Annotated in this window: 214 protein-coding genes, 1 other RNA gene, 3 riboswitches and 3 other annotated features (2 of these 221 only partly in view); of the genes, 181 read left to right on the forward strand and 34 right to left on the reverse strand. The window is 32.7% G+C overall.

The features are described 5' to 3' along the window. A protein-coding gene (locus BTM19_RS00365) for an alpha/beta hydrolase family protein (RefSeq protein ID WP_029376980.1) crosses the window boundary here: on the forward strand, positions 1–223 show its final stretch. Its footprint begins 551 nt before the window's first position; the window shows 223 of its 774 coding nt (coding positions 552–774); its start codon lies beyond the left edge, outside the window; its stop codon occupies positions 221–223. Positions 224–287: 64 nt separating this feature from the next. Here the strand turns inward: BTM19_RS00365 and pckA are convergent, their stop codons facing one another. Then, positions 288–1,877 carry a phosphoenolpyruvate carboxykinase (ATP) gene (pckA, locus tag BTM19_RS00370; protein ID WP_029376981.1) on the reverse strand — a complete coding sequence of 530 codons (1,590 nt, stop codon included), beginning with the start codon at positions 1,875–1,877 and terminating at the stop codon, positions 288–290. Between the two features lie 166 nt (positions 1,878–2,043). Further along, positions 2,044–2,156: riboswitch (SAM riboswitch) on the forward strand. Positions 2,157–2,265: 109 nt separating this feature from the next. Here pckA and metK point away from each other — a divergent pair. From metK to BTM19_RS00385, 3 genes are all read left to right on the forward strand, one after another. After that, a complete protein-coding gene (gene metK / locus BTM19_RS00375; RefSeq protein ID WP_029376983.1) occupies positions 2,266–3,462 on the forward strand; it encodes a methionine adenosyltransferase in 1,197 nt (398 codons plus the stop codon). 93 nt (positions 3,463–3,555) lie between these two features. Continuing rightward, positions 3,556–4,464, forward strand: coding sequence for a nuclease-related domain-containing protein (locus BTM19_RS00380; protein ID WP_029376984.1), 909 nt, complete (start codon positions 3,556–3,558; stop codon positions 4,462–4,464). 214 nt (positions 4,465–4,678) lie between these two features. After that, positions 4,679–5,515: an aldo/keto reductase gene (locus BTM19_RS00385; RefSeq protein WP_099265700.1), complete on the forward strand. Its 837-nt coding sequence runs from the start codon at positions 4,679–4,681 to the stop codon at positions 5,513–5,515. Between the two features lie 140 nt (positions 5,516–5,655). On the opposite strand, the gene BTM19_RS00390 is transcribed toward BTM19_RS00385, so the two are convergent. The 3 genes from BTM19_RS00390 to BTM19_RS00400 form a co-directional block, all read right to left on the reverse strand. Continuing rightward, complete coding sequence (locus BTM19_RS00390; protein ID WP_029376986.1) at positions 5,656–6,009, reverse strand: fluoride efflux transporter FluC; 354 nt, start codon at positions 6,007–6,009, stop codon at positions 5,656–5,658. After that, positions 6,006–6,371 carry a fluoride efflux transporter CrcB gene (gene crcB / locus BTM19_RS00395; RefSeq protein ID WP_029376987.1) on the reverse strand — a complete coding sequence of 122 codons (366 nt, stop codon included), beginning with the start codon at positions 6,369–6,371 and terminating at the stop codon, positions 6,006–6,008. The genes BTM19_RS00390 and crcB overlap by 4 nt, the downstream gene beginning before the upstream one ends. Positions 6,372–6,600: 229 nt before the next feature. Further along, a complete protein-coding gene (locus BTM19_RS00400; RefSeq protein ID WP_029376988.1) occupies positions 6,601–6,906 on the reverse strand; it encodes a hypothetical protein in 306 nt (101 codons plus the stop codon). A gap of 289 nt (positions 6,907–7,195) precedes the next feature. On the opposite strand from BTM19_RS00400, the gene BTM19_RS00405 reads away from it, so the two are divergent. The 3 genes from BTM19_RS00405 (at position 7,196) to BTM19_RS00415 (ending at position 9,340) form a co-directional block, all read left to right on the forward strand. Then, positions 7,196–7,909, forward strand: a complete 714-nt coding sequence (locus tag BTM19_RS00405) for a transaldolase (RefSeq protein WP_029376989.1) — start codon at positions 7,196–7,198, stop codon at positions 7,907–7,909. Between the two features lie 209 nt (positions 7,910–8,118). Further along, positions 8,119–8,754 carry a pentapeptide repeat-containing protein gene (locus BTM19_RS00410; RefSeq protein ID WP_029376990.1) on the forward strand — a complete coding sequence of 212 codons (636 nt, stop codon included), beginning with the start codon at positions 8,119–8,121 and terminating at the stop codon, positions 8,752–8,754. Positions 8,755–8,890: 136 nt separating this feature from the next. Next, the gene (locus BTM19_RS00415) at positions 8,891–9,340 is read left to right on the forward strand and encodes a hypothetical protein (protein WP_029376991.1); all 450 of its coding nucleotides are present in this window, start codon (positions 8,891–8,893) and stop codon (positions 9,338–9,340) included. A gap of 8 nt (positions 9,341–9,348) precedes the next feature. Here the strand turns inward: BTM19_RS00415 and BTM19_RS00420 are convergent, their stop codons facing one another. Next, positions 9,349–9,771 carry a competence protein ComK gene (locus BTM19_RS00420; RefSeq protein ID WP_099265701.1) on the reverse strand — a complete coding sequence of 141 codons (423 nt, stop codon included), beginning with the start codon at positions 9,769–9,771 and terminating at the stop codon, positions 9,349–9,351. Between the two features lie 12 nt (positions 9,772–9,783). After that, the gene (locus tag BTM19_RS00425; protein ID WP_307726008.1) at positions 9,784–10,281 is read right to left on the reverse strand and encodes a sigma-70 family RNA polymerase sigma factor; all 498 of its coding nucleotides are present in this window, start codon (positions 10,279–10,281) and stop codon (positions 9,784–9,786) included. Between the two features lie 187 nt (positions 10,282–10,468). Here BTM19_RS00425 and BTM19_RS00430 point away from each other — a divergent pair, with 187 nt between their 5' ends. Then, positions 10,469–10,693 (forward strand): hypothetical protein, encoded by a 225-nt coding sequence (locus tag BTM19_RS00430; protein WP_017722196.1) that lies wholly within the window; start codon positions 10,469–10,471, stop codon positions 10,691–10,693. A 164-nt stretch (positions 10,694–10,857) separates the two neighbouring features. Further along, positions 10,858–11,712 (forward strand): peptidoglycan release complex glucosaminidase SagB, encoded by an 855-nt coding sequence (sagB, locus tag BTM19_RS00435; protein ID WP_029376994.1) that lies wholly within the window; start codon positions 10,858–10,860, stop codon positions 11,710–11,712. 421 nt (positions 11,713–12,133) lie between these two features. Here sagB and BTM19_RS00440 read toward each other — a convergent pair whose 3' ends face one another. Further along, positions 12,134–13,060, reverse strand: a complete 927-nt coding sequence (locus BTM19_RS00440) for an osmoprotectant ABC transporter substrate-binding protein (RefSeq protein ID WP_029376995.1) — start codon at positions 13,058–13,060, stop codon at positions 12,134–12,136. Positions 13,061–13,230: 170 nt separating this feature from the next. On the opposite strand from BTM19_RS00440, the gene BTM19_RS00445 reads away from it, so the two are divergent. The 5 genes from BTM19_RS00445 to ribH all read left to right on the forward strand — a co-directional run bounded on the left by BTM19_RS00445 (position 13,231) and on the right by ribH (position 18,604). Then, positions 13,231–14,694, forward strand: coding sequence for an FAD/NAD(P)-binding protein (locus BTM19_RS00445; protein ID WP_029376996.1), 1,464 nt, complete (start codon positions 13,231–13,233; stop codon positions 14,692–14,694). Between the two features lie 265 nt (positions 14,695–14,959). Next, positions 14,960–15,093: riboswitch (FMN riboswitch) on the forward strand. 164 nt (positions 15,094–15,257) lie between these two features. Further along, on the forward strand, positions 15,258–16,301 hold the full coding sequence (gene ribD, locus BTM19_RS00450; protein ID WP_029376997.1) for a bifunctional diaminohydroxyphosphoribosylaminopyrimidine deaminase/5-amino-6-(5-phosphoribosylamino)uracil reductase RibD: 1,044 nt from the start codon (positions 15,258–15,260) through the stop codon (positions 16,299–16,301). A gap of 6 nt (positions 16,302–16,307) precedes the next feature. Continuing rightward, positions 16,308–16,940, forward strand: coding sequence for a riboflavin synthase (gene ribE / locus BTM19_RS00455; RefSeq protein WP_029376998.1), 633 nt, complete (start codon positions 16,308–16,310; stop codon positions 16,938–16,940). A 10-nt stretch (positions 16,941–16,950) separates the two neighbouring features. Then, on the forward strand, positions 16,951–18,132 hold the full coding sequence (locus BTM19_RS00460; protein WP_029376999.1) for a bifunctional 3,4-dihydroxy-2-butanone-4-phosphate synthase/GTP cyclohydrolase II: 1,182 nt from the start codon (positions 16,951–16,953) through the stop codon (positions 18,130–18,132). Positions 18,133–18,145: 13 nt separating this feature from the next. Continuing rightward, a complete protein-coding gene (gene ribH, locus BTM19_RS00465; protein WP_029377000.1) occupies positions 18,146–18,604 on the forward strand; it encodes a 6,7-dimethyl-8-ribityllumazine synthase in 459 nt (152 codons plus the stop codon). A gap of 197 nt (positions 18,605–18,801) precedes the next feature. On the opposite strand, the gene BTM19_RS00470 is transcribed toward ribH, so the two are convergent. Next, positions 18,802–19,803 carry a proline dehydrogenase family protein gene (locus BTM19_RS00470; RefSeq protein WP_029377001.1) on the reverse strand — a complete coding sequence of 334 codons (1,002 nt, stop codon included), beginning with the start codon at positions 19,801–19,803 and terminating at the stop codon, positions 18,802–18,804. A 266-nt stretch (positions 19,804–20,069) separates the two neighbouring features. On the opposite strand from BTM19_RS00470, the gene BTM19_RS00475 reads away from it, so the two are divergent. From BTM19_RS00475 to BTM19_RS00485, 3 genes are all read left to right on the forward strand, one after another. After that, complete coding sequence (locus tag BTM19_RS00475; protein ID WP_029377002.1) at positions 20,070–20,894, forward strand: alpha/beta fold hydrolase; 825 nt, start codon at positions 20,070–20,072, stop codon at positions 20,892–20,894. 218 nt (positions 20,895–21,112) lie between these two features. Continuing rightward, positions 21,113–22,069 carry an L-lactate dehydrogenase gene (locus BTM19_RS00480; RefSeq protein ID WP_029377003.1) on the forward strand — a complete coding sequence of 319 codons (957 nt, stop codon included), beginning with the start codon at positions 21,113–21,115 and terminating at the stop codon, positions 22,067–22,069. A gap of 150 nt (positions 22,070–22,219) precedes the next feature. After that, positions 22,220–22,621 (forward strand): transcriptional regulator, SarA/Rot family, encoded by a 402-nt coding sequence (locus BTM19_RS00485; RefSeq protein ID WP_029377004.1) that lies wholly within the window; start codon positions 22,220–22,222, stop codon positions 22,619–22,621. A 95-nt stretch (positions 22,622–22,716) separates the two neighbouring features. On the opposite strand, the gene mnmM is transcribed toward BTM19_RS00485, so the two are convergent. After that, positions 22,717–23,277: a tRNA 5-(aminomethyl)-2-thiouridylate-methyltransferase MnmM gene (gene mnmM / locus BTM19_RS00490; RefSeq protein WP_029377005.1), complete on the reverse strand. Its 561-nt coding sequence runs from the start codon at positions 23,275–23,277 to the stop codon at positions 22,717–22,719. Then, positions 23,274–24,227 (reverse strand): tRNA modification radical SAM protein MnmL/YtqA, encoded by a 954-nt coding sequence (mnmL, locus tag BTM19_RS00495; protein ID WP_017722183.1) that lies wholly within the window; start codon positions 24,225–24,227, stop codon positions 23,274–23,276. Before mnmL ends, mnmM begins: the two co-directional genes overlap by 4 nt. Positions 24,228–24,336: 109 nt before the next feature. On the opposite strand from mnmL, the gene BTM19_RS00500 reads away from it, so the two are divergent. The 3 genes from BTM19_RS00500 (at position 24,337) to BTM19_RS00510 (ending at position 28,769) form a co-directional block, all read left to right on the forward strand. Then, on the forward strand, positions 24,337–25,506 hold the full coding sequence (locus tag BTM19_RS00500; protein WP_038678744.1) for an MDR family MFS transporter: 1,170 nt from the start codon (positions 24,337–24,339) through the stop codon (positions 25,504–25,506). Between the two features lie 517 nt (positions 25,507–26,023). Further along, positions 26,024–28,438: a leucine--tRNA ligase gene (leuS, locus tag BTM19_RS00505; protein WP_029377007.1), complete on the forward strand. Its 2,415-nt coding sequence runs from the start codon at positions 26,024–26,026 to the stop codon at positions 28,436–28,438. A 19-nt stretch (positions 28,439–28,457) separates the two neighbouring features. Continuing rightward, entirely contained in the window at positions 28,458–28,769 is a 312-nt protein-coding gene (locus BTM19_RS00510; RefSeq protein ID WP_038678742.1) for a rhodanese-like domain-containing protein, read from the forward strand. Between the two features lie 347 nt (positions 28,770–29,116). Here the strand turns inward: BTM19_RS00510 and BTM19_RS00515 are convergent, their stop codons facing one another. Continuing rightward, entirely contained in the window at positions 29,117–30,391 is a 1,275-nt protein-coding gene (locus BTM19_RS00515) for a BaiN/RdsA family NAD(P)/FAD-dependent oxidoreductase (protein WP_029377009.1), read from the reverse strand. A gap of 129 nt (positions 30,392–30,520) precedes the next feature. On the opposite strand from BTM19_RS00515, the gene BTM19_RS00520 reads away from it, so the two are divergent. The 8 genes from BTM19_RS00520 (at position 30,521) to BTM19_RS00555 (ending at position 38,818) form a co-directional block, all read left to right on the forward strand. Then, positions 30,521–32,158, forward strand: a complete 1,638-nt coding sequence (locus BTM19_RS00520; RefSeq protein ID WP_029377010.1) for a putative polysaccharide biosynthesis protein — start codon at positions 30,521–30,523, stop codon at positions 32,156–32,158. After that, complete coding sequence (locus BTM19_RS00525; RefSeq protein ID WP_029377011.1) at positions 32,155–32,853, forward strand: pseudouridine synthase; 699 nt, start codon at positions 32,155–32,157, stop codon at positions 32,851–32,853. Before BTM19_RS00520 ends, BTM19_RS00525 begins: the two co-directional genes overlap by 4 nt. An 18-nt stretch (positions 32,854–32,871) precedes the next feature. Next, a complete protein-coding gene (locus BTM19_RS00530; RefSeq protein WP_029377012.1) occupies positions 32,872–33,285 on the forward strand; it encodes a YtxH domain-containing protein in 414 nt (137 codons plus the stop codon). A gap of 348 nt (positions 33,286–33,633) precedes the next feature. Next, positions 33,634–35,043: a dipeptidase PepV gene (pepV, locus tag BTM19_RS00535; RefSeq protein WP_029377013.1), complete on the forward strand. Its 1,410-nt coding sequence runs from the start codon at positions 33,634–33,636 to the stop codon at positions 35,041–35,043. Between the two features lie 2 nt (positions 35,044–35,045). Continuing rightward, a complete protein-coding gene (dat, locus tag BTM19_RS00540; protein ID WP_029377014.1) occupies positions 35,046–35,891 on the forward strand; it encodes a D-amino-acid transaminase in 846 nt (281 codons plus the stop codon). A gap of 460 nt (positions 35,892–36,351) precedes the next feature. Then, positions 36,352–37,143: a phosphotransferase family protein gene (locus tag BTM19_RS00545; RefSeq protein WP_029377015.1), complete on the forward strand. Its 792-nt coding sequence runs from the start codon at positions 36,352–36,354 to the stop codon at positions 37,141–37,143. 12 nt (positions 37,144–37,155) lie between these two features. Beyond that, on the forward strand, positions 37,156–37,791 hold the full coding sequence (gene trmB / locus BTM19_RS00550) for a tRNA (guanosine(46)-N7)-methyltransferase TrmB (RefSeq protein ID WP_029377016.1): 636 nt from the start codon (positions 37,156–37,158) through the stop codon (positions 37,789–37,791). Positions 37,792–37,990: 199 nt separating this feature from the next. Beyond that, entirely contained in the window at positions 37,991–38,818 is an 828-nt protein-coding gene (locus BTM19_RS00555; protein ID WP_029377017.1) for a YtnP family quorum-quenching lactonase, read from the forward strand. 210 nt (positions 38,819–39,028) lie between these two features. On the opposite strand, the gene BTM19_RS00560 is transcribed toward BTM19_RS00555, so the two are convergent. Beyond that, entirely contained in the window at positions 39,029–39,346 is a 318-nt protein-coding gene (locus tag BTM19_RS00560; RefSeq protein ID WP_029377018.1) for a PepSY domain-containing protein, read from the reverse strand. A gap of 82 nt (positions 39,347–39,428) precedes the next feature. Here BTM19_RS00560 and BTM19_RS00565 point away from each other — a divergent pair, with 82 nt between their 5' ends. The 10 genes from BTM19_RS00565 (at position 39,429) to ccpA (ending at position 52,672) form a co-directional block, all read left to right on the forward strand. Continuing rightward, a complete protein-coding gene (locus tag BTM19_RS00565) occupies positions 39,429–40,505 on the forward strand; it encodes a M42 family metallopeptidase (protein ID WP_029377019.1) in 1,077 nt (358 codons plus the stop codon). A 15-nt stretch (positions 40,506–40,520) separates the two neighbouring features. Beyond that, the gene (locus BTM19_RS00570; protein WP_029377020.1) at positions 40,521–40,829 is read left to right on the forward strand and encodes a thioredoxin family protein; all 309 of its coding nucleotides are present in this window, start codon (positions 40,521–40,523) and stop codon (positions 40,827–40,829) included. Positions 40,830–40,959: 130 nt separating this feature from the next. Next, positions 40,960–41,823, forward strand: coding sequence for a DUF1444 domain-containing protein (locus BTM19_RS00575; RefSeq protein ID WP_029377021.1), 864 nt, complete (start codon positions 40,960–40,962; stop codon positions 41,821–41,823). 13 nt (positions 41,824–41,836) lie between these two features. After that, complete coding sequence (ytpR, locus tag BTM19_RS00580) at positions 41,837–42,436, forward strand: YtpR family tRNA-binding protein (RefSeq protein WP_038678738.1); 600 nt, start codon at positions 41,837–41,839, stop codon at positions 42,434–42,436. Between the two features lie 17 nt (positions 42,437–42,453). Then, positions 42,454–46,305 (forward strand): DNA translocase FtsK, encoded by a 3,852-nt coding sequence (locus tag BTM19_RS00585; RefSeq protein WP_069796406.1) that lies wholly within the window; start codon positions 42,454–42,456, stop codon positions 46,303–46,305. A 23-nt stretch (positions 46,306–46,328) separates the two neighbouring features. Then, on the forward strand, positions 46,329–47,642 hold the full coding sequence (murC, locus tag BTM19_RS00590; RefSeq protein ID WP_029377024.1) for a UDP-N-acetylmuramate--L-alanine ligase: 1,314 nt from the start codon (positions 46,329–46,331) through the stop codon (positions 47,640–47,642). A gap of 70 nt (positions 47,643–47,712) precedes the next feature. Further along, positions 47,713–48,207, forward strand: a complete 495-nt coding sequence (locus BTM19_RS00595) for a DUF948 domain-containing protein (RefSeq protein WP_017722163.1) — start codon at positions 47,713–47,715, stop codon at positions 48,205–48,207. Between the two features lie 79 nt (positions 48,208–48,286). Further along, a complete protein-coding gene (locus tag BTM19_RS00600) occupies positions 48,287–49,681 on the forward strand; it encodes a hypothetical protein (RefSeq protein WP_038678734.1) in 1,395 nt (464 codons plus the stop codon). Positions 49,682–50,092: 411 nt separating this feature from the next. After that, positions 50,093–51,184, forward strand: a complete 1,092-nt coding sequence (locus tag BTM19_RS00605; protein ID WP_029377026.1) for a bifunctional 3-deoxy-7-phosphoheptulonate synthase/chorismate mutase — start codon at positions 50,093–50,095, stop codon at positions 51,182–51,184. A gap of 498 nt (positions 51,185–51,682) precedes the next feature. Further along, positions 51,683–52,672: a catabolite control protein A gene (gene ccpA, locus BTM19_RS00610; protein ID WP_029377027.1), complete on the forward strand. Its 990-nt coding sequence runs from the start codon at positions 51,683–51,685 to the stop codon at positions 52,670–52,672. A gap of 317 nt (positions 52,673–52,989) precedes the next feature. Here ccpA and BTM19_RS00620 read toward each other — a convergent pair whose 3' ends face one another. Together BTM19_RS00620 and BTM19_RS00625 are read right to left on the reverse strand one after the other, a co-directional pair. Continuing rightward, positions 52,990–54,147, reverse strand: a complete 1,158-nt coding sequence (locus BTM19_RS00620) for an acetoin utilization protein AcuC (protein ID WP_029377029.1) — start codon at positions 54,145–54,147, stop codon at positions 52,990–52,992. 13 nt (positions 54,148–54,160) lie between these two features. Further along, positions 54,161–54,793, reverse strand: a complete 633-nt coding sequence (locus BTM19_RS00625; protein ID WP_029377030.1) for a GNAT family N-acetyltransferase — start codon at positions 54,791–54,793, stop codon at positions 54,161–54,163. Positions 54,794–54,972: 179 nt separating this feature from the next. Between BTM19_RS00625 and acsA the strand changes: the two genes are divergently transcribed. Together acsA and BTM19_RS00635 are read left to right on the forward strand one after the other, a co-directional pair. Next, on the forward strand, positions 54,973–56,682 hold the full coding sequence (gene acsA / locus BTM19_RS00630) for an acetate--CoA ligase (RefSeq protein WP_058625544.1): 1,710 nt from the start codon (positions 54,973–54,975) through the stop codon (positions 56,680–56,682). Between the two features lie 318 nt (positions 56,683–57,000). Next, positions 57,001–58,668: a formate--tetrahydrofolate ligase gene (locus BTM19_RS00635; RefSeq protein WP_058625565.1), complete on the forward strand. Its 1,668-nt coding sequence runs from the start codon at positions 57,001–57,003 to the stop codon at positions 58,666–58,668. Positions 58,669–58,876: 208 nt separating this feature from the next. Here BTM19_RS00635 and BTM19_RS00640 read toward each other — a convergent pair whose 3' ends face one another. Next, positions 58,877–59,776: a biosynthetic peptidoglycan transglycosylase gene (locus tag BTM19_RS00640; RefSeq protein ID WP_029377033.1), complete on the reverse strand. Its 900-nt coding sequence runs from the start codon at positions 59,774–59,776 to the stop codon at positions 58,877–58,879. A gap of 384 nt (positions 59,777–60,160) precedes the next feature. On the opposite strand from BTM19_RS00640, the gene tyrS reads away from it, so the two are divergent. Beyond that, the gene (gene tyrS / locus BTM19_RS00645) at positions 60,161–61,423 is read left to right on the forward strand and encodes a tyrosine--tRNA ligase (protein WP_029377034.1); all 1,263 of its coding nucleotides are present in this window, start codon (positions 60,161–60,163) and stop codon (positions 61,421–61,423) included. A 305-nt stretch (positions 61,424–61,728) separates the two neighbouring features. Here tyrS and BTM19_RS00650 read toward each other — a convergent pair whose 3' ends face one another. Next, a complete protein-coding gene (locus BTM19_RS00650; RefSeq protein WP_038678729.1) occupies positions 61,729–63,024 on the reverse strand; it encodes a S1C family serine protease in 1,296 nt (431 codons plus the stop codon). 166 nt (positions 63,025–63,190) lie between these two features. On the opposite strand from BTM19_RS00650, the gene BTM19_RS00655 reads away from it, so the two are divergent. The 3 genes from BTM19_RS00655 (at position 63,191) to BTM19_RS00665 (ending at position 66,809) form a co-directional block, all read left to right on the forward strand. Continuing rightward, positions 63,191–63,811: a lysophospholipid acyltransferase family protein gene (locus BTM19_RS00655; RefSeq protein WP_029377036.1), complete on the forward strand. Its 621-nt coding sequence runs from the start codon at positions 63,191–63,193 to the stop codon at positions 63,809–63,811. 178 nt (positions 63,812–63,989) lie between these two features. Then, a complete protein-coding gene (nagE, locus tag BTM19_RS00660) occupies positions 63,990–65,486 on the forward strand; it encodes an N-acetylglucosamine-specific PTS transporter subunit IIBC (protein ID WP_029377037.1) in 1,497 nt (498 codons plus the stop codon). 201 nt (positions 65,487–65,687) lie between these two features. Then, complete coding sequence (locus BTM19_RS00665) at positions 65,688–66,809, forward strand: HAD family hydrolase (RefSeq protein ID WP_029377038.1); 1,122 nt, start codon at positions 65,688–65,690, stop codon at positions 66,807–66,809. 199 nt (positions 66,810–67,008) lie between these two features. On the opposite strand, the gene serA is transcribed toward BTM19_RS00665, so the two are convergent. From serA to BTM19_RS00680, 3 genes are all read right to left on the reverse strand, one after another. Next, a complete protein-coding gene (serA, locus tag BTM19_RS00670) occupies positions 67,009–68,625 on the reverse strand; it encodes a phosphoglycerate dehydrogenase (protein ID WP_029377039.1) in 1,617 nt (538 codons plus the stop codon). Continuing rightward, positions 68,618–69,778, reverse strand: a complete 1,161-nt coding sequence (locus BTM19_RS00675) for a pyridoxal-phosphate-dependent aminotransferase family protein (protein ID WP_029377040.1) — start codon at positions 69,776–69,778, stop codon at positions 68,618–68,620. Before BTM19_RS00675 ends, serA begins: the two co-directional genes overlap by 8 nt. 166 nt (positions 69,779–69,944) lie before the next feature. Next, positions 69,945–70,385, reverse strand: coding sequence for an SACOL1771 family peroxiredoxin (locus BTM19_RS00680; RefSeq protein WP_029377041.1), 441 nt, complete (start codon positions 70,383–70,385; stop codon positions 69,945–69,947). Between the two features lie 80 nt (positions 70,386–70,465). Between BTM19_RS00680 and BTM19_RS00685 the strand changes: the two genes are divergently transcribed. After that, positions 70,466–71,206 (forward strand): glycerophosphodiester phosphodiesterase, encoded by a 741-nt coding sequence (locus tag BTM19_RS00685; protein WP_029377042.1) that lies wholly within the window; start codon positions 70,466–70,468, stop codon positions 71,204–71,206. 85 nt (positions 71,207–71,291) lie between these two features. Here the strand turns inward: BTM19_RS00685 and BTM19_RS00690 are convergent, their stop codons facing one another. From BTM19_RS00690 to BTM19_RS00705, 3 genes are all read right to left on the reverse strand, one after another. Further along, positions 71,292–71,804, reverse strand: coding sequence for a GNAT family N-acetyltransferase (locus BTM19_RS00690; protein WP_029377043.1), 513 nt, complete (start codon positions 71,802–71,804; stop codon positions 71,292–71,294). 234 nt (positions 71,805–72,038) lie between these two features. Continuing rightward, positions 72,039–72,641: a 30S ribosomal protein S4 gene (gene rpsD / locus BTM19_RS00695; protein WP_017722144.1), complete on the reverse strand. Its 603-nt coding sequence runs from the start codon at positions 72,639–72,641 to the stop codon at positions 72,039–72,041. Between the two features lie 255 nt (positions 72,642–72,896). Further along, on the reverse strand, positions 72,897–73,361 hold the full coding sequence (locus BTM19_RS00705; protein ID WP_029377044.1) for a GAF domain-containing protein: 465 nt from the start codon (positions 73,359–73,361) through the stop codon (positions 72,897–72,899). Between the two features lie 224 nt (positions 73,362–73,585). Between BTM19_RS00705 and ezrA the strand changes: the two genes are divergently transcribed. The 9 genes from ezrA (at position 73,586) to BTM19_RS00750 (ending at position 83,441) form a co-directional block, all read left to right on the forward strand. Then, the gene (gene ezrA / locus BTM19_RS00710) at positions 73,586–75,277 is read left to right on the forward strand and encodes a septation ring formation regulator EzrA (RefSeq protein WP_029377045.1); all 1,692 of its coding nucleotides are present in this window, start codon (positions 73,586–73,588) and stop codon (positions 75,275–75,277) included. A gap of 179 nt (positions 75,278–75,456) precedes the next feature. Continuing rightward, positions 75,457–76,593 carry a cysteine desulfurase family protein gene (locus BTM19_RS00715; RefSeq protein ID WP_029377046.1) on the forward strand — a complete coding sequence of 379 codons (1,137 nt, stop codon included), beginning with the start codon at positions 75,457–75,459 and terminating at the stop codon, positions 76,591–76,593. Next, positions 76,590–77,813, forward strand: coding sequence for a tRNA uracil 4-sulfurtransferase ThiI (gene thiI / locus BTM19_RS00720; protein WP_029377047.1), 1,224 nt, complete (start codon positions 76,590–76,592; stop codon positions 77,811–77,813). The genes BTM19_RS00715 and thiI overlap by 4 nt, the downstream gene beginning before the upstream one ends. A gap of 42 nt (positions 77,814–77,855) precedes the next feature. Continuing rightward, on the forward strand, positions 77,856–78,629 hold the full coding sequence (locus tag BTM19_RS00725) for a sulfite exporter TauE/SafE family protein (RefSeq protein WP_029377048.1): 774 nt from the start codon (positions 77,856–77,858) through the stop codon (positions 78,627–78,629). Positions 78,630–78,909: 280 nt separating this feature from the next. Beyond that, the gene (gene sppA, locus BTM19_RS00730) at positions 78,910–79,902 is read left to right on the forward strand and encodes a signal peptide peptidase SppA (protein ID WP_029377049.1); all 993 of its coding nucleotides are present in this window, start codon (positions 78,910–78,912) and stop codon (positions 79,900–79,902) included. Positions 79,903–79,920: 18 nt separating this feature from the next. Further along, on the forward strand, positions 79,921–80,454 hold the full coding sequence (locus tag BTM19_RS00735; protein ID WP_370444976.1) for an RDD family protein: 534 nt from the start codon (positions 79,921–79,923) through the stop codon (positions 80,452–80,454). Positions 80,455–80,545: 91 nt separating this feature from the next. Then, positions 80,546–81,040 (forward strand): thiol peroxidase, encoded by a 495-nt coding sequence (gene tpx, locus BTM19_RS00740; protein ID WP_029377051.1) that lies wholly within the window; start codon positions 80,546–80,548, stop codon positions 81,038–81,040. Positions 81,041–81,208: 168 nt separating this feature from the next. Next, positions 81,209–82,156 (forward strand): class I SAM-dependent methyltransferase, encoded by a 948-nt coding sequence (locus tag BTM19_RS00745; protein ID WP_029377052.1) that lies wholly within the window; start codon positions 81,209–81,211, stop codon positions 82,154–82,156. Positions 82,157–82,241: 85 nt separating this feature from the next. Then, complete coding sequence (locus BTM19_RS00750) at positions 82,242–83,441, forward strand: acetate kinase (RefSeq protein ID WP_029377053.1); 1,200 nt, start codon at positions 82,242–82,244, stop codon at positions 83,439–83,441. A 112-nt stretch (positions 83,442–83,553) separates the two neighbouring features. Here the strand turns inward: BTM19_RS00750 and BTM19_RS00755 are convergent, their stop codons facing one another. Further along, positions 83,554–84,732, reverse strand: a complete 1,179-nt coding sequence (locus tag BTM19_RS00755; protein WP_029377054.1) for an esterase-like activity of phytase family protein — start codon at positions 84,730–84,732, stop codon at positions 83,554–83,556. Between the two features lie 240 nt (positions 84,733–84,972). Beyond that, a complete protein-coding gene (locus tag BTM19_RS00760; protein WP_029377055.1) occupies positions 84,973–85,476 on the reverse strand; it encodes a universal stress protein in 504 nt (167 codons plus the stop codon). A 142-nt stretch (positions 85,477–85,618) separates the two neighbouring features. Here BTM19_RS00760 and ald point away from each other — a divergent pair, with 142 nt between their 5' ends. After that, a complete protein-coding gene (ald, locus tag BTM19_RS00765) occupies positions 85,619–86,734 on the forward strand; it encodes an alanine dehydrogenase (RefSeq protein WP_069796407.1) in 1,116 nt (371 codons plus the stop codon). A 106-nt stretch (positions 86,735–86,840) separates the two neighbouring features. On the opposite strand, the gene BTM19_RS00770 is transcribed toward ald, so the two are convergent. Next, on the reverse strand, positions 86,841–87,470 hold the full coding sequence (locus BTM19_RS00770; RefSeq protein ID WP_038678718.1) for a copper homeostasis protein CutC: 630 nt from the start codon (positions 87,468–87,470) through the stop codon (positions 86,841–86,843). Next, entirely contained in the window at positions 87,467–88,519 is a 1,053-nt protein-coding gene (locus BTM19_RS00775) for a M24 family metallopeptidase (protein WP_029377058.1), read from the reverse strand. The genes BTM19_RS00770 and BTM19_RS00775 overlap by 4 nt, the downstream gene beginning before the upstream one ends. 209 nt (positions 88,520–88,728) lie before the next feature. Between BTM19_RS00775 and BTM19_RS00780 the strand changes: the two genes are divergently transcribed. Continuing rightward, positions 88,729–89,418 (forward strand): metal-dependent hydrolase, encoded by a 690-nt coding sequence (locus tag BTM19_RS00780; protein WP_029377059.1) that lies wholly within the window; start codon positions 88,729–88,731, stop codon positions 89,416–89,418. 77 nt (positions 89,419–89,495) lie between these two features. On the opposite strand, the gene BTM19_RS00785 is transcribed toward BTM19_RS00780, so the two are convergent. Continuing rightward, a complete protein-coding gene (locus BTM19_RS00785; protein WP_029377060.1) occupies positions 89,496–89,909 on the reverse strand; it encodes a universal stress protein in 414 nt (137 codons plus the stop codon). Between the two features lie 225 nt (positions 89,910–90,134). Here BTM19_RS00785 and BTM19_RS00790 point away from each other — a divergent pair, with 225 nt between their 5' ends. The 8 genes from BTM19_RS00790 to pyk all read left to right on the forward strand — a co-directional run bounded on the left by BTM19_RS00790 (position 90,135) and on the right by pyk (position 102,006). Continuing rightward, positions 90,135–91,427, forward strand: coding sequence for a DRTGG domain-containing protein (locus BTM19_RS00790; RefSeq protein ID WP_038678715.1), 1,293 nt, complete (start codon positions 90,135–90,137; stop codon positions 91,425–91,427). 27 nt (positions 91,428–91,454) lie between these two features. Beyond that, complete coding sequence (locus tag BTM19_RS00795; RefSeq protein ID WP_029377062.1) at positions 91,455–92,390, forward strand: DHH family phosphoesterase; 936 nt, start codon at positions 91,455–91,457, stop codon at positions 92,388–92,390. A gap of 21 nt (positions 92,391–92,411) precedes the next feature. Then, a complete protein-coding gene (locus BTM19_RS00800) occupies positions 92,412–95,615 on the forward strand; it encodes a DNA polymerase III subunit alpha (RefSeq protein ID WP_038678713.1) in 3,204 nt (1,067 codons plus the stop codon). A 256-nt stretch (positions 95,616–95,871) separates the two neighbouring features. Next, the gene (gene ystJ, locus BTM19_RS00805; protein ID WP_029377064.1) at positions 95,872–97,104 is read left to right on the forward strand and encodes an NADP-dependent malic enzyme; all 1,233 of its coding nucleotides are present in this window, start codon (positions 95,872–95,874) and stop codon (positions 97,102–97,104) included. Between the two features lie 78 nt (positions 97,105–97,182). Next, positions 97,183–98,049 (forward strand): acetyl-CoA carboxylase, carboxyltransferase subunit beta, encoded by an 867-nt coding sequence (gene accD / locus BTM19_RS00810; protein WP_029377065.1) that lies wholly within the window; start codon positions 97,183–97,185, stop codon positions 98,047–98,049. Beyond that, positions 98,042–98,986 (forward strand): acetyl-CoA carboxylase carboxyltransferase subunit alpha, encoded by a 945-nt coding sequence (locus BTM19_RS00815; RefSeq protein ID WP_029377066.1) that lies wholly within the window; start codon positions 98,042–98,044, stop codon positions 98,984–98,986. Before accD ends, BTM19_RS00815 begins: the two co-directional genes overlap by 8 nt. A gap of 270 nt (positions 98,987–99,256) precedes the next feature. Further along, positions 99,257–100,225, forward strand: coding sequence for a 6-phosphofructokinase (pfkA, locus tag BTM19_RS00820; protein ID WP_029377067.1), 969 nt, complete (start codon positions 99,257–99,259; stop codon positions 100,223–100,225). A 20-nt stretch (positions 100,226–100,245) separates the two neighbouring features. Beyond that, positions 100,246–102,006: a pyruvate kinase gene (gene pyk / locus BTM19_RS00825; protein WP_058625547.1), complete on the forward strand. Its 1,761-nt coding sequence runs from the start codon at positions 100,246–100,248 to the stop codon at positions 102,004–102,006. Positions 102,007–102,205: 199 nt separating this feature from the next. Here the strand turns inward: pyk and BTM19_RS00830 are convergent, their stop codons facing one another. Continuing rightward, positions 102,206–103,567 carry an amino acid permease gene (locus tag BTM19_RS00830; RefSeq protein WP_029377071.1) on the reverse strand — a complete coding sequence of 454 codons (1,362 nt, stop codon included), beginning with the start codon at positions 103,565–103,567 and terminating at the stop codon, positions 102,206–102,208. Between the two features lie 353 nt (positions 103,568–103,920). Here BTM19_RS00830 and BTM19_RS00835 point away from each other — a divergent pair, with 353 nt between their 5' ends. The 28 genes from BTM19_RS00835 (at position 103,921) to BTM19_RS00970 (ending at position 136,949) form a co-directional block, all read left to right on the forward strand. Then, positions 103,921–105,039 (forward strand): citrate synthase, encoded by a 1,119-nt coding sequence (locus BTM19_RS00835; RefSeq protein WP_029377072.1) that lies wholly within the window; start codon positions 103,921–103,923, stop codon positions 105,037–105,039. Positions 105,040–105,152: 113 nt separating this feature from the next. After that, the gene (gene icd, locus BTM19_RS00840; protein ID WP_029377073.1) at positions 105,153–106,418 is read left to right on the forward strand and encodes an NADP-dependent isocitrate dehydrogenase; all 1,266 of its coding nucleotides are present in this window, start codon (positions 105,153–105,155) and stop codon (positions 106,416–106,418) included. A 489-nt stretch (positions 106,419–106,907) separates the two neighbouring features. Continuing rightward, positions 106,908–107,618 (forward strand): response regulator transcription factor, encoded by a 711-nt coding sequence (locus BTM19_RS00845; protein ID WP_029377074.1) that lies wholly within the window; start codon positions 106,908–106,910, stop codon positions 107,616–107,618. Beyond that, positions 107,618–109,306, forward strand: coding sequence for a two-component system histidine kinase PnpS (gene pnpS, locus BTM19_RS00850; RefSeq protein WP_058625548.1), 1,689 nt, complete (start codon positions 107,618–107,620; stop codon positions 109,304–109,306). Before BTM19_RS00845 ends, pnpS begins: the two co-directional genes overlap by 1 nt. A 420-nt stretch (positions 109,307–109,726) precedes the next feature. After that, positions 109,727–112,357, forward strand: coding sequence for a DNA polymerase I (gene polA / locus BTM19_RS00855; protein WP_029377076.1), 2,631 nt, complete (start codon positions 109,727–109,729; stop codon positions 112,355–112,357). A gap of 15 nt (positions 112,358–112,372) precedes the next feature. Next, positions 112,373–113,245: a bifunctional DNA-formamidopyrimidine glycosylase/DNA-(apurinic or apyrimidinic site) lyase gene (mutM, locus tag BTM19_RS00860; protein WP_029377077.1), complete on the forward strand. Its 873-nt coding sequence runs from the start codon at positions 112,373–112,375 to the stop codon at positions 113,243–113,245. Positions 113,246–113,260: 15 nt separating this feature from the next. After that, positions 113,261–113,881 (forward strand): dephospho-CoA kinase, encoded by a 621-nt coding sequence (gene coaE / locus BTM19_RS00865; RefSeq protein WP_029377078.1) that lies wholly within the window; start codon positions 113,261–113,263, stop codon positions 113,879–113,881. A gap of 281 nt (positions 113,882–114,162) precedes the next feature. Next, positions 114,163–115,188, forward strand: a complete 1,026-nt coding sequence (gene gap / locus BTM19_RS00870) for a type I glyceraldehyde-3-phosphate dehydrogenase (RefSeq protein WP_029377079.1) — start codon at positions 114,163–114,165, stop codon at positions 115,186–115,188. Positions 115,189–115,513: 325 nt separating this feature from the next. Beyond that, entirely contained in the window at positions 115,514–115,984 is a 471-nt protein-coding gene (nrdR, locus tag BTM19_RS00875; protein WP_029377080.1) for a transcriptional regulator NrdR, read from the forward strand. Continuing rightward, on the forward strand, positions 115,985–117,364 hold the full coding sequence (locus BTM19_RS00880; RefSeq protein WP_099265704.1) for a replication initiation and membrane attachment family protein: 1,380 nt from the start codon (positions 115,985–115,987) through the stop codon (positions 117,362–117,364). Next, a complete protein-coding gene (gene dnaI, locus BTM19_RS00885) occupies positions 117,365–118,288 on the forward strand; it encodes a primosomal protein DnaI (protein ID WP_029377082.1) in 924 nt (307 codons plus the stop codon). It abuts the gene before it with no gap. Positions 118,289–118,638: 350 nt separating this feature from the next. Beyond that, positions 118,639–120,576, forward strand: coding sequence for a threonine--tRNA ligase (thrS, locus tag BTM19_RS00890; RefSeq protein WP_038678701.1), 1,938 nt, complete (start codon positions 118,639–118,641; stop codon positions 120,574–120,576). A 60-nt stretch (positions 120,577–120,636) separates the two neighbouring features. Then, positions 120,637–120,811, forward strand: a riboswitch (Lysine riboswitch). A 215-nt stretch (positions 120,812–121,026) separates the two neighbouring features. After that, on the forward strand, positions 121,027–122,517 hold the full coding sequence (locus BTM19_RS00895) for an amino acid permease (RefSeq protein ID WP_029377084.1): 1,491 nt from the start codon (positions 121,027–121,029) through the stop codon (positions 122,515–122,517). A gap of 59 nt (positions 122,518–122,576) precedes the next feature. After that, positions 122,577–122,705: a sequence feature (ribosomal protein L20 leader region), on the forward strand. A gap of 23 nt (positions 122,706–122,728) precedes the next feature. Then, positions 122,729–123,256: a translation initiation factor IF-3 gene (gene infC / locus BTM19_RS00900; protein WP_029377085.1), complete on the forward strand. Its 528-nt coding sequence runs from the start codon at positions 122,729–122,731 to the stop codon at positions 123,254–123,256. A 29-nt stretch (positions 123,257–123,285) separates the two neighbouring features. Beyond that, positions 123,286–123,486: a 50S ribosomal protein L35 gene (gene rpmI / locus BTM19_RS00905; RefSeq protein ID WP_002507378.1), complete on the forward strand. Its 201-nt coding sequence runs from the start codon at positions 123,286–123,288 to the stop codon at positions 123,484–123,486. Positions 123,487–123,548: 62 nt separating this feature from the next. After that, entirely contained in the window at positions 123,549–123,905 is a 357-nt protein-coding gene (rplT, locus tag BTM19_RS00910) for a 50S ribosomal protein L20 (protein WP_017724704.1), read from the forward strand. A 214-nt stretch (positions 123,906–124,119) separates the two neighbouring features. After that, the gene (locus BTM19_RS00915; RefSeq protein WP_099265705.1) at positions 124,120–124,731 is read left to right on the forward strand and encodes an NUDIX domain-containing protein; all 612 of its coding nucleotides are present in this window, start codon (positions 124,120–124,122) and stop codon (positions 124,729–124,731) included. A 12-nt stretch (positions 124,732–124,743) separates the two neighbouring features. Then, complete coding sequence (locus BTM19_RS00920; RefSeq protein WP_029377087.1) at positions 124,744–125,667, forward strand: hypothetical protein; 924 nt, start codon at positions 124,744–124,746, stop codon at positions 125,665–125,667. Positions 125,668–125,834: 167 nt separating this feature from the next. Then, positions 125,835–127,145: a trigger factor gene (tig, locus tag BTM19_RS00925; protein WP_029377088.1), complete on the forward strand. Its 1,311-nt coding sequence runs from the start codon at positions 125,835–125,837 to the stop codon at positions 127,143–127,145. Positions 127,146–127,330: 185 nt separating this feature from the next. Then, on the forward strand, positions 127,331–128,593 hold the full coding sequence (clpX, locus tag BTM19_RS00930; protein WP_038678698.1) for an ATP-dependent Clp protease ATP-binding subunit ClpX: 1,263 nt from the start codon (positions 127,331–127,333) through the stop codon (positions 128,591–128,593). A gap of 275 nt (positions 128,594–128,868) precedes the next feature. Further along, the gene (yihA, locus tag BTM19_RS00935; protein ID WP_029377090.1) at positions 128,869–129,456 is read left to right on the forward strand and encodes a ribosome biogenesis GTP-binding protein YihA/YsxC; all 588 of its coding nucleotides are present in this window, start codon (positions 128,869–128,871) and stop codon (positions 129,454–129,456) included. 173 nt (positions 129,457–129,629) lie between these two features. Further along, positions 129,630–130,964, forward strand: coding sequence for a glutamyl-tRNA reductase (gene hemA / locus BTM19_RS00940; protein ID WP_029377091.1), 1,335 nt, complete (start codon positions 129,630–129,632; stop codon positions 130,962–130,964). A 21-nt stretch (positions 130,965–130,985) separates the two neighbouring features. Then, complete coding sequence (locus BTM19_RS00945) at positions 130,986–131,822, forward strand: cytochrome C assembly family protein (RefSeq protein WP_029377092.1); 837 nt, start codon at positions 130,986–130,988, stop codon at positions 131,820–131,822. A gap of 48 nt (positions 131,823–131,870) precedes the next feature. Then, positions 131,871–132,797 carry a hydroxymethylbilane synthase gene (hemC, locus tag BTM19_RS00950; protein WP_029377093.1) on the forward strand — a complete coding sequence of 309 codons (927 nt, stop codon included), beginning with the start codon at positions 131,871–131,873 and terminating at the stop codon, positions 132,795–132,797. 18 nt (positions 132,798–132,815) lie between these two features. After that, entirely contained in the window at positions 132,816–133,502 is a 687-nt protein-coding gene (locus BTM19_RS00955; protein WP_029377094.1) for a uroporphyrinogen-III synthase, read from the forward strand. Next, on the forward strand, positions 133,492–134,472 hold the full coding sequence (hemB, locus tag BTM19_RS00960; RefSeq protein WP_029377095.1) for a porphobilinogen synthase: 981 nt from the start codon (positions 133,492–133,494) through the stop codon (positions 134,470–134,472). Before BTM19_RS00955 ends, hemB begins: the two co-directional genes overlap by 11 nt. 13 nt (positions 134,473–134,485) lie before the next feature. Then, positions 134,486–135,769, forward strand: coding sequence for a glutamate-1-semialdehyde 2,1-aminomutase (hemL, locus tag BTM19_RS00965; protein WP_058625552.1), 1,284 nt, complete (start codon positions 134,486–134,488; stop codon positions 135,767–135,769). 94 nt (positions 135,770–135,863) lie between these two features. Further along, complete coding sequence (locus BTM19_RS00970; protein WP_029377097.1) at positions 135,864–136,949, forward strand: AbrB family transcriptional regulator; 1,086 nt, start codon at positions 135,864–135,866, stop codon at positions 136,947–136,949. Between the two features lie 156 nt (positions 136,950–137,105). Here BTM19_RS00970 and BTM19_RS00975 read toward each other — a convergent pair whose 3' ends face one another. Further along, positions 137,106–137,684, reverse strand: coding sequence for a DNA-3-methyladenine glycosylase I (locus BTM19_RS00975; protein WP_029377098.1), 579 nt, complete (start codon positions 137,682–137,684; stop codon positions 137,106–137,108). A 58-nt stretch (positions 137,685–137,742) separates the two neighbouring features. After that, positions 137,743–137,985, forward strand: a binding site (T-box leader). Between the two features lie 42 nt (positions 137,986–138,027). Between BTM19_RS00975 and BTM19_RS00980 the strand changes: the two genes are divergently transcribed. From BTM19_RS00980 to BTM19_RS01005, 6 genes are all read left to right on the forward strand, one after another. Next, positions 138,028–140,658 carry a valine--tRNA ligase gene (locus tag BTM19_RS00980; RefSeq protein WP_029377099.1) on the forward strand — a complete coding sequence of 877 codons (2,631 nt, stop codon included), beginning with the start codon at positions 138,028–138,030 and terminating at the stop codon, positions 140,656–140,658. An 11-nt stretch (positions 140,659–140,669) separates the two neighbouring features. Further along, positions 140,670–141,935: a bifunctional folylpolyglutamate synthase/dihydrofolate synthase gene (locus BTM19_RS00985; protein ID WP_029377100.1), complete on the forward strand. Its 1,266-nt coding sequence runs from the start codon at positions 140,670–140,672 to the stop codon at positions 141,933–141,935. Between the two features lie 220 nt (positions 141,936–142,155). Beyond that, on the forward strand, positions 142,156–142,974 hold the full coding sequence (locus tag BTM19_RS00990; protein WP_029377101.1) for a squalene/phytoene synthase family protein: 819 nt from the start codon (positions 142,156–142,158) through the stop codon (positions 142,972–142,974). 252 nt (positions 142,975–143,226) lie between these two features. Beyond that, complete coding sequence (locus BTM19_RS00995) at positions 143,227–143,943, forward strand: prepilin peptidase (RefSeq protein ID WP_080661251.1); 717 nt, start codon at positions 143,227–143,229, stop codon at positions 143,941–143,943. Between the two features lie 19 nt (positions 143,944–143,962). Then, positions 143,963–144,640 (forward strand): RadC family protein, encoded by a 678-nt coding sequence (radC, locus tag BTM19_RS01000; RefSeq protein ID WP_038678693.1) that lies wholly within the window; start codon positions 143,963–143,965, stop codon positions 144,638–144,640. A 146-nt stretch (positions 144,641–144,786) separates the two neighbouring features. Continuing rightward, positions 144,787–145,068, forward strand: a complete 282-nt coding sequence (locus BTM19_RS01005; RefSeq protein ID WP_029377103.1) for a hypothetical protein — start codon at positions 144,787–144,789, stop codon at positions 145,066–145,068. A gap of 251 nt (positions 145,069–145,319) precedes the next feature. Here the strand turns inward: BTM19_RS01005 and BTM19_RS01010 are convergent, their stop codons facing one another. Further along, the gene (locus BTM19_RS01010; protein WP_099265706.1) at positions 145,320–145,496 is read right to left on the reverse strand and encodes a hypothetical protein; all 177 of its coding nucleotides are present in this window, start codon (positions 145,494–145,496) and stop codon (positions 145,320–145,322) included. A 151-nt stretch (positions 145,497–145,647) separates the two neighbouring features. Between BTM19_RS01010 and BTM19_RS01015 the strand changes: the two genes are divergently transcribed. The 24 genes from BTM19_RS01015 (at position 145,648) to BTM19_RS01125 (ending at position 169,614) form a co-directional block, all read left to right on the forward strand. After that, a complete protein-coding gene (locus BTM19_RS01015) occupies positions 145,648–146,106 on the forward strand; it encodes a DUF4930 family protein (RefSeq protein ID WP_029377104.1) in 459 nt (152 codons plus the stop codon). 69 nt (positions 146,107–146,175) lie between these two features. Then, a complete protein-coding gene (locus tag BTM19_RS13015) occupies positions 146,176–146,346 on the forward strand; it encodes a hypothetical protein (protein ID WP_172606469.1) in 171 nt (56 codons plus the stop codon). Positions 146,347–146,928: 582 nt separating this feature from the next. Continuing rightward, on the forward strand, positions 146,929–147,771 hold the full coding sequence (gene mreC, locus BTM19_RS01020; protein WP_029377105.1) for a rod shape-determining protein MreC: 843 nt from the start codon (positions 146,929–146,931) through the stop codon (positions 147,769–147,771). Further along, positions 147,771–148,295 carry a rod shape-determining protein MreD gene (gene mreD, locus BTM19_RS01025; RefSeq protein ID WP_029377106.1) on the forward strand — a complete coding sequence of 175 codons (525 nt, stop codon included), beginning with the start codon at positions 147,771–147,773 and terminating at the stop codon, positions 148,293–148,295. Before mreC ends, mreD begins: the two co-directional genes overlap by 1 nt. A 29-nt stretch (positions 148,296–148,324) precedes the next feature. Beyond that, positions 148,325–148,398, forward strand: a sequence feature (ribosomal protein L21 leader region). A 12-nt stretch (positions 148,399–148,410) separates the two neighbouring features. Then, positions 148,411–148,719 carry a 50S ribosomal protein L21 gene (gene rplU, locus BTM19_RS01030; protein WP_017724677.1) on the forward strand — a complete coding sequence of 103 codons (309 nt, stop codon included), beginning with the start codon at positions 148,411–148,413 and terminating at the stop codon, positions 148,717–148,719. A 2-nt stretch (positions 148,720–148,721) separates the two neighbouring features. Next, positions 148,722–149,042: a ribosomal-processing cysteine protease Prp gene (locus BTM19_RS01035; RefSeq protein WP_026113597.1), complete on the forward strand. Its 321-nt coding sequence runs from the start codon at positions 148,722–148,724 to the stop codon at positions 149,040–149,042. A gap of 12 nt (positions 149,043–149,054) precedes the next feature. Then, complete coding sequence (gene rpmA / locus BTM19_RS01040) at positions 149,055–149,339, forward strand: 50S ribosomal protein L27 (RefSeq protein ID WP_017724675.1); 285 nt, start codon at positions 149,055–149,057, stop codon at positions 149,337–149,339. A 131-nt stretch (positions 149,340–149,470) separates the two neighbouring features. Beyond that, positions 149,471–150,766: a GTPase ObgE gene (obgE, locus tag BTM19_RS01045; RefSeq protein WP_029377107.1), complete on the forward strand. Its 1,296-nt coding sequence runs from the start codon at positions 149,471–149,473 to the stop codon at positions 150,764–150,766. 12 nt (positions 150,767–150,778) lie between these two features. Further along, positions 150,779–151,234 carry an ACT domain-containing protein gene (locus tag BTM19_RS01050; protein ID WP_029377108.1) on the forward strand — a complete coding sequence of 152 codons (456 nt, stop codon included), beginning with the start codon at positions 150,779–150,781 and terminating at the stop codon, positions 151,232–151,234. A gap of 12 nt (positions 151,235–151,246) precedes the next feature. Then, positions 151,247–151,849, forward strand: coding sequence for a Holliday junction branch migration protein RuvA (gene ruvA / locus BTM19_RS01055; RefSeq protein ID WP_029377109.1), 603 nt, complete (start codon positions 151,247–151,249; stop codon positions 151,847–151,849). Positions 151,850–151,880: 31 nt separating this feature from the next. Further along, positions 151,881–152,885 carry a Holliday junction branch migration DNA helicase RuvB gene (ruvB, locus tag BTM19_RS01060; protein WP_029377110.1) on the forward strand — a complete coding sequence of 335 codons (1,005 nt, stop codon included), beginning with the start codon at positions 151,881–151,883 and terminating at the stop codon, positions 152,883–152,885. Positions 152,886–152,887: 2 nt separating this feature from the next. After that, complete coding sequence (gene queA, locus BTM19_RS01065; RefSeq protein WP_029377111.1) at positions 152,888–153,913, forward strand: tRNA preQ1(34) S-adenosylmethionine ribosyltransferase-isomerase QueA; 1,026 nt, start codon at positions 152,888–152,890, stop codon at positions 153,911–153,913. Positions 153,914–153,933: 20 nt separating this feature from the next. Beyond that, a complete protein-coding gene (gene tgt, locus BTM19_RS01070) occupies positions 153,934–155,073 on the forward strand; it encodes a tRNA guanosine(34) transglycosylase Tgt (RefSeq protein WP_029377112.1) in 1,140 nt (379 codons plus the stop codon). A gap of 17 nt (positions 155,074–155,090) precedes the next feature. After that, a complete protein-coding gene (gene yajC, locus BTM19_RS01075) occupies positions 155,091–155,351 on the forward strand; it encodes a preprotein translocase subunit YajC (protein WP_017724668.1) in 261 nt (86 codons plus the stop codon). Positions 155,352–155,758: 407 nt separating this feature from the next. Further along, entirely contained in the window at positions 155,759–158,035 is a 2,277-nt protein-coding gene (gene secDF, locus BTM19_RS01080; protein ID WP_029377113.1) for a protein translocase subunit SecDF, read from the forward strand. A 233-nt stretch (positions 158,036–158,268) separates the two neighbouring features. Further along, the gene (gene recJ / locus BTM19_RS01085; RefSeq protein WP_029377114.1) at positions 158,269–160,548 is read left to right on the forward strand and encodes a single-stranded-DNA-specific exonuclease RecJ; all 2,280 of its coding nucleotides are present in this window, start codon (positions 158,269–158,271) and stop codon (positions 160,546–160,548) included. 12 nt (positions 160,549–160,560) lie between these two features. Further along, positions 160,561–161,079 (forward strand): adenine phosphoribosyltransferase, encoded by a 519-nt coding sequence (locus BTM19_RS01090; protein ID WP_029377115.1) that lies wholly within the window; start codon positions 160,561–160,563, stop codon positions 161,077–161,079. 451 nt (positions 161,080–161,530) lie between these two features. Then, entirely contained in the window at positions 161,531–163,720 is a 2,190-nt protein-coding gene (locus BTM19_RS01095; RefSeq protein ID WP_029377116.1) for a RelA/SpoT family protein, read from the forward strand. A 12-nt stretch (positions 163,721–163,732) separates the two neighbouring features. Continuing rightward, positions 163,733–164,185 carry a D-aminoacyl-tRNA deacylase gene (dtd, locus tag BTM19_RS01100; protein WP_029377117.1) on the forward strand — a complete coding sequence of 151 codons (453 nt, stop codon included), beginning with the start codon at positions 163,733–163,735 and terminating at the stop codon, positions 164,183–164,185. Then, complete coding sequence (locus tag BTM19_RS01105; RefSeq protein WP_099265707.1) at positions 164,182–165,057, forward strand: N-acetylmuramoyl-L-alanine amidase; 876 nt, start codon at positions 164,182–164,184, stop codon at positions 165,055–165,057. The genes dtd and BTM19_RS01105 overlap by 4 nt, the downstream gene beginning before the upstream one ends. A 326-nt stretch (positions 165,058–165,383) precedes the next feature. Further along, the gene (hisS, locus tag BTM19_RS01110) at positions 165,384–166,646 is read left to right on the forward strand and encodes a histidine--tRNA ligase (RefSeq protein WP_029377119.1); all 1,263 of its coding nucleotides are present in this window, start codon (positions 165,384–165,386) and stop codon (positions 166,644–166,646) included. 12 nt (positions 166,647–166,658) lie between these two features. Then, positions 166,659–168,425 (forward strand): aspartate--tRNA ligase, encoded by a 1,767-nt coding sequence (aspS, locus tag BTM19_RS01115; RefSeq protein ID WP_029377120.1) that lies wholly within the window; start codon positions 166,659–166,661, stop codon positions 168,423–168,425. Positions 168,426–168,489: 64 nt separating this feature from the next. Further along, a non-coding RNA gene (ssrS, locus tag BTM19_RS01120) (6S RNA) lies at positions 168,490–168,680 on the forward strand. A 163-nt stretch (positions 168,681–168,843) separates the two neighbouring features. Further along, complete coding sequence (locus BTM19_RS01125; protein ID WP_029377121.1) at positions 168,844–169,614, forward strand: tRNA threonylcarbamoyladenosine dehydratase; 771 nt, start codon at positions 168,844–168,846, stop codon at positions 169,612–169,614. 100 nt (positions 169,615–169,714) lie between these two features. Here the strand turns inward: BTM19_RS01125 and BTM19_RS01130 are convergent, their stop codons facing one another. Then, positions 169,715–170,992, reverse strand: coding sequence for a replication-associated recombination protein A (locus tag BTM19_RS01130; protein ID WP_029377122.1), 1,278 nt, complete (start codon positions 170,990–170,992; stop codon positions 169,715–169,717). Positions 170,993–171,078: 86 nt separating this feature from the next. On the opposite strand from BTM19_RS01130, the gene cymR reads away from it, so the two are divergent. From cymR to BTM19_RS13020, 3 genes are all read left to right on the forward strand, one after another. Further along, positions 171,079–171,498 carry a cysteine metabolism transcriptional regulator CymR gene (gene cymR / locus BTM19_RS01135; RefSeq protein ID WP_017724657.1) on the forward strand — a complete coding sequence of 140 codons (420 nt, stop codon included), beginning with the start codon at positions 171,079–171,081 and terminating at the stop codon, positions 171,496–171,498. A gap of 134 nt (positions 171,499–171,632) precedes the next feature. After that, entirely contained in the window at positions 171,633–171,815 is a 183-nt protein-coding gene (locus BTM19_RS01140) for a CsbD family protein (RefSeq protein WP_029377123.1), read from the forward strand. 42 nt (positions 171,816–171,857) lie between these two features. Next, positions 171,858–172,025, forward strand: coding sequence for a hypothetical protein (locus BTM19_RS13020; protein WP_167330406.1), 168 nt, complete (start codon positions 171,858–171,860; stop codon positions 172,023–172,025). A gap of 303 nt (positions 172,026–172,328) precedes the next feature. Here the strand turns inward: BTM19_RS13020 and BTM19_RS01145 are convergent, their stop codons facing one another. Beyond that, entirely contained in the window at positions 172,329–173,327 is a 999-nt protein-coding gene (locus tag BTM19_RS01145) for an LLM class flavin-dependent oxidoreductase (RefSeq protein ID WP_029377124.1), read from the reverse strand. A gap of 288 nt (positions 173,328–173,615) precedes the next feature. Between BTM19_RS01145 and sal the strand changes: the two genes are divergently transcribed. From sal to holA, 34 genes are all read left to right on the forward strand, one after another. Continuing rightward, entirely contained in the window at positions 173,616–175,247 is a 1,632-nt protein-coding gene (sal, locus tag BTM19_RS01150; RefSeq protein ID WP_029377125.1) for a Sal family ABC-F type ribosomal protection protein, read from the forward strand. Positions 175,248–175,307: 60 nt separating this feature from the next. After that, complete coding sequence (locus tag BTM19_RS01155) at positions 175,308–176,453, forward strand: cysteine desulfurase family protein (protein ID WP_029377126.1); 1,146 nt, start codon at positions 175,308–175,310, stop codon at positions 176,451–176,453. After that, entirely contained in the window at positions 176,454–177,566 is a 1,113-nt protein-coding gene (mnmA, locus tag BTM19_RS01160; RefSeq protein ID WP_029377127.1) for a tRNA 2-thiouridine(34) synthase MnmA, read from the forward strand. Positions 177,567–177,698: 132 nt separating this feature from the next. Continuing rightward, complete coding sequence (locus tag BTM19_RS01165) at positions 177,699–178,367, forward strand: tetratricopeptide repeat protein (RefSeq protein ID WP_029377128.1); 669 nt, start codon at positions 177,699–177,701, stop codon at positions 178,365–178,367. Positions 178,368–178,370: 3 nt separating this feature from the next. Beyond that, a complete protein-coding gene (gene recD2, locus BTM19_RS01170) occupies positions 178,371–180,758 on the forward strand; it encodes an SF1B family DNA helicase RecD2 (RefSeq protein WP_029377129.1) in 2,388 nt (795 codons plus the stop codon). Positions 180,759–181,106: 348 nt separating this feature from the next. Further along, positions 181,107–183,737: an alanine--tRNA ligase gene (gene alaS / locus BTM19_RS01175; RefSeq protein WP_029377130.1), complete on the forward strand. Its 2,631-nt coding sequence runs from the start codon at positions 181,107–181,109 to the stop codon at positions 183,735–183,737. Positions 183,738–183,805: 68 nt separating this feature from the next. After that, a complete protein-coding gene (locus BTM19_RS01180) occupies positions 183,806–184,066 on the forward strand; it encodes an IreB family regulatory phosphoprotein (protein ID WP_029377131.1) in 261 nt (86 codons plus the stop codon). 3 nt (positions 184,067–184,069) lie between these two features. Then, positions 184,070–184,498 (forward strand): Holliday junction resolvase RuvX, encoded by a 429-nt coding sequence (gene ruvX / locus BTM19_RS01185; RefSeq protein WP_029377132.1) that lies wholly within the window; start codon positions 184,070–184,072, stop codon positions 184,496–184,498. A gap of 16 nt (positions 184,499–184,514) precedes the next feature. Further along, the gene (locus BTM19_RS01190; RefSeq protein ID WP_029377133.1) at positions 184,515–184,847 is read left to right on the forward strand and encodes a DUF1292 domain-containing protein; all 333 of its coding nucleotides are present in this window, start codon (positions 184,515–184,517) and stop codon (positions 184,845–184,847) included. Between the two features lie 496 nt (positions 184,848–185,343). After that, entirely contained in the window at positions 185,344–185,985 is a 642-nt protein-coding gene (locus BTM19_RS01195) for an O-methyltransferase (RefSeq protein WP_069796413.1), read from the forward strand. After that, entirely contained in the window at positions 185,982–186,905 is a 924-nt protein-coding gene (locus BTM19_RS01200; protein WP_029377135.1) for a peptidase U32 family protein, read from the forward strand. The genes BTM19_RS01195 and BTM19_RS01200 overlap by 4 nt, the downstream gene beginning before the upstream one ends. A 13-nt stretch (positions 186,906–186,918) precedes the next feature. Beyond that, positions 186,919–188,187 (forward strand): peptidase U32 family protein, encoded by a 1,269-nt coding sequence (locus tag BTM19_RS01205; protein WP_029377136.1) that lies wholly within the window; start codon positions 186,919–186,921, stop codon positions 188,185–188,187. Then, positions 188,187–188,810, forward strand: coding sequence for a uridine kinase (gene udk / locus BTM19_RS01210; RefSeq protein WP_017724641.1), 624 nt, complete (start codon positions 188,187–188,189; stop codon positions 188,808–188,810). Before BTM19_RS01205 ends, udk begins: the two co-directional genes overlap by 1 nt. 27 nt (positions 188,811–188,837) lie before the next feature. Next, positions 188,838–189,314, forward strand: a complete 477-nt coding sequence (gene greA, locus BTM19_RS01215; RefSeq protein ID WP_029377137.1) for a transcription elongation factor GreA — start codon at positions 188,838–188,840, stop codon at positions 189,312–189,314. Positions 189,315–189,597: 283 nt separating this feature from the next. After that, positions 189,598–190,320, forward strand: coding sequence for a 5-oxoprolinase subunit PxpB (pxpB, locus tag BTM19_RS01220; protein ID WP_080661252.1), 723 nt, complete (start codon positions 189,598–189,600; stop codon positions 190,318–190,320). A gap of 1 nt (position 190,321) precedes the next feature. Continuing rightward, positions 190,322–191,320 (forward strand): 5-oxoprolinase subunit C family protein, encoded by a 999-nt coding sequence (locus BTM19_RS01225; RefSeq protein WP_029377138.1) that lies wholly within the window; start codon positions 190,322–190,324, stop codon positions 191,318–191,320. Between the two features lie 2 nt (positions 191,321–191,322). Then, entirely contained in the window at positions 191,323–191,763 is a 441-nt protein-coding gene (locus BTM19_RS01230; RefSeq protein ID WP_029377139.1) for an acetyl-CoA carboxylase biotin carboxyl carrier protein, read from the forward strand. A 22-nt stretch (positions 191,764–191,785) separates the two neighbouring features. After that, positions 191,786–193,147, forward strand: a complete 1,362-nt coding sequence (locus tag BTM19_RS01235; protein WP_029377140.1) for an acetyl-CoA carboxylase biotin carboxylase subunit — start codon at positions 191,786–191,788, stop codon at positions 193,145–193,147. Then, positions 193,144–193,902 (forward strand): 5-oxoprolinase subunit PxpA, encoded by a 759-nt coding sequence (pxpA, locus tag BTM19_RS01240; RefSeq protein WP_029377141.1) that lies wholly within the window; start codon positions 193,144–193,146, stop codon positions 193,900–193,902. Before BTM19_RS01235 ends, pxpA begins: the two co-directional genes overlap by 4 nt. 3 nt (positions 193,903–193,905) lie before the next feature. Beyond that, the gene (locus BTM19_RS01245) at positions 193,906–195,138 is read left to right on the forward strand and encodes an NRAMP family divalent metal transporter (RefSeq protein WP_029377142.1); all 1,233 of its coding nucleotides are present in this window, start codon (positions 193,906–193,908) and stop codon (positions 195,136–195,138) included. Positions 195,139–195,509: 371 nt separating this feature from the next. Beyond that, positions 195,510–196,247 (forward strand): sulfite exporter TauE/SafE family protein, encoded by a 738-nt coding sequence (locus BTM19_RS01250; RefSeq protein WP_029377143.1) that lies wholly within the window; start codon positions 195,510–195,512, stop codon positions 196,245–196,247. Between the two features lie 544 nt (positions 196,248–196,791). Next, positions 196,792–197,478, forward strand: a complete 687-nt coding sequence (gene mtnN / locus BTM19_RS01255; protein ID WP_058625559.1) for a 5'-methylthioadenosine/S-adenosylhomocysteine nucleosidase — start codon at positions 196,792–196,794, stop codon at positions 197,476–197,478. Positions 197,479–197,493: 15 nt separating this feature from the next. Further along, the gene (locus tag BTM19_RS01260) at positions 197,494–198,021 is read left to right on the forward strand and encodes a YqeG family HAD IIIA-type phosphatase (protein ID WP_029377145.1); all 528 of its coding nucleotides are present in this window, start codon (positions 197,494–197,496) and stop codon (positions 198,019–198,021) included. Beyond that, positions 198,022–199,128 (forward strand): ribosome biogenesis GTPase YqeH, encoded by a 1,107-nt coding sequence (gene yqeH, locus BTM19_RS01265; protein ID WP_029377146.1) that lies wholly within the window; start codon positions 198,022–198,024, stop codon positions 199,126–199,128. 12 nt (positions 199,129–199,140) lie between these two features. Further along, on the forward strand, positions 199,141–199,938 hold the full coding sequence (aroE, locus tag BTM19_RS01270) for a shikimate dehydrogenase (RefSeq protein WP_029377147.1): 798 nt from the start codon (positions 199,141–199,143) through the stop codon (positions 199,936–199,938). Between the two features lie 11 nt (positions 199,939–199,949). Next, positions 199,950–200,240, forward strand: a complete 291-nt coding sequence (gene yhbY / locus BTM19_RS01275; RefSeq protein ID WP_029377148.1) for a ribosome assembly RNA-binding protein YhbY — start codon at positions 199,950–199,952, stop codon at positions 200,238–200,240. Beyond that, positions 200,240–200,812 carry a nicotinate (nicotinamide) nucleotide adenylyltransferase gene (gene nadD, locus BTM19_RS01280; protein ID WP_029377149.1) on the forward strand — a complete coding sequence of 191 codons (573 nt, stop codon included), beginning with the start codon at positions 200,240–200,242 and terminating at the stop codon, positions 200,810–200,812. Before yhbY ends, nadD begins: the two co-directional genes overlap by 1 nt. Then, a complete protein-coding gene (gene yqeK / locus BTM19_RS01285) occupies positions 200,802–201,386 on the forward strand; it encodes a bis(5'-nucleosyl)-tetraphosphatase (symmetrical) YqeK (RefSeq protein WP_029377150.1) in 585 nt (194 codons plus the stop codon). The genes nadD and yqeK overlap by 11 nt, the downstream gene beginning before the upstream one ends. Next, complete coding sequence (rsfS, locus tag BTM19_RS01290) at positions 201,387–201,740, forward strand: ribosome silencing factor (RefSeq protein ID WP_029377151.1); 354 nt, start codon at positions 201,387–201,389, stop codon at positions 201,738–201,740. Positions 201,741–201,742: 2 nt separating this feature from the next. Next, a complete protein-coding gene (locus tag BTM19_RS01295) occupies positions 201,743–202,459 on the forward strand; it encodes a class I SAM-dependent DNA methyltransferase (protein WP_029377152.1) in 717 nt (238 codons plus the stop codon). 48 nt (positions 202,460–202,507) lie between these two features. Then, entirely contained in the window at positions 202,508–203,230 is a 723-nt protein-coding gene (locus BTM19_RS01300) for a helix-hairpin-helix domain-containing protein (protein WP_038678667.1), read from the forward strand. Between the two features lie 85 nt (positions 203,231–203,315). Next, a complete protein-coding gene (locus tag BTM19_RS01305; RefSeq protein WP_017724623.1) occupies positions 203,316–203,777 on the forward strand; it encodes a ComE operon protein 2 in 462 nt (153 codons plus the stop codon). A gap of 3 nt (positions 203,778–203,780) precedes the next feature. Continuing rightward, positions 203,781–205,988 carry a DNA internalization-related competence protein ComEC/Rec2 gene (locus BTM19_RS01310; protein WP_231495826.1) on the forward strand — a complete coding sequence of 736 codons (2,208 nt, stop codon included), beginning with the start codon at positions 203,781–203,783 and terminating at the stop codon, positions 205,986–205,988. A gap of 75 nt (positions 205,989–206,063) precedes the next feature. Further along, a complete protein-coding gene (gene holA, locus BTM19_RS01315; protein ID WP_029377155.1) occupies positions 206,064–207,038 on the forward strand; it encodes a DNA polymerase III subunit delta in 975 nt (324 codons plus the stop codon). Between the two features lie 181 nt (positions 207,039–207,219). Here the strand turns inward: holA and rpsT are convergent, their stop codons facing one another. After that, complete coding sequence (gene rpsT, locus BTM19_RS01320) at positions 207,220–207,471, reverse strand: 30S ribosomal protein S20 (protein ID WP_017724620.1); 252 nt, start codon at positions 207,469–207,471, stop codon at positions 207,220–207,222. 321 nt (positions 207,472–207,792) lie between these two features. Here rpsT and lepA point away from each other — a divergent pair, with 321 nt between their 5' ends. The 18 genes from lepA (at position 207,793) to recO (ending at position 224,857) form a co-directional block, all read left to right on the forward strand. Next, on the forward strand, positions 207,793–209,616 hold the full coding sequence (lepA, locus tag BTM19_RS01325) for a translation elongation factor 4 (RefSeq protein ID WP_029377156.1): 1,824 nt from the start codon (positions 207,793–207,795) through the stop codon (positions 209,614–209,616). Positions 209,617–209,714: 98 nt separating this feature from the next. Then, a complete protein-coding gene (gene hemW, locus BTM19_RS01330) occupies positions 209,715–210,839 on the forward strand; it encodes a radical SAM family heme chaperone HemW (RefSeq protein WP_029377157.1) in 1,125 nt (374 codons plus the stop codon). 100 nt (positions 210,840–210,939) lie between these two features. Next, positions 210,940–211,920 carry a heat-inducible transcriptional repressor HrcA gene (gene hrcA / locus BTM19_RS01335; protein WP_058625560.1) on the forward strand — a complete coding sequence of 327 codons (981 nt, stop codon included), beginning with the start codon at positions 210,940–210,942 and terminating at the stop codon, positions 211,918–211,920. Positions 211,921–211,946: 26 nt separating this feature from the next. Then, on the forward strand, positions 211,947–212,558 hold the full coding sequence (grpE, locus tag BTM19_RS01340) for a nucleotide exchange factor GrpE (protein WP_038678664.1): 612 nt from the start codon (positions 211,947–211,949) through the stop codon (positions 212,556–212,558). A 56-nt stretch (positions 212,559–212,614) separates the two neighbouring features. Beyond that, a complete protein-coding gene (gene dnaK, locus BTM19_RS01345; protein ID WP_029377160.1) occupies positions 212,615–214,459 on the forward strand; it encodes a molecular chaperone DnaK in 1,845 nt (614 codons plus the stop codon). Between the two features lie 146 nt (positions 214,460–214,605). Beyond that, positions 214,606–215,742 (forward strand): molecular chaperone DnaJ, encoded by a 1,137-nt coding sequence (gene dnaJ / locus BTM19_RS01350; protein ID WP_029377161.1) that lies wholly within the window; start codon positions 214,606–214,608, stop codon positions 215,740–215,742. Between the two features lie 3 nt (positions 215,743–215,745). Next, a complete protein-coding gene (gene prmA, locus BTM19_RS01355; protein ID WP_058625562.1) occupies positions 215,746–216,684 on the forward strand; it encodes a 50S ribosomal protein L11 methyltransferase in 939 nt (312 codons plus the stop codon). Position 216,685: 1 nt separating this feature from the next. Next, complete coding sequence (locus BTM19_RS01360) at positions 216,686–217,438, forward strand: 16S rRNA (uracil(1498)-N(3))-methyltransferase (RefSeq protein WP_029377163.1); 753 nt, start codon at positions 216,686–216,688, stop codon at positions 217,436–217,438. Positions 217,439–217,686: 248 nt separating this feature from the next. Continuing rightward, a complete protein-coding gene (gene rpsU, locus BTM19_RS01365; RefSeq protein ID WP_002483157.1) occupies positions 217,687–217,863 on the forward strand; it encodes a 30S ribosomal protein S21 in 177 nt (58 codons plus the stop codon). Positions 217,864–218,142: 279 nt separating this feature from the next. Beyond that, a complete protein-coding gene (locus tag BTM19_RS01370; RefSeq protein ID WP_029377164.1) occupies positions 218,143–218,853 on the forward strand; it encodes an NfeD family protein in 711 nt (236 codons plus the stop codon). Between the two features lie 12 nt (positions 218,854–218,865). Beyond that, positions 218,866–219,849 (forward strand): flotillin-like protein FloA, encoded by a 984-nt coding sequence (gene floA / locus BTM19_RS01375; protein ID WP_029377165.1) that lies wholly within the window; start codon positions 218,866–218,868, stop codon positions 219,847–219,849. 16 nt (positions 219,850–219,865) lie between these two features. Next, complete coding sequence (locus tag BTM19_RS01380) at positions 219,866–220,534, forward strand: DUF6479 family protein (RefSeq protein WP_029377166.1); 669 nt, start codon at positions 219,866–219,868, stop codon at positions 220,532–220,534. A 384-nt stretch (positions 220,535–220,918) separates the two neighbouring features. Beyond that, entirely contained in the window at positions 220,919–221,866 is a 948-nt protein-coding gene (locus tag BTM19_RS01385; protein WP_029377167.1) for a PhoH family protein, read from the forward strand. Continuing rightward, a complete protein-coding gene (ybeY, locus tag BTM19_RS01390) occupies positions 221,867–222,328 on the forward strand; it encodes an rRNA maturation RNase YbeY (protein ID WP_029377168.1) in 462 nt (153 codons plus the stop codon). It begins immediately after the preceding gene. An 8-nt stretch (positions 222,329–222,336) separates the two neighbouring features. Beyond that, positions 222,337–222,675, forward strand: a complete 339-nt coding sequence (locus tag BTM19_RS01395; RefSeq protein ID WP_029377169.1) for a diacylglycerol kinase family protein — start codon at positions 222,337–222,339, stop codon at positions 222,673–222,675. An 86-nt stretch (positions 222,676–222,761) separates the two neighbouring features. Beyond that, positions 222,762–223,166, forward strand: coding sequence for a cytidine deaminase (gene cdd, locus BTM19_RS01400; RefSeq protein ID WP_017724603.1), 405 nt, complete (start codon positions 222,762–222,764; stop codon positions 223,164–223,166). Continuing rightward, positions 223,166–224,065 (forward strand): GTPase Era, encoded by a 900-nt coding sequence (gene era, locus BTM19_RS01405; protein WP_029377170.1) that lies wholly within the window; start codon positions 223,166–223,168, stop codon positions 224,063–224,065. The genes cdd and era overlap by 1 nt, the downstream gene beginning before the upstream one ends. Positions 224,066–224,098: 33 nt before the next feature. Then, the gene (gene recO / locus BTM19_RS01410; RefSeq protein ID WP_029377171.1) at positions 224,099–224,857 is read left to right on the forward strand and encodes a DNA repair protein RecO; all 759 of its coding nucleotides are present in this window, start codon (positions 224,099–224,101) and stop codon (positions 224,855–224,857) included. A gap of 594 nt (positions 224,858–225,451) precedes the next feature. On the opposite strand, the gene BTM19_RS01415 is transcribed toward recO, so the two are convergent. Further along, positions 225,452–226,843, reverse strand: a complete 1,392-nt coding sequence (locus tag BTM19_RS01415) for a glycine--tRNA ligase (RefSeq protein WP_029377172.1) — start codon at positions 226,841–226,843, stop codon at positions 225,452–225,454. A 334-nt stretch (positions 226,844–227,177) separates the two neighbouring features. On the opposite strand from BTM19_RS01415, the gene BTM19_RS01420 reads away from it, so the two are divergent. From BTM19_RS01420 to rpoD, 4 genes are all read left to right on the forward strand, one after another. Next, positions 227,178–227,810: a helix-turn-helix transcriptional regulator gene (locus BTM19_RS01420; protein ID WP_029377173.1), complete on the forward strand. Its 633-nt coding sequence runs from the start codon at positions 227,178–227,180 to the stop codon at positions 227,808–227,810. Positions 227,811–227,823: 13 nt separating this feature from the next. Next, positions 227,824–228,645: a pyruvate, water dikinase regulatory protein gene (locus BTM19_RS01425; RefSeq protein WP_029377174.1), complete on the forward strand. Its 822-nt coding sequence runs from the start codon at positions 227,824–227,826 to the stop codon at positions 228,643–228,645. Between the two features lie 46 nt (positions 228,646–228,691). After that, positions 228,692–230,476, forward strand: a complete 1,785-nt coding sequence (gene dnaG / locus BTM19_RS01430; protein WP_029377175.1) for a DNA primase — start codon at positions 228,692–228,694, stop codon at positions 230,474–230,476. A 130-nt stretch (positions 230,477–230,606) separates the two neighbouring features. After that, positions 230,607–230,686: the beginning of an RNA polymerase sigma factor RpoD gene (gene rpoD / locus BTM19_RS01435; RefSeq protein WP_017724596.1), read on the forward strand. 1,027 nt of this gene lie beyond the right edge of the window; the window shows 80 of its 1,107 coding nt (coding positions 1–80); its start codon is at positions 230,607–230,609; the stop codon falls past the right edge of the window.

Here is a 230,686-nt window from a genome sequence, read left to right on the forward strand (position 1 = left end):
TACTAAGTCAAGCCCGCCCATATTTATTGTTCATGGTGGAAAAGATAAACAAGTAGGTATTCATCATGCCTATTATTTAGCACAGCAATTAGAGGAAAAGGGAACAACTTATCGTACGTTTTATCAAATGTCGGAAGGTCATGTACCTAGACCGTTCGCTCTAAAACAAACGCTTTATGAAATTAAACAGTGGATGAAAGATGTCGAAGAGAATAAAATATAATAAATAAAGAGGATTGGGCGTTAACGCCCAATCCTCTTTACTATATAATATAATTTAACAAATATTATTTAAACCCACCACGTGTTGCTAAATCATCAACTTCTACTCCAAATTTTTCAAAGTTGTGATTGAAACGGTTAATTAAATCTTGAGCTTGTTCTCTGTACGCTTCTGGCTTACTCCAAGCATTAATAGGATTCAATAGTGTTTGAGGGACATCCTCAACTTCGACTGGAATATCTAAACCGAACATATCATCTTTAATATATTCAGCATCTCTTAATTGCCCTGTAATTGCTTGATTTACCATTTGTCTTGTGTAACTTAGGCTTATACGACGTCCTACGCCATATTTACCACCAGTCCAACCAGTGTTTACAAGATAAACATCTACATCATGTTGATCGATTAGGTTACCTAATAAATCAGCATAAACTTTAGCGTTTAGAGGTAAGAAAGGTGAACCGAAACATGTAGAGAATGAAGGTTCTGGCTCAGTTACGCCACGTTCTGTACCGGCTAATTTAGCAGTGAATCCACTCAAGAAATGATACATTGCTTGATCTTTGGACAGTTTTGAAATAGGTGGTAAAACACCGAAAGCATCTGCAGTTAAGAAAATAATTGTATTAGGATGAGCCGCTTTAGATGGGGTTACAATATTTTCAATATGGTCTATTGGATATGCTGCTCTAGTGTTTTCAGTGTATTGATTATCATCGAAGTCAATGTCACCATCTTCATCTACAACAACATTTTCTAAAATAGTACCATATTTAATAGCGTCATAAATTTGAGGTTCTTTTTTATAAGAAAGGTTAATTGCTTTTGCATAACAACCACCTTCTATGTTAAAAATACCATTTTCATTCCAACCATGTTCATCATCGCCAATTAGCTTACGTGTTGGATCCGCTGATAGTGTTGTTTTACCAGTGCCAGAAAGACCAAAGAATAAAGCAACGTCACCTTTGTCTCCAACGTTAGCTGAACAGTGCATGCTCATAATGTTATCTTTAGGTAGTAAATAGTTCATTACGGAGAAAATACCTTTTTTCATTTCACCAGCGTATTCAGTCCCGCCAATGAGGATGACTTTATGTTTGAAAGATGTGATGATAAATGTTTCTGAGTTTGTGCCGTCAATCTCTGGATCGGCTTTAAAATGAGGTGCTGAAATAATTGTGAAGTTTGGTTTGATTTCTTGCGCTTCTTCTTTTGAGCTAGGGCGTATAAACATATTTTGAGCAAATAGATTATGCCAAGCTAATTCATTTACAACAGTTAATTTTAATTGTGAGTCGTGATCACTACCGGCATAACCGTTGAATACATATAGTTCATCTTTTTTGTCTAAATAGTTTAGTACCTTATCATATAAATTTAAAAATGTTTCTTCTTCAATCGGTTGGTTAACGTTGCCCCAGTCAATATCATCTCTATAAGATGGCTCATTTACAATAAACTTATCCTTTGGTGAACGACCTGTATATTTACCTGTTCTAGCGTTAATTGCACCTAATTCGGTGAGTTCTCCTTCATCATTATCTAAAATCTTGTTATACAACTGTGTTGTAGATAATTGAAATAATGAAGATTTTTTGTCTAAAATGCTTTCAATTTTGTTTGTATAAGTGTATGTATCTACAGCCATACTAATCCCTCCAACGCTATTTAGTTATTGTAAGCCTTTACAATTACAGAGTATAACACATATATATTAATAGTCCATACCAATTTAAAAGGAATTTTAAATAAATATTAATAAATGTAAAATTGACATTATATCGTTGATTCTGTACTATAGGACTTAACGGATTCTCTTATCCTGAGTGGCGGAGGGACATGGACCCAATGAAGCCCAGCAACCTCTTCTTAATAGGAAGAAAGGTGCCAAACCGTTTGCAGACAAATATCGTCTGAACGATAAGAGCGAATGGACGTATAAGGCCTTCTCTCTATTTATTGATAGTGTAGAAGGCTTTTTTAATGAGCTCAACAGAGAGAGAATTTTCGTAATTTAAAAACTAAAGGAGCAAATTATGACTTACAATAGAAGATTATTCACTTCAGAATCGGTAACAGAAGGACATCCAGATAAAATAGCGGATCAAGTATCTGATGCTATATTGGATGAAATATTGAAAGATGACCCAAATGCACGTGTTGCTTGTGAGACGACAGTAACTACTGGCATGGCGCTTATTTCAGGAGAAATATCAACAACAACATATGTTGATATTCCAAAAGTGGTTAGAGAAACAATTAAAGAGATAGGTTACACACGTGCTAAATACGGTTACGATAGCCAGACAATGGCAGTGTTGACGGCAATTGACGAACAGTCACCAGATATCGCTCAAGGTGTCGATACAGCTTTAGAGTATCGTGAAGATGCATCAGAAGAGGAAATTGAAGCTACTGGAGCGGGTGACCAAGGTTTGATGTTCGGTTATGCTACAAACGAAACGGATACTTACATGCCGTTACCAATTTTCTTATCACATCAACTTGCTAAACGCTTATCAGATGTACGTAAAGATGAAATATTAAATTACTTACGTCCTGATGGTAAAGTACAAGTAACTGTTGAGTATGATGAACAAGATCAACCACATCGTATTGATACAATTGTCGTGTCAACACAACATGCCGAAGATATCGAATTAGCACAAATTCAAGACGATATTAAAAAACATGTCATTTATCCAACGGTACCCGAAACACTTTTAGATGAGAATACCAAATTTTATATCAATCCTACTGGTCGTTTCGTTATAGGTGGGCCACAAGGTGATGCTGGGCTTACTGGACGTAAAATAATTGTTGATACATATGGTGGTTATGCACGCCATGGTGGGGGATGCTTTAGTGGTAAAGATCCGACTAAAGTAGACCGTTCTGCTGCATATGCTGCACGTTATGTAGCGAAAAATATCGTTGCTGCTGAATTAGCAGACAAATGTGAGGTGCAACTTGCATATGCTATTGGTGTAGCTGAACCTGTTTCTATTTCTATAGATACATTTGGTACAGGAAAAGTTAAAGAAAATGAATTGGTTGAGGCAGTTAGACAACATTTTGATTTAAGACCAGCTGGAATTATTAAAATGTTAGACTTGAAACATCCTATTTATAAACAAACTGCTGCATACGGTCATTTTGGTCGTACAGACGTATTATTACCATGGGAAAAGTTAGATAAAATTAATTTATTAAAAGATACAGTTAAAGCTTAACTAGAGTAAAAATATTTTTAGCTTTACTATCGAATACTATATGTTTATCTATTATAATTAAGTTACTGAACACATAAAGGAGCGTTTTTTGTTATGAATTCATTTGGACCATTAGAGATTGGTTTAATTGTGGCAATTGTTGTAGCAGTAATTTGTTTCATTTTATTTATCATTGCTTTGAAAAGTAAAAAGAAAGCACAACAAAAGGTAGAGGAACAATACAAAACCAGAGAACAAAAACTAAGCGACGAGCATGAGGAAGAATTAGAAAAAGAAAGAATTGAAAATAAAAAAACAGTAACAAAGCAAAAAGAAGAATATAATGCTACAGTTAGTTCGAAAAATAGAGAAATTGATGCATTAAAATTGTTCTCTAAAAATCAAAGTGAATATGTAACTGATATGAGACTTATTGGTATTCGAGAAAGATTAGTAAATGAGAAAAGAATTCGCCCAGAAGATATGCACATTATGGCGAACATATTTTTACCTAAGAATGAATTTAATGATGTACAGCGCATTAGCCACTTAGTACTTACGCGTACTGGTTTATATATCATTGATTCTCAATTATTAAAGGGTCATGTATATAATGGTGTGAGTGCTGCACAATTTAAAGAGCAACCAACAATGGAACAAGTGTTTAACACGTTGGACCTTGATAGACAAGAACCACAAACACTTGTATTAGATCAAAATGAAGATGAAAATTCATTATCTTTTGTTAATTACACGACTCATTTAAATGATATTGAGAAACTAGCTGGTGATATTCAAACAGAATTGAATTTAAAATTCACACCAACAACAATTTTATATTTCAACCCTAAAAATGAAGGCGATGTAACAATTTCAAACTATGCGCAAAGTTCAAACACCAAAGTGTTAGTTGGTCCAGAACAATTGGATGAATTCTTTAATAAATTCGTATTCCATGGTCGCATTCAATATAACGTTGAAGATTTACAACGTGTTATGGATGAAATTGAATCATTTAACTAAAGATACAAATTTTATATTTTGATAATAAATAATGCTATTTAGTATAAACTGTCAACAAAAGCAATTAGACTTTTGTTGACAGTTTTTTTGTAGATTATAGAAATTTATAAATAATTTAACCACAAATTAATTATAAACATATAGGCATTTTTATTTATATATTTGGGAATATTGATTAGTATAATAATTAACAAAATAAAAAGGGGATTTTAACTTGGAAAATATTACATTTTATAATGGTAATGAGATGCCGATTGTTGGATTGGGCACATTTCGCGTGGAGAATAATGATGAATGTGCAGCATCAGTAAAACATGCAATTGAAAATGGCTATACACATATTGATACAGCAATGATTTATGAAAACGAAGATAAAGTAGGTCAAGGTATTGCTGAAGGATTAGCTTCAACAGGATTAAAAAGAAGTGACTTATTCATTACTTCTAAATTATGGCTTGATGACTATGGTCGACAAAATGTTGCTGATGCTTATGAGACAAGTTTAAACAAATTAGGTTTAGACTATTTAGATTTATATCTTATGCATTGGCCTGGAACTGATGAAGCATTGATGATTGATACTTGGCAGGGTATGGAAGACCTTTATAAAAATGATAAAGTGAAAAATATTGGTGTAAGTAACTTTAATATTGAACATTTGGAAGCTTTATTAGCACAAGTTTCAATTAAACCAGTAATAAATCAAGTAGAATTCCATCCATATTTATTACAATCATCTTTAAATAGATATCTTGAAGTTCAAAATATTCATATGGAGTCATGGTCGCCGTTAATGAACGCACAAATTTTGGAAGATGAAACGTTAAATGCAGTAGCTAATGAAGTGGGTAAATCACCGGCTCAAGTAATTATTAGATGGAATATTGAACATGGTGTAGTAGTAATTCCGAAGTCAGTTACTCCTTCTAGAATAGAAGAGAACATTAATGTATTTGATTTTGCTTTAACAGCTGAACAAATAGAAAAATTAGATAACCTCAATGAAGAACGTAGAATTGGACCAGATCCTGCAAAATACAGTGGTCATTAACGAACAATATACAACAATATTAATACAGACTTGATGAGACTGTCATTAACAGACATAGGTAATGTGAAGCACATAAAAAGCCACAAATACAATTTAATGATTTTGTGGCTTTATTATAATGCACTTTTTTAGGTTATTCGTTAAAGCATGTAACCTAATAAACAAGCTAAAAAGGAAACACCATATTGGAGTACTGAATAAATGATGAAATAAGTAAATTTCTTTTTAGTCATTAATAGTTGGACGAGTTCAGATGACAAAGTAGAGAAGGTAGTAAGACCGCCTAAAATACCAACGATTACAAAGGGTTCAATCCAATCTAATTTAAGTGCCGAACCTAATAGGAACCCAATGATAAAACTACCTACTATGTTAACAAAAGGCGTTGCAACTGGTAATACACTATTAAATTTGCGATTAAAAAAATTAGTGATAAAACCACGGATAACTGCACCTATGCCACCGCCTAACATGATTAATAAACAGTTAATCATGAGTAACGTACCCCCAATCTAACCCCAATATAGCATAAGATTATTCCTAAAACATAACTACTGATTGCATAAATAGAAACAGCTAAATAAGCTTGTTGCTCAAATAAATGTATAAGCTCAAATTGAAATGTTGAAAAGGTAGTCATTGCACCTAACAGGCCTGTAGTAATACCTTTTTTAAAAAGTGGATTATTCTTGTAATATTGTAAAGTCAGTGTCCCAAGAAACCCCATTAGAAATGCGCCTAAAATATTAGCGATAAATGTGCCAATAGGAAAAGTAGAATTAACACTTATAAATGAAAACAAGTATCTGAGTAAAGCACCGACAGCGCCTCCTACAAAAATATATAAATATTGCATTGTTGGCATGCTTCCTTTCTTAAAAAAAGTGCAAGTTTTAGCAACATGACATTGCTATTAAATCTTATTTATTGTTTTTATAATATCAAATTTAATTAGAAATTTAGAATGTATTTATAATTGAATTTGTCCGATATTGCCTATACTTAAGGCTTATTTAATTAGATCAAAGAATCTTTTAACCAAAATTATAGAGGCTAAGACATCTACCGTTGTCCTAGCCTCTTAATTAGAATATTATGCCAAATGTCGATAGAGAAGCAAGAATATGAATAACAATTACGACTAAAATAACGTATGGTAATACTTTACTTGCTCTTCGTATCCAATCTGACTCTTCATGTAGATGTTTGATTGATTTATCAGCAAAAATTATGGAAATTATTAAAATAATAGCATTTATAATACTACAAACAAATATTAATTTTATCATCGAATTAAAATGCATGTTTAATAGAGGATTTCTTGTATTAAAATAAAAACTAATAATAACCAATAAAGTAGATAAATAAAAATAAAGTTTTGAACGTGCCATTTGTACCTCCTAATGCAATTCATTTAACCATAATACCATAAATTCACTAAAAACTAATGAATTTTATATTTATATAGTATATTAACATATTGAATATATGCTTATGTAGGATGAGTACTCTCATATAATAAAAGTTTAATATTACTTTAAAAATATTCTGAATTTAAGCAAAAAATTAGAATTAATACTTTATAGATGGTATAACTAAGTTGTATGGTTAATAATGGTTAATAACCGTTATCAAATAATTCTTAATTGAATTATTTAATTAAGTCAGGAGGAATAAGTAATGGCAAAATTAAATGTTGAAGTATTTGCAGATGGTGCAGATATTGAAGAAATGAAAGCAGCTTATAAAAATAAACAGGTTGATGGTTTTACTACTAACCCAAGTTTAATGGCAAAAGCAGGTGTTACAGACTATAAAGCTTTCGCTGAAGAAGCTGTTCGCGAGATTCCTGATGCTTCTATCTCATTTGAAGTATTTGCAGATGATTTAGAAACTATGGCAAAAGAAGCGGAAATTTTAAAACAATATGGTAGTAATGTATTTGTTAAAATTCCAGTTGTAAACACAAAAGGTGAATCAACTATTTCTCTAATTAAAAAATTATCAGCAGAAAATGTTCGTTTAAACGTAACTGCTGTTTATACATTAGATCAAGTTAAAGAAATTACAGATGCTGTCACTGAAGGCGTTCCAACTTATGTATCAGTATTTGCTGGTCGTATTGCTGACACAGGGGTCGACCCAATTCCTATGATGAAAGAAGCTGCTGAAATTACACATAGTAAAGACGGCGTGAAATTATTATGGGCTAGTTGTCGCGAAGTAATTAACGTTATACAAGCTGATGAAGTTGGTGCTGATATCATCACATGTCCAGCAGATGTTGTTAAAAAAGTAAACAATAATCTTGGCCGTGATATTAATGAACTATCAGTAGATACAGTTGAAGGATTTGCAAAAGATATCCAAAGTTCTGGCTTATCTATTCTTTAATTCTAAAAAGTAATTTGAGTTTTATTGTAAATTTAAATATAAGTAAAAAGACCGAGACAATTAGTTATGTCTCGGTCTTTTTTTATACTTTAAAAATATAAAAATTTTGAAATATATCTGATATACTGTATATTATAAATTTTCTGGCTAATTCTTTTTTTGTTCAATATTATGACGCATGTAATGATTAGTTTGGTAGGAGTGAAGTGATGAAAATACATCCACCTAAAATTAACGCCCACTTAGAAAAGAAAGAGCTGACAGATGTATTTGATGAAGTTGATGATCTCATAGAATTAGCAGAAATCTCAAATTCATCATTGGAAGAAAAAGCATTAGATAGATTATTAATCTATGGATCGACTATCAAAGATTGCAGCTTTGCTAATTCGGATTTAGGACGTGCTGATTTTACAGATGTCGTATTTGAAAACTGTGATTTTTCTAATTCTCTGATGGCTTATGGTACGATTCATAGGGTTACTTTTAAAAATTGTAGAATGACAGGAACATTACTCAAAAATATGAGATTAAGTCATATTACATTTGAAGAAGTAAAAGCAAATTTTATAAATTTGATAGAATCGAAAATCGATGTATTTAGAATCAATACAAGTGATCTAGAAAATGCTGAATTTCATAATACTACGCTTAAAAACGTGGAATTTTTTAAATCTGAACTCAATCATATGTCAATCTATCAAACGTCGTTAAAAAGTTGTGATATAAGTCAATCATTTTTTGAACATATCATTGTTGGAAAAGATGATTTAATAGGATGCAAAGTATCGAGTGAACAAGCTATCCAAATTGCCAAATTAATTGGTATCGTTGTCGTTGACTAAATATAAAGAAATAAGGCAGTCGTAATACATATTTATTTTGAAAACCCTCAATTTTAATTGAATCACTGTGATAATTGATTTATTATTTAAGTGAGTAACTGAAGTGATGTGAACGTAATAAAGGAGAACATTTCAAATGAAAGCAAATATCTTTAAGCAAAAAGTAAAAAAGCAGTTGTGGTTTTTAAACAAAAAAGAGAAAAACAAATTAGATGAAGTGTTGTCTAAAGCAGTTGATTCAAATGAAAGTGAACAATTAAAGCGTCCAGTTGCTTTCTCAAATCAATTTTTAAAGGAATATATTTTTAAAGAAAAAGTCGTTTCAAGTACCCAATTATTCTTACTATTATTAGGTATTTTAGGTACGTATATCGTACTTATTGGTTTGTTCTTGTTTGGTTTTCTGACAAGTTTGACTTCAGTACAATATTTCATTAAGCCGGAAGTAGAGCTATCGACAGTTACTGTTCTGTTAACCTTGGCTGGAGCATTGTTATTACTTATAGTCAGTCTATATATGATAAAAGTAGTAACTGGGTATTTTACGAAAAAACTATTGGAATATAAACACAATAAAACTTTATAGTAATGAAACTAGCTTAAAAGGTGAGAAAGTGTTAAACTTTCTTGCCATTTTTTATATATAAAAATATACGGGGCATCTACAGTGATAAATGTACCATTGTCAAAATAAATTATTGTGGATGAACCTTTGGATTTTAATCCGTTAATAGTACAAGCGTTGATATAATATTGTATGGGGGAACGTTGGGGTTTTACAGGAAATATTGTTGTTTGATAATCGATATAAATAGGTACTAACTTCTTAATTTTTAATATTCGTTTAGACTGTCCAAGTTGTACTTTATGTGAACGTTGATACTTTTCTAAAATGTAGTTAATAGTTTGATTGATTGGAGATGGATATATAAATTGATGTGTAGTGTATTGGCATATTGTAAATATCTCTGGTCCTATTGCTGTTTTGAAATATAATATTTTAGTTAGATTAGACATGAATGTTTCACCTCATTTATTAAGATAATAGTTTTTATACTTGATTTTGACTCTGTTTTGATAATTTTTTAATGTGGAAATTGAACAATTTAACTCTTTAGCTAACTCTTTTTGTTTATAGCCTGCTAATTTTAATCGGAGCCAAAGTTGTTCTTTTTCCGATAAATAGGAAAGAAAATTATTATACAAGATTCGAGCATCATCGAAGGGGTAATTAATATTAGGAAGGTTATCTAATTCAAATATGTTATATGTCTGAATAGTGTGTTGCGAACGAAAAAGGTCGATAATAAAGTAATTGAGACGAGTATATAAAAATGAATTCAAAGAAGATTTTTGAGGGGTATATACTTTTGATAATTCCCACATTTTTATCATGAGTAATTGTACATATTCATCATTATTGTACTTAATATTATATTTTTTGAGAAGAAAATATATTATGTGCTTGAAATTTTTATACAATTCATTATAGTTCATTGTTAGACTCCATTGTTGTATATACAACATAAATTTCCGGATAGATTTAGTTTATTGTAAAAAATAATAAATTTCATTTGCTAAATAGTTACATAAGGTGTTAAATAGAAGTCATAAGGTAGATAAATTTAAGTTTTATAACATTAACGCGTATTCAACTTAAAGATATAGCATTTAGAGATAAATATTATCTTCGGACAATTATCAGGAGGTTTGTATGGATTACGCACATTTAAATTTAGAACATTTTTTTGCGAAACATAATGATTTAGATATAATTAAAGATAAATCAGACTTTGTTATGATTAATAACATGACAAATGAAATGATGTATCGAGATGGTGAAATAGAGGGCGCAATAGATTTGAACCGTTATTATTATAAAAATAGATCTCAAGCAGCAAGTTTTATCATAATGGAATATCGTAAAAGTCAAGAGTAATGAAATTAAAATTTCATTACTTTTTTTATGAATATATGACAACAATCAGATTAAATTGTACGATTAAGTATTTAGTGTTAAACTTTATTATCAGATAGTCTCAATAGTAGTATTACATAGATTAAAGAGGCTCCATTCCTAATTATTACCTAAGAGGTGTGAACATGACGAAGCATAAAAAGGGCTCTATATTATCAATTATTGGTTTGTTGATAATCTTAGGTGTAGCTGCTGTTATTGTTTTTACAATGATATCAGATCAAATCTTTTTTAAAGATGTAAATGAACAAGAAAAAGTTGAAAATCTAAAAGTTACTTTAGATAAAGCATCTAAAAAGCAAATTGATAACTACACAAGCCAACAAGTCTCAAGTAAAGATAATAAAAGTTGGAGAGATGCATCATCTACTGAGATAAAAGCCGCAATGAATAGTAGTGAGTTTATAGATAGTGATACTCAAAAATACCAATTTTTAGAGTTGGATAAATACCAAGGAATTGATGAAAACAGAATTAAACGTATGTTAATTGACAATCCAATATTATTAAAGCATTCAGATGACTTTTTAAATGCAGCAAAAAATAAACATGTAAATGAAGTTTATTTAATATCCCATGCTTTACTAGAAACAGGTTCGGCAAAGAGTGAACTTGCAAGTGGTGTAGAAATTGATGGGAAAAAATATTACAACTTTTTTGGGGTCGGCGCATTAGATGAAGATCCAATCAAAACTGGATCAGAATATGCCAAGAAACATGGTTGGGATACACCTGAAAAAGCTATAAGTGGTGGCGCAAACTTTATTCATGATCACTTTTTATCCAATAAAGATCAAAACACTCTTTATAGCATGAGATGGAATCCTAAAAACCCTGGTGAACACCAATACGCTACCGACATTAAATGGGCTGAAAGTAATGCAAGTTTAATGGCTAATTTCTATAAAGATATGAAAACAGAAGGTAAGTATTACAAATACTTTGTTTATAAAGATGATGAAAAGCATAAAACACAATAAATAACCATGTGCTAAGCGTATGGTTATATCCTGCCAACGAGGTTGTTAACTTTGTTGGCATTTTTTTATTTTTATAGATGTTTTTATAATTTATTGATTTGTAAAAATACTATTATATTGCTTTGTTTATAATAAGTTTAGCATTGTATAGATAATATAGATTAGTTGATTATTTGAAAAAGGCTATGTTCAATTTCAATTAAAAAAATCATAATAAAAAGCCAAGTGTCAACTGACGTTTGGCTTTTTATTATGATAACGGTTATTAGGAATTTTCGGCTTTATTTAGCTTTGTTTTTTTGACTAATAAGAATAAATAACATAAGTGTAGAGATAAATACTTTTAAAATGAATTTCATAGTGTCACTTCCTACTTAAGGTTTTTTAATTAATTGAGACTAAAAAACGTTTTGATATTGAACTATTTTTCATCAAAATAATTATGTTTTTTTAAGAATGTTTCAGCTACAACTGCTGGTTCTTTTCCATTCCCATCAGCTTCATAATTTAATTTTTGCATTTGTTCTGTGTTGATTTTATCATCAAGTTTCGATATTGACTTTTTGATTTGTGGATGCTCTTTGAGTAACTTATTTGGAGCAACTGCACTTGCATCATAAGGTGGAAAGAAATTTTGGTCATCTTTTAATACAACTAAATCATATGCAGCTATTCTTCCATCTGTGGTATAACCTAATGCCACATCTAATTTATTATTTTTTAACGCATCATATACAAGACCAATTTGCATAGGTTTAAGTGAATTGAAACCGAATCCATAGTGTTTTTGGAAAGGGGCGTACCCATCTCCACCACGTTTGATCCAAGTAGTATCTGTTCCTACATTGACTTTATCTTTAATTTTTTTTAAATCAGAGACAGTTTGTAAATTATATTTTTTTGCGGTTTCTTTTGTGACCATAAATGCGAATGTGTTTTCAAAGCCATAAGAATTAAAAAATGTTTGATTAAACTTTTGGTTAAATAATTTTTTAGTAATCGTCATTGCTTTATTTGTATCTGTAATAGGTTCTTGTTCAAGTACACCAACTAAGTCTGTGCCAGTATACCGCGTGCTTGATATATCAGCATCACCATTCATTAATGCATTGTGCTGTATAGTTGCAGACCCTAAATTGTTAATTATAGTGCCGGATGTTTCGCCATTTGTATCATGCTCAATAAGTTCTTTTAACATATAGGCCATAATTTGTGATTCACTAGTAGCTAAAGCTGATATTTTAACAGTGTTTTTTGATTGGCCACCACCTAAACCTGGCAAATCGCAACTAGCTAGTAAAAAGGTACTTGTTAAAATGAAAAATAAAAATCTTTTTAAATGTTTCATTGTTGAACTCCTTATATGTATTAAAAAACTATTATTAGAATATATTAAGATTAACACACTTAGCAAAACATTATAATACTGCTTAAAAAATAGTAGCAGACCATTAATGTGTAATATACATTAAAGGACTGGTATAATAGCCATAAATAATCTTAGTAAGGAAGTGTACTATGAGAATTGCCATCATTGGAATGGGCACTGCAGGTGTCACGCTTTTAAAAGAATTAGTGAAAAGTGATTCTTTTTCTAAAATGAATATTGATGTATATGATAATCCTATAAATATGGGGCAAGGTGTCCCTTTTCAAAATGACAGTGCAGAATTACTAATAAATTTACCGGCAGCACAGATGTCTTTGAATTTAGATAACCATAGAGAGTTTTATGAATGGTATGAAAAGCAATCTACATTTAAATTTTCAAACCCGGAATACTTGCCAAGATTTATATTTGGACATTATATGAAAGATTATTTACAGAAATTTAATCATAAGTACGGCAACATAAATATAATCAAAGAAGAGGTTAATGAAGTATTTATAGAGTCAGAAATAGGGAAGACCAAAGTGACATATTGTGTTTGTACTTCTAAAGAAATAGAAAAATGTAAAAAGTATGACGTCGTATTCTTAACTATTGGTACTCTATCATATCATGATCCATATGGTTTGAAGGGGATACGTGGTTATATTAAAACGCCATATCCGACTTATAATACATTAGATGATGTACAGGATTCCGACGAAATTGCTATTATTGGTACGGGATTAGCAAGTTTAGATGTTATTCGCTATGTAACTTCGCATCACCCTAAACTACCAATAACTGTTGCTAGTCGAAAAGGGCGATTGCCAAGTGTAAGAGGTGAGATGCCTGATATCGATTTTAAATATATAACTCCAGAAAAATTTAACGAGATAAAGCGCAAGCATTTTGGGAATGTACCTCTGGATGAAGTAATAAAATTATTCTTGAAAGATTGTGCATTGCATAATATTGATGTCGAAACGTTAGTGCATCGTAGTCAAGATGATCCAATTAAGGATTTAACTTATGACCTAGAACATGCTGATGAATTAGGGAAATTACAAAGTATACTTGAATTAACGAAAGAAAATTTAAATTGGATTTGGAATAGTTTAAGTAGAGAGGACCAAAAACGATTTTTAACTAATTATCAGCCTATATTAAAAGAAAATTCAAACCCGATGCCGCCTCAAACAGCACGATTATTGATTGATCACATTAACCATGGCACGATTAAAATCAAAAGTGAATTAGAAGATGTTCGATATAATAATAATAAGTTCAACTTTAAATATAAAGATGCGTCAGTAGAACAGTTTGATATTGTAATTAATGCTACTGGATCAAAGACACAACTTGCAGATTTAGATGGTGATGACCAACTCGTATTAAATCTCGAGAACAGACAGGTTGTACAAGCGCATCCACTTGGTGGAATTCAAATTGTTGCTGAAACTAATCAAATTATAAGTCCTCGCTATGGAACGCTGAAACATATGTATGCGCTCGGCCAATTAACAAATGGAATTAATCAATCACGTAATGGCGTTATGATGATTGTAAAACAAGCTGTTAATGTGGTTGACCATCTATTAAGTACAAAATAAGATATTTATAATTTATAGATGAATTACACAACGACAAATTAACTGAATAAGTTGTGAGTTATCTGTGACGACTATTCATAATTTAATAGTCGTCAGTGGGTATTAACTAATTTGTTTGTGCTTTAAGTTAAAAAAATGTAATGAAATATCAAAAAAACAAAGCCGACTTAGATAATAAGAATTGTCATTTTGTCAAAAGTGTAGTACCATTATTTTGTAACTTATTCAAAGTTACCTGACTCAATCATCGAATACAATTTCATAAATATTCTTTCGGGGCAGGGTGAAATTCCCAACCGGCAGTAAATTAAGCCTGCGACCTGCATTTGTTGAATCAAATGTGGCTGATCTAGTGAAATTCTAGAGCCGACAGTAAAGTCTGGATGGGAGAAAGAATGAAGTATAACTTGAAAATAGCACTTTTTAAGTGTTTATTTAGCATACACTTTTATTTGAATATGTATAAGTGTATATTTTACGATTGCTAAAAATGTTATATCGATATATATCCCACACCTGAAATGTTAAGTTCAGGTGTTTTTTTATTTTTTAGAGGTGATAAAATGAGTCATTATTTGAATTACGCTATTCAATTAGCAAAAATGGTAGAAGGCCAAACGGGTTTGAACCCACCAGTTGGATCTGTAGTAGTAAATGATGGGCGCATTGTTGGCATGGGAGCCCATTTACAAAAAGGTGGCAAGCATGCTGAAGTACAAGCTTTAGATATGGCTCAAGACAATGCTAGAGGCGGAACTATATATATTTCGCTTGAACCATGTACGCATTATGGTTCAACACCACCATGTGTAAATAAAATCATTGAAGCGGGTATTAAAAAGGTTGTCTATGCGGTTAAAGACACAACATTACCTTCTGAAGGCGATGATATATTAGAACAGGCAGGCATCGAAGTGATATTCCGCCCTCAATCAGATGCAGAATCATTATACAGAGATTTCTTTATGGCTAAGAACGAATCCATTCCAGAAGTTACAGTTAAAGTTTCATGTAGTCTTGATGGCAAACAAGCCACTGACAAAGGCGAAAGTAAATGGATTACTAATAAAGCCGTGAAAAATGATGTGTTTCATCTACGTCATAAACATGATGCTGTCTTGACTGGTAGAGGAACGATATATGCAGATAACCCACAATATACTACACGTATTGAAGAAGGTAAGCATCCTATAAAAGTCATTTTATCTAAAACTGGTGAAATTGATTTTAATTTAGATATTTTTCAATTAAGAAATGAACCAATATGGATTTATACTCAAAACAAAAATTTAAAAACAAATATTGAACATGTTGAAATCATAGAATTAACTGATTGTTCAATTAAAAATATATTAAAAGATTTATATCAAAGGGGAATTGGAAGTGTACTAGTTGAGGCAGGGCCCACAGTAACTTCTGAATTTCTACAATCTAAATTTACGAACGAACTAATCTTATATTATGCCCCGAAAATAATAGGTGGTTCTGGTAATTATCAATTTTTCCAAAGTGAAAGCATTTTTAATCTATCAGAAGTACCACAGTTTGAAATTGTAAATTCACAAATGCTTGAGCAAAATATTAAACTAGAGTTACGAAAGAAGTGATCGTCCATGTTTACAGGAATTGTTGAAGAAATAGGAACAATAAAGAAAGTATCCACGCAACAGTCTGTAGTTAACTTAAAGATTGAGTGCCGAACGATTTTATCAGATATGCATATCGGGGATTCAATCAGTGTTAACGGCGCATGTTTAACGGTGGTGGAATTTGATCATCAAAGTTTTTCAGTTCAAGTTATTAAAGGTACAGAAAATAAAACTTATTTAAACCAATTAACTCAATCTGCTGAAGTGAATTTAGAAAGAGCAATGAGTGGTCAAGGACGTTTTGGTGGTCACTTTGTTTTAGGTCATGTAGATGAAGTTGCTAAAATCACACGCATACAAGCATCTGACAACTCTAAAATCGTTACTATTAAACCAACAACTAAACTGATAAAACAAATGGTTAGTCAAGGGTCAATTACAGTAGATGGTGTGAGTTTAACTATTTTCCAACTAAAAGAAGCTGAGTTTGATATTCACCTTATACCAGAAACAAGAAAATCAACTATTTTAAATCAGAAACGTGTTGGCGATCCAGTCCATATAGAAACTGATATGCTATTCAAATATGTTGAACGGATAATCAATTCTAACGAATCGGAATTGAGCCCAGAGAAACTTAGAGCATTTGGATTTTAGGAGGGGTAATATGCAATTAGATAGTATAGACAAAGCTTTAACAGCCTTAAAAAACGGTGACAGTATTATCGTTGTAGATGATGAAAATAGAGAAAATGAAGGCGACTTAGTAGCTGTAACAGAATGGATGCATAATGATACTGTTAACTTTATGGCCACATATGGTAGAGGGTTGATTTGTGCACCTATCAGTAGTGATATAGCTAAAAAATTGGATTTAAACCCAATGGTTAGTAATAATTCTGATGTTTATGGCACACAATTCACAGTTAGCATTGACCATGTCGATACAACTACAGGTATAAGTGCTGATGAGAGAATGTTGACAGCAAGAGCTTTAATAGATGATCGTGTAAGTGCGGCTGATTTTAATAAACCAGGTCACTTATTTCCATTAATAGCACAAGATAATGGTGTGTTGACAAGACGTGGACATACCGAAGCATCAGTCGATTTAGCTAAATTAACAGGCGCTAAACCTGCCGCATTAATTTGTGAAATTATGAATGATGATGGTACTATGGCAAAAGGTGAGTCTTTAGAAATGTTTAAAGAAACTCATGGTTTAGTAATGATTTCGATAGAAGATTTAGAAAAATACCGTAAGTCGGCTATTTCCAAATTAGAAGCAAAAGCAAAGGTTAAAATGCCAACGGAGTATGGCGTATTCGATATGTACGGTTTTACAACTTCTGATAGCGACGAAGAAATAGTGGCTATCGTCAATGGCGATATTAAGCAAACTGAAAATGTACGTATACACTCAGCATGTTTAACAGGAGATATATTCCATAGTCAAAGATGTGATTGTGGTGAGCAACTAGAAGCGTCAATGAAATATATAAATGAACACGGTGGAATTATTTTATATTTACCTCAAGAAGGTAGAGGTATTGGATTAATCAATAAATTAAAAGCATATGAACTGATTGAACAAGGTTATGATACTGTAACAGCAAATATTGCTTTGGGCTTTGAAGAAGACTTAAGAAATTATGAAAATGCTGCTCGAATTTTAAAATACTTTGGTGTTGAAAGTGTTAATTTATTGAGTAATAATCCTAAGAAATTTGAAAGCTTAGAGAACTATGGTATTGATATTACTAAACGTATTGAACTTGTCGTACCAACTAATAAATATAATCAAGATTATATGGATACAAAAAAAGAAAAAATGGGTCACTTAATATAAGGAGGAAATTAGAATGAATTTTGAAGGTAAATTAATAGGTTCTGATTTAAAAGTTGCTATAGTAGTAAGTAGGTTTAATGATTTTATAACAAATCGTTTATTAGATGGAGCGAAAGATACTTTAATTAGACATGAGGTGCCAGAAGAAAACATCGATGTTGCTTATGTACCTGGTGCATTTGAAATTCCTTTAGTGGCTAAAAAATTAGCTGAAAAAAGTGATTACGATGCTGTTATCACGCTAGGTTGTGTGATTAGAGGTTCGACTTCACATTACGATTATGTATGTAACGAAGTAGCCAAAGGTATTTCTAAAGCAAATGATGTGACTGATACACCGGTGATTTTTGGAATTTTAACAACTGAAAATATCGAACAAGCTGTTGAAAGAGCTGGTACTAAAGCTGGTAATAAAGGTTCGGAAGCAGCTGTTAGTGCCATTGAAATGGCAAATTTATTAAAAGAAATATAAAAATCCTCAAGCATTTAAACGAGGATTGCGGTTAATAGTAATTAAATTATACGCTTAAAAAGTGAAATATATGAACATTGCATGATGACTAGAAAACTAAATTACTTGTATTAAGTTATATAGCAATCTAGCCAACAGTGGCAAAGCGGGTATGTAATATCAATTTATTAAATTTGGTGTTACATACCCGTTATTTTTTATTTCTTAAAAATACGGTATAAAAATGTTGTTGCGAGTGCAAATGATGCTATAGCACCACTAACTATACCGACTTTCTTAAGAATATCTGGTTTCATAAATTCTTTAAACATTAAGTTTAAATTTTGTGGTCTCTCTGCTAGCCTACGCATAAAGTAACTAAACCAATCATCTCCATAAGGTACGTAGATGCAGAAATTATTACCTTCACCAGCAATTTTTTCTGCTAAATCTGTACGGAACCCATATAACATTTGGAATTCGTATTGGCTTCTTTCAATATTATTATCTTTAATAAATTGTTTCATGTGTCTGATGATTTCATCATCATGTGTAGCAATTGAAGTTACATTTTTTGAATTTAAAAGCCTTTTTTCCATCAAACGAATATAGTTTTTATCTATCTCTTCTTTTGTTTGATAGGCTATAGTATCGCTTTCTTTATAAGCACCTTTTACCATGCGTAGTCTTAATTCTGGATATTTATCAATAAGTGCGTCAGCTTTATATAAATATGCCTGAATTACAGTACCTACATTTTTAAATTCACCTTTTAAGCGATCTAAAACTTGGGTGATATCGAATAGACTATCATACTTTTCAGTATCTATATTAATATGCATATTATCAAATTCATTGGCTTTCAATAATATTTCACGTAAATTGCGATAAGCAAGATCTGTATCAAACTCTGAACCTAGCTGGCTCAATTTAATAGACATGTGACCATCTAAGTTATGATTGTAAATTGCATACATCACTTCTATGATTTGGTCTTTTGCTTGGATTGCTTCACCTTCAGTTAGAACAAACTCACCAAGACAATCAACTGTAACAGTGATTCCCTTGTTATTTAAACGTTCAATTGTGTCCACCAAGGCAGTAATAGTATTACCTGCAACTACTTTATTTGCCCCGAGCATTGGCCCGATCTCCTTGGCAGTCTTATTCAAAAGCGGATTATTTGATAATCCGATAAAAAAATTCTTCACAATTGGCATATTAATTCCTCCTATTCCGCTTATAGCTATGTTTCATTAATAGTGTAGCATGAATCAAATAGTAATGAAATCGTTTACAATAAAATATATTACACTTTAAATTATTAAATGCACTCATGAGTTCCATATTGAAGAGAGTTATAAATTTAGTTGTAGGAAATAAACTCATTTTTAGAGTTGTATTGTTATGTTTAAAATGGAAAAACTACATGATATTTTGATACAATACAGTTAATGAATTTAAAGTAGAAGGGGAAGTATGGAAAATGTGGAAATGGGAAACCGAAAATGAAGCCAAAGGTATTGTGGTGATTGCACACAACATGCTTGAACATACAGGTAGATACGCATATGTAATTACAATGCTTCGCCGTAATGGGTATCATGTGATTATGGGAGATTTGCCAGGACAGGGGCAAACCTCACGTTCAAACAAAGGGCAAATTGATAATTTTGATGTATATCATGAGCATATACTTGAATGGATTCGAATCGCGAACGAATATAAATTGCCAACTTATGTCTTGGGCGTAGGATTGGGTGGTTTAATTGTTTTAAACATGCTTGAAAAAGTGGAGGTACCTATAGAAGGGTTGATGTTACTTTCACCATTACTTGAGTTTAAAAAAAGTAATAAAACTAGAAAAGATAAGATTATTTCTAATATAGGTAAAATTGCCAAAGATACGAGATTTAAAGTTGGTATTACGGTTGAAGATTTAACCAGAAATTCTGAAGTAATCGATGAAACAAATAATGATCAACTTATGCTACAAAAAGTCACATACCACTGGTATAAACAAATTATTGAGATAATGAAGGAAACGGTAAATCACTTAAAAGATGTAAAATCGTTACCATTACTTTTAATGTATGGCACAGAAGATAAAGTAGCCGATGTCACGGCGATGGATTTAATAAAAGAAAAAATCATTACTGAAGAATTATATTTCAAGGCTTGGGATGGATTATACCATGAAATACATAATGAACCTGAGAGAGATGAAGTCATGAGATATATTTTAGCTTTCTTGAATAATAGTTCAAGTAATAATGGTTTCATAGTACATGATGAAAATGAAGTCTCATAACAATCAAAAAGTCTAATTAAAGGTTTGCTGCATATATATGCTAAGAAGAAATCGTACTAAGGTGTACGGTTTCTTTTTTTATTTATAGCTTCAAATATAAAGAAATATTTAATTTGTGAAATAAATCACAAAAACATTGCAATTTTTTATAGACCCTGTTATATTTAATTTGTGAAATAAATCACATAAAAGTTCATATACGTAAGGAGAGTCTTATTATGGAATATATTAAAAGTAATAAAGTAGTTTTAATTGGAGATGGCGCTGTAGGCTCTAGTTATGCATTTGCATTAGTTGCTCAAGGGGTAGCGGATGAATTAGTGATTATTGATTTAGCAGAAGAAAAAGTTAAAGGTGACGTGATGGATTTGAACCACGCTGCACCTTATGGTGGGTCACCTATAAAGATAAAAGCGGGTAGCTATAAAGATTGTGATAACGCAGACATAGTTGTAATTACTGCTGGCGCTGCTCAAAAACCAGGAGAAACAAGATTAGATTTAATTGAAAAAAACACAAAAATATTTAAAAATATAGTGTCTGAAGTTATGAATTCAGGATTTGATGGTATTTTCCTTGTAGCTACAAATCCTGTAGATGTTTTGACTTATGTAACAAGAGAAGTTTCAGGTTTACCAAAAGAAAAAGTCATTGGTTCTGGAACGATATTAGATACTGCAAGATTTAAATACGAATTAGCAGAAGAATTTGGCGTTTCAGATAGAAGTGTTCACGGACAAATTATAGGCGAGCACGGAGATTCAGAATTGGCAGTTTGGTCACAAGCAAATATTGCTGGTCAACCATTATATCAATTACTTAAAGATGATCCTGAAAGACAACACAGAATTGAAGAAATTTTTGTGAATACGCGTGATGCGGCGTATGATATTATTCAAGCTAAAGGGGCGACATACTACGGTATCGCTATGGGATTGGTTCATATTACAAAAGCTATATTAAACAATCAAAATCTCGTCTTAACAGTTTCTAGTTATTTAGAAGGAGAATATGACCAAAAAGGTGTCTATGTTGGTGTACCTACAAAAATTAATCGACAAGGGGCAGTGAAAGTATTTGAAATACCTTTAAGCGAGGAAGAAGAGAAATTATTCAACAATTCTGTCAACATTTTGAAAGAAATGCAAAATAAAATATCTCATTTAATTGCATAATTCATAGTTTGAATTTAAACTGTATATAAGATTAATTTTATTAAAAATTCTAATATTTATTCAGTGAAGAATTTATATCACAATGAATGGTGATTTTTATGAATTAATTTTACATGTTTAAACTTTATTCTATGATTGGGGGATTATTATATGGGGAAGACATTTGCTGATAAAGTTGATGGCGTATTGCAATTGGAATCGGTATTAAAAGAAATTGATGATATTTTTGCCAAAGTACAAAAGCAATATAAAATGTCAAAAGAAGAAATATTGATTCTTCTTACACTTTGGAAAGAAGGTTCAATGACTTTAAAGGAAATGGATGATTTTGTTCATATTAAGTCTTATAAACGTACAAGAACGTATAATGATTTAGTTGAAAAAACTTGGATCATTAAAGAAAGACCGCAGAATGATGAACGTACAGTTATCATACATTTCAATGAAGATTTAAAAGATCAACGGGAAAGTCTTTTAAACTTCTTTAAAGAAGAAATTGATGGCAAATCAACTAGTATTCAAAACAGTCTTAAATCTATCATTAATCTATAGGGAATAGTAAAGCCACAGTGCCTAAGCACTGTGGCTTTATTTTTATAAAAAATAAGTACTGCATATATCATATTGTATCTAGATGTGTCTTGTTACTATCTTTTTTCGATTGCACAAATAAATGGTGGGTCATTTTGCTGATTGATAAATTGATATTGTAAAATGTGAGCTTTATTTTGATCAAAGTTTTTCAAATAATTTATTACAGCATCGCGTTCGATTTTTCCTTCTTCATGGCCTGGATAAATTACCAAGATAATGATACCTTCTGCTGATAAAATATCAAATATTGCTTCGATAGCTGCAATAGTGCTATTCGGTAGTGTAACAACCGATTTATCTCCTTTAGGAAGGTAACCTAAATTAAATATTGCAGCATCTACCGTTCCATGTGATTCAGTAGGAATATATTTCTTCACTTCGGAATGACTGGCATGATGAAGGGTTACATTATCAAAATCTTTCGTTTTTTGCTGTGTATTTAGAATTGCAGCTTCCTGTATATCAAAAGCATGCACATGACCGCTTGTAACGTGTTGTGCTAGAAATAACGTATCATTTCCATTTCCGCAGGTAGCATCGATTACGGTGCTCTCTTCATGTGTGTGTTGTTTGATAAGTGACTTGGCAAAAGGGAGAATACGTTCTAATTTCATGATTTTACAGTGCTTTCGAAAAATTTACCTTGATAAGATGCTCTACGTGCTAGTTCGTTATCAATTTCATTCAATACTTCCCATTTATTGACACTCCACATTGGGCCAACCATTAAGTCAATCGGACCATCGCCAGTAATGCGGTGAACAATCATTTCTTTTGGAATGATTTCTAATTGGTCACAAACTAAGTTTGTATATTCCTCTTGCGACATAAATTCAAGCATACCTTTGTCATACTGTTTGACCATTGGTGTGCCTTTAAGTAAATGAAGTAAGTGAATCTTGATACCTTGTACATCCATTTGTGCTACTTCTTTAGCTGTTTCCATCATCATATTATAATCTTCACCAGGTAAACCATTAATGATATGTGTACAGATATTAATATTATGCTTACGTAATTTAGCTATACCTTCATAATAAGTTTCCATATCATGTGCACGATTAATTAGATCTGAAGTTTCTTGATGAATTGTTTGTAAACCTAATTCTACCCATAAATATGTACGTTCATTAAGTTCTGCTAAATACTCAACTACGTCATCTGGTAAGCAATCAGGACGTGTACCTATAGATAGACCAACAACGCCTGGTTCTTTTAGTGCAGTTTCATATTTTTCGCGTAATACTTCAACAGGTGCGTGAGTATTAGTGAATGCTTGGAAATATGCGATATATTGTCCGTCATGCCACTTTTCATGCATTCTATCTTTAATTTGTCTAAATTGTACTTCGATAGGATCCACACGATTTCCTGCAAAATCACCACTGCCTGCTGCTGAACAGAATGTACAACCGCCATGTGCGACAGTACCATCTCTATTTGGACAATCGAAGCCACCATCAATTGCAACTTTGAATATCTTTTGTCCAAATTTATTTTTCAAGTGATAATTCCATGTGTGATATCTCTTATTCTCGAATGCGTAAGGGAAAAATTGTCCCATATAACATTTTCCTTTCTAAATTCATTCTAGTTAAAGATTTTAACATATTTTAGTGATATAGTGTTTAGAGTAAAATGAGAAATTTAATTTTAGAAGGGAGCTTACTGTTATGAATATGCCTAAATCAGTATGGTGGTTAGTTATTGGTATGGCATTAAATATCACAGGCTCAAGTTTTTTATGGCCGTTAAATACAATTTATATGAATGAACAATTAGATAAAAGTTTGACGATGGCTGGATTAGTGTTAATGATTAACTCTTTTGGTATGGTCATAGGTAATTTATTAGGTGGTAATTTATTTGATAAATTAGGTGGTTATAGGACGATTATGATAGGCACTGTCATCTGTTTGATGAGTACAACGTTACTAAATTTTTATCATGGTTGGCCATGGTATGCAGTGTGGTTAGTAGCTTTGGGATTTGGTGGCGGCATGATAATACCAGCAATTTATGCATTAGCAGGTGCGGTATGGCCTAAAGGTGGTCGACAAACGTTTAATGCGATTTATTTGGCGCAAAACCTTGGTGTCGCCATTGGTGCTGCTTCAGGTGGTTTTGTCGCAGAGTTAAGTTTTAATTATATATTTATTGCTAATTTATTGATGTATGTAGCTTTTGCAATTGTTGCAGTTACTCAATTTAACATTAAATTAGATGTGAAAGTAAAATCGAATGATGCGATGAGTTTGTTATCGAAAGCATATCGACCACAATTTATAGCGTTATCGTTGCTGTGTGTCATGTTTAGCATATGTTGGGTAGCATATATTCAATGGGAAAGTACTATTGCATCATTTACACAAGAAATAAATGTTTCTATGAGTCAATACAGTCTACTGTGGACAGTAAATGGTATTATGATTTTGGTGGCTCAACCATTGATTTCACCTGTTGTTAGGTTGTTAAAAGGTAATTTGAAATATCAAATGCTTGTAGGGATAATAATATTTATACTGTCATTCTTTGTTACAAGCTTTGCGGAACAATTTTCTGTATTCATGGTAGGTATGATTATACTTACGTTGGGTGAAATGTTTGTATGGCCAGCGGTGCCGACTATTGCTAACCAACTTGCGCCAAGTGGTAAAGAGGGATCATTCCAAGGTTATGTTAATTCTGCTGCTACGGTAGGTAAAGCATTTGGACCATTAATCGGCGGTGTAGTGGTTGATACGTTTAATATGCAGGCTATGTTTTTAAGTATGATTTTCTTACTTGTGATAGCACTAATATTTTTAATGATATATGATAAAAAATTATCAAAAGAAATATAAATGTAAGTATAATATAAAATTTACTAATTGTTATTATGATATTTTAAATAAAATTAATTGTAATTAGGGTCGAGCCAGAAATAAATGGCTCGGACTTCGTGCGTTTATTTAATATTACAAAGTGGAACACCTGAGCTAAGGTTCATGTATATGGGCCACTAATTAAACAAGTATAAGAAGCGGATCTTTAAATAAGTGCTTCTTTAAACTAGCTATTTATATAAAGAAGTAGTTCTTTAGTTTTACTCTTGAAATAAAAGTATTTTTCAAATATGATTAGTAATGTATATGGAGTAGTAGCTTCAAGGTTTATCTACAGAGAGCTAGGGTTGGTGGAACCTAGCGTTAAACTACAAGTGAACTTACCAGGACTTATAGATAAATGATGACATCTCTTACTATTTTATTAAAATGAGTGCACAGTTCATGTGAAGTTGGGTGGTACCGCGGTGAAAATCGTCCCTATGTAATTCAATAATAGTTTGAGGTGTCTTTTTATTAATTAGGAGGAGAAGTAGTGAATTACAATCATAATGAAATCGAGAAAAAATGGCAGGATTACTGGGAAGAATATAAAACATTTAAAACAAGCGATAATTTAGGCCAAAAGAAATTTTACGCTTTAGATATGTTCCCTTATCCTTCTGGGGCAGGATTACATGTAGGACACCCTGAAGGTTATACAGCAACAGACATTATCTCTCGTTATAAACGTATGCAAGGTTATAACGTCTTACACCCGATGGGGTGGGATGCATTTGGTTTACCTGCAGAACAATATGCCCTAGATACCGGTAATGATCCTCGAGAATTTACTAAAGAAAATATTCAAACTTTTAAACGTCAAATCAAAGAATTAGGTTTTAGTTATGATTGGGATAGAGAAGTAAATACAACAGATCCAGAATATTACAAATGGACACAATGGATTTTTATTCAACTTTATAATAAAGGATTAGCATATGTAGATGAAGTGGCAGTAAATTGGTGCCCCGCTTTAGGTACAGTTCTTTCAAATGAAGAAGTAGTAGATGGCGTGTCTGAACGAGGTGGCCATCCAGTTTATAGAAGACCTATGAAGCAATGGGTATTAAAAATCACTGAATATGCCGATAGATTATTAGAAGATTTAGATGACTTAGACTGGCCAGAATCACTTAAAGATATGCAACGTAATTGGATTGGTCGTTCTGAAGGTGCGTCGGTTACATTTGAAGTTGCTAACTTGAATGAAGAAATAGAAGTCTTTACAACACGTGCAGATACAATTTATGGTGCATCGTTCTTAGTTTTAAGCCCAGAACATGAGCTTGTAAATAAAATTACAACTGAAGATAAACGTGAAGCTATAGAGGCTTATCAAAAAGAAGCAGCTAAAAAATCTGACTTAGAACGTACTGGTTTATCCAAAGAAAAATCAGGTGTATTTACAGGTGCATACGCAATCAATCCATTGTCTGGAGAAGAAGTTCCTGTTTGGATAGCTGACTACGTGTTGTCTACTTATGGCACGGGTGCCGTGATGGCAGTTCCAAGTGGCGACCAACGAGATTATGAGTTTGCGAAAGCTTTTGATTTACCTATAATTGAAGTCATTGAAGGTGGGGACATGACTCAAGAAGCATTTACAGGCGATGGTCCTCATATCAACTCTGGGGAGTTAAATGGCTTATATAATGAAGCTGCAATTGAAAAAGCAGTTGAATTATTAGAAAATAAAAATGCTGGTAGTAGAAAGGTAAATTACAAACTTAGAGACTGGTTATTTAGTCGTCAAAGGTACTGGGGTGAGCCGATACCAGTTATCCATTGGGAAGATGGTTCAATGACAACTGTTCCAGAAGATGAATTACCATTGTTACTACCTGAAACAGATGAAATTAAGCCTTCAGGAACTGGAGAATCACCACTTGCTAACATTGATGAATTTGTAAATGTTGTCGATGAAGCTACAGGTATGAAAGGTCGTCGTGAAACAAATACAATGCCACAATGGGCTGGTAGTTGTTGGTATTACTTAAGATATATCGATCCAAATAATGATAAAATGCTTGCCGATCCTGAAAAATTAAAACATTGGCTACCAGTAGATTTATATATTGGTGGAGTAGAGCACGCAGTGCTTCATTTATTATATGCTAGATTTTGGCATAAAGTATTATTTGATTTAGGCGTTGTACCGACGAAAGAGCCATTCCAAAAATTATATAACCAAGGTATGATTTTAGGTGAAGGAAATGAAAAAATGAGCAAGTCTAAAGGTAACGTAATTAATCCAGATGATATTGTTCAATCACATGGCGCAGATACATTACGTTTATATGAAATGTTCATGGGTCCACTTGATGCGGCGATTGCATGGAGTGAAAATGGCTTAGACGGTTCAAGACGTTTCTTAGATAGAATTTGGCGTTTACTAGTTACTGAAAATGATTTAATTTCTAGCAAAGTGGTAAATACTAATAGTAAAGCATTAGATAAGAGTTATCATCAAACTGTGAAAAAAGTTACAGAAGATTATAATTCTTTAAACTTTAACACTGCGATTAGTCAATTGATGGTATTTATCAACGATTGTTATAAAGCTGAAGAGATTTATAAACCTTATATTGAAGGCTTTATTAAAATGTTGGCACCAATTGCACCACATATTTCAGAAGAATTATGGGCTCGTTTAGGACATGAAGAAACAATCACTTATCAACCTTGGCCGTCTTATGATGAATCATTATTAGTTGATGATGAAATTGAGATTGTAATTCAGGTTAATGGAAAAGTGCGTGCTAAGGTTAATATGCCTAAAGATATCTCCAAAGAGGCGATGGAAGAAGTCGCTCTAGGCAATGAAAATGTTAAATCTGAAATTGCTGGTAAAGATATTAAGAAGGTTATCGCAGTTCCTAAAAAGCTTGTTAATATCGTAGCTAAATAATTAATTGGAGGAATTAATAATGGAATCTATTACAATTGATGAATTAAAAAGTGAAATTTTAGATGCTAATCCTGTTAATATCATTGACGTTAGAACTGATGAAGAAACGGCGATGGGAATTATTCCCGGTGCAAAAACAATTCCAATGAATAAAATACCAGAAAACCTTAACCAATTTAATGAAAATGATACTTATTATATTATATGTAAAGTTGGTGGCAGAAGTGCGCAAGTCGTTCAATATCTTGAACAAAACGGCGTTAATGCAGTGAACGTTGAAGGCGGTATGGATGCTTGGGGAGACGAAGGTTTAGAACTGAAAAGTGTCTAATTTTTGCAAGAAAAAATGAATAATCGTACATATATCATTGTAAAGTAGTGATATGTGTATTCTGGTTTAATTTATAAGTGCTTCGAGGTAGCCACTTTATTCAAGTGTCTACTTTGAAGTGCTTTTTTATTGTGGTTTTTGAAGAGATTCTATTTTTGAAAGATTGAGATAGAATATTTTAGAAATTGTGGGTGAATTAAACTGCATATAACAAAAAAACAGCCCAAAACATAAATTATATGTAAAGTGAGCTGTTTAAGTATTTATAAAAATTGTAGATTATATAATTTGAGGATGATTAATACGGTATATGATTGCGAATGTAATATTGTTTTCAATATTTAAATCTAAAGCGTTTGAGTTGTAGAGACAAATTCACTTGCATTAGTGCCGGCAACATGCCCTGTAACTAAGGCACTAGTAATATTATAACCGCCAGTATAACCGTGAATGTCTAACACTTCACCACATAAAAATAAGCCAGGGATAATTTTTGACATCATTGTTTTAGGCTGTATTTCTTTTAGTGAAACCCCGCCGCCGGTTACAAATGCTTTCTCAATGGATAATGTGCCGTTGACATAAAAAGTAAACCCTTTTAATAACGCTACAATATTATTGATTTGTGCGTTGGAAATGTGATGTGCAGTTAAATCATCAGGGATGTCTGCCTGTTCGATAATAAATAATAAATAGCGCTCTTCAATTAAACCATGTAAACTGTTCTTGATGTACTTGTCTGGCGTGTCTTCAAGTAAACTGCGGATTTTTAGTTCTAATTCATTTTGAGTTAATTCTGGAAAAGCATCGATTTGCATTTGTATCTCTTGTCGTTTTTGGTTTTTTTGTTCTTTATAAACGAATTGGCTACATCTTAATGCAGCAGGACCACTGATACCAAAATGTGTGAACAACATGTCCATTTGATGTGTGATTCTTGTTTTTCCATTCTTTTTTAAAACAGAAAGTGCTACATCTTTTAAACTCAATCCTTTTAGCCGTTTATTCTTAATGAAAGGTTCAGCAGAAGTAATTGGGACTTCAGTAGGAAATAATTCAGTGATGGAATGACCTAATTGTTCTGCAAATTTATAACCATCCCCAGTAGAACCTGTTTGTGGCACACTTGTACCACCAGTTGCAATAACTAAACTTTGACTTTCAAAAGACTGTTGATCATTAAGCGACACTTGGAAAGTTTGATTATCAGTGTATGAAATTGAAGCAACAGTGGCTTCTTCTTTAACTTCTACTTTATTTTGTTGCAAAGTGTGAATAAGCGCATCCACAACATCTTGAGCTTTATTAGAAACTGGGAACATACGTCCGTGATCTTCTTCTTTTAAAGATACGCCTCTTGATTCAAAGAAATGAATGATGGATTCATTATCAAAAACTGAGAAAGGGCTATATAAAAATTTTCCATTACCAGGAATGTTTTTTATAATTTCATCATAAGGAAGACGATTGGTTACATTGCAACGACCACCACCAGAAATTTTTAATTTGCGGCCTAGTCCTTTTTTCTTTTCAATCAATAAAACGCTATTGCTTGATTGACTTGCAGCAGCTGCTGCCATAAGTCCACTTGGACCACCGCCTATAATAATTGTTTGATACATTTCATTGCCTCCCTTTACTAAATAGTGTTATTTTATAGTTTATAGTAATATAGTTTTGAAAAAAAGTGGTTATAACGTTATTATTGAAGTTATGAGTGTAAAAATTTAATTTGAGATAGGAAGATCTGAATGAGTGAAAGTAAAGAATTAGTTAGGGGTACCTTTTTAATCACCCTTAGTATATTGATTACTAAAGTTCTGGGTGTAATATATATTATTCCATTCTACTCCATTATTGGCGGGGAAGAAAAATTGGCACCTTTTAACTATGCATATACGCCATATAATATTGCAATTGCAATTGCAACTGCTGGTGTGCCGTTAGCGGCGTCTAAATATGTATCTAAGTATAATGCTTTAGGTGCATATAAAGTAAGTGAAAAGTTATATAAATCTAGTTTTATCGTAATGACCATTACTGGATTTATAGGATTTTTCATTTTATATTTATTAGCTCCAAGTATAGCGAGCATCACATTGGCTCATGAATCAGGAGCTAAGGGTGGCTGGTCAGTTGATGACATTACCTGGATTATTAGAATTATCAGTATGGTCGTCATATTTATTCCGTTACTCGCTACATGGCGTGGTGTGTTCCAAGGTTATAAATCAATGGGACCGACAGCAGTATCAGAAGTTATAGAACAAATTGCACGTATCTTATTTATTCTAATTGGAAGTTATCTAGTACTTAATGTCTTTAATGGAAGTGTATTACAAGCTAATGGTGTTGCAACGTTTGCTGCAGCAATAGGTGCTGTAGCTGGTATCTTTACATTGTGGTACTACTGGCGAAAAAGAAAACCTAATATTGAAAAAATGGTTGCAACAGATGTTTCCGGTATAAGTGTTTCATATGGAAAAATGTATAAAGAAATTATTTCGTATAGTATTCCATTTGTTATTGTTAGTTTGAATTTTCCGTTGTTTAATTTAGTTGACCAATTTACACATAATGGTGCTTTAGATTTAGCAGGTGTACCGAGCCGATTACATGACTATTTCTTTACTATTTTAAATATGACTACAAATAAAATAGTGATGATTCCAACGTCACTATCAGCTGGTTTTGCAGTAAGTTTAATTCCATTTATTACAAAAACATACGAATCTGGCGAGTTAAGTGAAATGCATAGACAAATTAGAACTTCTTTAGGTGTATTAATGTATATCACAGTACCAGCAAGTTTAGGAATTATGGCTTTAGCATTACCGTTATATACTGTGTTCTATAGTTATAATGTTGATGGAAGTCAGCTACTATTCTATTATGCACCAGTTGCTATTTTAATTGGATTGTTAAGTGTGACAGCATCTATGCTACAAGGTATAGACAAGCAAAAATTGACAGTATTTGTAATTTTATCAGCGGTTGTTTTAAAAGTTATACTTAACACACCACTAATTATGGCTTTCCATACAGCTGGCGCAATTTTAAGTACAGCGATTGCATTATTGTTTGCTGTTTTATGTAATTTTTATATACTTAAAAAATATGCGAAATTTGATTTCTCAGAAACATGGTTACACTTTGGTAAAATATTCCTATATGGTTTAATCATGATGATTGTTGTTGAATTATCATCATTCATATTACAAATGATGATTTCACCAGAATCTAAAATAGGTTCATTAGCTATTTTAATTATAAGTGTAGTAATTGGTATGATCATTTATGGAAGTATCACTATGAAGACAAAGTTAGCCGATCAATTTTTAGGAGAAATGCCAAATAAACTTAGACGTAAATTAGGGATTATTAAATGAGATTAGATAAGTTTTTAGCAAATATGGGTGTAGGTACACGTACCGAAGTTAAGCAATTATTAAAAAAGAAACAAGTAACTGTGAATGATAATATAGAAACGTCACCCAAAAGGCAATTAAACCCAGATGTTGATGTTGTAACAGTAAATGATACGCGCATTCAATATATTGATAAAGTATATTTAATGCTAAACAAACCTAAGGGCTATATTTCAGCAACTGAAGATGACAAACAACAGACTGTCATTGATTTGGTCGATGAATATAAATATTTGAATGTTTTTCCGGTGGGACGTTTGGATAAAGATACAGAAGGTTTATTACTAATTACTAACGATGGGCAATTCAACCACGACTTAATGAGTCCAACGAAGCATGTTCCTAAAACATATGAAGTGGTTTCTGAAAAAAATATTACAAAAAATGATATAAATGCATTTAAAGTGGGTATTGAATTAAATGAAGGATTTGCAAAACCAGCGGAATTAATGAAAAGTGATGAAATGTATAAATCATTTGTTACGATTCATGAAGGACGTTATCATCAAGTTAAGCGTATGTTTCATGCGATAAATAATGAAGTTATAGAATTGAAACGTATTAGCATTGGAGATCTTCATCTTGATTTAACATTGGCACCAGGAGAATATCGTCATTTAAATCAACAAGATTTTAAAAGCTTAGGATTAAAATAAAGAAGAGGTGTAGTTATTATGTCAAAATTATTTAAAGCAATTGTAGGCATCGGTGGAGCAGCTGCAGCCGTTGTTCTCTCTAAAAAAGAAAATAGAGATAGATTGAAAGATGAATACAGTAAATATAAATCTAACCCAGAATCTTATAAACAAAATGCCAAAGACATCGCAAGTCAAATAAGTTCTAAAGCTGGTGAAACATATAATGAAGTAAAACAAGATCCGAAGGGTTATGCTTCAAAAGTTAAGCAAGATCCTAAAGGATTTATCAATGAACAAAAAGGTCGCTTTAAAAATGCTAGTGAAAATGAAGAAGAGCATATTGAAGAAGCGAGATTTACTGATGAAGGTGCTGCTGATCCGTCAAACAACCTACGCGTTGTAACAGAAGAAGAATTGAAAAATAACAGTAACAAACGTGATGAAAAATAAATTTTAAAATGTATATTTATGGTCAAGTTATTAACAGTGTGATCTATGCGTGTAATTTAAATAAATTAGTCATATTAGCTATTACTTAGCTTAATGCATTTATTACATGTTAATTAAACGTATAGTAAGCCATAGGGGCGAGAATAAGAAATCGAATTTTGATTTCTAGCTCGCTCCTTTTTCTATATTAATACAGGTATTTTATATAGTAATATATAGCCTTTAAACTGTTTTAATACAAATCATAACAGTTAATTTTTGAATTATTAGACACATCTCACTGTAGTTTCTTCTCTAGTTCATGTAAAATATTAAATATATTAGTTATAAGAAGGAAGTTGATTGCAAATGTGGAGAGATAAAGTAAAAGCGTATGAAGGTCAAATTGTTGAGGACTTGAAAGGACTTTTATCTATCGAAAGTGTAAGAGAAGATGATAAGGCATCTTCAGAGAACCCTGTTGGACCAGGACCACGTAAAGCCCTAGATTACATGTACCAACTTGCAGAACGTGATGGCTTCGGCGTACATGATGTTGATCATATTGCTGGACGAATTGAAGCGGGTGAAGGTGAAGATCTTTTTGGTATCTTATGCCACGTAGATGTTGTTCCCGCTGGTGATGGATGGGATTCAGATCCATTCAATCCATTAGTTACTGAAGACAAAATTGTAGCTCGCGGTACTTTGGATGACAAAGGCCCAACAATTGCGGCTTATTATGCAGTCAAAATTTTAAATGAAATGAATGTAAATTGGAAGAAACGTATACATATCATCATTGGTACGGATGAAGAGTCAGATTGGAAATGTACAGACCGTTATTTCGAAACAGAAGAAATGCCAGTGTTAGGTTTCGCTCCGGATGCTGAATTCCCAGCTATCCATGGAGAAAAAGGTATAAGTACATTTGATGTAATTCAAAATGACAAAGCTGAAGATCAAGATGAACCTGAATACGAATTACGTTCATTTAAATCTGGTGAAAGATATAACATGGTTCCAGATGAAGCAGTAGCACATGTTGCGGTTAAAGAAAATATGACGGACGTCATTCAAAATTTTGAACAATACTTAAATGACAATCAAATTGATGGAGAAAGTGTTGTTGATAGTGGTGTATTAGTTCTTAAAGTATATGGTAAAGCAGTCCATGGCATGGATCCATCGATTGGTGTAAATGCAGGGCTATATTTACTTAATTTCTTATCTAGCTTGGATTTAGATAAGACAGCAGCTAATTTTGTTGAATTCAGTAATAAATATTTATTTGAGTCTCATTTTGGAGAAAAAATGGGTATGAAATTCCATACAGAAGTAATGGGAGATGTTACTACTAATATCGGTGTAATAACTTATGATAATCAAAAAGGTGGCTCATTTGGTATCAATTTAAGATATCCAGAAGGATTTGAATTTGAAGAAGCATTGACTAGATTTAAGAGCGAAATAAATCCATTAGGGTTTTCAATTGAACTAGGTAAGAACCAAACACCACATTATGTAGAAAAAGACGATCCATTTGTACAAAGTTTAGTAGAAGCCTATAGAAACCAGACTGGTGACCAAACTGAACCTTTTACAATAGGTGGCGGTACTTATGCGCGTAATCTAGATAAAGGTGTTGCATTTGGTGCTATGTTCAGCGATTCTGAAGACTTAATGCATCAAAAAAACGAGTATATTACTAAAAAACAATTATTTAATGCGACAAGCATTTACTTGGAGTCATTATATAAATTGTGTGTGGAGGAATAAATATGACAAAAGTACTAATAAATGAAAAACTTGTGGACGAGCAAGATGCAAATGTACCGTATAACGATAGAGGTTATGTCTTTGGCGATGGCATTTATGAATATATAAGAGTTTATGATAACAATGTTTTTACAGCTAAAGAACATTTTGAAAGATTACTACGTAGTGCTAAAGAAATCGGTCTAGAATTAAAATATAATGTAGATGAATTGACGGAATTAGTTCAAGAATTGTTATCTACAAATGGTATCGTTAATGGTGGTGTTTATATCCAGGTAACTCGTGGTGCTGCGCCACGTGATCATGCTTTCCCTACTCCATCAGTAGAGGCGAATATAATGGCATTTACGAAGTCTTATGATCGTCCATACAAATTGCTTGAAGAAGGTATTAATGCTATTACAACAGAAGATATTCGTTGGCTAAGATGTGATATTAAAAGTTTGAATTTATTAGGAAATGTATTAGCTAAAGAATACGCAACAAAATATAATGCTCAAGAAGCAATTCAACACCGTGGTGATATCGTTACAGAAGGTTCTTCTAGTAATGTGTATGCAATTAAAAACGGTGAGATATACACACATCCAGTAAATAATTATATATTAAATGGTATAACACGTATGGTTATCAAATCAGTTGCTGAAGAAAAGGATATACCTTTTAATGAAGAAGTATTCACATTGGATTTCTTAAAAAATGCAGACGAAATCATTGTGTCTAGTACATCAATAGAAGTCATGCCTGTTGTTAAATTGAATGGAGAAAACGTAGGTAATGGTGAAGTAGGTAGTATTACGAAATCATTGCAAGAAGGATTTAACAGATACATTGACACACATAGTTAATATTTTCCATAAATGGATATAAAATGTCACATAAATTACGGTGAAATTATGTTATAATGCTAACTGAGCCGTTTAAGAGATTTCAATATAAAATTGAAAGTAAAATGTATCTTTTTGTTTCTCATTTTTGGTTGAAATTCAGTCTCAAACATTATAAAATCTTTTATGAGTCTTGAAATTGACCGTAATAAATTTATGAAAAAAAGATATAGAAAATATTAAAATAGTACTTTGTTTGAGTTTGATTTATGGTATGATGTAAAAGTTGCTATAATTTTGAAACTTAGTACTGTTATTAAATAACTTAACTTGAACCACATGGGACATTGTGTCAGTCATAAAACTTGAGGCGACATAAATTTGGGTTGAAGTTTAAAATATTGTAATAGAAAATGATTATATATGGCTCTCGAAATCTGTTTTCTTGAGCCATTTTCTAATTGAAAGTGAGGTGAACGTGTTGGAGCAGTTTTATCAATTGGGATGGACGCTTGATTCAGCAGGCGGTGCATCTGGTGAGGCATATATGGCTGAGCAGGATGGGCAAAAGTTATTCCTAAAAAGAAATTCAAATCCATTTATTGCGGCATTATCAGCCGAAGGTATTGTGCCAAAATTAGTGTGGACGAAACGCATAGAAACTGGTGAAGTGGTAACGGCGCAACATTGGAAAAATGGTAGAGAACTTACTTTCAACGAAATGCATGAACAACGGGTAGCTAATTTATTGAAAAAGATTCATAGTTCTAAAACATTACTTAATATGTTAAAACGTATGGAAATGGAGCCAATCACTCCTGATATTCTATTAAACAAGATTAACGCTTCTTTATCACGAGAAGTTTTAACGCATCATGTTGTTCGAAAAGCCTTAACTTATCTTGAAGACCATATGCCGAACTTGGATCCTCGTTTCTTTACAGTAGTCCATGGCGATGTTAATCATAACAACTGGCTATTGTCTGATCATGATGAATTATACCTTGTTGATTGGGAAGGTGCGATGATTGCTGATCCAGCGATTGATTTAGGTATGCTGCTTTACAATTACGTTCCAGAAAAGAAATGGCCTCAGTGGTTAAATGTTTATGGTACGAAAGATTCAATGGATTTACAAAAACGTATGAAATGGTACACAGTGGTACAATCTATTGGTATGGTACAGTGGTATGAAGAACAAAAACGTTATAAAGATATGAATATGTGGCTTAAATTTTTAAATGAAGTCATGAATAACAATGCATTTATATAAGGAGTTATCAAAATGAGAATGCGCTACAAGCCTTGGGCTGAAGACTACTTAAAAAAAGAACCGAATATAGTGGATATCGATGGTAGTCATGCAGGGCAAATCAGTGATTGGTTTGATAATGATCAACCGATTTACATTGAAATAGGTTCAGGAATGGGACAGTTTATAACTACGCTTGCTGCACAAAACCCTGATATCAATTTTATTTCGATGGAGCGGGAAAAAAGTGTAATGGTTAAAGTTCTAGATAAAGTATTAGATCAAGGTTTAACTAATATTAAACTTATATGTAATGATGCGATAGAACTTAATGAATATTTTAAAGATGAAGAAATTTCACGCATCTATTTAAATTTTTCAGATCCATGGCCAAAGAAAAGGCATACTAAACGTCGATTAACTTATCATACTTATTTAACTTTGTATAAACAAGTATTAAAAAAAGATGGAGAACTTCATTTTAAAACTGATAATCGAGGACTATTTGCATATAGTTTAGAGAGTATGTCGCAATTTGGTATGTATTTCACTAAAATTAATTTGAATTTACATCAAGAAGACGTTGAAACTAACATTGAGACGGAATACGAAAGAAAATTTTCTGATAAAGGTTCTAGAATTTATCGTATGGAAGCAAAATTCCATTAATTTAATAAAAATTATTTCAATTGATAAGGTAAAGCCTTATCAATTTTTTTTGCCTTTGTGACATATTATTGCATTATAAATGAGAGAAAAGTACTGTATGTAATCGGTGGTGCATTATTTTACGTAATAGTTTGTTTGTATTAATATAAAAGATAATGAGTAACTAAGGTTTATTGGATACTGAGGAGGAATTAATTATATGAAATTAGGAGATTTTAGCGTACATTACTTAAACGGTGGCATTACAAATATTGATGGAGGAGCAATGTTTGGTGTAGTACCGCGGGCTTTGTGGACGAGAAAATATGAAGTGAATGATAAAAATCAAATTCCTTTACCTACGCACCCAATATTAATACAAACAGGCGATAAAAACGTCATTATAGATACTGGTATTGGTTTTGGTAAATTGACAGAAAAAGAACGTAGAAATTTTGGTGCAGAATATGAAAGTCATATTAAAGAAGATTTAGAAGTTTTAGATATGACAACAAAGGATATTGATTATGTATTAATGACGCATATGCATTTTGACCACGCAGCAGGTTTGACTGATGATAAAGGTCATGCGATTTTTGAAAATGCTATCCATATCATTCAACAAGATGAGTGGCACGAATTTCAAAGTCCAAACTTAAGAAGTAAATCAACTTATTGGACGAAAAATAACGGTGATTTCCAACAGAAACTATTATTATTTGATAAAGAAATGGAAGTTTTACCAGGAATTAACATCATGCACACTGGGGGGCATAGCTTTGGTCACTCTATTATTACAATAGAGAGCAATGGTGAGAAAGCTATTCATATGGGAGACATATTCCCGACAATTGCACATAGAAACCCTTTATGGGTAACAGCTTATGATGATTATCCTATGCAATCAATAAGAGAGAAAGAACGCTTGATTCCGAATTATATTTTAAATGATTACTGGTTCTTGTATTATCATGATGTGAATTATTTTGCAGTGAAGTTTGATAAACAGAGTATGACAGAAATTGAAACATTTATTTCCAGAGACTAAAAAAGGTTAAAGTTATGAATTTAAGACTCGGAGTTAAAACATGATTTAAGAAAGTATACGTGCATATTTCTTGAGCATAATCCGTTTTAAATCTTCGACTTCAATAATGTATATAGTTTTTGTGATATGAAGCAATTTCAGCTCACATCTATTAGATGTCTCGAATGGCTTCTAATATATACATTTTACAATCATAACTTTAACCTTCTATCATTCACATTCAATAATATTAATGATTTCTCCACTATTTGCATCGACAAAAAAATCATATGAAGTAAGTGACCCATTGTTTTGGGTAGTAATACCTCCTTGGAAAACAAGCTTAGCATCACTAGTATTTTTATAAGTAATTGGTTCATGCAATATGTATGAGCCTATAACATTCATAAAATAAGTTCTAACTTCAGAAATAATTTTTTCTGGATCTTGATATTGTTGATGCTTGCGGCGAGTATAAAAATAAATAGATCCGACAATAGTTGTCAGCATAATAAATAAGATGATGAACCTATTTTTTTTATTCAACATAACACAATCTACCCCCAATAAAGTCATATTTATAGTTTACCATAATGAAGATGATATAATAAATCTTAAGGAGTGAGACACGTTGGATATAAACAAGAATAAAACATTAACAAGAATGAAAATATTAACAGAATTACATGGTGCACCTGGCTTTGAAGATGATGTGAAATCGTATATGGAATCAGAAATGGAGCCTTTTGTCGATGAATTTATTTACAATAGAATGGGTGGCTTTTACGGAGTGAAACGCTCGAAAAAACCTAATGCTAAACGTATAATGGTTGCCGCTCACATGGATGAAATTGGTTTTATGGTGACGAATATAACTAGTAATGGTATGTTACAGTTTACCAACTTAGGTGGTGTTGCCAATGATATATGGCAAGGCCAAAGACTTAAAGTAAAGTCACGTCAAGGTGAAGAAATCAGTGGTGTTGTTGCAAATATACCTAAGCACTTTAGGTCAGGTAATGAAGGTGCTCCTAAAATTGAAGATTTGTTATTAGACATTGGTTCTGAGAATAGTGATGAAGTAGCACAACGTGGTATTGAGATTGGGGATAGTATTGTTCCTGATACTACTTTTACGCAATTATCTGAGTTCCGATACGCTAGTAAAGCTTGGGATAATCGTTATGGCTGTTTAATTGGTATCGAATTATTAGAATTACTAAAAGATGTTGAATTGGATTTTGATTTGTATGTAGGTGCTAATGTACAAGAAGAAGTAGGACTACGAGGTGCAAAAGCTTCTGCTGAACTCATTGATCCTGATTTAGCCTTTGTAGTTGATTGTTCTCCAGCTAACGACATGAAAGGCAAGCAAAACTTGTCAGGTGAATTAGGGGAGGGCACTTTAATTAGAATTAAAGATGGCACAATGATACTCAAACCAACATTTAGAGATTATCTACTTTCACTTGCTAAAGAGTTTGGCATAGCTCACCAATACTATATTTCACCAGGTGGAACAGATGGCGGCGAAATTCATAAAGCAAAAATCGGTATTCCTACTGCAGTCATTGGCGTTTGTGCACGCTACATCCATAGTACAAATGCAGTGTTTGATATTAGAGATTATGAAGCTGCAAGAAAATTATTATTAGAGAGTATAACACACTTAAACCAAGAAAAAGTTGAAATGTTACAATATAAATAATATAGGAGTGGTATGATGAAACATTTAGAAACTGAACAACAATTTGAACAACTAAAAAATGAAAAAACTGTATTTTTATTTACTGCAGACTGGTGCCCTGATTGTAAAGTCATTGAACCAGACCTCCCTAAAATAGAAGAAAAATTCACTGAATATAATTTTATATCAGTAGATAGAGACAAATTTATTGATTTATGTGTTGAGCATGGCATCATGGGTATACCAAGTTTTCTAGTGTTTAGTGCTGGACAACAAATTGGTAGTTATATTGGTAAGGAGCGTAAATCAATTGAACAAATTGATGCATTTTTATCTTCATTATAAGTCGAGCCATTTTGTAAAGTAATCAAGATCAATTTATAAAAATATATACCCTTAGAACTTACATTTTTTCTGTTCCTAAGGGTGCTTTTATTGTAAACTAGAAAAAGGCACGTTAATAGGAGTGTTAAACATGAATGTCTTTCAAATGAGAGATAAGTTAAAAGATCGATTGAACCATCTAGACGTTAAATTTAGTTTTAATCGTGATGAAGAAACCTTACGTATATCTAGGGTAGATAATGATAAAGGTGTGACTGTTAAACTCTCTCCGATTGTAGCTAAATATAAATCGCAAAAAGAAAAAATAGTTGATGAAATTGTCTATTATGTGGAAGAAGCTGTAGCACAAATGAATGACGCAGCATTATCTAATACTGATGATATTAAAGTAATGCCAGTATTAAGATCGCCAAGTTTTGATAAGAAAGACAAAAGTGGAAATGCATTTGTTATAGATGAACATACTGCAGAAACTAATATATACTATGCGATGGATTTAGGTAAGTCCTATCGTCTAATTGATGAAAAAACTCTAGAACAAATGAACCTAACTAAACAGCAATTAAAAGAAATGGCGTTATTTAACGTAAGAAAGTTAGAAAATAAATATACGACCGATGAAGTAAAAGGTAATATATTCTATTTTGTTAATACCAATGATGGTTATGATGCTAGTAGAGTATTAAACACTTCATTCTTAAATAATATACAAGAACAATGTGAAGGCGAAATGTTAGTAGCGGTGCCACACCAAGATGTATTAATCATAGCTGATATAAGAAATAAAACAGGTTATGACGTGATGGCACACTTAACTATGGAGTTTTTTACAAATGGTTTAGTGCCAATTACTTCACTATCTTTAGGATATGATAAAGGCCACTTTGAACCTATTTTTATTTTAGGTAAAAATAATAAACAAAAAAGAGATCCAAATGTAATACAAAGATTAGAAGCTACAAGAAAACAATACGAAAATAAAGATAAGAAGTAAGGAGTAAATTTTAATGAATCTTTTTTATAATAAACAAGCAGTAGGTGATGTAGCATTTTTACAAATAGAGCCTGCTAATGGTGAATTTAACTATGAATATAAAGGTGATGTCGTTGAGATCCAACATGAAAATAAAGTTGTAGGATTCAACATATTTAATGCGTCATATAAAACATCTATAGATGGCAACGGGCACGTTAAATTAAATGAAACTTTAGTGAATGAATTTCAAACAGCTATTGAAGAAGCTGGATTTACTTATAAGTTAGATACCGACTTTTCACCTAAATTTGTAGTAGGCTATGTTGAGACAAAAGAAAAACATCCAGATGCTGATAAATTAAGTGTGTTGCGTGTTGATGTTGCTACAGAAAAATTACAAATTGTTTGCGGTGCAGCTAATATTGAAGCAGGGCAAAAGGTTGTTGTAGCTAAAGTTGGAGCTGTTATGCCTAGCGGTATGGTGATAAAGGATGCTGAACTTAGAGGCGTTGCGTCAAGTGGTATGATTTGTTCAATGAAAGAGTTAGAATTACCGAACGCACCACAAGAAAAAGGTATTATGGTCTTATCTGATGGTTATACAGTAGGGCAAGCATTTTTTGAAGAATAAAAGGAGGTAATGTGCGTATGAGCTGGTTCGACAAGTTATTTGGAGAAGATAATGACTCAAGTGAAGATTATCTTAATAAAAGAAGCCAACGACGTCAAAAAGCTACACAACAAGAGAATCAAGATTCATTACTTCCTCAGAACAATGATGTTTATGAAAGACCAAAAGGAAAGTTTAGATTTCCAATGCATATTTTGGAAGAAGCAAATGAAACAAATAACATAAATGACGATGCAAATGTAGACAACACGAATTCTGAAGTTAATGATAATCATACTTATCGCAAAAATGATGATAATTTAAGTGTTAACCACAAACAAAGAAGACGTAGACAAATGTATGAAAAAGACGTCTCTAGCAACGTTAATTCGAAACGAGCAGAACAAAATAGCACACGTGATGAGTCAGTTTCTGAACCGAAAAGTGAACAGAGAAGTCACAAAGGTAAAAGAATGAGAATTCAGACGGATGTTTTGCGTGCAAATGCGACTTCAAAGCATAAATCTAATACACCTAGTTACCATCAAAGCGATTTTAAAGCAAGTGAAGTTCCTTCTGCGATTTTTGGTACAAAAAAACCTAGTCCATTAGTTAATGGCGTTATAAAACAGAATCAGCAGTCCGAAACTGATTCATATGCCGATGAAGTAAGTTTGGAATTTGATAAAAAGAATCAATCTAATTCTCAAAATCCGACTTCAAATGAAACGACATTTTATAATGATCAATATGCCGATGATTTTAATGAAGATAATAATGATGTGTTATCTGCATCAACTATTGAACAAGCAGAAGATAGTGCAGATGAAGAAGAAAAAACACAAAATGACTCGTTTGATGCAACAGATATCACCAAACAAGAACCTCTTGCTAAACGTGCAAAAATGGATAATACAATTCATTTTGAAAATATTTATGCTTCACAAATTGTTGAAGAAATACGTCGTGAACGTGAAAGAAAAGTGCTTCAAAAGCGTCAGTTTAAAAAAGCCTTACAACAAAAGCGTCATGAGCATCAAGAGAAGCAAGAAGATAGTATACAAAAAGCAATCGATGAAATGTATGCCAAACAAGCTCAAAACTACATAGGTGAAAGCTCGTTAGATGCTGAAGAACAAACGACAAATGCTACTGAAGTTGATTCGGAAGCATCAGTTCAAGACGTTTCAAATACTAGCGCTATGCAAGATACATCTGCCAATCAGCAAGAAGAGAAGATTGACTCAACGTATAAATACGAAGAAATTAATTTAGATAATATTCGTGATATACATACAATCAATGACGAGTATGTAAATGTTGATTCTGAAATACAAGCAGAAAGAAATGTTACAGAATCTCCAGAGATTAACGACGATATGTCTGAAGATAAAGTTGATAATGAATCTTACGACTTAACCAATACACTTGGCGAGACATCTTCAGATGAGGTAGTTAATTCACAATCCAACGAAAACCTCAATATAGATACAACTGAAATACAAGCAGAAGCATTAGAAAGTCAAAATGCAGAAACTGAAGATACTGATATAGCAGATGCGTATTACAGAGAGTTAGGAGATAATGATACGAGTCAATCGACTTTATCAAATAATGAGCCCTTACATTCAACTGAAGATGATACAAAAGAAAATGTAGAAACAGCACAGGTGGCTGAATCCGAAGAAATCGTAAACGACTCCCCTGAATCTGGCAGTCCATCGCTATCAGTTGAAGCTAATAGCAAAGACTCAAATATATCTCATTCAGAAGAAAATGCAGTGGATGATATAGATGTTAATCTTTCAAAAGGAAATCATGGTAATACAGAATTCTCACAAGATAAAGATTTAGATGAACAAGAAACAAATGATACAGTAGATTCAAAAGTTGATACTAGTAAAGCAATACAACATACTCAGTCAACTCAAGCAAAATCAACTATTAATAAAGGGAGTAAGCCTTTCAATGTAGTCATGACTCCTTCAGATAAAAAACGTATGTTAGATGCAAGAAAAGCACAGCATCAAAATAGAGTGAGTTCGACTGAAAACCATGCGACTCATCATGCTACAAACGATAATACTTCTGAACTAAAGACGACAGAGCAACAGACAGAGATAGGTCATGAACTTGATTCAGAACATGAAAACCAAGCTACAATAAATGAGTCAGATAATGTTCAACAAAGTGCTTCAGAAAGTGATTTAGATAACATGTCTGATATTAAAGTTGAAACATTATCCGATGAAACAGCAACAAATACAACAGGAAATAATTATGATGAAGCTAAAACAACGAATAGTAACAAGCAACAATCTGATAAATTAGATACATCCAAAGATAACAATGTTGTTAGCAATCATCAGTCTGTTAATCCAGATGAGTACTCTGGACAATCTGTTCAAGAACCATTGTTAAAACCAGAGCCTACTTCACAGCTAGGTGGTACAAAGACATCAAATGAGAATGAAAATAAACCCACTATACGTCGAGGACCAAATATTAAATTACCGAATGTAGAATTATTAGAAGCGCCTAAACAACACGAAGTAGATGAATCTTGGATAGAAGATAAAAAACAAGAGTTAAATGAAGCTTTCTATTATTTCAATGTGCCAGCAGAGGTACAGAATGTAACAGAAGGTCCAAGTGTAACGCGCTTTGAATTATCTGTTGAAAAAGGTGTCAAAGTTTCAAGAATCACTGCCTTACAAGATGATATAAAGATGGCGTTAGCTGCGAAGGATATTCGTATTGAGGCGCCGATAGCCGGCACGAGTTTAGTAGGTATAGAAGTACCAAATCAAAATTCAACAATAGTAAATTTACGTTCAATAATTGAAGAGCCTGCATTTAAAAATTCAGAATCTAAGTTAACTGTAGCCATGGGTCTAAGAATTAACAATGAGCCTTTATTAATGGATATATCCAAAACACCACATGCTTTAATAGCCGGTGCTACAGGTTCTGGTAAATCAGTATGCATAAATAGTATTTTAATGTCTTTACTATATAAAAATCACCCAGAAGAGTTGAAATTACTGTTAATCGATCCGAAAATGGTTGAATTGGCTCCATATAATGATTTGCCACATTTAGTTTCGCCAGTAATTACAGATGTAAAAGCAGCTACTCAAAGTTTGAAATGGGCTGTTGACGAGATGGAAAGACGTTACAAAGTCTTTGCTAAATATCATGTGAGAAATATTACCGCTTTTAATAAGAAAGCAACATATGAGGATAGAATGCCAAAAATTGTTATTGTTATAGATGAGTTAGCAGATTTAATGATGATGGCACCACAAGAAGTTGAGCAATCAATTGCTCGTATAGCACAAAAAGCACGTGCTTGTGGTATTCATATGTTAGTTGCAACGCAAAGACCATCAGTCAATGTAATAACAGGTTTAATTAAGGCAAATATTCCAACGAGAGTTGCATTTATGGTATCGTCAAGCGTTGATTCTCGTACCATTTTAGATAGTGGTGGCGCAGAACGCTTACTGGGATATGGTGATATGCTTTATCTTGGCAGTGGGATGAATAAACCAATTCGTGTTCAGGGGACTTTTGTATCTGATGATGAAATTGATGATGTAGTCGATTTTATTAAAGAACAAAGAGAACCAGAATATTTATTCGAAGAAAAAGAATTATTGAAGAAAACTGAAAGTCAACCGCAAGACGATTTATTCGATGACGTGTGTCAGTTTATGTTGAATGAGGGACATATCTCAACTTCATTAATACAACGACATTTCCAAATTGGTTACAATCGTGCAGCCAGAATAGTTGATCAATTAGAACAACTAGGTTATGTTTCGGGAGCTAATGGTTCAAAACCAAGAGATGTATACATTACAGAATCAGATTTAAATGAGAATTAATATAGAGATAAAGGAGTGTTTTTATGACACATTATCATTTTGTTGGCATAAAAGGTGCCGGTATGAGTTCATTAGCACAAATCATGCGTGATCTTGGAAATGAAGTTCAAGGTTCAGATATTCAAAATTATGTTTTTACAGAAGTAGCTTTAAAAAATAATGGTATTAAAATTTTACCTTTCAATGCGGATAATATAAAAGAAGATATGGTTATCGTACAAGGTAATGCATTTCCAGACACACATGAGGAAATTGTACGCGCACATGAATTAAAAATAGAAGTTATTCGCTATCATGACTTCTTAGGTCATATTATCAATCAATATACGTCTGTAGCAGTTACAGGTGCACATGGTAAGACCTCCACTACAGGTCTATTATCACACGTCATGAATGGTGATAAAAAGACATCATTCCTAATTGGTGATGGTACTGGTTTGGGTATTCCAGCAAGTGATTATTTCGCATTCGAAGCTTGTGAATACCGTAGACATTTCTTAAGTTATCATCCAGATTACGCGATTATGACAAATATAGATTTTGATCATCCAGACTATTTTAAAGATGTGGATGATGTATTCAATGCGTTCCAAGAAATGGCGCAGAATGTGAAAAAGGCTATCATTGCATGGGGCGATGATGAGTATTTACAAAAAATAGAAGCTGATGTACCAGTTTACTATTATGGTTTTTCTAAAGATGACGATGTTTATGCAGATAACTTAAAAATTAGTGAAAAAGGTACTCAATTTGATGTTTACATTAAGAACGAATACTATGACACATTCCTTTCACCACAATTTGGTGACCATAACATTCTAAATGGTCTTGCTGTAATCACAATAAGCTATTTAGAGAGCCTAAACGTAGACAATATCAAAGCTGCGTTAGAAACGTTTGGTGGCGTTAAGAGAAGATTCAATGAGACAAAAATTGGGAATCAAGTATTAGTTGATGATTATGCGCACCACCCTAGAGAAATTAGTGCTACAATTGAAACAGCGAGAAAGAAATACCCTAATAAAGATGTTATTGCTGTTTTTCAACCTCATACGTTTAGTAGAACTCAAGCATTTTTAGATGAATTTGCAGAATGCTTAAGTTTGGCTGACACAACATTCTTATGTGAGATTTTTGGTTCTATAAGAGAAAATACTGGTAATTTAACGATTCAAGATTTGATTCAAAGAATCGATGGCGCAAAGCTAATCGATGAGGAAAGTGTAAGCATATTAGAACAATATAGTAATTCAGTCATTCTATTTATGGGTGCTGGCGATATACAAAAAATTCAACGTGCTTATATGGAAAAAGTTGGTGTCACTTCGTCATTTTAGTATGTTTATGTTAAAATGATGGGGGTATTTATATTAAATAACAACATATGATTAATAGGAGGCGTTTTTAATGGAATGGATTTTACCTATAGCTGGAATTATTGCGGCGATTGCATTTCTAATATTAGTAATTGGTATCGTTGTAGTTTTACTTTCAGTTAAGAAGAATTTAGATCACGTTGCAAAAACACTTGATGGAGTTGAAGGACAAATTCAAGGTATTACACGTGAATCTACAGATTTACTTCACAAAGCGAATCGCTTAACTGAAGATATTCAAGATAAATCAGATCGTTTAAACTCAGTAGTTGATGCTGTTAAAGGTATCGGTGATTCTGTACAAACTTTAAATGGTTCGGTTGATCGAGTTACAAACTCAATTACGCACAACATTTCTCAAAATGAAGATAAAATTTCTCAAGTTGTACAATGGTCAAATGTAGCAATGGAAGTTGCTGATAAATGGCAAAACAGAAGAAATCGTAGAGATAGTGCAAATTATAAAGCGAGCAGTGTAGCAAACGATACTAATCATAGCTATACTACACGTGTAGATAACAAATAATTCATATATTAAAAAACAAATGCACTTAAATGAGGTTTGAAACTTATTTAAGTGCATTTGTTATAGGGGGCATTCAATTATGAAATACTATAATCGAGATAATTATGAAAGAAACTTAGAAAGTTATCAAGTACCAGAATATTTTACTAAAGGTGCCAGAAATGAATTTGTGTATGGATTTATTGTAGGTGCTGTGATTGGTTCAGCTTTAGGTTTAGTTTCCATTAGTAAATCTAGATCTTCTGATAAAAATGTTCCAGAAAATAAAGAACAATTTAAATCGAATATTGTTGCACAAAGTGAACAAGAAAAACAAGATGCTGAAAATAAATTAGCAGGGATGAAATCAACTATTGCAGAATCTCAAAAAAATAACACAGAAGTAACAGATGAAGAATTAGCAGCCCAAAAAGTTGCTATTCAAAAAGAATCATCCGATAATGATTTAGCTAATATGTCACCTGAGGCACAAGAACAGCAAGAAGCAAAAAATGAAAATAATAATGACGTAGTATCTAATGATTTAGCTACTGAACATATTGACCCAGATGCTAATCCAACTGAAGATGAGATTAGTGCTCAACAAAACGCTATAAAAGAAGAAACAGCGGATAATTCAGGTGTTGACGCAAGCTCTACAGCTGACTCAGATCAAAATGAAGGCATCAATGGTAAAACAGCTGCAGCAACTGCAAGTGGCGCTGTTGTTGCAGGTGGTTTAGCAAGTGCGGCGCAAAACAAAAAAGAAGCTTTAAATAATGATTCAGAGGTTTCAGAAAACACTTCAAAATTAATAAACGAAGATGATAAACCAAAACAATCAGCTAAAGATGCGCCAAATTTAGTGACAAAAGAAGCAACTAATGAGTCATCTTCATATGATAAGGATAAGTCTGAAACAGCTACTACTGGTATAGTTACTGCATCAGGCTTAGCATTAGCAGCTCATAATAAGCAAAATGCAATAAAAAATAATCAAAGCATTGCAGAGAATACAGCTAATTTATTAATACCAGAATCACCAAAGCAAGCTAAAAATCAATCGGTACCAAATTTAATTACTCCAAATGTTGGAAATGCAGTAGAATCTACTGATAAAGTAGACAACAGTGCGGATAAAAATAACAAAAAAACAACAACTACAGAAATTCCTAAGCCAACAGCAGCTGAACAACGCGTTCAACAAACACATAAGACGGTATCATTTAAAGATGGTATTATTGTCCATGATGGCGCTACTAGAAATTTAAGCGAACAATCAGTTGAACAAAGTAATGCACAGCAAAATGATGATAAATCAACAGTGAAAACAAATGATGGTATTATAAACCATGATGAATCACAGAGTGCTGATAAAACGTTAAAATCAACCCAAAGTAAATCAACTAAAAAAACTTATACTAAAAATAGACCGCAAGTGAATAAGTCAGAGAAAGCTAAAAGTAAAATCGATAAAAGAACTTTCAATGATTAATTCAAATACAAAGAAAGGGTCCAAGACATAAATATTTGTTTTGGATTCTTTTTATTTTATATGAACTAACAACTAGATGAGCAATCAATTAAATCTCATTGATTGATAGCGCAATAAATTATTTTCTATACGTGCACTTGTTACTTTCTTGTTGAATGCTAAATTCTATACATAAATTACTTAAATTAATATTATAAAAAAATATTGAAAAACATATAATAGTGTAAAAATGGGCTAGATATTGACTGAAAATTCAGTTATCATTAATGTTATTCACTTTTAAAGTGATTTTTTTCAATCGCTACTTGAACTTCTAAGTAGTTCTTGTTAGAATAACGTTTAACAAATATTTTATCGCTTTAAAGCAGAATAAAATATCGTTTTTTAAATTTTTCATAGAGGTGAATAAAAATGACAGACAAATTAAAAGAATACAGAGATGAGATAGTTGAAATAAACGAAGAGATTTTAGGTCTATTATCTAAAAGAGGAAAAATAGCACAAAAAATAGGTGAGGAAAAACGTAAACAAGGCACACTTGTATATGATCCTCAGCGTGAAAAAGAAATGATTAATCAATTATTAGATAAGAATGAAGGACCATTCAATGACAATGTAATCAAACAATTGTTTAAAGAAATTTTTAAAGCCTCTACTGATTTGCAAAAATCTGAAAATGAAAAACACTTATATGTATCTAGAAAATTAAAACCAGAAGATACAATTGTTCAATTTGATAATGGAGGTATTATTGGGGATGGCAATAAATCATTTGTATTTGGACCATGTTCAGTAGAATCTCAAGAACAAGTTGATGCCGTTGCAGCTAATTTACAAGCTAGAGGAGAAAAATTCATTAGAGGTGGAGCATTTAAACCACGTACATCTCCTTATGATTTCCAAGGATTAGGTGTTGAAGGACTAAAAATACTTAAAAATACTAAAGATAAATACGGTTTAAATGTCGTTAGTGAAATAGTTAACCCAGCAGACTTTGAAGTAGCTGATGAATACTTAGATGTATTCCAGATTGGTGCACGTAACATGCAAAACTTCGAATTGCTTAAAGAAGCAGGTCGTTCAAACAAGCCTGTATTACTAAAACGTGGCTTATCAGCTACAATTGAAGAATTTATATATGCAGCTGAATACATTGCTTCACAAGGTAATGAAAATATTATCTTATGTGAACGTGGTATCCGCACATATGAAAAAGCAACAAGAAATACTTTAGATATTTCTGCTGTACCTATCTTAAAACAAGGTACGCACTTACCAGTTATGGTTGATGTTACTCACAGTACTGGACGTAAAGACATTATGATTCCAACGGCAAAAGCTGGCTTAGCAGTTGGTGCTGACGGTATTATGGCTGAAGTACATCCTGATCCATCTGTTGCATTAAGTGATAGTGGACAGCAAATGGACTTCAATGAATTTGATAAATTCTACAATGAAATTAAACCACTTGCAGATATGTATAACAGTAAAAAACTTAAATAATAATTGCAAAGTTTGAGGCAATATTGCTATAAGGCTGGGACAAATATAATTGTCTCAGCCTTAATTATTGTATTGTGATAATTAAGGCTATTATATGAGCTCTAGTTCTAGTTAACATTTTATAACTACTTACCTTATTTTACTTTGGCGAGGGGAACGACGAAATTATTTTAAACATATTAGATTTCTGTCTCGCTACTTTTCTTTTTCAGCGATAATATGAGATTATCTTTGTTCATAGTTTATTTTTAGATATTACATGTAATCTCATTTTATATATAAAGTGAGGTAGCATTTTTACATCTTTAATTTTATCCATTTAGATTATAGTGGAAATTTAAAACATATAATATAATCCAGTTTTTTAATACTATGAAATGAAAAACATTATAACAATCTAAACAAAATGATTTTACATTTTCTGAAAATGTGGTAAACTTTGAAAATGTTATGAAAACAGATTATAATAATAAAGAAATCGCTTTCAAGGAGGAAAATATGACTGTTACAATATATGATGTGGCTAGAGAAGCTAGAGTTTCTATGGCAACCGTTTCTCGTGTAGTTAATGGCAACCAAAATGTTAAGCCTGAAACACGTGACAAAGTAAACGAAGTTATTAAGAAGTTAAACTATCGTCCAAATGCAGTAGCAAGAGGATTAGCAAGTAAACGTACAACAACAGTTGGCGTTATTATTCCAGATATCTCAAATGTGTATTATTCACAATTAGCACGTGGTTTAGAAGATATTGCAACAATGTATAAATACCATTCTATTATTTCAAATTCTGATAATGATCCTAGTAAGGAAAAAGAGATTTTTAATAATCTACTAAGTAAACAAGTGGATGGTATCATTTTCTTAGGAGGTACAATCTCTGAAGAAATAAAAGATTTAATTAATAAATCTTCCGTACCAGTAGTTGTCTCAGGTACAAATGGTAAAGATGAAGGTATCTCATCAGTAAACATCGATTTTGAATCTGCTGCTAAAGAAATAACAGAACATCTCATAGAAAAGGGAGCTAAATCATTTGCCTTTGTAGGTGGAGATTATTCTAAGAAAGCACAAGAAGACGTGTTAGTAGGATTAAAAGATGTATTGGTTCAACATGAATTAGAACTAGACGAACAATTAATCTTTAATGGAAATGAAACATATAAAGATGGGTTACGTGCGTTTGAATCGTTAGCAACTGCAAAACCTGATGCAATCTTATCAATCAGTGATGAACAAGCTATCGGCCTAGTACATGCTGCTCAAGACGCTGGAGTAAATGTGCCGAATGATTTACAAATTGTTAGCTTTAATAATACAAGACTTGTTGAAATGGTTAGACCACAACTTTCCAGTGTTATTCAACCATTGTACGACATTGGTGCAGTAGGTATGAGATTACTTACAAAATATATGAATGAAGAAGATATTGATGAGCCTAATGTAATTTTACCTCACAGAATTGAATACAGAGGTACTACAAAATAATTCATATATTTATTTGGAAATTATAATAGGAGTGAGACGTAAATTTCACGACTCAAAAGAAGAGCGTTAATTTATAATGAGTTAGCTCTATTTTATATTTAAAATCTTGTGGTTAGGTTGTCTGTGTTTGTTAAGAAATAGTATGGTTCTCGAGCCTGTATACCTTTATACATTTACTTACTTCGAACAATAGGCATGCTACAAAATCATTAAAAATTTCATGAAACAAATAAGCATCAATTTCTATTAAAATATCTAGAAATTGATGCTTATTTTTTGCTATGACAACTTTACTTTTTAACTTGATAATTGTAATCTTATTCAAACCAGCTCAACACTTTTTGGGCCTGTTTCATATTAATCTCACTTATTTCTTTTCTTCGAGGTATTTCTATATAATTCTCTTTATCATCACTCCAATTGGTAGGGAGTGCACAAGTAGCATAAGGTTGCCATTTGGTAAGCCAACGTTCTGGAAGGTTACCTGTTGGAGGTTGTTCACCTATTAAGGCTAAGAATATATGAGACCATGCACGTGGTACAACTTTCCATATATTATAGCCGCCACCACCAAACATAATAACCTTACCTTGTGTATATGTATCAGCAAGTGATTTGACAATATATGGTATTTCATAAAGTGTATTTAATGTACAGCTCATATGTGTAAGTGGGTCAAGATAATGCACATCCACACCATGTACACTTACAATAATATCTGGTTTGAATGATGCTACAACAGGTTCAATGGTTTGTTTAAAAACATCTAAAAAGGATTGATCTTCAGTATAAGGTTCTAACGGTATATTAACCGTATATCCGAATCCTTTTTCAGCACCACGCTCTGTATAATGTCCTGAGCCCGGAAACAAAAACTTTCCTGTTTCATGTATGGAATAGATTAAAGCTTGATCATTAGTGTAGAAACTCCATTGAGTACCATCACCATGATGGGCGTCCGTATCAATACACAGAACCCGTTGATTATATTTTTGCATTAAATATGAAATTGTAATGGCAACATCGTTATAAATACAAAAGCCATTTGCACGTCCAGGAAGACTATGATGTAAGCCACCACCTAAATGACACCCGTTTGTTAACGTACCACTCATAATTTGATCTGCTAAATTCAAAGCACCTCCAACAATACGTGCACTATGTTTATGCATCATTCTAAATTGAAGTGTATCTTCACCGTCTAAACCATACTTCTTAGCCTCATTTTCACTTAAAATACCATGAGAAGCATGTCTTATTGCTTGTATATAATCATAGGCGTGTATTAGCGATAATTCATCATCTGTTGCAATTCTGGGTGATATAATGTGATGTTGCTTTAATTGTCCTAGTTCCATAAGCAATTCTGTCGTTAATTTTAATCTCATTTGGTTAAATGGATGTTTATTACTAAAACGATATTGTAAAAGTTCATTAGCGTAAACATAGCCTGTTGTTTGTTGCATATTACTCATATTTTTATCCCCTTTAAAAGAAAAATCGATTCATAAATCTAATATCATCAAACGCTTGTAATTGTTCAATAGAAATTCTTGAACCGATTCTGGCCATCAAACAATTTGCTGGATGACTCGTAATTTCTGGATCGTCTGTAGCAAAAATCTCAAGGCCCCCATATCCCATAAGTTTTTGCATTAATTTTTTATATTCATATACATCGAGACCTGAATTTTTTAAATCCCAGTGCCAATAATATTCTGTCGTTAATACAATGTAGTCTTCATATTCATCTGCAGAGAGACTAACTTTAATCAATTCACTCCCTAAATGTAAGTGCCTATAGGGCAAACTGATTTCAATTGCCCCTAATTCTATCAAGTATTCTAAATCACCGCTCGACCATCTTTCTAAAGGATCAGGATAATGAAAAGTAACGTATCCAATAATGTGTTGGTCTTTCCGTAATATAAATATTCTACCTTCTTCTAATTCACTAATTTCTTTAACTGCTTCAAATTGATCTTTCGGTGGACGAAAGGCAGACAAACCTTCATCAAATGTCATTGTTTCAAGTTTGCTACATGAAATAGGCCCTTCAATAACAAACTGTCCTTCGTCTAACTGATATGTTTGGGATTGATACGTTTTAATATGTTTCATTTTTTCACTCCAAACTACCACATGGTATTCTGTAATCAATCTTATTATTTATATTATAAGTGATAATTGAATAAAATAAAATGTAAATGAATTCGCTTACAGTAATTATTTTGAAAATTTTGAAAATGTTAGTTATAATAATTTTTGAAGAGACGATTTCATTCAGAGGGGGATTTAAAATGAAAGTAGAAGTATATAAAGGGGAAAGTGGAAATTTTAACCTTCAAGACTATGAAAAAGAATATAATCAATTTGATTGGCAAGAAGTAGAAAAATCATTTTCATGGTATGAAACAGGAAATGTGAATATGGCACATGAATGTATTGATCGTCATGTAGATGAAGGTAAAGGGGAAAAAATTGCCTTACATTATAAAGATGATCAACGTAAAGAAAGTTATACTTTTAACGATATGAAAGCAAATAGTAATAAAGCAGCAAACGTGCTTAAAAATAAAGCTAGTATTGAAAAAGGAGATCGTGTTTTTGTATTTATGCCGAGAACACCGGAACTCTATTTTGCTCTTTTTGGAACTTTAAAAATTGGTGCCATCGTCGGTCCTTTATTTGAAGCATTTATGGAAAAAGCGGTTGGCGATAGATTAGAGAACAGTGAAGCTAAAGTTATTATTACTACGAATGCATTATTACCTAGAATACCAAAAGATAAATTACCACATTTAGAAACAATTGTTGTGGTAGATGATGAAGTAGATGACGCTTACGTAGATTTTAATACTGAATTTGAGCAGGCAAGCGATCAATTTGATACTGAATGGTTATCTTTAGATGATGGTTTAATCTTGCATTACACTTCAGGTTCTACAGGACAACCAAAAGGTGTATTACATGCACAAAGAGCTATGTTATTACATTATATTTCTGGTAAATATGTATTAGACTTTAAAGAAAATGATGTTTATTGGTGTACTGCCGACCCAGGTTGGGTAACGGGGACATCTTATGGGATATTTAGTCCTTGGTTAAATGGTGTCACAAACTGTATTGCTGGAGGTAGATTTTCACCTGAAGCTTGGTATGGCATGATTGAAGAGTTTAAAGTTACGATATGGTATACAGCACCGACAGCATTAAGAATGTTGATGAGTGCGGGTGACGATATAATTGAAAAATTTGATTTATCATCTGTTAAAAGCATCTTATCCGTTGGTGAACCATTGAATCCTGAAGTCATCAAATGGGCTAAAGACGTCTTTGGTAAACGTGTACTTGATACATGGTGGATGACTGAAACTGGTGGTCATATGATAGTTAACTATCCTTCTATGGATGTTAAATTAGGATCTATGGGTAAACCTTTACCGGGTGTAGAAGCTACAATTATTGATGATCAAGGAAATGAACTACCGCCTAATAGAATGGGAAATCTTGCGATTAAAAAAGGATGGCCATCTATGATGGTGTCTATTTGGAAAAACCCAGAAAAATATGATTCTTATTTCATTGGTGACTGGTATGTATCTGGGGATTCTGCTTATAAAGATGAAGATGGATATTTTTGGTTCCAAGGACGCGTAGATGATGTAATTATGACAGCTGGAGAACGTGTTGGTCCATTTGAAGTAGAGTCCAAATTAGTAGAACATGAAGCAGTAGCTGAGGCGGGTGTCATTGGTAAACCTGACCCTGTCAGAGGGGAGATTATTAAAGCGTTCGTCGCTTTACGTTCTGAATATAATGAATCAGATGAATTAAAAGAAGAAATTCGTAAATTTGTTAAAGAAGGATTGGCTGCACATGCTGCACCAAGAGAAATTGAGTTTAAAGATAAGTTACCAAAAACACGTTCAGGTAAAATTATGCGCCGTGTACTTAAAGCATGGGAACTTGATTTACCAGAAGGTGATTTAAGTACAATGGAAGATTAAATAAAGTTTAATCAAAAATATAATCTATTATTATTGAACAACTAGTTATATATAAATTACTTAACTTAAACTACCTTATATCTCTTTAAAACAGAAGAGATATGGAGGTTTTTTTAACTGAAAATTAAAAAGTGTAATATTGAACCTTTAGATGATACATTACACTTATGATTATGGAAGCGCTATCTATAAAAGTCGACAACGCAACTTAAGTTGGTTAATATAAAGTATGTAAGGATTTATTTTTGTCAGTAGTATATATGATAAATATATAGTGATTATTGATTTAAAAATTAATTTTAGAAGGGACGAATGAATTTGACACATTTATCTGATTTAGATATTGCAAATCAATCTACATTAAAACCAATTGGGGAAATTGCAGAAAAAGTTGGAATTCCAAAGGATGCATTAGAACCTTATGGTCATTACAAAGCAAAGATTGATATTAATCAAGTTCAACAAAAAAATGGTAAGGGTAAAGTAGTCTTAGTAACTGCTATGAGTCCAACGCCAGCAGGTGAAGGTAAGTCAACAGTTACCGTTGGCTTATCCGATGCATTCAATCAACTTAAACAAAATGTAATGGTTGCTCTACGTGAACCAGCTTTAGGGCCAACTTTTGGTATTAAAGGTGGTGCTACTGGTGGTGGTTATGCTCAAGTGCTACCTATGGAAGATATCAATCTACATTTTAATGGGGATTTTCATGCTATTACGACTGCAAATAATGCGTTATCGGCATTTATTGATAATCATATCCATCAAGGGAATGAATTAGAAATAGATCAAAGACGTATTGAGTGGAAACGTGTATTAGATATGAATGATCGTGCCTTACGAAACGTGATTGTTGGTTTAGGTGGCCCGACTCAAGGCGTACCTCGTGAAGATGGTTTCAATATTACTGTAGCTTCTGAAATCATGGCGATCCTCTGCTTAGCAAATGATATAAATGATTTGAAAACAAAAATCAGTAATATCACAATTGGTTATACTCGTTCACGTAAACCAGTGACAGTATCAGATTTAAAAGTTGAGGGCGCATTAGCTATGATTTTGAAAGATGCGATTAAACCTAACCTTGTTCAAACTATTGAAGGTACGCCAGCACTTGTACATGGGGGGCCATTTGCTAATATTGCTCATGGTTGTAACTCAATATTGGCTACAGAGACTGCAAGAGACTTAGCGGATATCGTTGTTACAGAAGCAGGCTTTGGCTCTGATTTAGGCGCAGAAAAATTCATTAATATTAAAGCACGTGAAGCAGGCTTTGAACCTTCAGCAGTCGTTGTAGTTGCAACAATTCGTGCTATTAAAATGCATGGCGGTGTAGCAAAAGATAACTTAAAAGAAGAAAATGTAGAAGCATTGAAATCCGGTATAGTTAACCTAGAACGTCATGTTAAAAATGTAAGAAAATATGGATTAGAACCTGTCGTAGCATTAAATGCATTTGTACATGATACAGAAGCAGAAACAGAATTTGTGCAGCAATGGGCAAAAGATAATGGTGTTCGTCTTGCTTTAACTGAAGTATGGGAAAAAGGTGGCAAAGGTGGCATCGATTTAGCTAAAAATGTATTAGATGTTATAGAACAACCACAAACATTTAAACAATTATATGAGTTAGAACAACCTTTAGAAGATAAAATCGAAACAATTGTTAAAGAAATTTATGGCGGTTCAAAAGTGACATTCAGTAGTAAAGCACAAAAACAATTACAACAATTTAAAGAAAATGGTTGGGATCATTACCCAATTTGTATGGCTAAAACGCAATATTCATTTAGTGATGATGCTACACAATTAGGTGCGCCTGAGGGCTTTGAAATTACAATACGTGAATTAGAAGCTAAAACAGGTGCAGGATTTATTGTTGCACTAACAGGTGCAATTATGACTATGCCAGGATTACCTAAGAAACCAGCTGCTTTAAATATGGATGTAACTGATGATGGTCACGCAGTTGGATTGTTCTAAAGTTATTTGTAATCGATATTGCATGAACAGTGACTATAGAAAAATTATTTAAGGAAACTAAATTTCAATATTTATAGTAAGTAAGAATATATTTTCATATAGTTTATGATTGATAAACATGATAATGCATAAGGGAGTAGGGGGAAATCATTGTTGTTTTAATGATTTCACTCCTACTCCCTTTAAATTTAACTATAAGTAAAAGGGGCTATTTTGATAATAAGTGTTTACGAATATTGAACTTTTCAGCTCGTTTATAATCATATTCTGTGATTTTGCCTTCTACTAACATTCGTTTTAATACATAATGTTGTCTATCTAGTCCTATTTGTATATCTGCATCAGATTTTAGAGTGCCGTTTTCTTCATATGGTGTATAAAAATAGGGGCTTTGTAATAAACCAACTAAATAGGCCGATTCAGCAATATTTAAGTTTGATGGTGGCTTTCCAAATAAACTATATGAAGCTGAAGCTATACCGGATATGTTTGAGCCATTATAATCTCGACCAAATGGAACAATATTTAAGTACGTAAAAATAATTTCATCTTTGGTCAATAATTTTTCTGCACGCATTGATAGAACTAACTCATTCGCTTTACGGTTATATGTTTTTTCACTTGTTAATAATTGATTCTTAACAAGTTGCTGAGTTATCGTGCTACCACCAGTGGCGCTTTCTGTATTGAAAATATCCTGTCCAACTGCTCGAACCAAAGCTTTGGGTAAAATGCCATTATGCATGAAAAACAAACTATCTTCTGAAGCGGTTAATGCTTTGATGACATTTTTGTTAACATTTTTAGGTCCAACAATTAAGGTGTTCAAGGATTCGTTATACTCAGTTAAAATATGTTTGTTGTCATAATCAATATCTTGACTACCGACAATGTAAAGCAGTTTAAGTCTTAAATCGTCGTCAGACATATGTATTGCTTCTTTTGTTATACTTTGAAAATAAAAAACAGTAATCGCTAATATAATCACCGAGGTACATGCTAGAATCGCAAACAAGCCGATGAAAATATGTTTCAGTTTTTTATAGATACTTTCAAATTTATCAAACCATGACGGTTGGTGCTTATTTTCAACTGTTTGATGCGTCATATATAACCTCCTTATGTATGCAATATTATAACATAAATTAACATATTGACTTTTAAATTATAGTTACTTATAATTAGTATTAATTCGATATCGTTTTTGGATAAAGGAGAAGTAGCTTTTTGTGTCATCTTCAGAGAGTTAGTGGTCGTTGTGAACTAGCGTTGCACATTTTGTGAATACACCTTATTAATTAAAGTAATCCAAACGTTTTAGTTAATGAACGTATCATTAATAAAGTTGTTTGACTTAAGTATGGTGGTACCGTGCGCATGCGCCCTTACATTAATTTGTAGGGGCGTTTTTTTATTTAATAAAAAGGTAGCGTTATTGTTAAATTGCTTTTATCCGAAACGAAATCATAAATTAAAACAGGAGGCTGATACAATGGCAAATGCACTATTAGAAGATTTAAAATGGAGAGGCTTAGTTTATCAACAAACTGATGAGTCTGGTATAGAAGAAATATTAAATAAAGAGCAAGTCACATTATATTGTGGTGCGGACCCAACAGCAGATAGCTTGCATATTGGACATTTATTACCCTTCTTAACATTGCGTCGCTTTCAAGAACATGGACATAGACCACTTGTATTAATCGGTGGCGGCACAGGTATGATTGGTGATCCTTCTGGTAAATCAGAAGAACGTAAATTACAGACTGAAGATCAAGTAGAAGATAATGTACAAGGCATCAGTAAGCAAATGCATAAAATATTTGAATTTGGTAATGAAAAAGGCGCTAAATTAGTTAATAATAAAGACTGGCTTGGCCAAATTTCTTTAATTGATTTCTTACGTGATTACGGTAAACATGTTGGTGTAAATTACATGTTGGCCAAAGATTCTATTCAAACACGTTTAGAACACGGTATTTCATTTACAGAATTTACTTATACGATATTACAAGCAATTGATTTTGGTCATTTAAATAAAACATTTAATTGTAAAATTCAAGTAGGTGGTTCAGACCAATGGGGAAATATTACGAGTGGTATTGAATTGATGCGTCGTATGTATGGTCAAACTGAGGCCTACGGGTTAACGATTCCATTAGTAGTGAAGTCAGATGGTAAAAAGTTTGGTAAAACTGAAGGTGGCGCAGTTTGGTTAGATGCTAGCAAAACGAGCCCATATGAATTTTATCAATTTTGGATTAATACAACAGATGATGATGTAATCAAGTTTTTAAAATACTTTACTTTCTTAGAAAAAGAAGAGATTGAAGCATTGGAAAAATCATTGAATGAAGCACCTCATTTACGTGAAGCACAAAAAGCATTGGCCGAGAATGTAACACGCTTTATTCATGGTCAAGCTGCATTAGACGATGCGATACGTATATCTAAGGCTTTATTTGCTGGAGATTTACAATCACTTTCTGCGGTGGAATTAAAAGAAGGATTTAAAGATGTGCCACAAGTAGATTTAAATCATGAGACTACAAATATTGTAGAAGCAATCGTTGAATCTGGAATTTCTTCTTCTAAACGTCAAGCACGTGAAGATGTGAATAACGGTGCTATTTATATCAATGGTGTGAGACAACAAGATGTTAATTATGAACTTACTAACGAGGATAAGATTGAAGATGAGTTTACAATTATACGTCGAGGCAAGAAAAAATACTTTATGGTTAATTATAAATAATAATTTTTATGCAGCAGTCTATTTGAATCTAGTAGATTGCTGCTTTTTTAGTATAGTTATGTTTGCGACTGATTAAATGTTGATCAATATTGATTATATTTTGAACTATAATAAATTTTAGTTCAAGTCGATTTTTACGTTGTTAGTAGGCAGGGGCAGTCTGTAATTATTTAATGGAAGGTGCTTTATATGCAAATATAAGTAAAAAAGATTATAAAAAAGTGTGCAAAGGAGGTAAAACCAAGAGTGGTTTCTACAGTCCTAAGCACACTATATTTAATAATTCACAAATATCTTAGATGGATTTAATTGAACGGTGAGCTCTTTTCTTCACTTGATTCTTCAGAAGATTGTGATGTTGGCTTTTGTTCTTTTAATGTTACATTTATTTTTTGCTGTTTACCTTCGCGTTCTACAGTCAATTTCACCGAATCGCCAGGTTTTTTATTTTCATAAAGATAAGAGCGTATATCTGTATCTTCTTTCACATTTTTATCATCAATTGCTGTGATGATATCACCTTCTTTAAGACCATTATCACCATCAACTTTTGCTACATATGCACCATCTTTACGTGAAGTTTTAAGTTGTTCTTTATATTGGTCTGGAATTTCGCTGACATTGAGTAAGCCAATACCAATAGAAGGGCGATCAATCTTACCTTTTTCTACTAATTCTTTAATAGTAACTTTAACTTCATTACTTGGTATAGCAAAACCAATGCCTTCCACTTGTTCATTTGCAATCTTCATTGAGTTTATACCTACTAGATTGCCGTTGATATCTACAAGTGCACCACCAGAGTTACCTGGGTTTATGGCTGCATCTGTTTGAAGTACGTTGACTTTGTTTGAACCAGCTGATGTTTGTGTATCGATTGTACGTTCACTTGCTGAAATAATTCCAGAAGTTACTGAATTAGCAAATTCTAAGCCTAATGGATTACCCATAGCAAATACACTATCTCCAGTCTTAACTTTTGAAGAATTGGCAAAGTTGATTGCTTTTGTGCCTTTAGTTTCATTGATTTTCAACACTGCCATATCAGTTAATGCATCTTTACCAATTAATTTGGCATCTACTTGTTTAGAGTTATGAAGTTGAACTTTGATTTCGCTCGCACCATCTATCACATGATTATTAGTAACGATGTACGCAGAACCATTATTTTTCTGATATATTACACCAGAACCTACACCGGCTTCTTGCGATTTTGAAGATTTACCTTTTAATAAATCATCTAGATTTTGAGCTTTTTGCATGTTGATCACGCCAACAATTGCTGGGGAGACATCATTAATCATTTGATTTACAGAATCATATTTTTCACTTTTTCCATCAAGAGTATTTCCAGCGTTTCCAGTGTTTGATGCTTCATTTACAGATGAACCATTATTGTTTAATACTGTAGTTTCCATCAATTTACCGACCCCTAATACAATAAGGGCTCCAATGATACCAGCGACTAAGGCAACTATAACTGTTCTAAACCATGGGAATTTAGGTTTTGTCCTTATTCGTTTATTTGGGGTATATTGCGTTGTGTTTTGTTGATAATTTTGGTTGTTGTTTGTATTTTGGTCATTGTTAAATTCTGACATAATCTACCTCCAATTATTACTATATATCCTATTATGAAAGTTTTGTGCAACTTTTACTAGTATACCACTATACGACTTTAGACTGAAATATAAATCTTCTTGTCCATAATCGTACTAAATGATAAAATCAATGAGGAAAGACAAGCAAAATGAAGTAGGTGCAAAAATGTATAAATTTATAAGTGGTTTGTTGAAATTGATTATTATAAAATTAAGTAATTCGTTAGAAGTCCAAGGAAAAGAAAATATACCTCAACTTCATAGGTATGTAGTGACTTGTACTCATGAAAGTTATAATGAAGTAATCATGTTAGGAACAGCAATTTATCCTAACCAAATACATTATATGGCTAAAAAAGAACTATTTAATAACAAAGTTTTTGGTAAGTTTTTATCGTCATTAAATGCATTTCCAGTAGATAGAGATAATCCTGGACCAAGCACTTTAAAAAAACCGATAAAACTGTTAAAAGAAAATAAAACTGTCGGTATTTTCCCAACAGGACATCGTATGAAATATGATGAAGGGTCACCAATGAAAAGAGGAGCCGTAACTATTGCTATGATGGCTCAAGCGCCGATTTTACCTGCAGCTTATGTTGGACCAAAAGAAATAAAAGGGCTAGTTACTGGAAAGGCGATTATTAGATTTGGCGAACCAATAGAAACTAAACACCTTCCTAAAGACATGAAGCGTAATGAGAAATTAGAGTATTTAACTAAAGAATTAGAGCAAAGAACAATTCAATTACAAAATGAATTAAATGAATATGTAAAAAACAACTAAATGAAAACATGAATATGTTGGAATAATTAGATTTTTTATTTTTGATACGTAATCTTTAAATCATATGTTATTATATAATTGTACAATAACATTTAGTAAAAGGTTTACAAACACCACGTGGACAATATTGTGCATGTGGTGATTTTTTTGGGAAATTATTTTGAAATGGGGAATTTATATGTATAGTTTCTTTCAACGTTTAGGAAGATCGCTTATGCTACCTGTAGCTGTATTGCCAGCAGCGGCCATTATCGTTGGTATAGGTAATGGATTAACTGCACTTGGCATATTGCCAACAGTTGCTGCCTTTTTCTCTACAGCAGGCTCAACGATTCTTGAACAATTGGGTATTTTATTTGCAATTGGTGTTGCTTTAGGGATGGCGAAGAAAAATGATGGCGCAGTTGCACTTGCAGCAGCCGTAGGTTTTTTCTTAACGACAGTTGTGCTGAGCCCAGAAAAACTAGCGCCATTATTAGGCGTGAAAGAATCTGGTGTCAATGCAGCATTTGAACAAATGAATAATCAAAATGTCTTAATTGGTTTGGTTATTGGTTTAGTGGCAGCATATACGTATAACAGATTTAGTACAACAGAATTGCCAACAGCGTTATCATTCTTTAGTGGAAAACGTTTAGTGCCCATTTTAACTGCTTTTTTCAGTATATTTATAGCAGTTATTATGTTGTTTGTTTGGCCAATTGTGTACTCAGGGATTGTTACTTTTGGGACATGGATATTGGATTTAGGACCTGGCGGAGCATTTCTATATGGCTTTTTCAACCGTCTCTTAATTCCAACAGGACTACATCATGCATTAAACGCGGTATTTTGGTTTGATTTAGCAGGTATTAATGATATTGCGAAATTCCAAACTGGTGATGGTGCAGTTCAAGGTGTTACAGGACGTTATATGGCAGGTTTCTTCCCAGTAATGATGTTTGGTATCCCCGCAGCCGCATTGGCGATGTACCATACAGCAGAAACAAAACAAAAGAAAAGAGTTTACGGTTTAATGTTTGGGGGAGCAATTTCAGCATTTTTCGTTGGGGTCACGGAACCTATTGAATTTTCATTTATGTTTGTAGCACCGCTATTATTCTTAATACATGCTGTGTTAACTGGTTTATCTTTATTTATAGCTGCGTTATTCCATTGGACAGCAGGATTTTCATTTAGTGCGGGATTAATTGACTTTTTATTATCTTTGATTAACCCAGTAGCAAACCATCCGATGATGTTAATGGTTCAGGGACTTGTATTTTTTGTTATTTATTATGTCGTATTTAGATTTGCAATCAAATGGTTAAAACTTAATACGCCTGGTCGTGGTGATAACCTACTACCGGACCCGACATCAGATGAAGCTACAACAGGGGATGCTGAAGATTCAACTGAGACATCAGGCTCAGGGGAATCGCAAACGAGTAAACATTCAAAGACAGCTAGTCAAATCTTAACAGGATTAGGTGGTAAAGAAAATATTGTAACGTTAACAAACTGTGCTACACGATTACGCATGGAATTACATGATAATAATGTGATTGATGAAGCTAAGATTAAAGGTGCTGGTGCTGTTGGCGTAACAAAGAGTGGTAAACACAATACACAAGTTATCATTGGAACTCAAGTCCAACAAGTTGCTGATGAAATAGAACGTCAAATGGAAAAATAAAATAAAGAAACTTTAGGCATCTAATAAGCTGAAATTTATAATTTTATTTCAGCTTAGTTAGGTGTTTTTTAATAGTTAAATTTTATAAGGATTTCTCTGTTGATTTGTTTAACAAAACCCCATAAATGCATTGCTCTTTTGTTTGTAAAATAGTACGATATAATAGTATCAGAATTTTCTGATTAAAGGAGAGTAGGTAGTATGAAGTCGGTATTATTTGATGTTGATGGCGTTTTTTTAAGTGAAGAAAGGTGTTTTGATGTATCCGCGTTAACCGTATATGAAATGCTTATGAGTAAGGATTATATTGGTTTAGACTCCTCGATACAATTTGAAAATTTAAGTGATGAACAAATCACAGAAATCAGGGATATTGTATTCTATCATGATGAGATATTAACTAAACTCAAATCACTTGGGTTAAACTCTAATTGGGATATGCTATTTGTTGTTATAGCTATTCATTTCGTTGATATTTGTAAAACATTATCTGCTGATGTGTTAGCGGAAATTTTAGATCCTGAAAAATTTGGACAAGCAACATTACAAAAATTAGGGAACCAAATTTCTAATGTAACATTGAACTTTGACGCACCATTGTCATTTTTAGAGCATGTGCGTACAGGTAAAGATAATATTTATCAGGACTTAATTACGTATGCGAGTGAACAATTAGACACACAACAAACAGCATTATTTGAGTTGAAAAGTCCATTTTGGTTACTTTCACAGGAAATTTATCAAGAATGGTATCTAGGTAATCAACTCTATAATGAGGTTGAACAAAAATTGAATCGTTCTGACTTTAAAAAAGGTTACATATATAATGAGGTAGTATTAAGACCAGTTGCTGAGATTAAGCAATTGTTAGAAGACTTAAAAGCTGCAGGCTATCATATCGCGATTGCCACAGGGAGACCACGTACAGAAACGTTAGTCCCATTTGATACAATTGGTATTAAAGATATATTCGAAGATAAACACATTGTTACTGCAAGCGAAGTACTAATCGCTGAAGATATTTATCCTGAATTGAAACCTTTAGGTAAGCCAAATCCATTTAGCTATTTAGCAACACTTGAAGGTAATTTCGAAGAGGATTATAAAAAATATGCAACAAATCAAGAAAATCGAGTTATTAAAAATGAAGTGTTTGTAGTAGGAGATTCATTAGCTGATTTGCTAAGCGCTAAAAAAATTGGCGCAACTTTTATTGGTCCTTTAACTGGATTGAAAGGTCAAAAAGCACGTGAAGAACTAGAAGCTTATGAAGCAGATTACATTGTCGATCATGTAGGCGAGATAAGAAATATTTTATTATAATGGTTGCTGACACATTGCAAAGTTATTTTCTGAAAAGGAATATAAATTTGCAAATGTGTCATTTTTTTATGTCCCAAAAAGTTAGGAATAATACTTTAGAGCTTATCAAGTTAAAAGCATTAAAAAAGCGAGTAAGAAATTTTATTTAAATTCCTTACTCGCGCTTATGATATTACATGTATTTAAACAAGAAAGATGCTTAAATATTGTAATTTATATTATTATCAATTTCTAATTCTACGCTTCTAATTAAATTGAAACCTTCAATTTGGTATAAACCGTCAATAACATCTTCTGTTACTGGGTGGTCGATTGATAAAATCATCAGTGCGTTACCACCTTGATTTGTACGTCCTAGGTGCATTGAGGCAATGTTGATACCGTATTCACCTAAGATTTGACCAGTACGTCCAACAATACCAGGTCTATCATTATGATTGATAACAAGTTGATATTGTTCAGGCTTAAAGTCTACTGGATAGTCATTAATACGAACAATTCTTGGGCCATAACCGTTTAATACAGTAGCACCAATCTTGATTTGTTTGTCTTTATTGATAAGTGTTAATTCAATATAATTACTGAAACCACGGTGTTTTGCATTTTTTTCAATATTATAAGATACACCTTGTTCATTTAGAAGTACTAATGCATTAATCAAGTTAACACGTTCAGCTAAATCACGTTTTAGTACACCTGATACTAATGTTCTAGTTAATAAACTTGTATCATCTAATGCGATATCACCTTCGTATTTAATTTGGAGTTCACGAGGTGCTTTTTCAAGTAATTGAATACCAACTTCACCTGCTAATTTGCTTAATTCGATATATGGTTTTAATTCATCGTTAATCTCACTGTATGTCATACGTGGTGCATTTATTGCATTTAGCACATTACCATTTTCAAAAATATCAACGATTTCATTAGCAACTGATACAGCCACTTTTTCTTGTGCCTCAACTGTAGAAGCTCCTAAGTGAGGTGTAACGATAATTTTTTCATTTGCTACAAGAGGGGATTCAGTTGCTGGTTCAGTTTCAAAAACATCAATCGCAGCACTCTGTATTTGATTATTATCTAAAGCTTCTACTAAAGCTTCTTCGTCAATAATACCACCGCGGGCTACATTGATGATTTGCAATGTTGGTTTTGCTTTTTCAAAAAATGCTTTATCAACGATACCTTTTGTTTTAGGCGTTAATGGTGTGTGTACAGTAACGAAATCTGCTTGTTCTGCAATTTCTTCAACTGTTGCACGTGTTACGTTTAATTCTTTAGCTTTATCTTCTGATAAATAGGGGTCAAAGGCTAATATATTCATACCGAAACTTTGTGCGCGTTTTGCAACACCAAGTCCAATTCTACCTGCACCGATTACACCGAGTGTTTTATTAAAGAGTTCCGTACCTCTATAAGTCTTGCGGTCCCATTTTCCATTTTTTAATGATTGATGTGCTTGAGGGATATTTCGTGCCATCGATAAAATCATTGCCATTGAATGTTCAGTGGCAGAAATTGTATTACCGTCTGGTGCATTGATAACTATCACACCGTTTTTTGTAGCGGCATCCACATCAATATTATCAACACCAACACCAGCACGAGCAATTACTTTTAGGTTAGGTGAAGCTTCAATAATAGCTTCAGTGACTTGTGTTTGACTTCGTACAATCAACCCTTGATAATCTTTAATTTCTTCAATTAATTCATCTTCAGTCAATTCTGTATTGATTTTAACTTCGAAATCATTATGGTCAATTAAACTTTTTAAACCTTCAGGTGAGATTGGATCAGATACTAAAATTTTATACATAAGCTTTGACGACCTCCATATACTTAGTTATTGCTTTACCAACATAAGATTCATTTCTAAATTCTGTTAACAGAATCTCCAAAGCTGAAACTACTTGTAAAATATCAAATGGAGAGATTTGCCCCATATGACCAATACGTAATATTTCACCTTTCAAGTGACCTTGACCGCCAGCAATTGTGATAGCAAAACGGTTTTTTAATTCATTTTTGATGAAATTTAATTCATCTTTTGTTTTAGGTGTAAAGGCTGTGACAGTAGGCGAAGCATATTCGTCTTCTACTAGTAAATCTAATTCTAGTGCTTTCAATGCTTCTCTGAGACCATCACGTATTGCATAATGGCGAGCGACTACATTACTAAAGCCTTCTTCTTCAACTAATTTTGCGTATGCGTTTACACCTCTGAATAACGAAACATTCGGTGTGAAAGGTGTTGAATTTTCTGACTGTGATTTTAAATATTTGTTTAAGTCTAAATAAAAACGTGGTGTTGTAACTTCACTAAAGCGTTTTTTGGCACGATCGTTATAAGCTACGAATGCTAAACCAGGTGGCAACATGATTGCTTTTTGACTACCTGAGATAAGAACATCAATTGCATCACGTTGTAAATCAACATCTACTGCACCGATACAACTTACGCCATCGACAACAAAGTAAATAGATTCATCAAATGCTTTAAGTGCATGACCCAATTCACTTACGGGATGCAATACAGCAGTTGATGTTTCACAATATTGACTGTAAACAGCCGTGATATTAGTATTTAAAGATTTCAAGAAATCTATGAAGTCAGGTACATTAACTGCTTTACCCCATTCGACCTCGAAAATATGTACATTATTGTAATAAGTTTCTGCAATTTGTTTAAAACGATTACCAAATGCGCCAGATACGATAACAACAATTTCATCGTCTGGATTTGCAAGATTTAGCATACTTGCTTCTAGTGAACTTGTACCACTTGAAGTAAGTATCATTACATCATTTTGTGCACCGAAAATAGGTTTAAGGGCACGAAACGATTCTTCAGCAATTGCTTCGAAATCACTTGATCGATGACCGACCATAGGTGACTGTGTAGCATGTAAAATTTGTTCTGGTACTGGTGTAGGTCCTGGTGTTAGTAACAAAGGATGATAATATTTCATGAGTAATTCCCCCAATGCTTAAGATTGTACAAGTTTAGCAAATTTTCAGATAATATAAAAGTGCAAATATTAAAAAAACAAACGGAATAGACATAGTTTTCATTAAATGTAAGGGTATTCATTGCTAATTTAATCATATTCCGTCACACATAAAATTTTTTTGAAATTATTTTATTTTTGGTTCTATTTTTACAGAAACATTGCCTCTAATAGAATTAGAAATCATACAATTATTGTCTGCAATATTTAATAGCTTAGGTAACTTTTGAGTTAAAAGTTCTTTTTGATTCGTTTCAACTGAAATGATTGGATAATGTATTATTGTATCCATACGGAATTTTGCATTTTCAAAAATTGCTGTTCCAATTGAGGATTGCTCTATTGTAATGTTATTGAAGCCAGAGCGTTCTAATACAGCTGCGAGTGAAATGATGTAACATGACGAAGCAGCGGACACTAATAACTCATCTGGGTTTGTGCCTGTTCCATTACCACCAAGTCCTGAGGGTATTGATATTTGCTCACTTAAAACATCACCTTTGAGGTCGCCGACTGATTCACGGCCGCCTGACCAATTAGTTTGTACTGCAAATTCATGTTGTACCATATAGATTGACCTCCAGTATAATTATGATAACTTTAGTTTAGACGATTCTAAGAGATAATGAAAGTGGGGGCATTATAACAATGTATAACTATTTAGAAGATAGTAGAGTAATGTTGATTGCGCATCGTGGATTTTCAACTGATTTTCCAGAAAATACACGAGCAGCTTTTGAACCAGCATTAGAAAGTAATATAGATATGCTTGAGATAGATATACATAGAACAAAGGATAATTACTTAGTTGTGATACATGATGACACCATTAATCGTACGTCTAATGGTAAAGGTAAAGTAAAAGACCATAGTTTAAATTTATTAATGCAATTTGATTATGGTGTGACAAAGCATTTAAAATTTAAAGGACAACATATGATGACGTTAGAAGAAGTGTTGGTATTAATTAAAAATTACCCACAAAAGCTTTTAATTGAAATTAAGCAACCACATTTTTATCCTGGTATTGGGCAACAATTAATAGATATGCTAAAAAAACATGATATACCAGAAGGAAAAGTAATTATACAATCTTTTGATCAACAATGTATTCGTAATCTCTACGAAATGGGAGTAGGGTTTAAGCTTGGTGTTTTAATTAGCAAAAAGAAATACTGGTATAAAATGCCGAATTTCGACAAAATTGCAGTATATGCAGATTATGTAAATCCACATTATTCTTTAGTAAATCATAAATTTATGACTGCTGCCCATAGCTTGGAACTATCGGTTATGCCATATACTGTTAATGAAGCAACCATTGCTAATAAGTTAATTATGTTAGGCGTTGATGGTTTGATTTCTGATAATCCGATAAAATTAATATAAAAAATATGTGAACTTTGTAAATGAATTGATTTTAACAAAGTTCACATATTTTAATTTCAACTATAGTTGCATGGGTTGATAATGATTAACTATTTTCATGAGTGTTAATCCAATTCTTTTTAAGTAAACCCATGATATGACAATTACTATATTTTCCTCGAGTATAAAAGTGTTCTTGTAATGTACCTTCGATAACAAAATTTTGGCTTTTATAGATATGAACTGCTTTTTCATTTTGAACATCTACAAAAAGATAAATCTTATGCAAGTTCAACACTAAAAATGCATAATCAATTGCTTTTTTAAATGCATTTTTTGCATATCCTTGGCCACTATATTGAGGATCAACAATAATTTGAATCTCACAATTACTGTGTACAAAGTTAATTTCTACTAGTTCTACGACTCCGATTCGAATATTGTCATCTTCTATGATGAAACGGCGTTCAGATTCATCCAATAGATGTTTTTTATATAATGATTGTAGTTCGCTTAATGATTGATAAGGTTCTTCAAACCAATAGGACATAATTGAATATTCATTATTTAAGTGATGTACAAATTCTAGGTCGGTTTCTTCTAATGCTCTAATAATCAAAATATACACTCCTTTAATTCTATATGCTCATCATACTCAAATAAAGTAAGATTGTAAATCATGATGTAATTATAAACGGTTTATATATTTTTACTATATAACAAATATAATAAAAAAGTTTACTCCATGCTTGTAAGCATGATAATACAATAGGGGAGAGAGGTGTTAAAGATTAAAAGAAGGCAATAAAAAACCAAGAAATCATTAAGATTTCTTGGTTCGAAATAATCACGCTTATCTTGAGTAGTACTCAACGATAAGTTGTTCGTTGATTTCAGCAGGTAATTCACTACGTTCTGGAACGCGGATATATTTACCTTTTAAGTTGTCTGCATCAAATTCTAAATAATCTGGTACAAAGTTGTTAATCTCAACTGATTCAGCGATGATATCTAATTTTAAAGATTTTTCGCGTACTGAGATTTCTTGACCAGGTTTTAAAGTGTATGATGGGATATCAACACGTTTACCATCAACTTCGATGTGACCGTGGTTAACGATTTGACGAGCTTGACGACGTGTACGTGCTAAACCTAATGAATATACAACTGCATCTAAACGAGCAGCTAATAATTGCATGAAGTTTTCACCGTGGACACCGTGTTGGTTACCAGCAGTTTCAAAAGTGTTACGGAATTGTCTTTCAGTCATTCCATATAAATAACGTAACTTTTGTTTCTCACGTAATTGTAATGCATATTCTGATAATTTTTTACGTTGGTTAGGACCATGTTGACCTGGTGCGTATGGACGCTTCTCTAATTCTTTACCAGTACCACTTAATGAGATACCTAAACGACGTGATTTTTTCCAGTTCGAACCTCTAAATCGAGCCATAATAGACTCCTCCTTTTTCTTTTTTGTTGTTATGAAAAAACAAAAAAGAGTGTTGCATGCTTATTTGGATATATTGTTTTATGTGTCCTCGCCTCATAGCTACGGTTACACGGCACGTCCGCGTTGGGAACAACATAGGGCCAAATAATATACAACTGCTAATTTCGTTTATTCACACAAAGTACATTGTATCATGATATTACTAACTGTCAACAACTAATGAGGAATTTAATGATAAGTAATTGTCATTTACTCTTATGCGATTTGATTTTCAATTATTTTCACGATATTTTCTAATGCAATCTTATCAGCTTCTGAAAAACGATTTGTGATTGGCGCATCGATATCTAATACTCCAATTATTTGTTCATTTTGATGAATAGGAACTACAATTTCTGATTTGCTGTTAGCATCACAAGCAATATGACCTGGAAAGGCATGAACATCTGCAACTAACTGTGTTTCATCTTGAGCTACTGCAGTACCGCATACACCACTACCTATTGCAATGTGCACACACGCCGGATGACCTTGGAAGGGGCCTAAAATTAATTCATTATTTTCTATTAAATAAAAACCAACCCAATTGACTTGGTCTAAAGAATCGTTTAATAAAGCGGACACATTACTGAGTATGGCAATTAAATTTGATTCATCTTCTATTAAACTAGAAACTTGCTTTTCTAATAAATTATAATTAGTTTCTTTAACCTCTGACATATAAAAACCTCACTTTTTACTTTTCATTTAGTATAAAGACTGTTTTAATAGTAATCAAACAAATGATTTGTAAGGGCTTTTTTAAAATAACTTTATACATATAATTACTAGAGATGAATTTAATGAAAATATTGAGATATTCATATGAATAAATTCATTTTCTCTTTTAATACATAGGTAAATTACGTTATAATAAATAGTGATAAAATAGGAGGAGAAAACGTATGGTATTGTATATCATTTTAGCAATTATTGTCATTATACTGATTATTGTTGGTGTATTGTTCTATATGCGTTCAAACAAAAGCCAAATTATTGAAAAGGCAGAAGAACGCAAAGTAAAAGTAGAACAATTACCTTATGATGAAAGTTTATCTCAATTATCTGAGTTAAATTTAACTGGTGAAACAAAATCTACCTATAACAATTTAAAACAATCATCATTAGATAGTAAAAACCAATATTTAGTACCAGTAGAAGAAAAAATTCATAACGCAGAAGGCTTATTAGATAAATTTAAGTTTTCACAAGCGCAAACAGAAGTGGATGAAGCCCACGAAATGATGGATCAATATGAAGCGAACTATAATGAACTTACTACAAAAGTAGAAAATATTATAGGACTACATAAAGAAAGCGATCATTTATACGAGGAATGTACAACTGATTATCGTGAAATGAAACGTGATGTATTAGCAAATAGACATCAATTTGGTGAAGCAGCTGCGCCACTTGAACAAGAAATTGAATCGTTTGTACCTGAAATGGAAACATACGAAACTTTAAAAACAGAAGGTAACTATAATCAAGCACACGAACATATTAAAACTTTAAATGATGATATGAATTATTTGAAAAAAGATATGGATGAAATTCCTGACTTAATTAGAGAAGCCCAAAAAGAATTGCCTGGACAATTTCAAGATCTTAAATATGGTTGCAGAGATCTGAAAGTTGAAGGTTACGATTTAGATCATGTTAAGATTGACAGCACGCTACAAACATTGAAGACGGAACTTAGTTTTGTTGAACCGATGATTAGTAGATTAGAGCTTGATGAAGCAAATGAAAAACTTAATAGTATTAATGATCGATTAGATGAGATGTATGATTTAATTGAACATGAAGTGACAGCTAAAAATGAAGTGGAAGAAACAAAAGAAGTTATTACTGATAATTTATTTAGAGCAAAAGAAATGAATTATACATTACAAACTGAAATTGAATATGTTCGTGAAAATTATTATATTAATGAAAGCGATGTTCAAAATGTAAGACAGTTTGAAAATGAAATTCAAAATATGATTGCTGTATATGATGATATTCTTAAGGAAATGTCAAAATCAGCAGTAAGGTATAGTGAAGTTCAAGATAACTTGAAATATATTGAAGAACATGTTGATGTTATCAATGAGAAACAAGAAAAATTACAAAATCATTTAATTCAATTGCGTGAAGATGAAGCAGAAGCAGAAGACAATATTTTACGTGTACAAAGTAAAAAAGAAGAAGTGTATAGAAAGTTACTTGCTTCAAATTTACCTAGTGTACCAGAGCGCTTTATTATCATGAAAAATGAAATTGATTACGAAGTAAGAGAAGTGAATAAAAAATTCAGCGTACGTCCAATACATGTTAAACAGCTAAAAGATAAAGTTTCTAAAGTAGTACTACAAATGAATAAATTTGAAGATGAAGCTACTGATGTACTTGTAAATGCTGTTTATGCCGAAAAATTAATTGAATACGGTAATCGTTATCGTAAAGACAGTTCGAATATAGATAAGAGCTTAAACGAAGCAGAACGTCTCTTTAAAAATAACCGTTATAAACGTTCAATTGAAATTTCTGAGCAAGCTTTAGAAAGCGTAGAGCCTGGTGTTACAAAGCAAATTGAATCAAAAATTATCGGTTAAGTTTGGTTAAAACTCATATTATATAGTAAGTTGACACGAAATGATTTAACATTTCGTGTCTTTTCTTTTTAGTAAAAGCGAGTATAATGCAAAAGGGAAAACTTAAAAAGAGTATGTGAAGAAAAGCTAAACTAAACATAAGATAGTTTATAATATATATAATGAATGGAGTGAACGCGGTGATATACTTAGATAATGCTGCGACAACAAAGCCTAATTCTGATGTATTAGATACCTTTGTTAAAGTGAATCAGTCACTATATTTTAACCCTAACAGCCCACACCAAGCTGGATTACAGGCAGAGCAATTACTAAAACAATCAAAGCAACAAATTAAAGACTTGTTTAATTTAAAGCAATCATTTGATATTATCTATACAAGTGGTGCTACTGAAAGTAATAATATAGCAATTAAAGGCATTGCATATAAGAAAAAAGCATTTGCTAACGAAATCATTACTTCTGTGTTAGAACATCCTTCAGTTTTAGAAGTAGTCCGCTCGCTTGAAACAAAAGGTTTTATTATTAAATACGTGAATATCTTAGATAATGGACAAATAGATTTGGAACATTTAGAAACGTTAATGACAGACAATGTCGGACTAGTAACTTGTATGCATGTTAATAATATAATGGGGCAAATACAACCTATTAAAGAGGTTGCTAAGATTGTTCATCAATATCCTAAAGCACATTTACATGTAGATGCAGTACAAGCTTTGGGAAAAATACCGTTAATATTTGACGGTGTAGATACACTAAGTTTAAGTGGACATAAATTTAATGGATTAAAAGGGCAAGGTGTACTCTTTACTCGTAATATTCATCAATTAGAACCTATTGTACATGGCGGAGGTCAAGAATATGGCGTGAGAAGTGGCACGGTGAACTTGCCGATGAATATTGCAATTGTAAAAGCGATGAAAGCAGCCGTAAATCAAACGGCCACATTAAATAGTCAATTACGTCGCTTTCATGATGAACTTAGTCAATTCTTAACTAACTTTACGGGTGTAAAGATTAATTCACCACAAGAAGGTGTACCTCATATACTAAATATTGGTTTACCAGGGGTTAAAGGAGAAGTTTTGGTAAATGCATTTTCTAAAAATGACATTATGTTATCGACAACAAGTGCTTGTTCATCTAAAAAAGCAAGTCTTAATGAAGTGTTATCGGCAATGAATATACCAGTGAAACAAATTGAAGGTAGTATTCGTATTTCTATGGGAAGTCATACTACATTAGAAGATATACAAGGGTTTAAAGAAAAATTTAAATTAGTTTATGAAGAAGTGAGGGAGTTATTAGTATGATATACGATCATATATTGGTTAGATACGGGGAGTTAACTTTAAAAGGAGCTAACCGTAAAATATTTGTGAACAAATTACGTTCAAATGTAAAGCGTTCTTTGATGCCGTTACAGGGATACACGGTGAAGGCAAATAGAGATAGAATGTATATAGAATTAGCGGAAGGTGCAGATATTGAAGAAATGTGCAACAGATTAAAAAAAGTCTTTGGTATTTATTCAATAAGCCCTGTATTAAAAATTGATAAAACAGTGGAAGCGGCTAAAGAGTTAGCTGTTCGATTTGCGAAAGAGTATGTACAAGATGACACTTTTAAAATTGATGTAAAACGTTCGGATAAAAATTTCCCTTATGACACATATGAATTGCAAAGAACTTTAGGTGGAGCTGTATTAAGCGAAACGGATCATTTAGGTGTAGATGTACACAATCCTGATCATGTGATTAAAGTAGAAGTGCGTTTAGATGCCATTTACATGTATGATCAAGTAATTGCAGGCTCTGGCGGATTACCAGTTGGCACTGGAGGTAAAACTTTATTAATGTTATCTGGAGGTATTGATTCTCCAGTTGCTGGTATAGAAGTTATGCGCAGAGGCGTTACGGTAGAAGCCATACATTTCCATAGTCCACCATTTACAAGTGAAAAAGCAAAAGAAAAGGTAATCGAACTGACGAGAATTTTATCAGAACATGTTGGACCAATTAAATTACACATCGTGCCATTTACAGCACTACAAAAACAGGTAAACAAAGAAGTTCATGAACGTTATACTATGACTACAACACGTCGTATGATGATGCGTGTAGCTGATAAAGTTGTACATGAGATTGGTGCGCATGCGATTGTAAATGGCGAGAATTTAGGCCAAGTTGCAAGTCAAACGCTAAAAAGTATGTATGCAATAAATCATGTTACATCTACACCAATATTACGTCCTTTACTGACTTTAGATAAAGAAGATATTGTTAAAAAGGCTAAAGATATAGGGACATTTGATGTATCTATCCAACCATTTGAGGATTGTTGTACAATTTTCACTCCTAAAAATCCAGTTACTGAACCGGAATTAGAAAAAGTGGAGAAATATGAAGGTGGATATGATTTTGAACCACTTGTGCAGCAGGCTGCAGATGAAATTGAGACATTATATATTACAAGTGATTACCAAAGTGAAAAAGATTCAGCTACACAAGCGCTAGCTGAAGATTTATTTTAATTTAAAAAAGCAAATATTTAAATAAACAAGGGGCGTGATGGGGTGTTAGAATGGGACATATCTATCGTAATCATCATTATTCTTTTAGGCTTTTTGGCAGCATTTATAGATGCTGTTGTTGGAGGCGGCGGCTTAATTTCTATTCCTGCACTGCTGGCAGTTGGAATGCCACCGTCTATGGCCTTAGGTACAAATAAATTAGCAAGTGCATTTGGCTCTATGACAAGTGCATTTCGATTTTTACGGTCAGGCAATGTAGATTTAAAAATTGTAGGAAAATTATTTCCGATTGTATTTATTATGGCAATGGGCGGGGCCAGTATTGCAACGTTCTTGCCTTCCCAATTATTAAAACCTGTCGTAATTGTCGTATTAACAGTTGTGATGATTTATACGATTATGAAGAAAAATTGGGGTAATGTACGAACTTTCACAAAATTAACAATACCTAAAGCGATTCTATTTACATCTTTAATGGGGTTAATTGGTCTATATGACGGTTTCCTTGGTGGTGGTACTGGGTCGTTTATGCTATTTATATTATTGATGTTTGGTTTTGATTTTTTAGGCGCAGCAGGGAATGCAAAAGTACTGAATTTTGCATCTAACTTAGGCGCATTAATTCTTTTTATCTTTTTAGACCAAGTAGATTATTTTTATGGCTTTATTATGGCAGCAAGTATGATTTGCGGGTCTTATATCGGAGCTATGTTTGCTATTAAAAAGGGCGTTGGTTATGTTAAAGGCTTATTCATTATTGTTACTGCAATTTTGATTTTGAAAAATACATATGACTATATCATGCAATTAATATAAAAGAATCTAAATTAATAAAACTAATACATTGATAAAATGTGAGTTTAGCAGTTATGAAGTAGAAACATTAATAAATGTAATACATATTTCTTTAAATTAATTGTTGAAAACTTTATATTCACCGTATGACAAGGCAGAACACTGAAATCAACTTTATGTTTATGATTTCTGTTCTGCCTTGTTTTCAATTGATTGGTGAAAAGGTATGCATTAATGAATTAATTATGTTTAAATTAAGCGTGAGATAACAAGATTATTAAGATATAGGAGTGACGATTAAATGTCGAAAAAACGCATTATTGCTATGATAATTGCAGTTGTTATAGTGCTTAGTGGTATTGTCATGAGTTCAATATCAGCTTTTGTTACTACAATGTTTAATGATTCGTCTTCTACTGCGATGGATCCTTTTACAGAAAAAATAGAAAAAGAAGGGAATTCTAGCAAACGTATTGCACATTTAACATTAAATGGAGAAATCGCTGAAGGCACGGGCGGTGGATTATTCGGTGGAAGTGGCTATGATCATGAGTCTTTTCTTAAGCAGTTAGATAACGTGAAAAAAGATGACTCTATTAAAGGGATGTTATTAACGGTCAATACACCTGGTGGAGGAACATACCCAAGCGATGAAATATACGAAAAAATAAAAGAGATTAAACAGAAGAATAAAAAAGTCTATGTACATATGGAATCTATGGCAGCATCAGGTGGCTACTATATTTCAGCACCTGCCGATAAAATTTATGCAGGACCACAATCGATGACAGGTTCGATTGGCGTAATTATGTCTAGCGTCGATTATTCTGAATTACAAAAGAATTTAGGGATAAAAGAAAATGTGATTAAATCTGGTGATCATAAAGATATTTTAAGTAGTTCAAGAGAGATGACTTCAGAAGAAAGAAGTATCTTACAATCTGTATTAGATGATAGCTTTGATCGTTTTGTAAACATAGTCAAAGAGGGTAGAGATATGCCGGAAAGTAAAGTTAGGAAGTTGGCTGATGGCCGTATATACAGTGCACAACAAGCAAAAAGTAACGGTCTAATTGATGAAATTGGTTATGAAGATAAGACTATAAAAGCTTTACAGAAAGATATCAAATCTAAAGATGCTGAAGTATTTGAATATACAGAAGGTGGAGGGTTCTTCTCTTCATTTTCAGATATGAAAATGAGTGTTTCTCAGTTTACAGATAGTTTTAAAGATATCAAATCAATAATAAGTAATGATACTAAAACTGAACCTATGTATCTATACGAAGGTTAGGTGTGACTTATGGATAATATGCAAACTAAATATAGTGATGAAGAGAAAATTAATAGTGACAGCAAGCGAGTCGAAACAAGCGATCTTTACCATGAACAAATAGCGAAAGCGTTATATGTAGGGTTTGGGTTAAGATTTTGTGCATTTATTATAGATTTGCTGATTATTTTTGGCATAGAGAGTCTTATTTTGAAACCTATTTATCATTTTACAAATATTGATTCTATGAAGTTGTGGATTGATTATTTTAGTGTTGGACACTTGTTAAATGCATTAGTATTTTACTTGTATTTTGTACTACTTACGAAGTATTTTAAGCAAACGTTAGGGAAAATGATATGTAATATAAGAGTTGAACGTTTAGACAGACAACGTTTGACTTGGCCTGATGTATTAATTAGAGAGTGGATAGGACGTATTATCAGTGGTGTGTTTATGAATTTACCATATTTGGTAGTTATATTTACGAATAAGCATAGAGGTATTCACGATTATTTTGCAGATACAGTCGTTATAAAAAATAAATTAGATAAATTGTTTTATTTGAAGTAGTTTAACACAATTTATAAGTTGAATAGTTTATTTCAGAAACACAAACAGTTATAATTACAGAGTAAACACATTTAATTTAGGAGGCGTTCTAATGGCGCAAATTACATTCAAGCAAGATCCAATTACTTTATTAGGTTCACAAGTGAAAAAAGGAGAAATTGCACCGGATTTTGCTGTATTAGATAATGATTTAAATGAAGTAAACTTATCAACTTACGATGGTCAAAAAAAACTTATTAGTGTTGTACCATCTATAGATACTGGAGTTTGCGATCAACAAACACGTAAATTCAATGAAGAAGCTTCAAAAGAAGATGGCGTTGTATTAACTGTTTCTGTTGATTTACCATTTGCACAAAAAAGATGGTGTGCCTCAAATGGGTTAGATAATGTTATTACATTAAGTGATCATAAAGATTTATCTTTTGGTAAAAACTATGGCGTTGTAATGGAAGAATTACGTTTACTTGCACGTTCAGTTTTCGTCTTAGATAAAAATAATAAAGTTGTATATACTGAAATTGTTTCAGAAGGTACAGATTTTCCTGATTTTGATGCTGCTTTAGAAGCCTACCGTAGCATTTAATTCGATTAGTTTTAATAAAATATCATATGTTAAAATATTGTTACGCAGAGAAACAGTATCATTGACATTATAAAATTTACTGTCCATAATTATTTGGTAAAATAAGTTAGCTGAAACTAACTTGATTTCAATTAAATTATGGACAGTTTTTTTAGAAAGGACTATTAAATGACACAAGAAGAAACAGTAATGGAGAAGTTATTCCAGACATTAGATGAAAAAGCTAAATCGTTAAATGAAGATAATGGGCAAAGTTTTATTGAGAATTTAGGACTTGCAATGGAGCATGTTTATACGAATAAAAGAGACTTGCTAGAACAAGCTACTTTGCAAGATAGAAGAAAAGCATTTCAGTTTGCTTATTTAAGTTTGATGCAAAATGAAGATATACAAGCGAATCATCAAATTACACCAGACTCTATTGGTCTTATCCTAGGTTTTCTATCTGAGCGTTTCTTGAAGAATAGTGAAGAGATGCATATCGCTGATCTTGCTAGTGGAGCAGGGCATTTAAGTGCCTCTGTGCATGAGGTGCTTTCAGATCATACATTAATGCATCATTTAGTAGAAGTTGATCCAGTATTATCTAGAGTGAGTGTGCATTTAGCCAATTTCTTAGAAATACCATTTGACGTATATCCACAAGATGCGATTATGCCATTACCATTTGAAGATGCTGACGTTGTTATTGGTGATCTACCGATTGGATATTATCCAGTAGATGATAGAAGTAAAGAAATGGCACTTGGTTTTGCAGAAGGACATAGTTATTCACATTTCTTACTCATCGAACAAGCTATCACAGCAATGAAACCATCTGGTTATGCATTTTTAGTTGTGCCAAGCAATATTTTTGAAGGCGAAGATGTGAAACAGTTACAAAATTTCATTGCTACAGAAACAGAAATGCAAGCCTTTTTAAATTTACCGGCGACTTTGTTTAAAAATGAAAAAGCACGTAAATCTATACTTGTATTACAGAAAAAAGAAACGAATGTAACCAAATCTGTAGAAGTTTTACTAGCCAATATTCCTGATTTCAAAAGCCCACAACAATTTCAAGGATTTCTACAAGATCTAAATGCGTGGATGCAAGAAAATCACCCTGAAAATTAAGCTGTAATATTCTTGTATTTGAACTGTATTAATGATTAAATAGATATGGATATTAAAAACTTAAAAAAATGGAGGCATTATGCTTATGTCAAAATTAATTTTGGCCATTAACGCTGGTAGTTCATCTTTGAAATTTCAACTTATTGAAATGCCGGAAGAGAAAATTGTAACTAAGGGACTTATTGAACGTATTGGGTTAAAAAATTCTATTTTCACTATTGAAGTGAATGGGGAAAAAGTAACTGAAACAAAAGATATCGATAATCATGAAGATGCAGTTAATATTATGTTAGAGAGTTTTAAAGAACATGGTATTATTGAAAGCATTTATGACATCGATGGTACTGGCCATCGTGTCGTTCATGGTGGGGAAATCTTCCCATCATCAACTTACGTAGATGATGAAGTTGAAAAACAAATTGAATCACTAAGCGAGCTTGCACCATTGCACAACCCTGCTAATTTAATGGGAATTCGTGCATTCCGCAAATTACTTCCTGAGATACCTCACGTTGCTGTGTTTGATACTTCATTCCATCAAACAATGCCAGAAAAATCTTATTTATATAGCTTACCGTATCAATATTACGAAGATTTCGGCATTCGTAAATATGGTTTCCATGGTACGAGCCATAAATACGTATCTCAACGTGCTTCAGAAATACTAGGTAAACCTATCGAAGAGTTACGTATTATTTCATGTCATATTGGTAATGGTGCGTCAATTGCCGCAATTGATGGCGGTGAATCTGTAGATACTTCTATGGGCTTCACGCCATTAGCAGGTGTGACAATGGGTACTCGCTCAGGTAACATTGACCCAGCATTAATTCCATTCATTATGGAGAAAACTGGTAAAAATGCTGAAGAAGTCTTAAACACTTTAAATAAAGAATCTGGATTATTAGGTATTTCAGGTACTTCTAGTGATTTAAGAGATATTATTGATGAAGCTAAAGAAGGCAAAGAAAGAGCGCAATTAGCACTTGATGTATTTGCTTCTCGTATTCATAAATACATTGGTTCATACGCAACACGTATGCATGGTGTAGATGTGATTGTATTTACAGCTGGTGTTGGTGAAAACTCAGATCCAGTTAGAGCAAAAGTATTAGAAGGCCTAGAATTTATGGGTGTTTATTGGGATGCTAAGAAGAATGAAGCAATTCATGGTGAAGAAGGATTTATTAACTACCCACATTCACCAGTTAAAGTAATTGTTATCCCAACAAATGAAGAAGTTATGATTGCACGTGACGTAGTAGAATTTGGTGACGTTAAATAATATTTAAAATAAAATATTAGAAGCAAATTCAAAGCACCACGGTAACCTTATGCATAGCATGAGATTACTGTGGTGCTTTTTATGAATGATAATATATTAAAGTGATAAAAAATTATGTTTCGTTGTTTACTACTTCAAATACGATGAATTGTGAGATTTGTGATTTGTTGAAGTTATTATCTGATGCGACTACAAGAGAATCATTACCATTTGCTAATTTTTTTCCAAACGTCATTCCTTCGACATTATCTACTTTATCTAATTGTTCGGCGTTTAAATTAGCAACCAATTTCTTGTTAACAGGTGTTACTTGAGCATTCTGTAAAGTACTTGCGTCTTTAATATCAGAGGCATGATTAACATCTATTTTATAAATACGTACATAGTTTCTAAATGAACCATCTGATGACTGAACACTAGCTCTTTCTAATGTTAAAAATTCATGCTCATTAATTGCTAACATCTCGGAAACACCGTTTTCAGCTGTTTTAGCGTTGTCTCCTACATGTGGTACTGAATCGATTGGGTAGGCATACTCTGCTAATATATTACCTCGGCGATCATATTGTGTAATACGTGATAGGGCGCCTGAATTAGCTGTAGGAACAGGTCCATCTTGTATTACTGGCGCTTCCATAGATGTCCATATAGATGTTCCGTCAACTGAAAAAGTACTTCCTTCAATGGCTAGGTTATTACGAAATCCTTTTTTTGATTGAGTATCCATTTTTAATGTTTCATTAATAGGCAACTCAGAAATGAAATTACCGTTTGAATCACTGAAGCGGATAAATGGATTTAATCCTAAATTTCGATCACCTTCACTTGTATATAAGATACTGTTAGTCCAAGGATCAAAACGGATTGATTCTGGGTCTGCCACGATATTCTTTGAATCGTTATTAAATTGATTTTTATTTATATAATTATTTCCATTTGGTTGTTTTAAGGTGCTAACATTTTTAATGTTTATGTTATTAAACTGACGATGGTTATAATTTAAATTGGCTTCATAAAATCTGGAAGGGCTATTTTCCGAACGATCGTCACTAAGTAAATACCACTTATTAGATTTTGGATTATATGTAATACCTGATATACCCCCGACTTTAGTTTTATTATAGGTTTGATCATGTGGTATCGTTTTACTATCTATTAGTTTAAGCTTGTCTACGTGACGGGAGTGTAGTGTAACTTCCTTTTCACTTGTGGCGAAGACATTAAGTGAAATCATACTTACCATTACAATTGTCAGTAATGATATGAAGATGATTTTTGTGACTTGTTGCATAACTGTTGTGCTCCTTTCATACGTTTGCTAATTAAAGCATAAGTTATGATTATGAAGAATACTTGAATTTAGAGTAACAATGTTGTAAATGTGAGGGTTATCAAAAATATTAGTTATGTAGTACTTATCAGTTAATCCATAAAAAGCAGGATAAAACGTCCAGCTTTTGTGAACAAATTATCCTGCTTTTAACCTTATTGTGTTTATAAGTAAATGATATCATTTACAATTTGTATCGAATTAACGGGCTTGATATTGAGATCTAAATTCATCAGTAGCAACTTGTGGTTGGAAGTCTTCAGGAAGTTCTTCTGTACGTACAACTAATACATCACAAGGAGAATGGCGTACAATTGCCTCAGATACAGAACCAACAATGAATCTTTCTACTGCGTTTAAACCAGACGTACCACACATAATTAAATCTGCGTCTACATCAGTGGCTAATTTTTTAGGAATAATTGCTTTTGGTGAACCGAATTCTAAGCGTGTTTCAACATCAGTTACACCAGCATTTGTAGCGACTTCTTTATAACCTTTTAGCAAATCTTCAGAGAAATTTTTAGATTTCTCAGTGAATTGTGCATCATACACTTCGTATGAAGAATATGTTCTTGAATCAATAACATTTACAACAGTAAGTTTAGAATCGTTACGTTTTGCTACGTCTACAGCCTTGTTAAATGCCCACTCTGCCTCATGTGATCCATCGACTGCTATTAAAATATTTTTATAAGTTAGCATCATAATTACCTCCTTATTTTTCTTACTTATATTATACCACCGTTTACAGAATATTAACACAATTTGCATGTTGTAAAACTACCCTAAACTTTGATTGCGCTTTCATTGGATACACGTTACTATAAATTTGGAGGTGGATGAAATGATTATAGGTATTCCTAAAGAGATTAAAAATAACGAGAATAGAGTGAGTTTGTCGCCGAGTGGTGTACATGCACTTGTTGAACAAGGTCACACTGTTATTGTTGAAAAATCTGCAGGTTTGGGTTCATATTTTGAAGACGTGGACTACACTGCAGCAGGGGCAAAAATTGTTAACGAACAAGTAGAAGTTTGGAACGTAGATATGGTGATGAAAGTTAAAGAACCATTAGCAGAAGAGTTCCAATATTTTAAAGAAGGTTTAATTTTATTTACTTATTTACATTTAGCAAACGAACCAGCGTTAACTCAAGCTTTATTAGATAGTAAAGTTGTTGGTATTGCATATGAAACTGTGCAATTGCCAGATCGTTCGTTACCGTTGTTAACGCCAATGAGTGAAGTAGCAGGACGTATGTCTGCTCAAATTGGAGCTGAATTTTTACAAAAATATAAAGGTGGCATGGGTATACTTCTTGGCGGCGTACCGGGTGTTTCAAAAGGACGCGTATCAATTATCGGTGGGGGTCAAGCAGGTACAAATGCAGCAAAAATTGCACTTGGACTAGGTGCAGATGTTACGATTTTAGATGTTAATCCAAAACGATTACAGGAATTGGAAGACTTATTTGATGGTCGAGTACATACAATTATGTCTAATCCTTTAAATATAGAGCAATGTGTGAAGGATAGCGATTTAGTTATTGGTGCAGTATTAATTCCTGGCGCTAAGGCTCCTAACCTTGTAACTGAAGAGATGGTTAAACAAATGAGAGATGGTGCAGTCATAGTTGATATCGCTATCGATCAAGGCGGTATATTCGAAACAACTGACCGTATTTCTACACATGATGACCCGACTTATAAGAAACATGGTGTTGTACATTATGCAGTAGCAAATATGCCTGGTGCAGTACCTCGTACATCAACGATTGCTTTAAATAATGCAACACTACCTTATGCACAACAACTTGCTGGAAAAGGTTATTTAAAAGCATTACAAGATAATCAAGCATTATCGTTAGGTTTGAACACAATCAATGGTGAGCTTACCAATAAAGGCGTAGCTGAAGCTTTGAAATTAACGTACACCGATATTGAAAGTGCATTAAAATAATTATATTAAAAATTATAAACAAAAAACTGGTAAGACCAATGTGATTTAACACATCATGGGTTTACCAGTTTTTTATTGAAAATCATTTTATTAGTTTTAAATTGATCTAAACAATTTTTGTTCCATGAACTTCTTGAAAAGGGAAAGCTTCAAGAAGTTCATGTAAATTATCCTTATTCAATCCGCCTCCAGGCATAATTTCGATGTTGCCGCCTGAATTAACGACTAATTTACCTAAATGATTTAAATTATCAAAGATATTAGTGTTACTAGGGCCACCATGCGTTAGCAATCTAGTGAATTTAAGATTGATTAATTGGTGTAGTGCTTTAATTTGACCATGCTGATGAATTTCATCGAATGCCATATGACATACAACGGGTATAGAATCAGCAAGTTGTTTTAATGTTTTCATTTGCCATTCATTTAAAACTGCATCTTGCGTCAGACAGCCAAATACAAAATAATCAACATTGAATTTTTTTAGTGCCTTTATATCACGTTGCATAATTTCAAAATCATATAGATTATAGACAAAATCTCCGCCACGTGGTCGTATCATTACTGCTATTTCAACGTGATTTTCATGACATATTTCTGTAGCGATTTCTACCATACCAATACTTGGCGTTGTACCCCCAACAGTTAAGTTGTCACAAAGTTCTATACGATTTGCACCATTAGCGATTGCATGTTCAACTTGTTGAATTGTTTCAACTACTGCTTCTTTGATCATTTCTCATATCCAGTCAAGCTTTCATGTCCATCCTCGGTAACAAGAATGTCGTCTTCTATACGCACGCCTGCCACACCGGGTACATAGATGCCTGGTTCTACTGTAACTACCATACCAGCGACAAATTGATTTGTATTTGAACTAGAAACATCTTGGTATTCATGTTCTTCTAAACCTAAACCATGTCCCAATCTATGAGGGAAATATTCACCATAACCAGCATCGCTAATAATATTACGTGCAATATCATCGACATCTTTAATTGTTACACCAGGTTTTATAGCAGCAATAGCCTCTTGTTCTGCTTTTAATACGATATTGTAAATTTCCTGTGCTTCATCACTTGGTGTGCCAAATCTAACAGTTCTTGTCATATCGCTACAATAATTATCGTAAATTACGCCTAAATCAAATAAAACAAACTCATCTTTTTGAAGTTGGCGATCGCCTGGAGTGCCGTGAGGAGAGGCTGCGTGATCACCAAATAATACCATTGTATCGAAACTCATTTCGTTGACACCATAAGCTTTAATTTCATTTTCAATATGGTTAACAACTTGTCGTTCTGTGACACCTTCTTTTAAAAATGCTACACCAATTTCAATACATTTATCTGCGAGTTCACACGCCTTTTTAATAGTAATGATTTCATTTTCGCTTTTAACATTTCGTAATTCTTTAATTGTTTGATCGATATCACCAAATTGTTGAACTCCAAATGCATCTATAAGCGCTCGTTGACGATGAAGTGTTAAGTGTTCCGCTTCAACAAGTAATTTATTAATCTTAAGAGGGTATTTATCTAAACCATTTTCCGTATCTAAATAGCCAATAACTTCTCCTTCAAACGGCGAATTTTTAACATCTTCCATTTCTAATTGTGGGCAAAATAAAATTTGCTCTCCGTTAGCTTTAATTAATAAAGCTAGTAAACGTTCGTGAGGATCACTTAAGTAACCTGTGAAATAAAATATGTTCAGTGGTGTCGTAATCCAAGCTGCGTCAGCTTGTTGTGTTTGTAATTCTTTAGTAATCTGTTCTAATTTCATTTTTGTTCTTCCTCCTAAAATTATGATCATTTCAATTTTATGCCACTTCATAGAGGAATTCAAAAGTTATATATTATAACATTCATATTTCGTTCATTTATACACTAACTAAATATACTTCGTAACTATTTAAAATTAATAAATGTGTTATATGAGAGTGATATCGTGGTATAAGTAGAGTAAATAGATTTATGGGAGGAATTAAAATAATGAAACTTTCATTTCATGGACAATCAACAATATATTTCGAGGCGAATGATAAAAAGGTCATCGTAGATCCATTTATAACGGGTAACGGTATGTCAGATTTAGATGCATCTACATTGGAAGTTGACTATATCATTTTGACGCATGGTCATGGTGACCATTTTGGCGATACAATTGAACTTGCTAATAGAAACCATGCAACGGTTATTGGCTCTGCGGAATTAGGAGATTATTTGACTACATATCATAATGTAGAGCATGTTAGACCAATGAATATAGGTGGAAAAGCTGAATTAGACTTCGGAAGCGTGAAGTTTGTACAAGCGTTTCATAGTTCAAGTTTAACGGATGATAATGGTGTGCCAGTATATTTAGGTATGCCAATGGGAGTCGTTATAGAGGCTGAAGGTAAAACGATTTATCATACTGGAGATACAGGTTTGTTTAGCGATATGAAATTAATAGCTGACCGTCATCCTGTTGATGTATGCTTTATTCCTATTGGTGATAATTTTACAATGGGTATAGACGACGCTAGTTATGCAATAAATACCTTTATTAAACCAAGTATTACAGTGCCAGTTCACTATGATACATTTGAACTTATAGAACAAGATCCCAATGCTTTTAAAGACGCTGTTACAACGGGAGAGGTTCAAATATTGAAGCCTGGAGAAGCTGTGAAATTTTAACTACTTAGTTAAAATACAAATCACTTTAAAGAGAAAAAAAGCCTGAAGTACTTTATAGAACTTCAGGCTTTTTATAATTACTTTACTATTAATACAGGGATGCGTGCTCTTTTAGCAACCTTATGACTTACACTACCTAAGACAAATTTCTTCTTATCTTCGGCTTTTCGGTTACTAAGTACAATAATTTCATACTTACCACTGTTAGCTTCTCTGACTAATTGCTCTTTGGCATTGCCACGGACTATAATTTCATCAAAATCAATACCGTATTCTTTTAAAGCATTACGTGTACTCTCGAGACCTTCGCTACGTTTTTCTACAAGTTTATCTAAATGAACACCGGATTTGATTGATGCTTGTGCATCCTGTTCGCTAATTGCATTTAAAATTGTAACCTTTGTACCTTCTCCTGCTAATTTTGAAACTTCATCAAGTGCTTTTTCATTTTTAAGTGTTGTATCAACACCAAGTAAAATATTTTTGAACATTGTTCATCCCTCCTTAACTTCATTCTAATAAAAGTTTATTGATAAAGCAACTAAAATGTTGGATTTAACATATTAAATTATTAATAAAGCTGTTTTATATAATTTTAAGGATATCTTTTTACTTAAATCAATATAAATTATTTTATTTGGTTTGTTACATCGCATTTTCAGTTATAAAAAGTTATAATATGATAGAAACTGTTCAAAATAAATGAGGTTATTGAAATGACAAAGCATGAACAAATTTTATCATATATAGAATCTCTAGCAGTTGGTCAAAAAATTTCTGTTAGAAAAATTGCGAAAGATCTCAATGTCTCTGAAGGAACAGCCTATCGTGCTATCAAAGATGCTGGCCAAATTGGTTTAGTAGCAACAATTGATAGGGTTGGTACTGTTCGCATTGAGAAGAAATCACGTGAACAAATTGAACAATTAACTTTTGCTGAAATTGTAAAGATTATAGATGGCCAAGTACTTGGTGGTAGAAATGGATTAATCAAAACGCTGACAAAATTTGCGATAGGTGCGATGGAAATAGAGGATGTTGTAAAATATTTAAGTGCGCATACTTTGCTTATTGTTGGTAATCGAAAAGACGTACAATTAGCAGCATTAAAAAGAGGAAGTGCAGTACTTATAACAGGTGGATTTAATACTTCACCTGAAATAATCAAGTATGCAGATGAACACGATTTACCTATACTTTCGTCTAATTATGATACATATTTAGTGGCAAATATTATTAATAGAGCAATGTATAACCAAATGATTCGCAAAGAAATTTTAGTCGTTGAAGATATCGTTAAGCCTGTAAATGAAGACACAGTAGTCTTTGATCATATGTCTCTCAATGATTATAAAGTTAAAGCAAGCGAAACGGGTCATTCAAGATTTCCAGTTATAGACGACGAGTGGCGCCTTGTCGGTATAGTAACTAGCAAAGAGATTATAAAGATGCAAGAAAATGACACACTTTCACAATTTATGACAAAAGCACCAATTAATGTACAATTGTCAACAACCGTTGCTAATTGTGCGCATATGATGATTTGGGAAGGTATTGAATTGTTACCAGTAATTACAGCGAGTAAAAAGCTAATAGGGGTCATTACAAGAAAAGATGTACTAACAGCCATGCAACTTTTGAGTAGACAACCTCAAGTCGGTGAAACAATCAACGATCAAATTGCAAAGCATATTACTATTGCTAATGATGGTATACAAGTGCAAACCACACCATTATTAACCAACCAATATGGTACATTAAGCAAAGCAGTTTTTGTGGCAATCATAGAAGAAACAGTACGTTATGAAATGAGAAAACTAAAAAAACTAGAAGTTATGATAGAAAGTTTGAACATTATATATATCAAAACAGTTCAAATTGAGTCGGAAATACATGTACATTATGAGATGTTAGATGTTGGAAGAAATTTTGCTAAATTAGAAATAACAATGACAAGTGATAGTCAACAAGTAGCTAAAGCAATGATAATTTGTCAGATGATAGATTAAATATAAAAGTGCAAAGGAAGTATAGAGATGACAAAAGTATTTAACCAAATTATGCAAGAAATAGAAGCAGCAGAAACGATTATTATACATAGGCATGTAAGACCAGATCCAGATGCTTATGGTTCACAATTAGGATTGAAAAATTATCTAAAATTAAAGTTCCCTGATAAGTATATTTATGCAGTAGGAGAGGCAGAACCCTCGTTAGACTTTATAGGGACATTTGATGAGATAGCTGATGATCAATATAAAGACGCACTCGTTATAGTTTGTGATACTGCCAACGCGCCTAGAATTAGTGATGAACGTTTTGACAAGGGACGTATGTTAATCAAGATTGACCATCATCCAGCAGTAGATCAATATGGTGATATAAACTATGTAAATGTTCAAGCATCATCAACAAGTGAAATTATATTTGATTTTATAGAACATTTTAATGATTTATCAATTATAGATGCTTCAGTTGCGAGAGTGCTTTATTTAGGTATTGTAGGCGATACGGGCCGCTTCTTATTCAACAATACAACGTCTCATACAATGAGTGTGGCAAGCCAATTGTTGACCTTCCCATTCAGTCATAATGAAGAACTTAATAAAATGGGTGAAAAGGATCCGAAATTATTACCTTTCCAAGGTTATGTCTTACAACATTTTGATTTGAATGAAAAAGGATTTTGTAAAGTTATCATTACCAAAGATATCCTCGAGAAATTTGACATTGCAGCAAATGAAGCATCATTATTTGTGAATACCATTGCAGACATACAAGGTTTGAAAATTTGGGTTTTCGCTGTAGATGAAGGGGCTGAGATTAGATGTCGTATTAGATCTAAAGGTATCATTATCAATGATGTTGCTAGTGACTTTGGAGGTGGCGGACACCCAAATGCTTCGGGTGTGTCCGTGCGCGATTGGGATCATTTTAATGAACTGGCAGACGCATTAAATAATAAATTGTAGAAAGATTGGAGGTATTTGCTGATGGTAGTACATTTAAATGTTCATACGACGTATGATTTGTTGTATTCTAGTTTGAGAATTAAAGATGTCGTTGCTAAAGCTGCTAAAGAAGGTTATACAGCATTAGCTATAACAGATACAAATGTATTATATGGTTACCCACAATTTTATGATGCGTGTATCGCAGCAAATATTCATCCTATCTTTGGTATGACTATCAACGTTACAGATGGACTAGATATCGTTGAAACAATAGTATTAGCACGTGACAATATAGGTCTTAAAGATTTATTCAAGTTATCTTCAGCTATAAAAATGAAAGAAAAAACAGAAACCCCTATAGAATGGTTGAAAAAATATATAGATCACCTTGTCATTATTTTTAAGGATGTCTCGTCATCTAATGAGACAATAGTAACAAAATTTGAGAATCACTCATACGTATATGTCAACCACATGAGTCAAAACACTTTTGATTTGCCAGTTGTATGGGCACAAAGTACACGCTATCTAAATCAAGAAGACGCAGATACGCTTACAGCATTATCGGCTATTAAAGATAATAGTAAATTAGATTTGGTGAGTGAACCGATAGACTATGATGCACATCTTTATTCAAAAGCACAACGTGAAAATTTAGAACTAAGTGAAGCGGTATGGGAACATACAAATGAGCTTGAAAATATCTGTCAAGCTGAGATGATTTATAACCAATCGCTCTTGCCAAAATTCAAAACACCAAATAATACCCAATCAAAACAATATTTATGGCAAATATTGGAGACGAAATTAAATGATTTGAATTTAAATCAGGAGCATTTTGAAACTTATAAGCAACGGTTATTACATGAATATAAAGTTATTACTGACATGGGTTTTGAAGATTATTTCTTAATAGTAAGTGATTTGATTCATTATGCCAAGACACATAATGTATTAGTAGGCCCAGGACGTGGTTCTGCAGCAGGGTCTTTAGTCAGTTATCTATTAAATATTACAACGATAGATCCTATTCAATACAATCTCTTATTCGAACGTTTTTTAAACCCAGAACGTGTAACGATGCCAGATATTGATATAGATTTTGAAGACACACATCGAGATAAAGTGATTCAATACGTCCAAGAGAAATATGGTGATAATCACGTTGCAGGTATTGTCACTTTTGGTCATTTACTTGCAAGAGCTGTGGCCAGGGATGTGGGTAGAATTATGAGTTTTGATGAAATAACATTGAATGAAATTTCGAAATTAATACCGCATAAATTAGGTATTACATTGGATGAGGCTTATCAACAAGAAGACTTTAAGCAATTTGTTCATCGAAATCACCGCAATGAACGTTGGTATGAAATTTGTAAAAAACTAGAAGGCCTACCACGTCATACTTCTACACATGCGGCGGGCATAATTATAAATGACCATCCACTTTATGATTATGCGCCACTCACATTAGGTGATACAGGTTTGTTGACACAGTGGACGATGACAGAAGCAGAGAGAATCGGTTTGTTGAAAATTGACTTCTTAGGATTAAGAAACCTCTCGATTATTCACCAAATCGTGAAACAAGTAAAATATGACATGCAAATTGATATTGATATCGAACAAATACCTTTCGATGACCAACAAGTATTTCAATTATTATCCCAAGGAGATACGACTGGTATTTTTCAGTTAGAATCTGATGGGATTAGAAATGTATTGAAGAGATTGCAGCCTGAACATTTCGAAGATATAGTTGCAGTGACCTCGCTCTATCGCCCAGGTCCGATGGAAGAGATACCAACTTATATTTCTCGTCGACATGATCCTGACAAAGTACAATATTTACATCAAGATTTAGCACCAATATTATCTAAGACTTATGGTGTTATTATTTATCAAGAACAAATTATGCAAATTGCGAGCAAGTTTGCGAATTTTAATTATGGTGAAGCGGATATTTTACGCCGAGCAATGAGCAAAAAAAATCGTGCTGTACTTGAAAGTGAAAGACAACATTTTGTTAATGGTGCAATGAAAAATGGGTATGATGAAGCATTAAGCAAACAGATTTTTGATTTAATCTTAAAATTCGCTGATTATGGTTTTGCTCGTGCTCACGCAGTTAGTTATTCAAAAATTGCATATATTATGGGATACCTAAAAGTACACTATCCAAATTATTTTTATGCGAATATATTAAGTAACTCAATTGGTAGTGAGAAGAAAACTGCACAAATGATTGATGAAGCAAAACACCAAAACATCAATATTTTAGCACCTAACATTAATTATAGTCATTGGTTTTATAAAGCGACTAATAAAGGAATATACTTATCTATTGGAGCTATAAAGGGTGTTGGCTATCAAAGTGTCAAACTTATCGTTGACGAACGAAAAGAAAATGGAAACTACAAAGATTTCTTTGACTTTACAAGACGTATACCTAAAAGAATTAAATCTAGAAAATTATTAGAAGCATTGATACTTGTAGGGGCTTTTGATACATTAGGTAAAAATCGTGCGACATTACTACAATCTATAGATCAAGTATTAGACGATGTATCAGATGTCGAACAAGATGGTTTTATATTTGATGTACTCACACCTAAAACGAATTACGAAGAAAAAGAGGAATTGCCAGATAAGGTGCTAAGCGATTATGAAAAAGAATACTTAGGATTTTATGTGTCAACGCACCCAGTTGAGAAAGCATTTGAACAAAAACAGTACTTAGGTATTTATAAATTAACAAATGCGAGAGATCATCAACCTATTTTTATTCAAATCGACGGCTTTAAAAAGATTAGAACGAAAAATGGTCAAAATATGGCTTTTATAACTTTGAATGATGGTATTAATAATTTGGATGGTGTTGTTTTCCCTGAAACATTTAAAAAATACGAAACAGAATTGAACAAAGATCAAATGTTAATAATAAGTGGGAAGTTTGAAAAAAGAAATAATAAACAACAACTTATAATAAATAAAGTTGAATCAATTGAGAGATTTGAGCAATCAAAACTTCAACACGCACAAAAAATTGTTATTCGTAACCTAAATGATAGGTTAAAGATAGATGAAATTTTAGTGAAAGATACAAACGAAAGTAATATTCCTGTACAATACTTTGATGAAAGTCAAAATGTAATAAAGACGATTGGCTTTATTACTCGAGAAAATAATATAATAGAAAAATTGATTCAACACTTTTCACCATGGGATATTCGAATTATTTAACTTTAATAGCGCTATAAACTATGGTATAGTAAACTGATGGTTGAGCATAAATTTGCCATCAGTTTTTATTTTCTATAAATTAAGATTCTAAAAATATATAATAATTTAGCTGTATATATATTTTTATTACAAATAATAACTTCAAGAGTAAATTGGCAAAAATGTTAACGATATCATTTGTAATTTGAGTTGCTTTGTAATAAAAATATATATGAAATGATATTTATACTAATCGAATGTAAAGGGGTAGGTTTACATGACTTTGAGAGACGACGCTTTAGAAATGCATAGAAAAAATCAAGGAAAATTACAAGTTTCACCAAAAGTAAAAGTTACGAATAAAGAAGAATTGAGCTTAGCTTATTCTCCAGGTGTAGCGGAACCATGTAAAGAAATTCATGAAGATAAACGTAAGGTTTTTGAATATACAATGAAAGGTAATACAGTAGCAGTTGTTACTGATGGTACAGCAGTTTTAGGTTTAGGTGATATTGGGCCTGAAGCGAGTATACCTGTAATGGAAGGTAAAGCTGTACTCTTTAAGAGTTTCTCTGGAATTGATGGTGTACCAATTGCATTAGATACAACGGATACAGATGAAATTGTTAATACAGTAAAGTTACTAGAACCTAATTATGGTGGAATAAACTTAGAAGATATTTCTGCACCACGTTGTTTTGAAATCGAGGAACGTTTGAAAAAAGAAACGAAAATTCCGGTTTTTCATGATGATCAACACGGTACAGCTATTGTTACGGTTGCAGGTATGATTAACGCATTAAGAATTGTAGACAAAGATCTATCTGATATTAAAGTAGTATTAAATGGCGCTGGCGCAGCAGGTATAGCTATCGTAAAATTACTTTATTCTTATGGTGTGAGAGATATGATTATGTGTGATTCAAGAGGAGCGATTTATGAAGATCGTTCATTTGGAATGAATGATACAAAATCTTACGTTGCAAAATGGACAAACAGAGATAAAATTGATGGTAGTTTAAGTGATGTAATTAAAGATGCCGACGTATTCATTGGTGTCTCAGTAGCAGATTTATTAACAAAAGAAATGGTGGAATCCATGGCTGATGATCCAATTATTTTTGCTATGGCAAACCCAAATCCAGAAATCAATCCAGATGTTGCAAAAGAAGCTGGCGCTAAGGTAATTGGTACAGGTCGTTCAGATTATCCTAACCAAATTAATAATGTGTTGGCATTCCCAGGGATTTTCAGAGGCGCTTTAGATGTAGAAGCTACACATATCAATGAATCAATGAAACAAGCCGCAGTTGAAGCAATAGCAGATTTAATTAAGTCAGACGAATTAAATCCGGACTATTGTATCCCAGGTCCTTTTGATAAACGTGTAGCACCTTCAGTAGCTAGAGAGGTTGCGAAGGCTGCAATGGAATCAGGTGTTGCTAGAATAGACGTTAATCCTGAAGATGTATATGACAAAACAATGAAATTAACAGACTTAGATAAATAATATTCATTAACGCTGATCACAAATATTATTTAAGAATAGTATTGAACTAAGATCGCGATGGTTAAGTGGAGGTTTACAATGTTTAAAGATTTTTTCAATAGAAGCAGTAAAAAGAAAAAGTACGTAACTGTATCTGATTCGAAACAAAGTGATGTACCAGCAGGGATTATGACAAAATGTCCTAAGTGTAAAAAAATTATGTATACTAAAGAATTAGCAGAAAACTTAAATGTTTGTTTTAATTGCGATCATCATATTGCTTTAACGGCGCATAAACGCATTGAAGCTATTTCAGATGAAGGTACGTTTACTGAGTTTGATAGAGGAATGACCTCAGCTAATCCATTAGATTTTCCGAGTTATGAAGAGAAAATTCATAAAGATCAGCAAAAAACTGGTTTGAATGAAGCTGTCGTTACAGGGACAGCACAGTTGGATGGCATTACATATGGCGTCGCTGTAATGGATGCTCGGTTCAGAATGGGGAGTATGGGATCAGTACTAGGTGAGAAAATTTGCAGAATTATTGAACACTGCATCGAAAATCGATTACCATTTATTTTGTTCTCAGCAAGTGGCGGTGCAAGAATGCAAGAAGGTATTATTTCGTTAATGCAAATGGGGAAAACAAGCGTATCGTTAAAGAGACATTCTGAAGCTGGTTTGTTATATATTTCTTATATTACGAATCCAACAACAGGTGGAGTCTCTGCAAGTTTTGCTTCTGTTGGTGATATCAATATTAGTGAACCTAAGGCATTGATAGGCTTCGCAGGTAGACGTGTCATTGAACAGACAATTAATGAGAAATTACCTGATGACTTCCAAACATCTGAGTTTTTATTAGAGCATGGACAATTAGATAAAGTTGTTCATAGAAAAGAAATGAGAACGACACTCTCTAATATTCTAAAAATGCACCAAGAGGTGAAAATAAATGCTTGATTTTGAAAAGCCACTTTTTGAAATAAAAAATAAAATAGAATCCTTAAAGGAATCTCAAGAGAAAAATGATGTGGATCTCCAAGAGGAAATAGAAATGCTTGAAACATCTTTAGATAGAGAAACTGAAAAAGTATATACGAACCTTAAACCATGGGATCGTGTACAATTAGCGCGTTTACAAGAGCGCCCAACATCATTAGACTATATTCCATATATCTTTGATTCATTTATTGAATTACATGGAGATAGAAATTATAGAGATGATCCAGCAATGATTGGTGGCATAGGTTATTTAAATGGGCAACCTGTTACTGTTGTAGGACAACAACGAGGTAAAGATACAAAAGATAATATTTATCGTAATTTTGGTATGGCGCATCCAGAAGGTTATCGTAAAGCGCTCAGATTAATGAAACAAGCTGAAAAATTTAATAGACCGATTATTACTTTTATCGATACTAAGGGTGCTTATCCAGGTAAAGCGGCAGAAGAGCGTGGCCAAAGTGAATCTATTGCACGTAATTTAGTGGAAATGGCTGCATTAACTGTACCTGTTATTTCAATTGTTATTGGAGAAGGTGGTAGTGGAGGTGCACTAGGATTAGGTATTACAAATCGAATATTAATGCTTGAAAATAGTACATATTCTGTAATCTCGCCAGAAGGTGCGTCAGCACTATTGTGGAAAGATAGTAACCTCGCAAAAATTGCAGCTGAAACGATGAAAATCACTGCAGAAGATTTACATGAATTGAAGATTGCAGACGAGGTAGTCAAAGAGCCCTTAGGCGGAGCACATCAAGATGTTGAAATGCAAGCTAAAAATATTAAACGTACTTTTGAGACACATTTAAAAGAATTAAGTTCTTTCAGTAAAGAACAACTAGTTGAAGATCGTTATCAAAAATTCAGAACGATAGGTTCTTATAATGAATAAATTAGCTAACAAAAAGAAGTTCTAATAATCTAGAACTTCTTTTTGTTTATTTAAAATAATAACAAGTTAATTTGTTTAATTATTTTAAATAAAAGGTATTAAATAAAAGGTCTAAATTTCTATTTATAAGTAAGTTAAAGGAAACGCTTTCTAAAAGATTCGTTGGATTAAAAACGTTTACATTAGTGGCAAAGCCTTATTTTAATGGCACCAGCCTAAATTTTATGGTATTTTTAGAATAAGAAATACATGTTAGAAAGGTATGTCGTCATGAAAAAAATTGCAGTGTTGACAAGTGGTGGAGATTCTCCAGGCATGAATGCAGCAGTAAGAGCTGTAGTTAGAAAAGCGATTTACAATAACATTGAAGTTTATGGTGTTTACCAAGGCTATCAAGGTTTGTTAAACGATGATATCGAGAAACTTGAACTCGGTTCAGTGGGAGACACAATTCAACGAGGCGGAACTTTTTTATATTCTGCAAGGTGCCCTGAATTTAAAGAAGCAGAAGTTCGTAAAAAAGGTATTGAGAATTTACGTAAAAGAGGCATCGAAGGACTTGTAGTTATCGGAGGAGACGGTAGCTATAGAGGTGCACAACGTATAAGTGAAGAATGCGAAGAAATCCAAACTATAGGAGTGCCAGGTACGATTGATAATGATATCAATGGCTCTGACTTTACGATTGGATTTGATACAGCATTAAATACTATAATTGATTGTGTTGATAAGATTCGTGATACAGCATCAAGTCATGCCAGAACGTTTATCATTGAAGTCATGGGTCGTGATTGTGGTGATTTAGCACTTTGGGCTGGTCTTTCAGTCGGTGCAGAAACAATCATCGTTCCTGAAGTTGAGACAGATATGAAAGATGTAGCTGAAAAGATTGATAGTGGTATTAAACGAGGCAAAAAACATTCAATTGTTATGGTTGCTGAAGGTTGTATGTCAGGTGAAGTTTGTGCTCAAGAACTGACTAAATACATTAATGTTGACGCTCGTGTTTCTGTGCTTGGACACATCCAACGTGGTGGAAGTCCAAGTGGGGCAGATAGGGTTCTAGCTTCACGTCTTGGAGGCCATGCGGTAGATTTACTGTTAGAAGGTAAAACTGCGATTGGCGTTGGGATTAGAAACAATGAACTTACTGATACATCATTTGAAGAAATATTTAGATCAAATGAACATGAATTTGACTTTGAAACTTTTGAATTAACGAATGAATTATCTATATAAAATACTGGGAGGAAATAATAATGAGAAAAACTAAAATTGTTTGTACAATTGGACCTGCGTCTGAATCAGAAGAAATGCTTGAGAAATTAATTAAAGCTGGAATGAATGTGGCGCGATTAAACTTCTCTCATGGTGACCATGCAGAACATAAAGCGAGAATCGATACAATCCGCGAAGTTTCTAAGAGATTAGGGAAAACAGTTGGTATTCTACTAGATACGAAAGGTCCTGAAATCCGTACTCACAACATGAAAAATGGTGTGATTGAACTTGAAAAAGGCAATGAAGTAATCGTTAGTATGACTGAAGTAGAAGGTACTTCAGACAAATTCTCAGTAACTTATGATAACCTTATCAATGACGTAGACGAAGGTTCTTATATCCTTCTAGACGATGGTTTAATCGAATTACAAGTTAAATCAATTGATAAAGCTAATGGCGAAGTTCTATGTGATATTTTAAACACAGGAGAATTAAAAAATAAAAAAGGTGTTAACTTACCAGGAGTGAAAGTTAGTTTACCAGGTATCACTGATAAAGATGCTGAAGATATTGAATTCGGTATCAGTGAAGGCGTAGACTTTATCGCTGCAAGTTTCGTACGTCGTCCAAGCGATGTATTAGATATTCGCAAACTATTAGAAGCACAAAAAAATACAAACATAAGCATTATTCCTAAAATTGAAAACCAAGAAGGTATTGATAATATCAAAGAAATTCTTGAAGTTTCTGATGGTTTAATGGTTGCTCGTGGCGATATGGGTGTTGAAATTCCGCCAGAATCAGTACCAATGGTACAAAAAGACTTAATTAGACAATGTAATAAATTAGGTAAACCTGTAATTACAGCAACACAAATGTTAGATTCTATGCAACGTAATCCACGTGCTACACGTGCGGAAGCTAGTGACGTTGCCAACGCAATTTATGATGGTACAGATGCTGTTATGCTTTCTGGTGAAACAGCAGCAGGACAATATCCTGAAGAAGCAGTTAAAACAATGCGTAATATCGCAGTTTCAGCAGAAGCTGCTCAAGATTATAAAAAACTATTATCTGACCGTACTAAATTAGTTGAAACTTCATTAGTTAATGCTATTGGTGTATCAGTTGCGCATACTGCTTTAAACTTAAATGTTAAAGCAATTGTTGCTGCTACAGAAAGTGGTTCAACTGCACGTACAATTTCTAAATACCGTCCACAATCAGATATTATTGCCGTGACACCTAGTGCAGAAACTGCACGTCAATGTGCATTAGTTTGGGGTATTCATCCAGTAGTTAAAGAAGGACGTAAGACAACTGATGCATTATTAAATAATGCGGTAGCAACTGCAGTTGAAACTGAAAGAGTTCAAAACGGTGATTTAATTATTATCACTGCTGGCGTACCTACAGGTGAAAAAGGTACTACAAACATGATGAAATTACACCTTGTTGGGGATGAACTTGCTAAAGGTCAAGGCGTTGGAAGAAACTCAGTTGTTGGACAAACATTAGTTGTAAACGACGCTAGTGAATTAAAAGGTAAGGATCTATCAGAATCAATTATCGTTACAACTTCTGTAGATGAAACGCTTGTGCCATACATTGAGAATGCAATTGGTCTTATCACTGAAGAAAATGGTATTACATCACCAAGCGCTATCATTGGATTAGAAAAAGGAATTCCTACAATTGTTGGTGTTGAAAATGCTACTTCAAAAATCCAAAATGACGTTTTAATTACTGTAGATGCTAACCAAGGAAAAATCTTCGAAGGTTATGCAAACGTACTATAATCTAAACAAATTTCGATTAACAGCTTAAATTAAGCTTTATAATAACTAGGGATAAATTCGCCTAAGTATATATAAATAAAAGACGAAGTCTATAATTAAAATGACTTCGTCTTTTATTGCTAAGTATGAAACATAAAAAACCGTTATCTCAATTGAGGTAACGGTTTTTTATGATTTATCTGTTATTACTGATTATGGGTTATTGTTGCTTGCGTGACACTTGCTTATATCTTAGATACATAAGCGTTAATAAGATAAACCAAATTGGAGTTAAAAATACTGCTATTCTTGTATCAGTGTTTACAAATAACAAACAAAAAACTAATAAGAAGAAAGCTAAAATAACATATCCCATATATTTTCCGCCGGGCAATTTAAATGTTGCTTTTTTATGTAGTTCAGGATTTCTACGATGATAGTTAATATAAGCTACAGTGATTAAGCCCCAAACAACGATAAATAATACAGTTGAAACTGTTGTGATGTATGTGAAAACAAGTGTTGCATTTGGAATAATATAGTTTAACAACGCCGCAATCATAAGCAATGCACACGATACAAATATTGCAATATGTGGCACACCATTTTTATTCGTTTTCTCAAAGTAAGGTGGAGCTTGATTTTGTGTTGAAAGCCCAAATAACATACGACTATTTGAGAATATACCACTATTACAAGAAGAAGCCGCAGCTGTTAATACTACAAAATTTATGATTCCTGCTGCAAAAGGTATACCAATGAGTGCAAACAATCTCACAAACGGGCTTTCCTCAGGATTAATTTGATTCCATGGAATGATAGACATAATAACAGCTAATGCACCTACATAGAATACTAAAATACGAATAGGAACACTATTAACAGCCTTAGGTAATGTCTTTGAAGGATCTTTCGTTTCTCCAGCTGTTACTCCTATAAGTTCAATACCTACAAACGAGAATAACGCCATTTGGAAAGACATTACGAAGCCGCTCATACCTTTAGGGAATATGCCATTGTTATATAGGTTGGTTAATGATGCATGACCAAATTGTGTGTCATAAGCCATAATAATCATAATTGCACCAACTATAATTAAAGCGATAATTGTAAATATTTTAATAAGTGCAAACCAAAACTCTAACTCACCAAATAGTTTAGCACTTAATAAATTGAGTGACATTAATACAAGTACACAAAATAATGCACTTATCCAGTTTGGTATGTTAGGAAACCAAAAACTAACATACTTTGCAACAGCAGTTACTTCTGCCATACCTGTTATGATCCAACAGAACCAATAAGTCCATCCTGTTACAAAACCTGCAAATGGGCCAATATAATGATTGGTGACATCTGCAAATGATTTGAAATTCGTGTTTGTTACTAATATTTCTCCCAATCCACGCATAAACATAAAAAGCATAAAACCAATTATGATATATGTAAGTAAAATAGAGGGGCCAGTTAACGCGATAGTTTGACCTGCTCCTAAAAATAGTCCTGTACCAATTGCTCCCCCGATTGCAATTAGCTGGATGTGACGATTACTTAGTTCTCTTTGTAATTCATGATTAGCCATAAAATTATACTCCTTTATTTAGTTAATTATTATTATGCTATGCAATATAAAATAAAACAACTATTTTTTTAAACAGAGTCTATAGCGTTTAGTATAATAATACATTAATTATTTGTTATTAATCATGATAACCAATTAAAATGCTATAAAAATTGAAGTGAGACACTTTCCATATTAAAATGAATTTATAACAATGCAAGAGATAGAAGCGTGTTAAAGGGCATATTAATAAATAAGTATTTCATATTGATTTGGTAAGAAAATATACTCAAAATATTCACAAAAGAGTCAATATTGGATATAATGAGTTGTGAAAGCCATTTCATAATGAAATAGAAAAGGGGAATTTATATATGGCAGAGTTACAGAAAGGTTTAGAAGGGGTAATTGCATCTGAAACAAAAGTAAGTTCTATTATCGATAGCCAATTAACTTATGCTGGTTATGATATTGATGACTTAGCACAGAATGCTGAATTTGAAGAAATTATCTTCTTATTATGGCATTATAGATTGCCGAATGAGGATGAATTAAAAAACCTAAAACAAAAGCTTTTTGAATATATGACTTTAAATCCTAGAGTGTATAACCACTTTAAAGAATACGCGACAGGCAATGTTCATCCAATGACAGCTTTAAGAACTTCAGTTTCATACATTGCTCACTTTGACGAGCATGCTGAAGACGAAGATGAAAGCCAAACACTGGATCGTGCTATACGTATTCAAGCCAAAATTGCTTCATTAGTTACGGCTTATGCACGTGTTAGAGAAGGAAAAGAAATTATTAAACCAAGTAGTGATTTAAACTATGCAGGTAACTTCTTGTATATGTTAAGAGGAGAACTACCTTCTGAAATCGAAATTGAAGCATTTAATAAAGCACTTGTATTACATGCAGATCATGAATTAAATGCATCAACGTTTACAGCTAGATGTGCAGTATCCTCATTATCCGATATGTATTCAGGTATCGTAGCAGCTGTTGGTTCATTAAAAGGACCGCTTCACGGTGGTGCAAATGAACGTGTAATGAGCATGTTATCTGAAGTGAAATCTATTGATGAAGTCGATGCATATATTGATAACAAAATTAAAAACAAAGAAAAAATTATGGGCTTTGGACATCGTGTATACAAAGATGGTGACCCAAGAGCTAAATACTTAAAAGAGATGAGCAGAAAAATTACTTCTGAAACAGGCCAAAGTCAATTATTTGATATTTCAGTGAAAATTGCAGATAAAATGAAAGCTGAAAAAGGATTAATTGCAAATGTCGATTTCTTTAGTGCCACTGTATATCATAGTATGAATATTGAGCATGATTTATTCACTCCAATATTTGCAGTGAGTAGAACATCTGGTTGGATTGCACACATCTTAGAACAATATAGAGATAACAGAATTATGCGTCCAAGAGCTCAATATATTGGTGAAACAAACAGAACTTATGAACCAATCGAGAAAAGATAATTAAATAATTAAATAATTAATTTAATTTATGAAAATTGAAAATATTTTTGATTCGTGTATGATAGTGGTTAGTACAACTAAAATAGAACTCAAAATGACGGAGGTTTTTTTACATGGCAGGAGAAAAAGTAGTTAAAACAAATGAAGGTTTAACAGTACCAAATAATCCAATCATTCCATTTATAATCGGCGACGGTATCGGTCCTGATATCTGGAATGCAGCAAGTCGCGTAATTGACGCTGCAGTTGAACAAGCTTATAACGGTGAAAAGAAAATCGAATGGAAAGAAGTATTAGCTGGACAAAAAGCTTATGATGAAACTGGCGAATGGTTACCTAAAGCAACACTTGAAACAATTGAAGAATATTTAATTGCAATTAAAGGTCCATTAACTACACCAATTGGTGGCGGTATTCGTTCGCTAAATGTTGCATTACGTCAGGAATTGGATTTATTCACTTGCTTACGTCCAGTGCGTTGGTTCCAAGGGGTACCTTCACCTGTAAAACGTCCTGAAGATACAGATATGGTAATTTTCCGTGAAAATACTGAAGATATCTATGCTGGTATTGAATTTAAAGAAGGCACTCCAGAAGCGAAAAAATTAATTGACTTCTTACAAGACGAAATGGGTGCTAAAAATATTAGATTCCCAGAAACATCAGGTATTGGTGTGAAACCAGTTTCTAAAGAAGGTACTGAGCGTTTAGTTCGCGCTTCTATTCAATATGCTATAGATAATAATCGTAAATCATTAACTTTAGTACATAAAGGTAATATTATGAAATTTACTGAAGGTGCTTTCAAACAATGGGGTTATGATTTAGCACATAATGAATTTGGAGACAAAGTATTTACATGGCAACAATATGATGAAATTGTTGAAAAAGAAGGTAAAGACGCTGCAAATGCTGCGCAAGATAAAGCTGAACAAGAAGGGAAAATTATTGTAAAAGATTCAATTGCTGATATCTTCTTACAACAAATTTTAACACGTCCAGCTGATCACGATGTAGTAGCTACTATGAACTTAAATGGTGACTATGTATCAGATGCATTAGCTGCACAAGTTGGTGGAATTGGTATTGCTCCTGGTGCCAATATCAACTATGAAACTGGACATGCCATTTTCGAAGCTACACATGGTACTGCGCCTAAATATGCTGGATTAAACAAAGTGAATCCATCTTCTGAATTATTAAGTGCTGTATTAATGTTAGAACATCTTGGTTGGCAAGAAGCTGCTGATAAGATTACAAGTTCAATCGAAAAAACGATTGCTTCTAAAGTTGTAACTTATGACTTCGCACGTTTAATGGATGGCGCAAAAGAAGTTTCTACTTCTGACTTCGCAGATGAATTAATTAAAAACCTATAATTATATATAATCAAAGGTAATTTACCTTGAATTAAAATCAACAGATAAGTCTGGGACATGATTAAATGTCTCGGGCTTTTCTTTTTTTATAGTTATCCAAGATATAACAAATAAAATTTTAAAATGCTTTTATGTTTAAATTAAAAAAATAAAGGACTAGAGCGAGTATAAATAAAATCTTTGATTTAATGTAAAAGTGTAATTTTTTCATGATGTTAGTTTACTCTTACTTGACTATCATAGAATAAATGTTCATATTATGAATTTAATGTTAAGATTTTATTAATAAAGGGTAATGAAAATGGTATAATAATTCAAATAAATTTGTTGGATTCTTTGTAGGGACTAATGTTACAAAAATCGCATATATATAGGTGTAGTTAGGAATTAAACCCATTGTAAAGATTATGTTAAAAAGTTTTAAACTATGTTATTTTTATTAAAATATAAGTTATAATTAATTTGTAAACACAATTATGGAGGTATACTATGTCACAAAAAGTACTTGTAGTAGATGATGAACAATCAATCGTAACCTTATTAAAATATAATTTAGAGCAAGCCGGATACATAGTAGAAGTGGCTTATGATGGAGAAGATGCATTAGAAAAAGTTAACTCTACAAATCCTGAATTGATTGTGTTAGATGTCATGCTTCCCAAAAAAGATGGTATAGAAGTTTGTAAAACAATTCGTTCTGATAAAAACTTAGTGCCTATTTTGATGTTAACTGCCAAAGATGATGAATTTGATCGTGTTTTAGGTCTGGAGTTAGGGGCAGACGATTACATGACTAAACCATTTTCACCAAGAGAAGTGGTAGCAAGAGTAAAGGCGATATTAAGAAGGTCAGCAATTGTCAATGAGGCAGTACCAGTTGAAAATGATGAAGACGATATACTGATTGGATCAATAAGAATTAGACCAGAATATTTCGAAGTGTATAGAGAAGATGAATTGCTAGAGTTAACTCCAAAAGAGTTTGAATTATTATTATATCTTATTGAAAGACAGGGTAGAGTGATTACCCGTGAGCATATGTTAAATTCAGTTTGGAACTATGAATTCGCAGGAGACTCGAGAATTGTGGACGTACATATTAGTCATTTAAGAGATAAGTTAGAAGAAAACCCTAAACAGCCTAAACTCATTAAAACAGTTCGTGGATTAGGGTATAAATTGGAAAGACCAAAAGTCTAATGCTTAAGTTTCACCAAAGACTTTTATTTTTATTATGTACCATCGTTATTGTTAGTTTTTTAATATTGGGTACTATTATTACACATGTAATTAATAATACCATTACAACTGGTCAAGAAGGCGATTTAGAACATCAAGCTCAACATTTTGTTAATCTTTATAACGATGATAAAGAAGATGAGATGAGAGATGTCGCTAAAAGTGAAGAACTTACAGTATATATTAAAGAAAATAACGATGTCTTGTTTTCGACAAAACAAGGGACACAAATTAATAATGATATAAATAATCCTGCTATTCCATCTAAATTGACTTATGATAAGCAAGATGAAGACCATAGATTCACTTTTAAGACATCTATAAATAATAAAGATGTTTTAATTAGTGGTATAAACAATGAGATTTTAGAAATACAGATTGAAGTCTGGAAATATATAGCGATTATTGGTTTATTTGTATTAGTTATTATATTTTTAGTTGTAAGAAGTATTAATCGGACTTATATAAGACCAATTAATGAGGTGACCTACGCTACAAATCTATTGGCTGAAGGTTATTATCATGTAAGAGTACCAGAAAGCAATGTCAAAGAGACAAGAGAATTATTTGTAACTACTAATGAGCTAGCTCGTAGGTTGCAAAGGCTTAATCATAAGCAAAAGTTACAATCAAATAGGTTGAAAACTACTGTGGAAAATATCCCGAGTTCGATCTTAATGATTGATAAATATGGTGAAATTGTTGTAGCAAATAAATCGTTTTATCATGTGTTTACGCCAGATGAAGCTGTCGAACATAAAAGTTATGTTGATTTTACAGATATTAAATTACAAAAGTTAATTACTGAAGCTTTTAAGGTTGAGAAGCCTATCTATGATCAAATCAAATTGACTATAGATCAAGTACATGAGAAATATTTTGATACGGCGTGTGTTCCAATATTATCAAGAACAAGAAAAAATCTTTATGGGATGGTTATTGTTTTACATGATATAACGAATCTTAAAAAACTTGAGAATTTAAGACGTGAATTTGTAGCTAATGTATCGCACGAATTAAAAACACCTATCACGTCAATTAAAGGTTTTGCGGAAACTTTATTAGATGGTGCTAAAAATGATGAACAAACACTCAATGAGTTTTTAAAAATTATCTCTAAAGAATCTGATCGTATAGAGACTCTAGTATTTGATTTATTAGATCTCTCGCATGTAGAACAACAAACTGAAATAGAAACAGCGTACATGAGTTTGTCAGATATTGCAGAAACAACAATTAAGAACATGCGAAAAATTGCGGAAGACAAAAATATAACTATAATAAATGAAATTGATTCTGATATTGTTATTGATGCAAATCAAGACAAAGTATCTCAAGTTGCGCTTAATTTATTATCAAATGCAATTAGTTATTCTAAGGAAGATAGTGACGTAATAATTCGTGTATATAAAGACGAACAGAAGCGCATCATGGAAGTGCAAGATTTTGGAATTGGAATAAGTCAGGAAGACCAAAAGCATATTTTTGAACGCTTTTATCGGGTTGATAAAGCAAGAAGTAGAGATTCAGGTGGCACTGGCCTTGGTTTATCGATTACTAAACATATTATGGAAGCACATGGTGGTAGAATTAATGTCTTTAGTACAGTTGGTAAAGGTTCGACATTTAGAGTTACTTTTTTTAAATAATGTTTGTGAATAAAAGAATTTGATGATTGAGTTATAAATATAACTATTATCAATAATGTGTATTTATCTAAGTAAATATAAGAAGGCATTGTATCTGTGCACTGAACTGACACTAGTTTGTGGTTTTATGTAAGATGCGTGAGTTAGAAATCGGCGTCTGAATTTTAAATTCGGCGTCGTTTTTTATGCTTTTTAAGAGGGAGGAATTGTGTGACTTTGGAATTTTTAAGCGTATATTTAAAAGGGGGAAACATGTTAAGCTAGAAATAGGATTAAGAGACTCATTCAAGATAATTGAAAGCAATCTCATGCTTACAATAAAAATGATGATTACAAAATAAGATATAATAAAGTTTCGATATAGGTAAGTTAGTAATTTATGCTAAAATGTTAAATAAATATGTGTTGGAGGTTAAAATAGTGAATAAATTAATTCTAATTGATGGTAATAGCCTTAGCTTCAGAGCCTTTTATGCTTTACCACTATTACAAAATAAAGCAGGTATACACACTAATGCTGTGTATGGATTTGCAATGTTACTAGAAAAAATAATCAAAGAAGAACAGCCTACACATTTTCTTGTTGCGTTTGATGCAGGAAAGACTACATTTAGACATGATAAATATAGTGAGTATAAAGGGGGGCGTCAAAAAACGCCACCCGAGCTGACTGAGCAATTTCCTTATGTAAGACAGTTATTGGATACTTATCAAATTAAGAGATATGAATTAGAAAACTATGAAGCAGATGATATTATAGGGACATTAAGTAAAGAAGCTGACAACGCACACTTTGAGACTATTATCGTTACAGGCGATAGAGACTTAACACAATTGGCAACGGATGATGTTACAATTTATTATACTAAAAAAGGTGTGACAGACGTTGATCATTACACACCTGACTTTATTGCGGAAAAGTATGACGGCTTAGTTCCAAATCAAATCATAGATATGAAAGGTTTGATGGGGGATGCATCAGATAACATACCAGGTGTAGCTGGAGTTGGTGAAAAAACTGCAATTAAATTATTAAAACAATTTTCAACTGTGGAAAATGTTTATGAACATTTGGATGAAGTTTCTGGTAAGAAATTGAAAGAAAAACTAGAAAATAGTAAAGATGATGCATTGATGAGTAAAGAACTTGCAACTATTAATTGTGCGAGTCCTATTGAAGTATCACTTGAAGATACAATGTTGCCAGAAAATCCAGATACTTCAGCTAAAATTGATTTGTTTAAAAAATTAGAATTTAAGCAATTGCTTGAACAAATAGACGTAGATGGCACACATTCTACAGCTGAAGAGAAAGAATTAAATGTAGAATCTGATTTTAAAAACATTGACTTTAAATCTTTAACTTCTGCAACTATACATTTTGAATTAGATGGCTCCAATTATTTGAAAGATGATATTTTGAAATTTGCATTGTTTGCAGATGAACACCATGTTGTTGTTGATGCAGCAAATATTCATGACTATCCTGAACTTATAGCTTGGTTAGAAGATGACACAACAGAAAAAAATGTTTATGATGCTAAAAAGACATATATTGTTGCGCACAGATTGAAAATATCGATTTCAAACATTATTTTTGACGTGATGCTTGCAAGTTATATTATCGACCCATCTCGAGCTATTGACGATGTGAACTCTGTAGTTAGCAATTACGGTCAACACTATGTTCAACAAAGTGTTGAAGTATATGGCAAGGGGAAAAAGAGACATTTACCTGAAGATGATGTTTTGAATCATTATGTTGCGACAGTGATAGAAGCAATTAATCAAGTTAAACCAATCATGCAAGAACAATTAATCGAATATAACCAGACGAACCTGTTAGATAATTTAGAACTACCACTAGCGCGGATATTAAGTGAAATGGAAGAAACAGGGATTTATACGGTTGCTAATGATTTAGAAGAAATGGAAAAAGAAATTCAAACTAAATTAGATGTATTGATTGACAATATTTATCAAGCTGCAGGAGAATCTTTCAATATTAATTCTCCAAAGCAATTAGGTGTCGTGTTGTTTGAAACATTAAAATTACCGGTAATCAAGAAAACAAAAACAGGATATTCTACTGCAGTAGATGTACTTGAACAATTACAAGGACAACATCCAATTATTGAATATATACTAGAGTATAGACAACTTGCAAAGTTACAATCTACTTATGTTGAAGGTTTACAAAAGGTAATAAGTGCTGATAACCGCATCCATACAAGGTTTAATCAAACATTAGCGCAAACGGGTAGATTATCGTCTATCGATCCAAATTTACAAAACATCCCTGTTCGTTTAGAAGAAGGAAGAAAAATAAGAAAGGCATTTAAATCTAGTGATGAGAACAGTGTTATATTTTCTGCAGATTACTCTCAAATAGAACTCCGAGTGTTAGCTCATATCACACAAGATGAAAGTATGAAACAAGCATTTATAAATGACGATGATATTCATACGGCGACAGCGATGAAAGTATTTGGTGTAGAACCTGATGAAGTAGACGGTATGATGCGTAGACAAGCTAAAGCAGTTAATTTTGGTATTGTTTATGGTATTAGTGATTATGGTTTGAGCCAAAGTTTAGGAATCACACGGAAACAAGCTAAACAATTTATTGATGACTATTTAGATAGTTTTCCTGGCGTAAAACAATATATGGAGGATATCGTCAAAGACTGTAAAGCACAAGGCTATGTAGAAACCTTGTTACATCGTCGTAGATATATTCCAGATATAACAAGTAGAAATTTCAATTTGCGTGGATTTGCTGAGAGAACTGCAATGAATACGCCCATTCAAGGTAGTGCTGCTGATATAATTAAATTAGCTATGGTTAACTTTGACAAAGAAATTAAGAATACAGATTTTCACGCAAAATTATTATTGCAAGTACACGATGAATTGATTTTTGAATTACCGAAAGATGAAGTGGAAGCATTCAGTGAATTTATAGAAGATATCATGGATAACGCCCTTGAACTAGATGTTCCATTAAAAGTAGAATCTAATTATGGCGCTACATGGTATGACGCAAAATAGAAAGAAGGTACTTAAATGCCTGAACTCCCAGAAGTAGAACATGTAAAAAGAGGTATACAACCGTTTGCTACCGGCCAAAAAATTGAATCTGTTATCTTTTCCGAGAAAGTTAAAGAAGGTAAGGCAAGCCAACGTGAAACCATAATTAAAGGTATGGCATTAGATACATTCCAAAAATTCACGGAACAATATGTGATTAAAGAGATTGAACGCCGTAGTAAATATATTGTGTTTTACCTTGAAAAAGGTAAAGAGGAGAGAATACTTATCAGTCATTTAGGTATGGCTGGTGGATTCTTTGTAGTTGATAAAATAGAAGATATTAGTGTGCCGAATTATAGAAAGCATTGGCATGTTATATTTAAATTAGATAATGATAAATTGCTAGTTTATTCAGATATTAGACGATTTGGAGAAATTAGGAATGTACCTGATTTTCAGGCGTATCCTTCATTTTTAGAAATTGCGCCAGAACCTTTTGAGAAAGATGCAAAGAGTCATTATTTAGCTTGGTTTGATAAAAAGATGTATCAAAATAAGCCTATTAAACAAATGATTTTAGATCATAGAGTGATTTCAGGATGCGGTAACATTTATGCGTGTGAAGCACTATTTAGAGCAGGTATACATCCAGCTCGATTATCTAAATCTTTAAATAGTCAAGAGCGCGACATATTGTTTTATTATGTTCGAGATGTGTTAGAATCGGGTATAAAATATGGTGGAACGAGCATCTCCGACTACCGTCATGCAGATGGTAGTACCGGAACGATGCAACTACATCTTAATGTTTATAAACAAAAGGTTTGTAAGGTTTGTGGAAGTGACATAGAAACTCAAGTAATTGCAACTAGAAACAGTCATTACTGCCCTACTTGCCAAAAATAAAGGAAGAGTGAGAATATGCCAAAAGTTATAGGACTAACTGGTGGTATCGCATCAGGTAAATCAACCGTATCAGAGCTTTTAACAGCGCACGGATTTAAAGTTGTAGATGCAGATATTGCATCTCGACAAGCTGTAGAAAAAGGGACTGAAGGACTAGCACGCGTCAAAGAGGTGTTTGGCGATGAAGCAATAGATGAAGACGGGAATATGAATAGATCGTATGTTGGTGAAGTTATTTTTAATCAACCAGAAAAAAGATTGATTTTAAATGAAATCGTTCATCCAATTGTTCGTGATATAATGGAAAAAGAAAAGGAAGAATATCTCGAGCAAGGTTATAATGTGATTATGGATATTCCGTTGCTATTTGAAAATGATTTACAAGAAACAGTAGACGAAGTGTGGTTAGTGTACACCTCTGAAAGTATCCAAATAGATCGATTGATGGAACGTAATGACTTATCGATGGAAGAAGCGAAAGCACGTGTATATAGTCAAATATCAATTGATAAAAAACGTAGAATGGCAGATCATGTCATAGATAACAGAGATACCAAATTAGAACTTAAACAAAACTTAGAAAATTTGTTGTTTGAAGAAGGTTACATTGAGAGCGACACTGAAGAAGCGCAATAATAGAATTGTAAAAAGCCATCTAGTTTTCTTTATGAAAATTGGATGGCTTTTTTATAAAAAAACATAAATTATATAACAATATATAATGCGAAGAATTTCTTGTTACATCTGGGATTTTAAAGAAGGAAATTAAAATTAAATTGTATGTATTTGTATTACTAAAGGTATAGATTAGTTAAATTAGAAAAGTTTTACATTTGTTTAAGAAAACGCTTTCTTAAAAACGAATTTATGTTATACTATTTCCATAAAGTATAACACTAAGACGAGGGGTGCTTCGAATGACGACAAATATTGCAATTAATGGAATGGGTAGAATAGGCAGAATGGTATTGAGAATTGCGCTCAATAATAAAGATTTGAATGTAGTAGCGATAAATGCGAGCTACCCACCTGAAACAATTGCTCACCTAATTAACTATGACACAACACATGGTGCTTTTGACTTAAAAGTAGAGCCGACGGAAGCAGGTATTAAAGTAAATGACCATGTAATTCAATTGGTATCTGATAGAAACCCGGAAAATTTACCCTGGGAAGCGTTGGACGTTGATATAGCAATAGAGGCAACAGGTAAATTTAATCACGGAGATAAAGCAATCGCGCATATTCATGCAGGTGCTAAAAAAGTATTGTTAACAGGACCGTCTAAAGGTGGCGATGTGCAAATGATCGTCAAGGGTGTGAATAATGATCAATTAGACATAGAGCAATACGATATCTTTAGTAACGCTTCATGCACAACTAATTGCATTGGACCAGTCGCTAAAGTCTTAAATGAAGAATTTGGTATTCAAAATGGATTAATGACTACTGTTCATGCTATTACTAATGATCAGAATAACATCGACAACCCTCATAAAGATTTAAGACGTGCACGCTCTTGTAATGAAAGCATTATCCCAACTTCTACAGGTGCTGCAAAAGCGTTAAAAGAAGTCTTGCCTGAATTAGAAGGTAAATTACATGGTATGGCTCTAAGAGTACCAACGAAAAATGTATCTTTAGTAGACTTAGTTGTAGATTTAGATACAGATGTAACGGCGGAACAAGTTAATCAAGCGTTTAAAGACAATGATTTAGAAGGTGTTATATCTACTGAAGATGCACCATTAGTATCAATGGATTTCAATACTAATCCACATTCAGCTATCATCGATACACAAAGTACAATGGTTATGGGTGATAATAAAGTGAAAGTAATTGCTTGGTACGATAATGAATGGGGTTATTCGAATAGAGTAGTGGATGTTGCTGTTCAAATTGGTCAATTACTTAAAAGTGATGTTGCAGCAGTAACGTACTAAAAATAAATTTATACAAACAATAAAAATATGATTATACAAATTTAAGAACTCCTTCTAAGCCAGGGTGTATTCAATTACACTGTCTTAGAAGGAGTTTTATTAATCTTAATAATATAATGATGAAGTGATAGGTATATAAAACATTTGGCGTAATGAGAGCGGGCATTTTATAATAGTAATCGTCATCAGATAAAAAGTATAGGGAGTTTTTTGAAATAATTTAGTATTAATTCCTGTATGCTAAAATGTGTAATAGCGATTCTTTTGTGACATGTATATTTATAGTATAATAAAAGATAATCATAAATGAGAGGGTGAAAATTCGATGAAATGCCCGAAATGTAATTCGACTCATTCTCGTGTTGTAGACTCTAGACATGCAGATGAAGTTAATGCGATTCGTCGTAGAAGAGAATGTGAAAATTGTGAAACAAGATTCACGACCTTTGAACATATAGAGAAAAGACCACTTATCGTGGTGAAAAAAGATGGAACACGAGAGCAATTTTCGCGTGAGAAGATATTAAATGGTTTAGTGCGTTCTTGTGAAAAGAGACCGGTTCGCTACCAACAATTAGAAGATATTACTAATAATGTAGAATGGAAGTTACGTGATGAGGGACACGCAGAAATTTCTTCTAGGGAAATAGGAGAGCACGTGATGAATTTACTCATGCATGTAGATCAAGTGTCTTATGTGCGATTTGCATCTGTTTATAAAGAATTTAAAGATGTAGACCAATTATTGCAATCAATGCAAGGTATATTAATTGATAATAAACGGAGTGAATCGTAAATGGGGTTACAATCATATGATTATGGATTACGACCACATGATAATTTTACTGTCGTGCGTGAATTCTATTTGAATAATAACCATTTAGAAATCTTAAACATGTTGTTCACACCGATGATAGGCCCTAATGCGACAGGGTTATATCATTATTTAAATCAATTTGTAGACCACGAAGTAGATGCAGTGTTGACGCACTATATTGTTATGAGTGAGTTGAAAATCAATCTGCTAGAATTCAGAAAAGAAATGGATTTATTAGAAGGTATTGGATTGGTAAAATCCTATGTAAATCATAATGAGCAGCATTCTTCATTTGTTTATGTGCTTAAACAACCACCTACTGCGAAACAGTTTTTTAGTGATCCTATGTTATCAGTTTATCTATATAGCGAGGTGAGTAAACAACGTTACCAACAATTAAAACGTCACTTTGAAACCAAAACTTCTGTAGATTTAAGTAATTATCAGGATGTAACGCGCACATTTACTGATGTTTTCAAAATACCTAATAAAGCATTAGCGCAAGATACAGCATATATTCAAGATGAAAAGTCGTATGAAGGTTTAGACCTTACTCGTGTTCACTTTGACTTTGAAACATTATATGATTTGTTACAAAATCATTTTATTAGTTCAAAAATAATAACCAGTGATGCTAAGGCTTTAATAACACAAATCGCAACATTATATGGTTTGACGCCTGAATCGATGAAACGTATTATTTTAAAGTCGATAACTAGTGCACAAGAATTATCTTTTGAAGAATTAAGAAAACACGCACGTACGTATTATTTAATGGAACACGAACAACAATTACCAAATTTACAAGTTAAATCAGAAAAGGATAATGTTAATTCACAGGTGAATACTTCTGAGGAAACGGCAAGCCAATCTGATAATTGGTTAGTGCAATTGGAACAAACAAGCCCAATTGATATGTTAGCATCGTGGTCAGAGTCAGAACCTACTACTCAGCAAAAATTCATGATTGAAGAATTGATTGAACGTGAAAACCTATCTTTTGGTGTTATAAATATTTTGTTACAATTTGTCATGTTGAAAGAAGATATGAAATTACCTAAAACTTATATATTTGAAATAGCGTCAAATTGGAAGAAAAAAGGTATTAAAACTGCTGAACAGGCGTATGAATATGCGATGAAAGTTAACCAACCTAAAAAAGAAACTTATCCGAACAAAACTCGATATAAACAAAAACAATTAGCTTCTAGAGAGATGACACCGAAATGGTTAGAAGAGCGAGATAAGAAATCGGAAAAAGATAACCAACAGCATAACCATGAAGAAGATGAGAAATTAAAAAATGACAGAGAGCAATTTTTAAATCAATTAAAAACTAGATGGAAGGAGGGCGAATAAATGAAATCTTTTAATAATATCATGGGAGAGTCAGATGATTTATCAAAACGCATAGAAAAAATAAAAAAAGATGTAATTAGTGATTCTGATGTTCAACGATTTTTAAATGAACATCAATCAGAATTGACAAATGCCATGATAGACGAAGACTTAAATATTTTACAAGAATACAAAGACCAAGTAAAACACTATGATGGACATACTTATAAAGAATGTCCCAACTTTGTAAAAGGCCATGTTCCAGAATTATATGTTGAAAGTAACCACATTAAAATTCGTTATTTACCATGTCCATGTAAGATAAAGTATGATGAAGAAAAGTTTAACTCGCATCTAATTACTTCACATCATATGCAACGTGATACTTTAGACGCTAAACTTGAAGATATATACATGGATAGAAGAGATAGATTAGATGTTGCAATGGCAGCGAATAAAATTTGCGATAAAATCACGAAGCACGATCCTCAAGTTAAAGGATTATATTTGCACGGACCATTTGGGACAGGAAAGTCATTTATTTTAGGTGCGATTGCGAATCAGTTGAAAACTGAAAAGATTCCTTCTACTATCGTCTATTTACCTGAATTTATCCGTTCACTTAAAGGCGGTTTTAAAGATGGAAGTTTTGAAACAAAATTATCCAGAGTACGAGAAGCGAATATTTTGATGTTAGATGACATCGGCGCTGAAGAAATTACACCATGGGCTAGAGATGAAGTAATTGGCCCATTATTACATTACAGAATGGTGCAGGAATTACCTACATTTTTCAGTTCTAACCTAAGCTTTGAAGAATTAGAGTTCCATCTTTCTGTAACTCGTGATGGTACAGAGAAGACTAAAGCGGCTCGAATCATGGAACGTATCAAAACTTTGGCGACACCTTATTATTTAGAAGGAAAAAATTATAGGAACGATTGAAATCTAAAATAAATGTTGTATAATATAATTAAATCTAAATCAAACGAAATTAAACGAAGATACGATTGATATTTCACTACTTCACAGAGAGCCATTGAATGTTGAGATATGGTAAGTATATTTATTGATTACTCCTTCGTCAGTGATGTTGTAATGAACATCCGGCTCAAGACCGTTATCTTACGTAGAGAGAAGCTATTTTGTAATTATGCAGAAAAGCTTTAATTTAGGGTGGTACCACGAAGACCTCGTCCCTTTTTAGGGATGGGGTCTTTTTATTTTCTCTGCGGTTATTGATAAATTGTATTTCGCTTTGATTTAAGTGCTTGAATAAATAGGAGGAATGTTAAATGGACCAAATTAATATAAAATTTCCAGATGGTAATGCAAAAGTGTTTGATAAAGGCATAACAACAGAAGATATAGCACAATCAATAAGTCCAGGATTAAGAAAAAAAGCCGTAGCTGGAAAGTTGAATGGCCAATTAATTGATTTAACTAGACCAATTGAAGAAGATGGCGATATAGAAATCGTTACACCTGGTACAGATGAAGCTTTGGAAGTGTTACGACATTCAACAGCTCATCTTATGGCGCAAGCGTTAAAACGTTTATATGGAAATGTGAACTTTGGTGTTGGCCCTGTAATTGAGGGCGGTTTTTATTATGACTTTGATATGGAAGAGAGTCTTTCTTCGGATGATTTTGAGAAAATTGAAAAGACAATGAAACAGATTGTTAATGAGAATTATCCAATAGAACGTAAGGTTGTTTCTCGTAATGAAGCTAAAGCGTTTTTCTCAGAAGATCCTTATAAATTAGAACTTATAAATGCAATCCCTGAAAATGAAAATGTCACATTATACACTCAAGGTGAGTTTACAGATTTATGCCGTGGCGTGCATGTACCTTCAACTTCGAAAATCAAAGAATTTAAATTGTTATCAACAGCTGGAGCTTATTGGCGTGGTGATAGTAACAATAAAATGCTACAACGTATTTATGGTACAGCCTTTTTCGATAAAAAGGATTTGAAAGCACACTTACAAATGCTAGAAGAAAGAAAAGAACGTGATCATCGTAAAATTGGTAAGGAATTAGAGCTGTTCTCAAACAATCCATTAGTAGGCGCTGGTCTACCACTTTGGTTACCAAATGGTGCAACAATTCGTCGAGAGGTTGAACGTTACATTGTAGACAAAGAAGTGAGCATGGGTTATGACCATGTTTACACACCAGTTATGGCTAATGTTGATTTATATAAAACATCTGGTCACTGGGATCATTATCAAGAGGATATGTTCCCGACAATGAAACTGGATGAGCATGAAGAAATGGTGCTTAGACCAATGAATTGTCCACATCACATGATGATTTATGCTAATAAACCACATTCATATCGTGAACTACCAATCAGAATTGCTGAATTAGGCACAATGCATCGTTATGAGGCAAGCGGAGCTGTGTCAGGATTGCAACGTGTACGTGGTATGACTTTAAATGATGCGCATATCTTTGTTCGTCCAGATCAAATTAAGGAAGAATTCAAGCGTGTTGTTAATCTTATTATTGATGTATATAAAGACTTTAACTTTGAAAACTATAGCTTCAGACTAAGTTATAGAGATCCAGAAGACAAAGAGAAATACTTCGATGACGATGAAATGTGGAATAGAGCAGAGAGCATGTTGAAGGAAGCTGTTGATGAGTTAGGCTTAGATTATGAAGAAGCTATTGGTGAAGCGGCATTCTATGGTCCAAAATTAGATGTACAAGTACAAACTGCAATGGGTAAAGAAGAAACTTTATCTACAGCACAACTTGATTTCTTATTACCGCAAAAATTTGATTTAACATATATTGGTAATGATGGAGAACAACATAGACCAGTTGTCATTCATCGTGGTGTTGTTTCAACAATGGAACGTTTTGTTGCGTTCTTAACTGAAGAAACAAAAGGAGCTTTTCCAACTTGGTTAGCACCTAAACAAGTAGAAATCATTCCTGTGAATGTTGATTTGCACTATGATTATGCGAGACTGATTCAAGATGAGCTTAAGTCACAAGGTGTTCGAGTTGAAATTGATGACAGAAACGAAAAAATGGGCTATAAAATTAGAGAAGCACAAATGCAAAAAATCCCATACCAACTTGTCGTAGGTGATAAAGAGGTAGAAAATAGTGAAGTGAATGTGAGAAAATATGGTTCACAAGATCAAGAAACTCTAGAGAAAGACGAGTTTATTTGGAACTTAGTCGATGAGATTAGATTGAAAAAACAAAGATAGTCTTGAAAGTAATGTAGAAATCATGTATATTACAGGTTAGTGAGTTAAATATAAAATTAAATTTGAGTTAGAGGTTGCATTTTTAAAGAGTAAGTATTCAGAAGCCGTATGGGGCGTATGTTGAATGCATGAAAGGTAAAAATGCCGAAACTGGTATTGACCATTGACACAATATCAGTTGGGACAGTTTTCGAAAGAGACTGGACTGTCACATATGTGATGTGCTACCTATATAAATGCTATTATTAAAATGGTTGCATATCTAATAGGTATGCAACCATTTTGTTTTGGTTAAATGATTAAAATTAATACTTTTACGGGATAGAGTAAAAATTATAATAAATGTAGTTGTACAAATATTTAACGCTGCATTTAGGTTTTTTATACTATAAATTGTATTCTTTAATCATATAGTAAGTTAGCCTCTAAGTTTAAAGAAAGGACGCTTCTATGGCAAAACAAGAAAATCAAAGCAATGGGGTTCAAAGAGGATTAAAAGATCGCCATATTTCCATGATTGCGATTGGTGGATGTATTGGAACAGGACTATTTATGACTTCGGGGGGAGCGATTCACGACGCCGGAGCCTTAGGTGCATTATTAGCTTATGCAATTATCGGGGCAATGGTCTTCTTCCTTATGACGTCATTAGGAGAGATGGCGACATATTTACCAGTATCGGGATCATTTAGTACTTATGCTACACGTTTTGTTGATCCATCACTAGGATTTGCATTAGGTTGGAATTATTGGTTCAACTGGGTTATTACAGTTGCAGCGGATGTTACGATTGCAGCGCAAGTTATACAATATTGGACACCTTTAGCAGGCATGCCAGCTTGGGCTTGGAGTTGTCTATTCTTATTAATTATTTTTGGTCTTAATGCCTTATCTGTTCGCGTATACGGTGAAAGTGAATACTGGTTCGCATTAATTAAAGTAGTTACAGTGATTATATTTATCGGAATTGGACTACTAACAATCTTAGGTATTATGGGTGGAGAGTTTGTTGGTTTTGATACCTTTACTAAAGGTGGCGGACCAATACTTGGTGACGGACTAGGCGGTAGTTTATTAACTATCTTAGGCGTATTCTTAGTCGCTGGATTCTCATTCCAAGGAACTGAATTAATAGGTATCACTGCAGGTGAATCAGAAAACCCAGAACGCGCGGTACCAAAAGCAATTAAACAAGTGTTTTGGAGAATATTAATTTTCTATATTATGGCAATTTTTGTAATTGGTATGTTAATTCCTTATGATAGTGCAGCATTAATGGGTGGAGGCGAAGATATTTCAACCTCTCCATTTACACTTGTATTCCAAAATGCAGGGTTAGCATTTGCGGCATCATTTATGAATGCTGTAATCTTGACGTCGGTTCTATCTGCGGGTAACTCAGGTATGTACGCATCAACACGTATGTTGTATTCAATGAGTAAAGATAAATTAGCTTATCCTGTATTTGCTAAAACAAACAAATATGGTGTGCCTTATGTATCATTGTTAGTCACAGCGCTTATTGTAATAGGTATATTTGTATTACAACATTTAAGTGGTGACGCTTATGAATATATTGTTGCAGCTAGTGGTATGACTGGATTTATTGCATGGGTTGGTATTGCAATCAGCCATTATAGATTTAGAAAAGCATTTGACAAACAAAATTACGATAAATCAAAATTAAAATACAAAGCTAAGTTATTCCCGTTCGGGCCGATATTTGCAGGTGTACTCTGTGTACTTGTTATTGTTGGGCAAGACGTAGACTTTATAAAAACGGGTGATTTTAATTTAAATAGATTCGTTATAACTTATATGGGTATACCTGTATTCTTAGCATTTTTCATTTATCATAAGTTAAGATACAGAACGAAAATCGTTCCGTTAGAACAAGTGGATTTGCGTCAAAATGTTGATATGGATGAAATAAATAAATAGTAAAAAGCAGTTGACTAATGTCATTATTGTTGTTATGATAGGTAACGTTGAATACGAAACGAACCAAGTAGAAGCTCCCGCTTCTCACCTGTTGCGACGCAAAAGCTGTTGGCAGGTCTTATATACACACGATTAAGTCATGTGTAGAGAAGAGCGGGTATATTGTATACTCGCTCTTTTTGCTTGGGATAATTTCGTAAAAATCTTGGAGGTGTCAACCATAGCAAAAGATCAGACTCAAGTTAACGAAAAGATTCGTGCAAAAGAATTACGCTTAATCGGTCAAGACGGAGAACAAATTGGTGTGAAAACTAAGACAGAAGCTCTTGAAATGGCAGATAGAGTTGGTTTAGATGTAGTCATCATGGCTCCGAATGCTAAACCACCTGTTGCTAGAATTATGGATTATGGTAAATATAAATTCGAACAACAGAAAAAAGAAAAAGAAATGAAGAAAAAACAAAAAACAATTAACCTTAAAGAAATACGTTTAAGTCCAACTATTGAGGAACATGATTTCCAAACTAAGTTGAAAAACGGACGTAAATTCTTAGAAAAAGGCGATAAGTGTAAAGTTTCAATTCGTTTCAGAGGTCGTGCGATTACGCATAAAGAAATTGGTCAACGTGTTTTAGAGAAATTTGCAGAAGAATGTAAAGATATCGCTACAGTTGAACAAAGACCTAAAATGGATGGACGTCAAATGTTTATAACATTAAATCCAATCAATGAAAAATAATAATAAGATATTACAGGAGGAAATGAATCATGCCTAAAATGAAAACACACCGTGGAGCAGCTAAACGTGTTAAAAGAACTGGTTCAGGTAAATTAAAACGTTCTAGAGCTTTCACATCTCATATGTTTGCAAACAAAACAACTAAACAAAAGCGTAAATTACGTAAAGCTTCATTAGTATCAAAATCAGATATGAAACGCGTAAAACAATTATTAGCTTACAAAAAATAATGACTAAAATGTCATAACGTATCAATTCGAAAGATTGAACATATTTAGAGGAGGAATTTATTATGCCACGAGTTAAAGGTGGAACAGTAACAAGAGCGCGTCGTAAAAAGACGATTAAATTAGCTAAAGGTTACTTCGGTTCAAAACGTACATTATATAAAGTTGCAAAACAACAAGTTATGAAATCAGGTCAATATGCATTCCGTGACCGTCGTCAAAGAAAACGTGATTTCCGTAAATTATGGATTACACGTATCAATGCAGCAGCTCGTCAACACGACATGAGTTATTCAAGACTTATGAACGGTTTGAAAAAAGCTGAAATCGACATTAACCGTAAAATGCTTTCAGAAATTGCTATTTCAGACGAAAAAGCTTTCGCTGAGTTAGTAACTAAGGCTAAAGATGCTTTAAAATAGTATCGAATTATAAAGGGAGTGCGACAGAAATACTATTATAAAAAATAGATTTCTGTCGCACTCCTTATTTTTAGTTATTAAACAGTTTTAAATAAAAATTTGATATAAGCGCAAATGAATTCATTTGGTTGTATTTTAAGATACGAATTATCATTTTGATAAATAACCATCATTTGATAAAATAGCTTAGAAGTCATAAATGGAGGAGAAACTAATGTCTAAATTCGATGAAATGATTACAGTAGTTCCGAGAAAAATTTTATTTAATGATGAAGAGAATAAATTCAATGGTTTCTTAGATGAAAATACTGTTAAAGGGCAAGAAATTTTTGACACACTTTCTGAATTTGAAGTTAAACGACGCGGAGATATGGAAGAAGATCCGACATTCAAACAATTAATTTCTTATTGTATATTGGAAAATGAAAACGATGAGTTATTAGTGTACGAACGTTTATCTGGCGGAGGAGAAGCTCGTTTGCATGGCCAATCATCTATTGGCGTAGGCGGTCATATGAATGATGTTAAAGGTGCCGAGTCAATTAATGAAGTATTAAGAGTTAATGCCCAAAGAGAATTAGAAGAAGAAGTAGGCTTATCAGAAAGTAAGTCTCAGAATCTAGCTTACATAGGTTTTATCAATGATGATACGAATGAAGTCGGTGAGGTCCATTTAGGCGTTGTGTTCAAGATTCATGTGAACAGTAATGATGTACAAGCAATGGAAACTGACACGCTTCGTATAAAATGGGTAGATCAAAGTAAAATTGAAGATTATGATGAATTTGAAACATGGAGTGCTTTAATATTACAAGCTATAAAATAGGGGTGTCTAAAGATGTCTGATATCATTCCTTTTCCGCGTTCGAAAGATAAATTAGTGAGAGAAATAAAGCAATCATTTAATGATAAAGATTTTGAACAAACTTATGACTTATTTGAAGACTTTGAAGAACAATTTGAACTAGATGAGCAAATGTCTTTATTAAAATGTTCGATGCTATATAAGATGGGGCATTTTCTTGAACTACGTGAAGAAGCTATTATTTTATTAAAACAAGGCACGACTAAGTACGATGACTTGATGATGTATTATATTAAAAGTTTGAATGGTTTAGGGCAGTATTTTGAGGTGGTGGAAGTCATCAATCAAATTATTGATGAAGTTCACGATCATAGAACACGTATGGAGTTATTTCCGATTAAAGAATATGCTTTAAGCCAAATCGATAAACACAACGAGCATGCTACACATATGTTGCAAAATTTCGATGCGATTTCTCTGAGAGAGCAAATCAATACTATATTAACTTTGATTGACCATAACCAATTTAGATATCAGGAAACGATTGTTAATATTATCAATGAAATGGATTTACAACCCAATGTGGTAAGTATAATGCTTGAATATTTACGTTTTGGTGGTTACAATCAGACCATTCAAATTCAAAAATTTGGATTTAATATTGAAGTTGTCCCAGCCCAATTATCTGGCTTAGAACATACTATGTTTAAGACGAAAATAATACCACAAGTTATTAATCAAATTGAAGATAGTGCGCCACAAATGATTGAAGAGGCGCTTCGTTTAATGAATAATCATGCGATTTTATTTTATCCATTAGAATTAGAACGCATAGCACTAGAACCAGTATGGATGGAAGCTTACGTAAATTATTTTAAATCTATGCTAGGTTTAGAAAGTTTAGATATGTCAAATGATGTTGTGAAATTTATAACTAATATTGATAGTATAGAATAATTAATCATTTGATTTTCGGGTAATGGAAGAAAGTAGCTAAAATAGAAATTTTCAAGTTTGCATTTTAAATCACGTGTTATAAACAGAGTGTTTGTGTAGAGCGTAGACGTGTGCTATAATAGTGAAGTTGAAAAAATAAAATAGGATAATCATGGAGGTTTTTATACATGACAGCAACTTGGGAAAAAAAGGAAGGTAACGAAGGCGTTTTAACCGTTACAGTTCCAGCAGAAAAAGTAGACAAAGCAATTGATCAAGCTTTCAAAAAAGTGGTTAAACAAATAAACGTACCGGGCTTCCGTAAAGGGAAAGTGCCTCGTCCAATCTTTGAACAACGCTTTGGTGTAGAAGCATTATATCAAGATGCAGTTGATATCTTATTACCAGAAGCTTATGGTGAAGCTATAGATGAAACTGGCATAAAACCAGTTGATCAACCAGAAATCAATGTAACATCTATTGAAAAAGGTAGCGAAATGACATTTGAAGCAAATGTCGTTGTAGAACCAGAAGTACAATTAGGTGATTACAAAGGTTTAGAAATTGAAAAACAAAACGTTGAATTAACTGATGAAGAATTACAAGAATCAATCGATCATCAATTAGGTCATTTAGCTGAAATGGTAGTTAAAGAAGACGGCGCTATTGAAAATGGCGATACAGTTAATATTGATTTCGATGGCTATGTTGATGGCGAACAATTTGAAGGTGGACAAGCTGAAGGCTATGACCTTGAAATTGGATCAGGTTCATTTATTCCAGGGTTTGAAGAGCAATTAGTAGGCGTTAAAACTGGTGAAGAGAAAGACGTTAACGTTACTTTCCCGGAAGAATACCACGCTGAAGAATTAGCTGGAAAAGAAGCTACTTTCAAAACTAAAGTAAATGAAATTAAATTCAAAGATGTTCCAGAATTAACAGACGAAATTGCTAACGAATTAGATGCAGAAGCAAATACTGTTGATGAATTCAAAGAAAACTTACGCAAACGTCTAACTGAACAAAAAGAAACTGACGCTGAAAACAACCAAAAAGAAGAAGCGATTAGCAAAGCATCAAACAATGCTACAATTGATGTTCCAGAAGCAATGATTAACACTGAGTTAGACCGTATGGTTCAAGAATTTGGTCAACGTATGCAACAACAAGGTCTTAATCTTGAAACTTACTTCCAAATCTCTGGTCAAGATGAGTCACAATTAAGAGAACAAATGAAAGATGATGCAGAAGAACGTGTTAAAACAAACTTAACACTAACTGCTATCGCAGATGCAGAAGAAGTTGAAGTGTCTGACGATGACATCGATAAAGAATTAGAAAAAATGAGTGGACAATTTAATATCTCTGTTGAAGATATTAAACAAACACTTGGTAATACTGACATTGTTAAAAACGATGTACGTATCCAAAAAGTGATTGACTTATTAGTTGATGAAGCTAAATTAGTAGAACCATCTAAAGATGACTCAGAAGCGTAACTAAATATAGAGTGAGCAAATTATTTTGTGAATTATATGTTAGTCGTTTAATATAGTAAACTAGTAGCAGATGCATTCAAAGATGTATCTGCTACACTACTTTGTGCAAATAACTTGTGAAAGGTGCAAGTTGCATATTAAAATACTATCTAGTATAGTCTTTAGGGAATAGGGGTGTAAATAGAATGTTCAAATTCAATGAAGATGAAGAAAATTTAAAATGCTCTTTCTGTGGTAAAGATCAAGATCAAGTGAAAAAATTAGTTGCAGGAAGTGGCGTGTATATTTGTAATGAATGTATTGAGCTATGCTCAGAAATTGTCGAAGAAGAATTAGCTCAAGCAGAACCTGAAGGTTTAACTGAATTACCAACACCTAAAGAAATTATGGACAAATTAAATGATTATGTAATTGGACAAGAAAAAGCTAAGAAATCATTAGCTGTTGCAGTTTATAATCATTATAAACGTGTTCAACAATTAGGTCCAAATGAGGATGAAGTTGAACTCCAAAAAAGTAACGTAGCATTAATTGGTCCAACTGGTAGTGGTAAAACACTTTTAGCACAAACATTAGCTAAAACATTAAATGTCCCATTTGCGATTGCAGATGCTACTAGTTTAACTGAAGCTGGTTATGTCGGCGACGATGTTGAAAATATTTTACTTCGTTTAATACAAGCGGCAGATTTCGATGTAGATAAAGCTGAAAAAGGTATTATTTACGTTGATGAAATCGATAAAATTGCAAGAAAATCAGAAAACACATCAATTACCCGTGATGTTTCTGGTGAAGGTGTACAACAGGCCTTGCTTAAAATTTTAGAAGGTACAACTGCAAGTGTTCCACCACAAGGAGGACGTAAACACCCAAACCAAGAGTTAATACAAATTGATACTACAAATATCTTGTTTGTACTTGGTGGTGCGTTTGACGGAATAGACGAAGTGATCAAGCGTAGATTAGGTGAAAAAGTTATTGGTTTCTCAAGTAGTGAAGCTTCTAAATACGATGAAGATGCTATTCTTGAACAAATTAGACCAGAAGATTTACAATCATATGGCTTAATTCCTGAATTTATTGGTCGTGTGCCAATCGTAGCTAATCTTGAAACTTTAGACGTTGATGCGTTGAAAAATATCTTAACGCAACCTAAAAATGCGTTGGTAAAACAATATACTAAGATGCTTGAACTAGATGATGTTGAGTTAGTGTTTACAGACGAAGCATTATCTGCAATTAGTAACAAAGCAATAGAACGTAAAACAGGTGCACGTGGATTACGCTCAATTATTGAAGAAGCTTTAATCGACATTATGTATGATGTACCATCTTCAGATGGTGTCGTAAAAGTAGTTATTACTGAGCAAACAATAACTGAAGAAAAAGATCCAGAACTATACGATAAAGAAGACAACCTTGTAAACAAGGAACAAACTTCTGCGTAACTTATCTATAAATAAGAAAGCATTTATAGTGTATACTTTTCAAAAGTATTCGTTTTATAATGCAAACTTGGCAAAAGGGACAAACTTTGAATTGAGTTTAAACAAATACTTTTCAAACTCGTTTATTATTGCCAATATCATATTTGAGGCCGACACGTTTATGATGTCCGGCCTCATTTTTTATGAAAATAATACGATATTTAAAAAATACATATTCATATTAGACTTTGTGTAATATAATTAACAAGTGAATTTATAAGAAAAGAGGGTCGATAATGAAAATTAATCCTAACGAAATAGAATTATTAATTAGCGCAGTGAAACCAGAACAATACCCAGAAACTGGACTAAGTGAAGTTGGCTTAAGTGGCAGATCTAATGTGGGAAAATCAACATTTATAAACAGTATGATTGGCAGAAAAAATATGGCGCGTACATCGCAACAACCTGGTAAAACGCAAACGCTGAATTTTTATAATATAGATAACCAACTCGTATTTGTAGACGTGCCAGGTTATGGTTACGCAAAAGTAAGTAAAAAGCAACGTGAAGCTTTTGGAAAAATGATAGAAAAATATATCTCACAAAGAGAAGAATTAAAATTAGTAATACAACTTATAGACTTAAGACATAATCCGACTGAAGACGATATTTTAATGTATAACTATTTAAAATATTATGAAATTCCAACTTTTGTAGTAGCTACAAAAGAAGATAAGATTGCTAAAGGTAAAGTACAAAAACATTTAGCTAATGTACAGCAGAAATTAGAAATGGAACCTGAAGATGAAATTATAAGCTACTCTTCAGTGAAAAATAATAATCAGCAACAGATTTGGAATATTATTGCCAAATATCTTTAGTAACAATTAAAAACGGTTATAAAACTATTAAGGTATAGTTTTATTTAAGTTTAATTATGACAACAATATGAATGTAAATTATAATTCTTCTAATTTACTGGTGCAAGTTACTTAACTCAAACTATAATTGTGTTATAATTTACTTATTGTAATATGTATGGAGGGCGTTATAAATGCATTTAATTGCGGTTAGCATAAATCATCGCACAGCAGATGTAGCACTTAGAGAAAAAGTTGCTTTTAAAGATGATGCCATACGTTCAGCCAATGTTGGTTTATATGAAACGAAGTCTATATTAGAAAACGTAATATTATCAACTTGTAATCGTACAGAAGTATATGCTGTAACAGATCAAATTCATACGGGTCGCTATTATATTCAAAGATTTTTAGCGAGATCATTTGGTTTTGATGTTGAAGAAATTAAAGAAATGACTGAAGTAAAAGTGGGGGACGATGCAGTAAAACACTTATTGCAAGTTACTTCAGGATTAGATTCTGTAGTTCTAGGAGAAACACAAATTCTTGGACAAATAAGAAATGCATTTTTCATTGCTCAAGAAGAGGACACAACAGGTACAATCTTTAATCATTTGTTTAAACAAGCAATTACTTTTGCGAAGAAAGCGCATAATGAAACAGATATTGCTGATAACGCGGTAAGCGTTTCATATGCTGCAGTTGAACTAAGCAAAAAAGTGTTTGGCAAAATTAATAACAAGCAAGCTTTGATTATTGGTGCAGGAGATATGAGTGAGTTATCACTCCTTAATTTAATCGGTTCAGGTGTCACGGATATTACGATTGTAAATAGAACATTGAGCAAAGCTCAAAATCTAGCAATGAAACATAACGTAAAATTTGAAGCAATGACATCTTTACCACAACTTTTAGCAAACGTGGATATAGTAATCAGTTCAACAAGTTCTGATGAATATATTGTAACGAATAAAATGTTGCAATCATATGCGTCTGAACGTAAAAATGATTCTTTAGTATTAATCGATATCGCTGTTCCTAGAGATATTGAACCTACAATCGATGCGATAGAAGATGTGTTTAATTATGATGTAGATGACTTAAAAGGATTGGTAGATGCCAATTTGAGAGAACGTCAAAATGCAGCTGATCAAATTATGCAAAGTATTCCAAATGAAATTGCAGCACATAATGAGTGGGTGAACATGCTAGGTGTTGTACCAGTTATTCGCGCATTGAGAGAAAAAGCAATGAATATTCAAGAAGATACTATGGATAGTTTAGATCGCAAATTACCTGGCTTATCAGAAAGAGAACGAAAAATAATCTCAAAACACACGAAAAGTATTATCAATCAAATGTTGAAAGATCCTATAAAACAAGCTAAAGAATTAAGTAGTGATAAGAAAAGTACCGAAAAATTAGAGCTATTTCAAAACATTTTTGATATTGAGGCTGAAAATGCATATGAACCTAAAAGGGAATCTACTAATAAGGTGGCAAACAGCCAAATATTGAGTTTTGAATAAGCATATTCAAATGGTGATGATATGCAAGAAATTATGTTCATAAGGTTAAATGAACTTATACTATTATTTTATTTTTTTAGTATCGCTTGTTATTTTTTCGATTTTATCAAAAAGTTTTACAAAGTAAGAAGAATTGGATTTGTTACATTAGGGATTGTTTGGGTGTTGCAAACAATCTCTTTATCATTTTATATCAATGTTACAAAACAAGTACCTTTGGGTAATATTTTTGATGTGTTTTTCGCATTAGCATGGTTGATTATTTCTATTTCTATTGTGATTAGTGTTATTAAGCAAATAGATTTTTCAATTTTTTTATTCAACTTAATTGGATTTGTCTTTATTGCGATGAGTACTTTTCAACCAATGCATTACCATGGTACAGGTGAAAAATTAAACCTAATTAACGAATTGCTTATTGTACATGTTACATTTGCAATTATTAGTTACGCACTATTTGCCTTTGCCTTTGTAAATAGTATTTTATACTTAATTCAGTATAAAAATTTAAAACAAAAGCGATTCGATCAAAAATATTTTAGAATAGCAAGCGTTGCCACGCTTGAACAAATAGTATTTTATAGTAGTTTAATTGGGTTTTTATTTATCATTTTAAGTATTATTTTAGGTGCTCAGTGGGGATTCAATGCTTTAGGATTGAATATTTTGATTGATCCTAAAGTAGTTATGTCTATAGTTATCACTTTGCTATATGGCATTTATATCATTTTTAGAGTGAAGCATACATTAACTAAACATAAATTAATTTATTTTAATATCATCTTATTTTGTTTAAGTATGATAAATTTATTTTTTGCTTCACATGTTTCTGATTTTCATCAATGGACAGGGATATAATTATAAAAATTAAATGATAAATAATTGTATTTTAGGAGGTTGCGCATGATGCGTAAGTTAGTCGTTGGTTCAAGAAGAAGTAAATTAGCTTTGACACAAAGCCAACAGTTTATAGACAAATTAAAAGCAATAGAGCCTGATTTAGATATTGAGATTAAAGAAATAGTAACAAAAGGCGACCGAATAATAGACAAACAATTATCAAAAGTTGGTGGCAAAGGACTGTTTGTTAAAGAAATACAAAATGAATTGTTCGACCATTCAATAGATATGGCGATCCATTCTTTAAAAGACGTACCAAGTGTTATACCCGAAGGTTTGACCCTAGGGTGTATACCAGACCGTGAAAATCCATATGACGCCTATATAGCTAAAAATCACGTTAAATTGGATGAACTTCCAGATAATAGTATTATAGGTACTAGTTCATTACGCCGAGGTGCACAAATTCTGGCAAAATACCCAAACCTACAAATTAAATGGATTCGAGGCAACATTGATACGCGATTAAGTAAATTGGAAACTGAAGATTATGATGCTATTATTCTCGCTGCTGCTGGTCTCAAACGTATGGGATGGTCTGATGATATCGTCACGACTTATTTAGATAAAGAAACCTTAATCCCTGCAATTGGACAAGGTGCCTTAGGTATTGAATGTCGTTCAGATGACAAAGAGTTGCTAGATTTGTTGAGCAAAGTCCATAACAGTGACGTTGCTTCGTGTGTGACTGCTGAAAGAACATTTTTAACGCGTATGAACGGTAGTTGCCAAGTGCCTATCGGTGGCTATGCAACTAAAGAGAGTGATGGTACAATTGAGTTTACCGGATTAATTATGTCACCTGATGGCAGAGAACGTTATGAACACACAGAGCGTGGTACAAACCCAGTTGAACTCGGTGAAAAAGTTACTGAAGTATTAAATGAGCAAGGCGCTTACGAAATAATTAAAGCACTAAACGAAGAACAATAATCCTTCGAGGTGAAAATAATGAGACCAGTTATAGTTATGACGCAAACCAGTGAATTTAAAAGAAATGATGCTTGTATCTTACACAGACCATTTATACGTGTAGAGCCATTATCATTCGATTTAAATTTATTGAATGTGAACTATGACTGGCTTATTTTTTCGTCCAAAAATGCGGTGAAATTTTTTCAACCATATCTAAAACATGTTAATGTAGATAAAATAGCAGTTATTGGTGAGAAAACTGCAAACTATTGTAAATCATTGGGATTAAAGGTATCTTTTTGCCCAAAAGACTACTCTCAAGAGGGGTTTCTTGAAGCGTTTTATGCTGAAGAAGGTAGTAAAATATTGTTGCCTTCAAGTGAGGCGGCAAGACCTTTGCTGCAAGATGAACTGTATAATCAAAATTATATAGTTCAGAAAATTGACTTGTATAAACCAGTTCCACATACTGATAATATCAGTGATGTTAAAAAGATGATTAATAATGGTGAAATAGATGCTGTAGCTTTTGCAAGCTCATCAGCTGTACGTTATTATTTTAATCATAAAATGACAGTAAACTTTGATCATTATTTTGTGATTGGTCTACAAACATTGGAAACATTACATCAATATCATGCTAAAGGTATGGTATCAGAAACTCAAACACTGGAATCATTAGTAAGCAAAATAATAGAAAGTTGGGAAACAAATGCAATTTGATAGACACAGAAGATTACGTAGTAGTAAATCAATGAGAAGTATGGTTCGTGAAACGCATATAAGAAAAGAAGATTTAATTTATCCTATTTTTGTTGTTGAGCGTGATAACGTTAAAGAAGAAATCAAATCTATGCCAGGCATATATCAAATAAGTTTAAATATGCTTGGAGAAGAAATTAAAGAAGCTTATGATTTAGGTATCAGAGGTATTATGTTTTTCGGTGTACCAAATGAAAAAGATGCTGTAGGTACTGGTGCTTATGACCATAACGGTATAATACAAGAAGCCACTAGAAAAGCAAAATCAATGTACAATGATTTATTGATTGTGGCAGATACATGTCTATGCGAGTATACAGACCATGGACACTGTGGTGTCATCAATGAAAAAACAAAAGATGTAGACAATGATAAATCATTACCATTACTTGTGAAAACAGCGATCTCTCAAGTTGAAGCAGGAGCTGATATCATTGCCCCAAGTAATATGATGGATGGCTTTGTAGCAGAGATTCGTGAAGGCTTAGATGAAGCGGGTTATCATAACGTGCCAATTATGAGTTATGGCATTAAATATTCATCAAGTTTCTTCGGGCCATTCCGTGATGCTGCTGAATCTGCACCACAATTTGGCGATCGCAAAACATATCAAATGGATCCAGCAAATCGTAGAGAGGCATTAAGAGAATTGGATAGCGATTTAAATGAAGGTGCAGATATGATGATAGTTAAACCTGCGTTAAGCTTTTTAGATATTATTAGAGACGTTAGAAATACAACAAATGTACCTGTCGTTGCATACAATGTAAGTGGTGAATATAGCATGACCAAAGCTGCTGCAATTAATGGATGGATAGACGAAAAAGCAGTAGTCATGGAACAAATGATTTCTATGAAGCGTGCAGGTGCAGATTTGATAATTACTTATTTCTCAAAAGACATTTGTCGTTATTTAGATGAAGAACAATAGGAGGATGGATACAATGCGTTATACTAATTCTGAAAAAGCAATGGAAGAAGCTGAACATTTAATGCCTGGTGGCGTAAATAGTCCAGTTAGAGCTTTTAAATCTGTAGATACACCGGCAATTTTTATGGATCATGGTGAAGGTTCGAGAATATATGATATTGACGGCAATGCTTACATTGATTATGTACTTAGTTGGGGGCCGTTAATTTTAGGTCATAAAAACAAGCAAGTTATTGATAAAATTCATGAAGCAGTAGATAAAGGTACAAGTTTTGGCGCATCTACAACACAGGAAAACAAATTAGCGCAACTTGTCATAGATCGTGTGCCATCAATAGAAAAAGTGCGAATGGTATCATCTGGAACAGAAGCGACATTAGATACTTTGCGTTTAGCACGTGGTTATACTGGAAAAAATAAAATCATTAAATTTATTGGGTGTTACCATGGTCATAGTGATTCTTTACTAATTAAAGCTGGTTCAGGCGTTGCGACGTTAGGTTTACCCGATTCTCCAGGCGTTCCTGAAGGTATCGCCAAAAATACAATTACAGTACCTTATAATGATTTAGAGGCAATTAAAGTTGCATTTGAAGAATTTGGAGACGACATTGCTGGTGTTATTGTAGAACCTGTTGCAGGTAATATGGGTGTCGTTCCACCAATTGAAGGCTTTTTACAAGGTTTAAGAGATATTACGACTGAATATGGATCGTTATTAATTTTTGATGAAGTTATGACTGGCTTTAGAGTAGGTTATAATTGTGCGCAAGGGTATTTTAATGTGACACCAGACTTAACTTGTTTAGGTAAAGTAATCGGTGGCGGCTTACCAGTAGGTGCTTTTGGTGGTAAGAAAGAAATCATGGATCATATTGCCCCAGCAGGTGACATCTATCAAGCTGGTACTTTATCAGGTAATCCACTAGCTATGACTAGCGGTTATGAAACATTGGTACAACTTAAACCAGAAACATATGATTATTTTAATAAATTAGGTGACCAATTAGAAGCAGGATTAAAAGCAGTGTTTGCAAAACATAATGTGCCAATCACTGTAAATCGAGCGGGTTCTATGATAGGATATTTCTTGAATGAAGGGCCTGTTACAAATTTTGAAGAAGCAAACAATAGTGATTTAGAAATGTTTAGCCAAATGTATAGTGAAATGGCAAATGAGGGAGTATTTTTACCACCATCACAGTTTGAAGGTACATTTCTTTCAACAGCACACACCGAAGAAGATATTAAACAAACTATAGAAGCGTTCGATACTGCTCTAAGTCGAATTGTATAAAGCTTAAATTATGCCCGAACAACCAATGTGTTGATCGGGTTTAAATATGGATAGCTCAGTTAAGTATGACGATAACTATGAAAGTTGTGAGAACATGAGTAAGCAATTAAGAAATAATATCATCGTTTTATTGCTAGCTATTTTGTTAAGTCTAATATTAAATGCAGCAAATGTACTGTTACCGTTTATGTTTGGACCTATAATTGCCAGTGTTATTTGTGTTAGATGTTTTCACATGGAAGTTGAATGGCCGTTTTGGCTAAGCCAAATTGGATTGGTTTTATTAGGTGTCCAAATAGGATCAACTTTTACTGAAAACGTAATATTTGATATCAAAGATGATTGGCTAACTATTGTATTAATCACTGTTATGCTATTAGGTCTTGCATTAGTCATAGCCTTTTTCTTTAAAAAGATAGCTAACGTAAATACTGAAACTGCAATATTAAGTGTGATACCAGGCGCATTAAGTCAAATGCTTATAATGGCAGAGGAAAATAAGAAAGCGAATATTATGGTCGTCAGTTTAACACAAACATCAAGAATTATATTTGTTGTTATTCTTGTACCTTTTATTTCGTATTTCTTCCAAGACAGTGGCAGGAATCGTTCGGAAGAGGACAGTGTAGTTAACACACTAACCGAAGCATTAACTATTCCAAATATACTTTTATTAGTACTTGCAATATTTTTAGTATATGTCATTATGGGAAAAATTCACTTTCCGACTAGACAATTACTTGCACCGATATTAGTACTTATATGTTGGAATTTATTAACCGGTGTTACATTCACTTTAGATAATTATATTATTGCGGCAGCACAAGTGATTTATATGATACGTATAGGTATACAAATTGCTAAATTATTAGACCAAATGAAAGGTAGAATTGCTTTAGCAATCGCATTTCAAAATGTACTATTAATATTATTGGCTTTTGTAATGGTATTATTTATTGCAATGGTTTCTGACCATTCTGTTAATGAATTGTTTTTAGGCGCAGCACCAGGTGGCATGAGCCAAATAGTATTAGTTGCAATTGAAACCGGTGCAGATGTAGCATTGATTTCAAGTTATCACATCTTTAGAATCTTCTTTATACTATTTTTAATTGCTCCATTACTAAGTTATTTCCTTAAATATAGGCTAGCAAAAGATTCTATTAATAAGAAATCTTAAAAATTATGATGAATATAATAAAACCTCAACAAGCATATAATGTTTGCTGAGGTTTTATCTATAAATGATAAGGATAGAACTTATTTTCAATTATATAACTATTATATTGATATATCTTAATGCGTAAGGTGAAATATTAAAAATTTCACAAATTGGTTAGGCAAAACCTTTTCCGTTATATACTTTAGGATTATTCGGACAACTTTGAAGATGTGCATTGTAAAGACCTGCAGCTTCTAAAAAAGAAAAGACAGTAACAGGGCCTAAAAATTTAAAACCATATTTTTTAAGTTGCTTTGAAAGTTTTGTGGCACGTTCATCTACTGTAATGCGATCACTTGATGTAACATAAGCACAATCAATTGGCTTATAATCTACGAAGGACCATAAAAAGTCGCTAAAGCTTCCGTAATCTTTTTCTATATCGAAATAACCTTGTGCTTGGCTAATGATTGCTTCTATCTTTTTGCGATTATGTACGATATTGGGAAAAGTCATTAAACGATCAATATCTTCAGTTGTCATTTTTGAAATTTTAGTTGGGTCAAAGTTATAAAAAGCTTGTTCGTAAGATTCTTTTTTCTTTAAAATTGTTAACCATGAAAGACCGGCATGTTGTGATTCAAGTGCAATTAATTTAAATAATTTTAAGCTATCATAAATAGGTTGTCCCCATTCCTCATCGTGATAGTGGAGGTATAGTGGGTCTTTTGTTCCAAATGCGCATTCATTCATAAATTTCACTCCAGTCCATTGACTTATTTTAACATCCATTATACTATAATTAAGTAACAGAATATTGTCTACTGGGAAGAGTAAATAAGCTGAAATTTATAAGAGAGTACATGGTTGGTGTAAATGTACAATTTAACTTATTGAAGGTAGCCCACATTGAACTTTAGCTGAAATATAATGCTCATAAATGATTGTAGTATAGGCTAAAGCGTGTTTGAGCGTTAATCAGATAATTAAGTGCTTGAAATTATATTTATAATTTCTTGAATTTAGGTGGTACCACGGAATATCCGTCCTATATTGATAGGGCGGGTATTTTTATTTTTAAGGAGGATTTTAACGAATGGAAATGAAACCAAAATATAATCCGAACGAAGTCGAGTCCGGACGTTATGACCAATGGGTTAACAACGGTTATTTTAAAGCGACAGAAGATAGTTCAAAAGAGACATATACAATTGTAATTCCACCACCAAACGTAACTGGCAAATTACATTTAGGGCATGCGTGGGATACGACTTTACAAGATATATTGACACGAATGAAACGCATGCAAGGTTACGACACTCTATATTTACCAGGCATGGATCATGCTGGCATTGCTACGCAAGCAAAAGTAGAAGCAAAGTTAAATGAGCAAGGTTTATCAAGACATGATTTAGGTCGAGAAAAATTCCTTGAACAAGCTTGGGATTGGAAAGAAGAATATGCAACTTTTATCAGAGAACAATGGGCAAAACTTGGTCTAGGTTTAGATTACAGTAGAGAGCGTTTCACGTTAGATGAAGGTTTAAGTAAAGCCGTGAAGAAAGTATTCGTTGATATGTATAACAAAGGTTTGATATATCGCGGTGAATACATTATAAATTGGGATCCAATCGCACGTACTGCTTTGTCTGACATTGAAGTAATACATGAAGATGTTGAAGGTAAGTTTTACCATTTTAAGTATCCATATGCAGATGGTAATGGATTTATTGAAATTGCTACAACACGTCCTGAAACAATGCTAGGTGATACTGCGATTGTCGTAAACCCTAATGATGAGCGTTATAAAGATGTCATAGGTAAGAAAGTGATTTTACCTATCATTGGTAGAGAACTACCTGTATTAGCAGATGAATATGTTGATATTGAATTTGGTAGTGGTGCAATGAAAGTAACACCTGCACATGACCCTAATGACTTTGAAATAGGAAATCGCCATGATTTAGAACGTATTATCGTAATGGATGAATCAGGCAAAATGAATGATAAAGCTGGTAAGTATCAAGGTATGGATCGATTCGATTGTCGCGAACAATTAGTCAAAGATTTAGAGGCTGAAGACCTTGTTATTAAAATTGAGGCGCATGAACATTCAGTAGGACATTCAGAACGTTCTGGTGCAGTTGTAGAGCCATACTTATCAACACAATGGTTTGTTAAAATGAAACCTCTTGCTGAACAAGCACTAGATAATCAAAAAACAGACGATAGAATTGATTTTGTTCCTGCACGTTTTGAAAAAACTTTTAATCGCTGGATGGAAGAAATTAGAGATTGGACGATATCACGTCAACTTTGGTGGGGCCATCAAATTCCAGCTTGGTACCATAAAGAAACAGGTGAAATTTACGTAGGTGAATCAGCACCTGAAGATATTGAAAATTGGACTCAAGATGAAGATGTATTAGATACTTGGTTCTCAAGTGCGTTATGGCCATTTTCAACATTAGGCTGGCCAGATGTTGAAGAAGAAGACTTCCAACGTTACTTCCCAACTAATGCATTAGTAACTGGATATGACATTATATTCTTCTGGGTCGCAAGAATGATATTCCAAGGTTTAGAATTTACTGGAAAACGTCCTTTTAATGATGTATTATTACATGGATTAGTCCGTGCAGAAGACGGTAGAAAGATGAGTAAATCACTTGGCAATGGTGTAGATCCTATGGATGTCATTGAGGAGTATGGTGCAGATAGCTTAAGATATTTCCTTGCTACTGGTTCATCGCCTGGTCATGACTTACGTTATTCTACTGAAAAAGTTGAATCTGTATGGAATTTCATTAATAAAATATGGAATGCTGCGAGATTTAGTATAATGAATATTGGTGAAGACTTTAAAGTAGAAAATGTAGATTTGTCAGGTAATCTTTCTCTTGCAGATAAGTGGATTTTAACTCGATTAAATGAAACCATTGCAAATGTTACTGATTTAAGTGATAAATATGAATTTGGTGAGGTTGGTCGTACCCTTTATAACTTTATTTGGGATGAATTCTGTGATTGGTATATCGAGATGAGTAAGATACCTATGAATGGTGAAGATGAAGCACAAAAACAAGTTACACGTTCAGTACTTACGTATGTTCTTGATAATACAATGAGAATGTTACATCCATTTATGCCATTTGTTACAGAACAAATTTGGCAAAGCCTACCTCATGAAGGTGAAACAATTGTAAATGCATCTTGGCCAAAAGTGAACGACGCGCTCACATTTGATGACAGTAAAGAAACGATGCAACAACTTGTTGAAATTATTAAATCAGTAAGACAATCACGTCTTGAAGTAGATACACCACTTTCAAAAGCAATACCAATCTTTATTAAAGCGAAAGATGACAATATCAAAGAGACATTGTTAAATAACTCAAATTATATTGATAGATTCTGTCATCCGAGTGAATTGACAATTGATACAGATATTAATATTCCTGAGAAAGCCATGACCTCTGTTACGACTGCTGGTGAAGTTGTGTTACCATTGGAAGGTCTAATAGATATGGATAAGGAAATTGAGCGTTTAGAAAATGAACTCTTGAAATGGGAAAAAGAGCTTGATCGCGTGAATAAGAAATTAGCAAATGAAAACTTCGTCAATAAAGCACCTGAAAAAGTTATTAATGAAGAACGTGAGAAAAAACAAACGTATCAAGAAAAATATGATGGTGTGAAATTACGAATTAATCAATTAAAAGCATAGGAGTCCTTAAGATGAATTACCTAGATAGCTTATATTGGATACATGAACGAACTAAATTTGGTATTAAACCAGGCGTCAAACGTATGGAGTGGATGTTAGATAGACTAAATAATCCTCAATTTAATATAAATGGTATTCATGTCGGTGGCACAAATGGTAAAGGATCCACGGTGTCATATCTAAGGTCAGCACTTGTTGATAATGGGTATGATGTGGGAACTTTTACATCGCCATTTATTGAGACATTTAACGAACGTATTAGTTTGAATGGTGTGCCAATAAGTGATGATGATATTGTTAAATTAGTTCAAAAAGTTAAACCAGTAAGCGAAGCCTTAGAAGTAGAAACTGACCTTGGAACTGCAACCGAATTTGAGATTATTACAACGATGATGTTTTTATATTTTGGTGAAATCCACCCAGTTGACTTTGTAATTGTTGAAGCGGGATTAGGGATTAAAAATGATTCAACTAATGTTTTTAAACCAATCTTATCTATATTGACAAGTATAGGTTTAGATCATACTGATATATTGGGTGACACGTATGTAGATATTGCAAAAGACAAAGGTGCGATTGTAAAACCAAACACGCCTATCATTTATGCTGTGAAAAATGAAGAAGCACTTAAAGTTATTCGTGATTATGTTGAACAACAAAATGCTGAAGGTATTGAGTTGGATAGAGACATTAGTGTTATCTCCGAAGAAGAAGAATTCACTTATCGTTATAAAGATTATGAACTTGAGACGCTTTTGTTAAATATGTTAGGTGAACATCAAAAAGAAAATGCCGCGTTAGCAATTACCGCACTCATTGAATTGAATGAGTCAGATATCGTTGATTTAGACTTCAATAAAATGATTGATGGTATTGAAGCGGTCAGTTGGACAGGTCGAATAGAACAAGTGAAAGAACGCCCTTTAATGATTGTCGATGGCGCGCATAATGTTGAAAGCGTAGAAGCACTCATAAGTACGATGAAAAATTATTACCACACTGAAAGTATTGATATTTTATTTTCAGCAATCAAAGGTAAACCTTTAAATGCTATGGTGGATCAACTTAAAACGATTGCTTCTACGTTCTATATAACAGATTTTGATTTTCCGAAAGCTTTAACAAAAGAAGCAATTTTTGATGAAGTTCGATTTGAGCAAAAAGAACTCGTCGATGATTATGTGAAGTTTATCGAATCATATGAAGGTGATGGTTTAATCATTACAGGAAGCTTGTACTTTATAAGTGAAGTAAAAGCTAAAGTTGATTTTAGCTAAATGTATATTTAATAAATAAGCGAATGGTTCGACAGTTTATTGGACCATTCGCTTATTTTTGTTTTAAATAAAAGAAAAGTGGTATCTAGATATAGTTTTAAAAATTTAAATTTGTCAATTTTTGGGCGAGTCAATTTTGATTAAACTAGGTGGCAAGCATTTCCTATTTTATTTTGTAATTATATGATAATATTTAAAAAAGGGGAGGTATTAGATAAAAATGACTGAAAAGAAATTCCCAAAAGATGCAATGCGTGTTTTAAAAGAAACAAGTCGTACTTTTTATATTCCGATAACTTTTTTAGAAAAAGAATTAAAACATACGGTAGCATCTGCTTATTTAGTATTAAGAGCTATTGATGAAATTGAAGATCATGAAGAATTGGATAACGATTTAAAACATTCAATATTGATGCAAGTGAGTGAATTATTTAAAGCGCCGTTTGATGAAGTGAAATACATGCAAATTCTTGAACCAGTAAAGGATAAAATGCCTGAAGTCACTTTAAGATTGGGTGAGTGGATTGAAGCTTGTCCTAATAAGACAGTATCAATTGTATTAGATTCTTCTAGTGAAATGGCATTTGGTATGGCAAAATGGGCAAAGGCGAACTGGGAGATACATACCAAGGATGATTTAGATGATTATACATATTACGTAGCGGGACTTGTCGGTGTTATGCTCTCGCAACTATGGGACTTATGTGCAAATGTTAAAACAGATAGAGAATTGGCAATTGGATACGGACGAGGCTTACAAGCTGTAAATATTCTTAGAAATGAACAAGAAGATTTGACAGAACGTGGTGTGAGTTTTGTGCCTGATGATTGGACGCGTGATGATTTGTTTAAATACGCTGAAGATAATCTAGCTAAAGCAGATGCATATATGAAAGATATTAATAAAAAAACTATTTTGCTATTTTGTCGTTTACCATTAGCACTTGCTCATAAATCACTTAAAGCAATGAAAAATGGTAGAGAGAAGATATCTAGAAAAGAAGTTGAAGAAACTGTCGATGAAATTCAAAAAGATTAGTTACTAAAATCCTTTTGGAACGCTTCATTTTTTATTAATGTTATAAAATTAAATGCTATAAGTAACTTTATGAACGACAACCAGCTCATTATATTGTTGAGCTGGTTTTTTATTCGAAGATGTAATTCGTAAACGAAATAATGTATGATAACGATGCTTAATCAAAAATGTGAATACAAAATTTGGTTTGTTGGTTGAGTATCGCTAAAATTATTTTATTAGTGATATTTTTCTTATTGGTATTATGAATTGATGCTACAATACTTATTAGGAGGTGAAGTGTTGCTAACACTGCTCTTAATTTGTCCTATATTATTTAGTTTTTTATATCAACTTTGTTTTATAGAAAACATGAAATTAAGTTATCTCACAATCCGTTCAAGATGTGATTATTGTCGCAAAAATATAACTATATTAGAAACAATACCGATTTTAAGCTTTGTTTTTTTAAGAGGTATTTCAAGGTGCTGTAATCGCAGAATTAGTGTTTTTCACCTACTTGGGGAGTTACTTTCTTTGATTCCTATATTTTACATATTTTATTCACCGCATAAACTAATGATTGATAATGCTACTTTAATATTAATTTATTTATTTCTTCTCACCTTTGCTATATTCGATATTAAGACGTACACAGTCCCTTTACATGTGATAGTCGTTTTTGCTATCTGCATCTGTTTTATTACTTCAATTCATATTATGTCATTTCTCTTCGTAACAAGCTTGCTTCATGTATTTTATCTACTTTTTCATAATGCCATTGGCTATGGAGATATAATTATCTTTTCTTTACTAGCTTTAGCTTTACCGTCTTCAGGATTTTTAATCACACTTTTATTTACATTTCTCTGTGGTGGTGTTTTTGCCTTGATTGTTTTACTCGTCTCCCGTAATGAAAGGGCAAGACTCCCGCTTATTCCTTTTATTTATATCGCATTTAATATAATGCTATTAACATTTCAAAATTAAACTTTGGAGGTTTTTAATTATGAAAATAAAAGAACTCGCCAATAATCAGAAACCTAGAGAAAGGTTGATAAATAATGGTTCTGCACATTTATCTGATGTTGAATTATTAGCCATTTTAATTAATACAGGTAGGAAAGGATTTTCAAGTTTAGATATAGCTAATGAATTATTGAAGTCAGTAGAAAGTTTAAAACAGTTAAAGGCATTATCCATCAATGATTTAAATAAAGTAAAGGGGATTGGCTTGTATAAAGCTTTGATTCTAAAAGCTGCGTTTGAACTTGGAGAGCGTATGCATTCCGGTAGTTTAGAGGAAAAAATACAAATTACTAGTCCTCAAGATGTTGCTAATTTTATGATGGGGAAAATGGAACATTTAACTCAGGAAAAGTTTATTGTGTTATTTCTTAATTCTAAAAATGTGATTATTAAGCAGAAAACAATATTTATCGGAACATTGAATTCATCAGTTATTCACCCTAGAGAAATTTTTAGTGAAGCTATAAAGTGTGCAAGCAATGCAATTGTAGTCCTACACAATCATCCATCGGGTGATACTACTCCATCTAAAGAAGATATTAGGGCAACTAATAGATTAAGGGAGTGTGGAGAAATACTTGGAATAGACTTACTAGATCATATTATTATTGGAGATCATACTTATATGAGTATGGTAGAGGACGGCTATTTTCATTAAACATGATATACGAAGTTGCTTACATAATCACATAGAACGATTATCACATTATTAGTTTTTTATTGTATGCTTTAGAATTAATTTTGGCTTTCTGTACTCACTTAGTTACGGTATAATCAAGTTGATGTTTAAGGAGGCGTTATTAAGTGGGAACGATATTATTGATTGGTTTATTACTGCCTGTAGTTTATTTAATGCAATTAGTTAAAAATAAAAAACCTATTAATTTTAAAAGTACTAAAAAAACAGTGGTCATTTCTATTGTAGGGGTCTTATTAACTACTATGCTATTCTTTATTTTTAGCACAAATCACACATCTTTTTGGCTATACTTAATTGGAGCATTGATTATCGCAGTTATATGGGCACTATTGTTGTGTGCTTGTTATTATTTTTATCAAGTGCTATCAAACAATGTTAAAAAATAACTATAATGTTTGTGAAACGTTAGTTTTTATATTAAGGTTAGAAAATATCTTTGATTAAGAAATAATTTTTACATTGCAATTTCCATAGATGTAACTATAGTTGAATGTTAAAAAAAGACGGAGCAAGGAATCAAAATCGATCCCTTGCTCCGTCTGAACAATCAAACTATAATATTACAAGTATATTTAAGTGATATTATAGTCTGCTACTGGAATGATCTATATATGATAACATGCATAGATTGTGTCATTTATATAAAATTAAAGTGATTATTAAAGTTTTCCATTATCCAAAGAATACCTTGATAACCTAGATATATACATAAAACGATAATTCCAACGTATATTAAAAATCTTAAAATTGATAAACCTACTCTAAATAATAATATAACTAAGAGGGCAAGTAGGATTATAGATATAATACTCATATTATATTTCACACTCCCTTTGTACATAATTGTACTATGAAAAAAGCATGTATGCATCAGTCTATCGTTAACTTTTGCATACTACTACAGACTGATGATATTTAAAGTAATTGATTTTATAATATAGGGTGAAATTATAGGAGGGTGGTTCATGCGGTTTATATTTAGCATTATTAAAAACTTTATAGCTATTATAGCAATTATAGTCATTGTATTCTTCGCGTTGAAATATGCGCCTTTTTTAAAAGACCAACAATGGAACCCTGTACATAATAATGAGCCACCTACTGGCAACATGAGAACAGAAGGTAACTTAACTGGTGGTCAACGTTATTCTGTAGAAGACAATGATATTTTGAAAAATGTCCCTCGCAGTCAGGCTAAAAATGTATTTGATTGGATAGATAAGAAAGAATTTATGTCTGTATCGGGCATTGGTAGAATGGGTTACAGTGATAAATACCTAGCAGGTCAACGTGGTGATGAATTTATAATATATAAATTTGGCTCAGACTCCATTCGTGTATATAAAACTGAAATAGAAATGAAACAAGACCTTGATCAACTTGGGGAGCATATAGAACTACTGCCACCATCTAATTACGAGTAAGTGGTTTGAATTCTCAGCAAAAATGCGTTAGCCTTATATAAGTAAAAACGTAAAGGTTGGTGTCTAATTATGAGTGAACAGTCTAAAGATAATAAAAAAGTAGATGAACAAGCAAAAGCACAAAATCTATTCGCACGTTGGCGTAAAGAGGAAACTTTATATAAAGAAGACGAAAAAGAAGCTGAAAAAGAAGCTGAAAAATCTGCTAAGACTGAAAAAAGCGATGTAGAAGAAAAATAATTATATTTTTTGTTGATATTGATAAAAGATAAATTATTTATAAGACATGGATTTATTTGAATCGAAACTGTGACTTCCATATTAGTTACTGTTGTAAATATTCTACCGAAAGCTGAGACATGATGCCATGTGTCAGCTTTTTTATTTGTACATAGAGCGAGCGTTAATAGATAAAAAGTTAATGGTAAATAAACGTAATCTCATTCTAAGTCTAATCAATGAGATTATAAAAGTTAGCAAAGACAAAAATCACCGTTGAGCTGGTGCAATAGCCTTATTTCAGTAATTCTCTCTTTTATATTCAAAACATTTTTAACTTATATACATAATTTTAAATTTAAAAAATTGGAAAATTCAAGATTTTAATACACTATTTACTTTGAAAGTTGTTATAATACAAATTAACACTATATTTTATATTTTAAAGTAGAACCGCAACAACAATTGTTCTTCCGTTCAGTATATGGAATGAAGCGGCTAGAATTTAATTTGCGAATAATAAGGTTACTACTTTATTTAGATCTACGAGTAATATAAAATGATATAAAGTAGTAAAATAGTCGGGTAATAGAGGTGTTTAGGTTGTCAAAGTTTTTTAAAAACAACAAGTTGATTGTTATCTTATGTGCAATCATTGTATTTATTGCCTTAATTGGTGTATCTTTACGTTCGCAATCACAATCACCAGTAGAACAATACGTAGGAGATTCAGTTGCATTCGGTCAAAAAGCGGTTAGTTATCCCGTTCATTTCGTAACAGGTTCAATCAATACCCTTTTTGCAAAAGATAGTTCAAAAGAGCAACAAAGCAAGGTTAAACAATTAGAAGCTGAAAATGAAAGACTGAAATCTGAAAACAAAAAGTATAAAAAAGAATTGGATATAGAGGATATATCTAAATTCGAACCAATTTCTAGTACGGTATTATCTAGAAATCCAGATCAATGGATGAATACACTAGTCATTAACCAAGGTGCTAAAGACGGTATAAAAAATAATATGGCCGTGATGACATCAGAAGGTTTGGTAGGTCGAATATCTAAAGTAAATCAATTTTCATCACAAGTAGATTTGATTTCAACAAATACACGTGCTAATCGTTTATCAGTTAATATCCAACATGATGGTAAAAATGTTTTTGGGTTAATCGATCATTATGACTCTAAAAATGAAGAATTGATTATTACTGATATTAATAACAAAGATAGTGTGAAAAAAGGAGATAAGGTTGTTACAAGTGGTTTAGCTGATCAATTACCAAGTAGTATATACATAGGTGAAGTTTCAAAAGTAGAAAATGATGAATATGGCTTATCAAAAGAAGTAAGATTAAAAACAGCTGCTAATTTATCAGATTTAAATCATGTATATGTAGCTAAAAGAGACCCTAAGACAATACCAGATAGTGAAAGTGGTGAAAATTAATGCGTGCGTTATACTACTTTCTTATTGGTATTGTATTATTTTATATTGATACGGCAATTGGGTTAATTATCCCAATGCAAATTGGCACGAAGGACATAATTTTTGTGCCACACTTGACTCTAATGTATTTACTGATAATATGTGTCCACAGAAGTTTTGGTGTAGCTATTATTTTATCTACGGTGTTAGGCCTAATTACTGACCTGTATTTTGGTAGTTTTTATGGTTTGTACCTATTTGGTTATATACTATTCGTAGTAATACAAGACTTTTTCTTTAAAACATTCTATAGAGACTATACAATGTTATTCTTTATAGTTTTATTAAGTACAATTTTCATAGAAATTTATGTAGCTATAATTTATAGTATATTAGGATTGATAGCATTTGATTTATTTGATTTTGTGTTATATAGATTAATACCTACGTTGGTGCTTAATTTTATATTACTCATTATTTTCTATCCAATTATCACTAAATTCTTTAGAAAAGTACAATTGAAGATTGACAGTAAGAAACCCTAATGCTAAAATGCAGTAGTTGAGTAGTTTTTAGCTACATACAACCGCTCGGATTTAGGTTAAAGAACATGTATGTCACCTAAATTTGGCGTGACTTAAATTATAGGAGGTGCAAAGTATGTTTGCTATTATTGAAACAGGTGGAAAACAAGTTAAAGTAGAAGAAGGACAAGAAATCTTTGTTGAGAAATTAGATGTTAACGAAGGTGACTCTTTCACATTTGACAAAGTATTATTCGTAGGTGGAGATGCAGTTAAAGTTGGTGCGCCAACTGTTGAAGGTGCTTCAGTTACTGCTACTGTTAAGAAACAAGGTCGCGGTAAGAAGATCACTGTATTCACATATAAACGTCGTAAAGACTCAAAACGTAAAAAAGGTCATCGTCAACCATACACTAAATTAACAATTGACAAAATCAACGCATAATTATGATTACTGTTGATGTTACTTTGAACGATGTCGGTCAAATCACTGATGTTATCATGGATGGCCATGCAGAACATGGCGAGTATGGACATGATATAGTTTGTGCAGGTGCATCCGCAGTGCTTTTCGGAAGTGTTAATGCTATAATGGGATTAACAAATGAGAAGCCCGATATCGATTACAATGATGACGGTGGACATTTTCATATTAGAAGTGTTGATACTTCTAATGAACAAGCGCAATTAATTCTTCAGGCAATGTTAGTTTCATTGCAAACAATTGAAGAAGAATATAAAGAAAATATCAGATTAAACTATAAGTGAGGTGCAATCATAATGTTAAAATTAAATTTACAGTTCTTCTCATCTAAAAAAGGACTTGGTTCTACAAAAAACGGACGTGACTCAGTTTCTAAACGTTTAGGAGCTAAACGTGCTGATGGTCAACACGTTACAGGTGGTTCAATCTTATTCCGCCAACGTGGTACTAAAATTTATCCTGGTGAAAATGTAGGTCGTGGTGGCGACGATACATTATTCGCTAAAATCGACGGCGTGGTTAAATTTGAACGCAAAGGTCGCGACAAAAAACAAGTTTCTGTTTACGCAGCAGCTGAGTAATTTGTCATCGTTAACACCAGAAGTGATCACTTCTGGTGTTTATTTTTTGTCTTTATTTTCTAGTTAATGAGATAATGATATAATATAAAGAATGATATAAAAAATAAATATTAAGAAAAAGAGGTGAAATCATGTTTGTCGATCAAGTTAAAATATCACTTAAAGCGGGTGATGGAGGTAACGGTATAACAGCATATCGTAGAGAGAAATATGTTCCATTCGGTGGTCCAGCTGGTGGTGATGGCGGTGATGGTGCGTCTATTATATTTGAAGTGGATGAAGGATTGAGAACATTATTAGATTTTAGATACCAAACACATTTCAAAGCCAAAAGAGGCGATGCCGGTCAAAGTAGTAATATGCATGGTAAAAATGCTGAGGAACTTGTATTAAAAGTGCCACCTGGCACAATTATTAAAAGTGTTGAGACAGAAGAAGTCTTAGCTGATTTGGTTGAAAATGGTCAACGCGCAGTAGTTGCTAAAGGTGGTCGAGGCGGTCGAGGAAATTCACGTTTCGCATCTCCTAGAAACCCAGCACCAGATTTCAGTGAAAATGGTGAACCTGGTGAAGAAATTGATGTTACCTTAGAATTAAAATTACTAGCTGACGTTGGTCTAGTAGGGTTCCCAAGTGTGGGTAAATCTACTTTATTATCTATTGTATCTAAAGCTAAACCTAAGATAGGTGCATACCATTTTACAACAATTAAACCTAATCTTGGTGTGGTTTCTACGAAAGATCAAAGAAGTTTTGTAATGGCAGACTTACCAGGGTTAATAGAAGGTGCGTCTGAAGGCGTAGGCTTGGGACACCAGTTTTTAAAACACGTTGAACGTACAAAAGTAATAGTTCATATGGTAGATATGAGTGGTTCTGAGGGACGTGACCCTTATGAAGATTATAAAGTTATCAATGAAGAATTAAATGCCTACGAACATCGTTTAGAGGAACGACCTCAAATTGTAGTTGCTAATAAAATGGATATGCCTAATGCAGAAGAGAATTTAGAAGCATTTAAAAAAGCTTTAAATGATAATTCTATTCATATTATCCCACTTTCTACATTTATGCATGACCATATTGATGAGCTACTTTATGCAATAGCAGACAAATTAGAAGAAGTAAAAGACATTGACTTTAGTAAAGATGAAGAAGAAGATTTAGGTGTTAATAGAGTGATTTACAAACATACACCTAGTCAAGATAAATTCACTATTACACGCGATGATGATGCTGCATACGTTGTAAGTGGTAAAGCAATCGAAAGAATGTTCAAAATGACTGACTTTAATAGTGATCCTGCCGTACGTCGATTTGCACGTCAAATGCGTTCTATGGGTATTGATGAAGCGTTGAGAGCACGCGGATGTAAAAATGGAGATATTGTTAGAATCCTTGGTGGAGAATTTGAATTCGTTGAATAGGAGTGCTTGAAAATGGACAAAAAAGATTATAAAAAGTTTTACTTAATTCGCGAGGATGTATTACCAGAATCTGTTATAAAAACCTTGAAAATTAAAGAAGTTTTGAAAAATGATCCATCACTGTCCATATTTGAAGCAGTTAAACAATTCGATTTATCAAGAAGTGCTTTTTATAAATATAGGGATACAATATTCCCTATTGATGAAAAAATGGAGTCCACACGTGAATTCACATTAATATTATATGTGAATGATATCATAGGAATGTTGGCAGAAGTTTTAAATACTTTATCAAGTTTAAGTTTGTCAGTATTAACAATTCATCAAAGTATACCAATGGAAAGTAGAGCAACGATTACACTTTCATTAGACGCTAAAGGTACAAATTTAGAAATCGATGATGTTATGGAAGCATTGCGAGTAATTGATCACGTTTCCAAAGTAGAATTAATTAGTATGACTATATAAGGAAGTGTAACCATGTATGCATATATAAAAGGAACATTAGCAGTTTTAAATCCTACACACGTAGTTGTAGAGGCCTCAGGCGTTGGGTACGAAATTCAAACGCCCAATTCTTATCGTTTTCAAAAATTTATGGATCAAGAGGTTGTAATTCACACTTCATTAATAGTTAGAGAAGATGCTCAACTTCTTTATGGATTTATAAATCAAGAAGAAAAAGACATGTTTTTAAGCTTAATTAAAGTAACAGGTATTGGACCGAAATCTGCGTTAGCTATATTAGCTAGTAGTTCACCTAATGAGGTCAAGATAGCTATAGAGAACGAAAATGATACCTATTTAACAAAATTTCCTGGTATTGGTAAAAAAACAGCACGCCAAATCGTACTAGACCTTAAAGGAAAAGTTCAAATAAACGAAGTAGATAGTAGTCAAATATTAAATGCTGAGGCTTCATTTGGTGATAATACACCAATTATTAAAGAAGCAATCTTAGCATTGGAAGCGTTAGGATACTCAAAACGAGAGTTAACAAAAGTGGAAAAAGTATTAGCAAAAGATTCGTTCGAATCTGTAGATGATGCAGTTAAAAAAGGATTGCAATTATTGATATCATAATTGAAAATAATATTTTAAAGGGGTGTAATCAATGGACGATAGAATGGTAGATCAATCTATGCATGATGAGGAATCTTCATTTGAATTTTCATTGCGACCGACTAAATTACGTCAGTACATAGGTCAATCAACAATTAAATCGAATTTAGAGGTGTTTATAAAAGCAGCTAAAATCAGACAAGAACCATTAGACCATGTGCTGTTATTCGGCCCCCCTGGATTAGGTAAAACGACATTGTCCAATATTATTGCAAATGAAATGGATGTTAACATTAGAACAATTTCTGGGCCTTCAATAGAAAGGCCGGGAGATTTAGCAGCAATTCTGTCTAGTTTACAACCTGGTGATGTTTTATTTATAGATGAAATTCATAGACTAAGTAGTGTTGTAGAAGAAGTTTTGTACCCAGCCATGGAAGATTTCTTCCTTGATATTGTTATAGGCAAGGGTGAAGAAGCACGTAGCATACGTATAGATTTACCGCCATTCACATTGATTGGCGCGACGACACGTGCAGGTAGTTTGACAGCCCCATTGCGTGACAGATTCGGTGTGCACCTCAGATTAGAATATTACAAAGAACATGAATTAAAAGAAATTATCGTGCGTACAGCAGAAGTACTTGGTACCTCAATAGATGACGATAGCGCTATAGAATTAGCAAAACGTAGTCGTGGTACGCCAAGAGTAGCCAATAGATTATTAAAACGGGTTCGTGATTTTCAACAAGTCAATGATGATGAGTCAATCTGTATTGAAACCACGAAAGCATCATTGCAATTACTCCAAGTTGATGATGAAGGATTGGACTACATAGATCATAAAATGATGAATTGTATTTTGGAGCAATATAAAGGTGGACCTGTTGGGTTAGATACAATTGCTGTTTCGATTGGAGAAGAGCGGATTACAATTGAAGATGTGTATGAACCTTTTTTAATTCAGAAGGGTTTTATCGAACGCACACCCCGTGGTCGTAAAGCAACACCTTATGCATTTGAACATTTTAGTAAGAAGAATGAAAAGAGGGAATAAGTTTGGATATTGAAGCATTTGATTATCATTTGCCTGAATCATTAATTGCACAAACACCTCTGAAAAACAGAGATGAAAGTAGATTGCTAATTCTTGGCAGACAATCTGGTGATATTGAACATCAACATTTTAAAGATGTAATAAATTATTTAGAAAGCGGGGACACCCTTGTATTAAATGATACAAGAGTGATGCCTGCAAGGCTATTCGGTTTAAAAGAAGAGACTGGAGCAAAGGTAGAAATGTTAATGCTTACTCAAATCGAAGGTAATGATTGGGAAGTGTTACTAAAACCAGCTAAAAGAATTAAAGTAGGTAACAGATTAACCTTCGGTGAAGGTAAAATTGTAGCCGAGTGCATAAAAGAGCTAGATCAAGGCGGTCGTATTATGAGACTACATTATGATGGCATCTTACAAGAACGTTTAGATGAATTAGGTGAAATGCCTTTGCCTCCTTATATTAAAGAGCGTTTAGATGATCAAGATCGCTATCAAACTGTTTACGCAAAAGCTTCAGGTTCAGCAGCAGCACCGACAGCGGGGCTCCATTTCACAGATGAATTATTAGCCAATATTAGAGATAAAGGTGTTAATATTGCTTTTATTACATTACATGTAGGACTAGGAACATTTAGACCAGTTAGCGTAGATAATATAGATGACCATGAAATGCATAGTGAATACTATCAAATGGATAGTGAAACTGCGGACCTATTAAACGAAACGAAAGAAAGAGGGAACCGAATTATATCGGTTGGTACAACATCTACAAGAACATTAGAAACAATTATGCAATCAAATGACAAATTTGTATCACAAAGTGGTTGGACAGATATTTTTATCTTCCCAGGATTTACTTTTAAAGCCATTGACGGATTGATTACAAACTTCCATTTGCCGAAATCTACACTTGTAATGTTAGTTTCAGCGTTTAGTTCGAGAGATAATATTTTAAATGCTTATAATCAAGCAGTTTCTTTAGAATATAGATTCTTTAGCTTTGGAGATGCAATGTTAATTATTTAGGGAATGAAAGGAGCGTTTATATGCCAGCAGTAACATATGAGCATATTAAAACTTGTAAACAATCTGGTGCGAGATTAGGTATCGTCCACACGCCGCATGGCTCTTTTGAAACACCAATGTTTATGCCTGTAGGAACAAAAGCGACAGTTAAAACGATGAGTCCAGAAGAATTAAATCAAATGGAAGCAAAAATCATTCTAGGAAACACATATCATTTGTGGTTACAACCTGGAAATGATATCATCAAAAAGAGTGGGGGATTACATCAGTTTATGAACTGGAACGGTCCCATACTGACTGACTCTGGTGGTTTCCAAGTATTTAGCTTAAGTAATTTGAGAAAGATTAGTGAAAAAGGTGTAGAGTTCCGTCACCATACAAATGGTTCAAAATTATTTTTGAGTCCAGAAAAAGCTATGCAGATACAAAATGATTTAGGTTCTGATATCATGATGGCTTTTGATGAATGTCCGCCTATGCCTGCTGAATATAAATATGTGAAAGATTCAATTGAAAGAACAACTAGATGGGCAGAACGTTGCCTCCAAGCACATAAGAGACCTGATGATCAAGCTTTGTTTGGAATTATACAAGGTGGGGAATATAAAGATCTGAGAAAACAAAGCGCTGAGGAATTAGTTGCTTTAGATTTTCCGGGATACGCAATTGGCGGTTTGTCTGTAGGCGAACCTAAGCCAGTTATGTATGATATGGTAAAACATACTGAACAATTTATGCCGAAAGATAAACCACGTTATTTAATGGGTGTGGGTTCACCAGATGCATTAATAGAATGTAGTATCAGAGGTATGGATATGTTTGATTGTGTATTACCAACACGAATTGCACGTAATGGTACTTGTATGACATCGCATGGCCGTGTGACTATTAAAAATGCTAAGTATGCAGAAGATTTAGGTCCGCTTGATGAAAACTGTGATTGTTATACTTGTAAAAATTATAGTAGAGCATACATAAGACATTTAATAAAAGCAGAAGAAACTTTTGGTATCCGTCTTACTACTTATCATAATTTACATTTCTTGCTTAAATTAATGGAAAATATCCGACAAGCAATTCGTGAAGATCGACTTCTTGATTTTAAAGAAGAATTCTTTGAACAGTATGGACTGAATGTTGAAAACCCAAAAAACTTTTAAAAGGGAGAAATAAAATAATGCAATTTACTTCATTGATATTACCAATTTTATTATTAGTATTAATGTGGTTCTTCTTAATTAGACCACAACAGAAAAAGGCTAAAGAGCATCGTGAAATGATTAGCCAAGTTACTTCTGGCCAACGTGTAACAACTATCGGCGGTATCAAAGGTACTGTACGTAGTGTTGACGAAACTACAGTTGTATTAACTTTGAATGGTAATGGTACGGAAATCACTTTAGAAAAACCTGCTATTAAACAAGTTGATCCTTCATAATAAATAATGTATCGATACATGGGAATGGATTAATTTCTAAAATAAAAACAAGCCAAATGCTAATTATTAGCGTTTGGTTTGTTTTTTTATTTTAAGTAAATAAGTAAATTAAATGACGCAACTTTGTTTACTTAAAGGTCATTTTATTCAGGTCATGTTATACTTTAAGATATATCATACGCATTTTAGGAATAATATCTTTAAAACATTCAAAACTACTAAGCCTAAATCTTGTAACGCTTACAATTAAATTTTCTTACAATTTTTAATAGAGTTAGTTTTTACGCAGGATGTAATATGTTAAGATATATAGGTCGTTTAGATAATTTAGCGTAGTTTAATAAAACTTGCAATAATTGATATTAGAAGCGTATTCTTAAATTATAAGCTTAGAATGAGGTGTTCAAGTGAAGAAAAGTAATCGAATAGTTGCGTTTATATTACTTGTAGTGCTCCTGTTTGCAGGCATGGGACTCACGTATAAGAACGTAGTTAAGGACGTTAATCTTGGTCTTGATTTGCAAGGTGGATTTGAAGTCTTATACCAAGTAGATCCTTTACAAAAAGATGATAAAATAGACGATAAAGCGGTAAAAGCAACGGCTAAAACGCTTGAAAATCGTGTGAACGTTTTAGGTGTTTCTGAACCTAAGATACAAGTAGAAGATAAAAATAGAATTCGCGTACAACTTGCCGGTGTGAAAAACCAATCACAAGCGCGTGAGATACTATCTTCTCAAGCGAATTTAACAATTCGTGACGCTGATGATAATATCAAACTAACTGGTAAAGATATCCAGCAAGGTTCTGCAAAACAAGAATTTAAACAAAACACGAATCAGCCAGCGGTTACATTTAAATTGAAAGATAGTGCTAAATTTAAAAAAGTAACTGAAGAAATTTCTAAAAAAGATGAAAATGTTATGGTTGTATGGCTAGACCATGAAAAAGGTGACACTTATCATAAAGAAATGAATAAGAAAGATCCTAAGTATGTTTCTGCGGCTTCAGTTGATAAGCCAATAAACTCCGATAGCGTTGAAATTTCAGGTGGTTTTAATGGTGAAGAAGGTGTAGAAAAAGCAAAACAAATTGCAGATTTATTAAATTCTGGTTCACTACCAGTTGATTTAAATGAAATATATTCAAATTCTGTAGGTGCTCAATTTGGCCAAGATGCCTTAGATAAAACGGTGTTTGCCGCTGCAATCGGTATTGCTATTATTTATCTATTCATGTTAGGATTCTACCGTTTGCCTGGATTAGTAGCTATAATTGCGTTAACTGCGTATATTTACTTAACGTTATTAGCATTTAACTTTATTTCAGGGGTGTTAACACTCCCAGGTCTCGCAGCCTTAGTACTCGGTGTTGGTATGGCTGTTGATGCTAATATAATCATGTATGAACGGATTAAAGATGAATTGAAGATTGGACGAACACTTAAGCAGGCATATAAAAAAGCGAATAAAAGTTCTTTCTTAACGATTGTAGATGCCCAGTTGACAACAGTAATTGCTGCTGCAGTGCTATTCTTCTTTGGTGAAAGTTCAGTTAAAGGTTTCGCTACAATGTTGCTATTAGGTATTTTAATGATATTTGTAACAGCTGTATTCCTATCAAGATGGTTGTTAACATTACTTGTATCATCTAATTACTTTAAAAAATCAAATTGGTTGTTTGGTGTAAGCAAGAAAAATATTTATGATATTAACGATAAAAAAGAAATTCATGATTTGAAAACACCATACGAACGTATTGATTTTATGAAACTTGCTAAACCATTGCTATCATTAAGTGTACTTATTATCGCCATAGGTGCCATCATTTTATTTGTATTTAAGTTAAACTTAGGTATTGATTTTACAAGTGGTACGCGGGTTGACTTTGAATCTGATAATAAAGTTACTGAAACTAAGGTTAAAAATACTTTAGAAGATAATGATTTTAAACCTGACCAAGTATCTTTAGGTGAAAATGGTAAAACGGCAACGGTTCAATTCAAAAAAGATTTATCTAAAGATCAAGTATCTAAAATACAGGATACGATAGATGATCAATTTGGTCACAAACCAACTGTTAATACGGTTTCACCAGTAATAGGTCAAGAACTAGCTAAAAATGCTATGCTTGCATTACTATATGCTGCAATTGGTATTATCATCTATATCACATTTAGATTTGAATGGCGTATGGGACTTTCATCTGTGCTCGCATTATTACATGATGCGTTTATGATTGTGGCAGTATTCAGTTTATTTAGATTAGAGGTAGATATTACCTTTATAGCAGCTATATTAACTATTATTGGTTACTCAATAAATGACACGATTGTTACATTTGATAGAGTTAGAGAAAACTTACACAAAGTAAAAGTGATTACTACAAATGCTCAAATTGATGATGTTGTTAATAGATCGATTCGTCAGACAATGACACGTTCTATAAACACGGTATTAACTGTAGTTATTGTAGTTATTGCATTATTATTATTCGGTGCACCAAGTATCTTTAATTTCTCTCTTGCATTATTAGTTGGGTTAATTACAGGCGTATTCTCTTCTGTATTTATAGCAGTGCCACTTTGGGGTATTATGAAGAAACGTCAACTTAAAAAATCCGATAATAATAAACTTATAGTTTATAAAGAGAAAAAATCAAATGACGAAAAAATCTTAGTATAATTTAAAATTTTATTTCAAAAGACCACAATTTTTGCAAATGCATTAATTGTGGTCTTTATCTGTTTAATTACTTGTAAAAATATATTTATTAGTCTGTATTAAAGTAGTGTATTTCAAATAGTATTTGACCATTTTATTATCAAAAAGTCGATTCAAACAATTCTATAAATGAAACTACTTTTTATTTTGGTATATCTTTTGTATAATGACTTGTGGAAATGAGGGAGAATAGTATGATTAAATCAAAATATACATGGGATGTTAAATTACCAGAATATGAAATTGCAGAGGCAGATGCTTCGGATTTAAAACTAACTCCTATTGTAAAAAAAATCCTAGAGAGTAAAGGATTAGCAGATAAAGACACAATTAACAATCTCCTCAATGGCACACCCGTATTGCATGATCCAATGTTAATGAGTGATATGGAAAAAGCAATAGCACGAATTAATTTAGCGATAGATCAAAATCAAAAGATTTTAGTTTATGGCGATTACGATGCAGATGGGGTAACCTCTACAACGATTTTAGTGAATACATTAAAGGAATTAGGTGCACATGTAGGTTGGTACATACCTAATCGTTTTTCCGAAGGCTATGGACCTAACGAAATGGCTTTTAAAAATGCGCATGAAGAAGGTATCTCATTAATCATTACAGTCGATAACGGTATTCAAGGCCATGATGAAATTCAAATGGTTCAGGATTTAGGTGTTGATGTAATAGTGACGGATCACCATGAAATTGGTCGTACAATGCCAAACGCATATGCAATTGTTCATCCAATGCATCCAAAATTTGATTATCCATTTAAGTATTTATGTGGCGCAGGGGTTGCATATAAATTGGCACAAAAATTATTGGACGAACCCCCAGTATATTTCTTAGGGTTAGTTGCGATTGGCACAGTAGCAGATTTAGTATCATTGACAGATGAAAATAGAGCTTTAGTAAAAAAAGGATTGGAAGTATTAAACGATCATTGCCCGCCATCTATAAAAGCAATATTAAGCCAAGCGGGTTATAGTGATAGTATTACGGAAGAGACAATTGGATTTATTATAGGACCAAGACTAAATGCGGTAGGAAGGCTTGAAGATGCAGGTCTTGCCGCAGAATTATTGATGACTGATTCAGATGAAGAAGCAGAATTTCTTGCAGAACAAGTAGAATTTTTTAATCAAGAACGTAAAGACATCGTTTCTCAAATTACTGAAGAAGCATTAGCAGCAGCGGAAATTCAAGTTAATCAAGGGTCGAAATTTTTACTTTTAGCTCAGCCCGATTGGCATGAAGGTGTTTTAGGTATTGTTGCTTCCAAAATAGTAGAAACTTATAGTCTGCCAACTCTAATTTTAAATATAGATGAAGGGCAAAATCATGCTAAAGGTTCTGCACGTAGTATTGAACAAGTATCTATGTTTGAAATTCTAAATGCACACACAGATTTAATAACAAAATTTGGTGGTCATCACATGGCTGCAGGTATCACTATGCCGATTGAAAATGTTGATTCTTTACGAAATGGTTTAAATGATTGGATGGAGCAATTAGCTAGCACTACTTCATTGGAACCACGCAAAAAAGTTGATGTGAAAATTGATGAATCTGATATTACTATTAAAAATATTCAAGATATCCAAAGGTTACGTCCGTTCGGTACAGATTTTTCTAGTCCATGTTTTGAATTAGAAGATATTACAGTCAATCAAAGTAAAGCGATTGGCCAAGATAGTAAGCATTTAAAGTTAGTTATGGGTGATACTAAGTTACAAGCTATATTTTGGCAACATGGTCACTTAGTTAAGGAATTGGGAGAACAACAACCGATTAATGTAATAGGAACATTACAAATTAATGAATGGAACGGCTTCCAATCTCCTCAATTTATGATACAAGATTTAGCTAGTAATAATTTACAGATTCTAGATTATAGAAGTAAACGTAATATTAGTAGTTTTCAACAAGGCGCTGATGATGTCGCATATTTAATTCATAATAAAAATGAAAAATTAGGAGATAATTACTATTATTACGGGGAAACGATTCAACAACAGTATAATAAGTATGTATTTCGTGATTTACCAACGTCTATTCAAGAAATTAAAGATACACTTAAAAGCGTGAATGTTTCACAAATTTATTTAGTTTTAAATCATGAGCAATCGATATATTTTGAAGGTATGCCAAAAATGGAAACATTCAAAAAATGTTTTAAAGCACTAGCAACGAAACGTGAAACTAATTTAGCTAAAGACGGAATGCAATTATGTCAGTTTTTAAATATACAACCTAGTATGCTTAAATTTATCTTAAAAGTTTTTCTTGATTTAGAGTTTATAAAAGAGGAAAATGGTATAATTACGATGAACAGCATTTCCACAAAGAGAGAGATTGAATCCAGTAAATATTATCAAGGTCGATTAAATAGAATAGAAGTGGAAAAAATTCTATTGTATGATGACTTTAGTAATTTAAAGAAATGGATTAAATCAGAGTTGATAGATAAATAGGAGGAAGTTTGAATGGATTTAAAACAATATGTGTCTGAGGTTGAAGATTGGCCAAAACCAGGCGTTAACTTTAAAGATATAACAACGATTATGGATAATGGTGAGGCATATGGTTATGCTACAGATCAAATCGTGGAATATGCTAAAGATAGAGATGTTGATATTATTGTTGGACCGGAAGCACGTGGCTTTATCATTGGTTGTCCAGTAGCTTATTCAATGGGGATAGGTTTTGCTCCAGTAAGAAAAGAGGGTAAATTACCAAGAGAAGTAATTCGCTATGAATATGATTTGGAATATGGAACAAACGTGCTTACAATGCATAAAGACGCAATTAAACCAGGTCAACGTGTATTAATCACAGATGACTTACTTGCGACAGGTGGGACAATAGAAGCGGCGATTAAACTTATAGAGCAATTGGGTGGAATTGTGGTTGGTATTGCATTCATTATTGAACTTAAATATTTAAATGGTATAGAAAAAATTAGAGACTACGATGTTATGAGTTTAATCTCATATGATGAGTAATCAACACAATTAAGTTAAAGGCTTGAATTACCAACATACTTAAAGTAAAAATGCATCTTCATTTTTTAAAATGGAGGTGTGTTTTTTTATTTAATTTGTACTAAAAAAACAGTGATCTATTAATTATTTACTGCGATTAAACTAAAGCTAAGGTTAATAGAACGTGAGTATTTGCTATATATATAATAAAGTAAGGAAAATCATTAATGATTTTGGGAAATTAGCTTAATTTTGTATTTATAAGACAAAATTAAAACCATATTTTACTATTAGTATCGCATACTCATTTATTTATTTATTAACATGTAGTATTATATAACTATTATACATAATTTGGCCGAATAACGTTAAAATACGTTACAATCATAATTAAACGAAAATTAATTGAAGCTAACGAAATATAATACTGGGTATCTAATAGCGATTAATATTTAGTATAGGGGTGTCTTAAGTGAACAATGAATATCCATATAGTGCAGATGAAGTACTATCCAAAGCAAAATCATATTTATCTAAAGAAGAGTATGAATATGTATTGAAAAGTTACCACATTGCCTATGAGGCACATGAAGGCCAATTTAGAAAAAACGGTTTACCGTATATTATGCATCCAATTCAAGTTGCGGGCATTTTGACTGAAATGCATTTAGATGGTCCAACCATTGTTGCGGGTTTCTTACACGATGTTATAGAAGATACACCTTATACATTTGATGATGTGAAGGGTATGTTTAATGAAGAAATTGCAGTTATCGTTGAAGGTGTAACTAAATTAAAAAAAGTGAAGTATCGTTCGAAGGAAGAACAACAGGCAGAAAATCACAGAAAATTATTTATAGCGATTGCTAAAGATGTGCGAGTAATCCTAGTTAAATTAGCAGACCGCTTACATAACATGAGAACATTAAAAGCAATGCCAAGAGAGAAGCAAATTCGAATTTCAAAAGAAACTCTTGAAATTTATGCTCCTTTAGCACATAGATTAGGTATTAATACTATAAAATGGGAATTGGAAGATACTGCACTGCGATATACGGATTCTGTCCAATATTTTAGAATAGTAAATCTTATGAAGAAGAAACGTAGCGAAAGAGAAGAATACATTCAAAATGCCATTAACCAAATACAAAATGACTTGTCCAATATGCACATTGTTGGTGACATAAATGGGCGTCCCAAGCATATTTATAGTATTTATAGAAAAATGGTCAAACAGAAAAAACAATTTGATCAAATCTTTGATTTATTAGCAATTAGAGTTATTGTTAATTCTATTAATGATTGCTATGCTGTTTTAGGCCTTGTTCATACATTGTGGAAACCAATGCCTGGAAGATTTAAAGACTATATTGCCATGCCGAAACAAAATATGTATCAATCTTTACATACTACTGTAGTAGGACCAAACGGCGATCCACTAGAAATCCAAATTCGAACTTATGAAATGCACGAGATAGCAGAGCATGGTGTGGCAGCACATTGGGCTTATAAAGAAGGTAAAAAAGTTACTGAAAAATCTCAAAATTTCAATAAAAAATTAGATTGGATTAAAGAGCTGGCTGAAACTGATAACACAACTTCTGATGCAGAAGAGTTTATGGAAACTCTAAAATTTGATTTACAAAGCGATAAAGTTTATGCCTTTACGCCTGAAAGTGATGTCATTGAATTACCTTATGGTGCAGTACCAATTGATTTTGCTTATGCAGTTCACAGTGAAGTAGGTAATAAAATGATTGGTTCAAAAGTAAATGGTAAAATTGAACCAATCGACTATGTGTTACAAACAGGAGATATCGTTGAGATAAGAACAAGTAAACATTCATATGGACCTAGTCGTGATTGGTTAAAAATAGTGAAATCATCCAGTGCTAAGAGTAAAATCAGAAGTTTCTTCAAAAAACAAGACCGCTCTTCAAACATTGAAAAAGGTAAATTTATGGTTGAGGCTGAAATTAAAGATCAAGGCTTTAGAGTGGACTCAGTTTTAACAGATGAAAATATCGAAATCGTCAACAATAAATATAATTTTGCTAATGAAGATGACTTGTTTGCTGCAGTAGGTTTTGGTGGCGTGACAGCATTGCAAATTGTTAATAAATTAACTGAAAAACAACGTATTTTAGATAAACAAAAAGCATTAAATGAAGCTCAAGAGATAACTAAATCAGTACCTATTAAAGAAGATATAACGACTGATAGTGGTGTCTATGTCGAAGGTATTGAAAATGTCTTGATTAGATTATCAAAATGTTGTAATCCAATCCCTGGTGATGATATTGTAGGATATATCACAAAAGGCCATGGTATAAAAGTGCATCGTACAGATTGTCCAAATATAAAAAATGAAAAAGAACGTCTGATTCATGTAGAGTGGGTACGTTCTAAAGATTCAACCCAACGCTATCAAGTAGATTTAGAAGTTTCTGCATATGATCGTAACGGTTTGCTAAATGAAGTGTTACAAGCAGTTAATTCAACACAAAGTAACTTGGTAAAAGTATCTGGACGTTCTGATATCGATAAAAATGCAGTGATTAATATCAGTGTAATGGTTAAAAATGTGAATGAAGTATATCAAGTTGTAGATAAAATTAAACAACTTGGAGATGTATATACTGTAACAAGAGTTTGGAATTAGAGGTGTAACTAAATGAGAATAGTAGTCCAAAGAGTCAGAGAAGCTTCAGTTTCAAATGATTCTATTGAAAACAAAATAAATAAAGGCTACTGTTTGCTTGTGGGTGTTGGTAAAACTTCAACAGAAGCAGATATAGCTACATTAGCTAAAAAAATCCTTAATGCAAGGCTGTTTGAGGATGAGGATGGGAAATTAAATTTAAACCTTCAACAAATTGGTGGAGAGATTTTATCTATTTCTCAATTTACACTTTATGCAGATGTTAGAAAGGGTAATAGACCAGGGTTTACACAATCCATGCCTCCAGAACGTGCTAATGAATTATATGAAAAATTAAATGAAACACTCCGTTCTTATGGAATAAATGTGTTGACAGGGGAATTTGGAACAGACATGTTAGTAAATATTGCCAATGATGGTCCTGTAACAATTATTTATGAAAGTCAGGATGGCAAAATCATATGAAAAAAATCAATACTTGGCTAGAAAAAAATAAACTTAAAAATTTCCCCGCATTAATTGTCGTTGTAACATTTGTCGTCTTCATCATTATGATTATCTCTTTCTTAAATCATAATGATGAGAATAGTAGTAGTATCTATGTTACTGAAGATGCAGAACTAAGAACTGGTCCAAGCGCCGCGTATCCAGTTATTAATAACATCGATAAAGGACAAAACTTCCAAAAAATAGGTAAGGCAGGTAAGTGGATAGAAGTAGAATCTTCTAACAAGAAAGAAAAAGGTTGGGTAGCAGGTTGGCATACGAATTTAAATATTGAAGCGGATGCTAACCATAATGCCAAACCTTTAAAAGATAAAACGATAGTACTTGATCCTGGTCACGGTGGTAGTGACCAGGGAGCATCAAGTAATACAAATAAAAAAAGTATCGAAAAAGTATACACTTTAAAAACTGCTAAAGAACTAAAATCGCTTTTAGAAAAAGAAGGTGCCACGGTTAACATGACTCGTGAGACCGATGCGTATGTTAGTCTTGATGAGCGAAACATAAAAGGTGATGCTTATATTAGTATACATAATGATTCACTAAAGTCATCTAAAGCTAATGGTAGCACAGTATATTGGTTCAAAGATAATCAAAAAGCATTAGCCGAAACATTAAGTGCTAGTTTGCAAAAGAGAGCATTACTGACAAATAAAGGTGCCAGACAGGAAAATTTCCAAGTATTGAGACAGACAGATGTACCAGCTGTATTATTAGAATTAGGTTATATTAGCAATCCTACTGATGAAGATATGATAACGGATCAATTACATAGACATATACTCGAAAAAGCAGTTGTCGATGGCCTACGTGCATATTTTTCAGAATAAAAAGGTTGCATAATTCTAACAAACTGGTTATTATTAAGTATGAATTCTATATTAAAACCGATATGATTCTTGAATTTTCTTAACGAAATGGTAGTAAAATATGCGAAGAGACATAATTCCTGGCTGAAAAATTATGCATAGTAGTTTAGATAAATTGAACACAAGAACAGGTGCTTTGATAAAAGCCGTTTAGCGAGCGTTATTCGTATGAAGTGGATTATAAATCTAACGTTTATAATCAATTAGGGTGGCAACACGGAAATTCGTCCCTTGTATGACTTATTAGTCATGCAAGGGTTTTTTTATTGCATAAAAGGAGAGATTCTATGATAAATATACCTAGAGGGACGCAAGATATTTTACCAGACGAAACAAAAAGATGGCGTTTTATTGAATCAAGATTAGATGAGTTAATGGAAGTTTACAATTATCAAGAAATTCGTACGCCAATTTTTGAAAGTACAGAATTATTTGCACGAGGTGTAGGTGATTCGACAGACGTAGTCCAAAAGGAAATGTACACGTTTAAAGATAAAGGAGACCGCAGTATTACACTACGCCCAGAAGGCACAGCAGCGGTAGTACGTTCTTATATTGAAAATAAGATGCAAGGTTTACCTAATCAACCAATTAAATTATATTACAATGGCCCAATGTTTAGATATGAACGTAAACAAAAAGGGCGTTATCGTCAGTTCACACAATTTGGTGTTGAAGCAATTGGTGCAGAAGATCCTGGTATAGATGCGGAAATTTTAGCGATGGCCATGCACATTTATCAATCATTTGGATTGAAACATTTAAAATTAGTGATTAATAGTATCGGTGACATTGAATCACGTCGCGAATACAATGATGCACTAGTCAGACATTTTGAACCTGTAATTGATGATTTCTGTAATGACTGTAAGGCACGTTTACACACAAATCCAATGAGAATATTAGACTGTAAAATTGATAAAGACAAAGAAGCTATTAAAACTGCTCCTAAAATCACCGATTTTTTAAATGAACAATCTAAAAAATATTATGCTGACGTCAAGCAACATTTGGATGATTTAGGTGTTCCTTATGTAGAAGATCCTAATCTGGTTAGAGGCTTAGATTATTATACACATACTGCATTTGAATTAATGATAGATAATCCAAATTATGATGGTGCGATTACAACATTATGTGGAGGTGGTCGTTATAATGGTTTGTTAGAATTATTAGATGGACCAAGCCAAACTGGTATTGGATTTGCGTTAAGTATCGAAAGGTTATTACTAGCTTTAGATGAAGAACAAATCGAACTTGATGTTGATCATGATTTTGATTTATTTATCGTAACTATGGGTGAAGAAGCGGATCGTTTTGCCGTGAAATTACTTAATGATTTACGTAGAAATGGCATTAAAGCCGACAAAGATTATTTACAACGTAAAGTTAAAGGACAAATGAAACAAGCCGATAGATTGAAAGCAAACTATACTATTGTTATAGGTGAACAAGAATTAGAAGAAAATAAGATAAACGTTAAAAACATGCAATCAGGTGAAAGTGAAACTATTCGTTTAGATGCAATTATAAATTATTTTAAAAACTAAGGAGAAGATATCATGAGTAAGCGTACAACATATTGTGGTTTAGTAACTGAATCATTACTAGACCAAGAAGTAATATTAAAAGGCTGGGTACACAACCGTAGAGATTTAGGAGGTCTTATTTTTGTTGATTTAAGAGACCGTGAAGGATATGTACAAGTAGTATTTAATCCGGATTTTTCTGAAGAAGCATTAAAAATAGCTGAAACAGTGAGATCTGAATATGTAGTTCAAGTTAAAGGTATCGTCAAAAAACGTGATCCTCAAACGGTAAACCCTAAAATTGCTACAGGTCAAGTAGAAGTACAAGTTTCAGAAATTGAAATTATAAACAAATCAGAAACACCACCATTTGCATTAAATGAAGAGAATCAAAATGTTGATGAAAATATCAGATTAAAATATAGATACTTAGATTTAAGACGTCAAGAATTAGCACAAACATTTAAAATGAGACACCAAACTACACGTTCAATTAGACAATATTTAGATAAAGAGGGCTTTTTCGATATTGAAACACCTGTACTAACTAAGTCAACGCCTGAAGGGGCGCGTGACTATTTAGTACCTTCACGTGTGCATGACGGTGAATTCTATGCATTACCACAATCACCACAACTTTTTAAACAATTATTAATGATAGGCGGTTTTGATAAATATTATCAAATCGTAAAATGTTTCCGTGATGAAGATTTACGTGCTGATCGTCAACCTGAATTTACACAAGTCGATATTGAAATGAGCTTTGTAGATCAAGAAGACGTTATGGATATGGGAGAAGAAATGCTACAGAATGTAGTGAAAGATGTAAAAGATGTCGAAGTTCCAAGACCTTTCCCTAGAATGACATATAATGAAGCGATGCAACGTTTTGGTTCAGATAAACCAGATACACGTTTTGGTATGGAATTAATAGACGTATCAGAATTGGGAGAAATCATGGATTTCAAAGTGTTCAAAGATGCTGTAACTAATAATGGTCAAGTTAAAGCGATAGTTGCGAAAGGTGCTTCAGATCAATATACAAGAAAAGATATTGATGGTTTAACAGAATTTGTAAATATCTATGGTGCTAAAGGTTTAGCATGGGTTAAAGTGGTTGATGAAGGTGTGAACGGCCCAATTGCTAAATTCTTCGAAGCAGACCATGTTGCTAAACTACAAACATTAACCGAAGCACAATCTGGTGACTTAGTATTATTTGTAGCTGACAAACCAAGTGTTGTTGCACAAAGTTTAGGTGCGTTACGTCTTAAGTTAGCTAGAGAGTTAGATTTAATTGATGAATCTAAATTGAACTTCTTATGGGTAACAGATTGGCCTTTACTAGAGTATGATGAAGACTTAAAACGTTATACTGCGGCTCATCACCCGTTCACTGCACCAAAACAAGAAGATATCGCTAAATTAGATACTGAACCTGAAAATGCACAAGCTAATGCTTATGATATTGTATTGAATGGTTATGAATTAGGCGGCGGGTCTATCAGAATTCATAATGGTGATTTACAATCTAAAATGTTTGAAGTACTAGGATTTACCGAGGAACAAACCCAAGAACAATTTGGATTCTTGCTAGATGCATTCAAATATGGTGCGCCACCACATGGCGGTATTGCACTTGGATTAGACCGTTTAGTAATGTTATTAACAGGTCGTACAAACTTACGTGATACGATTGCGTTCCCTAAAACAGCTTCAGCTACATGTTTATTAACAAATGCACCAAGTGAAGTTTCGGAAAGTCAATTAGAAGAATTGTCATTACGTATTAGACATTAATTTTTGTTATAAGTTAATATTCTTGCTAATTTCAAATATTGTGTTATTATTAATCCCATAAGATAGTCATCTGTAGTGTTCGTATGTTTGCTTTATATTTGGGCCTAACACTCTTTGATCCGGGAGCCCAATGGGTTTTCTTGCAGCGCACACGCCTCATTAGGAGGACTTGCAAAACAAGAAACAGGGCACCCACCTGTTTTAAGCAGGCCGAATGATCAAGCATTTTATAACTACGGCACTTACGGACTCTATCGGTACGCAAGACTTCGGTCTTGCGTATTTTTTTGATATAAAATACAAAACTTGATATTTTTAATTACATTGAAATAAAATAAATATATTAAATTCAATAAGAGAAACAGATTTTTAAGCGTGAAAATTATATTTAATCACTCTTATTATTAAGGAGAATGACATGAAACATCAATTTTCAAGAAATGAATTGGCTTATGGCCAAGAAGGTTTAGAATTATTAAAACAAAAAACTGTGGTGATTTTAGGTGTTGGAGGGGTTGGCTCGTTTGCTGCCGAAGCGCTAGCACGTACTAATATTGGACATATTATTTTAATAGATAAAGATGATGTAGATATCACTAATGTGAATCGTCAATTACATGCATTAACAACAACTGTTGGACAAAGTAAAGTTACCTTGATGGAAGAACGTATTAAATTAATTAATCCAGAATGTAAGGTAACTTCATTACATATGTTTTATACAGAAGAAACATATGAAGCGTTGTTTAATAATTATGATATTGACTACTTTGTTGATGCAAGTGATACTATCATGTATAAAGTTCATTTAATGAAAGAATGTTTAGAAAGAGGCATATCTGTTATTTCAAGTATGGGAGCTGCTAATAAAACGGATCCAACACGATTTAAGATTGTTGATATTTCTGAGACGTATATGGATCCAATGGCTAAAATTATTCGTCGTAAATTGAAAAAGTTAGGGATAGTTAAAGGTGTACCTGTTGTATTTTCGGATGAAAGTCCTATAGTGATAAGAGAAGACGTTAAAGAAACTGTAGGTGATGCAAACGCATCTACGAGAAAAGGTCAAATTCCACCGTCATCTAATGCATTTGTACCAAGTGTAGTTGGTCTGATTAGCGCTAGCTATGTTGTTAATGATATTTTAAAAGATATACCTGTAACACGTATTAAAGATAAAATATAACATTAAATTTGGTACTGCAGTTACCTAATAGTTAAAAATAGAAAAAGAGGTTGAGATGTAATTTTCTCAACCTCTTTTTTCTATATTAAATTCGGAATTTTTATTTTTTATGTTGTGCTTGGGTGATATTTTCATAAACCGATTTGAATTGTTGTTCACTTTTAGAAGTCGTTTTCGGTTCATAATAAATTCTGTTTTTTAGTTTGTCAGGTAGATATTGTTGAGGGATAAATCCACTATCATAACTGTGGGGATACTGATAACCGATAGCGCGTCCTAGTTCTTTAGCTCCTGCATAATGCCCATCTTTTAAATGATCAGGAATTTGTCCTATATGACCTTTACGTATATCAGATAGGGCAGCATCGATTGCAGAGATACCTGAATTAGACTTGGGTGATAAACAGAGCTCAATAACAGCTTGGCTTAAAGGTATTCTAGCCTCTGGAAAGCCTAAACGCTCAGCTGATTCGATAGCAGCTAACGTGCGCTGTCCTGCACCAGGAGAAGCTAGCCCTATATCTTCGTAACTTATTACTAGTAGTCGTCTAACGATTGTTGGTAAGTCGCCAGCTTCAATTAAGCGTGCTAAATAATGAAGTGCGGCATTTACATCACTACCGCGAATTGATTTTTGAAATGCACTCATCACATCATAATGCATGTCGCCATCTTTATCACTCACGAAAGCCCCTTTTTGCAAACAATCTTTAGCATCTTGTAAGGTGATGTAACGATGGCTGTCCGTTGTATCCGAACTTAAAACTGCTAATTCTAATGCATTTAAAGCACTTCTCACGTCACCTTGACTTTGAGTTGTAAAGTAAGACATCGCATCTTCGTCTACAATGGGATTATAGCTAGCTAAACCACGTTCTTCATCATTTAAAGCTCTATTCAATGAAACCTTGATGTCATCTTCATCTAAAGGATAAAGTTCAAATATTTGAGCCCTAGATCGAATGGCAGGGTTTATTGCATGATATGGGTTTGATGTCGTAGCCCCAATAAGAACAATTTTTCCATTTTCTAAATGTGGTAATAGGAAATCTTGTTTAGCTTTATCTAAACGATGAATTTCATCTAATAATAAAATAACTTGCCCAGACATTTTAGCTTCTTCAACTATGAGTTGCATGTCTTTTTTGGTATTTGTAACTGCATTTAATTGACGGAACTTAAATTGAGTACTTCCTGATATAGCTTTAGCAATACTTGTCTTACCGATACCAGGTGGCCCATAAAAGATCATTGAGGATAATCTTTTTGTTTCTACCATTCTTCTAATAATGCCTTTTGGACCTACTAAATGCTCTTGAGATATAATCTCATCAATGTTACTTGGTCGCATTCTTGAAGCTAGTGGTTCGTTTGACACAATCTTTCACACCTTTCTAATTCTATATTAACGTAAAAAGTGATAGAATGTTATTATATAGTATTCGAATTAAGTGAGGTAATATAATGAAAATTTCAACTAAAGGAAGATATGGGTTAACGCTAATGATATCTCTTGCTAAAAAAGAAGGTCAAGGGTGTGTGTCTTTAAAATCTATTGCGGAAGAAAATAATTTGAGTGATCTGTATTTAGAGCAATTAGTCGGTCCATTGAGAAATGCCGGATTAATTCGAAGTGTTCGTGGGGCAAAAGGTGGTTATCAATTAAGAGTACCGTCTGAAGAGATAACAGCGGGTGATATTATTCGTTTATTAGAAGGTCCAATCACATTCGTTGAAAGTATAGATTCAGAACCACCTGCTCAAAAACAACTTTGGATTAGAATGAGAGATGCAGTAAGAGATGTGCTAGATAACACATCATTAAAATATTTAGCAGAGTATAAAGATACAAATAATCTAGACGGGTACATGTTCTATATCTAATATTATACAGAAATGTCATTTTATACTAATGATATAACATTTTTGAAAAATATTTATTAATCTATGTTTAAGATGTTTATTTTATTGAAATTAGTGGTATGTACAATATATACATCATTAAGGAGGTAATTTACATGGCAGACGAAAATAAAGTAGAACAAGCAAAAGGTAATGTGAAAGAGACATTAGGTAACGTTACTGATAATAAAGAATTAGAAAACGAAGGCAAAGAAGATAAAACTTCTGGTAAAGCTAAAGAATTTGTAGAAAATGCAAAAGATAAAGCTAATGATGTTATCGATAAATTTAAAAAATAAACTATAAACTATATTTTATAACTACTAAAGGAGAGATTTTAAATGGCTGAGAACTTTTTAGATAAAGCAAAAGAAACTGCAAAGACTGTATCAGATAAATTAAAAGATACAGACAACGAAAAAGCTAAACAAGCATCAGAACAAATCGATAAATTTACTGGTGGCAGTGATAACGATAAAAAAGATGATAAGAAAGACGATAAAAAATAATATTTGTTGTAAACAAAATTATTTTAATAAAGGGCTAGGGCATTATATGTCTTGGTCTTTTTTATTTGCAATCAAAAGCATAATAAAAATAATACCCACTAACATCGGATAAAGACTAGATTTAAGCTTTCCATTGTTTAGTAGGCATTATTTATTATAAATTGTAGTGATTGGTTAAGGACGTTAATTAAGTGTGTGACAATCTAGCCTCAATAACCTGAATTTTATATTCAAATATTCGTTTCTTTAATTACTACTTTGATAAATATTAAATATTGAAAGGGTCTAGGTTTATTTTATGAATTATAACGATTCGACAATAGTTTTGAGTTTTTTATAAGAATTTAACTGTTCGTCTTGATTATAGATATAACTAATCGCCATAAGCTCATCAATTTCACCATGTTCTTTGATAAAGTCTTGAATTTTAGCTTTAACTGTCTCTTCTGATCCTATTAGTGATTGTTGCATTCTTTGTTTTGCAATTTCATATTCTGTAGGTGTTAAAAGTCCTCTTAAATCATCAGTTGGTGGTTGCACAGGTTGCATTCTGCCTCTTGTAATGCTTACCATTACTTGTGCTTGTGTAGTTGCTAAGTATTCAGCTTGTTCATCTGTATCTGCTACGATAGCGTTGAGACAAACGATAACATAAGGTTTGCTTAGTATTTCAGAGGGCTCAAATAGTTCTTTATATATTTGAATCGCGTCTTTCATTTGTTGTGGTGCAAAATGACCGGCAAAGACATACGGTAGCCCTTTACGTGCGGCTAGGTGGGCTGAATCTGTAGAAGAACCTAGTATATAAAGTGGCACTTGCTTATTAACAGCTGGATAAGCACGAACATATCCTTGCTGATTAGCTGGGCCAAAGTACGTAGCAAGTTGTTCAACTTCTTCAGGGAATTCATAAACGCCGTTATGTTGGTCTCTGCGTAAAGCACTAGCAGTCATCATGTCTGTTCCCGGTGCACGTCCTAAACCAAGGTCTACACGATTTGGAAAAACAGTTTCCATTGTTCCGAATTGCTCTGCAACAACTAATGGTGCATGATTTGGTAACATAATACCACCAGAACCAACACGTATTTTTGAAGTGTGTTCTAATGTGTGTTGAATTAATAATGCTGTTGCCGAACTAACTAGATTAGGAGCGTTGTGATGCTCAGCTATCCAATAACGTTCGAAGTCAAGTGTTTCTAAATCTTGCGCGAGTTTAACCATATCTTTGATTGCAGCTTGATCATCTTGACCTTCGCGGATTGGTACTAAGTTAAGCGCAGATAATTTTAAATTGTTCATTTTATATCGTAATCCTCCTTGATCTTGTTAATACAAAGTAGTATAACAGGCGATTTAAAACTTGCGTAAGAAATTGCTCATTGTTATACTTATATGAAATTAAAACGTTAGGTGGCTTAATTAAGACAATGGATAAATCTCATAAGAAATATACAAACCAATTAAATTTAAATAAAAGTTATGGGATATGACTCTGTCTAAATTACATGGAAATACTTAAGCAACCATATATAAAGTAATATATATTATGTAAAGATATGTCATGTCCTAAAAAGTGAGGGAATTGATATGTCTTTTTATTATGAACAAAAACCATTTGAACAGTATGGACGAATACTGATTGACAAAGTGCTAATTGATATAGAAGAAGGAGAGCATGTTGCATTTTTAGGAGATAATGGTGTTGGAAAATCAACACTTTTATATGCACTTAAGAATGCTTATAAAGAAAGTGCATATCTAATGGAACAAGATATGACTGATTATTACGAAATGACAGCAATGGATTTTCTCCTATTTTTAAAACCACAATTAGCTCAATTAAAAAAAGAGATGCTAAATAATTATGAAAAAATAAGCGACTACGTAGCATTGGAAGGCTATGAATTTGAACAAGAAATCATTACGCAAGCGAAGTTATTTGATTTAACGGAAATCGACTTAGATAAAAAGATTAAGTCTCTTAGTGGAGGACAGCAAACACGTGTAGCGATATTAAGAGCTTTCTTATCGAAAAAATCGTTAATATTACTTGATGAACCTACTAATCATCTTGATATGACAATGCTAGATAATTTAATAATTAATATTAATAAATCTAAACAGACTATTGTTTTTGTGTCACATCATAGAGGATTCATTAATCAAACGGCGTCACACATTTATCAAATAACACGTAATGGAACGAGAAAATTCCAAGGGGATTATGACCATTATAAACATGTTGTAGATTTAGCCCATCAATCAGAAGTCAATGCTTATGAAAAACAACAAAAAGAAGTCAAAGCACTTGAAGCAACTATTAAACGTGTGAACGAATGGCATTCAGTCTCGCAAAGAACGACTAGTGTGCGAGACCCGATACAACAAAAAAGGTTAAGCAAATTAGCACAAAAAGCTAAAGTTAAGGAATCACAACTAAAACAAAAGATAAATGAAAAGCAAGTTGAAGCACCCGAAAATGATAATAGAGAATTTCATTTTAATGAACAAACACATTTGCGAAAACGTAGCTTGATTAGATTTGAAAATGTTAGTATAACTATAAATCAACAAGAAATTTATAGAAATGCTAACTTTGAAATGAAAAATAAAGAAAATATACTTTTAACAGGTCCCAATGGCAGTGGGAAATCATTATTTATCGCAATGATAAAACAAAGTATAAAACCGAATAAAGGTGATGTATATATTACACCATCTCTTAAAATTGCTTCTTTTGACCAGCAAAATAGCAATTTAAAATATAATAGCAGTCCATTAGACATGGTGATGGCATTAGAAAGTGTGACTCGTAGTGAAGCACAAACAATCTTAGCTACTTTTGATTTTAATAATGAAAAAATTAATCAGCATATCGCATTTTTATCCATGGGTGAGAAAAGTAGATTGCAGTTTGTATTATTATATTTCTCTAATCCACATCTTCTTATTTTAGATGAACCAACTAATTATTTTGATATCGCTACACAAGATTTAATATTAAAAATGATTGATAGTTTTCAAGGTCAAGTGCTTATCGTTACACATGATCAATATTTACAATCAAGAATCACCGCTACACACTGGCATATTAATGATAAAAAATTGAAAAATATGACTTTGAATAGTAAACAACCAGCAGACATAAAAAAGACTATGAAATTATTAGAGGATTTTAAAGATATTGATGAAAATGGTCATTTTGAAACAGACAACTAGAAAAATTAATTATATGGTGCTATCATTGGAACATTGATAAAAATTTAAGGAGTGTCAAGCATGGAAGTATACGCAGATTATGCTGCTACAACACCAGTTAAGCAAGAAGTAATTGATAAAATGATGGATATTTATTCTGTTCATTATGGTAATCCGTCTTCCATTCATAGTATAGGAAGAGATGCACGAAAGTATTTAGATGAAGCACGCCGTACGATCGCATCTTCTTTTAATGCAAAACCAAGTGAAGTAATCTTTACAAGTGGTGCGACAGAATCTAATAATACTGCTATTAAAGGAATGGCTTATGACCAAATGCACAGAGGAAAACATATTATCACTTCAAAAATTGAGCATCATTCTGTACTCCATGTGTTTGAGCAACTAGAGAAAGAAGGTTTTGAAGTCACATATTTAGATGTTGATAAACAAGGCATAATAAACCTTCAACAATTAGAAAATGCCATTACAGAACAGACGATTTTAGTTTCTATTATGTTTGTTAATAATGAAGTAGGTACTGTAGAACCAATGTACGATATTGAAGAAATTGTTGGAAAATCCAATGCATTGTTCCATGTTGACGCAGTGCAAGCGATTGGTCATTTAGAAATAGATTTTCATGAATTTGCTATTGACGCTATGAGTATTACAGCACATAAATTTGGTGGTCCTAAAGGCGTTGGAATCTTACTGTTAAAAGAAGGTACTTCATTAAAATATCAACAGTTAGGTGGAGAACAAGAGGCTAAACGTAGAGCCGGAACTGAAAATTTACCACAAATTGTTGGATTAGCTGAAGCTGTTACACTTGCAAATCAATATAGAGATGAAAATAATGTGCATTTAATGAACCTTAAAAATTTATTCCTAGTCTCATTACAAGAACGCTCTATACCATTTGAATTAAATGGTTCTATGACAGATTCAACTGGTCACATTGTGAATTTATATCTGCCATTTATAGATGTAGAAACAATGCTAACTTTATTAGATCTCTCCAATATATATGTTTCATCAGGTTCAGCTTGTACTGCAGGGACTACAACACCATCACATGTACTGAAAGCAATGTATGACGAAGAAGATGAGCGAGCAAAACATTCGGTAAGGTTTAGTTTTAACGAACAAACAACTGAGCAAGAAATAAAATATATAGCTACAGAAATTCATAAAATTTATCACAAATTTAAGGAGGAAGTGTAAGTGTCAAATAAAGATACACGAGTTGTTGTCGGAATGTCTGGTGGCGTAGATAGTTCCGTTACAGCACACATATTAAAAGAACAAGGTTATGATGTCATAGGTATATTTATGAAGAATTGGGATGATACAGATGAAAATGGCGTATGTACAGCTACTGAAGATTATAATGATGTCATCGCAGTATGTAATCAATTAGATATCCCATACTATGCAGTGAATTTTGAGAAAGAATACTGGGATAAAGTATTTACTTATTTCCTAGATGAATATAAAAAAGGCCGTACGCCAAACCCTGATGTAATGTGCAATAAAGAGATTAAATTCAAAGCATTTTTAGAACATGCGTTGAAACTTGGTGCTGACTATGTTGCTACAGGTCATTATGCACGTGTGCGTCGTCATGAGGATGGGCACGTTGAAATGTTAAGAGGCGTGGATAACAATAAAGATCAAACTTATTTCTTAAATCAATTATCACAAGATCAATTATCTCGTGTAATGTTTCCAATAGGTGATATCGATAAAAAAGAAGTACGTCGTATTGCTGAAGAACAAAACTTAGCAACTGCTAAAAAGAAAGACTCTACAGGTATTTGTTTTATTGGAGAACGTAATTTCAAAGAATTTCTTTCACAATATTTACCAGCACAATCTGGAGAAATGCGTACACTACAAGGTGAAAAAATTGGCACGCATGCTGGGCTGATGTATTATACAATCGGACAACGTCATGGCTTAGGTATTGGTGGAGACGGTGATCCATGGTTTGTAGTTGGCAAAAACTTAAATGATAACGTATTATATGTTGAACAAGGTTTCCACCATGAAGCATTATATAGTGATTACTTGATTGCATCAGATATCTCATTTGTAAATGATGTTGACTTGGAAAACGGATTTGCATGTACTGCAAAATTTAGATACCGTCAAAAAGATACTAAAGTATTTGTACAAAAAGAGAGTGATAATGCAATACGTGTAGTATTCGATGAACCTGTTCGTGCGATTACGCCAGGGCAATCAGTTGTACTATATGATGGCGATGTCTGTTTAGGTGGCGCAACAATTGATGATGTTTTTAAAGAGTCAGGACAATTAAGTTACGTTTTATAAACTAAAAGATGAAGTATTATTTAGAAATCGTTAGTAGACTATATAATATAGTATCTAGCGATTTCTTTTTTTGAAATTCATATTTCAAAAAAATGAGTAAATGTTATAATTAATAGTCAGAAAAGAGGGTTAATGTTGAATCAAGAGCAAATATATCAATTAATTAAACAAGGTAATTTTGAAGAAGCACTTAAAGCATTATTTGAAAATATAGAAACTAGTCCAAAAGAAGTAGAAAATTACATAAATGCTGGAATATTATTGGCTGAAGCGGGAGAAGTAGAAAAAGCTGAAAAATTCTTTCAAAGAGCAATCACTTTAGATCCGGAAAATGGTGCAATTTATTATAATTTAGGTAATGTATATTACAATGAAGGTCGTTTTAATGAAGCGATAAAATTATACCAACAAGCGTTAAAATTTAACGTTGATAAAGTTGATACAAATTACATGATTGGTATGTCTTTTAATCAACTAGAAGCATTTAACGAAGCTTTACCGTTCTTAATGACAGCAGCGGAACTAGATGATCGTGATGATGCTGAGGTACAATTTCAATATGGACTTGTATTATGTCATTTAGAAATGTTTGAACAAGCTATTGACCAGTTAAAGCGTGTGTTAGCAATTGATAGCAAACACGCAGATGCACTATATAATTTAGGCTTAGCGACTTATATGCAAACGGAGGATACTGACGAAGCTATTCGTCATTTTGAAGCGGCTGTAGACGCCAATCCAGATCATGTCATGAGCCATCATGCTATTAAAACATTTAAAGCTATCGCAGAGGAGGAATAACTTATGGAAAACCCTACACTATTTAACAATTCAATGATTAAAGGGACCGTTGATGCGATTTTGTTTCAAAACAAAGAGAATTTTTATACGGTTTTAAAAGTTGATACGATTGAATCCAATGAGACATTTGATTCAATGCCTACAATTGTAGGGTTTTTTCCAGATATTGCAGAAGGTGACGTCTATACATTTAAAGGCCAAGTAGTTACGCATGCAAAATATGGCAAACAATTAAAGGCTGAAACATTTGAAAAAGAGTTACCACAAACGAAAGAAGCAATTATAAGTTATTTATCTAGTGATCTTTTTAAAGGAATAGGAAAAAAAACAGCTCAAAGTATTGTAAATAAATTAGGTGAAAATGCAATTAGCGACATATTAAATGATCCAACTATATTAGAAAAAGTGCCTAGTTTACCTAAAAAGAAACAAAAACAAATTGCTGAACAAATCGCAAGTAATCAAGAAACGGAACAAATTATCATTCGCCTCCATGATCTAGGTTTTGGGCCAAAGTTAGCAATGGCTATATACCAAGCATATTTAGGCGAAACACTTAACATAGTTGAAAAAAAACCTTATCAACTTGTATATGATGTCAAAGGCATCGGTTTTAATAAGGCAGACACATTAGCGCGTAATGTCGGCATTCAATTTAACGATGCAGAACGTCTTAAAGCAGGGTTACTTTATGTGTTAGAAGAAGAGTGTATAAAACAAGGTCATACGTATTTACCTACTAATAATGTACTAGAGATGACCCAAGATATGCTATCACAACCACCAGGTGAATTAATAGAAACTCAGCAGCTTGAGCAAGTTTTACAAGATTTAGTCAATGACACTAAATTAATTCAACAAGAAAATGAAGTTGCGATCCCAAGTTTATACTATTCAGAATTGAAAAGCGTTCAAAATTTATACCGTAATTTTTCTTATACAAATAAACTAAAAGAAATTGAGCAATCTGATTTGCTGCTTGAAATAGGAGAAATTGAGGAACGCAATAAAGTGACATATGCAGATTCTCAAAGAGAAGCCTTGCAAACAGCGATTAACTCTAAAATAATGTTACTGACTGGTGGCCCAGGTACAGGAAAAACAACTGTCATTAAAGGAATTGTTGAACTTTATGCAGAGTTGCATGGTCTATCATTAGATTATGACGATTATCAAAATGATGATTATCCAGTAGTTCTAGGTGCGCCAACTGGACGTGCATCGAAGCGTTTGTCAGAGTCAACTGGTTTAGAGGCTATGACGATACATCGCTTAATAGGTTGGAATCAAGATACACAACCAGAAGATATTTTAGATAATGAAATTTCTGCAAAACTTATTATTATTGATGAAATGTCTATGGTTGATACATGGTTATTCCATCAATTTTTGAGTGCTGTACCTATTGATGCGCAAGTTATACTAGTCGGTGATGAAGATCAGCTGCCATCTGTTGGACCAGGCCAAGTATTTAAAGATCTAATTGATTCGAAAGTAATTCCTCGTGTAAATTTAACTGAAGTTTACCGACAACAAGATGGTTCAAGTATTATTGAATTAGCGCATAGGATGAAACTAGGAGAAACTATTGATATTACACAGAGATTTCATGACCGTAATTTTATAAACTGTACAACAGAACAGATACCTTCAGTTGTTGAAAAAGTGGTGTCAAGTGCAGTGAATAAAGGTTATGATATGAGTGATATTCAAGTATTAGCTCCGATGTATAAAGGATCTGCAGGTATTAAGAAACTAAATACAGTATTGCAAGATATCTTGAATCCCAAAGAACAAGATACTAGAGAAATTGAGTTTGGTGATATTGTCTTTAGAAAAGGTGATAAGGTATTACAACTAGTTAACCGACCAAGCGATAATATATTTAATGGTGATATCGGGGTCATTGTAGGCATCTTCTGGGCTAAAGAAAATGCATTAAACAAAGATGTATTGGTAGTTGATTTTGAAGGTAATGAGATTACATTTGTTCGTCAAGACTTAATGGAGTTGACGCATGCCTATTGTACTTCAATTCATAAGTCACAAGGATCAGAATTTCCAATTGTGATTATGCCAATGGTTAAACAGTACTTTAGAATGCTTCAAAAACCTATATTATATACAGGTTTAACACGTGCCAAACAGTCACTTGTGTTCTTAGGAGATCCGCAAGCATTTGATATTGGTCTAAAGACTCACGGCCAAGTGAGAATGACGCAATTGTGTGCTTTTCTTAAAGCGTATTTTAATAATGAGGAAGAAACTGAAACTGCTGATGTCAGTAAATCCTTTGATTCAGATATTATATTGTCTGAAGAAAATATATTTAAAATAAATCCAATGATTAATATGGGTGAATTTTCCCCGTATGACTTCGTTGAAGATTGACATTGTCGTTGAAAATAAATACAATATAAATAACTTCGCATAAAGATAAGTAAACTATGTTTTATCTTCAGAGATGTACTGGCTGGTGAAAAGTACAGTAAACATAGTTGAAAGCTACTTTGTGTCAGTAAGCATAATAACTAATTGAGTGATAAGTGTATGTTAGTAAATTTGTTAAGACGATTGAATTGCATAATTTTAACAATGAAGTCTATAAAGATTTGCTAACACTTATAACTAGGGTGGTACCGCGAAACGTTCGTCCCTTTTATGAGGATGGGCGTTTTTTATTTTCATTTTTAATGAATTACTGTTATAACTTGAGTTGAGATGGAGGAAATTTAAGGTATGAAAAACTTAAAAGCGAGTGAAATTAGACAAAATTTTATCGATTATTTTGTAGAACAAGGTCATATGGTTGAACCGTCAGCACCATTAGTTCCAATTGATGATGATTCTTTACTATGGATTAATTCTGGCGTAGCAACATTGAAGAAATATTTTGATGGTAGAGAAACGCCTAGAAAACCACGTATTGTGAATTCACAAAAAGCAATTAGAACAAATGATATTGAAAATGTAGGGTTTACTGCACGTCATCATACATTTTTTGAAATGTTAGGTAATTTCTCAATTGGTGATTATTTTAAAAAAGAGGCTATTGAATTTGCATGGGAATTTTTGACTAGTGAGAAATGGATGGCAATGGACCCTAAAAAGTTATATGTGACTGTTCATCCAGAAGATATTGAAGCGTATCGTATATGGAACGAAGATATTGGCTTAGAAGAAAGCAGAATTATTAGAATTGAAGGGAATTTCTGGGACATTGGGGAAGGTCCTTCAGGTCCTAATACAGAAATTTTCTATGATCGTGGAGACAGTTATGGCAAAGATGATCCAGCTGAAGAAATGTATCCAGGTGGGGAGAACGAGCGTTTTCTTGAAGTATGGAATTTAGTGTTTAGTGAATTCAACCATAACAAAGACCACACATATACACCATTACCAAATAAAAACATTGATACGGGTATGGGATTAGAAAGAATGGCCTCTATAGCTCAAAATGTACGCACTAATTATGAGACAGATTTATTTATGCCAATTATTCGCGAAGTAGAAATGCTATCTGGGAAAAAATATTTAGAAAAAGATGCATACGATGTTGCATTTAAAGTTATATCAGATCATATTCGTACGATTGCATTTGCAATTGCTGACGGCGCATTACCAGCTAACGAGGGTCGTGGTTATGTATTACGTCGTCTATTACGTCGTGCTGTGAGATTTAGCCAATCTTTAGATATCAATGAACCATTTATGTATCAATTAGTTGATATTGTTGCTGATATCATGGAACCTTATTATCCAAATGTAAAAGAAAAGTCAGATTTTATTAAACGCGTAATCAAATCTGAAGAAGAACGTTTCCACGAAACATTAGAAGAAGGGCTTGCTATTTTAAATAATCTTGTGGCTCAAGCAAAAGAACAATCTAATGAAATTAGTGGTAAAGATGCTTTTAAATTATATGATACTTACGGGTTCCCAGTAGAACTAACCGAAGAGATTGCAACACAAGAAAATTTATCAGTTGATATGGCTACATTTGAAACTGAAATGCAACAACAAAGAGATAGAGCTAGACAAGCAAGACAAAATTCACAATCAATGCAAGTACAAAGTGAAGTATTGAAGAAAATCACTACTGAAAGTAAATTCGTTGGTTATGATGTTATGGACAGAGCTACAACAATTACGGACATCATTCATAACGGCGAGTTAATTGATGTTGCAGAAGCTGGCGAAACTGTTTATTTCATTCTTAAAGAAACACCATTTTATGCTGTAAGTGGTGGACAAGTTGCCGATCAAGGTAAAGTAAGTAATGAAAACTTTGAAATACTAGTAACTGAAGTTACGAAAGCACCTAATGGCCAAAACTTGCATAAAGGTGAGATTCAATTTGGCACAGTAAAAACAAACGCAGAAGTATCTGCAAGTGTTAATCATAAAGAACGAAGTGCAATTAAGAAAAATCACAGTGCAACACATTTATTGCATGCAGCATTAAAAGAAGTATTAGGCGAACATGTTAACCAAGCTGGCTCATTGGTTGAAGCAGAGCGTTTAAGATTTGATTTTTCACATTTTGGTCCAATGACTCAAGACGAAATTGACCAAGTAGAACGTAGAGTTAATGAAGAAATATGGAATAGTATTGAAGTTAATATCCAAGAAATGCCTATCGAAGAAGCTAAGAAAATTGGCGCAATGGCACTATTTGGTGAGAAATACGGCGATGTGGTTAGAGTAGTAAATATGGCACCATTCTCAATTGAATTGTGTGGCGGTATTCATGTGAATAATACTTCTGAAATCGGTCTATTTAAGATTGTAAGTGAATCTGGTACGGGCGCTGGAGTTAGAAGAATAGAAGCTTTAACTGGTAAATCAGCTTTCCTATATTTAGAAACAATACAAACGCAATTTAATGCTGTTAAAACTCAAGTAAAAGTTAAAACAGATGACCAAGTATTAGATAAAGTAAAACAAATGCAAACAGAAGAAAAAGAATTAGTGAAACAACTAGAACAAAAAAATAAAGAAGTTACTTCACTGAAGATGGGAGATCTTACAAATCAAGTTGAAGAAATTAACGGTTTGAAATTCCTTGCTACAGAGGTAGAGGTACCTAACGCCAAAGCTATACGTGAAACTATGGATGATTTTAAATCAAAATTACAAGATACAGTGATTGTACTCATTAGTAATGTAGATGGTAAAGTATCTTTAGTAGCAACTGTACCAAAAGCATTTACTGACAAAGTAAAAGCTGGTGATATCATCAAAAATATGGCTCCAATTGTTGGTGGTAAAGGTGGCGGTCGCCCAGACATGGCTCAAGGTGGCGGTACTCAACCAGAAAACATAACAGAAGCATTACGATTTATTAAAGATTACATTAAATCGCTATAACTTAAAGCCATTCTCATGTAGAATGAGAATAAGAACTTTTTTATCTCGATACAAAAGGAGTGTTGTACATGGAAAATTTTGATAAAACAATGAAGTTTAATTATGATGAAATTCCAAAAGAAGATGTCAAAACAGTGTTACAAAATGTCTATAATACGTTAAAAGAAAAAGGATATAATCCAGTGAACCAAATCGTAGGTTATTTACTATCAGGTGATCCTGCTTATATTCCGCGTAATAATGAAGCTAGAAATCAAATACGTCGCATTGATCGTGATGATATTATGGAAGAATTAGTTTCTAGTTACTTACAAGAGAAATCTAACTAATATATGCTAAAACATAAAATTATTGGATTAGATGTAGGTAGTAAAACTGTTGGCATTGCAATAAGTGATCTTATGGGTTGGACAGCCCAAGGATATGATACACTCCGTATAGACGAAGAAAAAAATGAATTAGGTATAGATCAACTTGTAGATATTATACAAAAAGAGAAAGTTGGTACCGTAATTGTCGGATTACCAAAAAATATGAACAATTCTATTGGATTTCGAGGCGATGCTTCGTTACAATACAAGGAGCAACTTCAAGAAGCACTGCCATCATTAGAGATAATCATGTGGGATGAACGCTTAAGCACGATGGCTGCAGAACGTTCACTGCTTGAAGCAGATGTTTCTAGACAGAAACGAAAAAAAGTAATTGATAAAATGGCAGCAGTGTTTATTTTGCAAGGCTATTTAGACTCATTACAATAAAAAGGAGCGTTTAATTATGACTGAACACAATCACGATTCTCAATTAGAAATTAACAACGAAGAGGAATTGCTTACACTTTATGATGAAGAAGGAAATGAAGTCTTATATCGTAAAGTTTTAGAATTCTTCCACCCAGAATTTAAAAAAGAATATGTGATTCTTGCTGAAGAAGGCGCAGAATCTGATGATGATGATTTAATAGAATTAGTACCAATGATTAATGAACCAGACGAAAATGGTGAAGGTGGTAAATTCTTACCTGTAGAAACAGATGAAGAGTGGGACATGATTGAAGAAGTAGTTAATACTGAAATGGACGATCAAGACCATGACCACGACCACGAATAATAGATAGTATTTAGTTAAAATGCGAAAAGCATCAGAGTTTGGGACTTAAACACCTATTCTCAAAATAAGAGGGCTAACCCATTAGGGATTAGCCCTCTTTTATATTTAAAATCTTATGAATTTGACCTTAAACGAGGCTCTTATACATATATTGTGACATGATTTTAATTTTATTAACAATGTTAAATAGAATCCTAAGTATTATGTATGGTAGATAAAATAATGACAACAGCAATAATTATATTTTTAATTTTAATATTCACTGTGACTTTACACTTATATTATCTAAGTGTTTGTGATAAAATATATAAAGTTAAATTTGTGCGTACATACATAAAAGAAAAAGTTTTATACTGAATCATAATTAAAATAAATACGCATATTGAATTTAGGATTTAATATTTTGTTTAAATTATTTAATCAGTCACTTAATGACTGATTTATTTTATTGCTTGAATCCAAAGTATGATTTTACAACAAAGGAAGTTATGAAGAAATGGATAATAATCAATCCTATTTATTAAAATTACACAAGCAAACAGACGAAAACATAGAAACTCTAAGAACGTTTGCAGAAGAAAATAGTGTCCCAATTGTAGATAGACTTACGCTTGAGATGATAAAGCAAGTAATCAGATTACATAAACCAACGAACATATTAGAAATTGGTACTGCTATTGGCTATAGTGCTATGCAATTTGCTTCGATATCAAAAGAAATTAAAGTGACGACAATAGAACGTGATGAAGAAATGATAAATAAAGCAAAAGCAAATATAGATTTATATGGTTTTAATAACCAAGTAAAACTAGTTGAAGGAAATGCGTTAGAACAGTTCAATCAGGTGAACGATCATACGTATGATATGATATTTATTGATGCAGCTAAAGCACAGTCAAAGAAATTTTTTGAACTATATACACCAATCTTAAAAGATGGTGGTGTTGTCGTTACAGATAATGTTTTATACCACGGTTTTGTCTCAGATATATCAATAGTACGGACACGAAATGTACGTCAAATGGTTAAAAAAGTAATAGAGTATAATGAATGGTTAATCAATCATGAAGGATACACAACTAATTTTTTAAACATAGATGATGGTTTAGCAATTTCAATTAAAGGAGAATCACAATGACAGAATTATTAGTTACACCCAAATCTGTTAATCATATTGAAGTGTTAATTGAAAAAGGGGCTGATGCGTTTGTGATAGGTGAGCAGAAATTTGGGTTGAGGCTTGCTGGTGAATTTAATAGAGAGGCCATGCGAGAAGCTGTAAACCTGGCTCACAGTAAAGATAAAAAGATATATGCAGCTGTGAATGGGCTTTTTCACAACTATCATTTAAATGCTGTTGAATCATATATAGAATTTTTACACGAAATTAACGTGGATCGTATTATTTTTGGTGACCCTGCAGTAATCATGTTTGTTAAAAATCAGGACAACCCGATTCCACTTAATTGGGATGCTGAAACGTTAGTTACAAATTATTTTCAGTGTAATTACTGGGGTAAAAAAGGTGCCAAACGTGCACAATTAGCAAGAGAGTTAAATTTAGAAGAAATACTAAATATAAAAGCGAATGCAAATGTAGAAATTGAAGTACAAGTCCATGGCATGACATGTATGTTTCAATCTAAGCGCATGTTGTTAGGGAACTATTACACATTCCAAGAGCGACAATTAAAAATTGAGCGTAATCTAGTAGCTGATGAATTATTATTATATGACGAAGAACGTGATAACAAATATCCAGTTTTCGAAGATTATAATGGAACACACATTATGTCTCCGCATGATATATGCTTAATAGAAGAATTAGACGTTTTATTAGAGGCTGGTATAGATGCATTAAAAATTGATGGTGTGTTACAGTCAGAAGAATATATAAATGTATGTACTGAACAATACAGAGAAGCCATTGATTTATATAATGAAGACCCCGAAGCCTATGAAGATGAAAAATTTATGCTAGTTGATCCAATTGAAGCGATACAACCAGAACATCGACCATTTGATGAGGGATTCTTATATAAACAAACAGTATATTAATGGAGGTTGAACAGTGGAAATTTTAGAAGAAATTAATATTCAAAATAAACCTAAAATGAAAAAGCCTGAACTTCTTGCACCAGCTGGAAATTTAGAAAAACTGAAAATCGCCGTACATTATGGGGCAGATGCTGTTTTTCTAGGTGGACAAGCATACGGTTTGAGATCAAACGCTGATAACTTTACACTAGCAGAAATAAAAGAAGGCGTTGAATTTGCCCAACGATATAATGCTAAAATTTATGTTACTACCAACATAATCGCTCATGATGAAAACATGGAAGGTTTAGATGACTATTTGCGTGACTTAGCATTGGCGGGTGTTACAGGCATTATTGTTGCAGATCCGTTAATTATTGAGACTTGTAAAAGCGTTGCGCCAGAATTAGAAATTCATTTATCTACGCAACAATCTCTTTCAAATTATAAAGCGGTTGAATTTTGGAAAGAAGAAGGTTTGGATAGAGTTGTTTTAGCACGTGAGACCGGTGCAATGGAAATGAAAGAAATGAAAGAGCAAGTAGATATCGAGATTGAATCATTTATACATGGAGCTATGTGTATTGCTTATTCAGGTAGATGTACTTTAAGTAATCATATGACTGCAAGAGATTCAAACAGAGGCGGCTGTTGTCAAAGTTGCCGTTGGGATTATGATCTACTGCAAGTGGAATCTGACGGGGAATTAGATTTATATTATGGTGATGAAGAAGTGACGCCATTTGCAATGAGTCCGAAAGATTTAAAATTAATAGAATCAATTCCAAATATGATGGATATTGGTGTTGATTCATTGAAAATAGAAGGACGTATGAAATCAATTCATTATATTGCTACAGTTGTTTCTGTTTATAGAAAAGTAATTGATGCTTACGCCAATGACCCTGAAAATTTCAAAATCAAACAGGAATGGTTGATAGAATTAGATAAATGCGCCAATAGAGATACTGCTTCTGCTTTTATAGAAGGGACACCTGGTTATGAAGAGCAAATGTTCGGACATCAAAATAAGAAAAATTCAGCTTATGACTTCTGTGGATTAGTATTAGATTATGATGAGAAAACTAAGATTGCAACGATTCAACAACGAAATAAGTTTGAGCCTGGGCAAGAAATAGAATTTTTTGGACCAGAAATTGAGACTTTTCGACAAGTTGTAGAAACAATTTATGACGAAGAAGGTAATGAACTTGATGCTGCCCGTCACCCATTACAAATTGTGCAAATTAAAGTTAATCATCCAATTTATGCAAATAACATGATGAGAAAGGAAATTGGATAATGAAAAGTACAACAATAATCGGTATAGCTGGTGGGTCTGGATCAGGTAAAACATCAGTCACAAATGAAATTATGAAAAATTTAGAAGGTCATAGTGTTGCACTATTGGCTCAAGACTATTATTATAAAGACCAATCGCATTTAACTTTTGATGAACGTTTGGAAACCAATTATGACCATCCTTTTGCTTTTGATAATGACTTGTTAATTGAAAATTTAACCGACTTAAGAAATGGTAAGCAGGTTGAAGTGCCAACGTACGATTATACAAATCATACAAGAAGTGAGGAAACGATTGCATTTGAGCCAAAAGATGTTATTATCGTAGAAGGTATATTTGCACTTGAAAACAAAACATTAAGAGATTTAATGGATGTAAAAATTTATGTCGATACAGATGCTGATTTACGTATATTAAGACGTCTTCTTAGGGACACTGAAGAAAGAGGGCGTACAATGGATTCTGTAATTAATCAATATCTAAATGTAGTTCGACCAATGCACAATCAATTTATAGAACCTACAAAAAGATACGCAGATATTATTATTCCAGAAGGTGGAAGTAATAAAGTAGCAATCGATATAATGACAACTAAGATTCAAACTTTAGTAAGTAAACAATAGTATTTATATGTAAAGGAAGATGACATAATGGAAAATCAAAAACAATATCCAATGACTCAAGAAGGATTTGAAAAGTTAGAAAAAGAACTTGAAGAATTAAAAACAGTTAAGCGACCTGAAGTCGTTGAAAAAATTAAAGTTGCACGTTCTTTTGGTGATTTATCGGAGAACTCAGAGTATGATGCAGCTAAAGATGAGCAAGGTTTTATTGAACAAGATATCCAACGTGTAGAACATATGTTGCGTAATGCACTTATTATTGAAGATACCGGTGATAATAACCAAGTGCAGTTAGGTAAAACAGTAACTTTTGTAGAATTACCTGGCGATGAAGAAGAAGAATATCAAATCGTTGGTTCTGCAGAATCAGATGCGTTTAAAGGAAAAATCTCTAACGAATCACCAATGGCAAAAAGCTTGATTGGGAAAAAATTAGATGATGAAGTACGCGTACCATTACCAAATGGTGGAGAAATCAACGTAAAAATTGTTAATATTAAATAATATAATTAAGTACCCCCTAACAGAGCTTTTAACTGTTAGGGGGTACTTACTATACTTATGAATTGTATTTAAAAACATCAAAACTCATTTTATAGTATATTGCTAAAAATAACTCAATTTATTAATTAAATTTTAAGGTTTTATGTATTTGTATTTATTATTGTTGTTGATAATTATTTACTATTAAACAAGAAAATAAAATGAATGATACAATGATATTGTTAATCTCTTGATAAAGTTTTTATTCAAAATTAATTGTAGAAAGCATAAAGGGGGATATGTTTTGGAGTATAAATTAATAAACGAGCAAACCATTATGATTTATTTCGAAGCGCAAATAAATCCAGATATTTTTAATAAAGTTCAGCAAATCAGTAATTATATTACAAAGCAAAATCATCCTGCAATTGTAGATATTGTACCGAGCTATAGAGCAATTATGCTCAATATTGATATCGCACAATGTGATGTTAAACAAGTAGTTAAAGAGCTTAAATTAGAGCAATTAAATAATAAAATGGAAGCGCATACAAATGAGAACGCTAAGCAAATCAGTATTCCTGTCCTTTATGGTGGAGCTCATGGTCAAGATCTAAAAGAAGTCGCTTCATACCATGATTTATCAGAAGCAGAAGTTGTGCAATTACACACTGAAAATACATACCTAATATACATGCTTGGCTTTATGCCTGGTTTTCCTTTTTTAGGAGGTTTGAATTCACAATTACATACTCCTAGAAGAAAAGAACCAAGAACAAGTATACCTGCTGGTTCAGTTGGTATTGCTAATAATCAAACTGGGTTATATCCAAAGGATTCACCAGGCGGATGGCAGATAATTGGCCGTACACCTATACAAGTATTTGATATTAATCGATCTCCAATGTGTTTGTATAATTCTGGAGATACCATTAAGTTTTATTCAATTGATGAAGAAACATTTGATCATATACAACAGGCACAACTACAAGATGATTTTGATATTGAAAAGTGGGTGAATAAGTAGTATGAGTATTAAAATATTAAATCCGGGGCTATTTAGTACAGTTCAAGATTTAGGTAGAGTAGGTTACCAAGATCAAGGTTTCTCCACAGCTGGTGCTTTAGATACTTACGCTTTAAGAATGGGGTATACATTAATAGGTAATAATGGACCTGCTATTGAATATACTATTGTTGGACCGACAATACAATTTCTAACGGATAATACATTTGTGCTTACAGGCGGGCAATTTGAAGCGACTTTAAACAATCAAGTTATCTCATCTCAAACAGTAATTTTTGTGAAGAAGGGAGATGAATTAAAAATAGGCTCAGTTGTTGATGGGGCAAGGGGTTATATATTGTTTGGTAAGCCACTTAATATACCAAAAGTAGCCAATAGTTATTCAACACATACTAGAAGTAAGATAGGTGGCTATAAAGGCAGAGCTTTAAAATCTAATGATGTAATTACGTGCCAACAAAATAATATGTATGCCGAGCGTATAGGATTAAGTTGTCCGGTTGAGGCAATAAATCAGCAAGTAATTCATATAATTGAGGGTCCTCAAATAGAGAGTTTTAGTAATGAGGCTAAACAAAAATTAGTAAACGAAGGCTTTAAAATTTCAGAAAAATCAGACCGTATGGGTTTTCGTTTACAAGGTGAAAAAATCGCGCCAATAGAATCTGCAGATATTATTTCTGAACCTGTAGCTCTGGGTAGTATACAAGTTCCAAATGATGGTAATCCTATTATTTTATTAAATGATAAACAAACGGTTGGTGGCTACACTAAAATTGCAACGGTGTGTGCTGCCGATTTATCGCTTATTGCACAGAAACAACCTAATGAAACAGTTAAGTTTGAATGGATAACGGTAGAAGCAGCTATAGAAAAACTACATCAAAAAGAACGAGAACTTAATGAAAAACAAAATGAAGTATTAAAAGCACCTATTTTTGATACATCTCAAATGAGAAAGACTTCAACTCGAATTAATAAATTGCTTAAAGGAGAATAGTAATGAATTTAGAAAAAGTAGAACAATTAATCAAATTGGTTAAAACAAATGAAGTTAAGAAATTTACCTATAAAGATTTTGAACATGAAATCTCAATAGATTTCACTGAAGGTGGAGCTAATAATAATGTTTCAAACCAGCCATCTAATCAGTCAAGTGCAGGAAATTCAAACGATACGTCACAGGAGGAAACAACTGAATCAAGTTACCAGTCAGTCAAATCACCTATGGTCGGAACATTTTTCTTGCAAGACGAGAAAGAGTTAACCAATCCAATCGTAAAAGTTGGTGACGAAATTAAAAAAGGAGATACGATTGGTTATATAGAAGCGATGAAAGTTTTAAATGAAGTAACAAGTGACGTTGCCGGTGTGGTTGATGAAATTCTTGTAGATCACGGTTCTAATGTTGAATACAATCAACAAATCATAAATGTGAAATAAGTTTGTATAAAGGGGTGTTTCTATGTATCGTTGTTTAATCGCTAACAGAGGTGAAATTGCAGTAAGAATTATTCGAGCTTGTAGAGAGCTTAATATTGAAACGGTTGCAATATACGCTCTAGGAGATGAGAAAAGTTTACATGTAAGTTTAGCGGATCAAGCAGTTTGTATCGGTGAAGCTAATCCATTAGAAAGTTATCTAAACCAGGACAGAATTATAAGTGCAGCTAAAATTACAGGCGCGAATGCAATTCATCCAGGCTATGGATTTCTATCAGAAAGTTCCTCTTTTGCCCGAAAAGTAGAAGACAATGATATCTACTTTATCGGTCCCACGCAAAAAACGATGGAAATGATGGGGGATAAAATCACAGCGAGACAAACTGTAGATAACGCTGGCGTACCGATTATTCCAGGATCGACTAAAGCTGTAGAATCAATTGAAGAAGTGCAAAACATTGCAAAAGAAATTGGTTATCCGCTTGTACTGAAAGCTGCTAGCGGTGGTGGCGGTAAAGGTATTAGGATTGTTAAAACAGAAGATATGCTTACTAAATCTTTTAAAGAGGCAAAAAGCGAAGGTGAAAAATATTTTGATGATGATCGTATTTATGTAGAATCATTTATACCAGTTGCCAAACATGTTGAAGTTCAAGTGATAGGTGATGGGAATGGGAATTACATACATTTAGGTGAAAGAGATTGTTCAGTACAAAGGAAAAATCAAAAGTTGATCGAAGAATCACCGTGTGCAGCTATAACTGATGAAATGAGAAAATCTATGTGTTTAGATGCAGTTAAGGTTGCAAATGCTTCAAATTATAGGAGCGCAGGCACCATAGAATATTTAGTTACTAAAGATGCATACTATTTCATTGAAATGAATGCACGTATCCAAGTAGAACATACTGTAACTGAGATGAGAACTAATAGAGATTTATTACAAGCGCAACTTTATTTGATGCAACATGGCACGTTGCCATTTAATCAGGAAGATATTGTTTTTGATGGCCATGTAATTGAAGCAAGAATTAATGCTGAAAATCCAGAAAAACAATTTCAACCTTCACCGGGTACAGTTAAATCTTTACATTTACCACAAGGGTTTAATATTCGTGTAGACAGTTTATTATATTTCGGGTACAAAGTTTCCCCTAATTATGATTCATTAGTTGCCAAGGTAATTGTTAAATCATCTACTCGTCAATTAGCGATTAAGAAATTAAAAGTAGTACTTGATGAAATGGTTATAGATGGGTTTACAACTACTGCGGATTTCCTATATGCTGTATTATCTTATCCTTTATATGCGGAAGGAAATGCTGAAGAAGTAGATATCAAGTTTTTAGATAGGCATCAAATCATTAAGGAGGAAATGACATGAAAGTGGATTTAAATTGTGATTTAGGTGAAGCATTTGGTAATTATTCTTTTGGTGGAGACAAAGATATTATTCCCCTAGTTACATCAGCAAATATTGCTTGTGGTTTTCATGCTGGTGATCAACATGTTATGAACCAAACGATTGAACTCGCAAAAAAACATGATATTGGAATTGGCGCACATCCAGGTTTACCAGATTTGCAAGGGTTTGGTCGTAGAAATATGGATATTACACCGAATGAAATTTATGATATTGTAGTTTATCAACTGGGTGCACTTTACGGATTTTGTAAAATACATGATGTTTCAATGAATCATGTGAAACCACATGGCGCACTATATCAAATGGGAGCGAGAGATAAAGCAGTTGCACAAGCAATTGCACAAGCTGTTTATGACTTTGATGAGTCATTGATATTTGTTGGACTTTCCAATACATTGCTAATATCTGAAGCTAAATCAGTTGGACTAGCAACTGCTTCGGAAGTATTCGCTGACAGACGTTATGAAGATGATGGTCAGCTTGTAAGTAGAAAAGATGCCAATGCACTTATAACAGATACAAATGAAGCTATCGAACAAGTTATAAATATGGTAAAATCGCAAAAAGTTATTACTAAAAATAACAATACAATAGCTATAGAAGCTGATACTATTTGCGTACACGGAGATGGTGCGCATGCGCTTGAATTTGTATCGCAAATAAGAGAGAGATTGTCGAAAGAAGGTATTTCTATTTCGAGGCTGGAGGGCTAAATTATGGGGGAGAAATTAAAGTCAGGTGAGCAAGAATTTAAGTTTACTAAGAACCACAAAAGGCTACTGTTAGGATCAGTGTTTTTAATGGCAACTTCCGCAATAGGACCGGCATTTTTAACACAAACCGCGGTCTTCACTGCACAATTCGCTTCAAGTTTTGCGTTTGCAATTTTGTTATCAATAATTATTGATATAGGTGCTCAAATTAATATTTGGCGTGTACTTGTTGTAACTGGAAAACGAGGACAAGAAGTAGCTAATGAAATATTTAATGGTTTGGGAACGTTTATTTCAATTCTTATTGCAATAGGTGGTCTCGCATTTAACATCGGTAACATCGCTGGTGCAGGACTAGGACTAAATGCTATTTTTGGTTTAGATATTAAAATTGGCGCAGCCATTACGGCTGTCCTATCAATTGGTATATTTATCAGTAAAAGCGGACAGAAAATAATGGATGTAGTGACAATGTTCTTAGGCGTATTGATGATTATTGTAATAGCATTTGTCATGTTTAAAGCTAATCCACCTTATGCTGAAGCGGCTAAACACCTAGTAATGCCTGAACAACCACTTGCACTAGTATTACCTATTATTACTTTAGTGGGTGGTACAGTTGGGGGCTATATTACTTTTGCGGGAGCGCATAGAATATTAGATTCTGGTATACAAGGGAAGGCCTATTTACCATTTGTTAATAAAGCTGCTGTCTCTGGTATTTTAACGACAGGGGTTTTAAGAACATTGCTATTTTTAGCAGTACTAGGTGTAGTAGTTACAGGTGTAACATTAAACTCAGAAAATCCACCGGCTTCTGTGTTTGAACATGTTCTAGGACCAATAGGACGTAATATCTTTGGTGTTGTATTATTTTCTGCAGCCATGTCATCAGTGATTGGTTCGGCATATACGAGTGCTACGTTTTTAAAGACACTTCATAAATCAGTTTATAATAAAACAAATATCATTGTAATTAGTTTTATTGTGTTTTCAACTTTAGTGTTCTTATTACTAGGTAAGCCTGTAACATTATTAATCGTTGCAGGTGCGTTAAATGGTTTGATTTTACCTATTACGTTAGGTACAATATTGATCGCTAGTAAACGTAAATCTATTGTTGGAGATTACAAACACCCAACATGGATGCTGATTTTCGGTATTGTGGCAGTAGTTGTAACTATCGTAACTGGCGTATTTTCACTACAAGGGCTAACTGAATTATTTGGTTCGTGATACATTTTTGATACAGTTTTTAAGTTATTGAAATAGTAGTCTATTTTTTGATTAAATGTGTAACATATAAATATCTTATAGTCTGAGAATAGTGAGTTTTGAATCAAATTTAAAAAACAGCGTAAAACATTTTTTTGTATAGCTCGATATATGCATAGTGCTTTTTACTATTAAAATATATACATCATTAGGTTCAGCATTTCCTCTTAGTTCTCCAAGTATTACACTTATTTGTTTAAGAGGGGCTATTCCTAATGATGTTTTTGTTATTATAATATTAATGGTTTTTATTTTTATGCGTCGGATATACATTAATTTAACTTAGTGTTAATATTTATTTGGGTAAATTTATGAATGAAGGATGAATAACGTTGATAATATTAACAATGCTTGTTTTGGGAATTATCTTAGGATTTGTTGGAGCAGGTGGAGCAGGTGTAATTATTGCTGTTCTTACTGTTTTTTTTAATGTTCCTATTCATTATGCTATAGGAACGTCTTTGCTTGGTTTAGTATCGACTTCTTTATTTGGCTCCATTAGTCATTATAGAGAAAAAAACGTTGATGTTAAAATTGCTTGTTTATTGGGATTTACAGGTGGTATTGGTGCTTTAATTGCCTCTTTCATAGTAAAACACATACCTCAAAATGATTTGAATTATATGACTGCTGGTGCCTTGTTTGTATCAGGACTAATCCTATGGTTAAAGTTAGCTATAAAACCCAAGAGCAATGTAACAAATGTGTATACTAAAAAAGTACTTTTAGTATCGATTATAATTGGTTTCGCACTAGGAATGATATCAGGCTTATTTGGTATCGGATCGGCTGCTTTTATTCAATTAACTTTATTGTTGGTAATAGGGTTAAGTGTGCAAATTTCAGTAGGCACTACAATGTTAGTCATGCTTCCAATTTCTTTAATAGGTGGAATTGGGTACATAATTAATGGGAATGTTGATTTACTATTATTAATTAAAGTTATTTTAGGAACTTCAATTGGTTCATATATTGGAGCGAAATTCACTAATAAATTGAGGCCTCTAGTTTTAAAGATATCTATGGTCTCAGTTCCAATAATTGGAGGATTAATATTAATTATTAATTAAAACAGGATGCAAACACAAAACAGCCTCCTAAATGAATAGGTTCATTTTTGTGTTTTATAAAAATTCGTGTTACAGTTTTTGTTGCAAAAGTGTATTAATGTTTTGATTGAATAATATGAACTTCTTGTGTTCAGCACGCAATCTTAATTATATTATCAACTTACTTTTATATAATTAATGTATTATTGATTTGCTCTGAAATCGCCTTAATAGTCCGACAAAGATGCTGATTTTCAGTATTGTTACAGTAGTTGTAACTATTGTAACTGGAGTGTTCTCACTGCAAGGACTAACTGAATTATTGAGTAGTTAATAAAATAATTTTATAAAACCCTGTAAGTAATGCTATTAGCGCATGCTTACAGGGTTTTAACTATTAAAAGTGTAATAGTTAAATACGATAGAAATAATTTAGATTAATAATCAAAATAGATAATGAATTGAATATTTGGAATTTGTATAAAAACATAGATCTAATATCGAGCTATACTTTTAAATGTGGTAGAATAACTAAGGCTAGGATTTTAAGATGAGGTGAATAAATGTGATTGGTATTATAGGTGCTATGGAAGAAGAAGTAGCAATCTTAAAAGATAAAATAGAAAATTTAGAAGAAATTAAAATAGCGCATGTAATCTTTTATAAAGGGAATTTAGAAGGTAAAGACATAATTCTTACACAAAGTGGTATTGGTAAAGTGAATGTAGCGATATCAACTACATTATTAATTAATCAATTTAAACCTGACTTAATTATTAATACAGGTTCTGCCGGAGCATTAGATAAATCACTAAATGTAGGAGACGTTGTCGTAAGTGATATGGTTGCCTATCATGATGCAGATGCACGAGCTTTTGGCTATCAACTAGGACAAATCCCGCAGATGCCGGCACAATTTGTTGCAAATAAAAAATTAATAGACAAAGCAACAGAAGCTATTAAGCAACAACAGATTAATGCAAAGACTGGTTTGATTGTCAGTGGTGACAGTTTTATTGGTACAAGTGAACAACGCATGACAATTAAAGCAAACTTTCCACAAGCTATGGCAGCGGAAATGGAAGCTACTGCTATTGCACAAACTTGTCATCAATTTAACGTGCCATTTATAATTACTCGAGCAATTTCAGACTTAGCAGATGGAGATGCTGGTATTACATTTGAAGCATTTTTAGAAAAAGCAGCAATATCTTCAAGTGAAATCGTAGAACGCTTAATTAAAACTATATAAAAAGGTGAAAATAAAATGGGTATGATAAAGCATTATTTTATGCCAAATGAATATGTTCAATCTATATTTCAAATAGATGTTGAAAAACTTGCAGCTTCTGGTGTAAAAGGTATAATTACAGATTTAGATAATACACTTGTAGGTTGGGATGTATCTGAGCCTACAGAAGCTGTTAAACAATGGTTTGAACAAGCGAAAGAAGCAGGTATTACAGTAACAATTGTATCTAATAACAATAAGCAACGTGTTGGAAGTTTCTCACAATCATTAGAAGTTGATTATATATTTAGAGCGAAAAAACCAAGAGGTAGGGCTTTTAACCAAGCATCAAAATTAATGAATTTGAAACCTTCTGAGATTGTAGTAATAGGTGATCAAATGCTAACAGACGTATTTGGTGGTAATAGAAGAGGTTTATTTACAATTATGGTTGTTCCTGTAAAACAAACAGATGGTTTTATAACAAAATTCAACCGATTAATCGAGCGTAGATTATTACAACACTTTAGAAAAAAAGGTTATATCACATGGGAGGAAAACTGATTGACTGAAACAGAAACATTAAAATGTATTGGCTGCGGTGCACCATTACAAGCTGAAGATCCAAATGCACCTGGGTATGTACCAGAGCATAATTTATATCGTGAAGATGTCATTTGTAAGAGATGCTTTAGATTGAAAAATTACAACGAAGTACAAGATGTAGGACTAGAGAGTGAAGACTTCCTAAAATTACTCAATGGCTTAGCTGATAGAAGCGGTATTGTTGTAAATGTTGTTGATGTGTTTGACTTTGAAGGTTCATTTATTAATGCAATTAAACGCATTGTAGGTAATAAAAAGATTATTTTAGTAGCCAATAAAGTAGATTTATTACCTAAACAAATTAATAAGCGTCGTGTGAAAGAATGGTTGAAAAAGACTGCTAGAAAATATGGCTTAGAAGCTGATGATGTTGTACTTATTTCTGCTGAGAAAAATGAAGGGATTGAAGATTTATTAAACTCAATCAATACATTAAGAAACAGTGAAGACGTATATATCGTAGGTACGACAAATGTTGGTAAGTCAACGCTTATTAATAAATTAATCGAACGTAGCGTTGGTGAAAAAGACGTAGTTACAACATCAAGATTTCCTGGTACGACATTAGACATGATTGATATTCCATTGGATGATGTTTCCTTCATGTACGATACACCTGGTGTTATTCAAGAACATCAGATGACGCATTATGTCACTGAAAATGAACTTAAGACAATCATGCCGAAAAAGGAAGTTAAACAACGTATATACCAATTGAATGAAGGGCAAACTTTATTCTTTGGTGGACTAGCACGAATAGATTATGTAAGTGGTGGCAAACGCCCATTAATCTGCTATTTTTCTAATGAATTAAATATACATCGTACTAAAACTGAAAACGCAAATGAATTGTGGAGAAATCAGTTAGGTGCGGTTCTTGCACCACCTAATAACCCAGAACATTTTGATTTGCAAAATGTTAAAGCGGTAAGGTTAGAAACTGGAAAAGAAAAACGCGATGTTATGATTTCAGGTTTAGGGTTTATTACAATTGATGAAGGTGCTAAAGTTATAATTCGTGTACCTAAAAATGTTGATGTAGTGTTAAGAAATTCAATAATGTAAGGGGGTATAAACATGAAATACGCAGTAATAGGTAACCCAATAGCACATTCATTATCCCCAATTATGCATAATGCGAATTTTGATGCGTTAAACAATCCATCATCTTATGAAGCAATTAACATATCAGAAGATCAATTTCATTTAATAAAAGAAATTATTGATGAAAAAGCACTTTCTGGATTTAATGTGACAATTCCTCATAAAGAAAATATATTGCCATATTTAGATGAAATAGATGAGCAAGCGGAGACAGTTGGCGCCGTGAATACGGTGAAAATTGAAGATGGTAAATGGATTGGCTACAATACAGATGGTATTGGGTATGTAACTGGCTTAAAACAAGTATATCCAGATTTGGAAAATGCTTATATATTAATTTTAGGTGCTGGTGGTGCAAGTAAAGGTATTGCAAATGAATTAGTTAAACACGTTCACTCTAAATTAACAATTGCTAATAGAAATTTGAAACGCTTTGAAAATTGGAATTTAGATGTGAACCAAATTACTTTGAATGAAGCTGAAAAAGCACTCGATGAATTTGATATCGTGATTAATACAACACCTGCTGGCATGCATGAAAATAAGGAAGTAGTTATAAATCTAGACAATTTAGATTCACGTACTTTAGTTAGTGATATCGTGTATGTACCTTTTAAAACACCCATTTTAGAAATAGCAGAAGCAAAAGGAAACCCAATTCACAATGGCCTTGATATGTTTGTATACCAAGGTGCCGAGAGTTTTAAAATATGGACTAATGAACTACCTCAAATCCAAATTATGAAAGAGGCAGTTTTAAAGCATTTATAAAGGAGCTAATTATGTTAACAGGTAAGCAAAAAAGATTTTTACGCAGTAAGGCCCATAATATCGACCCAACTTTTCAAATAGGTAAAGCTGGTATAAATGATAATATGGTAGATCAACTTCAAGATATTTTAGAAAATAGAGAGTTAATTAAAATACATGTGTTACAGAATAATTCTGAAGATAAAAATGATTTAGCACAGACTTTAAGTGATGCAACACGTAGTGATATTGTGCAAGTAATCGGGTCTATGATTGTGTTGTATAAAGAATCACAAGACAATAAGCAAATTCAATTACCGTAATGACGAAATCAATCGTAATATATGGTGGGCAGTTTAACCCGATTCATCTCGCTCACATGGTAGTAGCTAGTGAAGTTAATGATGTTATTAAGCCGGATATATTTTATTTTTTACCTAGTTATATGTCGCCTTTAAAAGTTCATGATAATTACTTAGACGCAAATCATAGAGTTGCAATGATTCATAAAGTTATTAAAGAACTTGGCTTTGGCGAAGTATATCTAGATGAAATAGAGCGAAAGGGACAAAGCTATACATTTGATACAGTTCGTTCTATGTTAGAAAAAAATCCCGAGGCTAAAATATATCTAGTGATTGGCACTGACCAGTATAATCAACTAGATAAGTGGTATAAAATAGATGAATTAAAAGCGCTCATCACATTTGTAATTGTTAATAGAGAAAAGGCCCAACAAAATGTTGATCCAGGTATGATAGCAATTACAATCCCACGCATTGATATTAGTTCAACATTAATTAGAGATAGAATAAAATCTAATAGAAATATTCAAGTTTTAGTTCCTCCTAGTGTTGAAGAATATATCCGAGAGGAAGGATTATATGAAAATTGATCAAGCAGTTGAAATTGTTAAAGAGAAATTGCCTGAAAAAAGGTTTAACCATTCATTAAGAGTAGCAGAAACAGCTGTGAAATTAGCAGATATTTATGATGGTGACAAAGATAAAGCTGAACTGGCAGGTATTTTACATGATTATTCAAAGTACGATGATTTAGGTTCAATGTATCAAATTGTTACACAACACGATTTAGATCGCAATTTATTAAGTTACGGTTCTGAAATTTTACATGGCCCAGTTTGTGCAGTAATTATGAAGGAACACTATGGTATTAAAGATGAAGAGGTATTACTCGCAATAAAAAACCATACGACTGGCCGCGCTCAAATGACAAAGACTGAAAAACTTGTATTTATTGCAGATTATATAGAACCTGGCCGTCAGACCCCAGGCGTTGAAGAAATTAGAGATTTAGCATACAATCAGGGTAGCTTAGATAAAACAATATACGAAATATCTAAGCGAACAGTGTTATATTTAATTAATAAAGATATTAATGTTTATGACGCAACGATTGCATGTTTAAATTATTATAATTACAGTGACGAAAGAGTAAAGGATGATTAGATGAAATCAGATCAACTATTAAAGCTAGCTGTCGAAGCAACAGAGAATAAAAAAGCAGAAGATATTATTTCATTAAATATGAAAGGTATTAGCGATATGACAGATTATTTCGTAGTTTGTCACGGAAATAATGAAAAACAGGTTCAATCAATTGCACGTGCAGTTAAAGACGTCGCTAACGAAGCAGAAATTGAAGTTAAGCGTATGGAAGGCTTTAATGAAGCGAGATGGATTCTTATTGATTTAGCTAATGTAGTCGTTCATGTTTTCCATAAAGACGAAAGAGATTATTACAATATTGAAAAATTATATAGAGATGCACCATTAGAATCGTATAGACAGGTAGTATATTAATCATGTCTCAATACGAAGAAATGAGCCTGTTTTATGATCAATTAACGCTTGATCAACCTTATGAGTCTTGGTTAGAGATTGTAAATTACTTTGCTGAAAATAAAAACTCTATCCTGGATATAGGATGCGGAACAGGTAGTTTAACCTCATTATTTAATGAATTTAAACAAGTGACTGGTATGGATCTCAGTGTCGATATGCTTGCAATAGCAGCACAAAAATCAAGTCATGTTAATTGGCTAGAAGGCGATATGACTGATTTTCAACTCGACAAATCATTTGATGTAATCACTATTTTTTGCGATTCACTAAATTATCTACCAGAGACAGATGATGTTGTTGCTACTTTTAAACGTGTTTTCGAGCATTTAGATAATAAGGGTGTATTTATGTTTGATGTACACACAAGTTTTAAAATGGATACTTTATTTAACAATCAAAGTTATATTGATGAATCGGATGATGTATTTTTAGGTTGGGAAGCTGTTAAAGGTGAAGAACCGCTAAGTGTATGGCATGATATGTCGTTTTTCATTAGACAATCTGATAGTCAGTATAGCCGATTTGATGAATCGCACTATCAGCGTACCTATTTAGAATCTGATTACAAAGATATGCTTACACAAGTAGGTTTTAAGCATATTCAAACATTTGTAGATTTTGAAATTAATAATCATGATGATGAAGGATACCGCTTATTCTTCATTGTTAAAAAATAAAAGTAAAATCACTCCTTTGTACGTGTATAGTATAAAGGAGTGATTTTTATGTTGCCGCAATGGGAAAGATGGAAAGAAATTATTAGCAAATATAAAATTTTATTTACCTTTATTTCAATCGCTTTATTATTAGCAGTCATTTTATTATGCAATATATTTATTCATTTGGACAACAAAGAAATGAAGGGGATTCCAACAGTATCTATAAACAAAATAAATAAAACTGGAAGCGAACTCCAAACTGATAAAACTGAGACCAACGTTAAACGCAAAGAAAAATCAATTAAGTCCGAAAATGAAATTATTGTTGTAGATATAAAAGGTGCGGTTAAATACCCTAATATCTATGAGATGAAGTCTACAGATAGAGTCAAACAGTTATTAGATAAAGCACAAATTTTGGATAATGCAGATCTTTCAACTATTAACCTTGCAGAAAAGTTGTTGGATCAAAAAGTAATATATATACCCAAAAAGGGAGAATCAGCAATTGCAAATGGTAACGGTTCAAATAAATCTAATGGCCGTCAACAAGAACAAACGTTATCCTTGAAAAATGAAGGCAATGTTGGACAACAAGAGAAAATAAATTTAAATACTGCTAGCGAATCTCAATTGCTAAGTGTTAATGGCATTGGCCCAACAAAAGCTAAATCTATTGTTGAATTTAGAGAACAACATGGCAAATTTGAATCGGTTGATCAATTGAAAGAAGTTAAAGGTATAGGGGCAAAGACACTGGAAAAGATAAGTGATTTCTTTGTGGTTTAAGTTTTTGTTGCATTTTTAGATGATACAAATTAACCTATAATTAAATCGGAATCATATATTAATCATAATACGGAGGACTATTATCATGGATCGCATTAAATGGGAAGAATATTTTATGGCTCAAAGTCATCTGTTGGCATTACGTTCTACTTGTCAACGTTTATCGGTAGGCGCCACTGTTGTAAAAGATAATAGAATTATAGCAGGAGGATATAACGGGTCTGTATCAGGTGAAGTTCATTGCATTGATGAAGGTTGTTTATTAGAAGATGGCCACTGTATACGTACGATACACGCTGAAATGAATGCATTATTACAGTGTGCTAAACAGGGAGTATCTACTGATGGTGCAACAATTTATGTTACACATTTCCCTTGCTTGAATTGTACGAAATCAATTATTCAAGCAGGAATTAAAACAATTTATTACGCTGAAGATTATCACAATCATGATTATGCTTTGAAACTATTAGATCAATCAGGTATCGAACATACAAAAATTCCTTTCAATCAGGAACATGTAGCACAATACTTAATGAATCAGTAATTTTTGGTATTTTATGCATTAGCATATCTAGTTGGTATTTTATGGCTACATGTCAAATCATTGTCGATGCTGATTTTTGTAAACATAATGATAATTGGGATTAGAAAAAAATTAAGATGGTTTCAAATACTATTCATTATATTAATACCAATATTATCGAACTTTTATTTTCAATATCATTTTAAGTATATGGTTGAACAACGTAACTTTTTATTGAAACAAACCTTGCATAGTCATGCTTATTTTATAAATAAGCCAAATTTGAACAATCAAAAGTTAACAGGAAAAGTCAAAATAGGAAAACATACATTCAAATATTATTATCAAATAAAAAGTGAAAACGTTAGGGGAGTACAATCAAAACTTGTTCGGCAAAATTGCAAAATTGATGCTACATTTAAGTCGCACAACAATCAGCCGTATAGCCAACTTTCACTTTTTATAAATAATATTGATTTTAATAGTTGTAGGAAATCAAAAATTGATTATACATATATATTAGATTATCACAAGCAGTATGTATTAAATCGACTTAAATATTTACAAATTGAATCTCCGGGCAAGGTTTTTGCACTTATAAGTGGTGATACATCAGCAATTAGTGCAGACGACATTGAGCAGTATAAAGATATTGGTATATACCATTTATTAGCCATTAGTGGAATGCATATAGCTACATTGACTAGTATAATATATTTTTTGTTAAACCATATGAAATGCCCGATTGTTATCATTAAAATAGTCATTTGCATTATTTTACCATTGTATGTCTTTTATACAGATTTAGCTCCAAGTGCAATAAGAGCAACTATGACTTGTCTCTTATTAATCTTATTATCTAAATCAATTGCAAAAAATGCGCTTAATTTACTATCATTATCATTTATTTTTATGTCTTCGCTTCATCCACCTTTTGTTTATAATATAGGCTTTCAATTCTCTTTTCTTATCACATTTTTTATTTTATTTGCTCTTCCAATATTAGAAAATACTCATTTATTAAAGCGTACTATCTATCTCTCTTTAATTGCGCAACTCGGTTCATTTATTATAAGTGCAATTTATTTTAATCATATCCAGTGGATGGGTATTATAACTAACTTATTTTTTGTACCGTTCTATACATTTATTCTCTTTCCATTTGTCATTTTTTTTGTTATTTTCGCACACTTACCTTTAGAACTAAACTGCCTTATCACAGTTCTGAATTTATTAATGAGGTTTCATGATGCAGTTCTGAATTTATTTATACACATGAACATTTATAAATGGCATGTACCTGAACTTAATGAAATGTTTATTACCTTAACTTTTGTAACAGTTTTTATAGCATTAGTTTTTTTAGTTCATAAATACTATGTATGTTTTATTGTAACTGTGCTTATTTTGTATATCATCTCTACAATCATTCCACATGACGATGCTTATAAATTAACGATGTTAAATGTGAATCAAGGTGATGCATTTCTATTCGAGACAAATGAGAGTGAAAGTATACTTATAGATACTGGTGGCACAGGGGTGGACTCAACAATGAAAGAAAATCATAATATTGCTAAATATCATATAATTCCCACACTTAAAAAGCACGGACTAACATCTATAGATTATATTATTATTTCACATCCTCATATGGATCATATGGGTGAATTAAGTTACTTAATAACTAATTTCAAGATAAAAAATATAATCATAAATACAAAAAGTTTCAACATAAATAAAATAGAATATTTAATTAATCAGAGTAAGCAAAAACATATAAAGCTGATTGATTTTAAAGATATACAGCAATTTAACTTAGGTGAAGCAAATATTACTTTACTTGATTCAACAATTAATTATTCAGAGGATTTAAACGAGCATTCTATCGTTACTTATATAGAATATAATAAAATTAAAATGTTGTTTATGGGGGATGCAAGCATTAATAATGAACAAATACTTTTACGCAATTTTGAATTACCAAAGATAGACATACTGAAAGTGGGCCACCATGGAAGCAAAACAAGTACTAGCAATGAATTTATACAAAAAATACAGCCAAAAATTTGTCTGGTTTCTGTAGGTAAGACAAATAGGTATCATCTACCTAATAAAGAAATTATAACTAAATTAAAAAGCTTGGGTGCTAAAGTTTTCCAATCAAATGAGAACGGAGAGGTAACGATAAAACTCACCCCCAAATTATCTATAAATACCGAAATGAACTAATGATTATATGTAGAGAGATCAATCTCTCCATGCTATAATAATTAAATGCGTAATAGTGATGAAAGGGTGCTAAGGATGAGCGATAAAATTATTACAATTTACGGTGAAGTACCTGAACTTATTGAAAAAAAGTCAGCTGAAGTTATTAACCGTTACTTGAATGCCCCTAAAGATGATTTTAACTTTGTTAAATATAATTTATATGAAAGTGATTTATCTCCTATAATTGAGGAAACACTGACCTTGCCATTTTTTTCTGACAAAAAAGCAGTATTAGTTCAAAATGCTTATGTGTTTACAGGCGAAAAACCGCCTAAAGATCTAAGTCATAATACTGACCAACTTATTGAATTTATTGAAAAATATGACGGTGAAACTTTAATAATATTTGAAGTCTATCAATCAAAATTAGATGAAAGAAAAAAGTTAGTTAAAACATTGAAGAAACAGGCTAATTTAATCAAAATTGAACAAATGACCGAAGAAGAGATAAAAAAATGGATAAAAAATGAACTTCACGAAAATTACAAAGATATAAAACAAGATGCATTAGATTTATTTTTAGAACTTACGGGTATTAATTTTAATATTGTAAAGCAAGAACTTGAAAAAGTAATACTATTTTTAGGTGATAGAGCTACAATTAATAAGCAAGATGTACATCAAATTGTTAATAGAAGTTTAGAGCAAAATGTCTTTTTATTAACTGATTATATTCAGAAAAACAAAAAATCACAAGCTATACAATTAGTGAAAGATTTGATAGCAATGAAAGAAGAACCAATTAAATTATTAGCATTAATTACAAGTAATTATCGGTTGTTTTATCAATGTAAAATATTAGGACAAAAAGGTTACAGTGGTCAACAAATAGCTAAAACAATTAATGTGCATCCATATCGTGTTAAATTAGCTTTGAATCAATCAAGGAATTATCAACTAGAAAAATTATTAAATATAATTGATACATGTGCGGAAACAGATTATAAATTGAAGTCATCATATATGGATAAACAATTAATTTTAGAACTGTTTATTTTATCACTTTAATCATTTTCGGTTAGTTATATTGAAACTGATAGAATCGGTATTGATAGTGTTGAAATAGCTTTTATCAATGGATTTGTAAATAATTTATTCTAAATTTTAAAAGTAATAAAAAACAAACCCAATGCCTTTAGCATTGGGTTTGTTTGATTTGTTAATTCGAGCAGTTGCTTGAATCTGTTTATTATTTAGCAGCTGTCATTAATGAAGACTTGATACGAGCAGCTTTGTTAGTGTGGATTAAGTTGCGTTGCGCAGCTTTATCTACTTTTTTCAAAGCAAAGCTCACTAAGTCAGCTTTGTTATCAGCACCAGCTTCTATAGCTGAATGTGCTCTCTTAACTGCTGTACGCATTTCATTTTTTTGTGAAATATTACGAGCTTCAGCAGTGTGTGTTGTGTTAACACGTTTAATTGCAGATTTAATGTTTGGCATGTGTGTCACCTCCTAAAAGTGATCTTCGCTATCAAAGTTAATTTGATTACAACAAGAAATATTTTATCAAAACCAGCAACTTTCTGCAATCATTTATTTATCTAAGGCGCGTAAAATAGATATAAATGATACAATATACGATAGACAGATAAGAAAATAACACAAAAGTTTAATTCGAAATCTCTTTAAGAATGTTATGACTTAATAAGTATTATTGTTAAAATACTTAGCAGGTTTGCAATTAACTATTAAAAACGTTATTATATCAAAGAATGTCATACATATTACGGGCTAGAATTATGAAAGTGAGAAGGATAATACATGGATAAACAAGAACGCTATAATCGACGTAAAAATATTAGAAACTTTTCCATTATCGCACATATAGACCATGGTAAATCTACGTTAGCTGATAGGATTTTAGAAAATACAAAATCAGTCGAAACTAGAGACATGCAGTCTCAACTGTTAGATTCTATGGACTTAGAAAGAGAGCGCGGTATAACAATCAAATTAAATGCAGTTCGCTTAAAATATGATGCTAAAGACGGTGAAACATATACATTTCACCTAATCGATACTCCAGGACATGTCGATTTTACTTATGAGGTGTCTAGATCACTTGCAGCATGTGAAGGTGCTATATTAGTTGTAGATGCTGCACAAGGTATTGAGGCACAAACATTAGCGAATGTCTATTTGGCTCTTGATAATGAATTAGAATTATTACCAGTTATCAATAAAATAGATCTACCAGCGGCAGAACCTGAACGAGTAAAACAAGAATTAGAAGACGTTATCGGTATTGATAAAGATGATGTGGTACTTGCTAGTGCAAAATCAAATATTGGTATTGAAGATATCTTAGAGAAAATCGTTGAGGTAGTGCCACCTCCTGAAGGTGATCCAGAAGAACCTTTAAAAGCACTTATATTCGATTCAGAATATGATCCGTATAGAGGGGTTATCTCTTCTATCAGAGTTATGGAAGGCATTGTTAAAGCTGGCGACCGTATTAAAATGATGGCAACTGGTAAAGAATTCGAAGTGACTGAAGTAGGTATCAATACACCAAAGCAATTACAAGTTGACGAATTGACTGTCGGCGATGTTGGTTACATCATTGCAAGTATTAAAAATGTAGATGATTCACGTGTTGGGGATACAATCACTCATGCTAGTAGACCGGCTGCTCAACCATTACAAGGATACAAGAAAATGAATCCAATGGTATTCTGTGGCCTATTCCCAATTGATAACAAGGATTATAATGATTTAAGAGAAGCTTTAGAAAAATTACAGTTAAATGATGCTTCGTTAGAATTCGAACCTGAATCATCACAAGCTTTAGGGTTTGGTTATCGTACAGGTTTCTTAGGTATGTTGCATATGGAAATTATCCAGGAACGTATTGAACGTGAATTTGGAATAGAACTTATTGCCACAGCACCTTCAGTTATTTATGAATGCATCTTAAAAACAGGCGATGAAGTAACGGTAGATAATCCTGCGAACATGCCTGATAGAGATAGAATAGAAACAATATATGAGCCATTTGTGCGCGCGACTATGATGGTACCTAATGATTATGTAGGTGCAGTCATGGAGTTGTGTCAACGTAAACGTGGTCAATTTATAAATATGGAATATATGGATGATATCCGTGTGAATATTATTTATGAGATTCCATTATCAGAAGTGGTGTTCGATTTCTTTGATCAGTTAAAATCTAATACTAAAGGATATGCTTCGTTCGACTATGAATTTATCGATAATAAAGAAAGTGATTTAGTGAAGATGGACATCTTATTAAACGGTGAAAAGGTTGATGCTTTAAGCTTTATCGTGCATAAAGAATTTGCATATGATCGAGGAAAAGCTTTAGTCGAAAAACTTAAAACGTTGATACCTAGACAACAGTTCGAAGTTCCTGTACAAGCAGCTGTAGGACAAAAAATCGTTGCAAGAACGAATATTAAATCTATGGGTAAAAATGTACTATCTAAATGTTATGGTGGTGACATTACCCGTAAGAGAAAACTTTTAGAAAAACAAAAAGCTGGTAAAGCTAAAATGAAAGCAGTAGGAAATGTGGAAATTCCACAAGATGCTTTCTTAGCTGTACTTAAGATGGATGAAGATTAATATAAATTAAAAATGGGGGCCTTAAATCCAAAAGATTTATGGCCCAGTTTTTTGTGATGATTGTTAATCTTCAATATACGAAAGAAGGTGCACGCAATATGGAAGTAAAAAGTGCATATATCCATATTCCATTTTGTGTAAGAATATGTACGTATTGTGATTTCAATAAATATTTTATACACAATCAACCGGTGGATGAATATTTAGATTGCTTAATTAAAGAGATGCAAGATAGCGAGGTTAGAGTATTAGAAACCGTATTTGTGGGTGGCGGGACACCGACAGCATTAAGTTATGAACAACTTAAGCGATTACTTATTGCAATTACTGATACATTCAAAATTAAAGGCGAATTTAGTTTTGAAGCTAATCCAGATGAATTAACACTTGAAAAAGTTCAATTATTAAAAGATTTTGGTGTTAACAGACTATCTATGGGCGTACAAACGTTTAAACCTGAACTTTTAGAAATATTAGGTAGGACGCATCATACAGCAGATATATATCAAGCTGTTACTAATGCGCGAGCAGTCGGTATTCCCTCTATAAGTTTAGATTTGATGTACCATTTACCACAACAAACACTAGAGGATTTTAAGGATAGTTTAGAAAAGGCATTAGAAATGGATATTGATCATATTTCAAGTTATGGTCTTATATTAGAACCTAAAACACAATTTTATAACATGTATAAAAAAGGCAAGTTGAAAATTCCGAATGAAGATATCGGTGAAGAAATGTATGAATATCTAATTGAGAGAATGAATAATTCTGACTTGCATCAATATGAAATTTCGAATTTTGGGAAAGTAGGTCATGAGTCAGAGCATAATAAAGTTTATTGGAAAAACGAAGGATATTATGGTTTTGGTGCAGGCGCAAGTGGTTATGTTGATGGTGAACGTTACAGTAATGTTAACCCTGTAAATCACTATATTAAAAAAATAAACAATAATGAAAGGCCTATTTTACATTCAACTTATCCCACGAAATCAGAACAAATGGAAGAAGAAATGTTCTTAGGGTTAAGGATGAATAAAGGTGTAAGTAAACATAGGTTTTTTGAAAAGTTTGATCAAACAGTCGAACAAGTATACGAACAGGCTCTCAAAGATTTAACTCAAAAAGGACTTATCGTTGAACAAGATGACTACATTTCTATGACTGATCGCGGAAAAGTCGTCGGAAACTTAGTGTTTGAAGCGTTTTTGCTTAATGTATAAAAATTTATAAAAAACCAGTGCTTTAACATTGACTTACTTTGACCAATTTGATAAATTATAATTAGCACTTGAAACAAAGGAGTGCTAATGAGGTGAAAACATGATTAGTGATAGACAATTAAGCATACTAAATGCAATTGTTGAAGATTATGTTGATTTAGGTCAGCCAATTGGTTCAAAAACACTGATTGAACGGCATAAATTGAATGTTAGTCCTGCTACTATTAGAAATGAGATGAAGCAATTAGAGCTTCTCGAACTAATAGAGAAGACGCACACGTCGTCAGGGCGATATCCTTCAGAATCAGGTATCAGATATTATGTGAATCAATTATTACAAGAAACATCTCATCAACAACAAACTAAAATTCAACGTTTGAGAGATTTATTAGTTGAAAATCATTATGATATTTCGACTTCGCTCAGTGATTTTGCAAATGAGCTTTCAAATCAATCTCAGTATACTACGTTGGTAATGCGTCCAAATCATAAAAAAGATATTATTAATAACATTCATTTGTTTAGAGCAAATGCTTATTTGGTTATAATGGTTGTTGTATTCTCATCAGGTCATGTTGAAAACTTACATTTAGCATCTCAAGTTCCATTATCAAATAATGAACTTACGAACATTTCTAATTTTGTTACTGCTAAATATAACGAGTGGAATAATCATCATTTTGAAAATGACTTGAATGCTTTTGTGAAATCAGATATTGAAAAAGATTTTATAAAAGACATGTTGAATACAATAGATGTTCATTTTGATAATCAAAGTAATGGCATTTTTATGGGCGGAAAGGTTAAACTCATAGATGCGTTGAATGAAACAAACGTATCATCAATTCAACCGATTCTACAATATATAGAATCAAATAAAATCACACAATTACTTGATGAAATGTCTAATTCATCTATTAATGTCAAAATTGGTCATGAAATTGAATCAAGTTTAAGTGATATTTCAATTGTCACAAGCGAATATCACATTGATGATAGACTTAAAGGTCAAATTGCGGTTATCGGACCAACGGCAATGAATTATCAGAACGTAATAAGATTACTAAATACGATTTGGTAATTAACAATTGTATTGGAGGGCAGACAATGACAGAAAAAAATGAATCAGTTTTCGACCAGAACGAAGATGTAAATGAACAAACATCAGAAGAAAATACGGTTGAAAGCACTGATGAAACTACAGAAACATCACAAGATAATCTGCAGGAGGACGATTCACAAAATATCTCAGAAGACGTAGATCCTAAAGATGAAGAAATTCAACAATTGAAAAAAGATGTTCAAGAAAACGAAGAGAAATATTTAAGATTATACGCTGAATTTGAAAACTATAAGCGTAGAATTCAAAAAGAAAACCAGACAATGAAAGAATATAAAGCACAAGACGTTTTAAATGATATCTTACCAACAATAGATAACATTGAACGTGCTTTACAAATTGATGGCGAAGATGAACAGTTTAAATCGCTTAAAAAAGGTGTAGAAATGGTTCATGAAAGCTTATTAAGTGCATTGCAAAATAATGGCTTAGAAAAAATAGAAACTGAAGGTCAACAATTTGACCCCAACTTCCATCAAGCTGTAGTTCAAGATGACAACCCTGATTTTGAATCTGGACAAATCACTGAAGAACTACAAAGTGGATACAAATTGAAAGAAAGAGTTTTAAGACCTTCAATGGTTAAAGTAAATCAATAAATTATTTTATTGTTGAAAACACCAAATTATTCAAACATAACAGGAGGAATTTATTTATGAGTAAAGTAATAGGTATTGATTTAGGTACAACAAATTCATGTATTGCGGTATTAGAAGGCGATGAGCCAAAAGTAATTCAAAATCCTGAAGGTGCTAGAACAACACCATCTGTAGTTGCATTTAAAAATGATGAAACTCAAGTAGGTGAAGTTGCTAAGCGTCAAGCAATCACTAACCCTAACACAATTCAATCTATCAAACGTCATATGGGTACAGATTACAAAGTAGACGTAGAAGGTAAATCATATACACCACAAGAAATTTCAGCAATGGTATTACAAAATCTTAAAAGTACAGCAGAAGATTATTTAGGCGAAAGCGTAGATAAAGCTGTTATTACAGTTCCTGCATACTTCAATGATAGTGAACGTCAAGCTACTAAAGACGCTGGTAAAATTGCTGGTTTAGAAGTTGAACGTATCATTAATGAACCAACTGCAGCTGCATTAGCATACGGTTTAGACAAAACAGAACAAGATCAAAAAGTACTTGTATTTGACTTAGGTGGCGGTACTTTTGACGTATCAATTCTTGAGTTAGGTGACGGCGTATTTGAAGTACTTTCAACAGCAGGTGACAATAAACTTGGTGGGGATGACTTTGACCAAGTGATTATTGATCACTTAGTTGCAGAGTTCAAAAAAGAAAATAGTGTAGACTTATCAAAAGATAAAATGGCTTTACAACGTCTTAAAGATGCTGCTGAAAAAGCTAAAAAAGACTTGTCTGGTGTTTCTCAAACACAAATTTCATTACCATTTATCTCTGCTGGAGAAAGCGGTCCATTACACTTAGAACTTACACTAACTCGTTCTAAATTTGAAGAATTAGCAGATTCATTAATCAGAAGAACTATGGAACCAACTCGTCAAGCAATGAAAGACGCTGGTTTATCTAGCTCTGATATCGATGAAGTTATCTTAGTTGGTGGTTCTACAAGAATCCCTGCAGTACAAGATGCAGTGAAAAAAGAAGTAGGTAAAGACCCTCATAAAGGTGTTAACCCTGACGAAGTAGTAGCAATGGGTGCAGCAATTCAAGGTGGCGTTATCACAGGTGATGTTAAAGACGTAGTATTATTAGACGTTACACCATTATCATTAGGTATTGAGATTATGGGTGGACGCATGAACACACTAATTGAAAGAAATACTACAATTCCAACATCAAAATCACAAGTATACTCTACAGCTGCAGATAACCAACCAGCAGTTGATATCCATGTATTACAAGGTGAACGCCCAATGGCAGCAGATAACAAGACACTTGGTAGATTCCAATTAACTGATATCCCAGCTGCACCTCGTGGTGTGCCTCAAATCGAAGTTACATTCGATATTGATAAAAATGGTATTGTAAACGTTACTGCAAAAGACTTAGGTACTAACAAAGAGCAAAACATTACAATCCAATCAAGCTCAGCGCTTTCAGATGACGAAATCGACCGCATGGTTAAAGATGCAGAAGAAAATGCGGAAGCAGATAAAAAACGTCGCGAAGAAAGTGACTTAAGAAATGAAGCAGATAGCTTAGTATTCCAAGTTGAAAAAACAATCACTGATTTAGGTGAAAACATCAGCGAAGAAGATAAAACAAATGCTGAAGAGAAAAAAGAAGCATTAAAATCTGCGCTTGAAGGCGAAGATATAGAAGATATCAAAGCTAAAAAAGAAGAATTAGAACAAGTTGTTCAAGACTTATCAACTAAAGTTTACGAACAAGCTGCACAAGCTCAACAACAAGCTCAAGGTGAAGATGCAAACGCTTCTCAAGACAGCAATGTTGAAGATGCAGATTTCACAGAAGTTAAAGATGACGACAGCGAAGATAAGCAAAAATAGGTGTAGTCATGGACTAATTAATTGTTATTGATAGAAATATATGACACAATTGCTTAGCCAAATTAAGTCAAAGTCAATTGAACATTGGCTTTGACTTTTTCCTTTTTTATAAAAGATTTAATAAAACCGTAAAAGGAGAGATAACAGTGGCCAAAAGAGATTATTATGAAGTCTTAGGTGTTAGCAAAGGCGCTTCTAAAGATGAAATTAAAAAGGCTTATCGTAAATTATCAAAGAAATACCATCCTGACATAAATAAAGAAGAAGGTGCTGACGAGAAGTTTAAAGAAATCTCAGAAGCATACGAAATTTTAAGTGATGACAACAAACGTGCCAATTATGACCAATTTGGTCATGACGGCCCACAAGGTGGCTTTGGTGGCCAAGGCTTTGGCGGTCAAGACTTTAGCGGATTTGGAGGCGGCGGTTTCGAAGATATTTTCAGTTCGTTCTTCGGAGGCGGCAGACAACAACGTGATCCAAACGCACCAAGAAAAGGTGACGATCTACAATATACAATGACTGTTACTTTTGATGAAGCAGTTTTTGGTAGCGAGAAAGAAATTTCAATACGTAAAGATGTTACTTGTCACACATGTGATGGTGAAGGTGCTAAACCTGGTACTAAGAAAAAAACATGTCATTATTGTAGTGGTGCTGGTCACGTTTCTGTTGAACAAAATACAATACTTGGAAGAGTTAGAACTGAAAAAGTTTGTCCAGTATGTAGTGGTTCAGGTCAAGAATTTGAAGAGCCATGTCCAACATGTCACGGAAAAGGTACTGAAAACAAAAATGTTAAAATCAGCGTAACCATACCTGAAGGTGTTGATAATGAACAACAAATTAGGCTAGCTGGTGAAGGTGCTCCAGGTGAAAATGGTGGGCCACAAGGTGACTTATATATCGTCTTTAGAGTTAAACCTTCAGAAAAATTTGAAAGAGATGGCGATGATATTTATTATTCTCTTGATGTTAGCATTGCCCAAGCAACGTTAGGCGACGAAGTTAAGGTCCCAACGTTAAATGGTAGCGTCATGTTGACTATTCCTGCAGGTACGCAAACAGACAAACAATTCCGTCTTAAAGAAAAAGGTATCAAAAATGTACACGGCTATGGCTATGGTGACTTATTTATAAATATTAAAGTAGTTACACCAACTAAAGTAAGTGAGCGTCAAAAAGAATTGCTTAGAGAATTTGCAGAAATTGATGGCGAAGAAATTTCAGAACAACCATCAAATTTTAGAGATAAAGCTAAAAGATTCTTTAAAGGAGAATAGTATATGAACTGGACTGAAGTATCAATCAGCATTAATCATGAGGCCTCATCAATAATTTCTGATATATTAGAAGATTTTGGCTCAAATGGTGTAGTTATAGAAGACTCTAAAGATTTGGAACAAGCGTTTGAAGATAAATACGGTGAAATTTATGCATTAAATGCCAATGATTACCCTAAAAAAGGTGTAAGAATAAAAGCGTATTTCAATGAAATTAAATATACAGAAAAATTTAAGTTAGAGCTTATTAATGCAATTGAGCAAGTTACTTCTTTGGATCTTTCACTTTTTGAGTACGAAGAACAAACATTGCGTGAGCAAGATTGGGAAAATGAGTGGAAAAATTATTTCCATCCATTTAGAGCTTCAGAAAAGTTCACAATTGTTCCAAGTTGGGAAACATACCAAAAAGAAGTCGAAAGTGAATTATGTATTGAGTTAGATCCAGGTATGGCGTTTGGTACTGGAGACCATCCTACGACGAGTATGTGTTTAAAGGCTATAGAAACATTTGTGAAGCCAAGTGATTCTGTTATTGATGTCGGCACTGGTTCGGGCATATTAAGTATTGCTGTTCATTTGTTAGGTGTAAAACGTATTAAGGCATTAGACGTAGATGAAATGGCGGTAAGAGTCGCTAAAGAGAACTTCGAAAAAAATAAATGTGACCATGCAATTGAAGCAACTACTGGAAATTTATTAAAAGAAGAAACTGAGAAATTTGATGTCGTGATCGCTAATATCCTAGCTCATATTATCGAAGAAATGATTGATGATGCTTATAATACCTTAAATAAAGATGGCTATTTTATAACGTCTGGTATTATAGAGGAAAAGCATGAAGCGATTGTAGAACATATGGAAAACACTGGTTTTAAAGTGTTGTCTATTAATCATGAAAATAGCTGGGTCTGTATCATAGGGCAGAAAGTGAGCGATTGATATGCAAAGGTACTTTATTAATCAAAATGCTGATACACATCAGCGATTTTCCATTATCGATAAAGGTGATATCCATCATATTTTAAACGTAATGAGATACCAAATTGATGATGAAATTATTATTACCTTTTTGGATCAATTTGTCTATAAATGTAAAATTAGAAATATAGGTACTGATGAAATTGAAATTGAGCTAGTTGAACAAATTGATATAGATTCAGAATTACCTCAAACCATTACCATATGTAGCGGTTTAATCAAAGCGGATAAATATGAATGGTTATTACAAAAAGCAACCGAACTGGGTGCTAGTGAATTTTTAGCTGTAGGAATGAAACGTTCCGTTGTAAAGTTAAATGATAGTAAAGTAACTAAGAAATTAGAACGTTGGCAGAAAATTATTAAAGAAGCTGCCGAACAAAGTTATAGATTGGCAATACCTTCTATCGATTATAAAGCATCGCTAAAAGAAGTTGTTCAACAAAGTGACTTATATGATTATATTTTGATAGCGTATGAAGATGCTGCGAAACAAGGTGAAGTTAGTAATCTTAAAAGGACAATAAAACAATTTCAGCCAAATGATCGTGTTTTAGTTATTTTTGGACCTGAAGGTGGATTAGCCGAAGAAGAGTTAGCATTGTTTAATGAAAGTGCATATCAAGTTGGGCTTGGTCCTAGAATATTAAGAGCTGAAACAGCGCCCCTATATGTACTTAGTACCATAAGTTATGAAGTAGAACTGTTAGATTAATCCTATCTATGTATAATTATTGAATTTAATCAATATATTAAGCTTAATAACAAATTTACTAGCATTAATATAATTTACAAAAGACTTTAGCTTCCTGCTAAAAGAAGTCTTAGAATAACGTTAAATTAAAAAAATGTAAATTTTACTAATTGACCACATTAATCAGATATATTATACTAAGTTATACATGGTTAGTACCATGTGATGATAATAAAGTTTCGTTGATATTTGGAGGGAGGGAAATACACATGTCTAAAACAGTAGTCAAAAAGAACGAATCACTTGAAGATGCGTTACGTCGTTTCAAACGTACAGTTTCTAAAAGCGGTACAATTCAAGAAGTACGTAAACGTGAGTTTTACGAAAAACCTAGCGTTAAACGTAAAAAGAAATCAGAAGCTGCACGTAAACGTAAATTCAAATAATTAATTGTTTCGTTGACTCCCTCAACACCAACATTAATTATAAACCAAAATAGCCTTTAGTTGATCATCAACTAAAGGCTATTATTTTTTTATCTAGAATCTTATATAATGTCAATATTTTATAGTCCTTACCACTACAAATTATTGGTGTTTCATGATATATCTATATAATTAAGAAAACTCATAAAAATTAATTTATTGATTATGAAATTTTATGGTGTAAACGCTATAATCACGTATTAATTTCATGTATAATTAAATTGAGAGCGAGGTGATAGAGTGATTCCTTCAAGTAGTTTACATACAATATTTTCAGCTAATTTTGTTGAAAGTGGAAACTGGGTTGACGATATAGCTAATTTCATTGTAAATCCAGTAGTTTCGTTAATTTTAACATGTATTATTTTCTTGGGTTTCTTATACCAATTGTATTCAAATAAAATTAACATAATAGGAATTGTTGCCACATTAACTTTATTGATTTTCTTTTTAGGATTTTATTTAAAAGGAGATGTCAATTTATATTCTGTAATTTTATTTGGCATAGGCGTTATATTTGTAATAATTGAACTTTTTGTCGTGGGCGCAGTTATCGGTATTATCGGTATGGCACTTATAGTTTTTAGTATTATTACCTTAGGAGATAATTTAGTTTATATGATTGCCAATGTCGTCGTCGCATTAATACTATCAATTATTGAATGGGTGATACTTGTGAAGATATTTAAACGAAAAATTCCATTTTTAGACAAGGTTGTATTGAAAGATTCTACAAATGCAGAAGCAGGTTACACATCACACGAAGATCGCTCTCATTTAGTTGGGCAAACTGCAACAACTTCAACTGATTTAAGACCTGCAGGAATTATTACTTACAACAATGAACGTATTGATGCAGTTTCTGATGGTTCTTTTATTTTAAGAAATAAACAAGTTACCATTTTAGAAGTTGAAGGTACAAGAGTTGTTGTAAGAGAAAACGAATCATAAAGGAGAGAAAGTATGATCGGATTAATTATTATTGTCGCAATAGTAGTAATAGCATTATTGTTATTATTTTCATTTGTTCCAGTCGGATTATGGATTTCAGCAATTGCCGCTGGTGTTAAAGTAGGAATAGGTACATTGGTAGGTATGAGATTACGTAGAGTATCACCAAGAAAAGTTATTTCACCGCTTATCAAAGCGCATAAAGCAGGGCTTAACTTAACTACGAATCAACTTGAATCTCATTATTTAGCTGGTGGTAACGTTGACCGTGTAGTTGATGCAAATATCGCAGCACAAAGAGCGGACATTAACTTACCATTTGAGCGTGGCGCTGCTATCGACTTGGCTGGTCGTGACGTCCTAGAAGCTGTGCAAATGTCAGTAAACCCTAAAGTTATAGAAACACCATTTATTGCTGGTGTTGCTATGAACGGTATCGAAGTAAAAGCTAAAGCGCGTATTACAGTACGTGCCAACATTGCTCGTTTAGTTGGTGGTGCTGGTGAAGAAACAATCATCGCTCGTGTAGGTGAAGGTATTGTTTCTACAATCGGTTCAAGTGAACATCACACACAAGTATTAGAAAATCCAGACAATATTTCGAAAACTGTTTTAAGTAAAGGTTTAGATTCTGGTACAGCTTTTGAAATATTATCAATTGATATAGCTGATGTTGACATTAGTAAAAATATCGGTGCAGACTTGCAAACTGAGCAAGCACTTGCAGATAAGAATATTGCACAAGCTAAAGCTGAAGAACGTCGTGCAATGGCTGTAGCACAAGAACAAGAAATGAAAGCGAAAGTACAAGAAATGCGCTCTAAAGTTGTTGAAGCCGAAGCTGAAGTACCTTTAGCAATGGCAGAAGCTTTACGTTCTGGAAATCTAGGCGTCAAAGATTATTACAACTTGAAAAATGTTGAAGCAGATACAGGTATGAGAAATTCTATTAATCAACGCACAAATCAACAAGATGATGAATCACCGGATAAATAATTTTAGGGGTGATTAAATGAATATAGGTATTATTATTTTTGTAATATCTGTGATTGTAACAATAATCGGAGCTATTAATGATAATAGTCATAAAGATAGACAAAATCAAAAGCCACCAGTAAATAAACGACCAAATAGTAATGGTGAGCAACCGAAAAAAGGCGGTTTCTTCGACGAATTAGGTAAAACATTCAAAGAGATTGAAAAACATATTAATGAAGACCCTACGTCTCAAAGAAGAGAACCCGAGCAAATGCCTCAACCTGAACAATCTCAATCATCACCAATGGAAACACGTGCAGAAAAAATGGAATCACCAAGTTCTGAACGTAAAATGAGAAAAGATAATGAAACAGAAGCAGATAAATTAAAACAAGCTCAACAACAAAAAGATAATAAATTACAAAAAGAGCTTGAAGCTGATTTAATGGGACAAATACAAGATGTTCGAACTGAAATTGATCGTGAAAACGAGAAAAAACTTCAGAGAACGGAGAAAAAAGCGCGTGCAATTATTGCGGATAAATACTTATCTGAAAGAACAAAGAGATTTCGCTTGAAACAATTGATGAATGCACACGCTATTCAAAGTCCCGCTAATAATGATCAGTTTAGGTTTGCCGATGATGAAGTGGTGAATGGTATTATTTGGTCAGAAGTACTGGAAAGACCTAAAAGGTTATAATTTCATATTTTAACGTCTTATATAAATCCACGTATGTAGGTTTTATAAGGCGTTATTTTTTTGTTGCAAAACACTGTACAAATGAATCTTTTTTAACTATTATTGAATAATTACTCAATTTGCGTACTACTTAATTTATTCAATTAGATAGAATGTAAATCTTCTGTTAAAATTGTAGAAACCACATATGATTCAATACGCTTTAAAATAATATCAGTCATTTTCGTGATATAATGAAGATGTAACTTGAATAGTAAATTTGAATCATGAAATTCAAATGAATAAATATCTGAAATGATTTATTGTTTATTAAAAACTTTTTGTAACTTAAAATCTAATAGGATAAAATGAGAACAACGAATATATTTGTAAAGGAGTACTTATATGCCTGGAATTATTCAAATAGATGACAATAACGAAGCGCAAGCACTCATTGGTAATAATGATGAACATCTTAAATCAATAGAGGAAGCCTTTGATGTCATTGTGCATGCTCGAGGACAAGAAATCTCTGTGAAAGGTGAGTATGTTGAGCATGTTGAAAAAGCAGAATCAGTACTAATTAACTTACTGAAAGTCATTCAACAAGGGGTTTCTATATCTATTAAAGATGTAGAAGCTGCTGTAAAAATGGCGCAAAATGGTACGATTCAATACTTATTAGATTTATATGAAGATGAAATTACTAAAGATGCATATGGCAAAACAATCCGTGCTAAAACAATGGGACAACGTATGTATGTCAATGCAATGTACCACAATGATTTAGTTTTTGGTGTAGGGCCAGCTGGTACTGGTAAGACTTTCTTGGCAGTTGTTTATGCCGCGAAACAATTACGCAAAGGTAATGTAAAGCGTATAGTGCTTACTAGACCTGCCGTTGAAGCTGGAGAATCATTAGGATTCTTACCTGGTGATTTAAAGGAAAAAGTAGATCCATATTTAAGACCATTATACGATGGTTTAAATACAGTTTTAGGAAGAGAACAAACAGCTAGATTTATAGAAAGAGGCATAATTGAAATTGCTCCGTTAGCTTATATGAGAGGTAGAACTTTAGATGATGCTTTTGTCATATTGGATGAAGCACAAAATACCACTCATGCTCAAATGAAAATGTTTTTAACTAGATTAGGCTTTGGATCTAAAATGGTAGTAACTGGAGATAAAACACAGATAGACTTACCAAAAGGCGTTAAAAGCGGTTTAAAAGAAGCGATTAAAAAGCTAGAAAACGTAAAAGGATTAAGTATTCATAATCTTGACCAAAGTGATGTTGTACGTCACCCATTAGTAAGTAAAATTATTGATCGTTATGAGGGAGAAGAATAAATGTTTACAATAGATTTTAGTGATCATACAGAGTTAGTTCAAAATGAATGGTTAACACAAATAGATGAACTCCTTACTTTTGCAAAAAAACAAGAAAATATTGAAGAAGAAGCCGAATTATCTGTGACATTTGTTGATAAAGAAGAAATTCAAGAAATCAATAAAATGTATCGTGATAAAGATAAAGTAACAGATGTTATCTCTTTCGCTTTAGAAGAAGATGAACCAGAAATAACTGGTCTTGATATGCCAAGGGTATTAGGAGATATAATTATTTGTACTGATGTTGCGAAAGAACAGGCTGATAATTATGGTCATAGTTTTGAAAGAGAACTCGGTTTTCTTGCATTACATGGTTTTTTACATTTATTAGGCTACGATCATATGAATGAACAAGATGAAAAAGAAATGTTCGGACGACAAGAACAAATACTTAATGCCTATGGATTAACAAGAGATTAGAGGCGCATATGAAACGATTTAGTTATGCTTTTCAGGGTATGTTAGTACTGATAAGAAAAGATCATAAATTTTTATTACATCTTTTATTAGCTTTAATAGTCATTATTGCGGGTTTTACTTTTAAAATTAATGAAGTAGAATGGCTTTTTATTATTATATCAATTGGTCTAGTACTCGCGTTTGAGGCGATTAATACTGCCGTAGAATACGTTGTAGATTTAGTTACCAATGAATATCATGTTTTGGCAAAAAATGCTAAAGATGTTGCTGCCTTTAGTGTTGTGCTTGCTTCTCTCGTCGCTTTAGTTATAGGACTCATTATTTTTTTACCTTATGTATTTAAATAGTAGTGCAATTTCGGAAATTTTGTTTATACTAAAAAGACATAGCAATTAAAATAGAACAACTTATTATTAAATAGGGGAGATAAACGATGGCTTACCAATCACATTATTTTACAGAAGTAAGAAATGCTCAAGCTAATGCATATGCACCATATAGTAATTTTAAGGTTGGTGCGTATTTAAAGACTAAAGATGGAAAAACATATTACGGGGCTAATGTAGAAAATGCTGCTTATCCTATGTCTATATGCGCAGAAAGATCTAGTTTAGTGTCAGCAATTGCGGATGGTTATCGACCGGGAGATTTTGAGTCAATTACTGTTACTGTAGATGCAGATGAACCTTCTTCGCCCTGCGGTGCTTGTCGACAAGTAATGAAAGAATTATGTGATGATGACATGCCAGTGTATATGACAAATCATCAAGGCGATATGATAGAATCAACAGTAAATGAACTACTACCATTAGGGTTTTCAGGAAAGGATTTAAATTAATGACAGAACACAAATCAGGATTTATCTCAATTATAGGTAGACCGAATGTTGGTAAATCAACTTTTGTAAACCGAGTAATTGGACATAAAATTGCAATAATGTCTGACAAGGCACAAACTACTAGAAACAAAATACAAGGTGTTATGACGCAAGAAGATGCTCAGATTATCTTTTTGGACACACCGGGTATTCATAAACCAAAACATAAATTAGGCGATTACATGATGCGTGTGGCTACAAATACACTATCTGAAATTGATGCTATTATGTTCATGGTAAATGTTAATGAAGATATCGGTCGTGGTGACGAGTATATTATGGAAATGCTCAAAACTATTAAAACACCAATATTCTTAGTATTGAATAAAATTGATTTAGTACACCCAGACGAATTGATGCCACGAATCGAAAAATACAAGCGATATTTGGATTTCACTGAAATTGTTCCAATTTCAGCTTTAGAAGGTCACAATGTTGACCATTTTATCAATGTACTAAAATCTTATTTACCAGAGGGTCCTAAATATTATCCAGACGATCAAATATCTGACCATCCAGAACAATTTGTAGTTGGTGAACTTATACGCGAAAAGATTCTACATTTGACTAGTGAGGAAATACCTCATGCCATCGGGGTTAATGTTGATCGCATGGTTAAAGAAGATGAAGATAGAGTGAGAATTGAAGCTACGATTTTCGTAGAAAGAGATTCTCAAAAAGGTATTGTGATTGGAAAAGGCGGTAAAAAATTAAAAGAAGTTGGAAAACGTGCCCGTCTTGATATAGAACGTTTACTTGGCTCTAAAGTTTATTTGGAACTATGGGTAAAAGTTCAAAAAGACTGGCGTAATAAAGTGAACTTCATACGTCAAATGGGTTATTTAGAAGATCGAGATTAAGGCGAAGAATTTTTCGGAAGTCGGTGAGCTATTATGTTGATCAAACAAAAAGGTATAATCATTAAAACAGTTGATTATGGCGAATCCGATAAAATTATAACAATTTTGAATGAATATGGCGCAAAAGTACCTTTAATGGTAAGACGAGCTAAAAAGAGTAAGAGTGGTTTACAAGCCAACACGCAATTATTTGTGTATGGCTTGTTTATTTATTCTAAGTGGAAAGGCATGGGGACATTAAGCTCCGTCGATGTGATTGAACAAAATTATCACCTTCGTTTAGATATTTACGAAAGTAGTTTTGCTAGTTTATGTGCTGAAACAATTGATCGTTCACTTGAAGCAGATGAAGTTTCTAAATATAGTTATGACCTTTTACATTTTGTCTTGGACAAAATAAAAGATGGTGTTTCAGCTCAACTGATGTCTGTAGTTGTCTTGCTAAAATGTATGAATCGTTTCGGGTTTAATGCTATATTTGACAAGTGTGCAGTTACTGGCAATGATGATCAATCCAAATTAATAGCATATAGTTTTAAGCATGATGGTGCTATTTCTGAAGTTGTTAAATATCAAGATCCACATGCACTAGTTTTATCTAATAAAACGCTTTATTTGCTAGATATTCTTCAAAAATTACCAATTAATCAAATGAGTTCCCTTAGTATTCATGCTGATGTTGTCAATGAGATGTCTGAATTAATGATACTATTATATAAAGAATATGTGGGAATGTATTTTAAAAGTCAGAAACTAATCAATCAATTACATAGATTAGATAATTTATCTTGACTGAGTCATATAAACATTGGCTTTTATCAATTTCTGTATAAAATCAACTGAATAAACACATGATAAATTAGATAAAAATGCACTTCTAATATAAGATACAAAAATCTTATTGTTAGGGTGTATTTTTTATTTTTAAGTATAGTCCATTTAAACAGCCCCCAAAACGCTATATTCTTTACTAAATGATATATACTCAAATATATGAAAAGTCTTGCTTTTAATAAACTATAATTATATTATGTAAACCTAAAATATAGTTGAATAAGATCAAAAACAGATTATAGGGATTGTTGAAATTGATATAGAATCTTCAATCTCATGATACTTTACTAGAAAATTTCGGTGTTTAAGGGGGGATAAAGCCGTATAAATTACAAAAAGTTAAATTATAGATATTGAATCTAACTTCTATTATCTGTGAAAACAATTAAAAGAGAGTAGTGGTATAACATAATACATTAAATGTTCACCAATTTAGTAAAATCATTACACAAAAATCTCTTGTATGAATACTCAAGTGTAAATAAATAAAAATAAACCAAACGCTATATTTAACGTTTGGTTTATTTATAAGTAATATTAACTTTAACTAAATTAGAATTTAACTTTTTCAGTTAAGAAAGCATTTAGTTCTGTGATTGGCATACGAACTTGTTCCATAGTGTCACGATCACGTACAGTTACTTGTTTATCTTCTAAAGAATCAAAGTCAAAAGTAATACAATATGGTGTACCGATTTCATCTTGACGACGATAACGTTTACCAATTGATTGTGACTCATCGAAGTCTATAGAGAAGTTAGCACTCAATTCTTCAAATACTTTAATCGCGTCACCAGATAGCTTTTTGCTCAATGGTAATACTGCTGCTTTATATGGAGCAAGCGCAGGGTGGAAGTGTAATACAGTTCTAGAATCTTTACTACCTTCAACGCCTTCTTCATCATAAGCGTCACATAAGAATGCTAATGTGACACGATCAGCACCTAATGAAGGTTCGATACAGTAAGGGATATATTTTTCACCTGTTTCTTGATCGTGATATTGGAAATCTTCACCTGAGTGTTCGCTATGTTGTTTTAAGTCGAAATCAGTACGGCTAGCGATACCCCATAGCTCACCCCAACCAAATGGGAAGCGATACTCAATGTCAGTAGTTGCATTTGAATAGTGAGAAAGCTCGTCAGCATCATGGTCACGTAAGCGAGTAGCTTCTTCGCTTAAGTTTAAATCTTTTAGCCATTGGCTTGCGAATGTTTTCCAATAATTTTGCCATTCTATTTCTTCACCTGGTTTACAGAAGAATTCTAGTTCCATTTGTTCGAATTCACGTGTTCTGAAAATGAAGTTACCTGGAGTAATTTCATTACGGAATGACTTACCTACTTGACCAATACCAAATGGTAATTTTTTACGCATTGTACGTTGTACATTTTTATAGTTTACGAAAATACCTTGTGCAGTTTCAGGACGTAAGAAAAGTTCATTTGTAGAATCCTCAGTTACACCTTGGAAAGTTTTGAACATTAAATTAAATTGACGAATATCAGTCCAGTTTGCTGTTCCACTCACGGGACAAACGATACCTTCTTCATCAATGATGCGTTTCATTTCATCGAAGCTTAAACCATCAGCAACAAAATTTTCATCGCCTTTTTCATTTGCCATGTAATCCTCGATAATTTTATCAGCACGATAGCGAATTTTACTATCTTTGTTATCGATCATAGGGTCGTTAAAGTTACCAAGGTGACCAGATGCTTCCCATGTTTTAGGGTTCATTAAAATTGCAGCATCAATACCCACGTTATATGGAGATTGAGTAATGAATTTTTGCCACCAAGCTTTTTTAACGTTATTTTTTAATTCTACTCCAAGTGGACCGTAATCCCATGTATTTGATAAACCACCATAAATATCACTACCAGGGAACACAAATCCTCTATGTTTCGCTAATGAAACAATTGTTTCCATATCTTTTGCCATAAAAAATACACTCCTTTTTAACATAAAAACGTCCCAAGACACAGAAAAAAATAAACTTTATCCGTGCCTTGGGACGAGTTAATCATTTTTAATCACATATTTGTAATATGTGTTTGTTTACTGAATTTTTGTTAACCCGCGGTTCCACCCAAGTTAGTGTGAACACTCGCTTTTACAAATCATTTAGTTGTAGCCATTAATCTTTGTTAAGCTTTCACTATCCTTAACTCGCTTTAAATCTAATTTTAATGTATTGATGCTTTATAAGCAAGTAAATATATGTATTTGTAGCAATTTAAGATTCAATGTATAATTAAATAAATTGATTAAAGGGGTGAGCGTTATAGAACTAAGTAAAAGGCAACAACAAATCGTTGAAATTGTGAAGAATAATGGCCCGATTACTGGTGAACATATAGCTGAACGGCTGAGTTTAACACGCGCGACTTTAAGACCCGATTTAGCTATTTTAACAATGTCTGGTATTTTAGAAGCTAGACCACGCGTTGGTTACTATTATTCTGGGAAACCAAAAAATAAATTAATAGCCGATGAACTAAAACAATATGTAGTTAAAGATTATGCTTCTCACCCAGTAGTAGTGAAAAGTGAGATGACTGTATATGATGCGATATGTACTATATTTTTAGAAGACGTTAGTACACTTTTTGTAATTAACAGTAACGGTGATTTTATGGGGGTTTGTTCACGTAAAGATTTATTGAGAGCATCAATGATCGGGGAAGATATACATACGATGCCCGTGAATATCATCATGACACGCATGCCTAATTTAAGTTTCGTTTTAGAAGACGAAAGAGTAATATATGCAGCTAATCTCATGATTGAAAAAGAAATCGATTCTTTACCTATTGTGGTTAAAAAGGAAAATGGAAAATATGAAGTTAAAGGTCGTATTTCTAAAACAACGATAACTAAAATCTTTGTATCATTATTAAATGAATAGGTGGTATTAATTAATGGAAAATATTAGAATAATAGTCGCATCTGACTCAGTAGGTGAAACCGCAGAACTAGTAGCAAGAGCCTGTATTTCACAATTTAATCCGAATCAATGTGACAGTGAAATCAGCAGATATCCTTACATTGAAGCACTAGAAAACGTAGATGAAGTAATTTCTGTTGCGAAAGATACTGAAGCAATTGTGGTTTATACACTAGTTAAACCAGAAATAAGAAAATATATGGAAGCAAAAATTAGTGAATTTGATATTAAATCTGTAGATATCATGGGACCATTAATGAATATTTTATTAGATAAAATTGATGAACAGCCATATTTTGAACCAGGACTTGTCCATCAATTAGATGAAGCCTATTTCAAAAAGATTGATGCAATTGAATTTGCAGTTAAATATGATGATGGTAAAGATCCGAAAGGTTTATCAAAAGCAGATATTGTCTTATTGGGGATTTCAAGAACTTCAAAAACCCCATTATCTCAATACCTTGCACATAAAAGTTATAAGGTTATGAACATTCCAATTGTTCCAGAGGTTACACCACCAGACGATTTATTTAATATTGATTCATCTAAATGTATAGCTTTAAAAATAAGCGAAGAAAAATTGAATAAAATTCGTAAAGAACGTCTGAAGCAGCTTGGGTTAGGGGACAGTGCTAGATATGCTACGGAACAGCGTATTGAAGAAGAGTTAAATTATTTCCATGATTTAGTTGAAAGAATCGGCTGTCCGGTAATTGATGTTTCTGATAAAGCGATTGAAGAAACTGCAAATGATATTATTAGTATTATAGAGCAAAATAGTTTCAAAAAATAAATAAAACATTTATAATAGTGTAACTAATGTTTAATAGGTGATTATTTTGCGAATCGAACAATCTACAATAAATGAAATAAAAGAAAAAACTGATATACTTGACTTGGTTAGTGAGTATGTGAAGTTAGAGAAAAGAGGACGCAATTATATAGGTTTGTGTCCTTTTCATGATGAAAAGACTCCGTCCTTTACCGTGTCAGAAGATAAGCAAATTTGTCACTGTTTCGGTTGTAAAAAAGGGGGCAATGTTTTTCAATTCACGCAAGAAATAAAAGATATTTCCTTTACTGATGCTGTTAAAGAATTAGGAGAACGTGTTGATATTAAAGTTGAAACAGAATCTTCAAATTCAAATCAAGAGGTTTCACATCAAGTTGCATCAGACGATTTGAAAATGATTGAAATGCATGAATTAATGCAAGAATATTATCATTATGCTCTGAAAAAAACAGTTGAAGGCGAAGCAGCATTGAATTATTTGAAAGAACGAGGTTTTACTGATGCGCTAATCGATGCGAGAAAAATTGGCTATGCGCCAAACAATTCACATTTTTGTCATGATTTTTTAAAGAAAAAAGGATATGATATTCAATTAGCATATGAAGCTGGGTTGTTATCTCGAAATGAGGAAAATTTTAGTTACTATGACCGTTTTAGAGATCGTATTATGTTCCCGTTAACTAACGCGCAAGGAAGAACTGTTGGTTATTCTGGTAGAACGTATACAAACCAAGAACCAAAGTATTTAAATAGTCCGGAGACACCAATATTTCAGAAGCGTAGATTACTATATAACGTTGATTACGCTAGAAAATCTATCAGAAAAACTGATGAATTAATTTTATTAGAGGGCTTTATGGACGTGATTAAAGCGGACCAAGCTGGACTTAAACAAGTTGTTGCTAGCATGGGAACACAAATATCACAAGAGCATGTAGCATTTATTAAAAAGTTAACGACTAATGTTACTTTGATGTTTGATGGAGATTACGCAGGTACGGAAGCTACATTAAAAACTGGACAAATGCTGCTACAACAAGGTTTTAATGTATTTGTAGTGCAATTACCTAAAGACATGGACCCCGATGAATATATCGGGAAGCATGGAGTGGAAGCCTTCAATTACTATGTAGAACATGAGAAAAAATCATTCATTATTTATAAAGTGCATACGCATCAAGATGAAATTGAAAATAACGATTTATCATATGAACGGTATTTAAAGGAAATCACCAACGATATTTCTTATATGAGTTCAACTATTTTACGGAAAAAGATATTGCAAGAAGTTTCGGAATTGTTTAAAGTTAGCTTGGATAGTCTAAATAATATAGTAGGACAGCAACAAGATTACTATCAACCCCAAGAGTATCGAGTGCCTTCTGTGCCACAATTTAATAATTTAAATAAGAATGAGAAGGCAGAACGTGCTTTGCTTAAACATTTTATGAATGATAAAGACACATTTTTAAATTATCATAAATTACTTCAGTTAGAAGACTTTACAAATGAATATTTTAAGCGTATATTTAATGTTTTACACGAGTTTTACTCTGAAAATGATACGTTTAATATTAGTGATGTATTACAGTACATTGATTCCAATGAAATTAAAGAAGCATTTATATCATTAGATAACTATTTGATAAATGAAGAACCTTTTGAACATGAAATTGATGACTATATAAATACACTGACAACTAATAGAAATGAAGAAACTATTGAATCACTTAATCAAAAGCTTCGAGAAGCGTCGAGATTGGGTGATTTAGAACTGCAAAAATATTATTTAGAAAAAATTGTAACTCATAATAAAAGTAGAATGAATTGAAAAATATGTATTTGTCTGTATGTTTATAACACTTAATGTGTATACGATACAATGTTTTGAGTAGATTTTACTAATTTTATCTATAAAATTTTTTGATATCAAGTAGATATTATATTCGGGAGGCCTTTTCATGTCTGGAAATAAAGTTAAAGTTAAAAAGCAAACCATCGACCCATCTCTAACTTTAGAAGATGTAAAAAAACAATTAAT

The organism is Staphylococcus xylosus, assembly GCF_002732165.1.
Lineage (GTDB): Bacteria > Bacillota > Bacilli > Staphylococcales > Staphylococcaceae > Staphylococcus > Staphylococcus xylosus.

Coding starts and splice junctions, on each gene's coding strand:
- hrcA (WP_058625560.1), top strand. CDS start 210,940: ATGATTAGTGATAGACAATTAAGCATACTAAATGCAATTGTTGAAGAT.
- BTM19_RS00770 (WP_038678718.1), bottom strand. CDS start 87,470: ATGATCAAAGAAGCAGTAGTTGAAACAATTCAACAAGTTGAACATGCA.
- metK (WP_029376983.1), top strand. CDS start 2,266: ATGACTTACAATAGAAGATTATTCACTTCAGAATCGGTAACAGAAGGA.
- pyk (WP_058625547.1), top strand. CDS start 100,246: ATGAGAAAAACTAAAATTGTTTGTACAATTGGACCTGCGTCTGAATCA.
- BTM19_RS01105 (WP_099265707.1), top strand. CDS start 164,182: ATGAAAAAAATCAATACTTGGCTAGAAAAAAATAAACTTAAAAATTTC.
- BTM19_RS00685 (WP_029377042.1), top strand. CDS start 70,466: ATGTATAACTATTTAGAAGATAGTAGAGTAATGTTGATTGCGCATCGT.
- BTM19_RS00405 (WP_029376989.1), top strand. CDS start 7,196: ATGGCAAAATTAAATGTTGAAGTATTTGCAGATGGTGCAGATATTGAA.
- pckA (WP_029376981.1), bottom strand. CDS start 1,877: ATGGCTGTAGATACATACACTTATACAAACAAAATTGAAAGCATTTTA.
- BTM19_RS01425 (WP_029377174.1), top strand. CDS start 227,824: ATGGAAAATATTAGAATAATAGTCGCATCTGACTCAGTAGGTGAAACC.
- nrdR (WP_029377080.1), top strand. CDS start 115,514: ATGAAATGCCCGAAATGTAATTCGACTCATTCTCGTGTTGTAGACTCT.
- ribD (WP_029376997.1), top strand. CDS start 15,258: ATGAGTCATTATTTGAATTACGCTATTCAATTAGCAAAAATGGTAGAA.
- BTM19_RS00955 (WP_029377094.1), top strand. CDS start 132,816: ATGAGACCAGTTATAGTTATGACGCAAACCAGTGAATTTAAAAGAAAT.
- BTM19_RS00390 (WP_029376986.1), bottom strand. CDS start 6,009: ATGATTAACTGTTTATTAATCATGTTAGGCGGTGGCATAGGTGCAGTT.
- BTM19_RS13020 (WP_167330406.1), top strand. CDS start 171,858: ATGGCTGAGAACTTTTTAGATAAAGCAAAAGAAACTGCAAAGACTGTA.
- BTM19_RS00515 (WP_029377009.1), bottom strand. CDS start 30,391: ATGTATCAAACAATTATTATAGGCGGTGGTCCAAGTGGACTTATGGCA.
- dnaI (WP_029377082.1), top strand. CDS start 117,365: ATGAAATCTTTTAATAATATCATGGGAGAGTCAGATGATTTATCAAAA.
- mnmM (WP_029377005.1), bottom strand. CDS start 23,277: ATGAAATTAGAACGTATTCTCCCTTTTGCCAAGTCACTTATCAAACAA.
- BTM19_RS00800 (WP_038678713.1), top strand. CDS start 92,412: ATGGTAGTACATTTAAATGTTCATACGACGTATGATTTGTTGTATTCT.
- BTM19_RS01195 (WP_069796413.1), top strand. CDS start 185,344: ATGGATAATAATCAATCCTATTTATTAAAATTACACAAGCAAACAGAC.
- ytpR (WP_038678738.1), top strand. CDS start 41,837: ATGAATCTTTTTTATAATAAACAAGCAGTAGGTGATGTAGCATTTTTA.
- BTM19_RS01235 (WP_029377140.1), top strand. CDS start 191,786: ATGTATCGTTGTTTAATCGCTAACAGAGGTGAAATTGCAGTAAGAATT.
- aspS (WP_029377120.1), top strand. CDS start 166,659: ATGAGTAAGCGTACAACATATTGTGGTTTAGTAACTGAATCATTACTA.
- BTM19_RS00420 (WP_099265701.1), bottom strand. CDS start 9,771: ATGTCTAATCTAACTAAAATATTATATTTCAAAACAGCAATAGGACCA.
- BTM19_RS00790 (WP_038678715.1), top strand. CDS start 90,135: ATGACAAAGCATGAACAAATTTTATCATATATAGAATCTCTAGCAGTT.
- BTM19_RS00410 (WP_029376990.1), top strand. CDS start 8,119: ATGAAAATACATCCACCTAAAATTAACGCCCACTTAGAAAAGAAAGAG.
- BTM19_RS00970 (WP_029377097.1), top strand. CDS start 135,864: ATGAGTAAGCAATTAAGAAATAATATCATCGTTTTATTGCTAGCTATT.
- BTM19_RS00485 (WP_029377004.1), top strand. CDS start 22,220: ATGGGGAAGACATTTGCTGATAAAGTTGATGGCGTATTGCAATTGGAA.
- BTM19_RS00980 (WP_029377099.1), top strand. CDS start 138,028: ATGGAAATGAAACCAAAATATAATCCGAACGAAGTCGAGTCCGGACGT.
- ybeY (WP_029377168.1), top strand. CDS start 221,867: ATGTTTACAATAGATTTTAGTGATCATACAGAGTTAGTTCAAAATGAA.
- murC (WP_029377024.1), top strand. CDS start 46,329: ATGACACATTATCATTTTGTTGGCATAAAAGGTGCCGGTATGAGTTCA.
- rpmA (WP_017724675.1), top strand. CDS start 149,055: ATGTTAAAATTAAATTTACAGTTCTTCTCATCTAAAAAAGGACTTGGT.
- ruvB (WP_029377110.1), top strand. CDS start 151,881: ATGGACGATAGAATGGTAGATCAATCTATGCATGATGAGGAATCTTCA.
- BTM19_RS00475 (WP_029377002.1), top strand. CDS start 20,070: ATGTGGAAATGGGAAACCGAAAATGAAGCCAAAGGTATTGTGGTGATT.
- BTM19_RS01125 (WP_029377121.1), top strand. CDS start 168,844: ATGAAACATCAATTTTCAAGAAATGAATTGGCTTATGGCCAAGAAGGT.
- recJ (WP_029377114.1), top strand. CDS start 158,269: ATGATTAAATCAAAATATACATGGGATGTTAAATTACCAGAATATGAA.
- BTM19_RS00570 (WP_029377020.1), top strand. CDS start 40,521: ATGAAACATTTAGAAACTGAACAACAATTTGAACAACTAAAAAATGAA.
- BTM19_RS00640 (WP_029377033.1), bottom strand. CDS start 59,776: ATGACGCATCAAACAGTTGAAAATAAGCACCAACCGTCATGGTTTGAT.
- BTM19_RS00665 (WP_029377038.1), top strand. CDS start 65,688: ATGAAGTCGGTATTATTTGATGTTGATGGCGTTTTTTTAAGTGAAGAA.
- mutM (WP_029377077.1), top strand. CDS start 112,373: ATGCCTGAACTCCCAGAAGTAGAACATGTAAAAAGAGGTATACAACCG.
- rpsT (WP_017724620.1), bottom strand. CDS start 207,471: ATGCCAAACATTAAATCTGCAATTAAACGTGTTAACACAACACACACT.
- BTM19_RS01145 (WP_029377124.1), bottom strand. CDS start 173,327: ATGAACAATTTAAAATTATCTGCGCTTAACTTAGTACCAATCCGCGAA.
- BTM19_RS01245 (WP_029377142.1), top strand. CDS start 193,906: ATGGGGGAGAAATTAAAGTCAGGTGAGCAAGAATTTAAGTTTACTAAG.
- hemW (WP_029377157.1), top strand. CDS start 209,715: ATGGAAGTAAAAAGTGCATATATCCATATTCCATTTTGTGTAAGAATA.
- era (WP_029377170.1), top strand. CDS start 223,166: ATGACAGAACACAAATCAGGATTTATCTCAATTATAGGTAGACCGAAT.
- pnpS (WP_058625548.1), top strand. CDS start 107,618: ATGCTTAAGTTTCACCAAAGACTTTTATTTTTATTATGTACCATCGTT.
- tpx (WP_029377051.1), top strand. CDS start 80,546: ATGGCGCAAATTACATTCAAGCAAGATCCAATTACTTTATTAGGTTCA.
- BTM19_RS00815 (WP_029377066.1), top strand. CDS start 98,042: ATGCTTGATTTTGAAAAGCCACTTTTTGAAATAAAAAATAAAATAGAA.
- nagE (WP_029377037.1), top strand. CDS start 63,990: ATGTATAGTTTCTTTCAACGTTTAGGAAGATCGCTTATGCTACCTGTA.
- BTM19_RS00735 (WP_370444976.1), top strand. CDS start 79,921: ATGCAAACTAAATATAGTGATGAAGAGAAAATTAATAGTGACAGCAAG.
- BTM19_RS01230 (WP_029377139.1), top strand. CDS start 191,323: ATGAATTTAGAAAAAGTAGAACAATTAATCAAATTGGTTAAAACAAAT.
- BTM19_RS01295 (WP_029377152.1), top strand. CDS start 201,743: ATGTCTCAATACGAAGAAATGAGCCTGTTTTATGATCAATTAACGCTT.
- floA (WP_029377165.1), top strand. CDS start 218,866: ATGATCGGATTAATTATTATTGTCGCAATAGTAGTAATAGCATTATTG.
- BTM19_RS00585 (WP_069796406.1), top strand. CDS start 42,454: ATGAGCTGGTTCGACAAGTTATTTGGAGAAGATAATGACTCAAGTGAA.
- sppA (WP_029377049.1), top strand. CDS start 78,910: ATGTCGAAAAAACGCATTATTGCTATGATAATTGCAGTTGTTATAGTG.
- pepV (WP_029377013.1), top strand. CDS start 33,634: ATGTGGAGAGATAAAGTAAAAGCGTATGAAGGTCAAATTGTTGAGGAC.
- ribE (WP_029376998.1), top strand. CDS start 16,308: ATGTTTACAGGAATTGTTGAAGAAATAGGAACAATAAAGAAAGTATCC.
- BTM19_RS00990 (WP_029377101.1), top strand. CDS start 142,156: ATGACTGAAAAGAAATTCCCAAAAGATGCAATGCGTGTTTTAAAAGAA.
- BTM19_RS00915 (WP_099265705.1), top strand. CDS start 124,120: ATGTCTAAATTCGATGAAATGATTACAGTAGTTCCGAGAAAAATTTTA.
- BTM19_RS00995 (WP_080661251.1), top strand. CDS start 143,227: ATGCTACAATACTTATTAGGAGGTGAAGTGTTGCTAACACTGCTCTTA.
- yhbY (WP_029377148.1), top strand. CDS start 199,950: ATGTTAACAGGTAAGCAAAAAAGATTTTTACGCAGTAAGGCCCATAAT.
- BTM19_RS00705 (WP_029377044.1), bottom strand. CDS start 73,361: ATGTCAGAGGTTAAAGAAACTAATTATAATTTATTAGAAAAGCAAGTT.
- BTM19_RS00945 (WP_029377092.1), top strand. CDS start 130,986: ATGCAAGAAATTATGTTCATAAGGTTAAATGAACTTATACTATTATTT.
- BTM19_RS00880 (WP_099265704.1), top strand. CDS start 115,985: ATGGGGTTACAATCATATGATTATGGATTACGACCACATGATAATTTT.
- BTM19_RS01360 (WP_029377163.1), top strand. CDS start 216,686: ATGCAAAGGTACTTTATTAATCAAAATGCTGATACACATCAGCGATTT.
- BTM19_RS00780 (WP_029377059.1), top strand. CDS start 88,729: ATGAAACTTTCATTTCATGGACAATCAACAATATATTTCGAGGCGAAT.
- holA (WP_029377155.1), top strand. CDS start 206,064: ATGAGCGATAAAATTATTACAATTTACGGTGAAGTACCTGAACTTATT.
- aroE (WP_029377147.1), top strand. CDS start 199,141: ATGAAATACGCAGTAATAGGTAACCCAATAGCACATTCATTATCCCCA.
- BTM19_RS00470 (WP_029377001.1), bottom strand. CDS start 19,803: ATGCCAATTGTGAAGAATTTTTTTATCGGATTATCAAATAATCCGCTT.
- gap (WP_029377079.1), top strand. CDS start 114,163: ATGACGACAAATATTGCAATTAATGGAATGGGTAGAATAGGCAGAATG.
- BTM19_RS00430 (WP_017722196.1), top strand. CDS start 10,469: ATGGATTACGCACATTTAAATTTAGAACATTTTTTTGCGAAACATAAT.
- BTM19_RS00785 (WP_029377060.1), bottom strand. CDS start 89,909: ATGTTCAAAAATATTTTACTTGGTGTTGATACAACACTTAAAAATGAA.
- BTM19_RS01415 (WP_029377172.1), bottom strand. CDS start 226,843: ATGGCAAAAGATATGGAAACAATTGTTTCATTAGCGAAACATAGAGGA.
- BTM19_RS00920 (WP_029377087.1), top strand. CDS start 124,744: ATGTCTGATATCATTCCTTTTCCGCGTTCGAAAGATAAATTAGTGAGA.
- hemC (WP_029377093.1), top strand. CDS start 131,871: ATGCGTAAGTTAGTCGTTGGTTCAAGAAGAAGTAAATTAGCTTTGACA.
- udk (WP_017724641.1), top strand. CDS start 188,187: ATGAAAAGTACAACAATAATCGGTATAGCTGGTGGGTCTGGATCAGGT.
- BTM19_RS00895 (WP_029377084.1), top strand. CDS start 121,027: ATGGCAAAACAAGAAAATCAAAGCAATGGGGTTCAAAGAGGATTAAAA.
- acsA (WP_058625544.1), top strand. CDS start 54,973: ATGAAAGTAGAAGTATATAAAGGGGAAAGTGGAAATTTTAACCTTCAA.
- BTM19_RS00440 (WP_029376995.1), bottom strand. CDS start 13,060: ATGAAACATTTAAAAAGATTTTTATTTTTCATTTTAACAAGTACCTTT.
- dtd (WP_029377117.1), top strand. CDS start 163,733: ATGAGAATAGTAGTCCAAAGAGTCAGAGAAGCTTCAGTTTCAAATGAT.
- BTM19_RS01035 (WP_026113597.1), top strand. CDS start 148,722: ATGATTACTGTTGATGTTACTTTGAACGATGTCGGTCAAATCACTGAT.
- clpX (WP_038678698.1), top strand. CDS start 127,331: ATGTTCAAATTCAATGAAGATGAAGAAAATTTAAAATGCTCTTTCTGT.
- BTM19_RS00480 (WP_029377003.1), top strand. CDS start 21,113: ATGGAATATATTAAAAGTAATAAAGTAGTTTTAATTGGAGATGGCGCT.
- serA (WP_029377039.1), bottom strand. CDS start 68,625: ATGTATAAAATTTTAGTATCTGATCCAATCTCACCTGAAGGTTTAAAA.
- BTM19_RS00500 (WP_038678744.1), top strand. CDS start 24,337: ATGAATATGCCTAAATCAGTATGGTGGTTAGTTATTGGTATGGCATTA.
- BTM19_RS00400 (WP_029376988.1), bottom strand. CDS start 6,906: ATGGCACGTTCAAAACTTTATTTTTATTTATCTACTTTATTGGTTATT.
- BTM19_RS01180 (WP_029377131.1), top strand. CDS start 183,806: ATGGAAAATTTTGATAAAACAATGAAGTTTAATTATGATGAAATTCCA.
- BTM19_RS01090 (WP_029377115.1), top strand. CDS start 160,561: ATGGATTTAAAACAATATGTGTCTGAGGTTGAAGATTGGCCAAAACCA.
- BTM19_RS01140 (WP_029377123.1), top strand. CDS start 171,633: ATGGCAGACGAAAATAAAGTAGAACAAGCAAAAGGTAATGTGAAAGAG.
- BTM19_RS00745 (WP_029377052.1), top strand. CDS start 81,209: ATGACACAAGAAGAAACAGTAATGGAGAAGTTATTCCAGACATTAGAT.
- BTM19_RS00760 (WP_029377055.1), bottom strand. CDS start 85,476: ATGCTAACTTATAAAAATATTTTAATAGCAGTCGATGGATCACATGAG.
- BTM19_RS00835 (WP_029377072.1), top strand. CDS start 103,921: ATGGCAGAGTTACAGAAAGGTTTAGAAGGGGTAATTGCATCTGAAACA.
- coaE (WP_029377078.1), top strand. CDS start 113,261: ATGCCAAAAGTTATAGGACTAACTGGTGGTATCGCATCAGGTAAATCA.
- lepA (WP_029377156.1), top strand. CDS start 207,793: ATGGATAAACAAGAACGCTATAATCGACGTAAAAATATTAGAAACTTT.
- ruvX (WP_029377132.1), top strand. CDS start 184,070: ATGCTAAAACATAAAATTATTGGATTAGATGTAGGTAGTAAAACTGTT.
- sagB (WP_029376994.1), top strand. CDS start 10,858: ATGACGAAGCATAAAAAGGGCTCTATATTATCAATTATTGGTTTGTTG.
- hemL (WP_058625552.1), top strand. CDS start 134,486: ATGCGTTATACTAATTCTGAAAAAGCAATGGAAGAAGCTGAACATTTA.
- BTM19_RS00525 (WP_029377011.1), top strand. CDS start 32,155: ATGAGATTAGATAAGTTTTTAGCAAATATGGGTGTAGGTACACGTACC.
- hemA (WP_029377091.1), top strand. CDS start 129,630: ATGCATTTAATTGCGGTTAGCATAAATCATCGCACAGCAGATGTAGCA.
- dat (WP_029377014.1), top strand. CDS start 35,046: ATGACAAAAGTACTAATAAATGAAAAACTTGTGGACGAGCAAGATGCA.
- BTM19_RS00510 (WP_038678742.1), top strand. CDS start 28,458: ATGGAATCTATTACAATTGATGAATTAAAAAGTGAAATTTTAGATGCT.
- BTM19_RS00560 (WP_029377018.1), bottom strand. CDS start 39,346: ATGTTGAATAAAAAAAATAGGTTCATCATCTTATTTATTATGCTGACA.
- icd (WP_029377073.1), top strand. CDS start 105,153: ATGGCAGGAGAAAAAGTAGTTAAAACAAATGAAGGTTTAACAGTACCA.
- prmA (WP_058625562.1), top strand. CDS start 215,746: ATGAACTGGACTGAAGTATCAATCAGCATTAATCATGAGGCCTCATCA.
- ystJ (WP_029377064.1), top strand. CDS start 95,872: ATGACTTTGAGAGACGACGCTTTAGAAATGCATAGAAAAAATCAAGGA.
- tig (WP_029377088.1), top strand. CDS start 125,835: ATGACAGCAACTTGGGAAAAAAAGGAAGGTAACGAAGGCGTTTTAACC.
- BTM19_RS01155 (WP_029377126.1), top strand. CDS start 175,308: ATGGAAGTATACGCAGATTATGCTGCTACAACACCAGTTAAGCAAGAA.
- yajC (WP_017724668.1), top strand. CDS start 155,091: ATGCAATTTACTTCATTGATATTACCAATTTTATTATTAGTATTAATG.
- BTM19_RS01165 (WP_029377128.1), top strand. CDS start 177,699: ATGTTGAATCAAGAGCAAATATATCAATTAATTAAACAAGGTAATTTT.
- recD2 (WP_029377129.1), top strand. CDS start 178,371: ATGGAAAACCCTACACTATTTAACAATTCAATGATTAAAGGGACCGTT.
- grpE (WP_038678664.1), top strand. CDS start 211,947: ATGACAGAAAAAAATGAATCAGTTTTCGACCAGAACGAAGATGTAAAT.
- BTM19_RS00680 (WP_029377041.1), bottom strand. CDS start 70,385: ATGGTACAACATGAATTTGCAGTACAAACTAATTGGTCAGGCGGCCGT.
- BTM19_RS00605 (WP_029377026.1), top strand. CDS start 50,093: ATGACAGACAAATTAAAAGAATACAGAGATGAGATAGTTGAAATAAAC.
- yihA (WP_029377090.1), top strand. CDS start 128,869: ATGAAAATTAATCCTAACGAAATAGAATTATTAATTAGCGCAGTGAAA.
- BTM19_RS01385 (WP_029377167.1), top strand. CDS start 220,919: ATGCCTGGAATTATTCAAATAGATGACAATAACGAAGCGCAAGCACTC.
- yqeK (WP_029377150.1), top strand. CDS start 200,802: ATGAAAATTGATCAAGCAGTTGAAATTGTTAAAGAGAAATTGCCTGAA.
- hisS (WP_029377119.1), top strand. CDS start 165,384: ATGATAAATATACCTAGAGGGACGCAAGATATTTTACCAGACGAAACA.
- BTM19_RS00460 (WP_029376999.1), top strand. CDS start 16,951: ATGCAATTAGATAGTATAGACAAAGCTTTAACAGCCTTAAAAAACGGT.
- tyrS (WP_029377034.1), top strand. CDS start 60,161: ATGGCAAATGCACTATTAGAAGATTTAAAATGGAGAGGCTTAGTTTAT.
- hemB (WP_029377095.1), top strand. CDS start 133,492: ATGCAATTTGATAGACACAGAAGATTACGTAGTAGTAAATCAATGAGA.
- crcB (WP_029376987.1), bottom strand. CDS start 6,371: ATGCAATATTTATATATTTTTGTAGGAGGCGCTGTCGGTGCTTTACTC.
- ccpA (WP_029377027.1), top strand. CDS start 51,683: ATGACTGTTACAATATATGATGTGGCTAGAGAAGCTAGAGTTTCTATG.
- BTM19_RS00575 (WP_029377021.1), top strand. CDS start 40,960: ATGAATGTCTTTCAAATGAGAGATAAGTTAAAAGATCGATTGAACCAT.
- BTM19_RS01050 (WP_029377108.1), top strand. CDS start 150,779: ATGGACAAAAAAGATTATAAAAAGTTTTACTTAATTCGCGAGGATGTA.
- greA (WP_029377137.1), top strand. CDS start 188,838: ATGGAAAATCAAAAACAATATCCAATGACTCAAGAAGGATTTGAAAAG.
- rplT (WP_017724704.1), top strand. CDS start 123,549: ATGCCACGAGTTAAAGGTGGAACAGTAACAAGAGCGCGTCGTAAAAAG.
- BTM19_RS00425 (WP_307726008.1), bottom strand. CDS start 10,281: ATGTTGTATATACAACAATGGAGTCTAACAATGAACTATAATGAATTG.
- rsfS (WP_029377151.1), top strand. CDS start 201,387: ATGAAATCAGATCAACTATTAAAGCTAGCTGTCGAAGCAACAGAGAAT.
- rpsU (WP_002483157.1), top strand. CDS start 217,687: ATGTCTAAAACAGTAGTCAAAAAGAACGAATCACTTGAAGATGCGTTA.
- BTM19_RS00520 (WP_029377010.1), top strand. CDS start 30,521: ATGAGTGAAAGTAAAGAATTAGTTAGGGGTACCTTTTTAATCACCCTT.
- trmB (WP_029377016.1), top strand. CDS start 37,156: ATGAGAATGCGCTACAAGCCTTGGGCTGAAGACTACTTAAAAAAAGAA.
- ald (WP_069796407.1), top strand. CDS start 85,619: ATGATTATAGGTATTCCTAAAGAGATTAAAAATAACGAGAATAGAGTG.
- BTM19_RS00600 (WP_038678734.1), top strand. CDS start 48,287: ATGAAATACTATAATCGAGATAATTATGAAAGAAACTTAGAAAGTTAT.
- BTM19_RS01015 (WP_029377104.1), top strand. CDS start 145,648: ATGCGGTTTATATTTAGCATTATTAAAAACTTTATAGCTATTATAGCA.
- pfkA (WP_029377067.1), top strand. CDS start 99,257: ATGAAAAAAATTGCAGTGTTGACAAGTGGTGGAGATTCTCCAGGCATG.
- thrS (WP_038678701.1), top strand. CDS start 118,639: ATGGACCAAATTAATATAAAATTTCCAGATGGTAATGCAAAAGTGTTT.
- BTM19_RS00625 (WP_029377030.1), bottom strand. CDS start 54,793: ATGAAACATATTAAAACGTATCAATCCCAAACATATCAGTTAGACGAA.
- BTM19_RS00845 (WP_029377074.1), top strand. CDS start 106,908: ATGTCACAAAAAGTACTTGTAGTAGATGATGAACAATCAATCGTAACC.
- BTM19_RS01225 (WP_029377138.1), top strand. CDS start 190,322: ATGAGTATTAAAATATTAAATCCGGGGCTATTTAGTACAGTTCAAGAT.
- BTM19_RS00415 (WP_029376991.1), top strand. CDS start 8,891: ATGAAAGCAAATATCTTTAAGCAAAAAGTAAAAAAGCAGTTGTGGTTT.
- BTM19_RS00830 (WP_029377071.1), bottom strand. CDS start 103,567: ATGGCTAATCATGAATTACAAAGAGAACTAAGTAATCGTCACATCCAG.
- pxpA (WP_029377141.1), top strand. CDS start 193,144: ATGAAAGTGGATTTAAATTGTGATTTAGGTGAAGCATTTGGTAATTAT.
- BTM19_RS01200 (WP_029377135.1), top strand. CDS start 185,982: ATGACAGAATTATTAGTTACACCCAAATCTGTTAATCATATTGAAGTG.
- BTM19_RS00755 (WP_029377054.1), bottom strand. CDS start 84,732: ATGCAACAAGTCACAAAAATCATCTTCATATCATTACTGACAATTGTA.
- rplU (WP_017724677.1), top strand. CDS start 148,411: ATGTTTGCTATTATTGAAACAGGTGGAAAACAAGTTAAAGTAGAAGAA.
- BTM19_RS00445 (WP_029376996.1), top strand. CDS start 13,231: ATGAGAATTGCCATCATTGGAATGGGCACTGCAGGTGTCACGCTTTTA.
- accD (WP_029377065.1), top strand. CDS start 97,183: ATGTTTAAAGATTTTTTCAATAGAAGCAGTAAAAAGAAAAAGTACGTA.
- mreD (WP_029377106.1), top strand. CDS start 147,771: ATGCGTGCGTTATACTACTTTCTTATTGGTATTGTATTATTTTATATT.
- tgt (WP_029377112.1), top strand. CDS start 153,934: ATGCCAGCAGTAACATATGAGCATATTAAAACTTGTAAACAATCTGGT.
- BTM19_RS00555 (WP_029377017.1), top strand. CDS start 37,991: ATGAAATTAGGAGATTTTAGCGTACATTACTTAAACGGTGGCATTACA.
- BTM19_RS00620 (WP_029377029.1), bottom strand. CDS start 54,147: ATGAGTAATATGCAACAAACAACAGGCTATGTTTACGCTAATGAACTT.
- BTM19_RS00655 (WP_029377036.1), top strand. CDS start 63,191: ATGTATAAATTTATAAGTGGTTTGTTGAAATTGATTATTATAAAATTA.
- BTM19_RS00975 (WP_029377098.1), bottom strand. CDS start 137,684: ATGAATGAATGCGCATTTGGAACAAAAGACCCACTATACCTCCACTAT.
- BTM19_RS01300 (WP_038678667.1), top strand. CDS start 202,508: ATGTTGCCGCAATGGGAAAGATGGAAAGAAATTATTAGCAAATATAAA.
- BTM19_RS01380 (WP_029377166.1), top strand. CDS start 219,866: ATGAATATAGGTATTATTATTTTTGTAATATCTGTGATTGTAACAATA.
- BTM19_RS00380 (WP_029376984.1), top strand. CDS start 3,556: ATGAATTCATTTGGACCATTAGAGATTGGTTTAATTGTGGCAATTGTT.
- cdd (WP_017724603.1), top strand. CDS start 222,762: ATGGCTTACCAATCACATTATTTTACAGAAGTAAGAAATGCTCAAGCT.
- rpsD (WP_017722144.1), bottom strand. CDS start 72,641: ATGGCTCGATTTAGAGGTTCGAACTGGAAAAAATCACGTCGTTTAGGT.
- BTM19_RS00530 (WP_029377012.1), top strand. CDS start 32,872: ATGTCAAAATTATTTAAAGCAATTGTAGGCATCGGTGGAGCAGCTGCA.
- alaS (WP_029377130.1), top strand. CDS start 181,107: ATGAAAAACTTAAAAGCGAGTGAAATTAGACAAAATTTTATCGATTAT.
- recO (WP_029377171.1), top strand. CDS start 224,099: ATGTTGATCAAACAAAAAGGTATAATCATTAAAACAGTTGATTATGGC.
- BTM19_RS13015 (WP_172606469.1), top strand. CDS start 146,176: ATGAGTGAACAGTCTAAAGATAATAAAAAAGTAGATGAACAAGCAAAA.
- obgE (WP_029377107.1), top strand. CDS start 149,471: ATGTTTGTCGATCAAGTTAAAATATCACTTAAAGCGGGTGATGGAGGT.
- ribH (WP_029377000.1), top strand. CDS start 18,146: ATGAATTTTGAAGGTAAATTAATAGGTTCTGATTTAAAAGTTGCTATA.
- BTM19_RS00675 (WP_029377040.1), bottom strand. CDS start 69,778: ATGAAATATTATCATCCTTTGTTACTAACACCAGGACCTACACCAGTA.
- mnmL (WP_017722183.1), bottom strand. CDS start 24,227: ATGGGACAATTTTTCCCTTACGCATTCGAGAATAAGAGATATCACACA.
- ezrA (WP_029377045.1), top strand. CDS start 73,586: ATGGTATTGTATATCATTTTAGCAATTATTGTCATTATACTGATTATT.
- BTM19_RS00985 (WP_029377100.1), top strand. CDS start 140,670: ATGAATTACCTAGATAGCTTATATTGGATACATGAACGAACTAAATTT.
- BTM19_RS00750 (WP_029377053.1), top strand. CDS start 82,242: ATGTCAAAATTAATTTTGGCCATTAACGCTGGTAGTTCATCTTTGAAA.
- BTM19_RS00775 (WP_029377058.1), bottom strand. CDS start 88,519: ATGAAATTAGAACAGATTACTAAAGAATTACAAACACAACAAGCTGAC.
- cymR (WP_017724657.1), top strand. CDS start 171,079: ATGAAAATTTCAACTAAAGGAAGATATGGGTTAACGCTAATGATATCT.
- BTM19_RS01305 (WP_017724623.1), top strand. CDS start 203,316: ATGGATCGCATTAAATGGGAAGAATATTTTATGGCTCAAAGTCATCTG.
- dnaK (WP_029377160.1), top strand. CDS start 212,615: ATGAGTAAAGTAATAGGTATTGATTTAGGTACAACAAATTCATGTATT.
- BTM19_RS01260 (WP_029377145.1), top strand. CDS start 197,494: ATGGGTATGATAAAGCATTATTTTATGCCAAATGAATATGTTCAATCT.
- BTM19_RS00650 (WP_038678729.1), bottom strand. CDS start 63,024: ATGTCAGAATTTAACAATGACCAAAATACAAACAACAACCAAAATTAT.
- BTM19_RS00795 (WP_029377062.1), top strand. CDS start 91,455: ATGACAAAAGTATTTAACCAAATTATGCAAGAAATAGAAGCAGCAGAA.
- rpmI (WP_002507378.1), top strand. CDS start 123,286: ATGCCTAAAATGAAAACACACCGTGGAGCAGCTAAACGTGTTAAAAGA.
- radC (WP_038678693.1), top strand. CDS start 143,963: ATGAAAATAAAAGAACTCGCCAATAATCAGAAACCTAGAGAAAGGTTG.
- BTM19_RS00595 (WP_017722163.1), top strand. CDS start 47,713: ATGGAATGGATTTTACCTATAGCTGGAATTATTGCGGCGATTGCATTT.
- BTM19_RS01395 (WP_029377169.1), top strand. CDS start 222,337: ATGAAACGATTTAGTTATGCTTTTCAGGGTATGTTAGTACTGATAAGA.
- BTM19_RS01190 (WP_029377133.1), top strand. CDS start 184,515: ATGACTGAACACAATCACGATTCTCAATTAGAAATTAACAACGAAGAG.
- ruvA (WP_029377109.1), top strand. CDS start 151,247: ATGTATGCATATATAAAAGGAACATTAGCAGTTTTAAATCCTACACAC.
- thiI (WP_029377047.1), top strand. CDS start 76,590: ATGATATACGATCATATATTGGTTAGATACGGGGAGTTAACTTTAAAA.
- sal (WP_029377125.1), top strand. CDS start 173,616: ATGTCTTTTTATTATGAACAAAAACCATTTGAACAGTATGGACGAATA.
- BTM19_RS01010 (WP_099265706.1), bottom strand. CDS start 145,496: ATGAGTATTATATCTATAATCCTACTTGCCCTCTTAGTTATATTATTA.
- nadD (WP_029377149.1), top strand. CDS start 200,240: ATGACGAAATCAATCGTAATATATGGTGGGCAGTTTAACCCGATTCAT.